The organism is Polaromonas sp. P1_F2 (assembly GCF_056405735.1).
On the sequence record NZ_JBFUBN010000010.1, the window covers coordinates 1 to 197,325 of the forward strand.

Sequence of the window (197,325 nt, forward strand, 5' to 3'; positions counted from 1 at the left end):
CGGGCAACCTGCGGCAACCTGCGGTGCTCGAGCCAAGCGGGGTCCGGCTAAACTCGCCTTCGGCTCAGACAACGCCGGCCCTGATCCGCTTGTCTCTGCGCTCCTCGGCCCAGCCAGGACGGGGCAGTCCGAAGACAAGAAAACCAAGACAAACACAAATGCAAATACAAACAAGGACTCGCCGTGGCGAGTCCTTGTTTCTTAGGTATTGGTATTCCCTCCCCACCCCTTGTGGATGCGCCGAGGAGCGGAGGTCCAGACGGATCAGGGATCGCGTTGTTTGAGCCGAAGGCGAGTTTAGCGAGACCCCGTCTGGACCGAGCACCGCAGGTTGCCCGTAGCGCAGCGGAGGGACGCAGCAACCAGGGTCGCCTTTTCTTTTGCTTACTTTTGGTGTTTGCGTAACTTCGCTTCGCGAAGTGAGCAAACCCCGCGCGCGTAGCGCGCCTTTTGGCGAACAAAAGAAAACCCGCTTTGCGGGTTTCGCTAAAAGTGAGTAGCCGCCGGGCTACCCCCGGCCAGCACAACTTAGAAAAGAGCACAGAGGAAGCGCGGACAGTCGGCGCAAGACCCGGCAACCTCAACTTACCAGCGCCAAAGCCCCAAAATCCCCAACCCTCTCCCCCAGCCCGGCCGGCACCAGCTCAAACTCATCCGTCAACGCGGGCAGCTTGCCATGGATCTGCGCACTCAAGCGCGGCAGCAAGTAGTCACGATGGTTCCAGAACACGCCGCCGCCCAGGCTGATGCGTTCCAGGTCCAGGGTGGCGACCATGTTATAGAGGCCGCGGCCCAGAACGCGGCACAGTTCGTCGACGATGGCCTGCGCGGCCGCGTCGCCGGCTTGCGCGGCGGCGAACAGCGCGGAGGCGCCGGGATAGCCCGCGCCGGCAAAGCGCCGTGCGATTGCGTTGCCGGCGACCACGCCTTCAAGGTCGCCCATGTTGCCGCAGCCGCACAGGGCGTCGCTCTGGTCGCTGACAAAGGTGTGGCCCGCGTGGCCGGCGTTGCCGTGTTTGCCGCGCAGGATGCGGCCGTCCACGCACAGGCCGAAGCCGATGCCGGTGCTCCAGGTCACGTAGGCGCAATGGCTGTATCCCTGCAGCGCGCCCCAGCGGCGCTCGGCCTGCAGGGCGCCGATGCCGTCGTTTTCGAGGCGTAGTTTTTCGGCAAAACGGCCGCGCAGCGGCGCTTCCAGCGGCACGCTGACCCAGTCGTTGGGCAGGCCGCGCGCCGGGCCGGCCATGCCGCCGCAGATATTGGGATTGGAAATTTCCAGCATGCCGTTTACGGCGATAAAGGGTCCGCAGGACGACACGCCGACGGCCGTGATGTCCTGCTCGCGGACGCCGGCGGCCTCACAGGCCTGGTCCAGCATGCGCAGCACCTGGCGCGCGACGGTGTCGGGCGGGCCGGCTTTTTCGGTGGGTTCCACGCGACGGGACTGCAGGGCCAGCGAGGCCTGGGCCAGGCTGAGTTCTTGCCCGCCTTCAATCAGGCTGACCGCGATCTTGGTACCACCCAGGTCAATGCAGGCTTTCATGGTGGGCAGTGCTTCCTCAAAGAATTTTGGCGACCAGGCTGGCGATAAAGCTCAGCAGGATGGTGGTGGTGAGCGGAATGAACCATTCGCGCCCGAACAGGCGAAAACGCAGGTCGCCGGGCAGCTTGCCGAAGCCGAGCTTCTGCAGCAGCGGGCTTAACCAGCTGATGAGCATCAGGGCCAGGAAGATGACGATGAACCAGCGGATCATGGGGCCAGTTTAGAGCCTTCGGTACGGCGGTGGGCAAAGTAGCGGGCCGGCGACTCGCCAAAGCAACGCCGGAACATCGCGATGAAATTGCTGGGCGTGGAATACCCGAGCGCGTCGGCCACGGCTGCGACGGCTTCGCCCCGGGCCAACCGCTCAAGCGCATGCACCAGCCTGGCCTGCTGGCGCCACTGGGCAAAGCTGATGCCGGCCTCCGCCAAAAACAGGCGGCTGAGCGTGCGCGACGACAAACCTGCCCACTGCGCCCATTGCGCCAACGTGCGCGCGTCCTGAGGGCCGGCCAGGATGGCCCGGGCAATGCGCAGCAGGCGGCGGTCGGATGGCATCGGCAAGTGAAGCGGCTCGTGCGGCGCGCGGGCCATCTCGTCCAGCAGCACGGCAATCATGCGCTCCTGCCCGGGTTGGAGCTCTTCCTCCCAGGCCCAGGTGACGGCGCGCTGCACCAGTGCGCGCATCACTTCGCTGACCCCGACAACACAGGGAACGGCAGGCAGGCCGCGGCTGGCTTCGGGCGTGACCACCATATTCCAGCCGCGCATCACTCCGCTGATGCTGGCCATATGGGGCTCGCCGGGCGGGATCCAGCCGGCCCGGTGCGGCGGCAACAGCCAGGAACCGTGCCGGGTACGCACATGTACCAGCCCGTTGTCGATGCAGAAGATCTGGCCGCGCACATGGCTGTGCCAACCGGTCTCGCGCGTGCCCAGCTGGAACATGCTGTCCGGCCTGTCTTCGCCCCAGACCGCGAACAGCGCGGGACCGTCGCTGCGCTCGCTGAGTTCACGCAGCGCCCGGTTGGGCGTTTCCGTGTCCTGGGACGTGGCGGCAGAGGAAGCAGCGGTGGTGAAAGAGGCGGGCATGGCTCAAATTCATTGTTTTTAGTCCAAACAACGTTACCAGACTTTCCCGCGGTGCTTTGACACTGGTTTGCCCGGCGCATGGCGCCGCTTCATCCAAGTCCAGAGGAATAACCGTGTCCACTTCCCGCACCCCCGCCGCCACTCCGCCGCCCCTCGTCCGCCCGCAACATCCACAGTGGGTGGTGATCGCCCTGGCTTGCCTGGCCTCCTTTATGGTGGTCATGGACGGCTCCATCGTGAACGTGGCCTTGCCCGCCATGCAGCGCGACCTGCAGCTCTCGCCCGCAGCCCAGCAATGGGTGGTCGATGCCTACCTGCTGAGCTTCGGCGGCTGCATGCTGCTGGCTGCCCGCGCCGGCGACCTCTACGGCCGCAGGCCCGTCCTGCAAGCAGGGCTGGCGCTGTTCACCCTGGCCAGCCTGGCCGGTGGGCTGGCCGCCAACGGCACGCTGATGCTGGTGGCCCGCGCCGTGCAAGGCCTGGGCGCTTCGGTGCTGGCCACTTCGTCGATGGCGCTGGTCATGGCCGCAACGCACCACGACAAACAGGCGCGGGCCAATGCCCTGTCGCTGTGGGCCGCGCTGAATTCGGCGGCCTTTGCCTTTGGTGTGGTCGCAGGCGGCTTGCTGACAGACGGCGCAGGCTGGCGCTGGGTCATGTTCGTCAATGTGCCGGTGGGGCTGGCATTGATGGCCGGTGTCGCAAGCAGCTTGCTGGCCCCGCCCATCCGCGCGCAGCGCCCACCGCTGGACATCCCGGGCGCAGTCACCGCAACCCTGGGCTGCAGCGCGCTGATTTACGGCATCACGCAATCCATGGGCCAGGGCTGGGGCTCACCGGACGCCGCAGGCGCCCTGGCGGCCTCAGTGGTGCTGATGGGCCTTTTTTTTGCCATTGAAGCGCGCAGCGCCCATCCGCTGGTGCGGTTGTCAATCTTCCAGCTGCCCAATCTTCGTGCCGGCAACCTGTTGATGTTGTGCCTGGGCGCCGCACTTACAGCCTCGATCTACCTTATCTCCACCGTGCTGCAACAGGTCGCCGGCTACACCGCACACGACACGGGCCTGGCCATGCTGCCCATGGGCATCGTGCTGGCCGCAGCGCGGCTGGTGTTCTCGCGCAGCATGGCCAGAGGCGAAGGCCGGCTGCTGCCATTCTGGGGTTCACTGCTTGCCGCTGCGGGGCTGGCCTGGCTGGGCATCCTGCCGCTGCAGGCTGACTATCTGACGCAGGTGTTGGGTCCCACGCTTCTGGCAGGTTTTGGTTTGGGAATGGTGATCTTGTCGGCCACGCATGCCGTCACCGGCGGTGTGCCGGCGCAAGATGCGGGCATGGCCTCCGGCATTGCCAACACCGCGCGCCAACTGGGCGGCGCGATGGGCGTGGCCGTGCTGGCGACCCTGGCCCACGCAATGGCCGGGGACCTCGCGCTGCCCGGCGCTCTGCTGCGCGGCTACCATGCGGCATTTTTCACAGCGGCGGCGATCTGCCTGCTTTGCGGCTTGATCTCGCTGACGCTGCGCCGGCCAAATGCCTAGGGCGGTGCAGCCGAAACTGCAAGCTACAAGGTGTGCATGCGGTCGCCGGCGGAAAAACCCATGGATTCCCACGCGGGCTGGCCTTTGGCGCCGAAGGCGATGACCTTGAACAGCTCGCCCATCTCGTGCTCGGCAACCAGTTTTTGCACCATGACGCGCTGCTCCAGCGGCGCATCTTCCATGCCGTCGACCAGGCCGCAGTTGAGCAAAAACCGCCCCTGGCTGGTATAGCCCAGCACCTCCAGCCCGGCCTCCTGGCCGGCCAGCGCGATGCCGGTGAAGTTGACGTGCGCGGTGATGTCCTTGCTGCCCACGTCGGCCAGCGCGTCGGCGTCCGCGAGGTGGCCGCGGTGGCACATCACGGTGCCCATGCTGCGCTGCGGGTGGTAGTACTCGTGCTCCGGGAAACCGTAGTCGAGCAGGAAGACCGCGCCTGCCTCCAGCCGGTCGGCCAGGGTGGCGACAAAGCCTTCGGCCTGGGGATGGATTTCGGTAAGGTAATCGTGCGCGCCTTCCACCTCAAAGGGGGGCCGCAGGTCGGTGCGCTGGTCGGCGTAAAGGAAACCATCCTTATGCAGAACCACGCCGCGCTCGTGCCAGGTGTTTTGCAGGCGGGCCAGCAGCTTGACCGGCATGGCGTCCAGCACTTCATTGCCCAGCACCACGCCGCGCATCTTCGGCGGCAGTTCCGTCGCCCACTGCACCTTGTCGCCGTAGGCGGCCAGCCGTTCGCGCTGGCGCGCCTGCAGGCTGCCCGACAAATCCACGATGGTGTAGCGCTCCAGCCGCGGCCCCAGCGCCTCCAGAACCTGCTGCGCCAGTGCGCCCGAGCCCGCGCCGAACTCCCAGATTTCGGCCGTGCCGGTGGCTTCCAGGGCCTGGGCCGCCTGGCGCGCCAGGGCCTGGCCGAAACGCGGTGACAGCTCGGGCGCGGTGACAAAATCGCTGCCGGTGCCCGGCATCAGGCCGAATTTGCGTGAATCGTTGGCGTAATAGCCCAGCCCCGGCGTATAGAGGGCCAGCGCCATGAACTGGTCAAAACCCAGCCAGCCGCCGGCGGCCTCAATGGCCTTGGCGATGTGGGCGGCGAGGCCGGTCGTTAAAATAGGGGTATCGGTCGTCGGGGTCATGGGTCACCACCCGCCATTGTCGGCGATCCCCACGGCCTCCTCATCCCGCGCCCCGCCACCTTTTTTGCCTTCTTTTTGAGCCTCGACGCCCGCCCATGAACCCTGTTCCGTCTTCTCCTCCCGTGGTCCTCGTGACCGGCGCCTCGCGGCGGCTGGGGCGCGAGATCGCGCTGGCGCTGGCGGCCGGCGGCTGGCAGGTGGCGGTGCACTACCGCGACTCCGAGGCCGAGGCGACGGCCACCGTCGCCGACTGCGCCAGGCTGGCCGGCGCCTCGGCCGCTTTCCAGGCCGACCTGGGCGACGAGGCCGCGGTGCGCGGCCTGCTGCCGGCAGTGGCCGCGCGCATGGGGCGGGTCGATGCGGTGGTCAACAACGCCTCCACCTTTGAGCAGGACAGCGCCGCCAGTTTCGGCTTCGCGGCCCTGGACAAGCACCTGCACAGCAACACCGGCGCCGCCGTGCTGCTGGCGCAGGCCTTGCACGCCCACATCGCGGCGCGCGGCGGGCAAGGCGCGCAAAGCACGGAAGGCGCCCAGGGCGCCGTGGTCAACCTGCTGGACCAGAAGCTCTGGAACCAGAATCCCGATTTTTTCAGCTACACCCTCTCCAAAGCCGCGCTGGAAGCGGCCGGCACCATGCTGGCGCTGGCGCTCGCGCCCCTGGTGCGGGTGGTCGGCGTGGCACCCGGCCTCACGCTGACCAGCCATTTGCTGAGCGACGCACAGTTCGAGGCCAGGCACAAGCTGTCGCCGCTGGGCCGCTCCTCCACGCCCGCCGACGTCGCGGCCGCGGTCAAATTCGCGCTGGAAAACCGCTCCATCACCGGCACCACGCTGCTGGTGGACGGCGGCCAGCACCTGATGAAGTTCGAACGTGATTTTTCGCTGATGTGAACCGGCGGAACCGGCTGACACACCACCCCACCCCATCCACCAAGACTGGCGCCATGTACAACACCCGGGGCACCCAAATCCTGAACCTGACCGGCTTGCGTTTTGACGCCAACCTGGGCATCCTGGACCACGAAAAAACGGCGCCGCAGCCCATCCAGGTCGATGCCGAACTGAACCTGGGCACACAGCCGCTGCTGCCGCATGACGACGATATCCACCATGTACTGGACTACCGCAAGGTGCGCCAGATCATCATCAGCGAATGCACGGCCGAGCACAGCAACTTGCTGGAGAGCCTGATCGGAAAGCTGGCGCATCGCCTGATGCGACTGCCCGGCGTGCTGGGCGTGCGCGTGAAGATCGCGAAACTTGAAATTTTTGACGACTGCGAAGTGGCCATTCGCGTCGAGACGGGACAGTGGTGAACGATATGGGAGCAAGCGATATGAGCGCAGTCTGGGAAGAAGCGGTGGCAGAGTACGAGCAGCAGGAAAGCTCCGCGCGCGTGCAGAACAGCATGAAAATAGAGCGCGAGGACCACAAGCTCGAAAAACGCCTGTGCCGCGAAGTCGGCCGCGCCATCGTCGACTTCAACATGATTGAAGAGGGCGACAAGGTCATGGTCTGCGTCTCGGGCGGGAAAGACAGCTACGCCATGCTCGACATCCTGCTCAAGCTGCAAAAGCGCGCGCCCATCAACTTCGAGCTGGTGGCCGTCAACCTCGACCAGAAGCAGCCCGGTTTTCCCGAGCACATCCTGCCCGATTACCTCGGCAAGCTGGGCGTGCCCTTCCACATCGAAAACCAGGACACCTACAGCATCGTCAAGCGCGTGATCCCCGAGGGCAAGACGCTGTGCTCGCTGTGTTCGCGCCTGCGCCGCGGCATCCTGTACCGCGTGGCCGGCGAGCTCGGCTGCACCAAGGTCGCGCTGGGCCACCATCGCGACGACATGCTGCAGACCTTTTTCCTCAACATGTTCTTCGCGGCCAAGCTCAAGGGCATGCCGCCGAAGCTGGTCAGCGACGACGGCAAGAACGTGGTGATACGCCCCATGGCCTACGTCACCGAAAAAGACCTGACGCGCTGGGCGCAGGTGCGCGAATTCCCCATCATCCCCTGCACGCTGTGCGGCAGCCAGGAGAACCTGCAGCGCAAGCAGGTCGGCAACATGCTGCGCGAGTGGGAGAAAAAATTCCCCGGCCGGCTCGAGAACATGTTCGCCTCGCTGCAGAACATCGTGCCCTCGCACCTGATGGACAACAAGCGCCACGACTTCAAGGGCATCAAGGCCACCGGTGTGGCCGACGCCGACGGAGACAAGGCCTTCGACGCCGAGGAATTCCGCGAGCCGGCGCTGCCGGGACTGTCCGTCGTGGGCATCACTTCGCGCTGAGGGCGCTTTCCTTCAACACCTGACCCTGGAGGCCTTATGAAACGCGCATTCGCAGTGATTCTTTCCATCGCCGCCATGGCCTTGCTGATGACGGGCTGCTCCACCGTGCGCGTGGTCGACAGTGACGTCACCGCCTTCTACAACTGGAACGGCCCGCCTCCCGCGCCAGCCACGCCTTATCGCTTTGAGCGCCTGCCCTCGCAGCAGGCCGCGGGCAGCTCGCAGGATCATGTGGAAGGCCTGGCGCGCACCGCGCTGGCCAAAGTGGGGATGGAGCTCAACCCGCCCGCCGCGAGGTACAGCGTGCAAATCACGGCCAACACCCAGATCGTCGACCGCGGGCCTTATGGCTACAGTCCCTACGGCGGCTTTGGCTTTGGAACCGGTGTATTTGTGGGCGGCGGTAGCCGCGGCACCTCGGTCGGCCTGTCGTTTCCGATTGGCGGCGGGATTGCCGAACCACCCTATTTCAAGCGCGACCTGAGCATCGTGATGCGCGACCTGCGGACCAACCAGGTCGCTTTTGAAACGCGCGCCCTGCACGACGGTGTCTGGGGTGACACCCTGGCCGTACTGCCCGCCATGCTGGACTCGGCCCTGCGCGGCTTTCCGCAACCACCACCAGGCACGCGCCGAATCAATGTAGAGATTCCTCGATGATGCGATCCCCAAACCTTTCACTTCGCAAAGCAGTTCCCAATCAGCCAGGGCCGCGGAACCGGCTTCGCCGGGCCGCAGGCGCAGCGCCCCCTCGGGGGGCAGAGAGCCACACGCAGTGGGCGAACGTGGGGGCTTCATGACCATGGAGCCTACGCGCATTATTGCTATACGCCATGGCGAGACCATGTGGAACGTGGACACCCGTATCCAGGGCCACCTTGACATCCCGCTTAACGAAACCGGCCGCAAGCAGGCCGAGCGCATGGCACTGGCGCTGGCCGACGAGCCCATCAGCGCTATCTATGCGAGCGACCTGACCCGCGCCTGGGAAACCGCGCAGTACCTGGCCCGCATCCAGGGTATGGAGGTGACGCGCGAGGAAGGCCTGCGTGAGCGCGGCTTCGGCGACTTTGAGGGCAAAACCTTTGCCGAGATCGCGGCCCTGCTGCCCGACCAGTCCATGCGCTGGCGCAAGCGCGACCCCGAATTCGCGCCCGCCGGCGGCGAATCCCTGATCGCCCTGCGCAGCCGCGTGGTCGCCACGGCCGAGCGCCTGGCGGCCGCCCACCCGGGCGAGTTGATCGCGATGGTCGGCCACGGCGGCGTAATGGACGTGCTTTACCGCGCTGCGACGCGACTGGAAATCCAGGCGCCGCGCACCTGGGAACTTGGCAATGCGGCCATCAACCGCCTCCTTTGGACACCCGAAGGCTTTACGCTCGTCGGCTGGGCTGACACCCAACACCTGGACGATGGCACACTGGACGACAGCGCTCATCCCGGCGCAGTTCCCGGCGGCGGAGCCCGCAACCCGCTGAGCGCACAATAAAGACCCGAAGAGATACGACGCACCTCATGAGCACCTTGCCCACCCGCCTGGCCGAGCTGATCGGCAAGCCGGTCAACGACATCGACACCCCCGCCCTGGTCATCGACATGGATGCGATGAAGCGCAACCTCGCGCGCATGGCCGAGTTCGCCAAAAAGCACAACATCCGCTGGCGCCCGCATGCCAAGCTGCACAAAAGCGCCACGCTGGCCAAGATGCAGGTACGCGCCGGAGCGGTCGGTGTCTGCGTGCAGAAGACTTCCGAAGCCGAAATCATGGTGGCCGGCGGCGTCACCGACGTCTACATCAGCAATGAGGTCATCGCCCCCGCCAAGCTGGCGCGCGTGGCTGCCCTTGCCCAGAAGCTCGCGGCCCTGGGCGGCCGGCTCGCCATTGCGGTCGACAGCACCGAAGGCGTGATCCGCCTGGCGCAGGCCATGACCGAAGCGCGCAGCGCCACCGGCGTGGCCACCGTGATCGACGTGTTCGTCGAAATCGACGTCGGCCAGGGCCGCTGCGGGGTCGAGCCCGGCGCCGCCGCTGTCACGCTGGTGCTGGAAATCCGCAAACACCCGGCCCTGCGCTTTGCCGGCCTGCAGGCCTACCACGGCAAGGCCCAGCACATGCGCAGCGGGCAGGAAAGGCGCGAGGCCATCGCCAAGGCCGTGGAGGCCGTGGTACTCACGCGCAAGCTGGTCGAGGCCCAGGGCATCACGGTGGATCTGGTCACCGGCGCCGGCACCGGCAGCCTGATGCTGGAAGCCGCCAGCGGTGTTTACGGCGAGCTGCAGGCCGGCTCCTTCATGTTCATGGACGCCGACTACGCAAAGAACGAGCGCGACGCGGCCCAGCCGCAGTTTGAGCACGCGCTCTTCATCAAGACCCAGGTCATCAGCACGCACGGCGGCCACGCCGTCTGCGACGCCGGCCACAAAAGCCATGCAATCGATTCCGGCCTGCCGCTGGTGCATGCCTTCGACGCCGAAAGCGAGCTTGAGTATTTCAACGGCGGCGACGAACACGGCATCCTGCGGCCCGCCGGCGATAGCACCCGCCTGCCCGGCCTGGGCCGCATGCTGTGGCTGATCCCGGGGCACTGCGACCCGACCGTGAACCTGCACGACGTGATGATCGCCGTGACGGGCGGCCTGCGCAGCGGCACGGTGCAGCGCATCTTCCGGGTCGATGCGCGCGGCGCGCTGACCTGAGTTGCGGGCTTACTTCTAGAAGTTCACGCCGTAGACGGCATACATCGCCGAGGCCGCGCCGTTGATGCGCCCGCCGCGGTACTCGGCCTCACGCGCCGACTGCAGCACCGCCTCGTTGAGCTCGGCATGCGTGGACGACAGCACGCGCGCGTCAAGCAGCTTGCCCTCGGCGTCCAGCAGCGCAATCACCACGACGCGGCCGTGCAGGCCTTGCGCGCGCCAGGCCTGCAGCGCGTCCAGCGCACCCGGCTTGCGCACGCGAGCGATGGAAATCTTCTGCCCCATGCCGTCGCCGTCCTGCATCTTCGGCGCCTGCGGGTGGTCGGCGTAGAGCTTGCTCATCTGCTTGAACAGCTCGGGAAATTCCGGCAGGCTGGAAGTGGCCGCCAGCGGCACAGCCGGGTTGGGTGTGCGCGGTGTGGGCGGGTTGCTGGTGGTTGCGCAGCCGGCCAGCGCGCACGCCAAGCCCAGAAGGGCGGCAGACATCCGGCCCGCAAATGCAGGAAAAAGCCTGAAGCTAAACCGTGGCGTCATGATCTCGCGGCCAAGGCTTCGACGTCATGCGCGTGGATGACCAGGGATATGGACACCATGAGCACCCCATAGGCCAGGCAGGCAAGCGCCCCCAGCCAGGACAGAAAATTCCAGGCGTTGTAGCGGCCCGGGTTGGTTTTCAGCTCCTTGGCATAGTCCGGTGACGCGCCGGGCAGGCCACGTGCCGCGCTGTAGTCAAGCGCGGCATCGCCCAGGAAATAAAACCCCATGATGCAAGTGGCCACGCCAAAGAAAAACATAAACGCCCTTCGCCACTCGATTTTGAGGAAGAAAAGTGCCAGCGCAAAGCTTGCGCCGCCCGCGAAAAAAAACTTTCCCGTCACCTTGGGCGATCCCAGCGGCAGCAGTTGTTGCCATATCCAGGGCAGAGGCGCAAACAGCCACTCTGACGTGGGTGCCAGCCCGCTCCATCGAAGTCTGGAAAGGGGACCGCCTGACACTTCCGCCAGGGCGAGGACACACACGCAGGTGGCCACGGCGACGTAGCAGATGTAGCGAAACGTCGTGCACGCAGCCGGCGAGGCACTCGACCAATGGCGCTGCACCAGGTGCGTGGCCCATCCCAGCGCCAGAAGCGTGGTCCCGGCCGCACCGAGCCACGCGGCCGTTCCCTGCAGCATGGCGAAGCCCTCCAGCACAAACAAAGGCAGGTAGCCGAACACCACACCGCTCAGGGCATAGGCCAGCATGACCGCCACCGTCACGCCCAGGCCCGTTGAGTTGAAGAAGCGCTGCTCGGCACTGGATTTCGTCCAGGCCGCCTTCGGGTCTGCCGCCGTCGACAGGGCCACCCACTGTCCCATATTCAGGCGTTGAACATATCGTTGCCGCTGGCCGGCGGCGCCACGCCCAGGTGCCGGTAGGCGGCCAGCGTGGCGATGCGCCCGCGCGGCGTGCGCTGCAGATAGCCTTGCTGGATCAGGTAGGGCTCGATCACATCCTCGATCGTGTCGCGTTCCTCGCCGATGCTGGCGGCGATGTTGTCCAGGCCCACCGGCCCGCCGTCGAAGCGGTGGATGACAGCCTCCAGCAGTTTTCTGTCCATCACGTCAAAGCCCTGCGGGTCCACGTCCAGCATGGCCAGCGCCTTGTTGGCGATGTCCAGCGAGATGTGGCCGCTGCCCTTGACGTCGGCATAGTCGCGCACGCGGCGCAACAGGCGGTTGGCGATGCGCGGCGTGCCGCGCGAGCGGCGGGCGATCTCAAAGCCGCCTTCCTCGTCCATGGGCGCGTTGAGCAGCTTGGCGCTGCGCCTGACGATGCGCGCGAGTTCGTCGGGGGTGTAGAACTCCAGCCGCGCGACGATGCCGAAGCGGTCGCGCAGCGGGTTGGTCAGCATGCCGGCGCGCGTGGTGGCGCCCACCAGGGTGAAGGGCTGCAGGTCCAGCTTGATGCTGCGCGCCGCCGGGCCTTCGCCGATCATGATGTCGATCTGGTAGTCCTCGAGCGCGGGGTAAAGAATTTCTTCCACCACCGGGCTCAGGCGGTGGATTTCGTCGATGAACAGGACGTCGTTCTTTTCGAGATTGGTCAGCAGCGCCGCCAGGTCCTTGGGTTTTTCGAGCACCGGGCCCGAGGTCTGGCGCAGGTTCACGCCGAGTTCGTGCGCGATGATGTGGGACAGCGTGGTCTTGCCCAGGCCGGGCGGGCCGAACAGCAGCACGTGGTCCAGCGCTTCCTTCCGCTTCTTGGCCGCGCCTATGAAGATCTCGAGCTGGTCGCGCACCTTGGTCTGGCCCACATACTCGTCGAACAGCTTGGGACGCAGCGCGCGTTCGATGGCCTCCTCACCGGGCGAGGCCGGCGCGGCCGACATCACGCGCTTGGCGGGCGGAAAGTCGCCCGGAGAAAAATCGTCGGTCTGAATACTCATGGTGCTTTATCGGCTATTTCGCCAATGCCTTCAGCGCCAGCTTGATGCCATCGCTCACGCCTATGTCCTTGGGCAGGGCCTTGAGCGCCAGCGCGGCGTCGCGGTCGCTGTAGCCCAGTGCCACCAGGGCCTGCAGGATGTCGGACTGGGCATCGTTAGCCACGCTGACCTGCACGCCGATGTCGGCGCCCAGCTTGCCCTTCAATTCGAGCAGCAGGCGCTCGGCGGTTTTTTTGCCGATGCCGGGCACCTTGATGATGCGGCCGGCCTCCTGCTGGGTCACCGCTTGCGAGAGTTCTTCGACACTCATGCCGCTGAGCACGCTGAGCGCGGTGCGCGGGCCGACGCCGGAAATCTTGATCAGCTGGCGGAAGGCGGCGCGCTCGGTGGCGCTGCCGAAGCCGTAGAGGATTTGCGCGTCTTCACGCACCACAAAATGCGTCAGCAGGCTGACTTTTTCGCCCAGGCCGGGCAGGTTGTAGAAGGTGCTCATGGGCACCAGCACCTCGTAGCCGACGCCGTTGCAGTCCACCAGGATTTCCGGGGGATTTTTTTCGGCCAGCTGGCCTGAGAGTCTTCCAATCATGGGCAAATCTTATCAGTCGCGCCTGTTCCCACACCAGACGAAGGATCCACCGCCAGGGAAGCGCCGGGAGGCTTGCGGATCCGGCCGGAATTCCAGAGTTCCCGTGAAAACGCAGTCATCTATAGAATCCGGCGAAAGAGGGGGAGTCAAAAGAAATGTCGATCTATCGATTGAAGCCGCGTTTTCAGGCCCTGCTCAGGCCTCTGGTGGAATGGCTGCACGCCCTGGGCGTGACTGCCAACCAGGTCACGCTGGCCGCTTGCGTGATGTCAACGGCCCTGGGGCTCTGGCTTTTCTTCGCGCAGCCTTCACCGCTTGCTTTCGGCCTGATTGCCCTGTGGATGCTCGTGCGCATGGGCTTCAATGCCATCGACGGCATGCTGGCGCGCGAGCACGGCCAGCAAAGCCCCCTGGGCGCCTTTCTCAACGAGCTGACCGACGTTGTGTCGGATGCCGCGCTTTACCTGCCCTTTGCCCTGGTGGCGCCTTTCAGCCCCTTCTGGGTTGGCACTGTGATCGTGCTGGCCGGCCTCAGCGAATTCGCGGGCGCGCTCGGGCCCACCATAGGCGCATCGCGCCGCTACGACGGTCCGCTCGGAAAAAGCGACCGGGCTTTTGTGTTCGGCGCGCTGGCGCTTTATGTCGCATCGGGTTGGCCCCTGCCGGCATGGACCGCCTGGCTGATACCGCTGCTTGCCGCCCTCATCGCCTGGACCATTGCCAACCGGACACGCCTGGCCGTGGCTGAGGCAAAAACTCTTGCGACCCATGCCAACAACAACCCCAAGGATTGAATGAGCACTTCCCGCACCCCCGACGAACACCACTTCAGCACGCATGACGGGCAGTCCCTGTTTTACCGGCACTGGCCCGCCACGCAAGGCCCGAGGCGCGGCGCCGTCGTGCTGTTCCATCGCGGCCACGAGCATGGCGCGCGCATGGCGCATCTGGTGGATGAGCTCAACCTTCCGGAGTTCGACTTTTTCGCCTGGGATGCGCGCGGCCACGGCCGCTCACCGGGCCAGCGCGGCTACAGCCCCAGCTTCGCGACCTCGGTGCGCGACGTGCAAACCTTTGTCGACTACATCGGCAGCGCGCACGGCGTGCCGGAGCGCGACATCCATGTCATCGCGCAAAGCGTGGGAGCGGTGCTGATCGCGACCTGGGCGCACGACTATGCGCCCAAGGTTCGCGGCCTGACGCTGGCCTCACCGGCTTTCAAGGTCAAGCTCTACGTGCCTTTCGCGCGCGCCGGGCTGGCATTGATGCACAAGCTGCGCGGCCTGTTTTTCGTCAACAGCTATGTCAAGGCGAAGTTCCTCACGCACGACCCCGCGCGCATCGTGAGCTACGAAAGCGACCCGCTGATCTCGCGGCCCATCGCGGTCAACATCCTGCTGGACCTGTACACGGCGGCCGACCGCATCGTGGCGGACGCCAATGCCATCACACAGCCGGTGCAACTACTCATCTCCGGCGCCGACTGGGTGGTGCACCACAAACCCCAGCACCGCTTCTTCGAGCGCCTGGGCAGCGCCGTGAAAACCAAGACCGAGCTGCCCGGGTTTTTTCACGACACGCTGGGCGAGAGGGACCGCGCGCCGGCGGTGCTGGGCATACGCAACTTCATCCTGGAGCGCTTTGACGCCCCCACGCCGCCCGTCGACCTGCGCGAGGCCCACCTGCGCGGCGAAACGGCCGACGAATCGCGCGCGCTGGCCGAGCCGCTGTCACCCCTGTCGCCGCGTGGCGCCTATTGGGCCCTGACCCGCGGCAGCCTGCGCCTGGGCGGCCTGCTCTCGCGCGGCGTCAAGCTGGGCCATGACACGGGTTTTGATTCCGGCAGCACACTGGACTATGTTTACCGCAACAAGCCCGAAGGCGCGGGCCCGCTGGGCCGGAACATCGACAAGACCTACCTCAATTCGATAGGCTGGCGCGGCATACGCCAGCGCAAGATCCATGTCGAGGAACTGCTGCGCGAGGCCATGGAGCGCCTGGCCGCGCAGCACCGTGACGTGCGGCTGATGGACATCGCCGCAGGCCACGGCCGCTACGTGCTTGACGCCGCGCTGTCCAGCCCGGTGAAGCCGGCCTCCATCCTGCTGCGCGACTACAGCGACATCAACGTGCGCGACGGCAGCGCGCTGATCGCCGAAAAAGGGCTCGCCGGTGTCGCGCAGTTCGTGCAGGCCGACGCCTTTGACCGTACCAGCCTGGCGGGCGTCGTGCCGCGGCCCACGGTGGCTGTGGTGTCGGGGCTTTATGAGCTGTTTCCCGACAACGCGATGGTGCGCCGCTCGCTCGCCGGTGTCGGCGACGCGGTGGAAGAAGGCGGCTACCTGGTCTACACAGGCCAGCCCTGGCATCCGCAGCTGGAGATGATCGCGCGGGCGCTCACCAGCCACCGCCAGGGCGAAGCCTGGGTCATGCGCCGCCGCACCCAGGCCGAAATGGACCAGTTGGTGGAAGAGGCGGGCTTTCGCAAGATCGCGCAGCGCATCGACGAATGGGGCATTTTCACGGTTTCCCTCGCGGTCCGCGTCGGCGCATGACACGCCGGTTCGCGCAACGTCCCTGGAAGCGCGCGGCCGCCTGGCTGGCGCTGCTGGGGCCGCTGTTTTACGCGGCCTACGGTTTCGCCAACTGGTGGGCCGCTTCCCGCGCGGCCGTTCCGACGCTTGCCTTCGACTGGGAGCGCTCGCTGCCGTTCTGGCCGTGGACCATCTTTCCCTACTGGACCATCAACGTCTTTTATGCCCTGTCGCTGTTCCTGGCGCGTGACCGCCACACGCTGGACCGGCATGGCGCGCGGCTGTTGACCGCGACCTGCCTGGCGGTGGCCTGTTTTGTGTTGTGGCCGCTGCGCTTCAGTTTCGGCCAGCCGGAGGTCAGCGGCGCACCGGCCGTTCTGTTCAATGCCTTGCGCAGTTTCGACCAGCCCTTTAACCAGGCCCCGTCGCTGCACATCGCGCTGGCGGTGATCCTGTGGGACTGGTACCGCCGTTTCGTCACCATTCCCTGGGCGCGCGCCGTATTGCATCTGTGGGCCTTCGCGATCTGCGCGTCGGTGCTCACGACCTGGCAGCACCACTTCATCGACATTCCGACCGGCGCGCTGCTGGGGCTGGTCTGCGTGTGGCTGTGGCCGCTTGAGCGGGTAGTGTCGCTGCCGCGGGGCTGGCGCCTGGCGCGCGACGCGCGGCGATGGAAGCTGGCCGGGCTTTACGCCCTGGGGGCCATCGCTTTTCTTGCCGCGGCGTTCGCCCTGGGCGGCCTGGGACTTTGGCTCGCCTGGCCGGCCGTATCGCTGGCGCTGGTGGCATTGAACTATGTAGGCTTGGGCGCGCGCGGCTTCCAGATGGACGGGCGCGGGCGCATGCGCTGGGCCGCACGCTGGCTGCTGGCGCCGTACCGGCTGGGCGCCGCCATCAACGCGCGGCTGTGGACGCGCCGCCTGCCGGCATCGGTCGAGGTCGCGCCGGGCCTGCGGCTTGGGCGCATCCCGACGCTTGCCGAATGGGAGGCCGCGGGGCGGCCCCGTCTGGTCAGCCTCAGCGCGGAGTTGCAATTGCCCACCGTCGAAGGCGCGCGCTGCGTCCCTCTGCTGGACCTGGCCGTGCCGGCGCCGCTGGACCTGCAGCGCGCGGCCGGCGTGATAGAAGGCCAGCGCCGCGCCGGCAAGGCGGTATGGGTGTGTTGCGCCCTTGGTTTTTCGCGCAGTGCCTCTGTGGCCATCACCTGGCTGCGCCTGCATGGCGCGGCCGGCAGCCTGGTGCAGGCCGAAGGGCTGGTGCGCCAGGCGCGGCCGCAAATCGTGCTGGGCGCGGCGTGGCAGCAGGCGCTGGACCATGCCACCCGCCGGACGGCAGCATGAACGACATGGATCGCGCACTGTGTTCCGCCACGGCCAGGCTGCTGCAGGCCGCCCGCATAGTGGCCGCATGGGGACTGGCCCTGAGTGTGGTGGCAATCGCCGTCCTGGCCCTCACCGGGCGCTCATTGCCCATGCTGTCCACGATGGGTTTTGCTGCGGTGGCGCTGGTCGGCGTGCTGGAGCGCTACCTCGCCTTCCGGCTGTATTTCGATGCCGGCCTGTTCAAGGACCTGGCCGGCGGCGCCATCGCGTCACTGGGCGACCTGGACAGCGCATTGCAGCGCCTGGGCCTGCGCCCGGCAAATAGCCAGCCGCGCGCGCTCGAAGACCGCGTGGCGGGCGCGCGCCAGCTGTTGCAGCGCCATGGCATTGCCGTGGCCTGCCAGAGCGGGCTGTTCCTGCTGGCGCTGCTGACCCAGGACCTGCGCTGAACGCGCATCACCCCCCAAAGGAATTGTTTTCATGAGTAGATCCCCTCAAAGCGGTTTAGGCCTGGCGGCGGCCGCATCAGCCTGGCTGATCGTGCTGGCGGCGCGGCTGCTGACCGGCGTGCGCGCCATCTGGGCAGGCACGACGCCCAAGGCGGAGCAGACGCTTTATTTCGCCAACCACACCAGCCATGGCGATTTCGTGCTGCTGTGGGCCACGCTGCCGGCGGACCTGCGCGCCATCACGCGGCCGGTGGCGGGCCAGGATTACTGGGAAACTTCGGCGCTGCGGCGGTTTATCGGCAATGACGTGTTCAATGCGCTGATGATCCGGCGCGATGGTGCCGGCGGCCAGGCCGGCTCCGACCCGGTCGGGCAGATGACCGAGGCGCTGCTCGCCGGGGATTCGCTCATCATGTTTCCCGAAGGCACGCGCAACACCGGCGACGACGTGTTGCTGCCGCTTAAAAGCGGGCTCTACCACCTGGCGCGCGCCTGCCCGCAGGTGCGGCTGGTGCCGGTCTGGATAGAGAATCTCAAGCGCGTGCTGCCCAAGGGCGCGCTGGTGCCCATTCCCCTGGCCTGCAGCGTGCGCTACGGCGTACCCATAGCGCTGGCCGAGGGCGAAGACAAAAACACCTTCATCGCGCGTGCGCGCGCTGCCATGCTGGACCTGCGGCCGGAATACGACCGGGCGGAGGACACGACGCCATGAACCTTTCCCCCTCTACCCAAACCACGCTGATGCTTTTCGGCGGTGTCTTCGGCGTGCTGCTGCTGGCCTCCAGCATAGGCGCACTGCTCAAGTGGCGCATCGCGCGCGGCGAGCCGCATTCGGTGATCGACAACCTTAACTCCCGCGTCAACGCCTGGTGGGTGATGATAGGCGTCATCGGCCTGTCCTTTGCCTGCGGCAGGAGCGGCGTGATCGTGCTGTTCTACCTGATCTCCTTTTACGCGCTGCGCGAATTCATGAGCCTGGCCTACACGCGGCGCGGCGACCACGTTGCGATCGCGGTGGCGTTCTTCATCGCGCTGCCGGTGCAGTATTTCCTGATCTGGATCGACTGGTACGGGCTGTATTCCATCTTCATCCCGGTCTATGCCTTCCTGGTGCTGCCCATACTTGCGGCGGTGGGTGGCGACACCAAGCGCTTTCTGGAGCGCACCTCCAAAGTGCAATGGGGCCTGATGATCTGCGTGTTCTGCATCAGCCATGTGCCGGCGCTGCTCACGTTACAGATCCCCGGCTTTGAGGGACGCAACCTGCTCCTGATCGCCTTCCTGGTGATCGTGGTGCAGGGCAGCGATGTGCTGCAGTATGTCTGGGGCAAACTTTTCGGCAAGCACAAGGTGGCGCCCGAATTGTCACCTTCCAAAACCTGGGAAGGCCTGGTCGGGGGCGTGGCCAGCGCCACCGCGCTGGGCGCGGCGCTTTACTGGGCGACGCCCTTTAACCCCTGGCAGGCGTCGCTGATGGCGCTCACCGTCTGCATGATGGGATTTTTCGGCGGCCTGGTGATGTCGGCCATCAAACGCGACCGCGGCGTGAAGGACTGGGGCACCATGATAGAAGGCCACGGCGGCATGCTGGACAGGCTGGACTCGGTGGTGTTCGCCGCGCCCATTTACTTCCATGCACTGCGCTATTGGTGGGTGCCGTAAGGAGCGCCGCCGCCCCCGGGAGGGATGAAAACCGGCAGGCCCCGCCGCCTTGATATTGGAGAGACAATCACCCATCTGCCTGTATCCAGCCGGCCACGCCTGGTGCAACCTCTCCCGGAAAGCCCGCCCTTGATTCTTCGCCACACCTTCACGCCGCCCAACAACACTCGCATGGGTCACCTGTGCGGCCCCATGGACAGCCACATCCGCACCATAGAGGCGGCGCTGGACGTCACGATCGCGCACCGCTTCGAGCAGTTCAAGATCGACGGCACCAAGGTGAAGGCGACGCTGGCGCTGGAAGTGCTGCAGGCCCTGTACGAAATCGCCCAGCGGCCCATAGAACCCGAAACCGTGCAGCTGATGCTGGCCGGCGACACCGCCCTGAGCACCGCGCCCGACGGCGGCATCGCGCTGACGACCCGGCGCGCCGACCTGCGCGCCCGCACCACCAACCAGGGCACCTACCTGGAAAACATCGCCACGCACGACATCACCTTCGGCATCGGCCCGGCCGGCACCGGCAAGACCTACCTGGCCGTGGCCTGCGCGGTCGATGCGCTGGAGCGCAGCACCGTACAGCGCATCGTGCTGACGCGTCCCGCGGTCGAAGCCGGTGAGCGCCTCGGATTTCTGCCGGGCGACCTGAGCCAGAAAGTGGACCCCTACCTGCGCCCGCTTTACGACGCGCTGCATGAGTTGATGGGCTTTGAGCGCGTGCAGAAGGCTTTTGAGCGCCAGCAGATCGAGATCGCGCCGCTGGCCTTCATGCGCGGCCGCACGCTGAACCACGCGTTCGTCATCCTTGACGAGGCGCAAAACACCACGCCCGAGCAGATGAAGATGTTCCTGACGCGCATAGGCTTCGGCAGCAAGGCTGTGGTCACGGGCGACGTGAGCCAGGTGGACCTGCCGCGCACGCAGCTCAGCGGCCTGGTGGATGCCGAGCGCGTGCTCAAGCGCGTCAAGGGCATCGCCATCACCCGCCTGACCAGCGCCGACGTGGTGCGGCATCCGCTGGTGGCGCGCATTGTCGATGCCTACGACAAATCCCCGGGCGTGGCCGCCGCTGCGGAGGACGGCGCCGCCGAACCCGCGCCGGCCCGCCGTGCCGGCGCCAGGAGCCGCAATGGCTCTTAAGCAATTGAGCCTGTCGCTGCAGTTCAGCGACCTGAAGAACGCCGCGCGCCACCGCGCAGCCCTGCCGCGCCACGGCGTGGCCCGCTGGATACGCCACGCGCTCGCGCAGGACGGCGAGATCACCGTGCGCATCGTGGACGCCGAAGAAGGCCAGGCGCTGAACCGCGACTACCGCCAGCGCGACTACGCCACCAATGTGCTGACCTTCGACTACACGCAGCAACCGGTGGTCACCGCAGACCTGGTGCTGTGCGCACCGGTGGTGGCTAAAGAAGCGAAAGAGAACAAAAAGACGCTGCAGGCCCACTACGCGCATTTGCTGGTGCACGGTACGCTGCATGCCCAGGGCTGGGACCATGAAACCGGCGAGGAAGATGCCGAGGCCATGGAGGCGGAAGAGATCCGCATCCTGGCGGGACTGGGATTCGCTAATCCCTATCGCTGAATTTCAGGTCTTGAAGGCCTGAGTCTCCTCAAGACTGCCATTTCTCCAGGTAAACCGCATAGGCAGCTTCCCAGGAGGGGCCATGACCGCCGGCGCTTTCGTGCATCACGGAAATCGGCCAGGTGCCCATGCTGAGACCCAGTTGTTCAGCCTGGCGGCAAAAATCGAGATCGTAAAAATGGAAATCAAAGCGCTCGTCAAAGCGCAGGTTTTTTTTGATCAGCAGCTCGCTGTCGCAGGCCATCAGCAAGCCGTCCAGCAGCTTGACGGGTACGCCCGACGGACCAAAGATGTGTAGCTTGCTCGGCGGGAAGCTATTGCCGTGGCCCACCACACCGCTAAGGTTTTCGGGGGCGTCCCAGGTGTTCTTGTCATCGACAAAGGCCCAGCTCGGCTGGCGCGGCACGCGGCGCCGGTTGCCAACCAGGCCCACGATGTCATAGTGCTGGATACCTTCGCGCAGACGGTCGGCCCAGAAAAAGTCGCTCAGACATATGTCGTCATGGCAAAAAACCAGCAGTGCCGGGTTTTCCCGCGACTCTTCAATGGCCTGGTTGTACACCGAAGGAAGGCCGGCGGTGTTCTTTTCAAACACACGTACCTGCATGCCACCCAGGCGATAGTACAAAGCCAGTGTCCGGCCTGTGGCCGTATCGGTGAAAAAATTTTCGAAACTGCTGCGAGTGGCGACGACAAAACGGATCATGGGCAACCTAAAGAATTTGCGGTGTTGGGGCGGCCTTGGGGAAACGCTTGCCGACCATTTATCTGCCGATTTATACCCCAGCCTCTCCTGGACAGGCTGGCGGGTCAATCCGCAGCGGGATGGTCACCGGCCCGTCGTTGACCAGGTGCACCTGCATGTCGGCGGCGAATCGTCCCGTTTCCACCTGCGGATGCAGCGTCCGCGCCTGGGCCACAAAGTAGTCGTAAAGCCGCCTGCCTTCCTCGGGCGCCGCCGCGCCGGTGAAGCTGGGCCGGTTGCCGCCCGAGGCATCGGCGGCCAGCGTGAACTGGCTCACAACGAGCAGGCCGCCTTTGACGTCCTGCACCGACAGGTTCATTTTCCCGGCCTCGTCCGAGAAGATACGCAGCTTGAGGATCTTGGCGAGCAGCTTGTCGGCCTGCGCTTCGGCATCGCCGCGTTCGGCGCAGACCAGCACCAGCAGCCCGGAACCGATCTGGCCGACGGTCTCGCCGGCAATCACCACGCGGGCCTCGGCCACGCGCTGAAGCAGCGCCTTCATCAGTCGGTTACACCGGCCGCGACGAACAGCGGCTTGCCTACCGGACCCGACAGGAAGCTCACGAACTGCTGGGCCAGCGCCTGCTGTTTGCCCGAGGCCAGCGGCGCGGCGGTGTAAGAGGTGTAGTTCTGCACCTCGGCCGGCACCGGGCCGGCGAACTTCAGGCCCTTGCCCTGGTAGAGCAGGATTTCAGTGATCGCGCCGAAGCCGATCTCGTTGCCCTTGCCCTTGATGACATGCTCCATCACGGCGGCGCCGTCGGGATAGCGCGTGGTCTTGCCCTCGACCTGCGCGTAGACCTCCATCTTCTTGAGCAGGCCTTCGAGGTACAGGCCGGTGGACGCGCGGTTGAACACCAGCGAGTCGGCGGCGAGCACCGAGCGCTTGAGCGCCTCGGCGCTGGAAATATCGGGCACCGCGGCGCCGTCGCGCACGGCCACGCCCATGCCGACGCGGCCGACGTTGGCGCGTGTCTCGGCCAGCTTGCTGGCCGCCGCGAACTCGCCGATGACAGCGGGCGGCGCGATCACCACGTCAAACGCCGGGTTGGACTCCATGCGCTTTTTCAGTTCGGGCGCGGTGTTGAAGTTGATCTTCACGCTGTGGCCGGTCTGTTTTTCAAACGCGACCGCCGCGGCTTTCAGGCCGGGCTCGATGGCGCCGGCGCTGAGGATGGCGATCTCAGCGGCCTGCGCGGCGAGGGGCAGCAATGCACAGGCAATCGCCTGGGCAAGTCTCACTATGGGTTTCATGAAGAACTCCTGGGCAAAAAGGAATCCGAAAATTATCGGGGAGAGAAGAAAGAAGAAAGAAAACAGAGAAGAAGAATTCAGATCAGGTCGGCCTCATCGTCAAAATGCGCTTCCACGTCGCTGGGCAACAACTGGATGGTGGCACGCAGTCCGGGCACGGCGCTCATCAATGCCTGCTCGACGCTGGCCCGCACGGCGGCGGCTCGCCCCAGTGACCAGTTGGCCGGCATGTGCATGTGCAGGTCGACAAAGCGCCGCTGGCCGGCGCGGCGCGTGCTGAGGTGGTCAAAGCGGATGGTGGGATGGGCAAAGCCGTCCAGCGCCTTCTGGATCTCGGCCATCACCTCGGGCTCCACGGCCTCGTCCATCAGGCCTTGCGACGAGCGCCACACCAGCTGGCAGCCCTCCCACAGGATGTTGATGGCCACGCCAATCGCGACCACGGCATCCAGCCACAGCCAGCCCGTCAGCATCACGGCGCCTATGCCCACGACCACGCCCGCCGAGGTCCATACGTCGGTCACCAGGTGCCTGGCATCGGCCTCGAGTGCGATCGAGCGGTGCGCTTTGGCCGCGCGAAACATCACCCAGGCCAGCAGACCGTTGAGGGCCGAGCTGCCCACCGCCAGCGCCAGGCCCCAGCCCATTTTCTCCAGCGGCTGCGGGTTCAGGATGCGATGGGCCGCGGCCCAGATGATGGCCGCGGCCGCGCCTATGATCAGCGCGCCTTCAAAGCCGGATGAAAAATACTCGGCCTTGTGGTGGCCGTAGGGATGGTCGGTGTCGGCGGGCCTCTGCGCGATGGTGACCATCGCCAGGCCGAACAGCGCGCTGGCCAGGTTGACGAAGGACTCCATCGCATCCGACAGCAGCCCCACCGAGCCGGTGATGTACCAGGCCGCGGTCTTCAGGGCAATGGTGAGCACCGCGACGGCCACGGAGGCAAGCAGCATGCGCTGCGGCGTCAGGGCCTGGAGGGCGATCGAGCTCATGGCGCTATTGTGAACGACGGGCCGCGGCGGCGCGCGCGCCAAGGGTTGTTCCCAAGGCCGGCGCCGGGCGCGGCCGCTAGGATGGGTGCGCGCCGCAGGCCTCTGTGCGCAACCCAATCCAAGCTTGAACAACTCCTGAGGAATCACCCATGAAAATCCAGAAACGCAGTGTGGCCCTGGTGCTGGGCACCGTGCTGGCCGTCTCGGCCGGCGCCTTGTTCGCGCAGGCCTCGGGCCTTACGCGCACCCTGGTCGGCAAAGCCGACGTGTCCGTGCCCGGTCGTGAGGCCGTGGTGGCGCGCGTCGACGTGGCCCCCGGCGCCAAGGCCGGCCGCCACACGCATCCCGGCGATGAGATCAGCTACGTGCTCGAAGGCGAGGCCACCTTGCTGATCGACGGCCAGCCGCCGCGCCAGGTCAAGGCCGGCGAGTCCTTTGTCATTCCGGCCGGCGTGGTGCACGACGCCCACAACAACGCGGCCGTGCCCATCAAGCTGGTGGGCGTCTACGTCGTGGAAAAAGGCAAGCCGCTGGCCTCACCCGCACCCTGAGCCGCGGCCCGCATCGGGAACCCCCGTCGCCAATGCGACAATGGCCGCGGGAGTACAACAATGACTTTTCCGCATCTGATCGCAGCCACCGCGCTGACGCTGGCTGTGGCCGGCGCGCATGCGCAGGCCCCGTCGGCAACAACGCCCACGCCACCCTCCGTCCCCGAAGTCCCCAATATCGCCGCGGCGGCTTTGGTCCCCACCCCTGTTGAAGTCCTCACCCGGCAGGCAGGCTTCCTCAAGACCCTGAAAGGCAGCGTGCAGCTGCAGGAAGCCGCCGGCGCCGCGGTACGCCCGGCGCAGGCCGGCGACGCGCTGCTGCCCGGCGGGCGCATCACGACTGGCCCCGATTCCGCCGCCAGCGTGGTGTTGCGCGACGGCACCACGCTGGTGGTCGGGCCGTCCTCGCACATGGAACTCAAGGCCTTCAGCTTTGACGCGACCACTCATGACGGCAACTTGCTGGCCTCGCTGCTCAAGGGCTCGCTGCGCATGATCACCGGCCTGCTCGGCAAGTCGCACCCGGAAGCGGTGCGCATCGAAACGCAGTTCGCCTTCGTCGGCGTGCGCGGAACCGACTTCATCGTGCAAGCGGACGAGCAGCCATGAGCGGCCGTTTTCTTTCTCTTTCGCTGGCCCTGCTGCTGGCGGCCTGTTCCACGACCGGCACGCGCGTGGTGCTGCTGCCGCAGGAGAGCGGCGCGTCGTCCGCCGTGGTGGTTCGCGCCAAAGCCGGCCCCGGCGCCGAAACCACCTTGAGCCAGCCTTACCACCGCGCCACTGCGGCATCGGGCGCCGCCGGCGCACCCCGGCTGGACCAAGCCGATCCGGCCAAGGTGCAGGCCGAGCATCGCTCCTTGTTTGAGATGGCGCCGCCCCGGCCGCAGCGTTACACGCTGTATTTCGACGCGGGCGGCACGGTGCTCACGGCCGAATCGCAGAAGGTCCTTGAGGAAGTGCTGGCCGCGGCGCTGGCCCGCAGCGGCGGCGACATGGTGATCACCGGCCATACCGACACCGTGGGCTCGGGCGCCAGCAACGACGCCTTGTCGGCTGAGCGCGCGCGGCAGGTGCGCCAGATGCTGGCCGAACGCCAGTTTCCGGCTGAGCGCATCGAGGCGGCCGGCCGGGGCGAGCGCGAACTTGCCGTGCCGACGGCCGACGAAGTGGACGAGCCGCGCAACCGGCGCGTCACCATCGAGGTTCGTTAATCAGAATTCAGGCGCTGGGGTGGCGCAGGCTCAGCCCAGCGTCACGCGCGCGAACTTGCGCTTGCCGACCTGCAACACGTAGGTGCCGGCCGCCAGCTTGAGCGCCTTGTCGCTCACCACGCTGGAATCCACCCGCACGCCGCCGCCGTCGATCAGGCGCGTGGCTTCGCTACCAGAAGGTGCCAGGCCCGCGGCCTTGAGCAGCGCGCCTATGCCCATGGGCGCGCCCGTCAGCGACACCTCGGGGATTTCGTCGGGCACGCCGCCCTTGCTGCGGTTGATGAAATCCTGCTCGGCGGCGTCCGCCGCGGCGGCCGAGTGAAAGCGCGCGGTGATCTCCTTGGCCAGCGCCACCTTGGCGTCCTTGGGATTGCGACCGCCTTCCACCTCGGCTTTCAGGGCCGCGATGTCGGCTTCGCTCTTGAAGGACAGCAGCGTGTACCACTTCCACATCAGCACGTCGGAGATCGACAGCACCTTGGCGAACATGGTGTTGGCGTCCTCGCTGATGCCGATGTAGTTGTTCTTGCTCTTGGACATCTTGTCGATGCCGTCCAGGCCCTCAAGCAGCGGCATGGTCAGGATGCACTGCGGCTCCTGCCCATACTCTTGCTGCAGGTGGCGGCCCATCAAGAGGTTGAACTTCTGGTCGGTGCCGCCGAGCTCGAGGTCGCTCTTGAGAGCCACCGAGTCGTAGCCCTGCATCAGCGGATACAAGAACTCGTGCACGCTGATGGGCGTGCCGGCCTTGAAGCGGTCGTTGAAGTCGTTGCGCTCCATCATGCGGGCCACGGTGTAGCGCGAGGCCAGCTGGATCATTCCGGTGGCGCCCAGCGGCTCGCTCCATTCGCTGTTGTAGCGCAGCTCGGTCCTGGAAGGGTCGAGGATCTTGTCGGCCTGCGCGCGATAGGTTTCGGCGTTGACCTTGATCTGCTCGGGTGTGAGGGGCGGGCGCGTGCTGTTGCGGCCCGAGGGGTCGCCGATCAGGCTGGTGAAGTCGCCTATAAGAAAAATGACTGTATGGCCCAGATCCTGGAGCTGACGCATTTTGTTCAGCACCACGGTGTGGCCGACATGAATGTCAGGCGCGGTCGGGTCCAGGCCCAGCTTGATGCGCAGCGGGACGCCGGTGGCCTCGGATTTGGCCAGTTTTTGTATCCAATCGTTTTCCGGGATGAGTTCTTCGCAGCCCCGCAAGGTCGTCTGGAGGGCCATCTTTACACGGTCGGTGACGGGGTATTTTGTAACAAGCGCTTGATTCATAAGGGTTTTTCACATGTCGGGGAATTGTCCGACAGATATACTGGCGGCTCTCCTGCATCCAGCGGGCCATTTTAGTTGGCCTGCAAATTGCTGATCAGGAACCACATCGTCTGGATGGCTCAGGCCCCACCCCTCAACCAGGGCTGGCCATCAAAGCTCTCCATGTTTTATACAGCAGTCCGGCGCTCCGCAGCGCCCGATGCATTTTTGTTGGGAATTTTGTCTTGAAACTGCCAACCCCCTCCCAGATACTGCTTCCCGTCGCCCACAGCCTTCGCCGCCACCCCAAACGGCTTGCCGCCAGCCTCGCTGTGCTGCTGCTGGGCACCGGCGTCACCGCCTTCGGTGTGGCGCCCATGGCGCCCGACGCCGCCGACCTGCCGGTACGCCAGGTGCTTGAAGCGGTGGAATCCCTGCCCACCCAGGCCCAGACTGATTCGCTGATCGATTTCCGCTTCAAGCTGTTCCGCACTGAAAGCACCCGCAGCAGCGACACCGCCGATTCGCTGCTCAAGCGCCTGAACATCGACGACAGCGCAGCCGCCGCCTTTTTGCGCAGCGACGCCAATGCACGCACCCTGCTCGCGGGCCGCGCCGGCAAGAACGTGACCGTCGAAGCCAGCGACAGCCAGCAATTGCTCAAGCTCAGCATGCGCTGGCCCACCGACGATGAAACCATGTTCAAGCGCCTGGTCGTCGAGCGCGGCGCCGCCGGCTTCACGTCGCGCATCGAAACCGCGCCTTACGTCGCCACCGCGCGCCTCTCAAGCGGCAGCATCCAGACCTCGCTGTTCGCCGCCACCGACGACGCCCGCATTCCCGACGGCGTGGCCGTGCAGATCGCCGAAATCTTCTCCAGCGACATCGATTTCCGCCGCGCGCTGCGCAAGGGCGACCGCTTCAACGTGGTCTATGAATCCCTGGAAGCCGACGGAGAGCCGCTGCGCACCGGCCGCGTGCTGTCGGCCGAATTCGTCAACGCCGGCAAGGCCTACCAGGCCATGTGGTTCCAGCCCCCGGGCCTGGACGCCGCCGGCGCCGCCAACAGGGGCGGCTACTACACCCTCGACGGCCAGAGCCTGCGCCGCGCCTACCTGAGCTCGCCGGTCGAGTTCTCGCGCATCAGCAGCGGTTTTTCGATGCGCTTTCACCCCATCCTGCAAAAGTGGCGCGCCCACCTGGGCACCGACTTCGCATCCCCCACCGGCACACCCGCGCGCACCGTGGGCGACGGCGTGGTCGAATTTTCCGGCGTGCAGAACGGTTACGGCAACGTGGTTTTCGTCCGGCACCGCAACGGCCACGAGACCGTCTACGCCCACCTGAGCAAACTCATGGTGCAAAAAGGCCAGAACGTGAGCCAGGGCCAGACCATTGGTCTCGTCGGCAGCACCGGCTGGGCCACCGGCCCGCACCTGCATTTCGAATTCCGCGTCAACGGCGTGCACCAGGACCCGATGATGATCGCCAAACAAAGCGAGACCATTCCCGTCGCCGCGGCCTCCATGCCGCTGTTCCGGGAGCGTGCAGCGGGCGTGAAGACCCAGTTGCTGGCTGCTGCCACCATCACCCAGACTCGCGCTGAATAAATCGCCCCCACGGTCGCTCACTTCGTGTAGCTTCCTTCCCCCCGAGGGGGCCGCTGCGCCTGCGGCCCGGCAAAGCCGGTTCCGCGGCCCCTACTGGTAGGGGAACGCACTGCGGCAAAATAGCCGGATGCTCGATCTCTATATAGGCCTGATGTCAGGCACCTCTCTCGATGGCGCCGACGGCGTTCTGGTGGTGTTTGAGGGCGACAAGCCGCGTGTCCTTGCCGCCGCGACTGAAGCCTTCAGCGACGCCTTCCATGCCGAACTGCTGGCGCTGAACGCGCCCAGCCCCAATGAACTGCACCGCGCCGCCCTCGCGGGCAACCAGGTTGCAGCGGTCTATGCCAGGGTCGTCGCCGCGCTGCTGGCCCAGGCCGCGACACAAGACATCTCGCCCCTGGACATCAAGGCCATAGGCGCACACGGCCAGACCGTGCGGCACCAGCCGCAAAGAACATCAAACGAGCCCGCCGGTGCGGGCTATACGCTGCAACTCAACAACCCGGCCCTGCTGGCCGAGCTCACCGGCATCACCGTGGGCGCGGATTTCCGCAGCCGCGACGTGGCGGCGGGCGGCCAGGGCGCGCCGCTGGTGCCGGCTTTCCACCAAGGCGTCTTCGGCCGTGAGGATAGCGCGGTGTGCGTTCTCAACCTGGGCGGTATTTCCAACCTCAGCGTGCTGCCGAAGGCGGCGAGCTCGCCGGTGCTGGGCTTTGATTGCGGGCCCGGCAATGCGCTGATGGACGCTTGGTGCCGGCAGCACACCGGCCAGCCCTATGACGCCGGCGGCGCCTGGGCGGCCAGCGGCACGCTGCTGCCCGCGCTGCTGGACAGCCTGCTGGCCGAACCGTATTTTTCGCAACCGATTCCCAAAAGCACGGGCCGTGACCTGTTCAGCCTGGACTGGCTGGCAGGCAAGCTCCAGCCTTTTTCGGCCGAGCGCCCCGAGGACATCCAGAACACCTTGACCGAATTCACCGCCAGGGCCTGCATCCTGGGCGTTGATGCTTACGGAAAGGGCAGCGAGTCGCTGATCGTCTGCGGCGGCGGCGCCTTCAACACCCACTTGCTGGCGCGCCTGCAGGCCGGCCTGCCCTCGCTGCGTATCAGCACCTCAGACCAGCACGGCCTGCCGCCGCTGCAGGTGGAGGCGGCGGCGTTTGCATGGCTGGCGCGGCAACTGGTGCTGGGCCGGCCCGGCAACCTGCCCAGCGTGACGGGCGCGCGGGGCCTCAGGGCGCTGGGCGCTCTCTATCCGGCCTGAACGTCCCGGTTCAAGGCAAGTCTTTGTAGGGCTCGGGCTGCGCCGCATCGCGCGGCCCCACAGTGCTCAACCTGGCTTTCAGCGATTGCGGCCGCCCCGTCAGGAGGGCCGCGTAGCTGGTGGTGTTGGACAGCACTTTTTTCACGTAGTCGCGCGTTTCGCTGAAGGGAATGCTCTCGGCCCAGATGGCCCCGTCCAGCACCGGGCCGTTGCGCCAGGTGCGCGGCCGGCCGGGTCCGGCGTTGTAGGCGGCCGCGGCCATGGGCATGGAGCCGTTGAAGTCGTCCAGCGCGAACTTGAGGTAGGCCGTGCCGATCGCGATGTTGGTGTCGCGGTCGTTGAGCTGCTCCTGCGTGAAGCCTTCCAGGCCGATTTTTTTGGCGGTCCAGCGCGCCGTGGCGGGCATGACCTGCATCAGGCCCGAGGCGCCCACGCCGGAGCGCGCGTCCATGATGAAGCGGCTTTCCTGGCGAATCAGGCCGTAGACATAAGCCGGGTCCAGGCTGATGGACTGCGCGCGCTTGGTCACAGTTTCACGGAAGGGCATCGGGAAGCGCTGCTCGAAATCGATCTCGCCCTTGGTGCGCTCACTGGTGTTGATGCAGCGGTCCCAGATCTGGCGGTCGCAGGCGAACTGGGCGGCGGCCAGCAGATCGCGGTCGCCCATGCCGCCGCGCTGGTGCAGGTTGGTGCTGTAGTTCCACTCGCGCGTGCCTTCGGGGCGCAGGCCGATGGCAATCGCGTAGGCGGCGCGGTTCAGACCCGGATTGATCCGCGCGGCTTCCTTTTCCTCAGGTGTCAGCGGCGCGGGTTTGGCCGGCACGGTGATCTTCTGGCCGGTTTCCTCGAGCGCGAGCTGCTCATAGAAGCCGCGCACCGATGCGAAGGACTGCAGCAGGGCCAGGGCCTCGGCGCGCTGCGGCGAAATCGTGATGCCGGTGGGGATGGTCTGCGCCACGCCGGGCGTGGTGGCCACAACGACGGGCTTGGGCGCCGCATCGGGCGGCGCGGTGGCCAGCAGTGCGCGCGCTTTCCAGTAGCTCCAGGTTGGGTCCTTGCGCGCGTCCTCGCTCATGGCGTTGACGGCTGCCAGCACCAGCGTCCAGTTGGGCTGTGCGCCCGCGCGCAATGCCGCCCGGACTTTCCAGCCCAGCATGTCGTCGCTGAGGTCGGTGTCCTTGGTGACGTTGGCGAAGTATTGCAGTGCGTCGCCGGCCGGGGTGGCGCCCAGGCGCGTGGCGGCTTGCCGGCCTATCACGCCCCATACCCAGTTGCGTTCCTCGGTGTTCAGCTGCATGCCCCATTTGTTTTCCAGCTGGAAGGCCGCACCCTCGATGTCGCTGATCGCCATCTTGATCAGCGCCAGCGTGATGATTTCGCGCCGCGACTTGCTCAGCGCGAGGTGCTTGCCGGCCAGGAACTTGATGGGGCTGGCGTTGAGGTCGTTGACCATGCCCGCGGCGTCGGGGGCGACGATCTGCACGGCGGCTGCCGCCGAGCGCGGGCGGTTGGCTTCGGTGGCCAGCCGGGCCTTGACCCAGGCGTCCTGCGGCTTGAGGTTTTTGGTGGTCACCAGCCGCTCGGCGGCCGAATTGCAGCCGTCGTCGGCCTCGCGCTGCGCATACCAGTTCTTCTTGACTTCATCGGCCAGGCGCGCATCGGCCACCGGGTTTTTCAGGTGTTCGACCAGCAGCGCGTAGCAACGCACCTCCTTGTCGTCGTTCATTCTGTAGTTGGGGTATTCAGCGGCAAAACCTGCCCAGTCGCGGCGCTGGCCCAGCAGCAGCAGCCAGTCGTTGCGCAGGCGGTCTTCCTGGTAGGTGCCGGCGTAGCGGCTGAAAAAGTCCTGCACCTCCTGCGCGCCGGCCTCGCCCAGGCGCAGCTTGAGTTCCCAGTAGGCGGCCCAGGGCTCCAGCGCATGGCCGCGGGCCTGCGGCAGCAACTGCGCCAGCCGGGCCCTGTCGCCGCGCTTGAAGGCCTTGTTCATCTCAATGACCACGTTGTCGCCCGCGCTGGCGGGCGCCTGCGCCGCAGCCGGGGCCAGCAGCGCGAGAGAGGCCATCGCGCCCAAAAAAGGCGCCAGGGCCGCCGCCCGCAAGGGGCTGATAAGAAATTTGTATAGCATCTGGGACATTATGGACAAATTAAGTACACGCAAAGCGCTGGTCGAAGCGCGACTGAACATGCCAGACCGCCTGGAGCGGGCCGACCTGCTGCAGCGTGTGATGCGCATCTGGCTGGTCGGTTCCACCCATGAGGTGATCGGCGCCTACTGGCCCATCAAGGGGGAGTTTGACCCGCTGCCCGCGCTGTACCGCTGGCAGGAAGACGCGATCCTGAGTCAGGATTCTTCGTCAAACCCGGCGCTGGCCGAGGTGGAGACTGCCCAGCTGGCCACCGAAAGCATCGCGGCCCGGTCGCCGCGCAAGATCGGCCTGCCGGTGGTCAACAAGCTGCACAAAACCCTGACCTTCCACGCCTGGTACCCCGGCTGCCCGATGGAAGAAGATGCCTACGGCATCCCCAAACCCAAAGACACCGAGGTGATTGTCCCGACCCTGCTGTTTGTGCCCTGCGTGGGCTATGGGCCGGGGGGTTACCGGCTGGGTTATGGCGGGGGGTTTTACGACCGGACGCTGGCGACTTTGCAGCCGAGGCCGTTTACTGTGGGGTTGGGGTATACGAACGGCTGGTTGCCGGATATGGAGCCCGAGCCCCATGACATTCCGCTCGATGCCATCCTGAATGACAAGGGTGTGGTCTGGCCGGTTTGATTTTTTGACTCCCTGCCGGGGGCTGGTTCTTGCTCCGGCGGTGCGCGCTCTCCTAAGTTCTGCTGGCCGGGGGTAGCCCGGCGGCTACTCACTTTTCTTTTGCTTCGCCAAAAGAAAAGTAAGCAAAAGAAAAGGCGACCCTGGTTGCTGCGTCCCTCCGCTGCGCTACGGGCAACCTGCGGTGCTCGGTTCAGGCGGGGTCTCGCTAAACTCGCCTTCGGCTCAAACAACGCGATCCCTGATCCGCCTGAACCTCCGCTCCTCGGCGCATCCACAAGGGGTGGGGATAGGAATACCAAACAGCCGAAGACAAATCCTGAATACGGAAAACAAAAAGGCCACGCCATGGCGTGTCCTTTTTGTATTGGTTCCCGCTTCCGATCCCGWTTGCCCCGTCCTGGCTGGGCCGAGGAGCGCAGAGACAAGCGGATCAGGGCCGGCGTTGTCTGAGCGAAGCGAGTTTAGCCGGACCCCGCTTGGCTCGAGCACCGCAGGTTGCCCCGTAGCGAAGCGTAGGGGACCCAGACTGCGGGTCGCCTTTTCTTTGGTGACTTTCTTTTGGCGAAGCAAAAGAAAGTTACTTGCCGCCGGGCAACCCCCGGCCAGCAGGATTCAGCAAAGAGCGCACCGCCGGAACAAGCAAAACCTATCCTTGCCCCGAAGCCTCAGTAACCTCAGCCTTCTTCACCACCCTCACCTCCGGCGACAGCTGCCAGAAGATCCCCGCCGACGCGAGCGTGATCAGCCCCATCGCGGCAAACGTCGCCTGGAAGGAATGCAGCGTCTGCACCGCCTCACCGGTGCCGAAAAACCCGGTGAAGGCAGCCAGCACCGCGCCAGCGGCGGCCACGCCCATGCTCATGGCCAGCATCTGGACCATGGACAGCAGGCTGTTGCCGCTGCTGGCCAGGCTGCTGTCGAGGTCGCGCAGGGTGACAGTGTTCATCGCGGTGAACTGCATGGAATTGACCGCGCCGAAGCAGGCCAGCTGCACGATATGCAGCCACAGCGGCTGGGCCGGCGTGACGAGGGCGAAGCTGGCCATGGTGAAGCCCACCAGCGCGGTATTGGTCACCAGCACCCGGCGGTAGCCGTAGCGCGTGATCAACGGCGTGGTGACACGCTTGACCAGCATGCTGGCCACGGCGACCGGCACCATCATCATGCCGGCCTGCAGCGGCGAATAGTCCAGGCTGACCTGCAGCAGCAGCGGCACCAGGAAGGGCATGCAGGAGCTGCCCAGGCGCGAGAACAGGTTGCCGAGCAGGCCTATGCTGAGCGTGGGGATCGAAAACAGCTTGGGCGAAAACAGCGGGTCGGGCCGCTTGGCCGCATGCAGCCAGTAGGCGGTCAGGCTGGCCATGCCGAACACCAGCAGCACCAGCACGCTGGCCTGTTTCAGGCCCAGTCCCGACAGCCCGTCGACCGCGAGCGAGACGGCCACCATGCCGAAGGCCAGGAACAGATAACCCGGCAGGTCAAAGCGTGGCACCTGCATCCGCGGGTTGTCCTGCATATAGAACACCGTCGCCACCCCGCCCAGCAGCCCCACCGGAATGTTGATGAGGAAGACCCAGTGCCAGGTGGCCACCTCAACCAGCCAGCCGCCCAGGGTAGGGCCTATCAGCGGGCCGATCAGACCGGGAATGGCGATAAAACTCATGGCCTGCAAAAAACGCTCGCGCGGAAAGGCGCGCAGCACGGCGAGCCGGCCCACCGGCAGAAGCAGCGCCCCGCCCATGCCCTGCACCACGCGCGCCGCCACCAGCTGCATCAGGTTGCCGGACAGCGCGCAGGCGATGGAGCCGACGACGAACAAGGAGATCGCGCCCACATACACGCGCCGCGTGCCGAAGCGGTCGGCGATCCAGCCGGAAGCGGGTATCAGCATGGCCATGGTGAGGGAATAGGCCACCACCACCGATTGCATGCGCAAGGGGCTTTCGCCGAAACTGCGGGCCATGGCCGGCAGCGTGGTGTTAACGATGGTGGCGTCCAGGGTCTGCATGAAAAAGCCGATGGCCACCAGCCAGAGCAGCACACGCAATGATTTTTCTTCTGCCTGCATGGATGAGAGATGAAAAAGGGCGAACTTGGTTCAGGGCATTGAACAGATGGAAAGAAACGGCGGGCAGCAAAAAGCCGCCTCGAGGGCGGCTTTTTGAGCGGGGTGCCGGATTCGCCTCAGGCCGAGAAGCTGGAACCGCAACCGCAGGTGCTGGTGGCGTTGGGGTTCTTGATGACGAACTGGGCGCCTTCAAGGTCGTCCTTGTAGTCGATCTCGGCGCCCACCAGGTACTGGTAGCTCATAGCGTCGATCAGCAGGGACACGCCGTTCTTGGTCATGGTGGTGTCGTCTTCGTTGGTGATTTCATCAAAGGTGAAACCATACTGGAAGCCGGAGCAGCCGCCGCCCTGGACGAACACGCGCAGCTTCAGGTCGGGATTGCCTTCTTCGGCGATCAGCTCAGCCACCTTGGAGGCGGCGCTGTCCGTGAAGACAAAAGGCGCGGGCATTTCGGTCTGGATATTTTCGGCAACGGCACTCATGGGGACTCCAATACATCATCAAGCGAACATCGTCCGCGATTCGGGGCTGCAGGCTCTGGCGGCACTGATGGGCAAATAGTACAGCAATTCAATCAACCATAACGCCCATGCGTGTTAGGCGCAGCCATCTACTTGTGAGCGCTTACTCTCAAAATCTACCCCGCAGGCTTAGATATTGTTGGCCGCCAGCTTGAGCGTGGGCTTTTCTTCCAGCTCCGGATGCGTGGTGGGGCGCAACTGTCCAAAGATGACGGCGCCCTGGTGCATTTCAAGCGCTTTGTAGGACACGTCGCCCTCGATCTTGGCCTTGGGCTGCAGCTCGAGCAGCTCGGAAGCATGCACGGGGCCCATGACGCGGCCGTTGATGATGACGTGGTCGGCGTGGATATAGCCGGTCACGGTGGCGGACTCGCTGATCACCAGGATGCTGGAGCTGCCTTCGGCGGCCCGGATGTCGCCGATGACCTCGCCGTCTATGCGCAGGCCGTCGGTGAACTTCAGGTTGCCTTCAATACAGCTGCCCTGGGCAATCAGGCTTTTGATGGGCGGCTGTTTCTTTTTTCCAAACATACAAAAATTCCTGTGCTGGGTCGGTGTGCAATGGGCGGGATGGCTGGGGGAAATTCATTCAAAGCTTGAAGGTTTGGGAAGATCTGACCGCTGTTCCCTCAATGACCTTAGCTGTAACACTTTGTACCACGGCTTGGGGGGGCAAGTCGAGGACACCCTCCACACGCCGGTACTGTTTGAACTGTAAAGTTTGCGGCCCTCCGGGCAAAGTCATGCTCCAGGGCTTGCCGGCCTGGGTTCCGTGGACGGTCAGGTCGAGTTTTCCGTTGAAATTCGGGGCGGCCTTTTCGGCCTGGATGACCAGCACCTGCCACTTGAGCTGGGTGTCGGACAGCTTTTCGGCCTGCAGGCTGCGGATGGTGGCCACTTCGGTGGTGCCGGCGGGCAGCAGTTTTTCAAAAAAGCCCAGGTCGTCACGCAGGCTTCGGTTGTCCGCTTCCAGCTGCCGGATCTGGCTCATCATTTTTTCCTGGGCGGCTTTTTCAGCGGTCAACAGGCTGCCTGAGGTGTTGGCGATGGACTGCGCCTTGTCGCGATCCGAGCGCAAGCTGGCCAACTCCTGCCGCAGCAGCACCAGTTCTTCCTTGCTGCCGGTGTCCGTGCCGGTGATGCCCTTGCCGAACTCGAAGGCCCACAAGGCGATGGCGCCGGAAAAGCCGAGCATCAGAGCACCGGCGATCCAGCGCAAGGGCCAGGGGAGCGAGCTGCGCACCGACATGCGCGGGGAACTGATGGTCAGGCGACGGCGAAACAGGCGAAATTTCAAAAAAGGGCCCTGCTGTTTTCGGTTCGGGGAGCGTGCATTGTGCACGCAGACGAGGCCCGGAAAGGGTATTAATCCCCACAATACCGGTAAAGCCACAGTAAGGGTTTGCATCCGGCTTTGCCCGATGGACGGCCCATGAAAAAAGCCGCCAGGCTTGCACCAGGCGGCTTTTTTTGGGGAGCAAAGCGGATTTAGCGCTTGCTGAACTGCTTGCGACGGCGAGCAGAACGGAAACCGACTTTTTTACGTTCGACTTCACGTGCATCGCGGGTCACAAAGCCGGCCTGGCTCAGGGCCGGCTTCAGCGTTGCGTCGTAATCGATCAGCGCACGGGTGATACCGTGGCGCACTGCGCCGGCCTGGCCGGACTCGCCGCCGCCGTGGACGTTGACCATGATGTCAAACGTCTCGACGTGGTTCGTCAGAAACAGGGGTTGGCGGCAGATCATGATCGAGGTTTCACGACCGAAGAACACCTGGATGTCACGATCATTGATCGTGATCTTGCCGGTGCCTTTTTTGATAAACACACGGGCGACGCTGGATTTGCGACGGCCGGTGCCATTGTTCCATTCACCAATCATCAATAGCTCCTTAGATGTCCAGCACTTTGGGCTGTTGGGCGGTATGCGGGTGCTCTGCACCACCGTACACCTTGAGTTTCTTGATCATGGCGTAGCCGAGCGGGCCCTTGGGCAGCATGCCCTTGACGGCTTTTTCCAAAGCGCGGCCGGGGTGCTTGGCTTGCATGTCGCGGAAGTTGGTGGCAGTGATGCCGCCTGGATATCCGGAATGGCGATAGTAGATCTTGTCGGTCGACTTGGCGCCGGTGACGCGCAGCTGGGCTGCGTTGATGATGACGATGAAGTCACCGGTATCGACGTGAGGCGTATAAATGGCCTTGTGTTTGCCGCGCAAACGGAGAGCAACTTCGCTGGCTACTCGTCCGAGGACCTTGTCGGTCGCGTCAATCACAAACCACTCGTGCGTCACGTCAGCGGGTTTTGCGCTGAACGTTTTCATGAGTTTTCTTTCGAAAAAATGGTTTGTCGGGTTCTTTTCTGCGGTCGGTGTTCTTCTGATGAGAACCTCTTAGGCAGTATTGTTTAACCTCTGCCGCGGAACCACTAGGCGCTGCAGAGCCAATGATTATATGAAAAATCAAGGACTTGCGTCAATATTCGGCTGGTTTTAAGGCATTTCCCCCCGGCAAGAAGGTAGGATAGGCCCATGTTTTCCTATCGCCACGCCTTCCACGCAGGCAACCACGCCGACGTGCTCAAGCACACCACGCTGATCGCGTTGATGAAGTACCTGACCCAGAAAGACACGGCACTGACCGTGATCGACACGCACGCGGGCGCGGGCCTGTACCGGCTGGACGGTGATTACACCGAAACCAGCGGCGAGGCCCAGGAAGGCATTTTCCGCCTGCTGTCCGAGCCCAAAGCGGCTGCAGCCCCCGCCAAAAAAGCGCCGGCAGCTAGCAAAACTGCAGCAGCCGGCGCAGCCAAACCCGCCGCTGCCCCGGCTTGGGCGCCGGCGCTGCAGGACTACATTGACCTGCTGCGCGGCCTGAACCCGCAGTTCGCCGAAACCAGCGACCTCGCCCACCTCAAGATTTACCCGGGCTCCCCCTTCATCGAGCAGCAATTCCTGAGCGGACGCGACAAGCTCAAGCTGTTCGAGCTGCACCCCACCGATTTCAAGTCGCTTTCCGGCAACATCGAGCAGCTGGGCGTGGGCCGCCAGGTGGCCGTTGCCCGCGAAGACGGCTTTGAAGCGCTCAAAACCTTTTTGCCGCCGCCGGCCCGACGGGCCATGGTGCTCTGCGATCCCAGCTACGAAATGAAGAGCGACTACGGCCGCGTGGCCACCTGCATGGCCGATGCCCTCAAGCGTTTCGCCACCGGCACTTATGTGGTCTGGTACCCCATCATTCCGCGCCCCGAAGCGCACGATTTGCCGCGAAAACTCAAAACCCTGGCCGTCAAAAGCAGTCGCAGCTGGCTGAATGCCGCTTTAACGGTGAAATCGAGCAAGTTAACGACAGATACAAGCGGCGAGGTGATTCGCCCCGGGCTTCCCGCAAGCGGCATGTTCGTCATCAACCCACCCCACACGCTCAAAGCTGAGCTGCAAGCCGCCCTTCCGCAAATGGTCGCGCTGCTGGGTCAGGACCGAAACGCGGGCTTCACGCTCGAACACGGCGGCTGAAGCGCGCGGGGCAAGCGCCTTGCGGCGCCGAGGCTAGCGGGTTTGCAGCGCCGCGCGCGCATGTTTTCCTGTCTTTACCGCCGCGGTGAGTTGTGGCAAGGTTGCCTGTCACCTTTCCCGCATCCGCAGTCCCCACTCTTCTGATCTTTCACCGGCGTTTTTACGACCCTCATGCCCGTTCAGGCACATCCGACCTCCCCCGCCCTGCCCGGCACACCCGGCAGCGGGTCGGGCGTTGACTACGCGGCTTCGGCGGACGAGGAATCCATGGAAGCCGAAATCGCGCGACAGGTCGCGCTGCGCACGCGCGAGCTGGGCGCCTCGCTGGCGCGCTACCAGACCATGGTCGACCTGGCGACCGAGAACATCTGCGTGGGCCAGGGCGGCCTGCTCCGTTTCGCCAATCCCCCCTGCCTGGCCTTGCTGGGCACGCAGGCCGGCACCATGGCCGACCGGCTCATGATCGAGTTCATCCATCCGGACGATCGCGAGTTTGTCTCCGGCAAGCACCAGCTGCGCGCCGCCGGCAATGTCGTCCCGGCCTTTGAAGCGCGATTCCAGCGCGACGACGGCACGGTTTCCTGGGTGGAAATCAACGGCGTGCTGGTGGACTGGGAGGGCGCACCCGCGGACCTGTTTTTCCTGAAGGACGTCACCGAACGCAAAAGGCTGGAGGCCCTGACCCAGTCCGCCGCCGAGCGCTACCGGGCGGTTGTGGAAAACGTCAACGACACCATCCTCGTGGTGCAAAAAGGCATCGTCCGTTTTGCCAATGCCAGCGCGCAGGAGCTGTTCGGCTGCGCGCTCATCGGCCTGCCTTCGCTGCACCTGATACATCCCGACGACCGGCCCATCGTGCAGCAGCGCCGCGAACTCATGCAGTCGGGCACCATGGTCAGCGCCTACGAGGCCCGTTTCATCACGCCGCCGCGCGAAGCCATGGCGCCCTCGCTGCGCACCGGCTGGGCCAGCATCTACGGCACGCGCATCGAATGGGACGGCGAGCCGGCCCTGCTGGTGCTCATGTCCGACATCAGCGAACGCCGCCGGCTCGACCAGGAGCTCAAGAGCGCGCTGGTGCAGCGCGAGGCCATCCTGGAGACCACCGCCGTCGGCGTGACCTTCCTGAAGGCGCGGCGCCACCAGTGGCTGAACCGCACGCTGGCCGCCATGCTGGGCTACAGCCCGGCCGAGCTGCTGGGCCAGGAAACCCGGGTGCACTACCCCGACGACGAAGAGTTCGAGCGCCTGGGCGCGCTGGCCTATGCGCAGATCACGCAGACCGGCCTGTTCTCGGCCGAAGCCCGCATGCGCCGCAAGAACGGCGAACTGATCTGGGTGCAACTCGACGGCTCGGCGCTGGACCGCAGCAGGCCCGAGGACGGCTCGGTCTGGACCTACGTGGACATCACGCGCCGCAAGGAAGCCGACGAGGAAACCCGCCGCGCTTTGGTGCGTGAGCGCGAACTGGGCGAGCTCAAGACCCGCTTTGTCTCCATGGCTTCGCACGAATTCCGCACGCCGCTGGCAACCATTCTGTCCTCGGCCGAACTGATAGAGCACTACGGCGAAAAAATCACGCATCGCGAGCGCCAGGACATCATGGCCGACCTGGTGGTCGCGGTGAAGCGCATGCAGGGCATGCTCGAAGACATGCTGACCGTCGGCCAGGCCGATGCCGGCAAGCTCAGGCTCAACCTGCGGCCGGTGGACATCGCGGCGCTGTGCCGCAAACTCGTGACCGAGGTGCACACCAGCGACGCCGGCCAGCATGCCATCGAGTTCGAGGCGCCGGTCGGCCACGACGCTTTTTCGCAGCTGGTCATGCTCGACGAGCGGCTGATACGCCACATCACCAGCAACCTGTTGACCAACGCCTGCAAGTATTCCGCCCCGGGCAGCGTGGTGGTGCTGACGCTGGGCGGTGACAAGGACGAGCTGGTCCTGCAGGTCAGCGACGAAGGCATCGGCATCCCGACCGCCGACCTGCCGCGGCTGTTCGAGAGCTTTCACCGCGGCTCCAACGTCGGCAACCGCCAGGGCTCGGGCCTGGGCCTGGCCATCGTCAAGCACGCCGTCGACCTGCACCACGGCAAAATCGAAGTGGCGAGCACGCCAGGCGCAGGCACCCGGTTCACGGTCAGCCTGCCCATCTCCCGGGGACAAACATGACACTGATTCTGATCGTTGAAGACGACGACGCCATCCGCAGCAACATCGTGCGCCTGCTCAAGCTCGAGGGCTTTGAGACCGCCGCCGCATCCGACGGCGTGCAAGGCCTCGCGCTGGCCCGCGCCAGCAGGCCGGACCTGATCATCTCCGACGTCGGCATGCCGGGCATGAACGGCTTCGAGCTGCTGGCCACCCTGCGCGCCGACCGCGACATGGCCAACACCCCCTTCATGCTTCTCACGGCGCTGGACGACCGCGACAGCATGCGCCGCGGCATGACTTCCGGCGCCGACGACTACCTGTCCAAGCCCTTCAGCCGAGCCGAGCTGCTGGACGCCGTCAATGCCCAGCTCAAGAAAAAAGCCCGGGTGCGCGAAGCCATCGATTCGGAAGTGGCTGCCGGCGAACAACGCCTGCGCGCAGCTTTCTCCAACCGCATCAGCGGCGACCGGCCCGACTCGGTCCCCGTGGACATTCCCGCCACGGCGCAAACCGAGGAGATCTCCAGCGCCACGGTGCTGGTCGCCAGCATCCGCAACTTCACGTCCATCGCCGAAAAACTCAGCGCCGCCGAAGTTTCGCAATTGCTCACCGAATACTTCGAACGCGTCTCCGAACCCGTGCTGAAGAACAGCGGGCGCCACATCAAGTTCATCGGCGACGGCCTGATGGCGGTGTTTTCAGACACCATGACGGGCTCGCCGCTGCCGGCCCCGCGCCGGGCGATTTCCGCCGCCCTGGCCATGGCGCTGGCCACGCATGAATTCCGCGATTGGCTGGATGAACGCTTCAGCGCGCGCGCCCTGCCGCCCTTTGCCATGGGCGTGGGCATCCACAGCGGCGCCGTCACGCTGTGCCAGCTCGGCACGCAGCAGAACAAGGAAGTCACCCCCGTCGGCGAAACCGTGACCCTGGCCGCGCGCCTGGAAAGCGCGTCCGAGGAAATGGGCTGGACCGTCATGGCCAGCGACGAGGCCCTGGGCCTGGCCGGCACCGGCATACAGACCGGCGTCCACACCTCGCTGGTGGTGCCGGGCAAGAACCTCGCCATCGACGTGGTGGAAGTGATCGGCCTGGTCACCACCATGGAGGACAAGATCCACGGCATGGCCAGCCTGACCGAGCGCGCCAAGGAGATCAGCGACGCGGTGCGCGCCAACTCCGACATCACCGCGCGCGCCGTCAAGGGCGCGCTGGACTCCAAGCTGTCGGCCCTCAAGGATCTGCGCTTCGACGCCAGCACCGAGCCGGTGCGGCTCAAGGGCTACCGCATCACGCGCAAGATAGGCGCGGGCGGCATGACCGAGGTCTACCTCAGCGAGCGCGAGTCCGACGGCCTGCCCATCGTGCTCAAGGTGCTGGACTCGCGCGGCAAAGAAGCCTCCGAACACCTGGTGCGCTTCATCCAGGAATACGCCCTGCTGTGCAAGATAGACCATCCGCACGTCATCAAGATCTATGACCAGGGCTTCACCGACGAACATGCCTACATCGCGATGGAGTACTTCGAGCGCGGCGACCTGCGCGGCCTGTTCGGCCCCAGCCTGGCGCGGCCGCAGGCGCTGACGGTCGCGCGCGAAATCGCCCATGCCCTGTCGGCCATCCACGCGCACGGCATCGTGCACCGCGACATCAAGCCCGAAAACGTCATGCTGCGCGCCGACGGCAGCGTGGCGCTTGCCGACTTCGGCATCGCCAAGTCCATGCTGCAGTCGCAGAACATGGGCCTGACGCAGACCCACCACGGCGATGTGGTCGGCACGCCCTATTACATGAGCCCCGAGCAGGCCACAGGCCGCAAGGTGACGGCGCTGTCCGACCTCTACAGCCTGGGCGTGATGCTGTTCGAGATGCTGGCCCATCGCAGGCCTTACATCGCCGAGTCACTTGAGCTTCTGCTGGCCAAGCACCTGAACGCCGAGACCCCCGCACTGCCGGCCCCGCATGCGGACCTGCAAGGCATCGTCAACAAGCTGATGGCCAAAAGGCCCGAGCAGCGCTATGAATCGGCCGAGGCGTTTTTGCTGGAACTGGAAGCCGTGGCGCCCGCGCCAGAAATCAGTTTGTAGCGCTAGTATTTGAGGGCAGTGCTCTTGCCCCAAAACACACGATACGCAAAGACCGTGTAGCCGATGATCATCGGCAGCACCACCGCCGCCCCGGCCAGGATCACGCCCATGGCTTCGGGCGCGGCGGCGGCTTTCCAGATGTCCAGGCTGTCGATCACCAGCCAGGGAAACAGGCTGTAGGCCAGGCCGTAAAAGGCCAGCATGAACACCCCCACCGTCGCGCCGAAGGGCACCCAGGCGCCGTATTCATTGCCTTGCGCCAGCCGCACCGGCAGGCGCTGCAGGCTGCGGAAGATCACACCGAACAGCACCAGCGTGGCGGCCGGGATCGGCAGCAGCAGCACGATGTTGGGGAAGGAGAACCACTTGTTAAAAATACTGTGGCTGACCAGCGGCGTGGCAATCGAGATCGCCGCCACCCCGGCCATGGTGAACCACAGGCTGGCACGCGCCCAACGCACTGCGCGCAACTGCAGCTCGCCCTCGGACTTGATGATGAGCCAGCCCGCGCCCATCAGGCAATAGGCCGCCACCAGGGACAGGCCTATCACCGCGTTGAACACGATGGTCCACCAGTTGCTGGCAAAGCCGGTGACCAGCGAGCCCAGCATATAGCCCTGAGACCAGCTCGCCAGCAGCGAGCCGGTGTAGAACATGCGGTTCCACAGCGGCTTGTGGCTGGCGCGCGCCTTCACCCGGAAGTCAAAGGCCACACCGCGCAAGGTGAGGCCTATCAGCATGAAAGCCACCGGCAGGTAGAGCGCGCCCAGGATCACGCCGTGCGCCAGCGGAAACACCGTGAGCAGGATGCCTACGCCCAGCACCAGCCAGGTTTCATTGGCATCCCAGAACGGGCCTATGCTGGCGATCATGGTGTCCTTGTCCTCGTCGCTGGCTCGGCGCATCAGCACGCCCACGCCGAGGTCGTAACCGTCCAGGATCACATAGGCCAGCATCGCCAGCCCCATCACCACCAGGAAAACGATCGGCATCCAGCCGGCGGCTTGCGTCAGGTCGGGGGCAAGATCAAGCATGGGATGCTCCTTCCTTTTCAGGGTAGTTCACGACGTTGAGTTCTTTTTCGGTTTCGCCCGCGGTGTTGTCGTCGTCGCCGAAGGGCTTGTCCGCATGCTTCCTGTGCCGCGCCAGGTAGAACACCACCGACACATAAGACGCCAGCAACACCGCGTACAGCGCGAGGTAGAGCGACAAGGTCAGCGCGATGCGCGGCGCCGGCACTTTCGAGGCCGCATCGGCCGCCGTCAGCACGCCCGTCACAAGCCAGGGTTGACGGCCGATTTCGGTCACGTACCAGCCGGCGACCAGTGCGATCCAGCCCGCGAAAGTCATGGCCACCAGCAGGCGGGCATGCCACACCGTCAAGGTGCGCGCCGGGTCTTTCTTCCAGGGCGCCAATTGCAGCACGCTGGCCCAGCTGACCAGCAGCATCAGCACGCCCACACCCACCATGATGCGGAAGGCCCAGAACACCGGCGCCACGGGCGGGTGCTTGCCCTCGAACTGGTCCAGGCCCTTGACCTCGCCGTCCATCGAATGCGTGAGGTAGAGCGAGGCCAGCTTGGGAATCGCGATTTCATAGCGGTTGGCCTTGGCCTTTTCGTCCGGCAAGGCGAACAGAATCGCGGGCACGCCTTTTTCGGTTTTCCAGATGCCCTCCATCGCCGCCAGCTTGGCCGGCTGGTGCTCCAGCGTGTTGAGGCCGTGCTGGTCGCCCGCGACAATCTGCAGCGGAATCAACATCGCGGCCATGTAGATACCGGTCTTCAGGCCAGCCATCACTTCCGCCCCGCGGTCATTGCGCAGCCAGCGGTAGGCCGACACGCCGGCCACCAGAAAGGCCACCGTGAGCCCCGAGGCCAGCAGCATGTGCGTGAGCCGGTAGGGGAAGGAGGGGTTGAAGATCACTTCGAACCAGCTCGTCACATGCGCCTGCCCGTTGATCATTTCAAACCCGGCGGGCGTCTGCATCCAGGAGTTGAGCGCCAGGATCCAGAAGGCCGACAGCGTGGTGCCGCCCGCCACCAGCAGGGTGGCCACGGTGTGCATGGTCTCGCTGACGCGTTCGCGCGCGAACAGCATCACGCCCAGCATGGTGGCCTCCAGGAAGAAGGCCGTCAACACTTCATAGGCCAGCAGCGGCCCGGCGATGTTGCCGACCTTCTGCATATAGCCCGGCCAGTTGGTGCCGAACTGGAAGCTCATGGTGATGCCGCTGACCACGCCCAGCGCGAAGGTCAGCGCGAAAATCTTCACCCAGAACTGGTAGGCGTCCATCCAGAACTGGTCCTGGCTTTTGACGAAGCGCAGCTTGAAGTACAGCAGCACCCAGCCCAGCGAGATGCTGATGGTCGGGAACAGGATGTGGAAGGTGATGTTGGCCGCGAACTGGATGCGGGCCAACAGGAATGCGTCAAGTCCGTCCATCGTCAACTCCTGGTGTCATCGGCAGGCAGCGCTGCGGGTGATGCGGGCGCTTCGGAAGGCTGAGCCGCCACTGTGGTGGATGGCGCGCGGCCTGTCAAACCGGCCTTCATGGTGCTGGCGACCTTGTCCTTCATCTCCAGCAGCTTCTGCACCTTGGCGCCCATCTTCATGAGGCTCATCAGGGTCGCCGAATCCATTTTCTGCACGTCGGCCAGCCAGCCCGTCATGAGCTCGATCAGGTCGTGCATCTGCTTCATGCGCGCCTGGGCGTGAATGTCGTCCGCATGCGAGGGGTGCTCCATCAGCGCATCGCGCAGCATGGACAGCGTCGGGTCGATCTCCCGCTTGCGGCGCTCTTCGGCCAGCGTGCGGAAGATGGCCCAGACGTCTTCCGGCGCCTGGAAATACTCGCGCCTGTCGTTGGGCAGGTGCTGCAGCCGCACCAGGTTCCAGGACTGAAGCTCCTTGAGCCCCATGCTGACGTTGGAGCGCGAAAACGCCAGCGCCTCCCCGATTTCGTCGGCATTGAGGGCGCGCGGCGAGACATACAACAGGGCATAAATCTGCCCCACGGTGCGGTTGATGCCCCAGCGGCTGCCCATTTCGCCGAAATGCAGGACAAAACGCTGGGTTAAGGGGGGCAGGTTCATGGCGCAGGGCCTCTTTGGTTTATTGAATTTTCAGGAATTACTGAAATTCTAATAAATTGAAATAGTTTGCGCCAGTCAGGTTTGATTGACCCTGCGCCGCTGTCGGATGCGCCGGGCACATTGCGGATTGAATTCAGCCAAGCAAGCCGGGCGCAATATGGTCATACTGGCCCGCCCAAACCACAACACCTCAAAAAGGATTCCATGCGCCACACCACCACCGCCCTCGGCTTTGCCGTCACCTTGGCCTTTGTGGCCGGAATCGCGTTGTCACCGTTGGCCCAACGCGCCTTGCCCGATGCGCATGCGCAAGCCGTGCCCCTGGCGCCGGCGATGATTGACCTTGCTGCGCTCAAGCACAGCGAGATTCCCCCAACCCCAAACCCCGAAATGAACGCCAGGGGGCTGGTCATCACCGACAACGCCACCATCGGCATTCAATCCGGCAACGTGGCCAAACACATTCACCCGAAAACCGACGAGATCCAGTACATCATCGAAGGCAGCGGCGCGATGTGGCTGGGCGGCGAACGCAAGGAGTTCAAACCGGGCACGCTGATCATCATTCCCAAAGGCACGGCACACGGCGGTACGCTGGTGACCAGCGGGCCCGTCAAGGCGCTTGCCATCAAGATCCCGCCGCAGCCCAGGGATGACGTGACCTTCGTGAATTGAGCAACTGAGCGGGCGCGCCTGCAGCCAGCGGCGTTTTAGCGTGGAGTGCGGGGCGCGGCGGGGCGCCGCCGTACAGGCGAGCGCTTCCTGGCGGCGAGCTGCGGCGCCACCGCCACCTCAGGGGTGGACTCCGGCACCAGCAGCACCACTTCCTTGAAGCCCAGGCCCAGCATGCCCAGCTCCTCGGCCGCCGCGCGGCTCAGGTCGATGATGCGGTTGCCGGCATAGGGGCCGCGGTCGGTGATGCGCACGTCCACGTCGCGGCCGTTGACCAGGCTGTGCACGCGCACCAGGGTGCCGAAGGGCAAGCTGCGGTGGGCGGCGGTGAATTCGCGCATGTCAAAACGCTCGCCGCTGGCAGTGCGCCGGCCGTTGAAGCGCGGGCCGTACCAGGAAGCCATGCCGCGCTGGAACTCGCGCGGTACTTCGCCGCCCAGCAGTTCGGGGCGCGGCCGCTCGGTGAGAGATACCGACGCCGGCACTTCATCAACGGCCTGGCCGGGGGCGTCGTGCTGCGGTGCCGCGGCGGGCCGGGGGGTCGTGCGAGGCCCCGGCGGTGTGGTCGGCGCCGTCGTGCACGCCGCCAGCAAGGCGACCAAGGCCGCCGCACCGGCGACTCGAACAAACTGGATCACACCCTGCCGCATGGGTGGCCGAGTTCAGGCCCGCTGCTGCAGCCGCCCGATGATTTCGGTCGTCGCCGCGGCCTGGTTCATCGTGTAGAAATGGATGCCGGGCACGCCCGCGGCATACAGCTGCTCGCACAGGCCGGTGATCACGTCCAGGCCGAAGCTTTTGATGGACGCGGTGTCGTCGCCGAAGCCCTGCAGGCGCAGGCGTATCCAGCGCGGGATCTCGGCGCCGCAGGCGTCGGAAAAGCGCATGAGCTGCGTGGAACTGATGATGGGCATGATGCCGGGCACCACAGGCACGTCCACGCCCAGCGCCTGCGCGTCGTCAACGAAGCGGAAGTAGGCGTCGGCATTGAAGAAATACTGCGTGATGGCCGAATCGGCGCCAGCCTTGACCTTTTTGACGAAGGCCTGCAGGTCGGCGTCGGCCGATCGGGCCTGGGGATGGACCTCGGGGTAGGCCGCTACCTCGATGTGGAACGCGTCACCGGTTTCCTCGCGGATAAAGGCCACCAGGTCGCTCGCGTAATGGAACTCGCCGCCGGCGCCGTAGCCGCTGGGCAGGTCGCCGCGCAGCGCCACCAGGCGCTTGACGCCCATGGCCCGCAGCGTGGCCAGTTGCACGCGCACCGTGGCCTTGGTCGCGCCCACGCACGAGAAATGGCAGGCCGCGGCCACGCCTTCGTCGAGGATTTCCTTCACGGTGCCGAAGGTGCCATCCTGCGTGGAGCCGCCGGCGCCGAAGGTGACCGAGCAGAACTCGGGCTTGTGCGCATACAGCGCCTGGCGCGCCACGCGCAGTTTCGCCGCGCCTTCGGGCGTCTTGGGCGGGAAGAATTCAAAGCTGAGGGGCAGGTTCATCACGTATCTCTCACTCGTTGTCGGTTTTTTTGTCGCGCCGTTTGCCGCGCGCGGGTCCGGGCTGGCCTGCATGCGCGAGTTCGGAGTCCTCGTGCGGCGCGCGGGAGGCGCGCATTTCGGCGCGCGGAACCCGCTTGGCGACCTTGCGCTGCGGCGCGGCCGGTAGCGGCTGGTCTTCACCCGCCACCTCATCGCCTTTGACGGCCTGGATGAAAAATTCGCGGTTGCCGTCACCGCCTTCAATCGGCGAAGCCAGCCAGGCTTTCACTTCAAGCCCCAGTGCCGCGCAGGCATCGCGCAAACGCTTTTCCACGAACTCGAAGTGGGCAGGGTCGCGCACGATGCCGCCCTTGCCGATCTGGCCGGGCTGCAGCTCAAACTGCGGCTTGACCAGCATCAGCAGGTCGCCGCCGGGCTTGAGCAGGCGCACCACGGCAGGCAGCACCAGCGTCAGCGAGATAAAGGACAAGTCGCCGGTCAGGAAGTCGAAGTCGGCTTCGATGGACGGGGTTTCGTCGCCTTCGTCGTCAGCATCGAAGTCATCCGAAAAATCCATGTCGCCGCTATCGCCCGCATGGCCGGCCACCAGGTCGGCGGCCGTCATGGAACGCGCATTGACACCTTCGATGCAAACAACACGCGGGTCTTCGCGCAGGCTGGCATGCAGCTGGCCGTGGCCCACGTCGACACCCACCACCTGCACGGCGCCGTGCTGCAGCAGGCAGTCGGTGAAACCGCCGGTCGACTGGCCGATGTCCAGGCAGCGCAGGCCGGCCACGGACAGGCCCGTGGCCTTGAGCGCGCCTTCGAGCTTGAGCCCGCCGCGCGAGATGTATTTGGCTTCCGTGGTGTCCAGCAGCTGAAGCTCCGCGCCTTCCGGGATCTCGTCACCGTTCTTGGCGACTTTTTTCCAGGGCGCCTCCGCCTCCGCACGCCACTGCACGCCCGATGCAATCAGGCGCTGGGCCTGCGAGCGGGTGGCGGCATGGCCGTGGTCGACGAGGAAGAGGTCAGCGCGCATGTAGTGTTCCGGTATTCCAACAACAGCCTCAAGGGCGTAGCGAGCGGCTCGAGAGCAAGGCGCGGGCGTCAGGCAACCGCAATGCACTTGAGGTGCATGAGGATTGCCTGATCGGGACCCGCAACGCCGCTATCGGGTCGCGCAGTAGCCACAAAAGATCAGTAGCGGTAGGTATTGGCTTTGTACGGGCCGGCTTTGCTGACACCGATGTACGCAGCCTGCTCATCGCTCAGCTCGGTCAGCACCGCGCCAACCTTCTTCAGGTGCAGGCGCGCGACCTTTTCGTCCAGGTGCTTGGGCAGCACGTAAACCTTGCCCACTTCGTAGTCGGCTTGCTTGGTGAACAGCTCGATCTGCGCGATGGTCTGGTTGGCGAAGCTGGACGACATCACGAAGCTCGGGTGGCCGGTGCCGCAGCCGAGGTTCACGAGACGGCCCTTGGCCAGCAGGATGATGCGCTTGCCGTCGGGGAAGATCACGTGGTCGACTTGCGGCTTGATCTCTTCCCAGGTGCATTTTTCGAGCGCGGCGACGTCGATCTCGTTGTCGAAGTGGCCGATGTTGCAGACGATGGCCTGGTCTTTCATCTTCGCCATGTGGTCGTAGGTGATCACGTTCTTGTTGCCGGTGGCGGACACGAAAATGTCGGCCTTGTCGGCGGCGTATTCCATGGTCACGACCTTGTAGCCTTCCATCGCGGCCTGCAGGGCGTTGATCGGATCGATCTCGGTCACCCACACCTGGGCGCTCAGTGCGCGCAGGGCCTGGGCCGAGCCCTTGCCCACGTCGCCGTAGCCGGCCACGAGCGCGACCTTGCCGGCCACCATCACGTCGGTGGCGCGCTTGATCGCGTCGACCAGGGATTCGCGGCAGCCGTAGAGGTTGTCGAACTTGGACTTGGTGACGGAATCGTTGACGTTGATGGCGCGCAGGGCCAGCGTGCCCTTGGCCGACATTTCATTGAGGCGCAACACGCCGGTGGTGGTTTCTTCGGTCACGCCGATGATGTTCTTCAGGCGGCGGCTGTACCAGGTCGGGTCCTGCGCGAGCTTGGCCTTGATCGAGTTGAACAGGCAGATTTCTTCTTCGCTGGTCGGCTTGGAGATCAGGCTCGCGTCTTTCTCGGCCTTGGTGCCCAGGTGCATCAGCAGCGTCGCGTCGCCGCCGTCGTCCAGGATCATGTTGGGGCCTTCTTCAGGCGTGCCCTTGGCGCCGCTGAATTCAAAGATGCGGTGGGTGTAGTCCCAGTAGTCGGCCAGGGTTTCGCCCTTGATGGCGAACACCGGCGTGCCGGCGGCGGCGATCGCGGCGGCGGCGTGGTCTTGCGTCGAGAAGATGTTGCACGAAGCCCAGCGCACGTCAGCGCCCAGGGCCTGCAGGGTTTCGATCAGCACGCCGGTCTGGATCGTCATGTGCAGCGAACCGGTGATGCGCGCGCCCTTCAGCGGCTGCGCCTTCGCGAACTCTTCGCGGATGGCCATCAGGCCGGGCATTTCGGTCTGGGCGATGTTCAGTTCCTTGCGGCCCCAGGCGGCAAGCGAGATGTCGGCAATGATGTGGTCGGTGGAAGGTTTCAGGACGGCGCTCATACGGTTCTCCAATAATCAAACGTAGTAACTGGGCAAAATCGCCACGGGCATGCGGCATTCAAGGAAGGGGGAATTCAGTCATTCACCCGGCTTGAGAGAGCACATGCGGGTGAGCGTGGTTGCAATGAAGTCCTGAGCCTGGTCCACGTGATGTGGCTTGCAACGCTCCTCAGGAAGCCACGATTGTAATTCCATTTCCAATTCAAAGCGATAGGTCGTTGCACCGCCTTGCCGTGCTGTAGCACTGTCTGCGGCGGCGCGCCTACTACTCTCGCTTCGAATTGAAAACGGAATTACCGCCCCGGGGCCCGCTCAGCCTTTGAAAGCCGCGAGCAAGAGCCGTGCGAAAATTTCACCATGCAAGAATTTTCCCGCTGGCCTGTTACAGAGCGCCGCCGCATTACAGGCGTCTTCACTGATATCGACGACACACTGACCACCGAAGGGGAGATCACCCCCGATGCGCTGGAAGCTTTGGGTGAATTGAAAGCCGCCGGGTTCAAGATCGTAGCCATCACCGGCCGCCCGGTCGGCTGGAGCGAGCCTTTCGCGGCGCGCTGGCCTGTCGATGCCATCGTGGCGGAGAACGGCGCGGTGGCCCTGCTGCCGGATGCCAAAAGCCCCCCGCCTCGGCCGCTGGCCAAGATCTACCAGCAGGATGCGACCACACGCAGCGCCAACTTCAGCCGCATGCAGGCCGTGCTGGCGCGCATCGAACGCGAACTGCCGGGCGTGCACCGCGCCACCGATTCACCGGGCCGCGAGACCGACATTGCCATCGACCACAGCGAATTCACGCAACTCAGCGACGCGCAGATCGCCGCCGTGGTGGCGCTCATGAAAAGCGAGGGCATGCACGCCACCGTGAGCAGCATCCACATCAACGGCTGGTACGGCGACCACAACAAGCTCGAAGGCGCGCGCTGGATTGTCCGACAGCTCTGGCAGCAGGATCTCGATGCCGAAATGGACAACTGGGTCTACGTAGGCGATTCGACCAACGACCAGCTGATGTTCAAGACCTTTGCCAACAGCGTGGGCGTGGCCAACATCGCGCGTTTTGTGCCGCAGCTCGCACATCTGCCGCGCTATGTGACGCGCGGCGAGCGCGGCGCCGGTTTTACCGAGGTAGCCCGAGCGCTATTGGACTAACCGAGGGCGCCCGCGCGGCGCAGCGAAATCCAGCGCAGCCAGGCGCCCAGCGCGGCCACGGCCAGCACCAGGCCCGCATAGCCCTCGGCCGTGGCCGGCAGGCCCAGCGGCGCAATCAGCCGGCCGGCCAGCATGGCGGGCACGCTGAACGCCAGGTAGCTGGTGGCGTACAGCGCCGCGAACAGTTCGGCGCGTTGCTGCGGCTGTGCCAGCGGGGCCAATGTCTGGACTTGGGCCGAGAAAGCCGAGCCGCCGCCGAAACCGGCCAAGGCCGTGCCCGCGAAAAACAGCGCCACCGAATGCGTGGCCAGCGACACGGCCACCCCGCCGGCGCCCACGGCCAGCAAAGCCATGCCCAAGGCGCTCATGCGCACGGGCGACAGGCGGCGGAGCAAAGTCGGCGACACGGCGCCCAGGCCGAAAAAAGTCGAAATGGCCAGCCCGTTGACGATGCCGTTGTGGATGCCGAAGATCTGCTGCAGCATCGAAGGCACCAATGAGAGGTAGAGACCCGCGAAGGACCAGACGGCCAGCATCGTCGGCACGCCGCGCACAAACTCGGCGCGCGCCTGCACGGGTATCGAAATACGCGGTACCAGCGAAGCCAGCGCACCGGGGCGCGGCGTGGCACTTTCGGGCAGGAACAACGTCGCCACCGCACCCGTAATACAAATGGCGGCGAGCACGCCGAACACCAGCGGCACCGGGTGCAGCGCGAACTGCACGGCGATGCCGGTCAGCAGCGCGCCCACGGCCAGGCCCGCCAGCGGCGAGACGCTGCCTATCATCGCGCCCAGGCGTTTTTGTGCGGCAGGGGCCGCTTCCACCACCGCCGCCGTCAGCGCGCCGCTGACCATGCCGGTCGCGATACCCTGCACGACACGCGCCGCGATGATGCCGTTGATGCCCTCGGCCAGCAAAAAAGTCAGCATCGCGCCGGCCTGCAGCAACAAGGCGGTAAACACCACGGGGCGCCGGCCTATGTGGTCGGACAGCGAGCCGGCCACCAGCAGCGAGGCCAGCAGCGCAATCGCGTAAATCGCGAACGCCACCGTCAGCAGCGCCGGCGAAAAGCCCCATTGCTGCTGGAACACGACAAACAGCGGTGAAGGCGCACTGCCCGCCACGAAGAACGCGAACAGCAAGATGGCCAACAGCGGGAAAGCGGCGGCGGGTGGCAGTTGCCAGCGGGCGGGCGTTGAACGGGACGAGGGTGGCAATGAGGGAGCAGCAGGGGTCGTCATGGGGAGCACTCGACTTTCTTAAAGCGAATTTATTTGCGTTTGTAAATTCTACGCCGATTTCAAAATTAACGCAAAGATCGTTGCTTTAGGTTAAAATTCGCCCTGATGAGCACTTCACAAACACTCCAGGTCAAACGCCCCGGCGGCCGCAGCGCCCAGGTCCAGGCCGTGGTGCGCAAGGCGCTCGAAGAGCTGATTGCCCAGGAAGGCCGCGACAAGGTCACCGTGCCGGCCGTGGCCGAGCGCGCCGGCGTCAGCGCCTCCAGCATTTACCGGCGCTGGGGCGACGTGAACGGGCTGCTGGGCGAAACCGCCACGCAGCGGCTGGACCCGAATCGCCCCCTGCCAGAGACGGGCGACCTGAAAGCCGAACTCGCGGCCTGGGCCAGGGAGCTGATCACCCACCTCAACAAGCCCGGCAATGCCTCGATGCTGAAGGCAGCGGCCGCGCTGGCCGGCTCGGAAGAAACCAACTGCCTGAAGAACCGCCGCAACGAAGCCACCGTGCTGGTCAAGCGCGCCCAGGCCCGCGGCGAGACCACCCCCACGGTGCAGCAGGTGCTGGACCACATGATGGCCCCCATCATTTACCGGTTGATTTTTGGCGCGGGCGTAGCACCGAGCCTGGCCGACCAACTCGCCGACGAAGTATTCGTACTTTCCGGCGTTGAGCGCTGAGCGTTAGTTAGTTGGGTTTCGCAAGCCCGAGCTTGTCGATGAGTGCCTTCTCTCGGACCACCGTGTCCTGCGCGAACTTCGTGTAGTCGGCCGAACTCAGGTAGTTGGGCAGCATGTCGTAGCGGGCCAGGGCCGCCACGTAGCTGGGCTCCTCCATCGCTTTCTTGAAGGCATCGTGCAAACGCCTGACCACCTCGGGCGGCGTGCCCTTGGGCGCGCCTAAACCGAAAGGCGAGTTCTGCACGATGTCATAGCCCAGCTCCTTGAGGGTGGGCGCATTCGGGAATTTGTCCAGCCGCTTTTCGCCCCAGGTGTTCAACACGCGCAGCTTGCCGGCCTCCACCTGCGGCGCAAAGCCGGTGCTGTCGGCGCCCGCCATCAGCTGGCCGCTGACCAGCGCCAGCATCAAATCAGAGCTGCCCTTGTAGGGCACATGCTGCAGCTCGATGCCGGCTTTTTGCGCGATGAGCTCCGTCGTCAGGTGCGGGCTGGTCAGCGTGCCGGTAGAGCCGTAGGTGAGCTTGCCGGGATTGGCCTTGGCATAGGCCACAAAGTCGGCCCAGGTCTTGAACGGGCTGTCGGCCGGCACCACGATGCCGAAGGCATAACCCGTCACGTTGATCACGTAGCTGATGTCCTTGACCGGGTCCCAGTTGATCTTGGTCGTGTAGCCCAGGCGGAACACGCCCAGCGGAATCTGCGCCAGCGTGTAGCCGTCGGCCTGCGCGCTTTGCAATTGCTGGGCCGGCAAGGTGCCGCCCGCGCCGGGCTTGTTCTCGACGATGACCGGCTGGCCCAGGATCTTGCCGGCGTTATCGGCCAGCGAGCGCATGGTGATGTCGGTCGGCCCGCCGGCCGGGAAGGCGATCACCAGCTTGATGGGCTTGACGGGAAAGGTCTGCGCCAGCGCGGCGGCGCCGATCACAGGCATCGCCAATGCGGCGGCGGATTGAAGTAAATGGCGGCGGTGCATGGGAATGTCTCCGTTGTTTTTGGGAATAGCGGCCATCATGCCCGCCGATCGGCCTTGGCGCATCAGGGCAACACCTGAATACCAGATCGGGGTTCCTGCCGGCCTCGAAACAGGCCTCCGTCGCTCGCCACCCGGAATCTGTCGGCGCTTGCCGACGAAACAGGCTCTTGAATTTGCTGGATATTTTGACGGGGCTGAAGACGCCTGTCGGCCTATGCCGACGCCTCCGCTTGACCCTCAATTTAAAAGATGTTGATTTGACTGGATTTTTTCCGTGGCACGGATTGTGAAAAGTCCATGCGCTGGCGCGAAAAGTTGCTTGAACCATTTGGGATTCATTTGCGACTGATGTGCGCCACAGCGCAACAGCGCAAAACGCAAAGCGCATTTATCAACACTCCATTCAGGATTTTTAAGGACTTATATGAAACTCAAACATCTCGCTCTCCTGGCCGCACTGATGATGGCCGGCCAGTCGTGGGCACTGACCGCTTACGAAAAACAGCATGGCTGCAACAACGACGGCGAAGGCTGTGCCGGCGGCGGTGGCGCCGGACAGGGCGGTGGCGGCGGTAATCAAACGTCCGCCTACACGGGGGCCTGGATATATGAAGGCAGCCTCTGGGAGAGCTTTGAAGACGACCAGGGTGGTTTTGACATCGAGACCAACATGAGCACTGGAAAAAAGACAGTTCACATGGGCAATGCCGGCGCCTTTCTTATCAAGCCGCCACCTCCACACCACGAAATGAAGCGTTCCAGCCTGGTCTATGGCGCCATGGCGCCAGCGCAAACTCTGGCCCAAGCCAAGAAGAAGGCTGAAGAGGAAAAAGCCAAAAAGGCGCTGGCTGAAGCCGCCGCCAAGAAGGCCGCCGAAGACAAAGCGATTGCCGACGCCGCTGCCGCCAAGAAAGCCGCAGAAGCCAAAGCAGTTGCGGAAGCCATCCAGAAAGCCGGCGGCGCCGGCGCCTATTCCGCCGGTCTCGGGGCGCCTGCTTCCGCCAAGCCGGCCGGTGGCGGCGTCGTTGCCGGCACGCCGGCCATCGGTGTGCAGCCTGCGGCCGGAGCCATCACCGCACGCAAAAAACCGTAAGACCCCGGCTATCCGGCGGTCCGCTCGAGCACGCTCTTCAAGGCCTTGCCCGTGTGCGTCCCCTGCTTGACCACCGCCTCCGGCGGCGCCGAGGCCACCACACGCCCACCCGCATTCCCGCCATCCGGGCCCAGGTCGATCACCCAGTCGGCTTCGGCGATCACGTCGAGGTCGTGTTCGATCACCACCACGCTGTGGCCGCCGTTGACCAGCCGATGCAGCACGTGGATCAGCTTTTCGACGTCGGCCATGTGCAGGCCCACCGTGGGCTCGTCCAGCACATACAGCGTGTGCGGCGCCTTCTGGCCGCGGCGCGTGATGTCGTCGCGCACCTTGCTCAGTTCGGTCACCAGCTTGATGCGCTGCGCCTCGCCGCCCGACAGCGTCGGTGAGGGCTGGCCCAGCGTCAGGTAGCCCAGGCCCACGTCTTTCAGCAGCTGCAGCGGGTGGCTGATGTTGGGCATGGAGGAGAAGAAGTCCACCGCCTCGTCCACTTCCATCTTGAGCACGTCGCCGATGTTCTTGCCGCGCCAGGTCACGGCCTGGGTTTCAGGGTTGAAGCGCGCGCCGTGGCAGGTTTCGCAAAGCACCTTCACGTCGGGCAAAAAGCTCATGCCGATGGTGCGCACGCCCGCGCCTTCGCAGGTCGGGCAGCGGCCTTCACCGGTGTTGAACGAAAAGCGCCCGGCGCCGTAGCCGCGCGCGCGCGCCTCCAGCGTGTCGGCGAAGAGCTTGCGTATCGTGTCCCAGAAACCGATGTAGGTGGCCGGGCAGGAGCGCGGCGTCTTGCCGATCGGCGTCTGGTCGACTTCCAGCACGCGGTCCACGGCCGCATAGCCTTCGATGCGTTCGCAGCCGGTCCAGTCAGGCGTCTTGCCCCTGTCGTCGGCATCGCGCCCGGACTTGGTCGAACGCTGCATCACGCCGGCGTGCACATTGGTCAGCAGCACGTCGCGCGCCAGCGTCGACTTGCCGGATCCCGACACGCCCGTCACCGCCACCAGGCGGTACAGCGGCACCGTGACCGACACGTCCTTGAGGTTGTGCAGGTCGGCGTTGACCACCGTGAGCCAGGAGGTGAATTTGCTGGCCGCGGCGGGCGCCGCGTTGTGCAGCGCGCTGGCATTGGCCGCGGCGGCTTTGAGTGCCGCGGCCTTGAGCAAAGCCGCCTTCTGCTTGCTCACGGGCTTGGCGTTGGCGTCGGTGACGGCCGCCTCCACCACGTCCACCGGCGCAGCGCCCTTGCGCGTTTCGCGGCGGGCGTGCAAGGGGTGGATCAAGGGGTTCGCCAGGTAGCGGCCCGTCAGCGACTCGGGGATGGCCGACAGCTGCGCCGCCGTGCCCTGCCCCACCAGCGTGCCGCCGCGCTTGCCCGCGCCGGGGCCGATGTCGATGATGTTGTCGGCGCGGCGAATCGTGTCTTCGTCATGCTCGACCACCACCAGCGTGTTGCCGCGGTCGCTGAGCTTGCCCAGCGCGCTCAGCAAAATCTGGTTGTCGCGCGGGTGCAGGCCGATCGTCGGCTCGTCCAGCACGTAGCAAACGCCCTGCAGGTTGGAGCCCAGCTGCGCCGCCAGGCGTATGCGCTGCGCCTCGCCGCCCGAAAGCGTGGGCGCGCCGCGGTCCAGCGTGAGGTAGCCCAGCCCCACGTCCTCGAGGAATTCGAGGCGGCTCTTGATCTCGGGAATCAGGTCGCGCGCGATGCCGGCCTCGCGGCCCAGCAGCGCGAGTGTTTCGACCCAGCGCCGCACGTCGGTCACCGACAGCGCCGCGATGTCGGCAATGCCGACGCCGGCGAACTTCACCGCGCGCGCCGTCGCATTCAGGCGCGTGCCCGCGCAGCCCGGGCAGGCGGTGCCGGCCAGGTCTTCCACCTCGGGTTCGGCAAAACTCTGTTCACGGCCCTTGTTGTCGTCGTCCATCACCGAGTCGTCGAACACCTTGCGCTGTTCCTTGGTGAGCTTGACGCCCGTGCCCACGCAATCCGGGCACCAGCCGTGCTTGCTGTTGTAGCTGAAGAGGCGGGGGTCGAGCTCGGCATACGAGGTTGCGCAGACCGGGCAGGCGCGTTTGGTCGAAAACGCGATCAGCTTGCCGATGTTTTTGGCGCTGGCGCCGGCCATCATCGCGCCGCGCAAACCATCGAGCGGCGCCAGCACGTGGACCACGCCCTTGCCGTGTTCCAGTGCGGTGGCCAGCGCCGAACGCAGCGCGGCCTCGTTCTCGGGCGAGACACGGATGTCGGCGATCGGCAGCTCCACCGTGTGTTCCTTGAAGCGGTCAATGCGCGGGAAACCCGTGGTCGGCAAGAACTCGCCGTCGATGCGCAAATGCGTGTAGCCACGCGGGCGCGCCCAGTCGGCCAGTTCGGTGTAGACGCCCTTGCGCGCGATCACCAGCGGTGCCAGCAGACCTATGTGCTGGCCGCGGTAGGTCTTGAGCAGCTGCGCCGCGATGCTTTCGGGGCTTTGCGGCATCACGGCCGCGCCCTCTTTGGTGCAGTGCTGCACGCCCAGCTTCACATACAGCAGGCGCAGGAAATGCCAGACCTCGGTGGTGGTTCCCACGGTGGACTTGCGCCCGCCGCGCGACAGCCGCTGTTCAATCGCCACGGTGGGCGGGATGCCGTACACGGCGTCGACCTCGGGCCGGCCCGCCGGCTGCACGATGCTGCGCGCATAGGCGTTCAGCGATTCCAGGTAACGCCGCTGCCCTTCGTTGAACAGGATGTCGAAGGCCAGCGTGGACTTGCCGGATCCCGACACCCCCGTCACCACATTGAATTTGCCGCGCGGAATGTCGACCGACAGGCTCTTGAGGTTGTTCTCTTTCGCGTTGACGATCTGGATCAGGTTGGAGAAGGCCGGCCGCGTAGCCCAGACCTTGGGCCGCGACTCTTCCACACCGTGCACCTTGCCCATGGCCTGCTCGTATTCGCGCAGCGCGAGTGCGGTGTGGGACGTGGGATGCTGGCGCACCTCTTCCGGCGTGCCCTGGGCCACCAGCAGGCCGCCGGCCTCCCCGCCTTCAGGGCCCAGGTCTATCAGCCAGTCGGCAGAGCGGATCACGTCGAGGTTGTGCTCGATCACGATCAGCGAGTGGCCGGCCTCCAGCAGCTTGCGCAGCGCGCGCATCAGCTTGGCGATGTCGTCGAAGTGCAAACCAGTCGTTGGCTCGTCGAACAAGAAGAGCGTGCCGCGGCCCGGCTGCCTGAGCGCCAGCGCCTGTTTGCTGGCGCTGGTGGTCTTGCTGGCATTGGCCAGGAAACCCGCGAGCTTCAGGCGCTGCGCCTCGCCGCCCGACAGCGTGGGCACGGGCTGGCCCAGCTTCACGTATTCCAGGCCCACGTCCACGATGGGCTGCAGCGCACGCACCACCTCGCGGTCCTGCGCGAACAGTGCGATGGCCTCGCTGACCGTCAGATTCAGCACATCGGACACATTGAGCAGGCGCGGCTTGAGGTCGCCGATGGCCTTGCGCTCTATCGTCACTTCCAGGATCTCGGCGCGGTAGCGCTTGCCGTCGCAGTCCGGGCAGCGCAGGTAGACGTCGCTCAGGAACTGCATCTCGACATGCTCGAAGCCCGAGCCGCCGCAGGTCGGGCAGCGCCCGTCGCCGTTGTTGAAGCTGAACTTGGTGGCGGTGTAGCTGCGCTGTTTGGCCAGCGGCGCCAGCGCGAACAGGTCGCGCACCGCGTCCCAGGCACCCACATAGCTGGCCGGGTTGGAGCGCGCCGTCTTGCCGATGGGCGACTGGTCGACAAACACCACGTCGGTCAGGTGGTCGGCGCCCATGAGGCGGTCGTGCAGGCCCGGCGTCTCCGTCGCCTTGCCGAACTGGCGCAGCAGCGCCGGCGCCAGGATGTCCTGCATCAGCGTGGACTTGCCGGAGCCGCTGACGCCGGTCACGCAGACCAGGCGCTGCAGCGGGAAGTCCACCGTCAGGTTCTTCAGGTTGTGGTCGCGCGCGCCTTCGAGGATCAGGCGCGGCGTGTTCTCGGTCACCGCGCGCTTGAAGCCCATGCCCACCTGCTTGCGCGAACCCAGGTAGGCGCCGGTCAGCGTGTCGGCATGCTTGATGTCGTCGGGTGTGCCGTCGAACACGATCTGCCCGCCCTTCTCGCCCGGGCCGGGTCCCATGTCGATCAGGCGGTCGGCCGCCAGCATCACGGCCGGGTCGTGCTCGACCACCACCAGGGTGTTGCCCGCATCGCGCAGGCGGTGCATGGCCTGGGTGATACGGTTCATGTCGCGCGGGTGCAGGCCGATGGAGGGCTCGTCGAGCACAAACAGCGTGTTGACCAGCGAGGTGCCCAAGGCGGTGGTGAGGTTGATGCGCTGCACCTCGCCGCCCGAGAGCGTGCGGCTTTGCCGGTCCAGCGTGAGGTAGCCGATGCCGACGTCGCACAGGTATTTCACGCGCGTCTGGATTTCCTCGAACAGCGATTTAAGCGCCTGCAGCTCGGCGTCGTCGCCCATCACGTTCAGCGAGAGGCCGCTGAAGAACTGCCGCAGCCGGTCGATGGGCAGGCGCATCAGGTCGTGCAGCGCCAGGCCCGGCAGGGCCTCGAGCTGCTCGCGGCTCCAGTGCACGCCCACCGGCATGAAGCGCTGGCTGGGCGGCAGCACCGCGTCGGCCGCTTCCTTGGAGCCCAGGCGCCACAGCAGCGATTCGAGCTTGAGCCGCGCGCCGCCGCAGGTTTCGCAAGGCGTGTAGCTGCGGTACTTGGACAGCAGCACGCGGATGTGCATCTTGTAGGCCTTGCTTTCGAGGTATTCGAAAAAGCGCTTGATGCCGTACCACTGCTTTTTCCAGCTGCCGTCCTTGTAGCCCGGCATGCCGTTGATGACCCAGCCCTGTTGCGCCGGCGTGAGCTTGTACCAGGGCGTGTCGCGCGGAATGCCCGCCGCCTCGGCGTGGCGCATCAGGTCGTCCTGCGCTTCTTTCCAGGCCGGAGTCTGTATGGTCTTGATGGCGCCGGCGCGCAGGGTCAGCTTGTCGTTGGGAATCACCAGGCCGTAGTCCACGCCGATCACGCGGCCGAAGCCGCGGCAGGTTTCGCAGGCGCCCATGGCCGAGTTGAAGGAGAACAGCGAGGGCGTGGGGTTGGTGTAGCGCAGGTCGCTGTCGGGGCAATGCAGGCCCGTCGAAAACCGCCACATCACATCGGGATGACCATCTTCCGCATGCTGCACGTAGACATTCAGGCGGCCGCCGCGCTTCAGTGCCGTCTCGATGGCGTCCATCACGCGGGATTTTTCCACCGCGTGCGTGCGGAAGCGGTCGGCCACCACGTCGAGCAGTTTGTGCGGCCCGGCCGGTGTGGCGACGTCGCGCTGGGCATGCACGCGCGTGAAGCCGCTGACCGACAGCCACTGCTCGACCTGCTCGGCGCTGGTGTTGCCCGGCAGCTCGACCGGGAAGGTCAGCACCACGCGCGGGTCGCCTTCTTTGGTGCGCGCCATCAGTTCGGCGTAAATCGATTCCGGCGTGTCGTGGCGCACGTTCTGCGCGGTCTGCTTGTCGAACAGCTGTGCGGCGCGCGCGTAGAGCAGCTTCAGGTGGTCGTTGAGCTCCGTCATGGTGCCCACGGTGGAGCGCGAGCTGCGCACCGGGTTGGTCTGGTCGATGGCGATGGCAGGCGGCACGCCCTCCACCTTGTCGACGGCCGGCTTGTCCATGCGGTCCAGGAACTGGCGCGCATAAGCCGAGAAAGTCTCCACGTAACGGCGCTGGCCTTCGGCGAACAGGGTGTCGAACACCAGAGAGGATTTCCCCGAGCCGCTGGGACCGGTCACCACCGTCATTTCACCGGTGCGGATGTCGAGGTCGATGTTTTTGAGGTTGTGCTGGCGCGCGCCGCGGATGCGGATGGTTCCCTGGGACATGAGTGCGGTCTTTCCTGAAGAGGTCAAACATTCTAGGCAAAGCCTCCGGCCGTGCGGGGCGTGAGGATTAATGCCCCTTTTGTGCACTTTTGCCGCCGGCAATTAGGGCGCATTCTGGTTTTCCTGCTGACGGTTTTTGCACTTTCATGTTTAACTTTGGCGGTCTGGGATCGATTCATCAAGGAGACACACCATGTCAACAAGCAAGCGCTGGTGCGCGGCCCTCGCGATGGCCGTCCTGAGCCAGCTGGGCCAGGCGCAAATCCTGGTCGGGCAGACCGCCGGCTTCAGCGGCCCCGTGGGCGCCGGCGTCAAGGAAACCACCGAGGGCGCCAAACTCTACATCGACGCCGTCAACGCCAAGGGCGGCGTGAACGGGCAGAAGATCGAGCTGGTCTCGCTCGACGACAAGTTCGAGCCCAAGCTCGCGGCCGAGAACGCGCGCAAGCTGGTGGAAGAGCAGAACGTGGTCGCCCTGTTCCTCACGCGCGGCACGCCGCACACCGAGGCCATTCTTCCCCTGCTCGAAAAATACGGCATACCGCTGGTAGGCCCGTCCACCGGCGCCATGGTGCTGCACCAGCCGGTCAAGAAGCATGTGTTCAACGTGCGCGCCACCTACCAGCGCGAAGCCGAAAAAGCGGTCACCCACCTGCACTCCATGGGCATCACCCGCATCGGCATCGTCCATGCCGACGACAGCTTCGGCGCCGACGGTGTCATGGGCGCGCAGAAAGGCCTGGCCACGGCCAAGCTGCAACCGGCCGTGCTCGAAAAATTCGACCGCAGCAAACCCGACTTCGGGCCCATCGCACCCAAGGTCTACCAGTCGAACGCGCAGGCCGTCATCATGGTGGCCTCGGGCCAGGCCGTGGTCGACGGCATCAAGGCCTTCCGCGCGGCAGGCTCCACTGCGCAGATCGTCACGCTGTCAAACAACGCCTCGGGGGGCTTTGTGAAAAGCCTGGGCGACAATGCCCGCGGCGTCATCGTGACCCAGGTCTTTCCGTATGAGCGCTCCATCGCCTTCCCCATGGTCAAGGAAGCCCAGGAACTGGCCAAGGCCAAGGGCCAGAGCGAGGTGAGCCCCGCCATGCTGGAAGGTTTTGCCGCGGCCAAGGTACTGGTGGAAGGCCTGCGCCGGGCCGGCGCTAAACCCACGCGCGAAAAAATCCAGGCGGCACTTGAAGGCATGCGCAAGTACGACTTGGGCGGGCTGGAAGTGAGCTACTCCCCCGAAGACCACACCGGCCTGGACTTCGCCGACCTGTCCATCATCGGCACCGACGGCAAATTTAAGAGGTAGATAGCACCCCCCTGCCGACGCTCACTTCGTGTAGCGTCACCTCCCCCTAGGGGGACAGGCGCCTTGCGCCCGGCGGAGCCGGATCACGGCCCCTGCTTGTGAAGAGAGTCCCCCCTGCTGACGCTCACTGCGTGTAGCGTCCCCTCCCCCTGTGGGGGACAGGCGCCTTGCGCCCGGCGGAGCCGGATCACGGCCCCTGCTTGTGAAGAGAGTCCCCCCTGCTGACGCTCACTGCGTGTAGCGTCCCCTCCCCCTGTGGGAGACAGGCGCCTTGCGCCCGGCGGAGCCGGATCACGGCCCCTGCTTGTGAAGAGAGTCCCCCCTGCTGACGCTCACTGCGTGTAGCGTCCCCTTCCCCTGTGGGGGACAGGCGCCTTGCGCCCGGCGTAGCCGGATCGCGGCCCCTGCTTGTGAATTCGCAAACCCGCCGTCAAGCCGTGCAGGTTTGCTCAGAAGTAGAGGGCGTTTTCGAGTTCCTTGAACTTCTCGGGACCGACGGCTTCCTTGATCTTGGGCGCCAGCTCCTTGAGCTTGTCGATGTCGCCCGCGGCCTCCACCGCGAGGTTGAGCCGGAAACCCCTGAGGCCCAGGCCGGCGGTGAGCCGGGTCGCGATCGGGTAAGCCCTTGAATAGTGTTCCTGCGCCGTCAGCGTGGGCGATCCGTCGGCATTTTGCGCGGATGCGGCCGGCGCCGGGGCGGCGGCCACGGTTGGCGGCTGCGCCGCGGCCGGCGCGAGCAGGCCCAAGGTCAACAGGTGGGCGATGTCTTCCGCCGTGACGCCCAGGCCCGTGGTGGCCTTGACCACCTCCTCCATGCTGCGCTTGCCGTCAAACATGATGAAGGCGGAGCGCTGCCGCGGCGTCATCGGGATGGAACGGTCCTGCAGTGCGGATTGGCCTAATTCCGTCTTGGTGTAAATCATCAGCTGTTCTCCAGTAAAAACGCCGTGGGGCACAGACATTTGTGCATGGCGCAGAGACAGGTGTTAGTACTTTTTTGTCGCCTCTGATTCAATTTACCCCATTTTTGCCGCCAATGCACCTGTTTCGGGCACGGGCGCGGCGATGTCCTTCAACTGGAGACGCATCCACTGCATTCATTCACACTCAAGCGCGGGCCGCGAAGGGCGCCTGCAAGGCGCCGTGTTTTTCACCGCCGAGGTCTATGTCGCCGCCCTTGTTCAACAGGAACAGGGCCAGGCCTGCGATCACGATAAATCCGAGTACAAGTTTCCACATCTTTCTCTTCTCCAAAAAACAGCCAAAAAAAAGCCCCCGGCACATGGATGACGAGGGCCTGCAAATATCACCAGGCTCTTCAGCCTGAAGAAACCGGCGCGGGCCATCGGGCCCGCGCCGGCGATCACACCAATCAGTCGTTGGCGTAAATGTCCACGTCCTTGGTTTCCTTGATGAACAAGGTGCCAATTACCACGGTCATGCCGGCGATGATGATCGGGTACCAGAGGCCGTTATACATATTGCCGGTCTGCGCCACGATGGCGAAGGCGGTCGTCGGCAGTAGGCCGCCGAACCAGCCGTTGCCGATGTGGTACGGCAGGCTCATCGAGGTGTAGCGGATGCGGGTCGGGAACAGTTCCACCAGCATGGCGGCGATAGGGCCGTAGACCATGGTCACCAGCACCACCAGGTAGAACAGGATGGCCGTGACCATGACCTTGTCGATCTTGGCCGGGTCGGCCTTGGCGGGATAACCGGCGGTCTTCAGGTCGTCAGCCACGAGCTTCTTGAACTCGGCGTCCTTCTTCTTGGCGTCGTCGGCGCTCATGCCCTTGGCGGTGTAGCTGGGGATCGCGGTTTCGCCGATCTTGATGGTGGCCACCGTGCCGGCGGGTGCGGCGACGTTCTCATAGCTCACCGAAGCGCCTGCCAGCACCTGTTTGGCGATGTCGCAGGAGCTGGTGAACTTGGCGGTGCCGGTCGGGTTGAACTGGAACGAGCACTCTTTCGGGTCGGCGGTCACGATCACCTTGTTCTTGGCTTGCGCGGCGGCGAGGTCGGGATTGGCGGCCTTGGTCAGCGCGGTGAACACCGGGAAGTAGGTGACCACGGCCAGCAGGCAGCCGGCCATGATGATGGGCTTGCGGCCGATCTTGTCCGACAGCGTTCCGAAGATCACGAAGAAAGGCGTGCCCAGGATCAGCGAATACGCCACCAGGATGTTGGCCGTGGGGCCGTCCACCTTGAGCGCCTGCGTCAGGAAGAACAGCGCGTAGAACTGGCCCGAATACCAGACCACGGCCTGGCCGGCGGTCAGACCGACCAGCGCCAGGATCACGATCTTCAGGTTCTTCCACTGGCCGAAGGACTCGGACAGCGGCGCCTTGGAGGTCTTGCCCTCAGCCTTCATCTTCTGGAAGGCGGGGGATTCGTTCATCGACAACCGGATGTAGACCGACACGGCCAGCAGCAGGATGGAAACGATGAACGGAATGCGCCAGCCCCAGTCGGCGAATGCGGCCTCGCCCATGGCGGTACGCACACCCAGGATCACCAGCAGGCTCAGGAACAGGCCCAGCGTGGCCGTGGTCTGGATCCAGGAGGTATAGGCGCCGCGCTTGCCCTGGGGCGAGTGCTCTGCCACGTAGACGGCTGCGCCGCCGTACTCACCGCCGAGCGCCAGGCCTTGCAGCATGCGCAGCGCGATCAGGATCACCGGCGCGGCCACGCCGATCGAGGCGTAGTTGGGCAAGAGGCCCACGATGAAGGTCGACAGGCCCATGATCACGATGGTGACCAGGAAGGTGTACTTGCGGCCGATCATGTCGCCCAGGCGGCCGAACACCAGCGCGCCGAAGGGGCGCACGATGAAGCCGGCGGCAAACGCCAGCAGCGCGAAGATGAAGGCCGAGCCCGAATCCAGTCCGCTGAAGAACTGCTTGGCGATGATGGCGGCCAATGAACCGTAGAGGTAGAAGTCGTACCACTCGAATACCGTGCCGAGCGAAGAGGCGAAGATCACCTTCTTCTGCTCGGCGGTCATGGGTCTGTTGTCGACGGCTGTTGCCATGATGTGTGTCTCCAAATAGTGAGGGCCTCCGGTATGGAAGCTACCCTGATTATTTTTGGAGTCCCTGACCTAGCTCTGACGTGAAACTAACAGGAGCTTGCGTGAAACTTATGCGTGGCTGACAACTCAAGGGGAAACCCTTGAGAAACTTTTCAGCATGCGAAGCTGCTCCGGGAAAACGCCTAGAACCTTCTTACACGCCGCGTAAAACTCGCTTACAGGCCTGCACGCCTGCTTACGTGCGTAGCTGCACCACGTCTTGTTATGCCTTGCGCGAAATACCCACGGAAATTTTGCTCACGCCATTCCAGCCTTCGCCGTCAAACCAGGCGTTGCCCGACAGGTATTCGCGCAGCATGGGCAAGGCGTCGAAGCCCCAGAAAATTTTCCCGTCGACTTCCATCGCGGGCACGCCGAACGCGTTCAGTGCGATGGCTTCGTCGGTGTTTTTTTTCAGCTGCGCTTTCGCTTCATCGGCCGTCAGGTGTTGCTGCGGCGCAAGCAGCGCGCTGAGCGCGGCCAGCCGCTGTTCATCCGCCGCCTCGGCGCCGCCCTGCCAGACATGGCGAAAAATGGTTTCGCACACATAGCGGTTCGGGCCGGCCGGGTCTGCGGGCGTGCCGCAGGCACTGGCCAGGCGCAGCAGGGGCAAGGGGTTGAAGGGATGGCTCGCCGGTATCTTCATTTCAATGCTCTTGCTGTGCGCATGCCACAGCACCTGCCGGTAAGTCCAGTCGCGCTTGGGCGCGATTTCCGCCGGGCCGAGCTGGCCGTGGTGCTTGAGCATCGCGGCAAACAGCACCGGCCGGTAGCTCACGCTGTAGCTCAAGCCCTTGAGCGCTTCGGGCAGGTGCTCGAAGGCGAGGTAGGCGTAAGGCGAAATGAAGTCGAGGTAAAAATTGATGTGCTTCATGAGGCTCTCCGCGATGTGGATCGCTGTGTTGGTTTATGCCCGCACGGCCGCCATGCGCTGGCCTATGGTGCGCCAGAGTTCGCGCTGCGCCTCGGGGCCGGAGCGCGCCCAGGCCGAAATCTCGCCCAGCGTGCGGAAGCAGCCTTCGCAGAGGCCGGTGTCGGCGCTCACGCGGCACACCGAGATGCAGGGCGAGGGCACGGCGTCGCCCGCCGCCTCCACCGTGCGGCCGCGCGCCGTCACCTGGGCGACCGCCTGCTCGCGCGCGATGCTTTCCTCGTCCAGGTCCACCGCGACGTCGACCACCGGCGCGCCGGTCAGCAGCTCCAGCTCTTGCGGCATCAGCTTGAACACCGCATGCGGATGGCCGGCCGCGGCCCAGATTTCCTCAAAGCGCATCAGGCTCAGGTCCACCAGAACCACGGCTTGGGTGATATGCCCCACGGGAGACACGCCCCCTATGGAAAAACCGGTTTTGCTTTTCACGAAATCCGCATCGGCGCGGCCCACGCGTTTGCCGTCCGTGCAGACCAGGGCCTCGACCTTGCGTTCGTCCACCCGCCTGTCGCCTGAAGTCACGACCAGCACCGCGGCATCATCCGACTTGCGCCGAAAGATGATGCTCTTGGCAATCTGCCCCAGGCGCACGCCCAGCGCATCGGCCGCCTGCTGCGCGGTGCGCGCCGCGTCGTCGAGCATCACGGGCATATGCGGATGGCCGCTTTGCTGCAGCACCGCAACAACCCGCTGCACGCCCTCGGGCAAGCTCTTCAGTTCAGCACCACACATATCAATTCAATCGCTTGTTAAGGAGCGCCGTCGCCGCGCGGGAATTGGGCTTGCGCCCCAGGAAGTCGCTGATGAATTTTCCAGCATCGATCAGCTTGTCCAGGTCTATGCCCGTTTCAATGCCCATGCCATGCAGCATGTAGACCACGTCTTCAGTGGCCACATTGCCGGTGGCGCCCTTGGCAAAAGGGCAGCCACCCAGGCCGGCCGAGGAGGTGTCGTATTGCCAGACGCCCATCTCAAGCGAAGCCAAGGTGTTGCCCAGCGCTTGGCCGTAGGTATCGTGATAGTGCCCAGACACGTCGTCCACCGAGTAGTGCGTAAAAGCAGCATCCAATGCGCGCTGCACCTGAATTGGGGTGCCCACGCCAATGGTGTCAGCCACACCGATATGTTGCACACCAATGCTTTTCATCAGCTTGGCGACATAGCCCACACTTGAAGCGGGAACGTGTCCTTCGTAAGGGCAGCCCACAGCGCAAGAGATCGCGCCGCGCACATAAATGCCTTTCTCGCGCGCGGCTTCGACCACAGGACGGAAGCGCTCCATGCTCTCGGCAATCGAGCAGTTGATGTTCTTCTGGCTGAAGGCCTCGCTGGCCGCGCCGAAAACCACGATCTCGTCGGGCCACAGTTCGCGCGGCGGCGCGATGGCGCCCTCGAAGCCCTTCATGTTCGGCGTCAGCACCGAATAGCGCACACCAGGCTTGCGTTGGATGCCCGCCATCACCTCGGCGTTGTCGGCCATCTGCGGCACCCATTTGGGCGAGACGTAGCTGGTCACTTCAATCTCGGTGAGGCCCGCGTCCTGAAGCCGGTGCACCAGTTCAATCTTCACCGCGGCCGGCACCTGGGCTTTTTCATTCTGCAGCCCGTCGCGGGGGCCGACATCGACAAGCTTGACTCTGGAAGGTAGTTTCATGGGGATCTTTCAAGAGGTACGGGCATCAGCTCTCTTATGCAAGCAGGGGCCGCGGAACCGGCTTTGCCGGGCCGCAGGCGCAGCGGCCCCCTCGGGGGGCAGGGAGCTACACGCAGTGAGCGACCGTGGGGGCATCAGTATCCCTTTTTCGGGTCAACCACACCGGCGAGGGTACTTATCGGTGCGCCGCCGGCCAGGCTGCGTATTTTTCCCGCGATCTGCGCAATGCTTTCCTCGCGCAGCGTGCGCGCCGAGGTGTGCGGCGTCACCGTGATCTTGGGGTGTTTCCAGAACGGGTGCTCCGCCGGCAATGGCTCGGTGCGGAACACGTCCAGCGTCGCACCAGCCAGCTGGCCGCTGTCGATCAGCGTGACCAGGTCTTCGTCGACCAGGTGGCTGCCGCGCGCGACGTTGATGACGTAGCCGCCCGGCCGCAGCCGCGACAGCGTGTCACGGTTCATGATGCCCAGGGTGTCCGGCGTCAGCGGCAGCAGGCAGACCAGGATGCGGCTGGCCGCCAGGAAATCCTGGAAGCCCGCGCTGCCCACCTCGCCCGAAAAGCACTGCACGCCCTCAATCGCCTTGGGCGAACGGCTCCAGCCCTTGACCGGAAAGTCGAACTGCGCGAGCGCCCGGCTCACACGTTCGCCCAGCACGCCCAGGCCCATCACACCAATGGGATAGTCGGTACGCTGGCGCGGCTTGCGGTAAGACCATTTGCCCTCGGCAATGTCGGCCTCATAAGCATCAAGCTCGCGGAAATGGCGTATCACCGCATGGCACACATACTCGGCCATCTGCGCCGACATGCCGGCATCGTCCAGCCGCACCACCGGCACGCCGGCTGGCAGCCGCAGCTTCATGAGGGCATCGACGCCCGCGCCAATGTTGAAGATGCCCTTGAGCTGCTGCTGCTCGTCAAAGAATTGCTGGGGCGGCTGCCAGACCACCGCGTAGTCGGCCTGCTCCGCCCCTGTGGACCACAGCGCCACATCGGCATCGGGGAAGGCGGCCTTGAGGCCGTCGACCCAGGGCTGGGGTTTGGTGTCGGAACAGCAAAAACTGATGCGCATTGAGAATTTCCGTTTAGTACTGCAACCCGGAAGTAGCGAAACAAAATGAAAGTGATGGATTCGCGCCCAGGGCAAGGCGCAAGCCGCAACGAAGGCTGGACGCCTTCGCAAGGCTTGCAACGCCGCCATGGGTGCGAAGACGCGCTTTCATGTTTCGATACTTCCGGGTTGCAGTACGAGTGATCAAACGGCTATTTTCAACAATTCCGCGCCCTCGCTGACCTGGTCGCCCGGCGCGTACAGCAATTCCTGCACCGTGCCGTCGGCCGGCGCGGCGATGGTGTGCTCCATTTTCATGGCCTCCATCACGGCCAGCGGCTGGCCCTTGCTCACCTTGTCGCCGGCCTTGACAGCAAAGGACACCACCTTGCCCGGCATGGGCGCGGTCAGGCGCCCGCCCTCAGCCTGGGCCTCGCCCGCGTGCGCCAACAAGTCTATTGACAGGATTTGCGTCGCGCCGCGCGCGCTGAACACATGGTCGAGCTCGCCCTGCGCATAGACCGCCGCCGTCATGCGCTGGCCCGCAAACTCGATGTCCAGGCCTTGCGCACTTTCGGAAAATATCAAAGGCCCCGCCACCTGCACCTCTCCATCCACCAGCGCCAGCTGCAGCGCCCCGTCATGCCCATAGCTCAGGACGGCCGTGGCCGGTTCGCCATGGAATTCAAACTCAAAACGCCGCTGCACCACACCATGCGAGCGCCAGCCGTCGCGGCGGCTGAAGGGGTCGGCGCCCTCCAGGGCGCGTTCGTCGAGCAACTGCCTGGCCACTGCCGCCGCGGCGGCCATGGCCAGGCCCACGGGCTCCTGCTTGAAGAGCACGGCTTCCTCGCGCTGGATCAGCGCGGTGTCGAGGTTGGCCTTGGCAAATGACGGGCTGCGCACCACATAACGCAAAAACTGCACATTGGTGCTCAGGCCCACGATGCGGGTCTGTGCCAGCGCATCGTCAAGCCGGGCCAGCGCCTCTTCGCGCGTCGCGCCGTGCACGATGAGCTTGGCCACCATGGAGTCGTAGTAGGGCGAGATCGCGTCGCCTTCGCGCACACCGTCGTCGACGCGCACTTGCCCTCTTTCAAACGCCGTGTGCACCGGCTTTTTGTAGACATGCAGCGTGCCGGTGGCCGGCAGGAAGTTGTTGTCCGGCGTCTCGGCGCAGATGCGCGCTTCAATGGCATGGCCATGTATGCGCAGCTGATCCTGCGCCAGCGGCAGCTTTTCGCCCGAGGCCACACGCAGCTGCCACTCGACCAGGTCCAGGCCGGTGATGGCTTCGGTCACCGGGTGCTCCACCTGCAACCTGGTATTCATTTCCATGAAGAAGAAGTTCATGCTGCCGTCAGCGCGCTGCTCGACGATGAACTCCACGGTGCCGGCACCGACGTAGTTCACGGCGCGCGCGGCGGCCACGGCGGCTTCGCCCATCTGCTTGCGCATGGCTTCCGTCATGCCCGGGGCCGGCGCTTCTTCCAGCACCTTCTGGTGGCGGCGCTGCACCGAGCAGTCGCGCTCGAACAGGTAGACGTAATTGCCGTGCGTGTCGCCAAACACCTGGATCTCGATGTGGCGCGGGCGCTGGGCGTACTTTTCGACCAGCACCGCGTCGTCGCCAAAGCTGTTGATGGCCTCACGCTTGCATGATGCCAGCGCGGCTTCGAAGTCTTCGCTTTTGTCCACCGCGCGCATGCCCTTGCCGCCGCCGCCCGCGCTGGCCTTGATCAGCACCGGGTAGCCGATGCGGTCGGCCTCGCGTTTCAGCAGGGCCGGGTCCTGGTCGCTGCCGTGGTAGCCGGGCACCAGCGGAACGCCGGCTTTTTCCATCAGCTGCTTGGACTCGGCCTTCAGGCCCATGGCCTTGATGGCGGATGCCGGTGGGCCGATGAAGACCAGGCCGGCGGCCGCGCAGGCCTGCGCGAACTCTTCGTTCTCGCTCAGGAAACCGTAGCCCGGGTGGATGGCTTCGGCGCCCGTGGCCTTGGCGGCTTCAATGATGCGTTCCCAGCGCAAATAGCTGTCCTTGGGCGCGCTGCCGCCTATGTGCACGGCCTCGTCGCAAAAGCCCACATGCTTGGCGCCCGCATCGGCGTCGGAATACACCGCGACGGACTGGATGGCCATGCGGCGGGCGGTGGCGGCAACGCGGCAGGCGATCTCTCCACGATTAGCTATGAGTATTTTTTTAAACATGGTCGTTCTTTGAAAAGGGAGACTTCAAGGTAAAAGCGGCGGCAGTGCCCGGGTCCGGCCTGCCGCTGAAAATGCGCGCCACGCGGATAAACAGCTGACGCAAGAAGCGCCAGCACACGCGTATCAGCCAGACGCTGAGCGCCAGCACGATGGCCAGCAGCACCACAAAAATCAAAGGGTGCGCAATCGCCAGCCACAGGCCCAGCGGCACCAAGCCGTCTTCCATCAGCGAGGCGCCTATGTTGCTGAAAGGCTCGGGCGAGGTGTTGATGGCCGCGCGGCTGGTGGCCTTGGCGGCAAAGCTGGTGGCGGCCAAGGTGCCGCCCAGCAGCGCGGCAAGCAGCGCGCCCAGGCCGTTGTCACCGCCAAAGACCGCGGCCGCCAGCGCCGCGCCGGCCGGGATGCGGATCACGCCATGCACCACGTCCCACAGCGAATCCAGCCCCGGAATCTTGTCGGCAAAAAATTCGATGAACACCATAAACCCGCTGACGCCCAGCACCACCGGGTGCGCCAGCAGTTGCAAGCCGGCCGGCAGCTGCACCCAGCCCATAAAGCCCGCCAGGCCCGTCAGCAGCACCACCAGGTAGAGGCGCACGCCGCTGGCCCAGCCCAGCGCGCCGGCCAGGGCGATCAGTTGTGTGGTGTCGAGGGATGTGGCTGTCATGGTTTCCATACCACGGTGCTGTCAACGGCATAGAGCTTGCAATCCCCTTTGGCCGCGCGCGCGCAGGCTGCCAGCGCGCGCACGCTGGGATCGGGCGACAGGCCGCTGTCCGGCGGCGCCGGGCCCCAGGAGAAGCCGCAGTGCCCCGCCGGGCTGAGCGCGTAGGCCTTCGGCGCTTTCTGGGTGAGCCAGGCCTTGTAACGGTCGCGGCATGAGGCACTGACACCCGGCACGGCATCGGCGTCATTCAGTTTTGCGAAGGCGGCGCTTTCAGCGGCGGCTACCGCCGGACTCCCCGCGGTGCCTGGCTTCCATACCAGTTCATCGTTGACCACATAGAGCTGACAGGGCCGCTTGCGCGGCCGCGCATTGCAGGAGGCCAGGGCATCCGCCGCCGCGTTGGCGCCGGTACGCGAGGACCAGCCACCGCTTTCATGGAGGGCGAAGGCCCTGGGCCTTTTGGTGCCGGCGAGGAATCGCTGATAGGCCACGCGCCCGTCGTCGTCAAGAAACGGCACCTGCGTGAAGTCCGGCAAGGCCGCGCCTTCTGCTATCGACGGCTTGAGGATCTTCTCGGTTTTCCGTTTCCCCGCTTCGAAGGAGACATAGTCCCCTTCATAAGCCGTTTTCAGCTCGACCAGATTGGGGAGCAGCGGTTGGCCCTGCTTCTGCTTTTCCGCAATTTCAGCCACCGCGGCTTGCAGCCGCAGATAGCGTTCAGGCGCACTGGGATGGCTGGCCGTGAAGGATTCCTTGATGGTGGCGGGCTGCCTTGCCGCCATGCGCCGCCAGAATTCAGGGGCCGCTGAAACCTCATATCCGGCAGCGGCAGCCAGGTAGATCCCCAGGTAGTCGGCGTCGCGTTCCTTGTCCTGCCCGTACGGGTCCCGCGCCGGCAAAACCACCGCCCGGCCAAAAATGGCACTCACTACGCCCCCCGCGGCGCGGGCCCGGGCATCGTTCGCCCATTCTTCCACGTGGCGCAGGGCCATGTGGGCCAGTTCATGGCCGAGCACCAGCGCCAGGTCCTGGTCGTCCGGCGCAAACCGCAGCATGCCCGCGGTGACAATCAGCTCAGTCTTGGATACCGCGGCGTTGACCGTGTCGCTGGGGGCATACCTCAGGCCGACATTGCAGACCTGGTGCGCGCCCACGGTGATGTCCAGCGTTGCGCCATCGCGCTGCAAATTCAACAGGATGGGCTCACGGCGGTTTCTCAACTCATTGACGCGGCGTTCAAACCATGCCACGGCCTCCTTGCCCGGGGGCGTGTTTTCCCCACTGACGGCCAGCAGCTTGTCGCCGGGCCGGATGCCCGCCGCAGCGGCCGGGGTTCCCTCGATCACCGAGGCAAAACTCAGGCCCGAATCCAGGCCGACGCTGGCGGCATGCGGGCGAAAGTCCTCGCTCAGCTGGAATTCGGTGCGTGGCGAAGAACCGATGGACCAGCGCCGCCGCGTCGAGCAGTAAGGCGCCCCCACCCGTAGCAGGGGGTACACCACCTGCTCGATACGGTTGAACTCACGATAAAAAGCCCTCACCGCGAACTCGCGCTGCAGCCGCGCCTCGGCGTCCAGCGCCTCCGCGCTGGGTTTGAGGTCGGCCGCGAACGCCGCAGGCATTGACAGCGCCAGCAGGCAACCCAGGATGCGTTGTGAGATCTTCAAGGTTTGGCTCCCGCAAATAGCGCTCATGATGCCTGCGTCAGGTCTTCTGCAACCAGTTGGGTTTGCGCTTTTGCAGGAAAGACTGCACGCCCTCGCGGCCTTCAGGGCTCACGCGCACGTCGGCAATGCCCTGGACCGTCATCTGTGTGAGTTCCGGTGTGATGGCCTGCCCGGCCACGTCCTGCACCAGCTTTTTGCAAAGCTTCACGGCTTCGGGCCCGGCGCTGACCAGGGCTTTCACCAGTTCGGCCACCTTGGCGTCCAGCGCTTCGGCCGCCACCACCTCATGGACGAATCCGATGCGCAAGGCTTCGGCCGCGTCAAAACGCTCGGCCGTCAAAAAGTAGCGATGCGCCGCGCGTGCGCCCATGGCCCTGATCACATACGGACTGATGGTGGCGGGGATCAGGCCCAGCTTGACCTCGCTAAGGCAATAGCCCGCTGTATCGGCGGACACCGCGATATCGCAGGCCGCCACCAAGCCGGTGCCGCCCGCGTACACATCACCCTGTATGCGGGCAATCACAGGCACGGGGCATTCGTACAGAGCCTGCAGCATAGTGGCCAGACGGCCCGCGTCCTCGAGGTTCTGTTCGTAGCTGTAGTCGGCCATGCTGCGCATCCAGTTCAGGTCCGCACCCGCGCAAAACGCCGGGCCGTTGGCCGCCAGCACCACGCAGCGCACGTCATCACGCAGGCTCAGCTCGACAAAGGCCTGGGTCAGCTCGGCGATCACCTCCTGGTTGAAGGCGTTGCGCACTTCGGGGCGGTTCAGGGTGACGGTGGCGACGTGCCCCGCTACATCTATCAGTAAATGGTTCATGGTCCTTGGTCTCCCTGGTCTCGCTAATAACGTTTCGCCACTTCTTCGAGCATCACTTCGGTTGCGCCGCCGCCTATGCCCAGCACACGCGCATCGCGCCACAGGCGTTCAATCGCTGTCTCGCGGATAAAGCCCATGCCGCCGTGGAACTGCTGGCAGGTCTGCAGCACTTCATTGACCAGCTCGCCCGTCAGCGCCTTGAGCATGGAGACCTCCTGCACGATGTCGCGGCCCTGCGTCACGGCCCACGCACAGTGGTACATGAACTGGCGCGCCGCGCGGGTCTTGGCGTCCAGCATGGCGATGCGCTGGCGAATGGTCTGTTTGTCCCACAGCGTGGCGCCGAAGGCCTGGCGCTGGCGCACATAGTCCAGCGTCATCTTGATCGCTTGCGTGCAATGGCCGACCGCCATGGCCGCCAATGCGATGCGTTCGGTCTGGAAGTTTTTCATGACCGAATAAAAACCCTTGCCCTCTTCGCCCAGCAGGTTGCCGGCCGGGATGCGCACATTGTCAAACACCAGTTCGGCCGTGTCGGACGACAGCCAGCCGGTCTTCTTGAGCGCACGGCCCACCGTAAAACCCGGCGTGCCTTTTTCGACAATGAACATGGACACATCGTGGCGCGCCGTGCCGGTCTTGGCCGCGATGAAATACAGGTTGGCAAACACGCCGTTGGTGATGAACATCTTGGTGCCGTTGAGCACCCATTCGTCACCCTCCAGCTTTGCCGTCATGCGCATGCCGGCCACGTCGGAGCCCGCGCCGGGCTCGGTGATGCCGACCGCGGTAATCGTCCGGCCCGCAATCACGTCCGGCATGTAGCGCGCCTTCTGCGCCGCATTGCCGGCGTGGAACAGATGCGGGCTGGCCATGTCGGTGTGCACCAGCACCGTGATGATGAAGCCGCCAAAGGTGGACTGCGACAGCGCCTCGGCAAACACCAGGTTGGCCAGCGCATCGGCCTCGCCACCGCCGTACTCCGCCTCATACATCAGTCCCAACAGGCCGGCATCGCCCATCTTGCGCAGCACCTCGCGCGGCACGCAGCCCTCTTCTTCCCAGGCAGCGGCAAAGGGCCCGACCTCGCGCGCGATGAAGCGCGCGACCTGCTCGCGCAGCAGTTCGTGCTCGGGGGTGATGTAGATGTTGTCCATGGCCGGCTTTGTGGCTTACCCGGATTTACATGCGGAACACGCCGAACTTGGTCTCGGGAATCGGCTGGTTCAAGGTTGCCGAGAGCCCCAGCGCCAGCACACGCCGCGTATCCGCCGGGTCGATCACGCCGTCGTCCCAGAGCCGCGCGCTCGAATAATAAGGATGCGACTGGTGGCCGAACTGGTCCAGCACCGGCTGCTTGAAGGCGGCCTCTTCCTCGGCGCTCCACTGGCCGCCCTTGGCTTCAATCGCGTCGCGCTTGACGGTAGCCAGCACGCCGGCCGCCTGCTCGCCGCCCATCACGCAGATGCGCGCATTCGGCCACATCCACAAAAAGCGCGGCGAATAGGCCCGGCCGCACATGCCGTAATTGCCCGCGCCGTAGCTGCCGCCGATGATGATGGTGAACTTGGGCACCTGGGCCGTGGCCACCGCCATCACCATCTTGGCGCCGTGGCGCGCGATGCCCTCGGCCTCGTATTTCTTGCCGACCATAAAACCCGTGATGTTCTGCAAAAACACCAGCGGGATCTTGCGCTGGCAGCACAGCTCGATGAAATGCGCGCCCTTCTGCGCCGATTCGCTGAACAAAATGCCGTTGTTGGCGATGATGCCCACCGGCATGCCCTCGACATGCGAAAAACCGCAGACCAGCGTGGTGCCGTAGCGCGCCTTGAACTCGGCGAATTCGCTGCCGTCGACGATGCGCGCGATGATCTCGCGCACGTCATAGGGCTTGCGCGTGTCGGTCGGGATCACGCCGTAGAGTTCTTCGGCCGGGTACAGCGGCGGTGCGGGCGTGCGCAGCACCTGCTGGGGCTGCTTTTGCCGGTTCAGGTTGGCCACGGCGCGGCGCGCCAGGGCCAGCGCATGCGGGTCGTTCTGCGCCAGGTGGTCGGCCACGCCCGACAACCGTGTGTGCACGTCGCCACCGCCCAGGTCTTCGGCCGAGACGATCTCGCCGATGGCCGCCTTCACCAGCGGCGGGCCGCCCAGGAAGATGGTGCCCTGGTTCTTCACGATGATGGTCTCGTCGCTCATGGCCGGCACATAGGCGCCGCCCGCTGTGCAACTGCCCATGACCACCGCGATCTGCGCGATGCCCGCGGCGCTCATATTGGCCTGGTTAAAAAAGATGCGGCCGAAATGGTCGCGGTCAGGAAACACCTCGTCCTGGTTGGGCAGGTTGGCGCCGCCCGAATCAACCAGGTAAACGCAAGGCAGGTTGTTCTGCTGCGCGATCTCCTGCGCGCGCAAATGCTTTTTGACCGTCATCGGGTAATAGGTGCCGCCCTTCACCGTCGCGTCATTGCACACCACCATGCAGTCCACGCCGCTGATGCGGCCTATGCCGGCGATCACACCCGCGCAGGGCGCGCTGTCGGTCCCGTCGCGGTCCGGGTACATCGCATAGGCGGCCAGCGGCGAGAGCTCGAGGAAAGGCGTGCCCGGGTCCAGCAGCATCTGCACCCTGTCGCGCGGCAGCAGCTTGCCCCGCGCCGTATGCCGCGCACGCGCGGTGTCGCCGCCGCCGTGGGCGGCCTTGGCGACTTTGGCGCCGAGGTCGTCGACCAGCGCGCGCATGGCGGCGGCATTGGCCTGGAAGTCGGCGGAACGGGCGTTGAGCTGGGTCTCAAGAGCGGACATGGATTTTTTCCTGATGGGGGCGCTGAAAGGACGCCGGAAGGCGTACCGGCCCTACCTTAGCGCCAAACAGCCAGCTTAGCGAAAACCCGCCCCCGGCAGGCCGCCAACAAGGTTGCAAATCCTGCCAACGGCACCGAGAATCACCCAATGCCCTCCCGCAGCCCCGCCAACCCACCCGTCGCCGCCACGCCCATGGCCTTTGCCAGAAGCATTACGGCCGCCTACAAGCGCCACGGCCAAAGCCCGGAGCAGGCCCTCAAACTGGCACAGATCACGCCAAACCAGCTCAAACAGCCGACAGCCCACATCACGGCCCGCCAGATGGAGCTGCTCTCAGGCGCCGCCATGCAGGAACTCGACGACGAAGGCCTGGGCGCCTTCAGCCGCAAACTGCCCTGGGGCAGCTACGGCATGCTGGCCCGCGCCTCCATCAGCTCACCCAACCTGGGCGTGGCCCTCAAACGCTGGTGCCGCCACCATGCGCTGATTGCCGACGACATCACCCTGCGCCTCACCACCAGCGGCGACACGGCCGCGATCACGGTTGAAGAAAAGACACCCGGCCAGGTTGGCGAATTTGGTTTGGTCCATGTGCTGCGCAACATCCACGGCCTGGCCTGCTGGTATGTGGATTCGCGCATTCCCTTGCAGGGCGCGCGCTTCCCGTTTGAGGCGCCGGCCCATGCGGAGGCCTATGCGCTGATGTTCCTCGGCCCGGGCCTGCAGTTCAAGGCCGCGCAGGCCGAGATCCGCTTCGATGCGCGTTACCTGGCTTTGCCTTTGCGGCGTGATGAAAAAGCCTTGCAGCAGATGCTGCAGCGGGCCTTGCCCTTGACGGTCTTGCAGTACCGGCGCGACAGGCTGCTGGTGGAGCAGGTGCGGCAGGCACTGGCCAACCCGGCGGTTGCCTCCCATACCGCGGAAACCCTGGCGGCAGCCCTGAACATGTCGCCACGCTCCCTGCACCGCCAGCTTCAGGAGGAAGGGGCGTCGCTGCAGCAGCTCAAGGACGAAGTGCGGTTTGAGAAGGCCAAGGACTTGTTGCTGCGCACGACCAAGCCCATCAAGCAGGTGGCCGAAGCTTCGGGATTCCGGAATGAGAAGAGTTTTATTCGGGCGTTTCGGGAATGGAGCGGCCAGTCACCCGCGGAGTTTCGGCAAGGAAAACAGCCCCCACTGGCCTGATTTGCCCCCTTCATGGCAGGACTTGTGACGCACGCCCCCCTAGACTGTGCGCATGATCACCCTTCACCACTGCGTCAGCGCCCGCTCCTTCCGCCCCTTGTGGATGCTCGAAGAGCTGGGCTTGCCTTACACGCTGCGCATGCTGCCTTTTCCGCCGCGTGCGCTGGCCCGCCAGTTCCTGGCGGACAACCCCTTGGGCACCGTGCCGCTGCTGGTAGACGGCGACACCCGCATGACCGAATCCGCGGCGATATGCCAATACCTTGCGACACGGCACAGCCCCGGCCAGCTGGACGTGCCGCCGGCAGACCCAGCCTACGGCGCTTACCTGAACTGGCTGCACATGGGTGAAGCCACGCTGACCTTTCCGCAAACCCTGGTGCTGCGCTACACCCACTTCGAACCCGAGGAACGCAAACAGCCCCAGGTCGCGGAAGACTACAGCCGCTGGTTCCTCGCCCGGCTGAAAGCCATGGACGCCGCCCTGCAGCGACAACATCAACAGGAATTTCTCTGCGCCGGCCGCTTCACCGCAGCCGATGTGTCTGTCCACTACGCCCTCATGCTGGCCGGCCACCTTGGCCTGGCAACACAATTCCCCGATGCCGTGGGCCGTTACCACCGGCAGCTGGAGCAACGCCCGGCATTCCAGCGCGCCCTGCGGGCGCAGCACCAGGCCGCGCTGGACCAGGGCATTCCCACCACGCCGGCACCGGATATGCGGCCGGGCAAGTGAGAGCGACAGAGAAAAGATTATTCGCAGGGATTCATTCACAGCTTCTGTGGGCAAGCTTGTGTATCCCCGTGGGGGCAACACAGGAGATCCGACTTTCCTCCTACAAACGCAGTATGCAATTTAAGTATGCGAGCGTATGCTCCGCTTAGGCTGGCAATTGACCGGCACATTAAGGGGAAAGCCATGAATGAGGGAGCATTCACAAGGGCGCTGAAGACTCACCCTGAGTTGTCGGACAGATTTGATTTCAGCATCGAATTTCTCGGTAAGGCAGAAGCGGCTACGGCGGAACTACTACAAACCGATTGGCCAAACGTGGCCATCTTCGCAGCGGGCTCCTTGGGCAGACTCGAAACTGGAAGATGTTCAGATCTAGACGTGTTTTTTTTGGCCAAACCGGCGGATGACACTACCGACGATGTACATCCTATTTCTCGACTCCAAGAAATAAGCCTATTCGCGAAACTCATCGAAATTAATGCTCAACTAGGTTTGCCAAAATTTAGTGGAGATGGGCGCTATCTGAAAGTGCACGACCTGAGAAGAGTTATTTCTAGCACCGGCGACGCAAATGACGATAGCGAGAACCTGTTCACAACAAGGCTTCTGCTACTACTCGAGAGCAAACCACTATGGAATGCCGATCTGCGGCGAGAGGCAATCACGAATGTTCTTGCCTATTACTTTAAAGATGGAAAGGGGAAGAAAGATTTTCGCCCGCTCTTTCTTCTCAACGATATCTTGAGATATTGGCGAACGCTTTGCTTGAACTACGAGAGAGATCGAGTTAGATCGCCCAAGTGGTGGAAGAATAATTTGAATCTTAAGTTCTCTCGCAAGCTGACAGTTTTTTCTACAGTCTTAGTAATTCTTACGAAAGCCGCCACGGATGAGGATTCATTCATCGCTATGGCAGAAAAAGTACCCCTGGAGCGACTTTCACTTGCGCTCGATACGTTGGGAGACAGCTCTCTTCTACCGAGATTTACAAAATTCCTCAATGACTACGAAAGCTTCTTAGCGGCCAAGTCTTTTGCGGAACTCGAAGAGCCCAACGAGGCCAGCAAGCAAGAATTTCGTAGAAAAGCAGATGATTTCGGTGAATTCCTCAATACTCTTCTCATGAACGACCGAATTGACTCGACATTGCGTCGCTATGCATTGGTTTGATCATGCCCGTCGCTCGCTACTTCGTTTTCGTTGAGTTCACTGACCCTCAGGTTCGGAAAATCCTGAACTCTTTAAGGCAAGCGATTAAAGGAAGGAAAGTGAATGATGAAGCGCACATCACAGTTCGAGGTCCTTATACCCAACGCCCGGATCCGCAGCTTCTAAAGCAATGGAACGAGAAACTTGACGGTCAAGCGATTCTCATCGCCGATGTGGGCATGTTCGAAACACCGAAAGGTTATGCCGTTTTTCTCCATGCAAAGTCCAAAGTCTTCAAGGAAATTTGGTGGAAACCAGATTTTTCCGGCCCCACCGCAACCCAAACTCCGCATGTCACGATTTTCGAGACCCCCGATGAAAGCAATGCAAGAGCGGTGAAGAGTTTTCTCAAGGCGGAGGCAATTGAAATAGTCACCTACGGAGGCGCACTTACGGTTTACACGTCAAAACAGCATTCATTACTTTCGGAAGGTGACCATCTATTCCCGAACCGCAGCAAACTACCTCAGGAAAGAATCTCCACAAAAGAAGGGGTTCTGGAAAGAGCAGCGAACCTTCACGCGCATCTAGATAAGCCAGACACCAATCCTACGTTTCAGCAGATGCTTTTGTGACGGAGATGGGTAAGCGGTTTAAAACCAGAAGATTCGTGCCGAACTTTCAATTGCATATGCATTCGTATACCGCAACTTTCCAACCACCACCAGGACTCAATGCTACCTTGACAAACTCGTCACCAGCAATGCCATTTACCGATCCAGTGCGTTCCCACTTTGTTCGATAAATTACAAGCGTGTATTTCACCTCGCGCGATTGAGCCCCATCATCAAGCGGTCTTGCAGTGACATAACTGCGCTCAACCATTGCCCCTCTACTTCGTTGTCGTTTCACTTCCTTTTGCCAGTCAACGACTCCAACAGCATTTTTTACATCTGGAGTCAAAGCTGCGTAACCATCAATAAACTTTTCTTGATCCAGGAGTTCCAGCCATGCTGTCGCAAACTCAGATCCCGACTGCGTTGGTTTGACCCAGTTTTGACGCGTAGAAGAGCGACCAGATGCGGATATCTTTTTTCCTAGCAATTTTTCCGACAGCACCCGAGTCAAATCTCGGCGACAAAGCTTGTTGTCAATAACCACATCTTTCAAGTCCGACTGACTCAGCCCGGAGTAGTTCTCATACGTTCCTTGCAGCTTGCCGCCCACCTTTAAGTCAGCTATTTTCTTAAGTAGCTTGCTTACAGAAGCCTGAGCCTCAAGATTCGCGCCAAGAGTAGTAGTGGAACCTTTCATAGAAGGCGCATCACAGATTTCAATTACTGTCGCACGAATTTCACGCAGAAGGACAATCTCGTCCGTTGGTTCGCCTACCGCAGCGAAAGAGGCCAACAGGATCGACAAAAATATGAATGGCTTGTTCATAAGTCCTACTTTTTTCTATGAAGATTGAGGGTCGTCCTAGCGTAACGTATATGGCTAAGTCTTCACCCGCCCAAGCATCAACGGCAACACCACACGCTCCACTGCACGCAGCAACCTCAACTCGCCCCCAAAAAACACTTTGACCTCTTGCGGGCTGTCGGCGTTGTGGCCCTCGATCTCAGCCATCACCGCCTGCATGGCTTCGGGCATGGCCTTGGCCAAGCGATCAAGTTCACGCTCGCCGATACGGCGATTCAAACCCAGGGCTTCGCCCGCGGCCAGCACGGCTTCGCGGTTCACTTCGCCAAAGCGCGCAGCGCCGGGTAGCGGGATCATGAGCTGGACGTCCGGCCACATCGCGCGTGCCTCGGCGTACGCGGGCGTGTGGTACACGGCCGTGGAGAGCATGTCGTAAGGCGGTGAGACCTCTATGCCCTGGTCGCCGACCCGGAAGGAAATGTTTTTGAGGTGGTTGTCGTCGTTGCCGATGAGCAGGTTGAAGACCAGCCAGCGGTACAGGCGCAGCCTGGCTTCGGCGCGATTGCGGCACAGAGTGATGCAAGCGGCGACGGCTTCGAGGCTGGCCGAGGTGTTTTTGAAGCTGCGCGATTTGTTGAGCAGCTGGCAGGCGTCGATGACGTGCAGGCGCTGGGTGATGCCTTGCGCGTCCGCGGCGCGGTCAAAGCGCTCTATCAGGTAGACGGGTTCGGGCACATAACGGCGGTGGACGGGTGGCGCGCCCAGGCCCAGCCGGACGGCCAGGCGCTGCATGGCGTATTCGTTGATGACGGAAGATGGGTAGTCGTCGCTCAGGTGGTTGGGCTTGAGGATGTGGGTCGAGGGCTCACCGCCCACGGGCTCATAAAGATTGCCGTCGCGGTAGACCACTAGCAGCTTGTGCTGAGCGCCGGCGACGGACATCTGCTTGGGCGCACCGCTGCTGAGGGACCTGCGGGGGAGCTCGCGAATGCGCCGGCTCAGCTCTTCATTGGGCAGCGCTTTGAGGCTGCCGCGCGCGGGGGCCTGGGCATCGGGTGGTAGCAGCACCAGTGAGCCGGCGGATTCGGCCCCCAGGTATTGCAGCAGGGCAAAGGCGTCGTCACCGTTGATGCCGGCGTCCTTGAGCAGGGCCTGGCGCAAGGTTTCTTCGGGCAACAGGTTGTCGAAATACCACTGCACGGGACGCTGGGTGGCTCCATCCTGGTGAAGCCCGACGTCACGGCCCAGCGCGGGCGCTAGGTCAAAGCTGCCGGAGGTCTGGGACCACGCGGGGTCGTATTCAAAGCTCCAGAGGTCGTTTCCCTCGCTGAGGGTGCCGACACGCTGATCGTTGAGGTAGGCGTTGAGGGTGCGCACGGTTTAGCGCTTATTGTTATTAGAGGGAGTGGGCTTGCGTCCGGTTTTTCCCTGCAAGAGCTTGAGTTCAGCACCCGACGTGTCGGGAATGTCGACGGAAAGCTTGAGGCCCATCTCCTCCAGCACCTTGAAGACCAAGCCCATGCGCACGGTTTCCTTGCCAAGTTCCAGGTCGGAGGCGAACTGCTTGCTGACGCCGACGGTGGCAGCCATGTCGTCGAGGCGGATCTTGCTGCTACGGCGCACGGCCCTGAGTGCCCGGCCGAGGTCGGCGACTGAGTGGATGGGTATTTGCATAAAAATCCTGTGATTGCAGGATTTTTATCGGAATTCCGATTTTTTGTCAATAAATCCTGCGATTGCAGGATTTATCCGATGCCGACAAACCGATGGTTGAAATATCCTGCGTTCGCAGGATATTTGATTCAGGCAATCGCCTCGGCGATCTTGGTCCCTACCCCAATCCGCCCCAAAGCCCCCGCCAAACTCGCCACCGTCCGGTCCACGTTGTGCCACTTCTCCAGCCCAAACAAGCCCACGCGGAAGGTCTTGAAGTCCGCACCTTCGTCGCACTGCAGCGGCACGCCGGCTGCGGTCTGCAAACCTTCGGCCAAAAACTTCTTGCCTGACTGGATATCCGGATCGGTGGTGTAGCTGACAACCACACCCGGGGCCTTGAAGCCTTCGCCGGCCACGCTGGGCAGGCCGCGGCTTTCGAACAGGGCGCGCACCTTGCTGCCGAGTTCTTGTTGCTCGGCTTTCACTTTCGCAAAGCCGTAGGCTTGCGTTTCCTTCATGGTGGCGCGCAGGCGTGTGAGGGCGTCTGTCGGCAGGGTCGCGTGGTAGGCGTGGCCGCCGTTTTCGTAGGTTTCCATGATCTGCAGCCACTTCTTCAAGTCGCAGGCGAAGCTGGAGCTCTGGGTGGTTTCAATCGCGGTGCGGGCGCGTTCGCTGAGCATGACCATGGCGCAGCAGGGTGAGCTGCTCCAGCCTTTTTGCGGGGCCGAGATCAGCACGTCGACGCCGGTGGCTTTCATGTCGACCCACATGGCGCCGGAGGCGATGCAGTCGAGCACAAACAGGCCGCCGACGGCATGCGCGGCGGCGGCGACTGCTTGCAGGTAACTGTCGGGCAGCATCATGCCGGAGGCGGTTTCGACGTGCGGGGCAAAGACCAGGGCGGGCTTTTCTTTGGCGATGGCGGCGACGACGTCTGCCACCGGTGCAGGCACCCATGGCGCCTGGGCGCCGGTCGCTGTCTTGCGGGCCTTGAGCACGGTGTGCGAGGCGGGGATGTTGCCCATCTCGAAGATCTGCGTCCAGCGGTAGCTGAACCAGCCGTTGCGCACCACCATGACATGTTTGCCGGCGGCGAACTGTCGCGCTACGGCCTCCATGCCGTAGGTGCCGCTGCCGGGCACCAGCGCGACGGAATGCGCGTGGTAGACCTCTTTGAGGATGGCGGAGATGTCGCTCATCACGCCCTGGAAGCTGCGCGACATGTGGTTGAGGGCGCGGTCGGTGTAGACGACGGAGAATTCAAGCAAGCCGTCTGGATCGACATTGGGTAAAAGTCCGGGCATGGTTGTCTCGCAATCTTTGTTGAAAAGTCGGGGGAGCCAGCTTAGCAGGATGAGATTTTTTGACAATGCCGCAAGGACTTCTAGGGTGGAACCCTCAGGCCTCGTCCCGGACTCCAATGCGCCGCGTAGGTGCAACACGGACGCCACGAGCTTAAAACCCGGCTTACCGGACCTGTTGCGCCACAAATGACTGCCTTCTCTTTAGACGCGTGTCTGCAAATAAAAAGAGGCGCCCTTGGCGCCTCTGAGAGCAAGGCGCCGAACGCCCCGTGTTCGATTTACACCCGGCAGTCGGCCGGCGCATGTTTCGCCATCACCGTACCAGGATTGGTTCCCAGAAAAACGGCGGCCCCTGCCGCCTTGCATATCCAGTTGACTTGGGTCGGCGGGATTGTGCCCGCCGTCAGCGCGACGGGTGCGGCCACAGTGCCCGTGAAAGGGATCAAAAGTATGGTGCCGTTGCCGGCCCTTGCCGCATAAGAGATCGTAATAATCCCGGTGGCGCCGACGGCTATGCCAGTGACATTGTTGGTCGCGGTGGGCGACACAAATCCTGTCGCGAGCGCTGAGCCGTTTGACGCATTTTCGGCGACGACGAGCTTCGCGTCGGATGCGAGGACCAGGCCCTCGGATACGCGAGCCTTGACCATGTAGTCCTGATACGCCGGCAAGGCCACTGCAGCCAGAATGCCAATAATCGCCACGACGATCATCAGCTCGATCAGAGTAAAACCCTTTTGTTGAAGAGAGCGCTTCATAAATAAACCCTTGAGATTAAGAACATGGATCCCAGAGCGGTGGGCAGTTGTGCGATGCGGTTCTGCCTCTCTGGTGCCATTCTTGGGTCTAAAACTGTGTGCTCCCGATCTTTCGTACAAACACATTCCGCACGCGGACAATGTTGTGACCGGATGTCCACATCCGCGCTGTCTGTGATGCTGGACTCATAGTCAGAGTGCAAAAGAATCGATGCGCGGCCGAGCGCGGTCTCGATCACGAGAGCATCGACTTCGCGTGCGGATGGCGAGCGCCTGCTTGAAAACCAGGCCCCTTGCGTTGCGGGAGGCCTTGATGAATATTCAGCATATGGACAGACTGCGCGGGAGGAGAGCATGGTGAAGCCTCTTTCCCTCACCTGGCGCTTTGAGTTGCTTCAGCGCAGCCGCTCAGACTGATGGATACGGCCTCGATGCAGGCCTGCGGCGTCCGGCAAGCCCCGGAAACGGGCGAAGCCCGCAGCAGGGCGCTCGGCCGTTCCGGCAGCGCGGCTCAGGCCTTGCCGGCGTACTGCTCAAAAAAGCCGATGGGGTGCATGTCTATGTACCAGCCAGCCTGCTCACCCAGCGTGGCGGCCGGGTGGATGGAGGCCAGGCGCACGGCTTCATCGCGGCTGCCGGCCTCGATGATGAAAAAGCCGCCGACCAGCTCCTTGACTTCGGTGAAAGGGCCGTCGGTGACCTTGGGCTTGCCGCCGCGCGGCTGGATGCGTATGGTCTGCTCGGGTTCGCCCAGGGAGGCGCTGAGGCGCAGCTGGCCGGTAGCCTTGAGCTCGGCGTCTTTGGGTGGGCACTGGCTGACCAGGGCCTTCATGTCGGCGGGCGCCATGGCGGCGAAGTCGGCGGGGGTGTAATAAGCGAGGCAGAGGTATTTCATGGGGTGTCCTTTCGGTTGGGTTTCAGGTGCTGACACCTTTACGACGAACGGTACGGGCCGGAATCGACATGCCGGCCAAAAATAATCCTGAAACAGATTCTCAGCCCATCAACTGAGCAAAGCCGCCAGGTCGGCCATGTCGGTAAAGACATGGGTCGCACCGCTGGCCTTGAGTGAACCGGGCGCGTCATGGCCCATTTCGGGCGGGCTGTAGCCGAAGACGGTGCAGCCGGCCGCGACGCCTGCCGTGACGCCGGTGACGGTGTCTTCCACCACGGCGCAGCGTTTGGGGTCCACGCCCAGGGCCGCGGCGGCGGCCAGGTAAACGTCGGGGAAGGGTTTGGAGCGCGGCAGCTCGTGGCCGCTGAAAATGCGGCCCTTGAAGAAGGGCATGAGGCCGCACTTCTCGAGCTGCAACTCGACCTTGAAGCGGTCGGCGCCGGAGGCGCAGGCGATGCGGCCCTTGTAAAGCGCGTGGACCTTGGCAATGGCGTCGACGGCGCCGGTGATGGCCTTGAGGTCGCGCATCAGGCCGGTGTTGCGGCGTTCGCGGAACTGGACCATCCAGTCTTCGGTGAGGGGGCCGCCGGTGTTGGCGGCGATCAGCGCGGCTTCGTCCTTGACGGCCTTGCCGACAAAGATGCGCATGCATTCGGCGGGGCTGAGTTTCCAGCCGCGCTCTTCGAGCATGTCGCGCAGCACGCCGTTGGTAATGGGTTCGCTGTCGACCAGCACGCCGTCACAGTCGAATAACACCGCGTCAAATCTCATGGTTCCGCTTTCATGTCCAGTTCAGGTTTTGCCGGGGTGGCGAGCGTGAACATCACCCATTCAGGCCGCATATTAAAACGCACCGGCAGGATGCTGACGCCGAGCCCGCTGGTGATGTACATGCGATTGTCGCCGTGCGCTACCCAGCCGTAGGCCCAGGCGCGGGGGCCGGCGCCGGGCACCACGGGCGGGCCGTAGAAAGGAATGCTGACCTGGCCGCCATGGGTGTGGCCGGCCACGATGAGGCCGCGCACCGGCGGCAGGTCGAACAGGCTGGCCGGCTCGTGCATGAAGACCAGGGCCTGCGCGCCCTTGGGCACCTTGGCCATGGCGCGCACCGGGTCGGAATGGCCGGTGTCGTCGTCGCCTACACCGGCCACCCACAGGGCGGTGCCGGGCAGGGGCACGGCGTCGTTCTCAAGCACCTGGATGCCGGCGCGCTGGAAGGCGGCGGTGAATTTCGCGCCATCGTGCCACCAGTCGTGGTTGCCCATGACGGCATAGACGCCGAGCCTGGCCTTGAGCCCGCCCAGCACCTGGGCGATTTCGTCTTCGGGCGTGGCGGCAATCTCGGTTTTGTAATCCCGGTCGGCAAGAAAGTCGCCGGGCAGCAGGATGACGTCGGGCTGGGCGGCGTTGATCTCAGCCACGATGGCGCGGGCGCGCTCCAGTGTCATGACGCGCCACAAAGGGCGTTTGCTGAAATGCCAGTCGGACGCGATGGCGACCTTGAGGCCGGGCGGGCCTTGCCAGTGGGGGATGGTTTCGCTGATCTCGCGGTGGGCGACCCAGCGCGGCTCGATGATGACAGTCCAGGTGCCCAGCAGGAGCATGGCAAGCGCCAACACGCCGGCGGCGCGGCGTCCCCAGGGCTTCACAGGCCGGGTCACAGGCGGATATCCGGCGAGTCGCCGTCCACCGCGTCCATCACGCCGGTGCTGTGCGGCGCCAGGCCGTAGCTGCGCAGGTTCTTGCGCAGATCCGCGGGGTCGACCTCGTTCCAGGCCAGGCCGCAGTCCATGCAGGCATGCGCATGTTCGTTTTGCAGGAGAACGGGTTTGCCGAGCAGCGAGCGCAGCAGGCCGCGCAGGGGATAAAACCGCTCGGCTTCGAAATTCCCGCGAACCACCTTGCGGCTGCTGCAGCGCAGGCAGTACATGCCGCGCACGGTCTGGTTGAACATCTGCCCTCCCCTTATTGGATATCGCCGTCCACATAGTACCAACGGCCGGCTTCGTGTACGAAGCGGCTGCGCTCGTGCAGGCGCACTGCCGGGCCGGCCGGGGATTTCTGGCGCGCGACAAACTCGACTTCGGCATGCGTGGCGTCGAGCTGGCGGTGGCTGCGCACTTCAAGGCCCAGCCATTTGACGCCGGGGTCGAAGTCAATTGACGCGGGCCTGTGGCTGGTGTACCAGGTGACGAGCAGGTAGTCGGCGCGTTCGGCCACAAAGGCGGTGTAGCGCGAGCGCATCAGCGACTCGGCGTCGGGCGCGGGGGTGGTATCGAAGTGGTTGAGGTAGCGGCCGCAGCAGCTGGCAAACGGCAAGGGCTTTTGGGCCGTTCCTGTGCGGCCGCAGGGGCATGGCTGGGACGGCGGCAGCTTGGGCATCAACCGCAGCTGTGGGCGCGGGCCTTGCGCTCTTCCAGCGTTTCAGTGGGCGCGCCCTGCTTGACCCATTCTGCATAACCGCCGTCGATATGGGCGACGTTGGCCATGCCCATATCTTGCAGGGTCTTGGTGGCCAGGGCGCTGCGCCAGCCCGCGCCGCAGAACAGGATGAACTCCTTGCTCTCGTCGGCGAACAGGGGCTTGTGATAGGGCGAGGCCGGGTCCACCCAGAACTCGAGCATGCCGCGCGGTGCGTGGTAGCTGCCGGGCAGGGTGCCGGCCGTGAGTTCACGCACGTCGCGGATGTCGACGATCTGCACATTCGGGTCGTTGAGCCTGGCCTTGACTTCATCGACGCTGTAAGTCTTGACCTGGGCCATGGCCTCGTCGACCAGGGCGCGGAATCCTTTGGTGATGGGCATGGTGTTCTCCTTCGTTTCAGTTCAAGCCAGGGCTCGCTGGATGATGATCTTCTGGACGTCCGAGGTGCCTTCGTAGATCTGGCAGACGCGCACGTCGCGGTAAATACGTTCGACCGGGAAGTCGCTCACATACCCATAACCACCCAGGGTCTGGATGGCGGCGCTGCAGACCTGTTCGGCCATCTCGCTGGCGAAGAGTTTGGCCATGGCGGCTTCTTTCAGGCAAGGCAGGCCGGCGTCGCGCAGGCTGGCGGCGTGCCAGATCAGCTGGCGCGCGGCTTCGATCCTGGTCGCGCAGTCGGCCAGGCGAAAACCCACGGCCTGGTGGTTGAAGATGGCGGTGCCGAAGCTCTGGCGCTCCTTGGCGTAGGCCAGGGCCGATTCAAACGCGCTGCGCGCCATGCCCACGCTTTGCGCGGCGATGCCTATGCGCCCGCCTTCGAGCGCGCCCAGGGCGATCTTGTAGCCCTCGCCTTCGCTGCCGATCAGGTTCTCGGCCGGGATGCGGCAATTGTCAAAATTGATCTGCGCGGTGTCGCTGGAATGCTGGCCCAGCTTGTCTTCAAGCCGCGCCACCACATAACCTGGGGCGCTGGTGGGCACGATAAAGGCGCTCATGCCTTTTTTGCCGGCGCCCTTGTCGGTCACCGCGATGACGATGGCGGCGTGGCCATTCTTGCCGCTGGTGATGAACTGCTTGACGCCGTTGAGCACGTATTCGTCGCCCTCCTTCACCGCCGTGGTGCGCAGTGACGATGCGTCGCTGCCCACGTGCGGCTCGGTCAGGCAGAAGACGCCCAGCATCTCGCCCTGCGCCAGCGGCGTGAGCCACTGCTTTTTCTGCTGCGCATTGCCGTAGCGCATGAGGATGGCGTTGACCGGGCAGTTGGTGACGCTGATGGCGGTGCTGGTGCCGCCGTCGCCGGCGGCGATTTCTTCGAGCACCAGCGCGAGCGTGAGGTAGTCAAGGTTGGCGCCGCCGAATTCCTCGGGCACACAGATTCCGTAGGCGCCCAGCGCGGCCAGGCCTTTGTGGGCCTCGACGGGGAAGTAATGCTCCTTGTCCCAGCGCGCGGCATGGGGCCAGAGCTCTTCCTGCGCGAACGCGCGGACCGCGTCGCGGATCATTTCCTGGTCTTGATTGAGCAGCATTTTTTGCCTTTAAGGGCCCTTGACAGGCTTGAACCGGTTACCGTCGAGCCGGAAGCGGCGTGAGGTCACCGACAGTTTTTCTTTTGGGGCCCCACCCAGCTGGGTGGTGACCTCGATCATCTCAACGATGTTCGATGCGGAATTGCCCAGCAACTGGAACTGAACATGCGTCTGTTCGCAGGGCTTGGCTGACGGGGAAGTCTCCCCGCAAGCGCCCAGGTTGTTGCCGAACTCGGCTTTATGCAAGACCTGCGTTTCCCAGCCCTTGAAGCGGACCAGCGCATGGGTGAAGTCTTCGCTGCCCTGGCCTGAGCCAGAGTCCTCCAGCAAGGAGAACTCGCCATAGTGACGGGCGACATAACGCAAACCCAGTGACTGGCTGTAGCCAAGTTCCCTGGCTTGTTTCAAGGCCGGGCGGTACAAAAAAGTACCAGCAGAAAAATTACGTCCGCGATCCGGGAACCACACCGAAACAAGGAAGGCCGTCTCGGTTTTCCCGACCATGACCTCATGCATGCCCCGAATGGCCAGGGCTTCCGCCTTGTTGGTGCGGTCCTTCAGGCCTGCGCGCATCGCGGTCACGAGTTCGCTTTCATTGGGCCAGGCGGGAACAGGGTCAGGCGCGGCAAAAACCGAAGTAACCGAAGTCGCCGCACCGACCGCGATCAGCCCGATCACGAATGCACGGCGCGCAGCGGTGACGAGGCGATTGTCATGATCCATCGACATCATGCGGCTCCTTACCAGGACTCAAACGGCACGCCGTCGTAGTCAAGAAACGCGCCCTTGTGTTCAGGCCCCAGCCCAGCCAGCGCGGCGCGCATGGCCGTGACGCTTTGGGCTGTGGTGAGCGGCGCACCGCTGCCGCCCATGTCGGTCTGCACCCAGCCGGGCGACATGGCGACCATGATGGCCTTGGGATAGTCGTGCTGGGCGGAGGCCACGGCCATATTGAGCGCGGCTTTGCTGGCGCGGTAAACCCAGCCGCGGCTGTTCTCCACGCCGCCTATCTTGGCCATGCCGCTGCTGATGAAAGCGAAACGGCCTTTGCCGCCACCGTCCAGCCTTGAGGCCTCGACCAGGGGCGTAACCTGCGGGATGGCCTGCATGGCGCCCAGCACGTTGGTGTGCATGGCCTGGTCAAACATTTCGCTCGTTGGAGGGGTCAAGGCACCGCCCTGCGGAAACACGCCGGCCACATAGAGCGCAATGTCGATCGCCTCGCCGTCGAGCAGCCAGGCCAGGCCGCTGATGCTGGCGGGCTGGGCCACGTCAAGCCGCAAGGCCTTGGCGCCCAGGCCCTTGAGGCGCTGCAGGCCCTCGTCGTCGCGCGCGGTGGCAATGACCTGCGCGCCGTCGGCTAGGTACTGGCGAACGAACTCAAGCCCTATGCCGCGTGATGCGCCTATGACGAGGACTTTCATGGCTAACCCGCGAAATTGAAGTATTTCGACCACGAAGGGTCGAAGGCATGGGTCAATTCGGCACCGGTGAACGATGCGCCGTGCAGGCTGGCGTCCACCACGCCGAGCGCGGCAGGCAGGTCACCCACATAGTAGTTGGCCAGGCGCCGGCCATTCCTGACCACGGTGTGGGAAAGGATGCCGGCATGCTGAAGCTCCAGCCGGGTGGCGATCTGCTCCTGGAGTTCACGGGCGCGGTCCAGCGCGGCATGGTCTTCCACGGGCAGGCGCAGCTCGATCGCGTGGCCCAGGTCAGGCCGCGCTGCAATCGCATTGGCGCTCTGGTTGACGGCCACGATCGCCTTGTCGCCCTCTTCGTCCTCTTCGCCGTCGCCGTCGCCGTCGCCATCCTCGCCACCGCCAAAGACGACCGTCATGACCGACCACCGGTGTTCGCCGCTCGGGAACAAGCCGGTGTGCCCCAGCTCATTCGTCCAGAAGCTGTCGAGCACCGGGCCAAACTTGTCGAGCGGGGTGGAGGCGCTCACTTCGTCCGAAAATCCGTCGACGAAATCCACAAAACCCACCTTGACCGCGAAGTCGTACTCGCCGAGCACATGGTCGAGCATGATGAACGCCATATTGCGCGCATGGTCCTGCATGTCGCTGGGCAGTTCCCGCGCGAACATGACTTCCATGCCAACCCGGCCTTCATCGGCAAGGTGGCCGATCAGCACGTCGGAGGTTGCCAGTTCGAAGTCGTCCATGCGCATGGGAAAGTCCGGGCTCTCCGTGCGGGCCCGAAAGGCGCTGAGGGTGTAGTGCTTGAGCGGTGGCGCGCGCTTGACGAAATCCAGCAGCAGCGGAAAGGTGTCGGTACTCCCGTGCGCCGTGGCGATCAGTTCGACCTGCTGGTCGCCGTCGTCAGCCGACATCTCGAGGGCCAGCCCGTCCAGGCAGGCTTCCAGCACCTCGTTGATTTCTTCCACCTGCTCGCGCACCGGCTTGCGGACCAGCGCCGCCTCACCCTCACGAAAGCGCAGCCAGAAGCCGTCTATGCGCTGCGCGAGCTCAGCGGCCGAGAGCGCTGGGCCGGCCTCGCTCATACCAGCTCGATGGCCATGGCCGTGCCTTCACCACCGCCAATGCACAGCGTGGCGACGCCCTTCTTCAGGCCGCGAGCCTTGAGCGCATGGATCAGCGTGACAAGGATGCGGGCGCCGGACGCGCCGATCGGGTGGCCCAGCGCACAGGCGCCGCCGTTGACGTTGACGATGTCGTGGCTGATGCCGAGTTCTTTCATGGCGGCCATGGGCACGACGGCGAAGGCTTCATTGACTTCCCAGAGGTCCACGTCTTTCACGCTCCAGCCGATTTTCTTGAGCAGCTTGTTGACGGCGCCCACCGGCGCGGTGGTGAACCATTCGGGTTCCTGCGAGAAGGTGGCGTGGCCGACGATGCGGGCGATGGGCTTGGCGCCCAGCTCTTTGGCCGTTGATTCACGCGCCAGCACCAGGGCGGCGGCGCCGTCGTTGATGGAGGAGCTGGAGGCGGCCGTGATGGTGCCGTCTTTCTTGAAGGCGGGCTTGAGCGTGGGGATTTTGTCGAGCTTGACCTTGCCCGGGCCTTCGTCGATGGAGATGACGGTCTCGCCGGCGCGGCCCTTGACGGTGACGGGGGTGATTTCGGCCTTGAAGGCGCCGGACTCGGTGGCGGCCTTGGCGCGCTGCACGCTGGCGGTGGCGAAGGCGTCCTGGGCTTCGCGCGTGAATTTGTATTTGTCGGCGCACTGCTCGCCGAAGGTGCCCATGGCGCGGCCGGGTTCATAAGCGTCTTCGAGGCCGTCGAGCATCATGTGGTCAAAGATGCGGTCGTGGCCGATGCGGATGCCGCTGCGGCCCTTGAGCAGCAGGTGCGGCGCGTTGGTCATGCTTTCCATGCCGCCCGAAACCATGACGTCGCGGCTGCCGGCGACGAGCTGGTCGTGCGCGAGCATGGTGGCTTCCATGCCGGAGCCGCACATCTTGGACAGGGTGACGGCGCCGACGCTGGCGGGCAGGCCGCCCTTGAAGCCGGCCTGGCGCGCAGGGGCCTGGCCCTGGCCGGCCATCAGGCAGTTGCCGAACAGCACTTCATCGACCTTGCCGGCCGCGATGCCCGAGCGTTCAATGGCGGCCTTGATGGCGGCGCCGCCGAGGTCGTGGGCCGAGAGGCTGCTGAAGTCGCCCTGGAAGCCGCCCATGGGGGTGCGGGCTGCGCCGAGGATGACGATGGGGTCTTGGTTGGAGTTGGACATGTCGAGTTTCCTTTCAGTTGGTTCAGCTTAGGGGGTGGGCCGTGGCATTTTTGCCTCCAGCGCCTTGACGAAATTCGGGTCGATATCGGCTCGCTGCGGTGTGGCCTCGGCGAGCTTCAGTCGCTTCCAGGCCATGGCGTAGTTGCCGCTGGTGTAGTCGGCAATCGCCCAGTTCTGCAGGTTCAGCGTATGGTTCGGTGCTTTTTGGTAGATGGCTTCATAACGCCTGACAGCCTCGGCCATCAGGGTTGGATTGCTCACCACGCCCGCCGCGATTCCAATCGTCCTGGCGTAATCGACGGCAAGATCGATGTCGCCGGGCGCCAGTTTTTCAACTTCGGCAAACAGGCCCAGTGAAGCAAGAAGGCCCTGGTCGCTGCTGGCGGACGCTGCCGCCATGCCCCACAAGGCGGAAACGCTTTTCGGGTCGATCATCCAGGCCTGGTTGAAACGCCGCATGGCATTTTCCGGGTTGCCCTGGCGCAAAAACTGCCAGCCCCGCTCCGCAACATCTTTCGCCGCCTTTGGCCTGTCACCCGGGTAGCGGGCGTCAACCTCGACCAGGAATGCGGCGTCCGCCGCCTTCTGTTGTTCAGTCTTCTGCAAGTTGCCGTATTTGGGCAGCAGCGAGATGTCCTGCGAGAAGGCAAGACCGCAGAAAAAAGCCAGCGCCGCAAAAAGCGCCCATGTCCTGATGAGGGGAGTTGTCATGGCCATTTCCTTCAGTCTCGTTGTTATGTTCCGCCGCCAGTCCCCGCCTCAAGGGGTCAGGCCGCTGAGGCCCGTCAACACCGGTTCGGGCGGCAGCTGCGTCAGCACCTCATCGTGGGGAGCGCCGGGGCTGTGAAGCGCGCTGAAGCGCTTTTCGCGCTCGTAGGGAAACACGTCGTGCACATGGCCGGCCTGGATGCGGGCCTGGTGTTTCTGCCAGAAATCGGCGTCCAGCAGGTTGGCGTGGTGCTTCATGAAGACCTCGCGCACCGCGTCGTTGCCGAGCAAAAATGGCTCGAAGGTTTCGGGGAACACGTCCTTGGGGCCGACGGAGTACCAGACCTCGCCGCTCATCTCTTCTTCCTCGGTGCGGGCCTCGGGCACCTTGCGGAAGTTGCAGTCGGTGATGTATTCGATCTCGTCGTAGTCGTAGAACACGACCTTGCCGTGGCGCGTGATGCCGAAGTTCTTCCAGAGCATGTCGCCGGGGAAGATGTTGGCGGCGACCAGGTCCTTGATGGCGTTGCCGTACTCGACGACGGCGCGCTCGATCTGGTCTTTGGCGGCGGGCTCGTTGACGCCGGCGTCGAAGGCTTCCTGCAGGTAGATGTTGAGCGGGATCATGCGGCGCTCGATGTAGACGTGCTTGATGATGACCTCGGTCTGGCCGTCGCCGTCGCGGTCGCTGATCTCGAGCTGGCTGGGCGCGAACTTTTCGATCTCGGCGATCAGCTCGTCGTCGAAGCGGTCGCGCGGGAAGGCGACCTCGCTGTATTCCTGGGTGTCGGCCATGCGGCCGACGCGGTCGTGCTGCTTGACCAGCAGGTACTTGCCCTTGATCTGCTCGCGCGTGGTGTCTTTCTGCGGCGGGTAATAGTCCTTGATGACCTTGAAGACATAGGGGAAGGACGGCAGGTCGAACACCAGCATGACCATGCCCTTGATGCCGGGCGCGATGCGGAACTTGTCGGTGGAGTGCCGCAGGTGGTACAGGAAGTCGCGGTAGAAAAGCGTCTTGCCCTGCTTGGCCAGGCCCAGCGCGTTGTAGATTTCGGCGCGCGGCATGTGCGGCATCATGCTGCGCAAAAACTGCACATAGGCCGAGGGTATGCCCATGTCGACCATGAAATAGGCGCGGGCGAAGCTGAAGAGGATCAGCAGGTCGTCTTCGCCGAACAAGGCCGCGTCTATGACCAGCTTGCCCGCCTTGTTGTGCAGCACCGGCAGCGCGAAGGGCACTTCGTTGAAGCCGTTGATGATCTTGCCGACGACGTAAGCGCCCTTGTTGCGAAAGAACAGGCTGGTCAGCACCTGGATCTGGAAGTTGGCGCGCAGCTTGACGTCGGCGAAGCGCTCGCTGATGGCCTCGAGCACGTAGCCGGCGTCGCGCTCGAGGTTGTCGAAGGGCAGGCGCAGGTCGAAGTCGCGCACCAGCTGCAGCAGCACCTCGCGCATGTTGTCGCGTGTGGGGTAGTAGGCGCGGTAGGTGGGCTGCGAGGCGAGCTCGTCGTTCTCGATGTACTCGGTGCTGACGGCCGGGCGCACGAAGATGAAGTCGTTCTGGAAGTAGCTGCGGTGCAGGATCTTGGTGGTGACCGAGTTGAAGAAGGTCTCGGCGAGTTCGGGCTGGTGGTGGTTGACCAGCAGGCCGATGTAATGGAGCTTGACCTGCTGCCAGACGTCCATGGGCTGCTCGCCGGCCTTGAACTCGCGCTCCAGGCGGGTGGAGGCCTCGCGCACGCGCAGGTCGTAGAACTCGATGCGCTCGCGCTGGGCGCGCTGCTGGCCGTGCCAGTCGGCGGTTTCAAAGCGGTGCTTGGCGCGCGCGGACTCGGTGCGGAACAGCTGGTAGTGGCGGTTGAAGCCGTCCATCATCGCCTTGGCGATGTCGTAGGCGATGCTCGAGTCCAGGCGCTGCGGGAACATGGCGGCTTCCGCTCAGACCAGCTGCTGCTGCGTGCCGCCGCCCACACGGGCCATCCACACGTCCCAGACGCGGTCTACGGCCTTGCTGTAGAGCATGTCGAGTTCAGCGGGGCCGGAGACGCTCATCTGCAGGTCCTGCAGCAGGCCGTCGTGCACGCCGAAGGCCCAGCCGTGCACGGTGACCTCCTGGCCGCGCGCCCAGGCATCGACCATGACGGTGCTGACCGAGACGTTGACCACCTGCTCGATGACGTTGATGTCGCACAGGGCCTGGGCGCGCACTTCCTCAGGGAGGCTGTCGAGCAGCTGGCGATGGCGGTGCCGCACGTCCTGGATGTGGCGTATCCAGTTGTCGGCCAGGCCGATGCGCGCGCCTTCAAGCGCGGCCTGCACGCCGGAGCAGCCGTAGTGGCCGACGACCATGATGTCCTTGACCTTGAGGCGCTCGACGGCGAACTGGATGGCCGAGAGCGCGTTGAGGTCGGAGTGCACGACGATGTTGGCGACGTTGCGGTGCACGAAGACCTCGCCGGGCTCGAGGCCGGTGATCTGGTTGGCGGGCACGCGGCTGTCGGAGCAGCCTATCCACATGTACTTGGGCGTCTGCTGCTTCACCAGGCTGGTGAAGAAGCCTGGCCGTTCGGCTTCCATCTGCGCGGCCCAGGCGCGGTTGTGGGCGAAAAGGTCTTGGAGCGAGGTGGTCATGGGCGTATTTTCACCTGAGCGCGGGGATGCCGCCCGGGAAGCGACTGAATGTCATGTTTCATCGAACCCCCTCGGCTTTAAAAGCGCTTTTTCGGCCAGGCATTTTTCCGTCATGATGGCGAGTTCCTTGTCGCTGTGCGGGTCCGAAGGTGTGGGGTTAGCCCCGGACTTCACGATCGATGCATCGATCAACAAAGGCCCTTCGCCGGAAAAATCGCAGACAAACCGGTATTTGCCGTCAGAAAGCGAGGCAGTCAGCAGCTTCCGGGTCTGGTGCATCTTGCCGCTCTGGTAGCACCACCTGCCCACTTCACCGTCACCCTGGACCAGCCCGGTCAGGCAGCGGTCCCCTTCGCGTTCATAGAAGGCGGCCGTGCCCCCTGTGAGAAGTGGGCGCAGGCTCTTGAAGTCGGGCGTTGGGCCGTGCGAATACATCAACTGCTGGGCGGGAAAAGGATTTCCGGCGCCATGGGTGTATTCAAACAGCGTGAGGTTTCCCATGCTTGCCCACTTGAACTGCTCACATCCCGTGTGAAGCGCCTGGCCCTTGGCGGTAAAACCCATGGGTTCGTCAAGGTCGATGCTGACGGTTGTGCCGTCCCGCAAGGTGAGGCCGACGGCGTACGCCGCGAAACGGCCTTTGAGGGCGAGAACGGCTTCCTCGGAGGTCTCCCCCACTCTTGAGGCATCCAGAAATACGTTGACGGCCTTACCCCGCAGCGATTCGGGGACGCCGCATTCGAATGTGGCGTCGGCTTGCGGCACTGCCGCGTAGGGCAGGGGCTCGTCTTTCTCGCACGCAGCGAGAAGCGCGGCAAGCGCGAGCACAAGGATCCATTTGAGCTTCTGATGCATCACCGGCATGGGCACTGGCCTCACATGGTCTCGGCGAACAGCTCGCGGCCTATCAGCATGCGGCGTATTTCGCTGGTGCCGGCGCCGATTTCATAGAGCTTGGCGTCGCGCCAGAGGCGGCCCAGCGGGTAGTCGTTGATGTAGCCGTTTCCGCCGTGGATCTGCAGGCCCTCGCCGGCCATCCAGGTGGCTTTTTCGGCGCACCAGAGGATGACGGAGGCGCAGTCCTTGCGGACCTGGCGCACGTGGTCGGTGCCCAGCATGTCGAGGTTTTTGGCGACGGTGTAGGCGAAGGCGCGGCCGGCCTGCAGCACGGTGTACATGTCGGCGACCTTGCCCTGGATCAGCTGGAACTCGCCGATGCTCTGGCCGAACTGCTTGCGGTCGTGGATGTAGGGCACAACGCTGTCCATGACGGACTGCATGATGCCCAGCGGGCCGCCGGTGAGCACGGCGCGCTCGTAGTCGAGGCCGCTCATGAGCACCTTGGCGCCGCTGTTGAGGCCGCCGAGGATCTGGCTGGCGGGCACTTCGACGTTGTTGAAGACCAGCTCGCCGGTGTGGCTGCCGCGCATGCCGAGCTTGTCGAGCTTTTGCGCGACGGAAAAGCCCTTCATGCCTTTTTCGATCAGGAAGGCGGTGACGCCGCGCGCGCCGAGTTCGGGTTCGGTCTTGGCGTAGACCACCAGGGTGTCGGCGTCAGGGCCGTTGGTGATCCACATCTTGCTGCCGTTGAGCAGGTAATAACCGCCCTTGTCCTCGGCCTTGAGCTTCATGCTGATGACGTCGCTGCCGGCGCCGGGCTCGCTCATGGCGAGCGCGCCCACGTGTTCGCCGCTGATGAGTTTGGGCAGGTATTTTTTGCGCTGCTCGTCGCTGCCGTTGCGCTTGATCTGGTTGACACAGAGATTGCTGTGCGCGCCGTAGGACAGGCCGACGGAGGCGCTGGCGCGGCTGATCTCTTCCATGGCAATCATGTGGGCCAGGTAGCCCATGTTGGCGCCCCCGTATTCCTCGCCCACGGTGATGCCGAGCACGCCGAGCGCGCCCATTTTTTGCCACAGGTCCATGGGGAACTGGTCGCTGCGGTCGACCTCGGCCGCGCGCGGGGCGATTTCGGCCTGGGCGAATTCGCGCACCGCGTCGCGCAGGGCGTCGATGTCTTCACCGAGCATGAAGTTGAGTCCGGGCATATTGGTCATGATGGGCTTTCTGGGAGCGAATGATGGGTTGGATGAGTCAGTAGGTCTTGGGCACGGGCACCAGGGTCTGCTGCATCAGGGCGCAGGCGCTTTCCTTGCCGCCGGGCGCGACGTGCGTGACTTCGGCGGTGGTGACGATGATGCGCTTGCCGGCCTTGGCGACACGGCCCAGGGCGCGCAGCTCACCGTCCTTGAAACCGGCCATGAAGTTGATCTTGTATTCGACGGTGGTGACTTCGGAGTCTTCCGCGGCCACGGTGAGGGCCGCGTAGCCGCCGGCGATGTCGGCCAGCGCGCCCATGGCGCCGCCGTGAAAGCCGCCCTGCTGCTGCGTGACGCGCTCCGAATAGGGCAAGGCAACCTCGCAAAGGCCGGGCTCCACGCGCAGCAGCCGGGCGCCCAGGTGCTGCATCAGGCCCTGGCGCAGGAAGCTGGCTTCGATGCGCTGGAACAGGGCTGTCGGGGCGGCGGGAGTGTCCATAAAAAGCCTTTTACGAGCTGCGGGGAATCGCGGTTTTGATTGACGTTTACGTAAACGTCAATTATGGCGTATTTGCGGGCCGCCCGGCTTTGACCCGGCGCGGCCTGGGGCCAAAGTGGCCGGGCCTAGGCTGGCCTAGGGCTTGCCGGCCTTGGCCTTCTCGGTTTTGGCGAGCAGGGCCTTGGCTTCTTTTTCGTGGGTGCGGATTTCGTCGAGGTTGGCCTGCAGGTCGAGCATCTGGGCTTCGAGCTTCTTGCGGTGCTCCGTCAGGATGGCCAGGAATTTCTTGAGCTGCGGGGCGGTGTCGCGCGGGCTGTCGTAGGAGTCGATGATTTCCTTGGCCTCCACCAGCGACAGCCCCAGGCGCTTGGCGCGCAGCGTGAGCTTGAGCCGGGTGCGGTCGCGCGCGGTGTAGACGCGGTTGCGGCCGCCCGCCCCTTCGCGCTGCGGCTGCAGCAGGCCCATGTCTTCGTAGAACCGCATGGCGCGCGTGGTCAGGTCAAACTCTTTTGCCAGGTCGCTGATGGTGTAGGTGGTGGCCATGGTGTGAAGTCTTGTGCAAACCCTGGGCAAACGCGGGCGACAGCGCAAAACGGGTGCTGTCCCTACAATGCCTGTGTATGACGTTTACGTAAACGTCAAATATACCGCGAATATTGCCATGAACCTCCTCGAGCAGCAACTCCACTACCCCTTCGGCGACACCCTTCCGGCCCAGGGCACGACGCTGGAGGTGGCGCCCGGCGTGAAGTGGATACGCATGGCGCTGCCCTTCGCGCTGGACCACATCAACCTGTGGCTGCTGCGCGACGAGATGGACGACCCGAACCGGCCGGGCGTGAAGCTCCAGGGCTGGACCATCGTTGATTGCTGCATCAGCCGCGAGGAATCAAAAGCCCAGTGGGAAGCGATTTTTGCGACGCAGCTCGAAGGCCTGCCGGTTCTGCGCGTGATCGTGACGCACATGCACCCCGACCACATCGGCCTGGCATCCTGGCTGTGCGAACGCTGGGCCTGCCGTTTGTGGGTCAGCGCCACCGATTACCACTCGGCGCGCATAGGCTCGCAAAGCACCACGGGTTTCGGCGGCGAAAGCGCCGCGCGCTTTTTTGCCTCGCACGGCCTGGTGGACCCGGAGTCCATCGAAAAAATCCGCGGCCGGGCCAGCTACTACCCGGGCATGGTGCCCTCGGTGCCGGCAAGTTATGTGCGCATCATGGACGGCATGACGGTGCGCATAGGCGGGCGCGACTGGCGCTGCATCAGCGGCTACGGCCACGCGCCCGAGCACATCGCGCTGCATTGCCAGGAGCTTGACACGCTGATCAGCGGCGACATGGTGCTGCCGCGCATTTCGACCAATGTGAGCGTCTACGACATGGAGCCCGAGTCCAACGCGCTCACGCTGTTCCTGGAATCGATCGACAAATTCCTGCCGCTGGACAAGGACACGCTGGTGCTGCCCTCGCACGGCAAGCCATTCCGCGGCCTGCACACCCGCATAGGCCAGTTGCACGACCACCACCGCGACCGCCTGGCCGAAGTCATGCAAGCCTGCGAAGCGGCACCCTGCAGCGCCGCCGACATCCTGCCCATCATGTTCCCCCGCAAGCTGGACCTGCACCAGACCACCTTCGCCATGGGCGAAGCGGTGGCGCATCTGCATGCGCTGTGGTTCCAGGAAAAGCTGACGCGCATGCTAAGCCCAGACGGCATCTACCGCTTCAGCAGCGTGTGACGTAGGGCTCTCTAACCCAGCAGGGGCCGCGGAACTGGCTTTGCCAGGCCGCAGGCGCAGCGCCCCCTCGGGGGGCAGCGCATTACACGAAGTGAAAAGCGTGGGGGCCTAATGCCGCCACTTGCGATTGGCAGTCACCAAAGCCGTGACATAGCCATGCAGCCAGTCGAAGTTGATCGGCTTTTGCAGCAGGTGGGCTTCGGCCGGCAGGCCGCCGCGCGCCTTGACGGCTTCGGGCGCCAGGCCGCTGATGACGACGATCTGCATGTCGGAGAGCTGCAGGTTGCGTTTGCAGGCCTTGAGCATTTCAATGCCGTCGACCCCGGGCATGGACAGGTCGGTGATCAGCAGGTCGGGCCGCATGCTCGCGATGTCCATCATGGCTTCGAGCGCCGAGGGCATGAAGGTGCAGTCGACCGGCAGGTCCCAGTCCTCGAACTGGCAGCGGTAGAGCTCGCGGGTGTTCTCGTCGTCTTCGACCATCAGCACGCGCAGGCGGTGCTTGGGGTCGGTGTCCGCCCGCGAGAGTTGCGGGTTGTTCTTGGCAAGGTAAGCGTTGATGGATTGCAGCGCGATGCGGCGATGGCCGCCCAGCGTTTTCCAGGCCTCGATCTCGCCTTTTTCCACCAGCGATTGCACGGTGGCGACGGACAGGCCCAGCAGCTTGGCCGCATAGCTGGTGCCGCAGTAATCCTCGCTCGAGAAATCCGAAGCGGTGATGGCGGCCTCGAAGGACTTGGGTTCACGCATGGTCAGTCTCGTAAAGGATTGTTTTTCGCATTTTTCGCATTTTAATCAATTCGTTCTAAAAAGCCCTAGAAAAAACACGAGAAAAGAGGTGAAAACATCCTTCTGTGCGGGTAATTACTCCCGATCAGGACACATCGCGTCACATCAGGACACATCAGGACGTCTGCGGCGTTTTCGGCAGGGTGAAGAAAAAGGTCGCGCCCTGGCCGGGTGAGGACTCCGCCCACAGCCTGCCGCCATGGCGCTTGATGACCCGGCTGGAGGTGGCCAGGCCTATGCCGGTGCCGGGAAATTCCGAGGCGGCATGCAGGCGCTGGAAGGGGTTGAAGAGCTTGTCGGCGTAGGCCATGTCAAAACCGGCGCCATTGTCGCGCACAAAGTACACGGGAAGCCCCGCGGCGTCCTGGGTATGGCCGACGGTGATCTCGGCCACGCCCTCGTGGGAGCTGAACTTCCAGGCGTTGCCGAGCAGGTTTTCCATGACCACGCGGACCAGCCGGGCGTCGCCGTGGGCCTTCAGCCCTTTTTCGATGCTCACCACTGCCTTGCGTTCGGGGTCGCGCGACTGCCACTCGTCCATGATGCTGCGCGCCAGCGCCGACAGGTCCACCGTCTTGTTGCTCAGGGGCGCGCGCGACACCTGCGCCAGCGACAGCAGGTCTTCGATCAGCTGGCCCATCTGCGCCACGCCGGCCTGGATGCGCGACAGGTAGTGCGTGACCCTGTCGCCGGCGTCGGCGCCCAGCTGCTTGGCCAGCAGGCGGCTGAAGCCGTCCACGGTGTTGAGCGGCGAACGCAGGTCGTGCGACACCGAATAGGAAAAAGCCTCGAGTTCGTGGTTGGACAGCCGCAAGGCGGCTTCGATGGCCTTGATCTCGGTGATGTCGGCGTCTATGCCGACCCAGAAGGCCACCTGGCCCTGTTCGTCCAGCACGGGCGACGCACGGTAGGACATGGTGTGGGTGCTGCCGTCGCGGGCCAGCACGCGGCGTATGCCCATGAAGGGCGTCTGCGCGGCCTTGGCGGTCACCCACGTGGCCTTGACGTCGGGAAGGTCTTCGGGGTGGATGACGGAGAACCACTGGGTGCCGGTCCAGTCCTCGAGCTTGCCGCCGACCAGGTCGAACCAGGCGCGGTTGAAGTAGGTGGCCGCGCCGTCGGGGTTGATGGTCCACACCACCTGGGGCGCCTGCTCGGCCAGCGCGCGGAACAAGGCCTGCTGGCGCTCCAGCGCCAGCGTGCGCTCGGCCACCTTCTGCTCCAGCCCGGTGTTGAGCTGGCTGACTTCCTCGAGCAGGCGGGCGTTCTCGATGGCGATGGATGCCAGCTGCGCGAGTTCGAGTGCGACGTATTCGTCCTGCTGCGTGAACTCGCCTTCGTACTTGTCGGACAGCTGCAGCAGCCCGATGTTGCGGCCGTCGCGCCCGGTCAGCGGCACGGCCAGCCAGCCGCGCATGGCGGGGTGTTCGCCTGCATAGCTGCCGAAACCGCGCCAGCGCGGATGGGCTTCGAGCTCGGCCTGCGTCATGCGCATGGAGCGGTTGGTCTGGCAGACCATCGCATAGATGCCGGTGCCGTCGGGCGGCTCGATGAGGTCGCGGTATTTCGCGTATTTGTCGGACAGCGAGAGCGCGTTGATGGCCTGCTTCCAGTCGTTGCTGACGGTCAGGCTGACGATGGACTGGTGCGCGCCCACCACGCCCCTGGCCTGTTCGGCGACCTCATGCATGGTGCCTTCCAGCGTCTGGTGCCAGGTGATGGCCTGCGCGGCGTCGGCGGCGCGCTGCAGGGTGAACAGGTGCTCCTGCACGTCGCGCTCGGCCTTGCGCTGGGCCGTGATGTCCATCGCCAGCACAAACCGGGCGGGCACGCCGGCGTACTGGATGGGCCGCGACACGGCGTGGACGGAAAAAACCGAGCCGTCTTTGCGGCGGTGCTGCCAGTCGCCCTTCCTTTCGACCGAGTCGTCTTCAAGCGCCCGCTCCAGGCGAGAGTGCTCGACCTCGGGACGGATATCGAACAGGGTCATGCCCAGGAATTCGGCCGCCGAGTAGCCGTAGCTGTCCACCGCCGCCTTGTTGACGTTGAGGAAACGCTTGGTGGCGACGTCGAACACCCACATGGGGACCGGCGCCATTTCAAACAGGGCCGCGTAGCGCTGTTCGCTGTCCATCAGCGCCTGCTCGGCCCGCTTGCGCTGCGTGACATCGCGCTCCACCGCCACCCAGTGCGTGAAAAGGCCTTTGGCGTCGGCGATGGGGACGATATCGAGGTCCACCCAGAACTCATCGCCGCCCTTGGTGTAGTTGATCAGTTCGGCCCGCACCGGCTGCCACGCCTCCAGCGCGGCGCGGATGCGGTCGAGTTCGGCCCGTTGTGTGTTGGGGCCCTGCAGCAGGCGCGGCGTCCGGCCCAGCACTTCTTCGCGGGTGTAGCCGGTGCGGCGCTCGAAGGCGTCGTTGACGAAGACGATGCGCGGGCCGGGCGCGTCGATCGGCCCGGCCTCGGTGATCAGCACGATGTCGTTGAGGCGGGAGACGCAGGACTCCAGCAGGCGCAGGTGCTCCTGCGCCTGGTGCTGCTCGGTGATGTCCTGCAGCACGCCGACCAGGCTCACGACCTTGCCGTCCCGCTGCAGCGCGCGGCCTCGCGTGCGTACCCAGATGCGCCGGCCCTTCTCGGTGATGAGCGGCAGCTCCAGGTCCCATGGCGTGCCGTGAAGGAAGGCGGCTTCAGCCGCGGCCCTGACGACAGGCTGCGCTTCCGGCGCATAAGAACGGATCGCATGCCCTATGCTCAGCCTGGCCCCGGGTTCCAGGTCATGGATGCGGTAGATTTCCTGGGACCAGTACGGCGTCATGGTGTCGACCTGGACTTCCCACCCGCCGATTTTGGCGAGCTCGCCGGTGCGGTTCAGCAACTCGGTGCCGCGGGCAATTTCCAGTTCCGCCTGCTTGCGGTCGGTGATCTCCTGGAGCACGCCGGAGCGGCGCGGCTCATGCCCCGGCTGGCCGTCCTGCCGATCATGGGCGCGGCCCATCAGGTGGATCCAGCGCACCTCGCCGGCCGCCGTGATGACGCGGAACTCGACGTCCAGCGGCAGGCCGCCCTCGACGGCGGCGTCGCGCCTGGCCTTGAAGTCCCGGCGGTCGCCGGGGTGGATGAGCTGCAGGAAGGCTTCGCGGCTGGCGGCGAACGCCGCCTTGTCCACGCCGAGCAAGTCATAGACCTCGTCGGACCACCAGGTCTTTTCGGTGCCGACGTCAAGCTGCCAATACCCTATGCGTCCCAGCCGCTGGGCATCCTGCAGCCTGCGCTGGATGGCTTCGCTGTTCGCCAGTTCCGCCTCCAGGGCGCCGCGGTGCTTCTGCAGCGATTCGGCCATGCGGTTAAAGCCGGCGGAGATCCGGGAGAACTCCCCGCCGTCATCGGACGGGCCGACCGGGATGCGCACGTCCAGCCGCCCGTCCTCGATGCGCCGGGTTGCCTCCAGGATGTTGCGCGTGGGGCGCACGATGGCGCGCCCGCCCATCATCCAGGCGAGCAGGCCGCTCAGGAAGGCCAGCGAGGAGAGCACGCCCAATTCCAGCCACAGCTGGCGCTGGGAGGCTCCCACCACGAGGTTGTGGTCCAGGCTGACCGCCACAAAAAACGCCTCGCCCGCGTTGCTGCTGCTGGGCATGTAGGCCCACAGCCGGCGCTTGCCCGCGCCGTCCGGGCCGTCGGCAGTGCCGGTCCGCATGGCCTTGACCGCCTCGCGCAGCACCGGGCTGGCGGCCTTCTGGCCGATACGGATGGGCAGGGCCGGTTTTCCGGCCAGCAGCACGCCGTTGCGGTCGTGGATGCCGAGCGCGGCGCCGGGGGGCAATTCGATGCCCAGCGCCGACTTGGCCATTTCGGCCAGGTCCACCGACGCATAGGCCACCATCAGGACATGCCCCTCGCGGTCCAGCAGGGGGAGCGCGAAGCTGATGGAGGGTATGCCCGTGGCGCGGCCCACGATGTATTCGCCGGTCACGAAGCTGCGGCGGGCCACGGCTTCGCGGAAATACGCGCGGTCACCCAGGTAGTTCAGCGTCGAATTGGGAATCCCATTGCACAGCGCCCGGCCATCCATGCCCACAATGCCCAGGTTGGCGTACAGCGGGAACTGCCGGTTCAGCTCCACCAGGTAGGCGTCGCAGCGCCCGCCCCTGCCGCCTTTGACGGTTTTGCCGGCCTCGTCGCTCAGCAACTCGGGCGCATGGACGACGGCCGTGAGCACCTGGCGCGCCGTCTCGGCCAGTTGCTGCTGGTTGGAGGCCGCCAGCGAGGCCGCGAACTGCAGGTCGGTCATGGCCCGCTCGACGGCGATATCGGCGTTGTAGACAGCCTTGAAGATGGACAGGCCGAACAGCGGAACAATCGCGGCCAGCACCAGGATGACGAGGCGGGTCCGCAGCGTGATCTGAACCTTCATCGCGGCCATCTCTCAGGAGCCCGCCGAAGCCGCGCGGGCGCCCTGCACCGCAGGAATCTCAACCGGCCGCGATGGATTCATTGACATCCAGCCAATAGGCCTGGAGCCGCTGGAGTTTTTCCGTGAGGTCTCCGAAATCCACGGGCTTGCGGACAAAACCGTTGGCGCCGGCCTGGTAGCAGGCCACGATGTCGGAGCGCTCGCTGGAAGACGTCAGCATGACCACCGGCACCAGGGCCGTGAGCGGATTGGCGCGCACACTGCGCAGCACATCCAGCCCCGACAGCTTGGGCAGCTTCATGTCCAGCAGGATGAACGAGGGCTGCCGCTGCGTGTCGCGCCCCGCGTGGCTGCCCTGCCCGAAGAGATAGTCCAGCGCCTGCACGCCGTCGCGGGCAACCGCGATCTCGGCGGTGACGCCCTGCTCCTCCAGAGTCAGGACGGTCAGCTCCAGGTGGTCGGGATTGTCTTCAACTACGAGTATGAGCTTGTCGTTCATGGAGGTGCTTGAGAGGTACGACATCAATTCCCTGGGGGTTCTGGCATTTTTGATATTTTTGTCATATTACCAAGTAACGCTGACATGTACTACTTTGTTATCGATGATCCCCGAAAGGCCAAGGTTTGGCCCAACCGCTTGAGCGGCATGCACGCCAGGCTACCAGCGCGGAATCGCTTCGTCTTTGAGCTGGCCGCGCAATTCGGCGTAGTCGGGCACGATGGTGCGCACCGTGTCCCAGAAGCGCGGGCTGTGGTCCATCACGCGCAGGTGGCTCAGCTCGTGCACCACCACGTAGTCGATCACCGACTGCCTGAAATGCACCAGCCGCCAGTTCAGCCGGATGGAACCGTCGGCGCTGGCGCTGCCCCAGCGCGTGCCGGCGCTGGACAGGCTGAGCTTGTGCCACTGCACGCCGAGTTGCGGCGCGAAATGGTTGAGCCGCTCGATAAAGATCCGCTTGGCCTGGCGCATCAGCCAGGCCTGCACGGCATCGCGGATCTGCTCGGCCGACGCGTGGTGGGGCAGGCCCACGTGCAAGGTCAGCTGCGCCACGCCGGGCAGCGTGTCGTTGGCCGCATCGCCGTTGCCTTGCAGCAGCACCTCGGGCGTGTTGGGCGTGTGGGTCTTGAGTTCAGCACCTATGCCGCCGAAGGCATGCCGCGGGTCTATCACCACGATGACCTGGTCGCCCAGGAACGGCAGGGTGGTGCCGTCCTTCCACTCGATACGCGCGGACTCCATGCGCTCGTGGCGCTCACGGGTCTCCTGCAGCTTGGCGAGTATCCAGCCGGACTTTTCAAGCACGGCCTTGTCGATCTCATAGAGCGGCACCCACTTGGGCGCGCTCACCGTGAGGCCGTCGGCGCCGGCTGAAAAGCCTATGGTCTTGCGTTTGCTGCGCCGGAATTCGTAGGCCACCAGGATGCCGTCCAGTACAGACTCGCGCGTGGCGCGCGGATGGCGGAAGGTGGCCGGCGCCAGCGCCTGCTGCAGGCTTTGGGCGGGAAGCTGCGGCCCGATGAACTCGGCTTCGGCCTCGGCGGCCGGCTGCGGCCGCGGGACGGAAGCCACCGGTTTGGGGGCGCGCGGCTTTGCCGGGGGTTTGCCGGTTTTCGGGCCCGCGCTGCGAACCGGCGGCGCGGGATGGGCGTCAAACAGGTCGAGCGTGAACTGGAGAAGCCGTTGCATCACATCAGTTTAGCGCGGCGCGATAAGCGCAGGCACCGCTCAGGTATTCGACACGGCGGGCGCGTAGGCCTCGGGATCGAGCCGGTGCATTTCCGATTCGATCCAGGCTTCCACTTCGCGCATCAATTCGTCCGGCTGCCGGCCCGCGCTGGGGATGGGCTTGCCGATGGAGATGTCGACAATGCCCGGCTTCTTGATGAAGGCCTTGCGCGGCCAGCATTTGGCCGAAGTGACGGCGATGGGGATCACCGGCGCGCCGGTTTCAATGGCCAGGCGCGTGCCGCCCGATTTGTAGGTGCCCTTCTGGCCGCGCGGGATGCGCGTTCCTTCGGGAAACATGATGACCCAGGTGCCTTGCGCCATCAGGCGCTTGCCCTGCATCACGACCTTGTTGAAGGCCTGGGCACGCTGGCTGCGGTCGATGTGGATCATGTCCATGCGTGCCATCGCCCAGCCGAAGAAGGGCACATACAGCAGCTCCTTCTTGAAGACGTAGGCCAGCGGATGCGGCATCAGCGTGGGCATGCACAGGGTCTCCCAGGTGCTCTGGTGCTTGAGCAGCAGCACCGCGGCGCTGGTTTCGCCGGTGGGCAGGTTTTCCATGCCGGTCACGCGGTTCTTGATGCCCAGGATGAAGGTGCCGCCGCTGACCGCCACGCGCAGCCAGCCCGCGCACATCCAGTACATGGTGGTGCTGCTGACGAAGAGCGACGCGATGACCACGAAGGTGGCCCACGGAATGATGGTGACGGACATCCACAAAAGGTGCAGGACGGAGCGGATAAAGGGCATGTGGGAGCTTCCGGCTATCGGTCAGGTTGTATAGGTTGTAAGGGACGGCAAGCGGTTTTCCGCGGAACGCGCGATGTTCAGATGGCCACCGGCAGCGGCCGTGCGCCGCGTTCCAGCAGGAAATCGGCGAAGGCCGGCAAGTCCGCATGCAGTGTGGTGCCGGCCGGCAGGCCCTCGGGCTGGCCGCCGCCCCGGTACTGGGCCGACTTGCCCGTGAGCACCAGGTGCGGCTCGCAGCCGGCCGCGGCGCCGGCCTGCAGGTCGCGCAGCGAATCACCGACCGTGGGCACGCCCGCCAGCTGCACGCCGAAACGCGCGCCTATCTGCTCGAACAGGCCGGGCAAGGGCTTGCGGCAGGTGCAGCTTTCCTCGGGGCTGTGCGGGCAATAAAACACCGCGTCGATGCGGCCGCCGACGGCGGCCAGCATCTTGTGCATCTTGGCATGCATGGCGTTGAGCGAGGCCACGTCGAACAGGCCGCGCCCCAGGCCAGACTGGTTGGACGCGATCACCACATGCCAGCCCGCATGGTTGAGCCGCGCGATCGCCTCCAGCGAACCGGGCAGCGGCAGCCATTCGTCCGGCGATTTGACGAAGTCGTCGCTGTCGCTGTTGATGGTGCCGTCGCGGTCGAGGATGACGAGTTTCATGGTGTTGCCTTTAAAAACTCAGGAGGCCAACTTGGAGAGGTCGGCCACGCGATTCATGGCCTGGTGCAAAGTGGCCAGCAGCCCCAGCCGGTTCGCGCGCAGCGCCGGGTCTTCAGCATTGACCATCACGCCGTCGAAGAAGGCATCGACCGGTGCTTTCAGGGCGGCCAGCGCCTGCAGCGAGGCGGCGTAATCGCCGGAGGCAAAAGCCGCTTCGGCCTTGGGGCCGACGGCCTTCAATGCGTCGGCGAGCGATTTCTCGGCGGCTTCCTGCAGCAGTTCAGGCTTGATGGCGGCCTCGACAGTGCCTTCGGCCTTCTTGAGGATGTTGCCGACGCGCTTGTTGGCGGCCGCGAGGGCCGGCGCTTCGGGCAGCGCGGCAAAGGCGCGCACGGCCGCCAGGCGCTTGGCGACGTCGCCCAGGCGCTGGGGTTTGAGCGCCAGCACGGCGTCGACTTCCTGCGCGCTATAGCCTTGCTCACGCAGGGAGCCGGCGAGGCGGTCGTAGATGAAGTCAACCAGCGGGGCGGAGGCATCCTGGATCTTGTCGCCGAACACCGGCTGGGCACTTTTGACCAGTTCGGCCAGGCCAAGCGGCAGGTCTTTTTCGACCAGCATGCGGATCACACCGAGTGCATGGCGGCGCAGCGCGAAGGGATCCTTGTCGCCGGTCGGCAGGTTGCCGATGCCGAACATGCCGACCAGGGTTTCGAGCTTGTCTGCCAGCGCGACGATCACACCGACGCTGTTGCGGGGCAGCTCGTCGCCGGCAAAGCGCGGTTTGTAATGGTCCTCGATCGCATCGGCCACATCGGCACCTAGGCCATCATTGAGCGCGTAGTAGCGGCCCATGGTGCCCTGCAGTTCAGGGAACTCGCCGACCATGTCGGTCACCAGGTCAGTCTTGGCGAGTTCGGCGGCGCGCTGCACGTCGGCAACCCGTCCAACGTCGATGCGGTTGGCGATAGCCTCGGCTATCGCGCGCACGCGCTGCGTGCGCTCGCCCTGCGTGCCCAGCTTGTTGTGATAAACCACCTTGCCCAGGCCTTCGACGCGCGAGGCCAAGGTTTTCTTGCGGTCCTGGTCGAAGAAGAACTTGGCGTCGGCCAGGCGCGGGCGCACCACACGCTCGTTGCCGCCGACCACCGCACTCGCATCCGTTGGGCTGATGTTGCTGACGACCAGGAACTTGTTGGTCAGCTTGCCGGCGGCATCGAGCAGCGGGAAGTATTTCTGGTTGGCCTTCATCGTGAGGATCAGGCATTCCTGTGGCACGCCCAGGAATTCTTTTTCGAACTCGCAGACCAGCACGTTGGGGCGCTCGACCAGCGCGGTCACTTCGTCGAGCAGCGCGTCGTCTTCAATCGCCTTGACGCCGCCGCCGACCTTGGCCGCGGCTGCCGCCAGCTGGCGCGCGATCTCGGCCTTGCGCTCGATAAAGCCGGCAATCACCGCACCGTCTTTTTGCAGCGTTGCGGCATAGCTGTCGGCGTCTTTCAGCAGCACCGGGTCCACCGCGGCTTCAAAGCGGTGGCCGTGCGTGCTGTTGCCGGCCTTCAGGCCCAGCGCTTCGATGGCGACCACCGTGCTGCCGTGCAGCGCAACCAGGCCGTGGGCCGGGCGCACAAACTTCACATCGCTCCAGCCGTCAGCCAGCTGGTAGGTCATGACCTTGGGAATCGGCAGTTTGGCGATGGCTTCAAGCAAGGCTTTTTGCAAGCCCTCGGCCAGCGTCGCGCCCTTGACGGTGCTGTCGTAAAACAGCGCCTCGGCCTTGCCGTCGGGCGCGCGCTTGAGGCCGGCCACGGCCGACGCATCGGCGCCCAGGGCCTGCAGCTTTTTGAGCAGCGCCGGTGTGGCATTGCCGGACGCATCCAGGCCCACCGCCACTGGCATGAGTTTTTGCGAAACAGCTTTGTCGGCAGCCTGGGCCGCAACCGCGGTGACATGCGCGGCCAGCCGGCGCGGAGAGGCAAATGCGGTGAGCATCGAATCAGCTGCCGTGAGGCCCTGGGCTTTGAGTTGCTCGAATAGCACGCCGGCAAAGGCATCGCCCAGCTTATTCAGCGCCTTCGGGGGCAGCTCTTCAACAAACAGTTCAACAAGCAGGCTTTGGGTGGTCATAGTGAGATTGTGCACAGGCGGGGTGCCTGCGCGGTTTCGTAGATTCGGGTGGTTTCGGAGGTAGCGCTCATGTCGACCAGCGCAAGCGCGGTCGCAAGCATCGACTTGCCAATTTTCTCGGTCTGCGCGGTTACGCGCGCGACCTGCTCGGGCGGTGGCGCAACGCGGGTGCCCAATCGCGGCCGGATTTCGTCCTGGATCGCCTCGCCGATGCGAAACTGGAACTCTAGCTGGTAATACAGCCAGCCGGGGTCGGTGGGATGTGCCCCCGCCAGGCGTTGCATGTGTTGGAGTGCGTCACCATAAACCGCCACGGCGGCGTCAGTTCGCCCGGCGTTGAGGTGATCGTCGGCGATCTGCAGGTAGCTGCTGCGCAGATCCATCTGGGCGTCGATACTGGCGGGATCACGCTCCACTATGGCCGTGCGCAACCGCAGGGCCTCCCGCAGCAACTGGGCGCCAACGTCGCTTTTACCCTTGTTGCTTTCAAACACACCAGCGCTGGCGCGGTTGTGCGCCAGATCGCGTTGCCATACAAGGTTGGCGGGGTCGCGTTGCACCAGCTTCTTGTGGATTTCAAAGCCAGCCTGGTACGCGTCGCGTGCTTGGCCGACGTTGACGACGATGTGGAACATCTCGCCCAGTCGGTCGTAGTTCAGCGCAAGTTCGTGCTGCAGTGCGGCGTTGGAGGGAGCCTCCTCGGCCAGCTTTTCTCGCAGTTCGAGCTCGGCGATTTTGGCGGCGCGTGCCGGTTTTTCTCCACCCATGCCGAATTGCACGGAGCCCAGGCCCCGGTACAGGTCCGCAAGGTCATGCCGCCACGCACTGTTGGCGTGATCTTTCGCGACAAGGCTTTTTTGCAGATCGACGGCTTTTTGGTGCAGATCGCGGCTTGTGGCCCACACACCTGACACTTCAGCCAGGCGCGAATACGACATCGCCAGATCACGCTGCCACGCGGCCTGCCCGGGATCGCCAGCGAGCAGCTTTTCGAGGATCGCAACCGCAGAAGTAAAAGATGCCCGCGCCGCCTGCCGGGCTGTCGCGGCGCCAGTCTCATCGGGCGCCGCATCACGAGCGCCACCGGGCCGAACCAGGCTCACAGGGAGCTTGACGATGGCTTGCAGCAAATCCTTTCGACGCGCATCCGCCGGCGCTTCTTCTACATTGCGTCCTGCGGCATTCCGTGCATGCAGGTAACCCGCCTCATACGGATAACGCAACAACGCAAGGTCGCCCCGGCATGCTTGAGCCTTCCCGGTGCGCATGTGTCCCAGAGCCATTTCGTACTGCGCCTGCCGATTGGGCTTGGCGTCGAGTTGCACCGGAGATTGCACCTGCGGCTGTGCAGCCGAAGGCACGGCAGCACCGAGCATGGCAAGCCCCGCCAGCGTTGCGCTTGTCAACAGTATTGACTTCATGGGTCAGGCGGCCTTCGTCGGCATCTGTTCTACCCATCGACGCGGCGCGAAGTAACCACTTTGCGCCAAGTTGCGGATGCGGCCAATGCAGGGCGCATGGCCCGTCACACCGATGGCGCCACGCGCGCGCAGCAAGTTGCAGCTGTGAGCGGCCTTGAACAGCGGCTCCTCGACAAACAGTTCAACAAGAATATTTTGAGAACCGTTCATTGTTTTTTTCGGGAATGTCGGAGCGCAAAAATTGCCAGGGCCGCGGCCATCAGCGGGAGCCAGATGGTTTTGACCTCGTTGAGCAGCACGTCGGCGCCGCGCTGCGTGAAAAATCGGGAAAAGGAGACGGGCGAAACTTCAACCGGCCGCCAGGGGCTGAAAAACCGCTGCTCGGAAAACGGCCAGTAAAGCGGGATGGCCACGCCGCCGTTGGTCAGGGTATCCAGCACAGGATGCGAAAACGTGCAAAGCGCTATCCACGCATAGCCTTGCCAGGGCGGCAATTTCCAGTACCGCGCCAGCCACCCACCGATCAGGCCGGCGGCGAGCGCAAAGCCCAGGGTATGGGTGAAGCCGCGATGCCCCCAGATACCACCGTAATGGATGCCGAGCTTGAACGCGACGCCGTCAAAGTCGGGAAGGATGGCCGCCACCATGCCCGCCAACAACATGGTGGGCGGTATCCGCTTGCTGCCCATCGCCACCGCGGCGGCAATAGGGACGGCAATATGGGAAAAGATGGTCGGCATCGGGTGGTGCGGCGTGCGGCGTGAAACCTCAGGCGGCCTTCTTGGGCATCTGCTCGACCCACTCGCGCGGCGCCATCGGAAAGCCCAGGCGCTCACGGCTTTCGTAATAGCTTTGCGCCACTGCGCGGGCCAGGTTGCGGATGCGGCCTATGTAGGCGGCGCGTTCGGTCACGCTGATGGCGCCGCGCGCGTCCAGCAGATTGAAGCTGTGCGCGGCCTTGAGCACCTGCTCGTAGGCCGGCAGGGCCAGTTGCACCTCGATCAGGTGCTTTGCCTGTTTTTCATGCGCCGTGAAGGCGGTGAACAGGAAATCGGCGTCGCTGTGCTCGAAGTTGTAGGTGGACTGCTCAATCTCGTTTTGTTTGTAGACGTCGCCGTAGCTCAGTTTCGAGCCGTCGGCGCCTTCGGTCCAGACCAGGTTGTAGACGTTGTCCACGCCCTGCAGGTACATGGCCAGGCGCTCCAGGCCGTAGGTGATTTCGCCGGTCGCGGGTTTGCAGTCGATGCCGCCGACCTGCTGGAAGTAGGTGAACTGCGTGACTTCCATGCCGTTGAGCCAGACTTCCCAGCCCAGGCCCCAGGCGCCCAGCGTGGGGTTTTCCCAATCGTCCTCGACGAAGCGGATGTCGTTTTTCTTCAGGTCAAAGCCCAGGGCCTCAAGCGAGCCGAGGTAAAGCTCCAGGATGTTGGCGGGCGCGGGCTTGAGCACGACCTGGTACTGGTAATAGTGCTGCAGGCGATTCGGGTTCTCGCCGTAGCGGCCGTCCTTGGGGCGGCGGCTGGGCTGCACATAAGCGGCTTTCCAGGGCTCGGGGCCCAGCGCTCGCAGAAAGGTCGCGGTGTGCGAGGTGCCGGCGCCGACCTCCATGTCATAGGGCTGCAGCAGCGCGCAGCCCTGGGCGTCCCAGTAGGACTGCAGCTTCAAGATGATTTGCTGGAAAGTAAGCATAGAAGTGGGTTGAGGGCAAAAGCACGGCGCCTGTGGAGGCGCCGGGAAGGCCAGGCCGCACCGGGCGGCTGTGCCAAAGCGGTCATTTTACGCGGCGACGGCGCGCGGGCGCCGCGGCAGTTGCCTCGGGCGGCACATACCAGGCGGGCCCGGCCTTGAAGGCCTCGGCCAGGAAATCCACCATCACGCGGACCTTGGCGCTCAGGTGGCGGCGGCTCGGGTAGACGGCCAGCACGTCGATGTCGGGCATGCGGTAGCCCGGCAACAGCGGCAGCAGGCGTCCCGCGCGCAGGTCCTCACCGACCAGGAAAGCCGGCTGCCAGATGATGCCCTGCCCGGCCAGGGCCGCCTCGCGCGCCGTGTCGCCGTTGTTGGCATGCATGACGTAGTTGACCCTGACCTGGTGCGGGCGCGCCTGTTCGTCGACAAAGTGCCATTCATTGGCGGTGGCGGCATAGGTGTAGCCCAGGCAGCGGTGCGCCGCGAGGTCGGCGGGCACCCGCGGCGTGCCATGCTGTTGGAGGTAGGCGGGCGCGGCGCAGACGACGTTGCAGGAGGTGGCCAGCTTGCGCGCCGCATGGGTGGCCGGGCCGGTGCGCGAGATGCGGATGGCCAGGTCGTAACCCTCTTCCACGATGTCAACCACGCGGTCGCTGAGCGCGATGTCGAGCTCCACGTCCGGGTAGCTTTGCATGAAGCGCGGCCACAACGGCGCCAGCTGGCGTATGCCGAAGCTCACGGGCGCGTTGATGCGCAGGCGCCCGCGCGGCTGCAGGGTGGCCGACGAGGCCAGCGCCTCGGCGTCGGCGACCTCCTCGAGGATGGACTTGCTGCGCTCGTACAGCGCCTCGCCGCTTTCGGTGAGCGAGAGCTTGCGCGAGCTGCGGTTGAGCAGGCGCGTGCCCAGATGGCCCTCAAGTTCGTTGATGTAGCGCGTGACGTTGGCCGGCGAGGTGTCCAGCGCATCGGCCGCGCGCGTAAAACTGCCGCGCCCCACGACGGCGGCAAACACTTCAAAGGCACGCAAACGGTCCATGGCGGCTCCCTTCGTTCCCGATGTTCATAAAACCTGAATGATTAAAACACTTTTCAGGCCTTTTTCTCATAGAACGTAAACCGTACATTGAACCCATCGGCAGGCGAACAACACAGCCGACCCGGAAGTTTTTATCAACTCACTCGAACAGGACACTGAAATGACCACGCAAACGACCTCCTCACTTTCCACCGCAAAACGCTTTGACAACAAGACCGTGCTCGTCACCGGCGGCAACAGCGGCATCGGCCTGGCCACCGCACTGCAATTCGCCGGGCAAGGCGCCCGGGTCGTCATCACCGGCCGCGACCAGGCGTCGCTGGACAAGGCCAAAGCCCAACTGGGCACAGGCGCCATCGCCCTGCGCAACGACGCAGGGGCCAGCGGCTCGGCCAAGGCGCTGGCCGGCGCGCTGCGCGAGCAGGGCATCACGCTGGACGCGGTCTTCATCAACGCCGGCATCGCCAAATTCGCACCGCTCGAAAGCGTGGACGAAGCGCTGTGGGACCAGACCTTCAACGTCAACGTGAAGGGCGCCTACTTCGCGATCCAGGCGCTGTCGCCGCTGCTGAACACGGGTGCGGCCGTCATCCTGAACGGTTCCATCAATGCCCATATCGGCATGCCCAACTCCAGCGTCTATGCCGCCAGCAAGGCCGCGCTGATTTCGCTGGCCAAGACGCTGTCGGCCGAACTGGTGGTGCGCGGCATCCGCGTCAACGTGGTGAGCCCCGGCCCGGTGCAAACGCCGCTGTACGGCAAGCTCGGCGTGCCGGCCGACCAGCTGGACGCGCTGGCCGCCGGCATCCAGGCGCAAGTGCCGGTCAAGCGCTTCGGCACGCCCGACGAGGTGGCCGGCGCCGTGGTCTACCTGTCGTCGCCGGAAGCCGCGTTTATCGTGGGCACGGAACTCATCGTGGACGGCGGCATGAGCCAGCTCTAAGCTCTAAGCTCTAAGCTCTGAGCGCTACGCACTCTCCGCGCCAATGAAAAAGGGCGATGCCGTTGCCGGCACCGCCCTTTTTCTCTATGCCACGAGGGCTCAGTACTGCCAGAAGATGCGCTGCAGTTCCTTGCTGTCGACGTTCTTCGTCAAGGCCACGGCCGCCAGGATGCGGGCCTTCTGCGGGTTCAGGTCGTGCGCGACCACCCAGTCGTATTTGTCGTCGGGCTGCTCGGCGTTGCGCAGCACAAAACCTTCAGGCACGCGCGAGGAGCGCACGACCTGGATGCCTTTGGCGCGAACTTCCTGCAGCGCGGGAACCACGCGGTCGGCGACCGAGCCGTTGCCGGTGCCGCCATGAATCAGGGCCTTGATGGCGGTCTTGCCAACAGAGTCCACCGCGGAGCGCGGCACATTGCCGTAGCCGTAGACGATGTCGACCGGCGCGAGCGCCTCGAATTCATCGATGTTGAATTCGGACTGGGCGGTGTGGCGTTTCACGGGCGCGCGGAACCAGTAATTCTGGCCTTCCACCACCATGCCCAGCGGGCCCCACTGGCTCTTGAAGGCCTCGGTCTTGATGTTGATGGTCTTGGTGACATCACGGCCGCTTTGCAGCTCGTCGTTCATGGTGACCAGCACGCCCTTGCCGGCCGCGTCCTTGCTGGCGGCCACGCTCACGGCGTTGAACAGGTTCAGCGCGCCGTCGGCCGACAGGGCCGTGCCCGGGCGCATGGAGCCGACCACCACGATGGGCTTGCTGGTGCGGATCACGAGGTTCAGGAAGTAGGCGGTTTCTTCCAGCGTGTCGGTGCCGTGGGTGACGACGATGCCGTCCACGTCGGCCTGCTTGACCAGCGCCGAGATGCGTTTGCCCAGCTTCATGAGGTTGTCGTTGGTGAAGCTCTCGGAGGCGATCTGCGAGACCTGCTCGCCCTTGACGTTGGCCACATTGGCCAGCTCGGGCAGGCCGGCCAGCAGCTTGTCGACCGGCACTTTCGCGGCGGCGTAGGTGGCGCTGTTCAGGGCCGAGGCGCCGGCGCCGGCAATCGTGCCGCCGGTGGCCAGGATGACGACGTTGGGCTTGCCGGCGGTTTGCGCCAGCACGGAGGCCGGTACGCCCAGCGCGGTGAAGGCGGCGATGCCGAGCCCGGCGCCTATTTTGAGGAGGGTGGAGGTAATTTGCATGAGGTATTCCAGGAAAAGTGAAATTGTTCTGCCGGACCGCGGCAGGCGCAGGACACCCCGTGAAAGGTGTCCATGCGCAGGGCCCGCGCCCCGATGTCTCCTCCGGCGCCAGGGCCAAAGGTGGCTCATCGTAGCCACGCCGCCGGGATGCGGCGATGCATAATGTAACGAGGGGTGTGACTAAAACTCACACCCTCCGGCAGCAGGCCTTCTTGCCGCGCCGTCACCCGGCAGAACGATGAACCTCAGGCAACTCGAAGTCTTCCAGGCCGTCATGCAGACGGGCAACATGAGCGCCGCCGCGCGGTTGATCTGCATCACGCCATCGGCCGTCAGCAAGACCATTGCCCACACTGAACTGCAGCTGGGCTACAAGCTGTTCACGCGCGGCAAGGGCACGCTGGCGCCCACGCCGGAAGCGCGCGTGCTGTTCGAAGAATCCACCCTGATCCACCAGAAGCTGGATGGGCTCAAGCGCATCGCCGTGAACCTGCGCCAGGCGGCCGACGGCCAGGTGCGGCTGGCGGCCATCCCGTCCATCAGCCACGAATTTTTACCCCTGGTGCTGGAGCGCCACATGGCGCGGCACCCGCGCGTGCGCGTCGAGGTGCGCACGCTGCACCAGGACCAGATGGTGCAGGCCCTGCTGACCCGCGGCGTCGACTTCGCGCTGGGGTTTTACGAACACCCGCACCCGCTGCTGACCAGCACCACGCTGGTGAGCGGGCCGCTCTACCTGGCGGTCACGCGCGAGATCTGGCTGCGCGCCGTGCGGGCGCGGCGGCAAAACCCCATGTCTTTCCTGGCCAGCATGCCGCTGATACGCCTGGTGGGTGAAGACCCGATGTGCCAGTCCATCGACGAACTCGCTCGCCACCTGGGCCTGAGCGCCCCGGCCGGCCTGCAGGTGCAGACCTCGCGGCTGGCGCTGGAACTGGTCAAGCGCGGCATGGGCTGGACGGTGGTGGACTTCCTCACGGCCAGCAACCTGGACCCGGCCTCGCTGACGGCGGTGCCGCTGCATGAGTTCGCCCATGCGCCGCTGCAGATGTATTTCGCCACCAGCACGCCGCCGGGGCAGGATGCTCTGCGCATGATTGACATGCTGCCGGACTTACTCCACGGCGTGATGGCATCAACGCACTGAGCACATCTAGCTCACCGTAGCACCCTCCGGGCCAGCAGGGGCCGCGGAACTGGCTTTGCCAGGCCGCTGGCGCCGCCCCTGGAAGGGGGAAGGCGCTACACGCAGTGAGCGTCCGACGGGGTGGGCTAGTTTCTAGCGGCGACGGAACAGAAGCGCCAATACGGCGATGCCGAGTCCCAGCCCCCACAGCGGCCACATCCCGTAGCGCGACACCCAGGCGGCATAGGGCGTGATGCCGTTGCGGCCCTCGACCTCGCCGACCAGTGCGCCGCGCGTGTGGCGCTCCAGCGAGTGCGTGACCTTGCCGGTGTGGTCGATGATGACGGTGGCGCCGGTGTTGGTGGCGCGGATCATGGGGCGGCTGAACTCGAGCGCGCGCATGCGCGAGATCTGCAGGTGCTGGTCTATGGCCACGGTGTTGCCGAACCAGGCGATGTTGCTGACGTTGACAAAAATCGTGGGTGCCAGCGCCGGGTCGGCGAAACGCGCGCCCAGCTCTTCGCCGAACAAGTCCTCGTAACAGATGTTGGGCGCCAGCCGCTGGCCTTTCCATTCAAAGGAAGCCTGGCCGACCGCGCCGCGGTTGAAGTCGCCCAGCGGGATCCGCATCATGTTGATGAACCAGCGAAAGCCCGGCGGAACGAATTCACCGAAAGGCACCAGGTGGTGTTTGTCAAAGCGGTAGGGCTCGGGCTGCCCGGGCTTGAAGCCGACCACCGAGTTGGCATAGCCGGCCTGCGGGCTGCCCACGGGGATGCCCACCAGCGCCGCCTGCTGGCCGGAGGCAAAGCGCGACTGCAGCGCCCGCCAGTAGCCCTCGGGCAACTGCATGGGCAGCAGGGGGATGGCGGTTTCGGGCGCCACCACCAGCGGCGTCTTCGCGTCGCGCAGCTGCTGGCCGTACCAGTTCAGCGCGGTGGCCACGCCGGTGCCGCTCTGGAATTTTTCGTTCTGCGGGATATTGCCCTGCAGCAGCGTGACCTGCAGCGGCTCCCCGGCCGCAGTGGAGCCCGCCTCCCCCGGCAGGGCGCTTTGCACCGGCAGGTAGGACAGGACGAAGCAAGCCGCCACGATGGCAATCGCGGTCGCCCACTGCATGCGGGAGGCGCGCATGGCCATGGCCAGCCAGGCGGCGGCCAGCGCCGCCAGGAAGGTGATACCGTGCACGCCCACCAGGGCGGCCAGCGGCCTGGCCCAGCCGTCCACATGGGCGTAGCCGCCCTCACCCCACGGGAAGCCGGTGAAAAATTCGACGCGGGCCAGTTCGGCCAGCAGCCACAGCGCGGCGAACACCAGGGCGCGCGGCAGCTTGCGGCGCGGCGCCAGACGCACAAACAGCGCGCCCGCCGCCGCGTAGTACAGCGACAGAAAGGCCGCGAGCAGCACCACGGCCAGCACCGTCAGCGGCGCGGCCAGCCCGCCGTAGTAATGGATGGAGATGAACAGCCACCAGAAAGTGCTGCACAGCATGGCCGTGCCGAAGGCGACGCCCAGCCAGGCGGCGCGCTTCAAGGAGCGGCAGCTGTCGATCTGCGCGGCGAACAGGAACATCGCCAACAACTGCATGCCCCCCAGAGGTTGGCCCTGCACGAAGGCGAAATCAAACGGCCAGGCCATGCTGGCGGCATGCAGGCAACCGGCAATCAGGACCATGGCCAGCTGGAAGGGGGAAAAGCCCTTGCGCGGCGGCAGGTTGCGCGCGTGCTCAAGCAAGGCGGGCAGCGTCGGCAGGTGGGACATCATGCTGTGAATCGAGTCCCGTGCCATATATCGCCCTCTTCTTTATTGTGTGTGTGTCGTCAGACGCCGGCGGAGGCCGGCGATACCTTGAACCAGCGCACCGCACCACCCTTGGTGTGCAGCACCGTGAATTGCAGCCCCGCCAGCGCGTAGTGTTCGCCGCGCTTGGGCACATGGCCCATCTCGTGCGCCACCAGGCCGCCTATGGTGTCGAAGTCGGTTTCGGGCAGCGTCACGCCGAAAGCCTCGTTGACGCGCTCTATCGAGGTGTCGCCGCTGACGCGGTAAGTGTGGTCGGTCAGGCCGAAGATGTCGCCGTCGTCCTCGGCGATGTCGAATTCGTCCTCGATCTCGCCGACGATCTGCTCGAGCACGTCTTCAATCGTGATGAGGCCGGCGACGCGGCCGAATTCGTCGATCACGATGGCCAGGTGGTTGCGGTTGCCACGGAATTCGCGCAGCAGGTCGTTCAGGCCCTTGCTTTCCGGCACGAAGACGGCGGGGCGCAGCAGGGCCTTGATGTTAAGTTCGGGCGCGCGCTGCAGCTTGAGCAAATCCTTGGCCATCAGGATGCCGAGGATGTTTTCCTTTTCGCCCTCGTAGACGGGAAAGCGCGAGTGGGCGGTGTCTATCACCAGGTGCAGCAGCTCGTCGAAGGGCGCGTCGATATTGATCACGTCCATGCGCGGCGCGGCCACCATGACGTCGCCGGCCGTCATGTCGGCCATGCGGATCACGCCCTCGAGCATTTCACGGCTCTGGGCGCCAATAACGTCATTGTCCTGGGCCTCCACCAGGGTTTCGATCAACTCGTCTTTCGAGTCGGGACCGGGGTGGAGCATTTCAGCGAGCTTTTGCAGAAAACCTCGCTTGTCTTCCGGCCTGGAAGACCGACTGGGGGGAACGTCGGACACGTGATGGCGGTCGGTAGTTGTGAAGGGGCTAAGGATAGCTGAAATCTTTGACACTGAGGGGGATGGGATACGAGGGACCGGATTTAAAAGCATTTTCCGCGCCAGCCTATCGCATCTGGGCTTCCTCAGCTATTGATTTGATAGCGAGCCGATGCTTTTCCGGGCCCGACGAAACCTTTGGTTGTATTGGGCGGCCCGCACAAAGCTCAGGCTGCGGCGGCAGCCTTGCGAATCTCCTGGCTCACATGCCGTCCCTGCCGCTCGGCGCCCTGTCGTCCGGTCCGCAAGGGCGCCGCGGCCCGCACCGCCCCCAGCGCACCGGCCAGGCACTGCGGCCGACCGCGCGCGCCGCTAGCCAGGTAATCCGCGAGCAGCGCATCGCGAGCCTCTTTCCCGGCCAGGCCGCGCACCTCCGTGAGGTGCTCAAACAGCAGGTCCACGAGTTTTTCCAGTGCGAACTCATGCGTCTTGGCCGTGGTCGCCCACAGCCAGTCGCTGAAATGCAAGAAGTTGCCAAAAGCCGAACCCGGCGCCAGCAGCAGCTGGAGCGCCCGCGCGAAGCGGCCGGAGTTCGCGACCATCTCCCAGTAGCGCGCAAAACGGTTGATGCGCTGCATGGTGGCGAAATCGATCGTGGAGTTCTGCAAGATGGTGTACGGCGTCTGCGGGTCGTAGGCCATGGCGAAGGCCTCGGTGTGCCGCGTGATCGGCGTGCCGCGCAGGCGCTTCAGGATGCCGAACTGGATTTCATGCGGCGCCAGTTCATGCAGGCGGTCAAAGCCCTGGGCAAAACTTTCCAGGGTTTCGCCGGGCAGGCCGAAGATCAGGTCGGCGTGCACATGGGCCCGGCTTTCGTTCACCAGCCAGCGCAGGTTGTCGGCGGTCTTGCCGTTGTCCTGCTTGCGCGAGATGCGCTGCTGCACCTCGGGGTTGAAGCTCTGGATGCCGACTTCAAACTGCAGCGAGCCCGCAGGGAACTGCGCGATCAGGGCTTTAAGGCGCTCGGGCAGACTGTCGGGCACGACCTCAAAATGCACAAACAGGTCGGGCGCCATCCGGTCGAGGAAGAACTGCAGGATGCGCACCGAGTTCTCGACCTTGAGGTTGAAGGTGCGGTCGACAAACTTGAAGTTGCGCGCGCCGCGCTGGTACAGCGTGTCCATTTCCGCCATGAAAACCTCGAGGTCGAAGGCCCAGGCGGTCTTGTCGAGCGAGCTCAGGCAGAACTCGCACTTGAAGGGGCAGCCACGCGAGGCCTCGACGTAGAGCAGGCGCTTGGCCAGGTCTTGGTCGGTGTAGTCGCCGTAAGGCAGGGCCAGCGCCTCCAGCGGCGGCTGTTCGCCGGCGATCACTTTCATGAGCGGCTGGGGGCCATCAAGCAGCGCGCGGCACAGCTTGGGAAAACTCACGTCGCCCCAGCCGGTGACCACGTGGTCGGCCAGGCGGCAGATCTCCTGTTCGCCGGTCTCGTAGCTGACCTCGGGCCCGCCCAGCACGATTTTGATATCGGGCCGCAAGGCCTTGAGCAGGCGCACCACCTGGGTGGTCTCGACCACGTTCCATATATAGATACCCAGGCCTATCACCTCGGGCTGCAGCGCCAGCAGCTCTTCGACGATCTGGGTGGGCCGCTGCTGGATCACGAATTCGCGCAGCTGTGTGGCTTCGCGCAGGCCGGGCCCGCCGTGTTTATCCATATTCGCCAACAGGTAGCGCAGGCCCAGCGAGGCGTGGATGTACTTCGCGTTGAGGGTGGCCAGGACAATACGGGGCATGACCCTATTATCGGAGTTGGCTCCAAAACCGGCTGTAATCACGGGGCCGGCAGGCGGATCCAGCGCCACCCGCCCCAGGAACTAATGCCCCCACCGCCCGCTCACACTCCCACCATGCATTTCAAGCGCCCTCTGTTCGCCGCCTTTGCCGCTACGCTTTTGATAGCTCTGGGCGCAATACCCATGGTGGCTGGCGCCCAGAATGTGCCTTTGAATCTGCCCGGAAAAAGCAGCCGCGGCGCGGCCGCCAGCGTGGTCACCACCGACCAGGTGCGGGCTGAACTGCTGGCCTGGGCGCCCGAGGGCGTGGAGCCCGGCAAGCCGGTCTGGGTGGGCCTGCAGCTCACGCACCAGCCCGAGTGGCACACCTACTGGAAGAATTCGGGCGACTCGGGCCTGCCCACGCAGCTCGACTGGCAGTTGCCGGCCGGCATCGATGCCGGCGAGATCGCCTGGCCGACCCCGAAAAAAATCCCTATCGGCACGCTGGCCAACTACGGCTACGAAAAAACCGTGTTGCTGCCGGTGCCGCTGACGGTGGCGCCCGGCTTTGCCGGCAGCCAGCTCGAAGTGAAGCTCAAGGCCGCCTGGCTGGTGTGCCGCAAGGAATGCATCCCGCAGGAAGGCGACTTCGCGCTGAGCATCCCGGTGCGCAGCTCGACCGCCGCCAGCAGCCAGATGTTCAAGGACACTTTCGCCGCCACGCCCAAGGCGCTGCCCGCCGGCGCCAGCCAGGTCGAAGTCGGCGGCGGCAAGGCCATCAGGATTTCCCTGGCCGGCCTGCCCGCCGCGCTGCAGGGCAAGACGCTGGCGCTCTACCCCGAGACCGGCAGCGTGATCGAACCCGCGGCCGCCTGGCAGCAAGCCTGGCAAGGTGCGGTGTGGACGGCCGAGGTGCCGCTGTCCGGCCAGCGCACCGAAAGCCCGGCCAGCATGCCGCTGGTGGTGGCCCTCGAGAACGCCGCCTATCGCATAGACGCGCCGGTCAAAGGCGCCTGGCCCGCGCCTGCGGCCGCGGCCGTGGTGCCGCCCGCGCTCGAAGCGGCGCTGCGCGCCAATGCCTCGGCCGGTGCGACGCCGCTGCAAACCAGCGCGGCGCCCGTGGGCCTGATCGCCGCGCTGCTGGGCGCCCTGCTCGGCGGGCTGGTGCTCAACCTCATGCCCTGCGTGTTCCCGGTGCTGGCCATCAAGGTCGTGGGCTTTGTGCAGGTGAAGGACTCCGCCACGCGCCTGACGACCGGCCTGGCCTATACCGTGGGCGTGGTGCTGTCCTTCCTGGCGCTGGGCGCGCTGCTGCTGGGCCTGCGCGCCGCGGGCGAGCAGTTGGGCTGGGGCTTTCAGCTGCAGAACCCGGCCGTGGTCGCGCTGATGGCCGCCCTGTTCACGCTGCTGGGCCTGAACCTCGCGGGCCTGTTTGAATTCGGCAACCTGCTGCCCGGCCGGCTCGCGGGCTGGCAGGCCAAGAACCCGACCGTCAATGCGTTTTTGTCGGGCGTACTGGCCACGGCCATCGCCTCGCCCTGCACCGCGCCTTTCATGGGCGCCTCACTCGGTTATGCCGTGGGCTTGCCGGCCCTCGAAGCGCTGGCGATTTTTGCGGCCCTGGGCGTGGGCATGGCCCTGCCCTATCTGGCGGCCAGCGCCATCCCCGCCGTCGCGCGTGCGCTGCCGCGCCCCGGCCCCTGGATGCTGACCTTCAAGCAGCTGATGGCCTTCCCGATGTTCGCCACCGTCGCCTGGCTGGTCTGGGTGCTGGGCCAGCAAAGCGGGGTGGACGGCGCGGGCGCGCTGCTGGCCTTGCTGGTGTTGATGGCGCTGGTGATCTGGGCCTTCACGCTGCGCGGCACGCCGCGCACCTTGCTGGCGGCTTTCTCCCTCGCGCTGGGCGCATGGGGCCTGTGGTCCATGGGCCCGAACATCACCCGGCCGGTGGCCATCGCGTCGGCCGCACCAGTCGCCGGCGGCTGGCTGGCCTGGGAGCCGGGCCGGGTTGACCAGCTCGCCGCGCAAGGGCAAAGTGTGTTCGTGGACTTCACCGCCGCCTGGTGCGTGACCTGCCAGTACAACAAGAAGACCACGCTGTCGAATGCCACGGTGCTGGCCGACATCCAGGCGAAAAACGTGGCGCTGCTGCGCGCCGACTGGACGCGGCGCGACCCGGCCGTGACGGCGGCGCTGGCCCAGCTGGGCCGCAACGGCGTGCCGGTCTACGTGATCTACAAGCCCGGCCGCGCGCCCGTCGTGATGTCGGAGATCCTGTCGGTGGATGAGGTAAGGGCCGAGCTGGCCAAGCTGTGATGTTGTCTATTTCTTCTTTCAAGGAGTCAAGCCATGAATGATCAAGCACGCTCTGCGCGGCCATTGAACCGCCGCCATTTTTCCGGCGCCCTGGCCGCCGCGCCCTGGCTGGCCACGGCCGCGCTGTCCCCACTTTCCGCCCGGGCCGCTTCCGCAGCCGCCGTGGGCCAGGCGGCACCCGACTTTTCCGCCATGGACACCTCCGGCAAGACGCATCGCCTGAGCGACTACAAAGGCAAGCTGGTGGTGCTGGAATGGACCAACCCGGGCTGCCCTTTTGTACGCAAGCACTACAGCGGCAACATGCAGGCCCTGCAAAAAGAATTCACCGGCAAGGGCGTGGTGTGGCTGGCCGTCAATTCCACCGAAGCCGGCAGCGGCGACTACCTGGCGCCCGCCAGGCTCGCCGGCTGGATGACCGGGAAACAGGGCCAGCCCAGCGCCACGCTGATGGACGAATCGGGCCAGCTCGGCCAGCTCTACGGCGCCAAGACCACGCCGCACATGTACATCATCAGCCCGCAAGGCCAACTGGTCTATGCCGGCGGCATCGACAGCATTCCTTCGGCCCGCGTGGACGACATCAAGACCGCCACCAACTACGTGCGCCAGGGCCTGACGGAAGCGCTGGGCGGCAAGCCGCTGAGCGTGGCGAGCAGCCGTGCGTATGGCTGCTCGGTCAAATACAAGGACGCTTAAACATCTCCTGCAAAGGCCCGCCATGACTTCCCTGCCCTCTGCCGAACGCATGCCCCACATCCTGAACCATTACCGCAACATCGCGGTGGTGGGCCTGTCGCCCCATCCGCACCGCGCCAGTTTTGACGTGGCTCGCTACATGCAAGCCAACGGCTACCGCATCATCCCGGTGAACCCCAACGCCACCGAGGTGCTCGGCGAAAAAGCCTATGCCTCGCTGACCGAGGCCGCGCGCCACGAAAAAATCGAACTGGTGAACTGCTTTCGCAACAGCGCCGACATTCCGCCCGTGGTCGACGAGGCCATCGCCATAGGCGCCAAGGCGGTCTGGATGCAGCTGGGCATCAGCAATCCGGCCGCGGCGGCCAAAGCCGAGGCCGCCGGCCTGCTGGTGGTGCAGGACCACTGCATCAAGATAGACCACCGGGTGCTGCAGTCGCGCGGCCTGCTGGACACGGCGGCTCGCACGGGCGCGGCTTCGGCCTGAGCTTGCGCCTCACCAAGGCCCGGGAAAGCCATGCTTGCGCGGCCGGGCGCGGCCGCTGAGAATGCGCCATGTCCCTGCGCACGGCAACCACCTTCCCTCCCACCCCTGCCGCCCCCGCCGTTCCGCCTTCGCTTTTTTTCTTCTTCCGCCTTTCGCTGCTGCTGGCCCTCGCGGCACTGGCCGGTTGCGCCGGCCCGGCGCCCATACACAGAGGTGAAGCCCAGGCCGCGCCCATGGCCGCCAGCGAGGTGGGCCAGTCGGACGTGAACCGCATGGCCACGCTGGGCATGCGGGACAACCTTGAAAGCCTGCTGCGCCTGGCCGATAAGCTGTACCGCCGCAACCCGGCCGAATGGCGAAAGACCAGCACCGTCAGCCGCGACGCGGCCCTGGCCCAGCTGCGCGTGGCCGTCGATACACGCACACCCTGGCCGGAGCTGCAGGGCCGGCGCGACATCGCGGCGCTGTCGCTGGCCCTGGGCCCGGATTTCAAGGGCGACCGCGTGGCCGCCTTCATCTACGCCAGCGCCGACATGGTGGTCACGGCCCACGGCGGAAAAACCAGCTTCTACCTGACCGACAGCCTGGACGCGCAGTACATCTACAACGCCGCGCGCAACATCGAGATTGCCGTCTGGATGCTGTCGAATCGCCGCAATGCCGCGGGCCAGCCCCTGCTGCTGGCCGACGAGATCACCGAGCGCGAACGCAACCTGAGCTTCGAGCGCGAGTTCGGCAAGGTCATAGGCCGGCTGGATTTGCTGGCCTCGGTGCTGACCGAGAAATACAGGCGTGCCGTGATCACTTATGTCCAGAACCTCTTGGGCGGTACGTTCCTCCAGTTCTTGCCCGTCAGGTAAGAGCAGTAGGCACACCCCCTTCTCGGCTCACTGCGTGTAGCCGGATCCCCCCTTGCAGGGGGGCGACACCTACGGCCCGGCAAAGCCGGTTCCGTGCTGTCACTTGGTTTGGAACGCCAGGCCCAGGCTGCAGCCGGAGACAATACGTCTTTGCAGCTAATTTCTGGAATATCTCCATGCCCGACAACTACCTGCCCGAGGTCCGAAACCAGTACGAGGCCCTGCCTTACCCGCCTTGCGACCCGCAGGACGACCGCAAGCGCCTGGTGCTGACCTGGCTGGAAGACCTGCCCATGATCAACCACTACTGCTTCGCCGGAAAGCAGTCCTTCCAGAAGGGCTTCCGGGCGCTGGTGGCCGGTGGCGGCACGGGTGACGCTACGATTTTCCTGGCCGAGCAACTGCGCCACACCGATGCCCAAGTGGTGCACCTGGACATGAGCGAGGCCAGCATCGCACTGGCCAAAGAGCGCGCGCAGATCCGCGGGCTGGTCAACATCACCTGGGTGCACGATTCGCTGCTGAACCTGCCGGCGCTGGCGGCGCAGCTTGGCAAATTCGACTACATCAACTGCAGCGGCGTGCTGCACCACCTGGCCGATCCCGACCTGGGCTTCAAGGCGCTCATGAGCGTGCTCAAAGAAGGCGGCGCCATCGGGCTGATGGTCTATGCCACCACGGGCCGCATCGGCGTCTACCAGATGCAAGCGCTGATGCGCATGGTCAACGGCGGCGAGACCGATGCACAGCGCAAGATCGCCAACACCCGCGACATCCTGGCCAGCCTGCCGCCGGGCAACTGGTTCAAGCGCAGCGAAGAGCTGCACCACGACCACAAGGCCGGGGACGCCGGCATCTACGACTTGCTGCTGCATTCGCAGGACCGCTCGTACAGTGTGGGCGAGCTGTTCGACTGGCTGGGAGACGGAGGCGCCGGTGGCAAGGGCAGCCACGGCATGCACCTGGCCTTCAGCGACGTGCAGCGCGGCCGCTCACCTTACCTGCCACACATGGTGCTGGGCAGCAAGCCGCCGGCCATGGCTGCGGCGCTGCGCAAGCTGCCGCTGAGGCAGCAGTACGAAATGGCCGAGCTGATGGGCGGCAACATCATCACGCATTCGCTGTACCTGACGCGCGATGCAGCCTGCACCGCGCCATACGGCGATCCCGATTACGTGCCTTTTTTCTACCACGAGCCTTTGACAGGCGAGATCGCGGCGCAGGTGTTCGGCAACAGCCGCGGCCAGCCCTTCATGCTCAGGCACCAGCATTCGGGTGTTTCCGTGATGGTCAACCCGGGCAAGTACGGCGCGAAGATCCTGGGCCTGATAGACGGCCGCCGCAGCTTCGGCGAGATCTTCGAGCAGTTCCGCGCGGCCTGGCAGGGTAAGGCCGCCGCGCCCGACAACGCCACGCTGTTCGCCGACTTCGCCGAATCCTATGAGACGCTGAACGCACTGGAGCGCCTGCTGCTCAGGCACGTTTCGGTGGGCGTCCCGGCCGCGAAATAAAGCCACCTCAGGCGGCGGAACTCCACAGGTCGGCGCTTGGTGAGGGCTGATCCGCCAGCAAATCCACGACCACCACCAGTTCACCGCCGAAGCGGCCTATGCCCAGGCCGCTCATGAGCTTCTGCTCTTCCTCCTCCGAAGCCATGCGCACGAAGCACAGGGCCTGCTGCTTGCCGGCATGGGCGGCCGGCACGATGTTGAGCTGCGTGACCGAGCCGAAGCGGCTACACAGGGTCCCCAAGACGGTTTGCAGGGTGGCGATATCAGGGCATTGCTGCAACTGGTCAAGTTCGAGAGGGCTCATGGGTCCTTGCCTGGAATAAAAACACGGGAACAACGGGAAGGCCGCGCCAATAGCGTGGAGGGGTGGTGCAGCATGAAGGGTGGGGCTGCGTGCTGTCGTGAGGCGCCACAGACCTGCAGCGTAGGACAAAACCGTGCGCAGGTAAGTGACGGAACGTTTTGCAACGCTTTATCGCCAACGCTTTCAAATCTCCGTGTGAAAACCGCCTCGCCATGCGTCAGCATCATTGATCGAATGTCTGAAAAGCAGGTGCTTGCCCGTGTCCGTCTCCGTTCCCTCCGTAGCGCCCGCCGCCTTCGCGCTCCATGTGCTGCCGCATTCCGGCGCCGACCGGCTCGCCCGGCTGGCCGCCCGCGCCTGCGGCGTGCCGATCGCCATCGTCGCGGCCCTTGAAAACGGCGAAGCCGCGTTCGTCGCGGGCACCGGTTTTTCCGCGCAGGAGCGCGAGGGGCTGGTCGCGCTGTGCAGCGCCACGCTCGAGACACCGCCGCGCCAGCCGCCGCTGCCGGCGCGCGGCGCGGCCCAGATCAGCTTTTACCGAGGCCTGCCGCTGAGCCGGGAGGACGGCACGCTGCTGGGCGTGCTGGCGGTCATGGACAAAACAGCGCGCAGCCTGGGCCCCGAGCAGGAAGAGGACCTGGAGACACTGGCCGGGCTGGCCGCCGCCCAGCTGGATGCGCGGCACGCCGAGGCGCCGCAGGCTGCGCAGACCGGTGAGGACGCCCAGCGCCTGGCCACACGCCTGGGCATCACGCTGGAGAGCATCACCGAAGGCTTTTACACGCTGGACCCGCAGTGGCGCTTCAGCTACCTGAACCGCGAAGGCGCGCGGCTGCTGGGCCGGCCGTCCACGGAGCTGCTCGGCAAAAGCATCTGGAAGGAGTTCCCGGGCGCCATCAACACCCTGTTCTCGGAGCAGGTGCGCGCGGCGGTGGCCGGCAACTACCAGGTGGAGTTCGAGGCCCTGTATGCGCCGCTCGACAGGTGGTTCGAGATACGCGCCTACCCCTATCCCGACGGGCTGGCGATTTATTTTCGCGACGTCAGCGAGCGGCGCAAGGCGCGCGAGCAGCTCATGCTGCTGGAGACCAGCATCTCGCGGCTCAACGACATCGTGCTCATCGCCGAAGCCGTTCCCTCGGGCCGGCCCGGGCTGCGCATCATCTTCGTCAACAATGCCTTCGAGCAGCACACGGGCTACAGCCCCGGCGAGGCGCTGGGCCATTCGCCGCGCCTGCTGTGCGGGCCGCTGACACAGCGCAGCGAACTCGAGCGCCTGCGCAACGCCTTCCAGAAGGGCGAGCCGGTGCAGGCCGAGCTCATCACCTACAAAAAGAACGGCCGGCATTTCTGGATGGAGATCGACATCGTGCCGGTAGCCGACGATGCCGGCGTCTTCGTCACGCACTGGGTGGCGGTGGGGCGCGACATCACGCGGCGCAAGGTGGCGGAAAGCGAGATCAAGCACCTGGCCTTCTACGACCCGCTGACCCAGCTGCCGAACCGCCAGCTGCTGATGGAGCGGCTGGACAAGGCGCTGCTGCACAACCGCCGGCATCCGCGCGAAGGCGCGCTGATGTTCATCGACCTGGACAACTTCAAGACGCTCAACGACACCATGGGCCACCAGAAGGGCGACCTGCTGCTGCAGCAGGTGGCCAGGCGCCTGGCGGCCTGCGTGCGGCAGACCGACACGGTGGCGCGCCTGGGCGGCGACGAGTTCGTGGTCATGCTGGAAGACCTGGGCCAGGACCCCGCTGAAGCCACCGTCAAGGCCGAGATCGTGAGCGGGCAGATCCTGGCCGCGCTGTGCGAGCCCTACAGCCTGGCGGGCTACCAGCACTACAGCACCTGCAGCATAGGCGTGACCGCCTTCAACCAGACCCTTAACAACATCGGCGACCTGCTCAAGCAGGCCGACCTCGCGATGTACCAGGCCAAGATGTCGGGGCGCAACACGGTCTGTTTTTTCAACCCGGCCATGCAGGCCGCCGTGACCGCCAGCGCCGCGCTGCAGTCGGACCTGCGCCAGGGCCTGCGCGAAAAGCAGTTCCTGCTGTATTACCAGCCGCAGGTGGGCCGCGACGGCCGCATGACGGGTGTGGAGGCGTTGCTGCGCTGGCGGCATGGCGAGCGCGGGCTGGTGCAGCCCGCCGAATTCATCCCGGCGGCCGAAGACGCCGGGCTGATACTGCCGCTGGGCCAGTGGGCGCTGGAGACGGCCTGCCGGCAGCTCGCGGCCTGGGCGCAGCGCCCCGAAACCGCGGCGCTGAGCATCGCGGTCAACGTCAGCGTGCGGCAGTTCCGCCACCCCGAGTTTGTCGACCTGGTGATGGCCGCACTCAAGGAAACCCAGGTCAGCCCGCACAAGCTCAAGCTGGAGCTCACCGAGAGCCTGCTGGCCGAGGACATGGAAATCACCATCACCAAGATGGCCAGGCTCAAAAAAATGGGCGTGACCCTGTCGCTCGACGATTTCGGCATGGGCTACTCCTCGCTGTCCTGCCTCAAGCGCCTGCCGCTGGACCAGCTCAAGATCGACAAGTCCTTTGTGGAAGACATCCTGCGCGACCCCAACGACGCCGCCATCGCGCGCACCATCATCGGCCTGGCGCAAAGCCTGGGCCTGGGCGTGGTGGCCGAGGGCGTGGAAACCGAGGCGCAGCGCGACTTTTTGTCGCGCCACGGCTGCGACTGCTACCAGGGGTATTTATTCTGCAAGCCGCTGCCGATTGATGAGCTGGAGGCCTTTATCAAGACCTTGCCGATGTGACGCGGCCGCTAGGCGGCGGCCTTGTGATGCTGTTGCTGGGGCTGGCGTTGGTGCTCCAGCCGGAAGATCACTTCCTTGACGATGCCGTACATCACGGCGCGGTCGCGGCTCGGGTGGTCGCTGAAGTGCACCGTGGTGGCGCCCAGGGTCGCGCCTTCGCCGTCATAGTTCACGCTGATGCAGTGCGCCGTCATCAGCGGCCCGCAGGCGCGCCAGTCGCGCGTCCATTGCGGCAGGGCCTGGGCGCTGTCCCACAGCGTGCCCGCACTTTCGTAGCATTCCTCGATGTGCGTGTGCCCCAGCAACTGCGCCAGGTGGCGTTCCTTGGCGATGCAGCTGCGGAAATATTCCTGGTCGTTCATGCGCATGGAAACACTCCTTGGACATTGTTCCGGGCCTGGTCGGGGCCCGTGCGGCCATGGTAAATCCGAAGCCGCGCCAGTGCCAGTGCCTGTGCCAGCGGACACAGACTCACACCTGAGACAATCGGTGCATGTTCGCACCCCTTCAAAACGATACTTTTTTGCGCGCCTGCCTGCGCCAGGCCACCCCCCACACCCCCGTCTGGCTGATGCGCCAGGCCGGCCGCTATTTGCCCGAATACCGCGCCACGCGCGCCCAGGCCGGCAGCTTCATGGGCCTGGCCACCAACACCGACTACGCCACCGAGGTCACGCTGCAGCCGCTGGAGCGCTACCCGCTGGACGCCGCCATCCTGTTCAGCGACATCCTGACCGTGCCCGACGCCATGGGCCTGGGCCTGTCTTTCGCGCTGGGCGAGGGCCCGCGCTTTGCCACGCCGGTGCGCGACGAGGCCGCCGTGGCCAAGTTGCAGGTGCCCGACATGGCCAAACTGCGCTATGTGTTCGACGCCGTCACCTCCATCCGCAAGGCTCTGGACGGCCGCGTGCCGCTGATCGGCTTTTCGGGCAGCCCCTGGACGCTGGCCTGCTATATGGTCGAAGGCGCGGGCTCCGACGACTACCGCCTGGTCAAGACCATGCTCTACCAGCGCCCCGACCTGATGCACAAGATGCTGGCCGTGAACGCCGACGCGGTGGCCACTTATCTGAACGCCCAGATCGAAGCCGGCGCCCAGGCCGTGATGATTTTCGACAGCTGGGGCGGCGTGCTGGCCGACGCGGCCTTCAAAACCTTCAGCCTGGCCTACACGGCCCGCGTGCTGGCCCAGCTCAAACGCGAACATGAGGGCGTGAAGATCCCGCGCCTGGTGTTCACCAAGGGCGGCGGCCAGTGGCTGGAAGCCATGGCGCAGCTCGACTGCGAGGTGCTGGGGCTGGACTGGACCGTCAACCTGGCCCGCGCCCGCGCGCTGGTCGGCGAGCAGGGGCCGCAGGCCAAGGCACTGCAGGGCAACCTGGACCCCAATGTGCTTTTCGCCAATCCGGCGCAGATCGAGGCCGAAGTGGCTGCCGTGCTGGACAGCTTTGGCGCCCCCCATACCGACCCCCATAAGGCCGGGCCGACCCATATTTTCAACCTGGGCCACGGCATCAGCCAGCACACGCCGCCCGAGAGCGTCGAAGTACTGGTGCGCGCAGTGCACGCTCACTCTCGCAGCATGCGCACTGCCCGCAGCTAACGCTTTTTGCGCATATCCCGAAACTGCCCGAAATTGGCCGATTTCAACCATGGCTAGCACAAAACCGGGCCTTGGCTGCTGGACTTATGCACAAAAATCTTGTTGCGCCGCCGCAATGCGGGGACTCTGTCCGATCTCGCGCTATCAAAGCAATAGCGCTCGTAAGTCCTTGATTTATATAAAGACTTTAAATTGCTTTTTTTCCGGGCAATTTAAGAAAAGCCTTGATTTACAAGGCTTCGCGACCTTCGCGGACAAGCTGTCAACAAAGTTATCCACAGAAAATCTGGAAATCTGTAAAGTGGCGCGAAATCAAGGACTTAGCGCATTATCTGGATGTATTCCTCAAGAAGTAAACACATTTAGTTACTCCGAATGAGCTATTGGTTGCAAGTCGTCGTCGCGGCGCCCGCGCACAGTTCCATCGCCGGGCCCCTGACTTACCAGAGTGAGTCGCCACTGCCTGTGGGCTCGCTGGTGCGCGTGCCGCTGGGCCGGCGCGAAGTCCTGGGCGTGGTCTGGGAGCTGCTCGCCGACAGCGGCGCGCTGCTGGAAATGCAGACGCGCCACGTCGCCGGCGCGCTGGAAGGCCTGCCCCCCTTGTCCGCCACCTGGCGCAAGCTGGTGCAGTTCACCGCGGCTTATTACCAGCGCTCGCTGGGCGAGGTGGCGCTGGCCGCGCTGCCGCCGCAGCTGCGCGACCTCAGCAACGTCCAGCTGGCGCGGCGGCTCAAGCGCCCGGTGGCCGACACCAGTTGCGCGCCGGACGGCGGCGGCTTGTGGGCGCTCAGCACCCAGCAGGCCGCCGTGCTGGCTGAATTCCATGCCGACAGCCGGCCCGCGCTGCTGTTTGGTGCCACCGGCAGCGGCAAGACCGAGGTCTACCTGCGCGCCGCGGCCCGCGTGCTCGAGCTCGACCCGGCCGCGCAGGTGCTGGTGATGGTGCCCGAGATCAACCTCACGCCGCAGCTGCAATCGCGCTTCGAGCAGCGGTTTTCCCACCTCGGCAAGGAGCGCGTGGTGGCCCTGCACAGCGGCCTGACGCCGGCCCAGCGCCTGAAAAGCTGGCTGGCGGCCCACGCCGGCCATGCGCGCCTGGTGCTGGGCACACGCATGGCGGTGTTCGCCTCCATGCCCAATTTGCGACTGATCGTGGTCGACGAGGAACACGACCCGAGCTACAAGCAACAGGAAGGCGCGCGTTATTCAGCGCGCGACCTGGCGGTCTACCGCGCCAAGATAGAAACCGAAGACGCCACGCACGCGCACGGCCCCTGCCGCGTGCTGCTGGGCTCGGCCACGCCTTCGCTGGAGAGCTGGCAGGCCACGCTGGCGGGACGCTACCAGCGCCTCATCATGGACGAGCGAATCGGGACGGTTTCATCAACCGGCGAAGAGCTGGCGCCCTACTCCGCCGGGCCTCAGCCCGAAGCTTCCACCCCGCTGCTAGCCAGCGAACCGGGCCCCCTGGGCGACGCCGGCAGCCTGCCCACGGTGCGGCGCGTGGACATGAACCACCAGCCCAAGCACTGCATCATCGCGCCGCCGCTGCTGGACGCGATCGCGCAGCGCGTGGCGCGCGGCGAGCAGTCGCTGATCTTTTTGAACCGGCGCGGTTATGCGCCGGTGCTGGCCTGCCATGACTGCGGCTGGAAAAGCGAGTGCCCGCATTGCAGCGCGTTTCGCGTCTTCCACAAGATGGACCGCACCCTGCGCTGCCACCACTGCGGTTTCACCGAGCGCGTGCCGCGCGCCTGCCCGAGCTGCGGCAACATCGACATCGCGCCCGTGGGCCGCGGCACCGAGCGGCTGGAAGAGCACCTGGCCGAGCTGCTGGCCGGCGTGAAGCGGCCCGACGGCGAGCCGGTGCGCATCGCGCGCATAGACGCCGACACCACGCGGCTCAAGGGCGCGCTCGAATCACAGCTGGCCAGCGTGCATGCGGGCGAGGTCGACGTGCTGGTCGGCACGCAGATGATCGCCAAGGGCCACGACTTCCGGCACATCACGCTGGTGGCCGCCATCAACCCCGACGGCGCGCTGTTCTCCAGCGACTTCCGCGCGCCCGAGCGACTCTTCAGCCTGCTGATGCAGGCCGGCGGCCGGGCCGGCCGCGACGCGCGCCATAGCGGCGCCAGCGAGATGTGGGTGCAGACCTTCCATCCCGAGCACCCTTTGTTCGAGGCGCTCAAGCGGCACGATTACGCGGGCTTCGCGGCGCAGCAGCTGGCCGAACGCGAAGCGGCCGGCATGTCGCCCTTCGGTTTTTCGGCGCTGGTGCGCGCCGAGGCGCGCACGCAGGAGGTGGCGCAAGGCTTTCTGAATGCGGCGGCGGCCCAGGCCGATGCGCTGCAGCTCACGGGCAACGGCCAGGTCACGGCCTACCCGGCGGTGCCGATGACGATACAGCGCGTGGCCGACATCGAGCGCGCGCAGATGCTGGTCGAAAGTTCTTCGCGCGTGGCGCTGCAGCGCTTTTTGGCGGCCTGGCAGCCGGTGCTGTTTGAAACGCGCCAGCAGGCGGAATTCAAAAGCCTGATTCGTTGGGCGATTGATGTGGATCCGATTGCGATTTAGTTGAATGACGGGCGGCTCGCGACAGCTTCAAAGCAGCCGCCATGACAAATGATATGAAGGGCCAGACGACGCGTAGCGGCGATCGCCTTCGACAAAAATCATTTCAGCTTTGGCGCGCCTCGCGCCGCTGGGCATTGACTCTCGGCTGGTCTTGAGGAGGGCGTTAATTTCATCCCAGCGCTCGTTTGTACCGGGATGTCCTGGGTGTGAATCGACACCAACTCTTCCTGCTTCGTAGTCGTCGTTCCAGCTCACGAAGATTTTCCACTGCTCTTGCTCGAGCGAAAGCTCTGCTGCCTGAATGGGCCAGACGAGGAACGTTCCCAAGTATTCATCTTCCTGCTCATCGAATTGGGACACGAAGCGATGAGGCTTGCCGTTAATGCTGGCGACCCCAGCGCGCGGCCCGTCGTACCAATCGTTTTCGACATAGACCTGTTCTGATGGGCCAAACTCTGTCATGGGGTTAGAAGACTGGAAGCCTGACGTAATGTATGCCGCAAAATGCCGCGGTCAAAATTTGCGACTGCCAACGCCACTACTCAAGCTCAGCACTGACCGTGATGCCGCGGAAGCTACGGAACCACGCTTCGCGTTGCTCTGGAGTCCCACCAAGACGCGACATGTGAATTTCCAGGCATCGGCCTTTGTTATTGCCGGAAAACACGTGAGCCTTCAGTTGCTCGATTGGCCCAATTTTGAACGCGTACAAGAGCACCCAGGCGTTAGCGCCTGCGGGAATAATTTGCACAGTAGCAAGATCCGGCTTGTACCTTGACATAGTGCTCCCAACGAGCCAGCTTGCACACTGCTGGGCCGATGCGCCATCAGCCTTCTCCGAGAGCGCAGAGACATTCAATCCATCCGGTGTTGAGCCCAGCAGTAGTGCGGCTGGATTTTGTAACGCTGAGGGATGCGGGTGAAACTGAACCTGCGGCGCGCCAGGCACGATAACCTTGAAATTGGGATCAGTCAGCCGAATAGTCAGGTCTTCAGCGAAGACTTGCGACGACCAGAGCAAGATGCCGATAGCAGAGGCGAGTGCGGAAAGTGTGTGCATAGGCGTGGATTGTGGGGACTAAATGGAAGGGTTAGACCCCACCAATGACCAAGAACAACTTCGCCACGGAGAACCCTTTCGCAGTGGGCCAGTTGTATGCAGCCAGCCGTCGCGTGGCGTTTTCCTGAGTAACGCCGTCGACCGTGACGACCAGGGTTTGAAGCTTTCCCTCGTTGATGAACACGACGAGCTTTACCCAATGAAGTTCGGGAGACATGCTTGAGCCCTGCAATTCTTCAGCAAGGAGTTTCTCAACCTGCGCTTGGACGGACTCGCTCACTTTCGTGCCGCGTTGACCCCACTCTGAAAGGAATACACGTCGGGGGGCTCCGCCGATCTTCCAGGTTGCCTTCCGAACGTGCGGGTCTTCGCGATTGAATAGTTCGGCATAAATCGGGTGCAAAGTGGTTAGGCAGAAGTTTTGCAGGGAGTCGTAGAAGGCTTCATCTGTCTTTGTTCCGGCACCAGCGACGTAGTCGTCAAGCCTTCTGCCATTCTTGAAGGTTATGGATATCCGCGATTCGACAGAGTAGAACTTCCCCGGAGTCAGCTCTTTGGCCTCATGGATCTCCCCACCAAGCAAGACTCCCGTTCGTGGGAAATAGATTCCGTCCTTCCTCTTTTCGAAGTCGTTGAAGTTGTGGGCTTTAAGCCAGATCTCGAAGTAGGAGTTGACATACTCTGCTCCTTGGCCGGCATGGACGGCTGAGGCTAAGAAGAGAAGTAGTGTGACAAAGAGATTTCGCATGTTTGAGAAAGGGGCAAGTGGGGGTATAAAGTTTGACTTAAGCTGACTGCCGAAGGCAGGCCCACTACTTGAAGGAGGGGCTGGGCATAGTCAGATAGCGCACTCGTATTGGTCCGGGGTCAATGAAAGACGATAGCTCCACCATTGGCACACATGGAAAACGCCTTCTTCCAGTCCCCATAGGAGGTGCGAAAGTATTCGTCGGGATGCTTCGACGCCGCAGCTTGGTACTGGAGGAAGTCTCCGTAGACGCGTTTGCAGACAACCGGACCAATGACGCCTTCGGCGTCAGAAAAATCAATGAATTCCCAGAATGGCCCTCTCTTGGTGTTCCAAACGGTAGCGTCGTACCGAAGCTCGGCCTTGCCATTAAACGCCTTGTACGGTGTCTGCTCGTAGCCAGCGAGTTTCGCTAGCTCATTCCTCCAATAGTTGTAGCCGGAGTAGGAACCTGCCCTGAACTCAAAGGACGACTGATAGCGGTACACCGCTCCTGCTGTCAGCCCGGCAAAGCGCTCAGCAAAATGCACCGGGGCTAATTTGACCTGATTCTGTCCTGTCGGTTCTCCGTCTTTGGCGACTCGCGGTGATCGGACAATGGTCAGATTTTCATAAGCCGTTATATCCAGGCCAGCACTTGCGGCGACCGGACATAGGCTGATCGCAACGAGAAATTTGAAACGAAGCATGAGTGACCCCGGCGGCATTTGCCTTTTCAGGGCTTGAGTTCTCTGGATCGCGCTAGAAACGCTGCCATTTCTGCCTTGTGTTTTTTGTGCATCTCTCGAAGTCCGCTAAACCTCTGAAAGAACGGCACACATATCCACATTACCCCTCCGACGATTTGGTTGTAAAAAATTACGCAGACTCCTCCGCCTATCACCAAAGCCAAGACTGCGGCGAGGCGCAGAAGATAGCCCAGAGGGTAGAGTTGTTTGGATGGATCGAAAGGCTCGTTGCTCATGAGGTCGGGTTTAAGCGGAACGTCGACGGCGGAAGGAGCCAGCCTGAATGATTCGGCGACAACCTTGGATTCGGGCATCGAATCGGAAGTTGAAGGTGTCGGACTTGGAGTCGACCTATGCCAGTACCTGTGATCTCGGCCCAAATATCCTGAATCCAGCGAGCGCGAGCACGAGAGGCGCGCTTGATGATCAAGTTCTGCCAAAGGGAGCGAATAGAAGTCCTTGGCGCTAAATGCCGAGAAGCCATCTTTGAACCCAGAGATGCGTTTCATCAGCGAGATCGGTGGTGACGGAGAGCGTATGCACGCTGCGAAGGCCACCGACTCTTCGGTGGGGTCACCCATGAACAGAACTTCGATAGGGTTCAAGGTCAGATAGGGAAGTGGTAGATCTGCGAGGCCGTCGCAGGCAAGCTTCCAGTAGTCTTCGCCCATGCCGGGATCGCCAGCTACTTCCTGGAATATGGAGAGGCTGAGTTCGAGATTGCGTTTCGCGGTTGCCACCTCAACGCAAGGAAGCTCGATAACGAACGGTTCCGCTTGACCGTCTGTGAAGCCGGCTTCCATCGGGACACTCACTTTGTAAAGCGGCACGTTCCTGAAGCAACACAGCCACGGGAGAGGAATGCGATAGGCCGCCTCTGCAATTTCCACGTATTCGCTGCCGCGGCTCAACCCCACCTGCAATACCTGCGGGTCGCTGGTCAAGATATCAGTGTTCAATAGGTAGGATCGATTTGCCATATGGGCCCTAAGGTGATGCATGCCGAAAAATGCTGTGGCATAACTTGGCGACTTCGCCCATAAAAACCAGCATTGAGGTTTGTCTCATTTGAATAGCTTGCTCCATTGATCAAGGATTAGGCACCAATCTTGAGCATAAGCCTAAAGGTGAGGCTGATTCTCTGACCAGCGCCGGGTGACTTAGGAATGGCGTGGAGCCACAAGGACTGGAGCTCGTTTGACATGTACAAAAGAGAACCCGGAGTCAGTGCGTATGGGATTTCGTGTGAACGAAGCTGCTTGTAGCGGAACATTATCTCGCGCTCGCTGCCGAGGGAAATGATCGCGACTCCGGTACCTTCTGCCAGTTCTTCAGTTGAGTCGGAGTGAAAGCCCATTGAAGACTGGCCATCCGGGTAGTGATTCAGCAGGCAGTTGTTGGGATGAAAGCCCAATGTTGCCTCGATCTGTTTGCAGATTCCTTGAAGGCTTTCAGGCATGGCAACTTGTGGATATGTGATACCCGAGTAGTCGTAGGAGACCCCAAAGCTTGCGGTCTTTCGCGCGCGCAGGCGCTCATCCCAAGCGACCCAAGACAGCAGATGGTCAAACAGGTCCTGGTGACTTGCCACAAAGTCTGGGACGAAGGTGACATTGGGTGTTGGATGCATAGAAGCACGCTGAGCTTATTTATAAAAGACAGTCGGATCGCCAGCCTGATTGAGGCCTCCTGCTGCATGTCCGAGCCAGACAACGGTTAGCCTGCGCAGCGAAAACTGGAAAGAGACGATAGGTCATTAATGAGGCGCACAAAAATCCGTGGTCTGCTCCTTCAACTTGCCACAGATCTGGGACTTCATCATGAATGGCGGCGTTATCTGACCATCATCACGCCTGCGCATATACGGATACAACACAAGAAGGCCTTTGCTGTCTGTACCGGCTTTCGCAATGATCATTCCTTCCTCACCATTACTGTGATCCGGGCCGCAGCTTGAGAACTCGTATTTCATGGCGACTTTTTCGCCTTGATTGACCCTTGTGTCAGATGTCTGTAGAACCTGCATGACCGTTGCCGTGACTGTTGCTGTTGCCGTTCTCGTTTCCTCATTGACATCCGACAAGGAAACTTTCGCAATCACATCAACATCAGTCTGGAGACTTGGAATGGCCTCAAAGAAAAGCGTGTTCGATAAACCGTACCCTAGACAAGCATGCGCTTGCGGGGTTACCAGCAGGAAGCAAAAAGCCAATGCAATGAGGTAGCGCATGTATATTTTCGATAGTTCGGTAGGGAGCAAATATCCAAGAAGGCTAACTTAATGTATGCCGAAAAATGCTGCGGCACAACTTGACAACTTCACTCCAAAAACTGGCACTGAGGCTTGTCTCATTGAAATAGTCTCGCAAGGGAAGTCAACATATGAGGCCACCAATTTCCACCACATCCGCCAGGAGCGGTCGATAAAAGAGTTAGGCCTATCCCTCATTGGGGAGCAAGTCATCGAAGTAGTTCCATTCGGGATCATCAGCAAGATGGATCTCTATTGGATAGCGCTCTCCCTCTTGTGGCATGTCGCTTAGTCGCTTCAGGAACAACTGAGGTTGCTGTAGATAGAAAACAAACTCGCGCTCGGCGCGGCCGGTAATAACTGCAGCCAACAAAACGAACTTGTCTTGTTCTACCGCGGCTACGAGCCGATCCTCGAAGACGTGAAGGTGGTCCAACTCTGCTTTGGTCGCAAGACCGTCTTCGTTTGGCAATCGCATCGACCAGAACACGTTGAGTCTTTTCGGATATCCGGGTCTTGGGAGCTCGGCGGAAAACCTGCGAAATCGGACTTGGAACGGGTACTCCCCGGTATGCCCTTCTGCGACTGCCCAGTGTGCGATGTCAGCGGACTCGAACATTTGTTTCCTTATCTCCCTGTGGTCTGGTCTTGGATTCTGCAAGACGGGTTCGATAGGGTCGATCATCCAGACACAAGGAAATTTAACGTCCATCCACGTTAAGTGCGTGCTTCATTCATGGTCACAGGGACTCCAATGGACCGCATGTACTCAATGACCTTCTCAACCGGGCGCTCACGGTACTTGAAATCCCCAGACCGAGACCGCCAATGAAGTCTCGCTCCGTCCCGCAAGTTGAACACCAGGCGATGATGCTTGGACATGAAGGCCCACCGGAGGCCGTACGCAAAGGCGAGTGTCAGCAGCCCCACCTGGACTCTCGTCCCTGGCTCCAACCGTGACCAATAAATGGTGAGGAAGTATGCGATGGCCAACATCAATACCACCAGAACTGCCCCGGCGATGATGTGAAAGACTGATGAACCCGACTCGTACCGCAAGCCCACGCAGGTTTTAAGCGGCACGGTGTCTATGCGGTATGGCGTCGTGATGGAGAATTGCTTCTTCAAGACCCTGAGCGTTTCCGTTCCAACACTGACGACCTGGCCAATGTGATGGGCGTAGTCGTCGTTGGGCACGAGCCCCGCGACGAGCTCTTCTTCGGACAGTGGCATGGCGGTGAGTACCTGACTTAATGTATTGGCAGCAACGCCGGAACTGGCATCAATGGCGCATTCCAGACTTGCGGCGATTCTGGACCAAATGCGCAGGCTTGAACATCCCCTCATCTGAGGAAGGCCCCAAAACTCCGTTTCCGTAGCGTTCAAGGCATTGAGGTCTAAACCCAGGCACTGCAGAGGTAGGCTTCCGCGCGCACGATGCCCCCGTGATTCGCGCCGAAACAATCAGCCGGCAATGCCAGGTTGCGGGCGTCCGGCTCAGGCGGCCATGGTTCGTGGCTCCCCTTGCACAGGCACTGCATCGCCCTCCGTCACCTGCCGCCAGTTTTCCTGCCCCATCCAGCCGCGCAGCGCCATCACGCCCCTGGGCGTGATCTCCAGCGCGCGCATGCCCTGGCGACGCATCAACCAGCCGCTGTCCAGGCAATGCGCGCAAATCAGCGTGCCCAGCTGCCCGGCCACATGAAAACGGCGCTCGCTCCAGTCGAGGCATGGCCGGCAATACGGCCGCTTGGTGTTGGTGCCAGGCAGTGAAGCCGTCAGGTCAATGCCCAGGCGCGCCAGCACGGCGCCGGCCTTGTCGGTCACGTGGCCGGCCTCCCCCTCAAACGCGATGGCGCCGTCGGCCACCAGGTGCTGCGCAATCGCCACGCCGAGCCGGCCGGCGATGTGGTCATAGCAGCTGCGCGCCATGCGCATGGCGGCGTCCTTGGGGCCGGGCACCACGGCGCGGCGCACAGTGGGCGCGTTCTGCGCCGCGAGCTGCGTGATGCCTTCGAGCACGCGGGCCACGTCGGCCGAGGCCAGACGGTGATATCGGTGGCGACCATGCTGCTCGACGCGCAGCAGGCCGCCTTCGACCAGCAGCGAGAGGTGGCGGCTGGCGGTTTGCGGCGACACGTTGCCGGCGCCGGCCAGTTCATGCGCCGTAAGCGAACGGCCGTCCAGCAGTTCCATCAGCATGGCGGTGCGGGCCGGTTCGCCGACCAGCGAGGCGATGTGGGCAATCTGGTTGGTGTTCATCATGGGTTTGGGGGTCTCGTAGCAGCAACCTTAGCAGCATCAGAAAACCCATGCTTCGCTCCAGAGCTAAGTATCGCGACCCCGGCGCGCCGCACCATGGAGGCCATGCGGCAAGCACCGCCGCCCCTCAAGGAAACTCCCATGGAAACGTCCGCGTCCCCCATCCTCCAACCGCCGGCGCCGCGCGCCTTCTTTGGCGCCACCGTGGTGCGCGCCGCCTTTGTGCTGGCCATCTTCGGCTGGGGCATTGGCTTTTACAGCCCGGCGATTTTTCTGCACACGGTGCTGGCGCGCACCGGCTGGGCGCTGCCGCTGGTGTCAAGCGCCGTGACCTTTCACTTTTTGTTCGGCGCGGGTGTGGTGGCCTGCCTGCCGCGCATCCATGCCCGGCTGGGCGTGGCCGCCACCACTGCGGCCGGTGCCGCCGCGCTGGCCCTGGGCCTCATGGGTTGGGCGCTGGCCGACCAGCCTTGGCAACTGTTTACCGCCGCGCTGCTGACCGGCGGCGGCTGGGTCACCATGGGCGCGGCGGGCATCAACGCCATCATCTCGCCCTGGTTTGTGCGCGGCCGGCCGATGGCGCTGGCCAAGGCTTACAACGGTGCCAGCCTGGGCGGGGTGATTTTTTCGCCTCTGTGGGGCGCGCTGATCGCCATGATGGGATTTACCGCCGCAACGCTATGGGTGGGCGCGGCCATGCTGGCCGTCGTGGGCTGCCTCAGTTTTTTTGTGGTGGCGCAAACGCCGGAGCGCCTGGGCCAGCGGCCCGACGGCGATGCGCCGGGCGCGCCGCCCGGCAGCGTCACCTCGGCACATGCCAAACCGCTGCCCGGCCGGCTGCTGTGGCGCGACCGGAGCTTTCGCACCTTGGCCGCCGCCATGGCACTGAGCCTGTTCGCGCAGGCCGGCTTGATCACGCACCTGTATTCGCTGCTGGTCTCGGCCCTGGGCGCCCAGGGCGCGGGCCTGGCGATGGCACTGGCCACCACCTGCGCGATAGGCGGGCGCACCATCGTGGCCAAGTGCATGCCGGCCGGTGCTGACCGCCGTCTGGTCGCCGGCGTGAGTTATGCGGTGCAGATCGCCGGTTCGCTGGCTTTGGCCTGCGCAGCGGAACACCAGGGCGCGTTGATCCTTCTGGGCGTGGTGCTGTTCGGCGTCGGCATCGGCAACGCGACCTCGCTGCCGCCGCTGGTGGCCCAGGTGGAATTCGTCAAGGAAGACGTGGCGCGCGTGGTGGCGCTGATCGTCGCGATGTCGCAGGGCTTGTGGGCGCTGGCGCCCGCCACTTTTGCCCTGCTACTGGTGACCAGCAACGGAGCTCCGGCGCACCTGGGCGCGGGCACGGGTATTTACTTCGGCGCGACGGTGCTGCTGCAGCTGGCCGCCATCGCCTGCATGCTGGGCGGTCGCAAGTCCGCGAGCTGAAGCTCAGCCCAGGCGCGGCGTGGCGTCCGGCAGACAGGCCGCGGCGCGCGCCAGCAACAGCTCGCGCTCACGCAGGTTGCGCGTGAGCGAGGCGGCGCGTTCGAACTCGGCATGGGCTTCCTCGAGGCGGCCCAGCTTGAACAGGAAGTCGCCGCGCACGCTGGGCAGCAAGTGGTAGTTTTTCATCAAGGGCTCGGCCAGCAGCGCGTCGGCCACCTCCAGCCCCGTGGCGGGGCCGAAGGCCATGGCCAGCGCCACCGCGCGATTGAGTTCCACCACCGGTGAAGGCGCGAGCTGTGCCAGCGCGTCGTAGAGCGCGGCGATGCGCGTCCAGTCGGTGTCGGCGCCCGTGGGCGCGCGCGCATGGCAGGCGGCGATCGCGGCCTGCAGCGCATACGGCCCCAGCGCACCGCCCAGCGCCTCGGCGCGCGCAAGTGCGGCGAAGCCGCGGCGTATCAGCAGGTGGTCCCAGCGTGCGCGGTTTTGTTCCAGCAGCAGGATGGGTTCGCCTGACGGCCCGGTGCGCGCCTTGGCGCGCGAGGCCTGGATTTCCATGAGGGCGACCAGGCCGTGGACTTCGGGTTCCTGCGTCGCGAGCTCGGCCAGCACACGCCCCAGCCGCAAGGCTTCATCGCACAGCGCGGGCCGCATCCAGTCGCTGCCCGAGGTGGCCGAATAGCCTTCGTTGAAGATCAGGTAGATGACTTCCAGCACCGAGGCCAGCCGGGCATCGCGCTCTTCGGGGCCGGGCACTTCAAAGGGAACGCGCGCCTCGGCCAGGGTGCGTTTGGCGCGCACGATGCGCTGGGCCACCGTGGGCTCAGGCACCAGGAAGGCGCGCGCGATCTCGTCGGTGCTCAGGCCGCCCAGCAGCCGCAGCGTGAGCGCGATGCGCGCCTCGGTGGACAGCACCGGATGGCAGGCGGTGAAGATCAGGCGCAGCAGGTCGTCGCCGTAATCGTCGGCGCCGTCGTCCCCATCGCCGGGCTCGTCTACGTCGGCGAAAGCCATGTCCTGCTCCATCTCGAGTTCGCGGCCCAGCTCTTCGTGCTTGAGCGCCAGCAGCTTGCGCCGCCGCAGGTAATCAATGGCGCGGTGCTTGGCAACGGCCATGAGCCAGGCGCCCGGGTTGTCCGGAACGCCGGTCTTCGGCCAGCGTTCGAGTGCCGTGACCAGCGCGTCCTGCGCGATCTCTTCGGCCAAGCCCACCTCCTGCACCATGCGCGCGACCTTGGCGATGACCTTGGCCGACTCGATGCGCCAGACGGCGTCGATGGCGCGGTGGGTTTCATGCGAGGCCATGCCGCTTCAGGCGCCCGTGCTTTTTCCGCTGGGTGCCTGCTGCATCTCGGTGAAGCCGGCGGCGGCTTCCTGCACGTCGCTCGGGAAATCCGACATTTCCATGACCTGGCGCAGCTCGATGGTCTCGTTTTCGGCGGCGGGGCAGCGAGACGCCCATTGGATGGCTTCCTCGCGCGAGGCCACGTTGATCATCCAGAAGCCGCCCACCACTTCACGGGCTTCGGCGAAGGGGCCGTCGCTCACGCGCGGCTTGCCGCCGGGGAAACTCACGCGCGCGCCCATGGACGGCGGGTGCAGGCCTTCAAGCGAGAGCAGCACGCCGGCTTTTTGCAGCTCTTCGTTGTACTTCATCATGGCGGCCACGGCGTCGGCGCTGGGCAGGGTGCCGGCGGCGGCGCTTTCGTAGCCTTTGGGGATCATCAGCATCATGAATCGCATTTCAATAACTCCTTGAGTGTGGGTTGAGATTGCGAGCCGGGCTGGGGTGCGTCACCCTGGAGTGCCTGGCTCTAACTCTACGACGAATGGTTTTGGGGAAATCGACAAGGTTTCCCCGAGAAAACTTCAAACAAGCTTCTTACTTTTCCGCGGTGGCCTTCATGGTGGCCAGGCCGTCTTCAAAGTCCTTGCCCACCATCTTGTCGATGTTGAAGAAGACATGCATGACCCTGGAGATCAGCGGCGCGGGGCCCGCCATCTCCCAGCTCACGACACTGCCGCCGGCCTGCGGCTGGATGCTGAACACCACCTTGTTGTGGGCTTCAAAGGGTTTGCTGAAGTTCAGGTCTATCCTGACGACGGAAGACGGTACCGATTCGGTGATCAGCATGTCGCCCGTGCCGACCTCCTTGCTCTCCCAGGCATAGGCCGAGCCCTTGCCGGTGGCCGGGCCGCTGAAGCTGCGCTTCATGGCCGCGTCCTTTTTCTCCCAGGGCGACCAGGCGCCCCAATTCTTGTAGTCGTTGATCAGCGGGAAGATTTTTTCGGGCGGCGCCTGGACGGTGGTCTGGCGCTGGACACGGAAGGTCTCGGGCTTGCCGGCGGCAAGCACCAGCACCGTCACGACAAAAAGCACGATAACGACGGCGGCAATGATGGCAATGGTCTTGAACATGTAAATCCCCTTTTTGGTGTTCGTTCATTTCATGAATGGGCGAGCGCCGGGTTTATCGGGCACGCACGCTGTGCGCCCCAAAAAAACGTCTGCTCACCGTTATGACGAACGGAAAACATCAAATCGACACGCCCGGCCAAAAAAATTCAGATTTTTTTGGCCGCACCCCAGGCTTCAGGCCGCGGCGAAGTCGGCGGCCTCATACAGCAGCCGGATTTCCACCTCGACCTCCTCGGTGTCGCTGAAAGGAAACGGGTAGCCCAGCGCCCAGTCCACCGCGGCCTGCAGCGAGCGCGCCTGGATGATCCAGAAGCCGGCCAGCAATTCCTTGGCTTCGGCGAAGGGCCCGTCCATCACGCTGGGTTTACCCCGGGTGAATTTGAGGCGGGATGCGCTGGCGCTGGGCTTGAGGCCTTCACCCAGCAGCAGCACGCCGGCCTTGACGGCCTCGTCGTTGTGCTGGGCCATGCGCCCCAGCCACTGCTTGTCGGGCACAGTGCCGGCTTCGGCCCTGTCGTTGGCCTTGAGCAGAATCATGAAACGGCGAAAGCCTTCAGGCAGGGCCGGCGCGCCCTCACCGGCCACGCCGCGCAGGCCGCCGGGGCAGCCGCCCTCGCGGATTTCCAGCGAGCTGTTGCCGCCGGCATCTTCCTGCGGCCAGCGTTTGAGCCACTCGATGACCTCCTGCTGCGAGGCTGCCTCGACCAGGGTGAAGCCGGCAATCAGCTCTTTGGCCTCGGTGAAGGGCCCGTCGGTCACCGTGGGCTTTCCGCCGGAAAAGCGGATGCGCGCGCCCTTTGAACTCGGCTGCAGGCCCTCGCCGCCCAGCAGCATGCCGGCTTTGGCCAGTTCTTCGTTGTAGGCGCCCATGGCGGCCAGGAGCGCGGGGCTGGGCAGCTCGCCGGCCTCGGTACTCGCGTCGGATTTGCGCAGGATCATGAATTGCATGCGTGGAGTCTCCTTAGAACCCGGTTTTTACCTCAAACGCGGGGCGAGTGCGTTTCAGCTCCGCGCTTCGACCTGCCGGCGCAGGCGCTCCTCGGCCTCGCGCAGTTCGGGCGTGAACTCGGCCCCGAAGTCTTCGGCGGAAAACACCTGGCGGATTTCGATTTCGGCTTCGCTCTCCGGTGGGAAGGGGCAGCGCTTGACCCATTCAATCGCCTCTTCTTTTGACGAGACCTGCAACACCCAGAAGCCGGCCACCAGTTCCTTGGTTTCGGGGAAAGGCCCGTCAATCACGGTGCGCTTGCTGCCGGAAAACCTGACGCGCGCGCCTTTGGAGCTCGGATGCAGCCCCTCGCCCGCCAGCATCACGCCAGCCTTGACCAGTGATTCGTTGAACTTGCCCATGTCGGCCAGCAGTTGTTCGCTGGGCATTTCGCCGGCTTCGCTGTGTTTGTCGGCTTTCACCAGAACCATGAATTTCATTTCGGACTCCTTTGGGTTGGGAGCGGAGAGCCCGGACAACCCGGGCAGAAACATCCTGCTCTTACCGGTACGACGAACAAGCGGAGCGAAATCGACAGCAGGGGCGCCGTCTTTTTTCAGTTTTTTTGTAACAGCCGCTGAAACCCGGGCGCAGGCCCGGGCTCCGCCTCAGGTGAGCAGGGCTACGGCCGCCGAAAAGCTGAAGAAGGCCAGCACAGTGGACAGCAGGATGATGCGTGCGATGCGGCCGTTGTCGGCGCCGAAACGCTCGGCCAGCATTGTCACGTTGCTGGCGCTGGGCAGGGCCGCCACCAGCACGATCACGGTGAGCGCAAAACGCTCTAGCGGCACACCCAGCGCGATGGCGCCCAGCCCCACCAGGCCGACAAGCACTGGATGGACCACAAGCTTGATCAACGCCACCGGCACGTAGTCCCTGAGCGGCATGGCCGCAACGCTGTTCATCTGCGAGCGGGCCAGCACCGCGCCTACGGTGAACAGCGCCACCGGCGAGGCCGCGTCGGCCAGCAGCCCGACAGTCTGCATCACCGGCCCGGGCAGCGCCACCCCAAAGCCCGACGACAGCGCGCCCAGCACGATGGCCCAGGGCATGGGATTGAGCGCCACGCCCTTGAGCGCCTTCTGCGCGGCGACCTCGGCGCCGTGGACGTCGGCCGAATCCAGCCGCGACAGCGCGATGCACAGCGAGCTCGTGACCAGCAAGTCAATCAGGATGGTGGCGATGGCCGGGCCGGCGGCCTGCGCGCCCAGCAGCGCCACCAGCAGGGGCACGCCCATGAAGCCGGTGTTGGGAAAGGCCGCGACCAGCGCGCCGAAAGAAGCATCGTTCCAGGCAATGCGGCCCTTGCGCGTGAGCACCACGGTAAAGGCCACCATCAGCAGCGCGCACACCAGGTAAACCGCGACCAGGCTGGCGTCCAGCAGCTGCGCGATCGGCGTGCCGGCGCCGAAGCGGTAGAGCATGCAGGGCACTGCGAAATACAGCACAAAGGTGTTGAGGCCGGGGATGGCCAGCTGCGGAAGCAGGCCGCGGCGCGCGGCAAGGTAGCCGCACAGCACCAGGGCGAAAAAGGGGAAAGTGACGAAAAGAATGCCGAGCACGGCGCTCATTGTCGCCCACGCTTTGCGTGTGAGTGCGTCGCGATGCTCCGCCCGCCTGTCATTGGGCAAAAAAAATAGCTGCAGCGCAGGGGTGCCTGCGCCGCAGCTACTTATTCATGACAGGGCAAATGATGGCGGGACAGCTGACGGGTGGCGTGATTCCGATGTGAATCCCGCCAGCCTGCCGCCGAACGCCCGGCATTCGCCCGGCGCCGCCGCTTTAAAAGCTGTGCGCAATGCCCGCGTAAATGGTTCTTTGCGACTGGTTGATCGCCGGATTTCCCGATACCGTGTCCACCCCGAAGTTGGCGCCACTGGAGTTGCTGACGTTGCCGAATGCCGCGTACAGCAGCGTGCGCTTGGACATGCTGTAGTCCGCGCCCACCATGCCGAGCGTGGCCTTGCCGGCCACCCGGTCGGACTTGACGTGGAAGACCGAACCGATCAGCGTGAGCGCCGGCGTCACATCGTAGCGAACGCCGACCCAGGCATGCTTGAGCTTGCTCGCGGCGGTGAGGGCCGCGTCGGCTGCGGTGATGTAGTCGTAGGCCGCATACAGCTTGGCCGGGCCGATCTTGTAAGTGCCGCCGACGATGGTTTCCTTGGAGGTGTTGAAAACATCCGTGAAGGTGCCGGCAGCATTACGGCGCTGGGAATAGATGGCGCGCAGCATCAGGTCCTGGTTCGCATAGGTCAGAGAAAAGCCTTCGCCGCGGTTGGCCTTGCTGCTGCCCGCCTGTTCGCCGAGCGAGATCTGCCCCGTGGCATTAAAGCCGCCCATGTCAGGCGTTGAATACTCGATCACATTGCTGGCACCGGGCCAGCTGCGGCCCCTGACCAGGGTGGCGCTGCCCACCCACTGCTGGCCGGTCGGGTCCAGGTCCCACACGTCGTTGCTGATGAACAGGTTCTTGCCGAGGCGAAAACTGCCCCAGCTGGAGTTGGACAGGCCGACATAGGCGCGGCGATTGAACAGGTTCGTTCCGGCCCCCCCGTTTTTAAGCTCAAACCCGCTTTCGAGAAGGAAGTTGGCCGCGAGGCCGCCCCCCAGGTCTTCTTTGCCCTTCATGCCCCACATGCTGGTGCCCCACTGGTTGCTGGCCACCATGGTTTTGGAGAAACTGGCATTGGCCACCGGGTCAAACACATGGTCGATATAGGCCAGGCCTGACACGACCCGTCCATACAAGGTGACGGTGGACTGGGCAGAGGCCATTTGCGGAGCCAGCACGGCCGCGCAGGCAACGCCCAGGTACATACTACGGATAGCAGCTTTCATGATTTGTCTCTCTTTTCTGTGGTTGGATTGAGTCAGTTGAAGAAGTCCGGATATGCCCATTCGCCGGCATGGCTGCCCAGAGCGAACCCGGTTCGGGCGGGGAAAACATGGCGGCCAGCTTTCACCGTGCTCTTCAGGCCCGGTGGCTGGCAGCGCCGCATGGCGTTTCGGCGGTGTGGATGTCTGTTCATGGCGCGCGGCGGCAGGAACACCGCCGTGTCGGCAATTTCGCGGTCGGTCGATAAGTCCATCGTGGGGCTCCGGTCTCGTCTGTTGGTCATGGGTGGGTCAGGCAACTGAAGGGTGTGGCGGGCCGTCAGCCCCTGAAGGCGTACTGCGCCAGCGACTCGCGCTTCATCTCGATCGAATAACCCGGCCGCTGCGGCGGCATGTAGGCGGCATTGCGAATCACGCAGGGATCCACGAAATGCTCGTGCAGGTGGTCCACGTATTCGATGACCCGGCCTTCCTTGGTGCCGGCGATGCAGAGGTAGTCGATCATCGACAGGTGCTGCACGTACTCGCACAGGCCGACCCCGCCGGCATGCGGGCACACCTTGAGTCCATGCTTGGCGGCCATCAGCATCACGGCCAGCACTTCGTTGACCCCGCCCAGCCGGCAGGCGTCGATCTGCACCACGTCGATCGCGCCCCGCATGATGAGCTGCTTGAACATGACGCGGTTCTGGCACATCTCGCCGGTGGCGACCTGCATGTCGCCCTTGACCGCCTCGCGGATGCGGCGGTGGCCCTCGATGTCGTCAGGGCTGGTCGGCTCCTCGATGAACCAGGGCTTCGCAAAACGCAGGTGGTCCAGCCAGTCAATCGCCTCGTTCACGTCCCACACCTGGTTGGCATCGATCATCAGGGTGCGGTCGGGGCCGAGCACCTCGCGGGCGACGCGCACCCGCCGGATGTCGTCCTGCAGGTCGCGGCCCACCTTGAGCTTGATGTGCGAAAAGCCGGCATCCACCGCCTCCTGGGCCAGGCGCCTGAGCTTTTCATCGTCGTAGCCCAGCCAGCCGGCGGACGTGGTGTAGCAGGCGTAGCCTTCCCGCTCGAGCGTCTCCAGGCGCGCGTCCTTGCCGGCGGCCTGGCGTGTCAGCAGGGCCAGCGCCTCGGCCGGCGTGATGCAGTCGGTGATGTAGCGAAAGTCGATCACCCTGACGATTTCTTCCGGACTCATGCGGGCCACCAGCTTCCACACCGGCAGGCCTTCCTGCTTGGCCCACAGATCCCACACGGCATTGACCACGGCGGCGGTCGCCAGGTGGATCGCGCCCTTGTCCGGGCCTATCCACCGCAGCTGGCTGTCCGAGGTGATGTAACGCCAGAAGCGGCCCATGTCCGCGGTCACCCAGTCCATGTCCAGGCCGACCACCAGATGGCGCATGGCTTCGATGGCGGCGCAGCAGACTTCATTGCCGCGGCCGATGGTGAAAGTCAGGCCGTGGCCTTCAAGCCCCGGCTGGCCGGTTTCCAGCACCACATAGGCAGCCGAATAATCCGGGTCCGGATTCATCGCATCCGAGCCGTCGAGATGCTGCGACGTCGGAAAGCGCACGTCGATGACACGCATGGATTGGATAGTGCTCATGAAGGATTGCCTGGTGAAGAAGCGCTTCAGCGCGTGGCAGCCCGGAGGCTGCCGCACCCATCAGTCATACAAAACCGCCGCGATCTTGGGATCGTTGATGGTGGTCTTGTCGTAGTAATAGAAGCCGGTGTCTATGACCTTGGGCAGCTTCTCCCCCTTGAGGGACTTGACCGCCGCCTCGACGGTCTTGTAGCCGATGCCGACCGGGTTCTGGGTGATGGCGCCGGCCATGGAGCCGTCCAGGATGGCGGCTTTTTGCTGCTTGCCGGAGTCGTAGCCGATGATCACCACCTTGCGCTTCATCTCCCTGGCGCCGTTCAGCGCGCCGATGGCCGAGCCTTCGTTGGCGCCGAAAATCCCCTTCAGATTAGGGTTGGCCTGCAGGATGGACTTGGTGATCTCGGTCGATTTGAGCTGGTCGCCGCCGCCGTACTGCACGCTGACGATCTTGATGTTGGGATAGGTCGACTTGATGCGGTTGACAAATCCCTCGGTGCGGTCGATACCGGTGCGGCTGGTCTGGTCGTGCACGACCAGGGCGACATCGCCGCTCTTGCCGATCAGCTCGGCCATCTTGTCGGCGGCCAGGGCCGCAGCGGCCACGTTGTTGGTGGTGGTCGTGGTCACCGGAATATCGCTGTCCACGCCCGAGTCAAAGGCGATGACCGGGATCTTGGCGGCCTGGGCTTTTTTCAACAGCGGGATCGACGCCTTGCTGTCCAGCGCGGCAAAGCCGATGGCCGACGGTTTTTTGGCCAGCGCCGCCGCGAACATGTCGATCTGCTTGTCCACCATGCTCTCGCTCTCGGGGCCCTCGAAGGTCACCTTGACCTTGTAGTCCTTGCCGGCCTGCTCGGCCCCTGCCTTGACGGCCTGCCAGAACTGGTGCTGAAAGCCCTTGGAGATCATCGGAATGTAGATCTCGTCGGCGGCCAGCGCCGTCGTGCTCAAGGTGCAAGCCAGGCCAAGGCCCAGTGCGAGGCTCAAAAGTGTTCGTTTCAAAATCATGTCGTCTCCTGATCGTTATGGGTTGCTGCAATGAATATCAAAATCAAACGTGGGCAGGGGCTGGGGTTTGGGGTTCTCCTTGCTAAGGACCGCACACCGGCGGCCCGGCGGCTGAGACAGCGTTTGTTTGCATCTACCTGCGCTTTCGCAAGATGTCGGCGTACACCGCCGCGATGATGATCAGGCCCGTCACCACGGTCTGCCACTCCTGGGCCACCGACATGATGCGCAGCCCGTTGGTCAACACGCTCATGATGAAAGCGCCGATGATGGTGCCCAGGATCGTGCCGACCCCGCCGCTGAGCGAGGTGCCGCCGATCACAACGGCGGCAATCGCGTCCAGCTCGTAGCCCTGGCCCAGCGACGGCTGCGCAGAGTTCAGGCGCGAGGCAATGAGCAGGCCGGCGATGCCACAGATCGCGCCGCTCAGCGTGTAGACAATGATCTTCCAGCGGTCCACGTTCACGCCCGACAGGCGCACCGCCTCTTCGTTGCTGCCCAGCGCGAAGGTGTAGGTGCCCAGCACCGTCTTGTTCAGTACCAGGCTGGACACCACCGCCACCACAAAGAGGATCAGCACCGCATTGGGGATGGGGAGCTCGGGCAGGAAGTAGCCGATCAGCGATTCCTGGGAAATGACCGAGAACTCCGGCGTGTCGTTGAAATAGATCGGCTTGGAATGGGTGATGACCAGCGACAGGCCCTTGAGCATGAGCATCATGCCCAGCGTGGCAATGAAGGGCGGAATCTTCAGCTTGGCAATCAGCACGCCCGAGATGAAGCCTGAGAACGCGCCGAAGAAAATGGCCGCCAGCACGCCCAGGTAGAAGGGCAGGCCCCAGTAAGTCAGCACCACCCCGGCCATGACGGCGCAAAACGTCATCAGGGTGCCCACCGACAGGTCTATGCCCGAGGTAATGATGACAAAGGTGCAGGCAATGGCCAGCACGCCGTTCACCGCTGTGGCCTGCAAAATGCCCACCATGTTGTCGGTTTGCATAAAACTGGGCGAAGCCACACTGAAGAAAATCAGCAAACCCAGCAAGCTGGCAAACGCCAGAAGCTTTTGACGGGTATTGCTGCTGAAAGCCGCAGTCTTGAAACCCTGCAGCAACTTGGAGACGGTCATGGAGGATGCTTCCGCTGTTGTTTTTAGAAGGCGGCAGCAAGGGCAACCGGGCTGGAAGCGGCCGCCGGCGCTTCGCGCTGGGTGGCCAATTGCATGATTTTTTCCTGGGTCGCATCGCGGGCCGACAGCTCTCCGGTGATGCGGCCCTCACACATCACCACGATGCGGTGGCTCAGGCGCAGCACCTCGGGCAGTTCCGAGGAGATCATCACGATCGCGCGGCCTTGCGCCGCCAGCGCGGTGAGCAGCTTGTAGATTTCGCTCTTGGCGCCCACGTCGATGCCGCGCGTGGGCTCATCAAAAAACAGGATCTCGCAGTCCCGCACCAGCCATTTGGCGACCACGATTTTTTGCTGGTTCCCGCCCGACAGCAGCGCCACTTTCTGCTGCGCGCTGGGTGTCTTGATGCCCAGCTGCGCGATCAGTTTCGCCGCCGTTTGCTGCATCGCGGCGGGCTTGAGGAGGAAGCCGAAGCTCAAGAAGCGCCGCAGGGTGGCCAGCACGATGTTGGTCTGCACATCCATGCCGGTGGCCAGGCCAAAGTGCTTGCGGTCTTCCGACAGGTAGCCGATGCCGTGCGCCACCGCATCGGCCGGGCTGTGCACCGCGACCCGGCGGCCCCTGACCCAGATCTCCCCCGAATCCCTTTTGTCGGCGCCGAATACGGCGCGTGCCACTTCGGTCCGGCCGGCGCCCATCAGGCCGGCAAAGCCCAGGATCTCGCCCTTGCGCACGCTGAAGCTGACATCCTTGATGGTGCGGCCGCGATTGAGGCCCCGCACCTCCAGCACGGTCTCCCCGCCCTGGTCGCCTGCCGGCGGCCTCTCGTCTTCGAGCAGCGCGCGCCCCACCATCATGCCGATGATGGTGTCCATGCTGGTGGTGGCGGTCGGCACGGTGCCGATGTACTGGCCGTCGCGCATCACCGTCACGCGGTCCGAGATGCGCTTGAGCTCGTCCATCTTGTGCGAGATGTAGACCATGCCGACACCCTGGCGCTTGAGCTGGCCGATGATGCGGAACAAGTCGTCGATTTCGGCGTTGTTCAGCGCGGCGGTGGGCTCGTCCAGGATCAGCACGCGCGAGTCGAAGGACAGCGCCTTGGCGATCTCGACCATCTGCTGGCGCGCCACCGTCAGGTCGCAGACCAGCGTATGCGGCTCCAGGCTCAGGTTCAGCCGGTCGAAGATCGCCTGGGTATCACGGGCCATCTTTTCGGTGTCGACGAACAGGCCCAGCCGGCCGAGCGGCTCGCGTCCGATGAAGATGTTCTGCGCGACGCTCAGGTGGCCCATCAGGTTGAGCTCCTGGTGGATGATGCCGATGCCCAGCGCCTGCGCGGCGCGCGGGCTGCTGATCTCGACCGCCCGGCCGTCGATGCTGATCTCGCCGGCGTCCTTCTGGTAGACCCCGGCCAGTATCTTCATCAAGGTAGATTTGCCGGCACCGTTCTCGCCCATCAGGGCATGCACTTCGCCGGCGGCAAGCTCAAACCGGGCGTTGTGCAGCGCGCGCACTCCCGGGAAGGACTTGCACAGCTTGGTGATGGCCACAAGAGGTGTCATGAGCGGTTGCTGGCAACTGCGGTGTTCACTCAGGTCGTTATGCCGCCGCCGACCCGCAGCGGCTCGCCGTTGGCCAAGTGGCCCGTCCGCCGGCGAGCAAGGCCGCGGCCACCAGCCCGGACGCCGGCGCTGAGACCGATACCGTTTTCTTCTCAAATCGTCCTGGGTGCATAACAAAAACCTTTTTTAGCTGACGGACCACTGCGAGGCGGGGGCGCCAAAGGCAGGAAACTTATCGTTACAAATAGTTCATTGATGAACAATCTATTCACTTATGGATCGAAACGGTGTGAATCATAGAAATTTGCTCATCTTTCCAAGCTCCGGACTTTCCCTAGGTCAGGATTTAATTTATTGATGAACATTAAGTGCAAAAGTAAATAGACTCAAAGCAATGAAGGCGAAAGTCCTCGCAAGCACCGTGTGACATATCAGGAGCGCGGAGTTACATATCAAAATTGCAATGCCTTTGCCCTCACCCAACCTGCCGCCATGACACCAAAATCTTTTCCCCTGACGCCCGACCCGACCCAGAACGACGCTGGCGACACCGCATCTCCGCCTCTTGCGGAAGACCGCTACCGCGCCCCGGCGCTCGACAAGGGCCTGGACATCCTGGAGTTGCTGGCCCGCCAGCCGCAGGGCCTGACGCGCGCGGAGATCGTCAAGGAAATGGACCGCAACGCGAGCGAGATCTACCGCATGCTGGAGCGTTTGGTGGCGCGGCAATATGTGATGCGCTCGCTCTCGGGTGACCGCTACTCGCTGAGCCTGAAGCTCTTCTCGCTGGCCCACATGCATCCACCGCTCAACCGGCTGGTGACCCAGGCCATTCCCATCATGGAAGCCTTCGCGCAGAAGGCGGAGCAGGCCTGCCACATGGGCGTTTATGACCAGGGCAATGTGCTGGTCACCGCACAGGTCAACGGCCCCGGCACCTGGAGCATGACGATCCGCGTGGGGGTGCATGTCGGGCTGGTCGACACCGCCTCGGGCCGGGTGTTGCTGGCTTTCGCCGATGCCAGCCAGGCCCAGCAAATGCTGGCCCAGCACACGGCGCTCGAAGGCGAGGTGCCGATCGAGTCCGATGCATTGGCCGCCGCCCTCGGCGTGATCCGCAAGCAAGGCTATTTCGAGCGCGACAGCCTGCAATCTTTCGGCGTGGCCGATATTTCCTGCCCGATCTTCGGGCCCGACCACAGCGCGCTGGCGGCGCTGACCTGCCCTTACGTGCGGCGCATAGACCGCCACGTGGGCCCCGACCAGAAAACCGTGCGACTGCTGCTGCAACAGGCGGCACAGGCCTTGTCCTTGACGCAGGGTGGCTTCGCGCCTGCGAGCCGCCAGGCATGAAGCCGCGCCGGGCCCGGCAGCGCGAATGATTTGATGGCCTCAAAAGGGCAGCCGCTATGATTTGCCCTTCACCGGCAGTCCTTGACATGGCCGGTCCCGCGCATTTTTTCTCCTTGGAATCGATTCTTTTTCATGACTCACGGCCTGAACCTCGCCCAACAAGAAGCCGTGAACTACCTGCATGGTCCCTGCCTGGTGCTGGCGGGCGCGGGTTCGGGCAAGACGCGGGTGATCACGCACAAGATTGGCCGCTTGATCCAGTCGGGGCTCAAGCCGGAGCAGGTCGCCGCGATCACCTTCACTAACAAGGCCGCCGCCGAGATGCGCGAGCGGGCCAAGGCGCTGATCGGCAAAAGCGCCAAGGGCGTGCTGATCTGCACCTTCCACGCGCTGGGCGTGCGCATGCTGCGCCAGGACGGCGCGGCGCTGGGCCTGAAGCCCCAGTTCTCGATTCTCGACAGCGACGACGTGACCAGCATCATCAAGGACGCCGGCGGCAGCACCGACGCGGCCACCGCTCGGCAGTGGCAATGGACCATCAGTCTGTGGAAGAACATGGGCCTCAACGCGGCCGAGGCCATGGCGCAGGCCAACGGCGACGAGGAGCGCGCCATCGCCCGGGTGATGGCGCACTATGAAGAACGCCTGACCGCCTACCAGAGCGTGGACTTCGACGACCTGGTGGGCCTGCCGCTCAAGCTGCTGCGCGAGCACGACAGCGTGCGCAGCAAATGGCAGGAGTCGCTCAGCCATGTGCTGGTCGACGAATACCAGGACACCAACGCCACCCAGTATGAAATGCTCAAGCTGCTGGTGGGCCCGCGCGGCCGCTTCACCGCGGTGGGCGACGACGACCAGTCGATCTATGGCTGGCGCGGCGCCACGCTGGACAACCTCAGGAAACTGCCGCAGGACTACCCCAACCTCAAGGTGGTCAAGCTTGAGCAGAACTACCGCTCGACCAGCGCCATCCTGCGCGCGGCCAACAACGTGATCGGCCCCAACCCCAAGCTGTTTCCCAAGACGCTGTTCAGCGAGCTCGGCGAGGGCGAGCCGGTGCGCGTGGTGGACTGCGACAGCGAGGAACACGAGGCCGAGCGCGTGGTGGCGCGCATCCAGAGCCTGCGCGCCGAAGGCAGCCTGCAGGCCGAGGGCGGCCAATACAAGGAGTGGAAAGACTTCTGCGTGCTGTACCGCGCCAATCACCTGGCCAAACCTTTCGAGAAGGCTTTTCGCAAGGCCAACATTCCCTACAAGGTCTCGGGCGGGCAGAGCTTTTTCGACCGCGCCGAGATCAAGGACCTGTGCTGCTGGATGCGGCTGCTGGTCAACAACAACGACGATCCGGCGTTTATGCGCGCGGTGACCACGCCCAAGCGCGGCATAGGCCACACCACGCTGGGCGCGCTGGGCACGTTCGCCAGCCAGTCCAAGCAGAGCCTGTTCGAGGCGCTGTTCAGCAACTCGCTGGGCTCGGTGCTGCCGGCCAAGGCGGTGGGCTCACTGCATGAGTTCGGCCGCTACCTCAACGACCTTGAGTACCGCGCCAAACGCACCGTGGGCGCCGAGGACGCGCGGGTTTTCCTGAACGACTGGCTCAAGGAAATCGATTACGAAAAACACCTGTATGACGGCGAGGACAGCGAGAAGCTCGCGGCCGCGCGCTGGACCAACGTGATGGATTTCTGCGACTGGGTGGCACAGCGCTGCGGCGGGCAGATCGACGACGCCTCGGGCGCGGTGGTGGCCGCCGAAACCAAGACCATGCTGGAGGTGGTGCAGACCATCGCGCTGCTGTCCACCATCAGCGAACGCGAAGGCGACCAGAACGTGGTGACGCTGTCCACCCTGCACGCGGCCAAGGGCCTGGAGTGGCCGCACGTGGTGCTGGCCGGCGTGAACGAGGGCCTGCTGCCCTTCAAGCTGGAAGACGACGACGGCACCAATACCGACAACATCGCGCTGCGCCTGCAGGAAGAGCGCCGCCTGATGTATGTGGGCATCACGCGCGCGCAGCGCACGCTGGCCGTGAACTGGCTGCGCAAGCGCAAGAAAGGCCGCGACATGATTCCCGGCGCGCCCAGCCGCTTCATCGCCGAGATGGCGCTGGACAAGGCCACGGTGAAGGAAGACCCGCGCGAAAAGCTCAAGGCCTTGCGCGCGGAGTTTGCGAAAAAATCCGCTGAGGGGATTGCGGCGGCAGCGGCGGCGGCAGAGACTCGCTAACGCCGCTCTATTCCGTGGCTAATTCGGTGCGAGATTAGGCGCAACCCCGCAGACAGTGCTTAGGGCCTGTTAACCCTGTGTTTGCAAGATGCGTTGCGAGTCAAAAAGGCCTTGAGCAAGGCGCAAAACGCAGGCGGGGTGAACCCCGTCAAGGCTTTGCAACGCCGCGCAAGGCCTTTTTGATCGCAACCCGGAGGGAATGGGGTGAAAACGGCGCCACTCGGCGTTGCGCTCCTAGCGCAGACACCCGGTCTGCGCGTCGTCGCGCGCCTTGATTGGCGCCGTTTTCACCCCATTCGCATTTGCAAACACAGGATTAACAGGCCCGCGCACGGCAAGGGGGCTGCAACGACATATCGCGTTGAAATAGGAATGGGACATCACAGCCCAAGCCATTTGCCGAGATCCATCAGCTTGCCCTGGTCATACTCGATGAACCCTTGCACGGTGAGCGCATCCAGCCGTTTTTTGCCGTCGGCGGATTGATCCAGCCCCACAAAGTAGGCGGTGATCTGGGCGCGCTCCGCGTCGGTCAGCTTGCCGCTGGCGAGCAGGTGCTTGATGGGTACGGGCTTGCTGGTGGCCAGCACCTTGCCGCCCTTGGCCTGCCAGTCTTTGACCACCGCGCGTGACGCGGTGACGCCTGAGGCGACCATGTTGTTTTCCACCATGAAGGGCACCGCGTCCTGCAGTTTGACGTAAACGGTTTCCACCGGTTGCGTCCCGAGCGCGTCTCGCAAGGTGGCGCGCATGATCACCGAGGTGATGGAGTCTTCACTGGGCGCGCCTATCTTGAGGCCCTTCAGGTCGTTGATGGACTTGAGCGGTGAGTCGCTGCGCACCATGAAGGAAGCGCTGTAGTCGGTGAAGCCCTTGGTCAGCGCGATCAGGCGGTAGCCGTTTTTGGACATCGCCCGGATGGAATGATGAGCCGGGTGCACATAGGCGATGTCGTAGCGCTGCTCTGCCATGCCGGCCGCGAGCTCTTTGTAGTCTGTTACGGGCTGTATCTTGACCGGACGCTTGAGCAGCTTGCCCAAGTCCTCGGACAGATCGCGAAAACGCTCGACGGTCGCGCCCGGATTGACGCGGTAAGTCACGCCTTCGTTCACGGCGAACACCAATGGCGCCCCCTGGGCCGAGGCCTGGCCGGCCAGCAAAGCCAGCACCAGCACACTTATGTATTGACGGATTTTCATGGTGGGGCCTTTCGGAGAAAAAAATGGAAACAAATTCAGTATCTCAGTTACAAACAGTTTCAACTCGCGGGTTTGCCTGAGTTGCGCGTCATAGAAGATGTATTCGTGAGATAGTGCGCAAGCCCCGGGCTGTGCGTTGCTTAAATCCCGCACCCCACGGCCCGGGTTTTCATTCCACCGCTGCGCAGACCGGCCACCCGGCCGCGTCTGCGCAGCGTTCCTGCAGCCCCGTTCCGAACGGCTTCGAGCCGGCGTTCACCTGTTCATGACTTCGAATACCTTCCGATTTGCTCTTTTGTTGATAGCAAGCTGCACACTGTTTACCGGGGTAAGCGCCCAAACCAAAGCTGATAGCGGATGCCCCGCGGCGACGGACATGAAGGCCGCTCAGCTTTACGGCCTGTGGGCCGTGCGTTTTGCCAACCCGCCCGCCGGCCTGCCGGCCCGCGCCACCATGCTGCTGGAGCGGCACGCGGAATTCGCCGAAAGCCTGGCCGGTATCGTGAGCCGCGACCTGGGCGCGGCCGCCGGCTCCAAAGCCATTGCCGGCCATGCCGCCAAGGCCGCGCTGGCCGGCGACCTCGAGGGCGGCATGCTGCTGCTCGACGAGTCCTCCGACAACGTGAGCATCACCGGCACCTGGAACGGCGAAATGGTCGAGGGCTCCTGCGGCAAGGCCTTCAAGGGCAGCTGGAAAGACACCAGCAGCAGCGCGCCCGACAACGCGCCCGACATTCCCTTCACGCTGACCCGGCTGCCTTGAACCCCAAGCGCGGGCGCCTGAAAATTCCTTTAAAACATCACCGAACCGACTGCCCAACCATGCGACCGATACCCTCCCTATTTGCCGCGCCCCTGCTGTGGGGCGGCCTCCTGGGGCTTTTCGCCATGTTCCCGGCACAGGCGCAAACCCCTTCTTCGGCTTCCGTACGCGCCCCCATCCCGGGCTGGCAGGCTTGCCAGGCCATGAAGGCCGACCCCGCCGCGCAACTGGCCTGCTTCCAGCAATGGGCCGACGCGCAGACGCCGGCCAATATGCCCGCGCCCAGCCTCACCACGGCGCCGGCCAATCCGGCGACCGGCCAGCCGGCCACGCCTGTGCTGCTGCTGCCTTCGCTGAACACCGAGGCGCCGGACGGCAAACCCATAGGCTGCAAGAACACGAAGTACTCCGAACTCTCGCGCTTCTGGGAGCTGCAGCGCGGCACCGATTGCGACACTTTCTCCTTGCGCGGCTACCGGCCGATCTCGCTGGCGGTGGTCACCTCCGACAGCGTGAACATGCAGCCCTCGTCGCCGTCGCTGGGCCATACCGCGCTGACTTCGCAGCCCTATATGCGGACTGAAAACAAGATCCAGCTCTCGGTGCGCACCAAGATTGCCAAGGGCCTGCTGAAGAACGGCCCCGAGGACGAGGACGACCACGACTCGCTGTGGTTCGGCTACACGCAGCAAAGCTACTGGCAGCTGTTCAACGGTGCCATCTCGCGGCCTTTCCGCACCACCGACCACGAACCTGAAATTCTCTACATCTACCCGCACCAGATCCCGCTGGCCGGCGGCTGGACCTACCGGCTCTCGGGCCTGGGGCTGGTGCACCAGTCCAACGGGCAGTCGCTGCCGCTGTCACGCAGCTGGAACCGTGTCTATCTTATGGGCGCGGCGGAAAAGACGCTGGGCCAGGACTCGGGCCTGATCCTGCAGGGACGCATCTGGGACCGGCTCAAGGAGTCTTCGGGCAACGACGACAACCCCGGCATCGAGAACTACATAGGCCGCGCCGAAGTCACCGGCAGCTGGCAGATCAACAAGGCCAACACAGTGGGCGTGACGCTGCGGCATTCGCTGCGCAAAGAGGCCCGCGGCTCGGCGCGTTTTGACTGGATGATGGCGCCCGCCTCGTCGCCCAACTACACCGGCCTGCGCTACCACGTGCAGCTGTTCAGCGGCTATGGCGACAGCCTGGTGGACTACAACCGCAAGCGCAACGTCCTGAGCGTTGGCTTAAGCCTGGTCGACTGGTAGTCGCGGCGCCGCCACCCGTAGCCAGCACAAGACGGCGTGCCGGCTGATACGCACGGGCGCGCACCGGCCGTAAGCTCGGGCCATGAACGAGCCCACCACCTTCACCCTGGCCTGCATCGTGGCCGGCGCGCTGCTGATCGCGATGACGCTGGGGGGCTCCTTTATCGCGCGCCTGCCGCTGAGTGCCGCCATGCTTTACCTCGGCGTGGGCGTGGCCGTCAGCCCGGTGGGGCTGGGGCTGCTCAAGCTCGACGCGCTGAAGAACGCCGTACTGCTGGAGCGCCTGACGGAAGTGGCGGTGCTGGTCTCGCTGTTCACCTGCGGCATGAAGCTCGAGTTCCGCCGGCACGACGGCCGCTGGCGCATTCCGGTGCAGCTGGCGACGGTCTCCATGGTGCTCACAGTGGCGGCCGTCGCCGCGCTGGGCGTGTACCTGCTGAACCTTCCGCTGGGCGCGGCCGTGCTGCTGGGCGCCATCCTGGCGCCCACCGACCCGGTGCTGGCTTCCGATGTGCAGGTGGCCGATCCCGGCGACCGCGACCGCCTGCGCTTCGGCCTCACGGGTGAAGGCGGGCTCAACGACGGCACGGCCTTTCCTTTTGTCATGCTCGGCCTGGGCCTGCTGGGCCTGCACGAACTCGGCGAGGGCGGCTGGCGCTGGTGGGCCGTCGACGTGCTGTGGGCGGTGGCCGGCGGCCTGGCATTGGGCTGGCTGCTGGGCACGCTGGTGGGCCGCGCCATCCTCTACCTGCGCATGCGGCACCGCGAGGCGCTGGGCTCGGACGAATTTATCGCGCTGGGGCTGATAGGGCTCACCTACGGCCTTGCGCTGCTCAGCCATACCTACGGATTCCTGGCGGTGTTCGCGGCCGGGCTGGCGCTGCGCCGCATTGACGAACCCCATGTGCGCCCGCAGGCGCCGGCACCCGATCCCGGTGAAACGCTGAGCCCCGCGGAGCAGGAGGCTTCGGGCGCGGAAGCGCCGGCCCACATGATGCGCGCGGTGGCGCGCTTCAACAGCCAGCTGGAGAGTTTTGTCGAAGTCGCCATCGTGCTGGCCGTCGGCGTGCTGGTGGCCACCGTGCGCTTTCGCCCGGAGGTGCTGTGGTTCATCCCGGTGCTGTTCCTGGTGGTGCGGCCGCTGGCGGTTTACATCGGCCTGCTGGGCACACGGGTCAGGGGCACGCAGCGCAACCTGATGGGCTGGTTCGGCATACGCGGCATCGGCTCGCTCTACTACCTGTTGTACGCCATCAACCACCATATCGAGCGCGCGCTGGCCCAGCAACTGCTCTCGATCACGCTGGCCGTCGTCGTGGCCTCGGTCGTCGCGCACGGCGTTTCGGTCACGCCGCTGATGAAGCGCTACGAAGCGCGCAAAACCGGCCGGCGGCGCTGAGAGCCGCTCAAAACCCCTCCTGGCGTTGTCGCCCCGCCTTGCCGGGCTGGAGCCCTGTCTGCGGCGGCGCGCCTGGCCAGGACCGTTTCGCTGATTTTTTTGAGCAGTTCTCGGTCCCCTTCGATTTTTCACTCCATCGAACCTGGCGGGAATGACCCGGCATTCCGTGTGTCGATGATATTGATAACTATTCTCATTTGTATAATCCCTTTTTTGCCATTCCCAAAAATCCAGGAGCCGCCATGACACCCGTGCTGAAACCCGTCTTTCTTGCCACCCTGCTTGCCCTGCTCGCTGCGCCCGCCATGGCCCAGTCCGCAGCCGCCGCAAGCGGCGCAGCGGCACCGGCAGCGCAGGCCGTAACTGCGCCCGCCGTGGCCAAGCAGTACGCCCAGCTGGTGCTGGCCAACTATGAGGACACGCTGGCCGGCGCGCTCACGCTGCAAAAGGCCGTGCAGTCCTTCACCGCCGCGCCTTCTGACGAAGGACTCAAAGCCGCGCGCAAGGCCTGGCTGGACGCCCGCGAGTTTTACGGCCAGACGGAGGCCTTCCGTTTTTACGGCGGCCCCATCGACGACAAAAACGGCCCGGAAGGCCGCATCAACGCCTGGCCCATGGACGAGTCCTATGTCGATTACGTGAAAGACGCGCCCAACGCCGGCATCATCAACAACCGCAAGGCCGTCATCGGCAAGAAGCAGCTGGCCAGCCTGAACGAGCGCAACGGCGAAGAGAACATCGCCACCGGCTGGCACGCCATCGAATTTTTGCTGTGGGGCCAGGACCTGAGCACCACCGGCCCGGGCAACCGCTCGTTTGAAGACTTCATCGACGGCAAGAAGCCCAACGCCGATCGCCGCCGCCAGTACCTGCAAGTGGCGACCGATCTGCTGGTAGACGACCTGCGCAGCCTCACCAAGGCCTGGGCGCCCACGGCCACGTCTTACCGCGCGAAATTCGAGCGCGGCGGCATGGAGTCGGTGCGCAAGATGTTTGTCGGCCTGGGCTCGCTCTCGCGCGGTGAACTCGCGGGCGAGCGCCTGGAAGTCGCGCTGGCCAGCCAGGACCAGGAAGACGAACACTCCTGCTTTTCCGACAACACGCACCGCGACGTGGTGAACAACGCCAAGGGCATACAGAACGCCTGGCTGGGCCAGTACAAACGTGCCGACGGCAGCACGCTGAGCGGTGCTTCGCTGCGCGAGCTGGTAGCCGCCAAAAACCCGGCACTGGCTGAGCGCACGACCCAACAGATCGCCGCATCGGTCGCCGCCGCTGAAGGCATACAGGCACCGTTTGACCGCGAGATCGTCGGCGCCAAGGACGCGCCGGGCCGCCTGCGCGTGCAGAAAACCATAGACAGCCTGGTGCAGCAAAGCAAGGACCTGGTCGAAGCGGCCAACGCGGCCGGCATCACCAAGCTGACCCTGGTCAAACCTTAAGTGTTGCGCGCCGCTTCGCCCCGATCGCTCCCGCGCTCCCTGCGCGCGGGGCTGCTGTGGCTGGCCGTGACGGGCCTTGCGGGCCTGGCCTTCTGGGCGTCCGCGGGAGCCGCACACGACCCCGTTGCACCCGATGACGAAAAAACCGGCGGCGACACCACCGTGTTCGCCACCGGCCAGAACGCGTTCTCGTTTCCGCTGGCCAACCTGCCCGATGAGGAGCGCACGCGCTTCGTCATCGGCAATTCATTTTTCAAGCGCAATTGGGTGCAGGCGCCATCGTCCACCACCGCGCGCGACGGCCTGGGCCCGCATTTCATCGCCCGCTCCTGCGGCGGCTGCCACGTGCAGGACGGCCGCGGCGCGCCGCCGGATTTCACGCGCGGCCTGTCCGACCAGCCCGTGGGCCTCTTGCTGCGGTTGTCGATTCCAGGCAAGGACGTGCACGGCGGTCCCCTACCCGATCCGGTGTATGGCGACCAGTTTTCAAACTTCGCGGTCCAGGGCGTGACACCCGAAGGGCAGATCTCGCTGCGCTATGAGACGGTACGCGGCAAGTTCGCCGACGGCACGCCTTACCAGCTGCAGAAACCGCGCTACGGTTTCAGCAAGCTCAACTACGGACCCATGGCCAGGGATGTGATGCTGAGCCCGCGCATCGCGCCGCAGATGGCCGGCGTGGGTTTGCTTGAAGCGATTCCCGAGGCGGAGATCCTGCGCAACGCGCGCGACCAGGCGACCCTGGGCGGGCCTGTGCGCGGCGTGGTCAACCAGGTATGGGACGCGCCCACGCAGCAAATGCGCGTGGGACGCTTCGGCTGGAAGGCCAATGTCGCCACGCTGGCCCACCAGACCGGCGGCGCCTTCCTCGGCGACATGGGCATCACCTCTCCGCTCTTTCCCAAGGAAACCTGCACCAGCGCGCAGAAGGACTGCCTGGCCGCGCCGCGCGGCGCGCAGGGCAAGGCGCCCGAGATCGACGAGAAGACCTTTAACGACGTGGTGTTCTACGAAAGCACGCTGGCGCCGGCCGCGCGGCGCAATCCCAAGGATGCCCAGGTGGTGCAAGGCCAGAAGCTGTTTGCCGCAGCGCAATGCGCCGCCTGTCACCGCCCGAGTTACGTGACCGGAGAGATTCCCTTCCCGCGCCTGGGCAGCAAGGCCGCGCAGGGCCAGACCATCTATCCCTACACCGACCTGCTGCTGCACGACATGGGCGCGGGCCTGGCCGACAGCCGGCCCGACTTCCTCGCGAACGGCCGCCAGTGGCGCACGCCACCGCTGTGGGGCCTGGGCCTGGTGCCCGACGTGAACGGCCACAACCGCCTGCTGCACGACGGCCGCGCGCGCGGCGCGCTGGAGGCGGTGCTCTGGCATGACGGCGAGGCCAAGGCCAGCAAGGACAAGGTCCTGCAGATGAATGTGCAGGAGCGCGCGGCGCTGGTCAAATTCCTCGAATCGCTGTGAGCGCCATGAAATCCTTCCTCAACCCTTTGAAGCCGGCCTTGGTGGTTCTCGCCGGCGCCGCCTTCCTGCTGGGCGGCGCCGCGCAGGCGCAAACCGTCCCGTCCAATGTCGCGGTGCCGTTCTACACGGCCGGCGACTTCATGCGTGGCGTCTACCGCTTCTGGTACGCGCCGCAAGCCGCCGCGTTCGCCGAGCAGGCCGGCGGCCTTCCCACGGCGATCTCCGCGGTCTGCGATGCGGACGCCGGTGCGGCTGCGGCCAGACTGGAGCAGGCGCGCGAACGCTGGAAAGCCAGTGCCTTCGCCTGGGATCGCCTGAGCGGCGTGCAGATAGGCCCGCTGGTGCAGCGGCGCTCGGCGCGCCAGATCGACTTCACGCCGACGCGGCCCGAACTCATCAAGCGCGCGATCCAGGCCGCCCCGCAAGACGCCACCGCCATGGAAAGCATAGGCACGCCGGCCAAGGGACTGCCGGCGCTGGAGTGGCTGCTGTGGAGCCAGCCCACCGCGCCAGGCACACCGGACTGCCGCTACGCGGCGCAGGTGGCCGCCGACATCCAGCGCGAAGCCGACATCCTCGCCAAGGCCTTCGGCGAACTGGCCGCCCGGCCGCCCGGCCAAGGCGAAGAAACCCACGGCCCCGCGATGAGTGAACTCGTCAACCAATGGACCGGCGCACTGGAGCGGCTGCGCTGGGCCGAAATGGAAAAGCCCCGCCTCGCCGGCAGCGCGCAAGGCGGCCGCAACGCCGCCGCTTATGCACGCGGCGCCAGCGGCCAGACGGCCGCGCGATGGGCCGCGCAATGGCAGGCGCTGCGCACGCTGGGCGCCTCGCAAGCCCCCGAAGCGCCCCGGCCCGGCGAGGGCCTGGCGCCGATTGAAACTTATCTGCGCGGCTTGGGCCGCAACGAACCAGCCGACGCGCTGGCGCAAAGCGTGGGCAAGGCCGACAAGGCGCTGCAAAATCTCTCGCCCGCGAACCGGGCCGGCGTCACCGCCGCTGGACGCTCGCTCGCCGATCTGAAAAAACTCGCGGAAGCCGAGATCGCGCCGGCGCTCGAGGTCAGCATCGGTTTTTCAGACGCTGACGGCGACTAGGAATCCGCCATGCAGCAAGCCCAGACGACATTGCAGCGCCGGCAGTGGTTGGCGCTGGTCGCGGCCGGTGCGGGTGCCTGGATCAAGCCCGCCCTGGCAGCAGCCGCCACCGCCCCGCCGCTGCAACTTGCCGCGGCCTGGGAGGCGGCCCATGGCTATCAGGTCGGTGTGCTGGCCTATCGCGGCGACACGCTGCAGGTCGGCGCCGCCCTGGATGTACCGACGCGCGCCCACGGCGTGTGGGCCGAGCGCGGCGGCACGCTGCTGGCCGTGGCACGCCGGCCGGGGGACTGGCTGCTGCGCTGGCGGCCCGAAGGCGAAGGCAGCGCCAAGGCCATCGCCTGGGCTTGGGCTGACCCGGACCGCGCCTTCAACGGCCACGTGATCGCCGGCCCCGGCGGCAAGACGCTCTACACCACCGAAACAAATCTCGAAACCGGCCAGGGCCTGGTGGGCCTGCGCGATGCCGCCACGCTTGAAAAAATAGGCGAATGGCCGACCCATGGCATGGACCCGCACGAACTCCTGCTGGATGGCGACGGCAGCCTGGTCGTGGCGAACGGCGGCATTCCGGCACTGCCGGAAACCGGCCGCCTGAAGATTCACATGGACCGCATGGACGCCTCGCTGGTGCGGCTGGACACGCGAAACGGTGCCCTGCTGGGCCAATGGCGCCTGGCCGACAAACGCCTGAGCCTGCGGCACATGGCCTGGGGCCGCGCGCCAACGGCAGGCGGCCCGCGTGTACTGGGCATCGCCATGCAGGCTGAGCATGACGACACCGGGGCCAAGGCCCGCGCGCCCGTGCTGGCGCTTTTTGACGGCCGGCAGTTGCAGACTTGTGCTGCCGACCCCGGGCAGGTGCTGGCCGGTTACGGCGGCGACATCGCCTGGGCCGCCGGTGGTTTTGCCGTGGGTTGCCCGCGCGCCAACGGCGTGGCCGTATGGCAGGCCGATGGGCACTGGACAGGTTTTTTCCCGCTGGAAGAAGCCTGCGCCGTCGCCTCAGCTTCTACAGCGGGCGAAGCTGACACCACACTCTGGGCTGGCGGGCGGCTGGCTGCACTGGCGCGTGATGGCACGGGGCGCACGGCTTCGCCGGCGCTCAGGAATGTGCGACTGGACAATCACTGGGCGCCGATGGCAGGCTAGTGTTCGCCCTCATCCGGCGCACTTCACAGCTTCTTCCACAGCTCACCGTCCCTGGAACGGTAAGTGCCACCCGTAGCGCAGCAGCCCCCCGCACCGAAGGCGATGCGCCCGAGGGTGACAGTGACGACGCCGTTGTCTGCCTGCAGCGACTGCCGCTCGCAATACGTGAAGAATGGATAGAGATCGGGTTCGAGCACCATCTGCCAGCCGTTCTCTCCGGATCCCTTGGACTCCTTGGGCATGGCGCGATAGACCTTGCAGTCATGCACCGCGAGATGCACCGGCTTGCCGCCCAACGTCCCGTTGAATACGCGCTCCGGCGGTATCGCCGCCATAGGATCCGGCTCGGCCGGTGGCGCAACAGGGACACTGCCGGCGCCTGCCAGCCCCAATCCAACCCCCAGCCCGGCAGCCAGCAGGAGCTGACCCCAGAGCATGTTCCGCTCAGGCCTCGTCACCGGCGAAAACCCCTGCCACGCCAGCGTGGCCGCAACTGCGGCCGACAGCACGGTGGGAACCCAGACCAGCAGCTCCCCTGCTTCGGTGGATGGACTGATCGTCCAGGCAACAGCCAGCACGGTCGCATTGACCAGCAACAGCACAAGGCAAGCCCATGGCCGGATCCGGGAGAACAAGCCTGCAATCAGCAAGAGCACCGTGCACAGCAGCATCGCGGGCAGGACCACCACGCCTGAAAACAGCAGCTCGAACACTCCCAGCAGCCAGCCACCACTGCCCGCCATCTTGCCCACGGTGTACAGGTAAAGCGCCACAGCCATGCCAGGCAGGGCCAGCAGTTGCGCGGCGACAAAAGCGAAGGCGTAAGGTGTGTTGGAGGTTCTCAAGATGACGGAGATTCTAGAGTGCGGCTGAGATACCGCCGATGCGGCCCAGGCAGACTGCTCCGCAGAGATCGCCGGCGGAAGAATTGAAAAGGTGTTCCTGCGTTCGTCAGGCACCAATGCACTCGCCCCGGCAACCCTTTCAGGCGGCCGGGGCGATTGCGCCAGAACCGGCCAAAGCCGGCCTTGCACAGCTTATTGCTGGCTGGGCTTCACAAGCTCGGCTGCAGCCTGGGGAGCCGTGCCGGTCTTTTCGGCACGCGGAGCGGCCAGGTTTTGCTGGGCGGTCGCGCCGTTGAAGCCCGATGCCGCATCGGCCTTCTGGGCCTGCAGCACTTCGCTTTTGACTTCAGCGCGGGTTTTGCTCGAAGGTGACTGCATCTGCTCCAGCAGGAAAGCGTTCAGGGGCTGGGCGGACGCGGCCACGGAAGTCAGGGCGGCAACAGCAACAACAGCGGCGGCAATAAAGTTCGATTTCATGATGAATATCCTCTCAGAAGTTAAGTGACGTTCCGGGCATGGCGGGCTCATCTCCCCGTCTGTCCAGCCTCGGTGAGTCGCCTTGTAAGTGGCTTCGGCTCATCGATGTATGAACTGTATTCCTGTTAAATCGAACAAAAAATACCAATCCCAACAATACATTGCTGTTAAATTAGCAACAATAAAGGTGTTATATAAGGGTTAACCATGGACCGACTCCAATCAATGCGCGTATTCCAGCAAGTGGTGGACGACGGCAGTTTTGCCGGCGCGGCGCGCAAATTCGACATGTCGGCCGCCGTCGTGACCCGCCTGGTCGGCGACCTGGAAGACCACCTGGGCGTGCGCCTGTTGCAGCGCACCACGCGCCGCCTGGCGCTGACCGATGCCGGTGAAACCTACCTGGCCCGCGTGCGGCACATCCTGAGCGACATCGACGAAGCCCACGCCGCCGCCCAGGCCCATGCGCAGGAGATGTCCGGCACCATACGCATCATGACGCCGCCGGTGTTCGCCGTGCATGTGCTGGCGCCGCTGGTGGCCGAATTCGGCCGGCGCTACCCCAAGGTCGTGCTCGACATCCATGTGGACTCGCCGCTGGTGCCGCCGGTGGAAGACTACGACCTCACCCTGCTGGGCGCGGCCGACACCTTTGATGCCAACATCATCGCGCGGCCCATTGCTTCGTCCGACGGCGTCCTTTGCGCCTCGCCCGACTATCTGCGCCGCAACGGCATGCCGGCACGGCCCGAGGACCTGCCGCAGCACCACTGCCTGCGCGTCAAGGCAACGGCCAACCGGCATCGCGTCTGGCGCCTGACCAATCCCAGCGAAGGCAAGCGCGTCGTCGAAGTGCAGATCGAACCCAGCATGCTGGTCAACCACACCGACACCTTGATACGCGCCTGCGTGGACGGCGCCGGCATCATGAGCCAGTCCATCGACCTGGTGGCCAATCACCTCAACAACGGCGCGCTGCAGCGCATCCTCTCGCCCTGGATCACCGGCACCAACACCCTGTACGCTGCGCTTCCCAGCCGCAAATTCATCCCGGTGCGCACCAGCGTGTTCCTCGAGTTCATGACCGAGTACACACGCAGGGTGATCAAAAAGATGGACACGCGGCAGGACTGAGTTTTTACCGGGTTTTGCGCGCGGTCCTGGGCCGCATGGAAGACCGGCGGTTCATCCCCACATAAGCAACAAGGCAGGCGCGATCACGCGCCGGCCGGCTTCATGCATTCGGTGCGGCATCAAGCCATTCAAGCTGCGCGGCGAAAGATGCATGCGTTCTTGACGCGATGCTTTCAAACTTCCGTGTGAAAAAAGTTCCGCGATTCCGCGTTTTCATTGTTCCAGTTTCGGCAATGGAATGTTCTGCAAACGCGCACTTGTCCAGAGGGCTTGGAGGAACAAGGTTGGATGCATCGGTGAGCCACATTCATAACAGCGACTCAGCGAGGAAGGCCCTTCGGGCACCCAGCCCGTCCGACCGGATTTTTCAAAAAACTGTCTAAAGGAAATTCATCATGAAATCGAATCTCGTCTCCGCCTCCGTTCTTGCCGTCTCCGCACTCGCCTTCTTCGGCTCCGCCAGCAGCTTCGCCGAAGGCCGCGATCCGTTTCCCCAAGACCAGGTGAATTCGGTCAGCACCAAGACCCGCGCTGACGTCCGCGCCGAGCTGGCGCAAGCCCAGCACGAAGGTTATTCCGTGAACATCGGCCCGACCTACCAGGCCCCCGAAGCCAGCGCCCCCGCCAGCACCCGGAGCCGCGCCGAAGTGAAAGCAGAAGCCGGAGCCGCCGTGTCGGTGTCCACCCTTGAGCGCGACTACCCTGTCGTTCAATAAGCGTTCTACGCGCGGTTGATTGCCGGGCGGAGTTGCAAGAGGCTCCGTCCCAGGCCGCTAAAAACACAAAACCTCCTGCAGCGCTTTGCGCTGCAGGAGGTTTTAAAGTGCGCGCCTGCCGAGCCTCAGACGAAGTGCCGTTCCCCTTGGAGACTCTCTTGATGGAACAGAGCGCACCCGCCTATGCGACCGCCGGGTTGGCCTCAACCCGCCAAGGCGGCCTCAAGAATAGGCCGTATGTCCCGGTTCCGAAAGGCCTCAAATCCAGATTCTTCTATGGCTTTACGACGATTTTCATTGAAGACAATGTCGTGGCACTCTTGAACAAGCATTGACGGAGACGCCACGCAGATTCCGGCGCGAATATCCTCCTCAATCACAGTTTCTGGATCAATATCGGCCACGACAGCTTTGCGATTGGCCAACAGATAAGAAACACGAACGACTTCGAATATTTTTTTCGCCGTATAAAGATTGATATTCACGATGACTTTTGATCGCGCAATCAACTCATCCCTCGCCGCCCCATACAGGCCGCACACAAAGACTGACTTGAGCCCGGAATGGCACAGATGATGGAACGCATCCATGCGATCGGGTCCGGGTGCTCCGTACATCAGAACGTCAATGTCCTGGATCGGCGCTTTGGGAATTCGCGTCAGAGGTTCGGCATAACCCACCGGCACGATCCGGCAATCCGCATTGAGCTTCTTCCACACATCCGCATTCCCCTCGCTGTAATCCCATATTTTGAAATTCGCAGCGGCATGCATCAGCGCCGGCCTCAGTAAGGTCGCACCCCGAATTTGCTCGAAGTTATAAACAATGGTGGAGGGTGGCAGCTTGTTCACCACATCCATCTCAAGCACCTGGGCGCCAAAGATGATGTTCGTTGCCGACTCAGAGAAGGTGTCCACGCCGGACTCCACTGTGTGCCCCAATTCACGCAGGCCCCAGACGACGGACTCAACTACTTCCAGGTAGGCGTTTAAGCCATACGCCCGGCCATTGCTCATGATGTGGGTGACGTGGTACTTCAATTGAGTTCCTGGTATTGGCTGCAGTTGAAATTCATCGATCAAGGCCTGAAGCCATGGTTAAGCATCATTATCGATAGGCCGCCGGGCGCTCTGCAACGCAGCCTCGGCCAAGCCTTCTGCCGCAGGGACGGCACTACAGCGGGGCATCTTACAGGCGTTCCGTACCCTGAGAGGCGGTGGAGCGTCCTGGAAATTCGCCGATCCCGCGCCCCCAAATGCTGCCGGAGCATATGGCCCCCGGTATCCCAACGCAAAGGAAAGCGACGCGCCAGAAATTAAAAAGCCCCTGAATCCGTTAGGAATCAAGGGCTTGCACATTTGGTGGCCTGGGGCGGAATCGAACCACCGACACAAGGATTTTCAATCCTCTGCTCTACCGACTGAGCTACCGGGCCTGAGCCTCAGATTATATATCAGCCGAAAAGGGTGCCCGGCCGGCCGGCGGGGAGAGGCTCAGATGCCGCGTTTGCCGCGCGTGAGGTCGACGCCCAGCTGCTTCAGTTTGCGGTACAGGTGAGTGCGCTCCAGGCCGGTTTTTTCCGCGACACGGGTCATGGAGCCGCCTTCCTTGGCCAGGTGGAATTCGAAATACGCTTTCTCGAATTCGTCGCGCGCATCGCGCAGCGGTTTCTCCAGCAGGAAGCTCTGCGTGGCCTGGGGTCCCATGTCGACGGGCGCCGGCAAGCTGCCGCCGGTCATCACGGCCTCGACCGTGAGGTCGGCCAGGGGCAGTGCCGAATTGCTGTTCGGGGCGGCCGGCTTGCGCGGGGCCGCTTTGCTGAGTCCCTGCTCGACGGCCTTGAGCAGCTTTTGCAGCGTGATGGGTTTTTCCAGAAAGGCCATCGCGCCTATCTTGGTGGCCTCGACGGCGGTGTCTATTGTGGCGTGGCCGCTCATCATGATGACCGGCATGCTCAGCAGGCCGCTGGAGGACCACTCCTTGAGCAAGGTCACGCCGTCGGTGTCGGGCATCCAGATGTCCAGCAGCACTAGGTCGGGCCTGGAGCGCCCGCGGGCGGCACGCGCCTGCGCCGCGTTTTCAGCGAGCTCGACCTGATGCCCTTCGTCATTGAGAATTTCTGAGAGAAGGTCGCGTATGCCCAGCTCGTCGTCGACCACCAGAATATTTGCCATGATTGAATTGCTGCCTGCCTGTTGTTGCGATGCCGTGCGGATCTCGAAATCGAAGTGTTACTGAATGTGTTGTTATGCCACAACTGCAAATGATAACGACACTTGTGCCCCTTGCACCGCGCCGTCCAAAACCCGGTTGGAAATATCGATGCGTGCGCCGTGTTCGTCGGCGATTTTTTTGACCACCGCCAGCCCCAGCCCCGTGCCCTTGACCTTGGTGGTGACGTAGGGCTCGAAGGCGCGTTTAAGGATGTGTTCGGGAAAGCCGGTGCCCTTGTCGCGCACGCTCAGGCGCACGCGCCCGGAGGTCTCGGAGTACTCGGTCTTGAGCGTGACGCACGCGCCCTCTTTGCCCTCCTGGGCGTCCTGCGCATTCTGCAGCAGGTTGTGGATGACCTGGCGCAGCTGCTGGGCATCGCCCTGGATCAGCGGGGCCTTGGGGTCGAGCTCGGTGACGACGGGCACGGCGGCGGCGGCATCGCTGCGCCGGCCGCCGTGGCCGTCGCTGTGGCTGTCGTGCAGGTAGAGCTGCATCACGTCGTTGACCAAGGCATTGAGGTCCACGGGCTTGAGTTCGGCGGCCGGCAGCCGGGCGTAGTCGCGGAACTCATTGACCAGCCGCTTCATCGCGTCGACCTGGTCGACGATGGTCTTGACGGATTTGGTGAGCAGTTGCTGTTCGGCCTCGCCCACCTTGCCGGTGAGTTTCATTTCCAGGCGTTCGGCCGACAGCTGTATCGGCGTGAGCGGGTTCTTGATTTCGTGCGCGAGCCTGCGCGCCACCTCGCCCCAGGCCTGCGCGCGCTGGGCCGAGACCATTTCGGAAATATCGTCGAACACCAGCAGGAATTCCTCGGTGCCGGGCATCCTGGCGCCACGCGCGATCAGTGTGATGGCATTGTCGGGCGCGCCAGGCATGGCCGCGTTGAGTTCAAACGACTGCTGCCAGTGCTCCTGCGCATGCGGCGCCCCGTCGCTGAGGTAGTCGGCGAACTGGGCCAGCACGTCTTTGGCGAACACGCCCAGGCCGGGCACTTCGCCGAGCGACTTGCCGTGGTAGGCCGCCAGCGGCGCGCGCAGGATGCGCGTGGCGCCCGGGTTGCTGGACTGGATGCTGCCGCGCACGTCGAGCACGATCACGCCGGCCGTCAGGTTGTCCAGGATGGTCTGCAGGTTGGCGCGTGCCGCGTCGACCTGGCTCATGCTTCGCTGCACCGCCGTGCGGGCATCGGACAACTGCTGCGTCATGTCGGCAAAAGAACGCGTAAGCCCGCCGAGTTCGTCCTTGCCCTGCAGCGCTGCCTTGGGCGTGAGGTCGCCCTGCGCCACCTGGCGCACGCCTTCGGCCAGCACCAGCAGCGGCTTGGCCAGCTGGTTGCCCAGCAGCACCGCCAGCAGCACCGCGCCGAACACCGCGAGGAACAGGCTGAGCGTGAGCGTGCCTATGTACATCTTGCGCAGGCCGCCGCGCGCCAGCGCGCGTTCCTGGTATTCGCGGTTGGCCTCCTGGACGGCGACGGCGTTGGCCACCAGGCCTTCGGGCAGCAGCTGGGTCACCTGCAAAAAGCGGGCATCGCCCAGCACGGCCACATTGGGGTTGTTGACCACGGCAATGGCCTTGACGCGCGGTGCGCTGCCGGCGTTGGCCGCTGGACCGGCCGCGCCCGCCGCCAGTTCGCCGTTGCCGGCGGACACCACCTCGTCCAGGCCTTCGATCTGCGTGACGACACGCTGCGTGCGCGCGCTGCGCAACTGCTGCACCGAGGGGCGCTCGGGTTTGAGCAGGAAGCGCGACTCGCCGGCGCTGGCGATCACCTGCCCCGAGGGGCTCCAGAGCACCACGTCGCTGGCCTGCAGCTGGTCGCGCAGGCGCTCGAGCGCCAGGCCCGCCATGGCGTCGGGCGTTTCGGCGATCTGCGTGGCGGCCTGCCGCGTCTTGTTGCCGAGGTCCGCCGCCAGCGTGTCCAGCGTGGCGCGGCCCAGGTTCAGGCCCGCCGCCAGGGCGCCCTCCACTTCCACGTCGAACCAGCTTTCAATGGAACGCGAAACGAACTGGTAGGACACCACGTAAATCATCAGGCCCGGCATCAGGCCGACCAGCGCAAAGATGGCCGCGAGCTTGACCAGCAGGCGGCTGCCGAAGCGGCCGCGCCGCAGCCGCAGCAGCAGCCGCGCGACGATCCAGCCGATCACCAGCAGCAGCAGGCCGGCGACCGCGATGTTGAGCATCAGCAACAGCGCGTAGTTGCGTTCGTAGAGTTCGCGATTGCCGGTGGCCTGCGTCAGCAGAAACATCAGCACCAGGCCCAGCGCCACGATGGCGCCTATGCCGACGCCGACCGTCCAGCGAAAGGCTTTGCTGCTTTTGAGGGACCCGCCGCTGACCTGCAGGTTCACTTGGTGGCCTCGGTGCCTGGGGCCGCGGGGGCCTGGGGCGCGGCGGGCTCCAGCCTGAGCCGCTCCTTGATCTGCGCGGAAATATTCCAGTCCCGCTGGCCGGCTACACCAATCTGGAACGGCCGAGGTAATTGGGACAGGTCCAGCCGGAAACTCAAGTCCAGCTTGTAGGAGGCATCCGGGTCCACGTCGCCGGCTTCCGCGATCTTCCAGCGGGCCACGCGCTGGATGGCCGACAAGGCCTCGGACAGGGTTTCGTAATTCTGGTTCAGGGTGGCCCGCAGGCCGGAGGAGCTGGTGATCAGTCCTGACGCGATGTTGACGCGCCAGCGCCGGGTCAGCGGCTGGTAGGCCAGGCGTATGGTGCGGGCGGTGCTGGCCACGCGCGGATCGGTCCAGTACCAGCGGTCGCGGTAGATATCGGCCTCAACCACAAAAAACATCGGAATGCCCTTGAGCAGGGCGTCTTCCACCACCAGCGGGAGGTCGAAGCGGACCAGCGCGGACAGGTGCACGCCGTCTTCGCCGCGCTCCACGCGCAGCTGGGTGATCTCGGTGGCAGAGGCCAGCCCGGGCGCCGAGGCCAGCAGCACACAGAGGCAAGCCCCCAACAGCCAGCGCGCAGCGGCATGCCCCAGGCGCCGGCCGTTGTCAGCGGTCGCTTTTTTCAAGGAGTGCGTAATAAAAACCGTCGTGCTCACGCATCAAATTGTCCGGGAAGACCGTCGCTTCCACGCCACTTTGCGGGAGCAAATGCCCGGGTGAGGGCCTTAATAGAGCGTCGGTGTGGTGCGTAAGAAACGTTTGTATCTGGTTGTCGCCTTCCGCGCGAAAAACCGAGCAAGTGCAGTACAGCAAGCGCCCGCCGGGTTTGAGCAGGGGCCAGAGCGTTTCGAGCAGCTTGGCCTGGATGGCGGCCAGCTGGGCGATGTCGGTGGGCCGGCGCAGCCAGCGCACGTCGGGGTGGCGCCGCACGATGCCGGAAGCGGTGCAGGGAGCGTCCAGCAGGATGCCGTCGTACAGCCGGCCATCCCACCAGCCGTCCGGCTGGCCGGCGTCACCCACGCGGATATCGGCCTGCAGCCCCAGGCGCAGCAGATTCTGGCCGACGCGCTCGCAACGCCGCGCGTCAATGTCGAGCGCGGTCACTTCACAGTCGGCGATTTCCAGCAGGTGGGCGGTTTTGCCGCCCGGGGCGGCACAGGCGTCGAGGATATTGAGCCGGGTGCCGCCCCCGTCCGGAGCGGCCAGTCCTTCCAGCAACAGGGGCGCCGCCAGCTGCGCGGCAGCATCCTGCACCGAAAAATGCCCCTCGGCAAAGCCGGGCAGGCCGGTCACCGGGCGCGCAGCCGCCAGGATCACGCCATATTGGCCCACTGGCGAAGCGTCTATCTGGGCGGCTGCCAGTGCCTGCAGGTACTCGGCCTGTGTCGTCTTGCGTTCGTTGACGCGCAGGATCAGCGGCGCACGGCTGTTGTTGGCCTGCAGGACGGCCTGCCACTCCCCGGGAAGGTCCTTGCGCACCCGGTCTATCCACCACTGCGGGTGGTTCCAGACGGCCTGGGGGCTTTTTTCAGTACGCGCCACCAGCTCGTCGCGTTCGCGCAGAAAGCGGCGCAAGCAGCCGTTGATAAAACTGGCTTGGTGCTGGGTGGCGTCGCCGCGCTTGGCGGCTTCAACCGCCTGGTCGACCAGGGTATGGGCGGTGTAGGGCGCGTCGTGCTCGGTCCAGATCAAGGCTAGGGCCACGCACAGCAAGGCGTCAGCCTCGGGCGGCGGCGGGCGGCGGGCCAGTTGCTGGCGCAAGGCCTCGGCACGGCCCAGCCAGCGCAGCGTGTGAAAACCCAGCGACTGCACACCGGGCCGCAAAGCAGCGTCAACGTCGTCAAGCGCGGCGGTCATGGACTGGCCGTCGCGCACGGCCATCAGCAGGGAAGCAGCCCCTTGCAGCTGGCGCCACAGGGGGACTTGGGTCGGGTTGTCTTGCATCTGTCTCACGTCTGCCGCCCGGAACGGACGGCCAACCCGTATTAGACCAGCCAGGAGATCACCGTTCCTTGAGGAGTTGCTGAAATACAAGCATGAGCCGCGGAACTGGCTTTGCCAGGCCGCAGGCGGGCGGCCCCCTCGGGGGGCAGGAAGCTAGACGCAGTGAGCGACCGTGGGGGCTTTCATCTCAGGCCAGAGTGTCCGCCCAGATATTGCTGGCCCAGTTCAATGCATAGACGCCTTCAAGCTCGGTAGGCCCGGTGCTGACGCCCCCGGAGCCGGCGACGGCCTTGAAGGTTTTCTCGGCGGCCACGTATTCATGCACGCTGGCCACATGGATCACGTTCTTGTTGTCGACAAAGCTGTAGCAGGTGTTGGTCAGCATGGGGGCCGGGTTGACGTCCCAGCCCGAGAGTTGGGCGACGATGGCGGCGGCCGCCACCTTGCCGTGGTTGTTGGCCATGTGCCCGCTCTTGGGCATGGCCGGCGCCACCTGAATGGAATCGCCGAGCACATGCACATCTTTGGCGGCGGTGGATTCGAAGGTCAGGTAATTGACGCCGCACCAGCGATTGTTGGCCTGGTTGTTGAGGCCGGCCTGCACGGCGATGGTGCCGGCGCGCATCGCGGGCAGCACATTGAGCACGCTGGCCTTGACGTCGTCCTGCACGTCGAACTTGATGATGCCGGCCTTCACATCCACCGCCGTGGCCTTGTGCTGGCCGCGGTATTCGACGATGCCCTTGTACTGCTCGGCCCACACCTTCTTGAACAGCGGCCCCTTGGAGGTGACGTCGGGGTTGGCATCCAGGATCAGCACCTTGCTGCGCGGCTTGGCCGCCTTGAAATAGCCGGCGATGACCGAGGCGCGCTCATAAGGGCCGGGCGGGCAGCGGTAAGGCGCTTCGGGGATCGTGATGGCGTAAACGCCGCCGTCGGGCATGGCCTCCAGCTGGCGGCGCAGCGCCACGGTTTCCGCGCCGGCCTTCCAGGCCTGCAGCACCTGGCCGGAGGCATTGGCCTCCTTGAGGCCCTCTATGCTGCCGAACATCAGCTCCACGCCGGGCGAAACCACCAGCTTGTCGTAGGCGATGGTGGCGCCGCCAGCCAGCGTGACAGTTTTCTTCGCGGTGTCGATGGCGCTCGCGTAGTCCTTCACCACCGTGATGCCGTGGGTGCGCGACAGGCCAGCGTAGGAAGTGGTGAGATCGGATAGCTGCTTACCGCCGCTGAGCACCAGGTTGGAAATGGGGCAGGAAATAAACACATCCTGCGGCTCGATCAGCACCACGTCGATTGCGTGGTCGGACAGCAGGCGCACATACTTGGCGGCGGTAGCGCCGCCGTAGCCGCCGCCTATCACCACGACCTTGGCTTTGGACGGAACGGCGGTGCTGGCGCAGCCGGCCAGCCCCAGCAGACTCAGGGCGGCGGTGGACTGCAGGAAAGAACGGCGCTTGAAGCCGGCCATCGAAGCGAAAGAAGCGGAAGAGGATTGAAGAAGCGTGTTCATGGTGTCGGGTCTCCCTTACTTCTTTTGTGCGGCAAAGTAGCCGGCCAGCGCCTCGACCTGCGCATCGTTGAAGCCTTTGCTGATCTGGTGCATCACAGTGGCCGGCCGCGCGCCGGTCTTGAAGGCGCTCATCTGCGCGACGATGTAGCTTTTATCCAGGCCGGCCAGCGAGGTGACCTGGGAGCCCTGCACCACCTTGCCGTCGGTGCCGTGGCAGTTGGCGCAGGTGGCAGCCAGGCTCCGGGTGTAGAGCGCGTCCTTGCTTTGCGCCTGCGCCAGGGGGCCGAGTGCCAGGCACAGCAAGGGCACGGCGAGTTTGGCGAGGTGTGGGGTTCTCATGTGGGGCCTCCAGGCGGTTTCAGACTTCGGTTTCTTCTTGAGCTGACAATTTAACGCGGTGCTCTCGGCACCCTATAGGGAGTATCCAGTACTTCAGCGCATCGCGTCAGGCTGGCATTCGAACCATTGGTGATGTGCTTCGCACCAACTTATCGTTGGAGATCAAAAGATGGCATCGGGCCGCGTCGGCAGTTCATCCCGCATCGACAGTGCCGCCATGGGCCGGCCGTAGATCTGGAAGATGCGCTCCGCCAGCGGCGGGTGGCTGGCAAACCAGCGGCCCCGGTCGCGGGCATCGACCAACAGCATGTGCTGCACCGCCGGGTGCAGGCTGCGCGCGGGCGCCATGCCCTGCTCTTCTTCGCCGGCCACCTTGCGCAGCACGCCGCCCAGGCCCTCCCGGCTGCGCGTGAACTGCACGGCGCGCGCATCGGCCAGGAACTCGCGCTGGCGCGAGATCGCCGCCTTGAGCGCACGCCCCGCCAGCCAGCCCAGCGATCCGGTGACCAGGATGGGGAACCCGGGCAAGGCGAGAAAGGAACGCTGGCCGTTCTCGTCGGCGCCGCACATGCTGCGGCCCAGGTTGAAGATCATCTCCAGCCCGAACACCATGCCCGCCAGCCGCATGTTCAAACGTGTATCGCCTTCGCGCAGGTGGCTCAGCTCGTGGGCCACCAGGCCCTGGAGTTCGTCGCGCGTGAGCTTGTCGAGCGCACCTTGTGTGACCGCGATGACCGCGTCGTCCTCGCCCCAGCCCGCGGCAAAGGCATTGATCGCGTCCAGGCGCGGCAGCACCATGGCCAGGGGCGGTTTCATGCTGGCCGCGATGGCCAGTTCACTCACGATGTTGCTGAGTTTTTGCTCGGCTTCCCGGCTGGCGGGCCAGGTCTCGCGGGCCCCGACGCGGCGCGCCAGCGCCTCGCCGCCGCTGCTCAGGGCCGAGGTCTCCAGCCACCAGCCGCCCAGCACGAACAACAGGGTCACCGAGGTATTGACGGTAAAAAAGTAGCCCGGGTAGCCGCTGAAGCCCGGCGTCACCAGCCGCCAGGCCAGTGCCAGCGCCCCATTGACGGCCAGCAGCAGGGCGACCAGGGCCAGGCCGAAGAGCAATAGCAGCCGCAGGGTCTGGGCGCGGGCGGTTTCCTGCCGTTCAAAGAAGCGCATCAACGGCGGGCCGGGGAGGAACAAGCCATCTGGCGACCACTACATCTGAATGCGCACGGCCTGGCGTTCAGTCGCGCTCTCGGTCGCGCGCAGCATGGCGGAAGGTGCAAAACCAAAAGTCCGGGCGATCAGCACGGCCGGGAATTGGCCCTGCGCGTTGTTGTAATCCAGCACGGCGTCGTTATAGGCCTGGCGCGCGAAGCCGACCTTGTTTTCGGTGCTCGTGAGTTCTTCGCTGAGTTCGCGTATGGTCTGGTCGGCCTTGAGTTCAGGGTAGGCCTCGGCCACGGCGAAGAGGCGGCCCAGGCTGCCTTCGAGTGCCTGCTCGGCGACAGCCAGCGCGGTCACGGCCACGGCGTTGGCGGGCCGGCTGCGCACCGCATCACTGGCGCTACGCGCCTGGTTGCGCGCCAGCGTCACGGCTTCCAGCGTGCTTTGCTCATGCTGCAGGTATTTCTTGGCGGCCTCCACCAAGTTGGGAATCAGGTCATAGCGGCGCTTGAGCTGCACGTCGATCTGGCCGAAGGCATTGGCAATGATGTTCTTGAGCCGGACCAGCCGGTTGTAGGCGCCCACGGCCCAGAAGACCAGCAAGGCAAACACGACGATGACGACAAGCGTGCTGAGGGACATGGGATTCCTTGATGCTGAAGAACACCGGCAGGAGAGGATCCCGGCCGGCGGCTGCCGCGAGGTTAACTGCTTTTGGGCCGGATCGGCAAGCCGGCCCTTTCCCCGGTGTGGCGGCCACGCGGCAAGCGCCCAAAAAAAAGCCCCACACCTTTACAGGTGTGGGGCCGGGCGCCTTTCATGGCGCCGGGAGCGTGTCAGCCGGCTTACTCGGAAGCGGCGCTGTCGCCACCACCGGTTTCAGCCGCGGCGGGCATCGCCTCCAGTTCGGCGGCTTCGGCTTCGGCGATGGCGCGGCGCTCGGCGTCGTCCATCTGGTCCTTGGCCTTGCGTGCCTCGTGGTAGGCCATGCCGGTGCCGGCAGGGATCAGGCGGCCGACGATCACGTTCTCTTTCAGGCCGCGCAGCTCGTCGCGCTTGCCCATGATGGCAGCCTCGGTGAGCACGCGGGTGGTTTCCTGGAAGGAAGCCGCGGAGATGAACGAATCGGTCGACAGCGAGGCCTTGGTGATACCGAGCAACAGGTTGCTGAAGGTGGCCGGGACCTTGCCGTCGGCGCGCAGCGCGTCGTTGGCGTCCAGCATGGCGGAACGCTCGACCTGCTCGCCGGCGATGTAGCTGGAATCGCCCACGTTTTCAACGACTACGCGGCGCAGCATCTGGCGAACAATCACTTCGATGTGCTTGTCGTTGATCTTCACGCCCTGCAGGCGGTAAACGTCCTGCACTTCGTCGACGATGTAGCGGGCCAGCTCTTCCATGCCCAGCAGGCGCAGGATGTCTTGCGGGTCGGCCGGGCCGTCCACAATCGATTCGCCCTTGTTGACCACCTGGCCTTCGTGCACCAGGATGTTCTTTTCCTTGGGAACCAGGTCTTCCCAGACCTTGCCTTCAGGATCGGTGATCTGCAGGCGAACCTTGCCTTTGGTCTCTTTACCGAAGGACACAGTACCGGTCATCTCGGCCAGCGTACCCTTGTCTTTCGGCGTACGGGCTTCAAAGAGCTCGGCAACGCGCGGCAGACCGCCGGTAATGTCGCGGGTCTTCTGGCCTTCGATCGGGATACGGGCCAGCACTTCGCCGGGGCCCACGTCCTGGCCGTCGCGCACCTGAACCAGCGCGCCCACCTGGAAGCCGATGGTCACCGAGTGATCGGTGCCGGGGATCTTGACTTCGTGGCCGGCGGCGTCGATCAGCTTGACCTGCGGACGGATCACCTTCGTGGCGCCGCGGCGTTTCGGATCGATCACCACCAGGGTGGACAGGCCGGTCACATCGTCAACCTGCTTGGCAACCGTCACGCCTTCTTCCACATTCTCGAAGGCCACCTTGCCGGCGAACTCGGTAATGATGGGGCGTGTCAGCGGGTCCCAGTTGGCCAGGATAGCGCCGGCCTTGATCGTCTGGTCGGCTTTCACCGCCAGAATCGCGCCGTACGGCACCTTGTGGCGCTCGCGCTCGCGGCCATGCTCGTCATGGATGACGATCTCGCCGGAACGGGCAATCACAACCAGCTCGCCCTTGCTGTTGGTCACATAGCGCATCGGTGCGTTGAAACCGATCACGCCGTTGGACTTGGCTTCGACGCTGGAGGCGATGGCTGCGCGCGATGCGGCGCCGCCGATGTGGAAGGTCCGCATCGTCAGCTGGGTGCCGGGTTCGCCGATCGACTGGGCGGCGATGATACCGACCGCTTCGCCGATGTTGATCAGGCCGCCACGGCCCAGGTCGCGGCCGTAGCACTTGGCGCACAGGCCGAAGCGGGTTTCGCAGGTCAGGGCCGTGCGCACCTTGACTTCGTCCACGCCGGCCGCTTCGAGCTCTTCGATCAGGTCTTCGTCCAGCATGACGCCGGCCTTGGCCAGGACCGAGCGGTTCTCGGGGTGCAGCACGTCTTCCACCGCGGTGCGGCCGAGGATACGGTCGCGCAGCGATTCGATGACTTCACCCCCCTCCACGATGGCGCGCATGAGCGAGCCTTCTTGCGTGCCGCAGTCGTCTTGCGTGACCACCAGATCCTGCACCACGTCGCACAGGCGGCGCGTGAGGTAGCCGGAGTTGGCGGTTTTCAGCGCAGTGTCAGCCAGGCCCTTACGGGCGCCGTGGGTGGAGATGAAGTACTCCAGCACGTTCAGGCCTTCGCGGAAGTTGGCGGTAATCGGCGTTTCGATGATGGAGCCGTCAGGCTTGGCCATCAAACCGCGCATACCGGCGACCTGGCGAATCTGCGCCGCGGAACCGCGGGCGCCGGAGTCGGCCATCATGTAGATGGAATTGAAGGATTCCTGCTCGACTTCCTTGCCGTTGCGGTCGATGACCTTCTCTTTCGAGAGCTGGGCCATCATCACCTTGGACACTTCGTCGCCCGACTTGCCCCAGATGTCGACCACCTTGTTGTAACGCTCGCCGGAGGTCACCAGGCCCGAGACATACTGCTGCTCGATCTCTTTGACTTCCTTCTGCGCGCGCGCGATGATGGCCGGCTTTTCCTTGGGGATCAGCATGTCGTCGATGCAGATCGAGATGCCGGCCTTGGTCGCCAGGCGGAAGCCCGACTGCAGCAGCTTGTCGGCGAACACCACGGTCTCTTTCAATCCGCACTTGCGGAAAGACACGTTGATGAGCTTGGAGATTTCCTTCTTCTTCAACGCCTTGTTGATGTTGGAGAAAGGCAGGCCCTTGGGCAGGATCTCGGACAGCAGCGCGCGGCCGCCGGTGGTTTCCCACAGCTTGGTCGACGGCACGAATTCGCCGGTGGCTTTGTCCTTGGTGTACTCGGTCAGGCGCACGCTGATGCGGGCGTTCAGGTCGAGCTCACCCGCGTCGAACGCGCGGCGGACTTCGCCGGTGTCCGAGAACACCAGGCCTTCGCCCTTGCCGTTGGTACGGTCGCGGGTCGTGTAGTACAGGCCCAGCACAACGTCCTGCGAAGGAACGATGGAGGGCTCGCCGTTGGCGGGGAACAGGATGTTGTTCGAAGCCAGCATCAGCGTGCGGGCTTCCATCTGCGCTTCCACCGACAGCGGTACGTGGACGGCCATCTGGTCGCCGTCGAAGTCGGCATTGAAGGCCGAGCAGACGAGCGGGTGCAGCTGGATAGCCTTGCCTTCGATCAGGATGGGCTCAAAGGCCTGGATGCCGAGGCGGTGCAGCGTGGGCGCACGGTTCAGCATCACGGGGTGTTCCTTGATGACCTCTTCCAGGATGTCCCAGACCACCGGCGTGCCGGATTCAACTTCCTTCTTGGCCGCCTTGATGGTCGTGGCGATGCCACGGCTTTCGAGCTGCGCAAAGATGAAAGGCTTGAACAGCTCCAGGGCCATCAGCTTGGGCAGGCCGCACTGGTGCAGCTTGAGCGTAGGGCCCACGGTGATCACGGAACGGCCGGAGTAGTCGACGCGTTTGCCCAGCAAGTTCTGGCGGAAACGGCCCGACTTGCCCTTGATCATGTCGGCGAGAGACTTCAGCGCGCGCTTGTTGGCGCCCGTCATGGCCTTGCCGCGGCGACCGTTGTCCAGCAGCGAATCGACGGCTTCCTGCAGCATGCGCTTTTCGTTGCGCGCGATGATTTCAGGAGCCTTCAGTTCCAGCAAACGGCGCAGGCGGCTGTTGCGGTTGATGACGCGGCGATACAGGTCGTTCAGGTCGGAGGTCGCAAAGCGGCCGCCGTCCAGCGGCACCAGCGGACGCAGGTCCGGCGGCAGCACGGGCAGCACGTCGAGCACCATCCAGCCCGGCTTGATGCCGGACTTCTTGAACGCTTCCATCAATTTCAAGCGCTTGGCGTTTTTCTTGATCTTGATTTCGGAGCCGGTCAGGTCGTTGCGCAGCTTGTCGATTTCGACGTCGAGGTCCAGCCCTTCGAGCAGGTCCTTGATGCCTTCGGCGCCCATCTTGGCGGTGTACTCGTCACCGTATTCCTTGCGCTTGGCGTCGTAGTCGTCTTCCGACATGATGCTGAACTTCTTCAGCGGGGTCATGCCGGGGTCGGTCACCACGTATGCTTCAAAGTAGAGCACGCGTTCGATGTCGCGCAGCGTCATGTCGAGCACCAGGCCCAGGCGCGACGGCAGCGACTTCAGGAACCAGATGTGCGCGCACGGTGCGGCCAGGTCGATGTGACCCATGCGCTCGCGGCGGACCTTGGTCTGCGTGACTTCAACGCCGCACTTCTCGCAGATGACGCCGCGGTGCTTGAGGCGCTTGTACTTGCCGCACAGGCATTCGTAGTCCTTGATGGGGCCAAAGATCTTGGCGCAAAAAAGACCGTCGCGCTCGGGCTTGAAGGTGCGGTAGTTGATGGTTTCAGGCTTCTTGACTTCGCCGAAAGACCACGAACGGATCTTCTCGGGCGAGGCCATGCCGATCTTGATGGCATCAAAATGCTCATCCGGCGTGAATTGCTTGAACAGGTCGAGTAATGATTTCATGAGTTAAATCCTTTTCTTTCCTGTTGATTAGCTGCGTTCCAGCTCGATGTCGATCCCGAGCGAACGGATTTCCTTGACCAGCACGTTGAACGACTCGGGCATGCCGGCCGTGATCGCGTGCTCGCCCTTGACGATGCTCTCGTACACCTTGGTACGGCCCTGCACGTCGTCGGACTTGACGGTGAGCATTTCCTGCAGCGTGTAGGCGGCACCATAGGCTTCCAGCGCCCAGACCTCCATCTCGCCGAAACGCTGTCCACCGAACTGAGCCTTGCCGCCCAGCGGTTGCTGCGTGACCAGGCTGTAGGGGCCGGTCGAACGGGCGTGCATCTTGTCGTCCACCAGATGGTGAAGTTTCAGGACGTGCATGTAGCCGACCGTCGTCGTGCGCTCGAACTGGTCGCCCGTGCGTCCGTCGTACAGCTGGGCCTGGGTGCGCGTCGCCGTCAGGCCCTTGGCCTTGGCGATGTCGTCCGGGTAAGCCAGCTTGAGCATGGTCATGATGTCTTCTTCCGAAGCACCGTCGAACACCGGCGTCGCGAAAGGCACGCCGGTGGCCAGGTTGCTGGCCATCTCGAGCACGTCGGTATCCGACAGTTTGGCCAGGTCCTCGGTGCGGCCGGACTTGTTGTACAGCGTGTCCATGAACTTGCGCAGCTCGGCCACCTTGGCTTCGGCTTGCAGCATGTCGCCGATACGCTGGCCCAGGCCCTTGGCGGCCCAGCCCAGGTGGACTTCAAGCACCTGGCCCACGTTCATGCGCGAAGGCACGCCCAGCGGGTTCAGCACGATGTCGCACGGCGTGCCGTCGGCCATGTAGGGCATGTCTTCGACCGGAACGATCTTGGATACCACACCCTTGTTGCCGTGGCGGCCGGCCATCTTGTCGCCGGGTTGCAGGCGGCGCTTGACGGCCAGGTAGACCTTGACCATCTTCAGCACGCCGGCCGGCAGTTCGTCGCCCTGCGTGAGCTTCTTGCGCTTTTCCTCGAAAGCCAGGTCGAAGCTGTGGCGCGTCTGCTCCATGGCATTCTTGACGCTTTCCAGCTGCGAAGCCACGTCGTCTTCCGCCGGGCGGATGTCGAACCAGTGGTACTTCTCGACGTCGGCCAGGTAGGCCTTGTCGATCTTGCTGCCCTTGGCGAGTTTCTTCGGGCCGCCGTTGGCGACCTTGCCGACCAGCATCTTTTCGATACGGTCGAACGCGTCGGCTTCCACGATGCGCAGCTGGTCGTTCAGGTCCAGGCGGAAACGCTTGAGTTCGTCGTCGATGATCTGCTGGGCGCGCTTGTCGCGAACAATGCCTTCACGGGTGAAGACCTGCACGTCGATCACGGTGCCTTGCGAGCCCTGGCTCACGCGCAGCGAGGTGTCTTTCACGTCGCTGGCTTTTTCGCCGAAGATGGCGCGCAGCAGTTTTTCTTCCGGCGTCAGCGTGGTCTCGCCCTTGGGCGTAACCTTGCCGACCAGCGTGTCGCCCGGCTGGACTTCAGCGCCGACATAAATAATGCCGGACTCGTCAAGGCGGTTGAGCTGCTGCTCGGACAGGTTGGGAATGTCGCGCGTGATTTCTTCGGAGCCCAGCTTGGTATCGCGGGCCATCACCACGAGTTCTTCGATATGAATCGAGGTGTAGCGGTCTTCGGCCACCACGCGCTCGGAGATCAGGATCGAATCCTCGAAGTTGTAGCCGTTCCAGGGCATGAAAGCCACCAGCATATTCTGGCCCAGGGCCAGTTCGCCGATGTCCGTCGATGCGCCGTCGGCGATCACGTCACCCTTGGCCAGCTTGTCGCCCATCTTGACGATGGGGCGCTGGTGGATGTTGGTGTTCTGGTTGGAACGCTGGTACTTGATCAGGTTGTAGATGTCCACACCGACTTCGCCGGCCAGGGCTTCCGCGTCATTGACGCGCACCACGATGCGGGTGGCATCGACGTAATCGACCACACCGCCACGATTGGCCGTCACCACGGTGCCGGAGTCGACCGCGGAAACGCGCTCGATGCCGGTGCCGACGAAGGCCTTCTCGGGGCGGAGCACAGGAACGGCCTGGCGCTGCATGTTGGCGCCCATCAGCGCGCGGTTGGCGTCATCGTGTTCCAGGAAGGGCACGAGCGAAGCCGCCACCGAGACGATCTGCGCGGGCGACACGTCCATGTACTGGATGCGCTCTGCGCCGACCAGCACGGATTCGCCGTTTTCACGGGCGGACACCAGGTCGCCGGTCAGCTTGCCGGACTCGTCCAGCAGGGCATTGGCCTGGGCGATCACGTACTTGCCTTCTTCGATGGCCGACAGGTAATCGATCTGGTCGGTGATCTTGCTGTCCACCACACGGCGGTACGGGGTTTCGATGAAACCGTACTCGTTGAGGCGGGCGTACAAGGCCAGCGAGTTGATCAGGCCGATGTTCGGGCCTTCAGGCGTTTCAATCGGGCAGACGCGGCCGTAATGGGTCACGTGCACGTCGCGCACTTCGAAACCTGCGCGTTCGCGGGTCAAACCGCCCGGGCCAAGGGCCGAAACACGGCGCTTGTGGGTGATCTCGGACAGCGGGTTGGTCTGGTCCATGAACTGCGACAGCTGCGATGCGCCGAAGAATTCCTTCAGGGCGGCGGAGATCGGCTTGCTGTTGATCAGGTCATGCGGCATCAGCGGCTCTTGCTCGGCCTGGCCGAGGCGCTCTTTCACGGCCTTTTCGATACGCGCCAGGCCGGTGCGGTACTGGTTCTCGGCGAGTTCGCCGACACAACGCACGCGGCGGTTGCCGAGGTGGTCGATGTCATCGACTTCGCCATTGCCGTTGCGCAGGTCGACCAGGATCTTGACGACAGCCAAGATGTCCTCGTTGGTCATGACCATGGGACCGGTGGAAGAGTCGCGGCCGACGCGGGCGTTGAACTTCATGCGGCCCACGCGCGACAGGTCGTAGGTGTCCGGGTTGTAGAACAGGCGCTGGAACAGGGCCTGCACCGCGTCTTCCGTCGGCGGCTCGCCGGGGCGCATCATGCGGTAGATCGCGACGCGGGCGGCGAACTCGTCGGCCGTTTCATCGGCGCGCAGGGTTTGCGAAATGTACGCGCCCTGGTCGAGTTCGTTGGTGTACAGCACCTGCAGGTCCTGCACGCCGGCCACGCGCAGCTTCTTCAGCAGCACTTCGGTCAGCTCGTCGTTGGCCTTGGCGATGATCTCACCGGTTTCGGCGTCGACGATGTTCTTGGCGACCACGCGGCCGACCAGGAAGTCTTCCGGCACGCTGATGGTGGTGGTGTTGCTTTGCTCGAGTTCGCGGGTGTGGCGAACCGTGATGCGCTTGTCCTTGGCGACGACGACCTTGCCGTTCTTGTCGGTGATGTCGAAGCGGGCCACTTCACCGCGCATGCGCTCGGCGACGAATTCCATCTGCGCGCCGCTGTCCATCAGGCGGAAGTTGTCGAACACGAAGAAGTTCGCGAGGATGGATTCCGGGTTCAGGCCGATGGCCTTGAGCAGGATGGTGACCGGCATCTTGCGGCGGCGGTCGACGCGGAAGTACAGCACGTCCTTCGGGTCGAACTCGAAGTCGAGCCAGGAACCACGGTAGGGGATGATGCGAGCCGAGAACAGCAGCTTGCCCGAACTGTGGGTTTTGCCCTTGTCGTGTTCAAAGAACACGCCGGGGGAGCGATGCAGCTGGGACACGATCACGCGTTCGGTCCCGTTGATCACGAAGGAGCCCTTGTCGGTCATCAGGGGCACTTCGCCCATGTAGACTTCTTGCTCTTTCACTTCCTTGACCACCTTGGACTGCGACGTGGATGATTCGCGGTCATAAATGATCAGCTGCACCTTGGCGCGCACGGCCGAGGCGAATGTGAGTCCACGGGTCTGGCACTCACGCACGTCGAAGGCGGGCTTGGCCAGGTTGTACTCGATGAACTTCATCTCAACAAAACCATTGTGCGAGACGATGGGGAATGCGTTGTCAAACGCTGCCTGCAGGCCTTCGATGGTGCGCTTCTGGGGGGCACGGTCGGCTTGCAGGAACGCTGTGTACGCGTCTTTCTGCATTTGCAGCAAATAGGGAACAGTCAACACGCTTTCGCGGTTGCCGAAGCTTTTGCGGATGCGTTTACGTTCGGTGTAGGAATAGGCCATGAGTTCTCCGCGTTGATGGGCTCTGGCGACTCTCGTGCCCGAATACACCACGTATTCAGGCAGCTTGGTGGTTGGCCACTACCAACCATGGCGGACGGTGACGCATTGCACGTCACCCGAACCAAGGCGTTTTCTGCAGTCGGGGTCAGAAAACACTGGAAAGCAGACGGTTTAAGTCTGCTTTCCAGTGTTTCTACAAAACACTGGGCAGGCTGTAAGCCTGCGTCAGTGTTCGAAGAACACTGAGAAAAGGACGGTTAAGTCTGCTTTTCGGTGTGCTCCTTGAAACACGAAAGGCTGGAAGCCCGACTACGGTCTTCCAGCCTTCTCGAACACCAAGAATTACTTGAGTTCGACTTTCGCGCCGGCTTCTTCGAGCTTCTTCTTCGCAGCTTCTGCGTCGGCCTTTGGAGCGCCTTCCTTGACGTTCTTCGGGGCGCCGTCGACCAGGTCCTTGGCTTCTTTCAGGCCCAGACCGGTGATTTCGCGCACGGCCTTGATGACCGACACCTTGTTTGCGCCAGCTTCGAGCAGCACGACGTTGAAGTCGGTCTTCTCTTCAGCGGCAGCAGCGGCACCGCCGCCACCGGCAGCAGCGGGAGCAGCCATTGCGGCAGCGCTCACGCCAAATTTCTCTTCGATGGATTTCACCAGTTCGTTGAGTTCGAGGACCGTCATGCTATCCAGCGCGGTCAAAAATGCGTCTTTATCGAATGCCATTTTGATTTCCTAAAAAAGTTGGGTAATTACGCTGCTACAGGTTCAGCTGCTGCAGGGGCTTCGGCTGCGCCGCCGCCCTTTTTCGCCGCCAGCGCGCCCAGCACAACGGCCGTACGCGACATGGGGGACATCAGCAAGCCACACACCTGGGCCAGCAACACTTCCTTGGAAGGGATGTTGGCCAGTTGCTTCACGCCGTTCACGTCCAGGGTCTTGCCACCGAATGCACCACCGCGAATGACCAGCTTGTCGTTGGTCTTGGCGAAGTCAGATACCACTTTCGCGGCAGCTACTGCATCGGTAGAAAAGCCGTAGATCAGCGGACCGGTCATCTGGTCGGACACGACTTCGAATGCACTGCCGGCCACTGCGCGGCGAGCCAGGGTGTTCTTCAGAACACTCAGGGTCACGCCTTTGTCGCGGGCTTGGCTGCGCAGACGGGTCATGTCAGCGACCGTGATACCACGGTATTCCGCCATCACGAGCGTTTGAGCTTTAGCGGCGAGGCCAGTCACTTCATCAATGACGGCTTGTTTCTCACTGCGGTTGAGACTCAAGGTCTACTCCTTAAAAATGTGCCGTCGGGTGTAAGCCTGCTTGCGCCGGCTGTCTGCCCTTCAACACGCTCATGTTCAGCGACCAACTGTTTTCAGATTCTTTGCAAAACCATTCAAGCAGCGGGACCGCCATCTGCGTTGGCTGTCTTTCGATTAAGCGGCAAGCCCAAAAAGCCTGTCGCGCCAACGGTCTTGGATGACCTGCCGGAGCGAACCCCGGCAGCCCACCACATTGAGCAGCCCTTGCGGGTTGCTCAAATTTTCGCGATTACGCTGCGATGGTTTGCGTGTCGACGCGAACGCCCACACCCATCGTGGACGAAACCGCCACTTTCTTCAAATACACACCCTTGCTCGAAGCCGGCTTGGCCTTTTGCAGCGCATCGATCAACGCAGCCAGGTTGCCCTGCAGCTTGTCGGTGTCGAACGAGCGGCGGCCGATGGTGCCGTGCACGATACCGGCCTTGTCGACGCGGAACTGGACCTGGCCGGCTTTTGCGTTGCGCACAGCCTGGGCGACGTCCGGCGTGACGGTACCAACCTTGGGATTGGGCATCAGGCCGCGGGGGCCGAGCACCTGACCCAGGGTACCCACGATACGCATGGCATCGGGGGAAGCGATCACGACGTCGAAGTCCATCTTGCCCGCCTTGATTTCGGCGGCCAAATCGTCCATGCCGACGATGTCGGCGCCGGCGGCCTTGGCTTCTTCAGCCTTGGCGCCTTGCGCAAACACGGCCACGCGCTTGGTCTTGCCGGTGCCGTTAGGCAGCACAACCGCGCCGCGAACGACCTGGTCGGACTTCTTGGCGTCGATGCCGAGCTGCACGGCCACATCGATGGACTCATCGAATTTGGCGACGGCGAACTCTTTCACAAGGCCCAGGGCCTCAGGCAGCGCGTACAGCTTGTTGCTGTCGATTTTGTCGCCGATGGTTTTTTGGCGCTTGGTCAGCTTGCTCATACAACACCCTCCACCGACACACCCATGGAACGGGCCGTGCCGGCAATAGTACGAACTGCGGCGTCGAGGTCAGCAGCCGTCATGTCTTTCATTTTGGTCTTGGCGATTTCTTCCAGCTGTGCGCGGGAGATCTTGCCCACCTTCACCGTGTGCGGCGTGGCAGAACCCTTGTCGAGCTTGATGGCCTTCTTGATCAGGACGCCTGCGGGAGGCGTCTTGATGACGAAGGTGAAACTCTTGTCGGCAAATGCCGTGATCACCACAGGCAGCGGCAGGCCGGGCTCGACACCCTGGGTCTGCGCATTGAATGCCTTGCAGAATTCCATGATGTTCAGGCCACGCTGACCGAGCGCAGGGCCGATCGGGGGGGACGGGTTAGCCTTACCAGCTGGCACTTGCAGCTTGATAAAGCCGACGATTTTTTTCGCCATACTTTTCTCCTTGCGGGTCATAACGCCTGGACGCCGCCATCAAGGCGGGCCCGGGCTCCCCGGGGGTTACACAACTCAAAAACAGTCCCTGAGGACCGTTTCGCGCCGAGTTGCAAGGCGCGAAATTGAATGCCGGACCGAAATTACGTTTTTTCGATCTGGCTGAATTCCAGTTCCACCGGTGTGGCGCGGCCGAAAATCGTGACCGACACACGCACCTTGTTCTTGTCGTAGTTGACCTCTTCCACCGTGCCGTTGAAGTCGGTGAACGGGCCGTCCTTGACGCGCACGTATTCGCCGGTTTCGAACTCCACCTTGTGCCGCGGCTTCTCGGTGCCGACCTGCATCTGGCTGACGATCTTCTGGACGTCTTCCTCGGAAATCGGGGCCGGGCGGTTCTTGGCGCCGCCGACAAAACCGGTAACCTTGTTGGTGTGCTTCACCAGGTGCCAGGTTTCATCGTCCATGACCATTTCGACCAGGACGTAACCAGGAAAGAAGCGGCGTTCCGTCGTTTTCTTCTGGCCGTTCTTGATTTCGACCACTTCTTCGGTGGGCACCAGGAAACGGCCGAACTTGGACTGCATGCCCGCGCGGTTGATGCGTTCGACGATGTTGCGCTCGACCGCTTTTTCCATGCCGGAATAGGCATGGACGACATACCACTGCATGCCTGGCGTCGGCGTGAGGGACGTACCCGCCGCCACTTCGCTGACTACCGTGCCATTCAGATCGCTCATTATCGTTTCCATCCCAAGAGCAGGTCGTAAAACACCCATTCGAGCGTCTTGTCCGTAAACCACAAAAACAGCGCCATGATCACCACGAAACCGAACACATAAGCCGTCATCTGGATGGCCTCCCTGCGGGCCGGCCAGACGACTTTTTTGACTTCGCGCCAGGAATCGCGGCCGAAGGCCACGAACTGCTTGCCCGGCTCGGACAGCATGAACACCGCTACGGCCGCCACCAGCCCGGCGATCAGGGCAGCCCACTGGACCACCTGGCCTTGCTTGGCCAGCAGGTAAAAGCCCACCAGGGAGGCCAGCACCAGAGCAACGGCCGCGCCCAGCTTGGCCTTGTCGGCACTGGTACTGACGGTTTCAACTTGAGAAGTGGCCATGGTTGGCGGATTTCCTGTTCAATCTTCGGGCGTCTTTCCAGACGCTTAAGCCCACCTGGAGTTTTTGACTCCCGGCGGGCTTGCTTTTTAACTTTTCAAACCACCCTCAACGCTGATACACATCAACCATCAGGTGGCAGGGGCAGTAGGAATCGAACCTACAACCTTCGGTTTTGGAGACCGACGCTCTGCCAATTGAGCTATACCCCTCCATCAAACCTTGCAAATTTACGCAATGATCTTGGCAACGACGCCGGCGCCGACGGTCTTGCCGCCTTCGCGGATGGCGAAACGCAGGCCTTCTTCCATGGCGATCGGGTTGATCAGCTTGACGGTGATCGACACGTTATCGCCTGGCATGACCATTTCCTTGCCTTCTGGCAACTCGATCGCACCCGTCACGTCCGTCGTGCGGAAGTAGAACTGGGGGCGGTAGTTGTTGAAGAAAGGCGTGTGGCGGCCGCCTT

General features: G+C 64.2%; 183 protein-coding genes, 2 tRNA genes and 1 riboswitch. Of the genes, 56 read left to right on the forward strand and 129 right to left on the reverse strand.

All coding sequences use genetic code 11. From position 1 onward, the window contains the following. Positions 1 to 580 precede the first annotated feature (580 nt). From AC1D0O_RS18490 to AC1D0O_RS18500, 3 genes are read right to left on the reverse strand one after another with little or no spacing between them, the layout of a single operon-like run. Positions 581 to 1,543, reverse strand: a complete 963-nt coding sequence (locus AC1D0O_RS18490) for an ROK family protein (protein ID WP_477654958.1) — start codon at positions 1,541 to 1,543, stop codon at positions 581 to 583. A 16-nt stretch (positions 1,544 to 1,559) separates the two neighbouring features. Next, positions 1,560 to 1,754 (reverse strand): DUF2905 domain-containing protein, encoded by a 195-nt coding sequence (locus AC1D0O_RS18495; protein WP_477654959.1) that lies wholly within the window; start codon positions 1,752 to 1,754, stop codon positions 1,560 to 1,562. Continuing rightward, positions 1,751 to 2,632, reverse strand: a complete 882-nt coding sequence (locus tag AC1D0O_RS18500; protein ID WP_477654960.1) for an AraC family transcriptional regulator — start codon at positions 2,630 to 2,632, stop codon at positions 1,751 to 1,753. Before AC1D0O_RS18500 ends, AC1D0O_RS18495 begins: the two co-directional genes overlap by 4 nt. Before the next feature lie 113 nt (positions 2,633 to 2,745). On the opposite strand from AC1D0O_RS18500, the gene AC1D0O_RS18505 reads away from it, so the two are divergent. Further along, entirely contained in the window at positions 2,746 to 4,170 is a 1,425-nt protein-coding gene (locus tag AC1D0O_RS18505) for an MFS transporter (protein ID WP_477654961.1), read from the forward strand. Positions 4,171 to 4,193: 23 nt separating this feature from the next. Here AC1D0O_RS18505 and AC1D0O_RS18510 read toward each other — a convergent pair whose 3' ends face one another. Beyond that, a complete protein-coding gene (locus AC1D0O_RS18510) occupies positions 4,194 to 5,300 on the reverse strand; it encodes a class I SAM-dependent methyltransferase (protein ID WP_477654962.1) in 1,107 nt (368 codons plus the stop codon). A 95-nt stretch (positions 5,301 to 5,395) separates the two neighbouring features. Here AC1D0O_RS18510 and AC1D0O_RS18515 point away from each other — a divergent pair, with 95 nt between their 5' ends. The 6 genes from AC1D0O_RS18515 to AC1D0O_RS18540 all read left to right on the forward strand — a co-directional run bounded on the left by AC1D0O_RS18515 (position 5,396) and on the right by AC1D0O_RS18540 (position 10,286). Then, on the forward strand, positions 5,396 to 6,193 hold the full coding sequence (locus tag AC1D0O_RS18515) for an SDR family oxidoreductase (RefSeq protein WP_477654963.1): 798 nt from the start codon (positions 5,396 to 5,398) through the stop codon (positions 6,191 to 6,193). A gap of 53 nt (positions 6,194 to 6,246) precedes the next feature. Continuing rightward, complete coding sequence (locus AC1D0O_RS18520) at positions 6,247 to 6,618, forward strand: dihydroneopterin aldolase (protein ID WP_477654964.1); 372 nt, start codon at positions 6,247 to 6,249, stop codon at positions 6,616 to 6,618. A 20-nt stretch (positions 6,619 to 6,638) separates the two neighbouring features. Next, positions 6,639 to 7,589 (forward strand): tRNA 2-thiocytidine(32) synthetase TtcA, encoded by a 951-nt coding sequence (ttcA, locus tag AC1D0O_RS18525; RefSeq protein ID WP_477654965.1) that lies wholly within the window; start codon positions 6,639 to 6,641, stop codon positions 7,587 to 7,589. A gap of 36 nt (positions 7,590 to 7,625) precedes the next feature. Next, a complete protein-coding gene (locus tag AC1D0O_RS18530; protein ID WP_477654966.1) occupies positions 7,626 to 8,249 on the forward strand; it encodes a DUF4136 domain-containing protein in 624 nt (207 codons plus the stop codon). A gap of 142 nt (positions 8,250 to 8,391) precedes the next feature. Continuing rightward, positions 8,392 to 9,078, forward strand: a complete 687-nt coding sequence (locus tag AC1D0O_RS18535; protein ID WP_477655121.1) for a histidine phosphatase family protein — start codon at positions 8,392 to 8,394, stop codon at positions 9,076 to 9,078. A gap of 26 nt (positions 9,079 to 9,104) precedes the next feature. After that, positions 9,105 to 10,286 carry a DSD1 family PLP-dependent enzyme gene (locus AC1D0O_RS18540; RefSeq protein WP_477654967.1) on the forward strand — a complete coding sequence of 394 codons (1,182 nt, stop codon included), beginning with the start codon at positions 9,105 to 9,107 and terminating at the stop codon, positions 10,284 to 10,286. A gap of 15 nt (positions 10,287 to 10,301) precedes the next feature. On the opposite strand, the gene AC1D0O_RS18545 is transcribed toward AC1D0O_RS18540, so the two are convergent. The 4 genes from AC1D0O_RS18545 to ruvA are packed head-to-tail and all read right to left on the reverse strand — an operon-like array spanning position 10,302 to position 13,300. Beyond that, positions 10,302 to 10,772: an energy transducer TonB family protein gene (locus AC1D0O_RS18545; RefSeq protein WP_477654968.1), complete on the reverse strand. Its 471-nt coding sequence runs from the start codon at positions 10,770 to 10,772 to the stop codon at positions 10,302 to 10,304. 44 nt (positions 10,773 to 10,816) lie between these two features. Next, positions 10,817 to 11,632: a hypothetical protein gene (locus tag AC1D0O_RS18550; RefSeq protein WP_477654969.1), complete on the reverse strand. Its 816-nt coding sequence runs from the start codon at positions 11,630 to 11,632 to the stop codon at positions 10,817 to 10,819. Between the two features lie 14 nt (positions 11,633 to 11,646). Further along, positions 11,647 to 12,714 carry a Holliday junction branch migration DNA helicase RuvB gene (ruvB, locus tag AC1D0O_RS18555; protein WP_411882832.1) on the reverse strand — a complete coding sequence of 356 codons (1,068 nt, stop codon included), beginning with the start codon at positions 12,712 to 12,714 and terminating at the stop codon, positions 11,647 to 11,649. A 13-nt stretch (positions 12,715 to 12,727) separates the two neighbouring features. Next, positions 12,728 to 13,300, reverse strand: a complete 573-nt coding sequence (gene ruvA, locus AC1D0O_RS18560) for a Holliday junction branch migration protein RuvA (protein ID WP_007867616.1) — start codon at positions 13,298 to 13,300, stop codon at positions 12,728 to 12,730. A 155-nt stretch (positions 13,301 to 13,455) separates the two neighbouring features. On the opposite strand from ruvA, the gene AC1D0O_RS18565 reads away from it, so the two are divergent. From AC1D0O_RS18565 to ybeY, 8 genes are all read left to right on the forward strand, one after another. Continuing rightward, entirely contained in the window at positions 13,456 to 14,094 is a 639-nt protein-coding gene (locus tag AC1D0O_RS18565; protein ID WP_477654970.1) for a CDP-alcohol phosphatidyltransferase family protein, read from the forward strand. Continuing rightward, a complete protein-coding gene (locus tag AC1D0O_RS18570; protein WP_477654971.1) occupies positions 14,095 to 15,855 on the forward strand; it encodes a bifunctional alpha/beta hydrolase/class I SAM-dependent methyltransferase in 1,761 nt (586 codons plus the stop codon). Next, positions 15,852 to 17,177, forward strand: coding sequence for a phosphatase PAP2/dual specificity phosphatase family protein (locus AC1D0O_RS18575; protein ID WP_477654972.1), 1,326 nt, complete (start codon positions 15,852 to 15,854; stop codon positions 17,175 to 17,177). The genes AC1D0O_RS18570 and AC1D0O_RS18575 overlap by 4 nt, the downstream gene beginning before the upstream one ends. After that, positions 17,174 to 17,608: a hypothetical protein gene (locus AC1D0O_RS18580; RefSeq protein WP_477654973.1), complete on the forward strand. Its 435-nt coding sequence runs from the start codon at positions 17,174 to 17,176 to the stop codon at positions 17,606 to 17,608. The genes AC1D0O_RS18575 and AC1D0O_RS18580 overlap by 4 nt, the downstream gene beginning before the upstream one ends. A 31-nt stretch (positions 17,609 to 17,639) precedes the next feature. Beyond that, positions 17,640 to 18,320: a lysophospholipid acyltransferase family protein gene (locus AC1D0O_RS18585; RefSeq protein ID WP_477654974.1), complete on the forward strand. Its 681-nt coding sequence runs from the start codon at positions 17,640 to 17,642 to the stop codon at positions 18,318 to 18,320. After that, on the forward strand, positions 18,317 to 19,270 hold the full coding sequence (locus tag AC1D0O_RS18590; protein ID WP_477654975.1) for a phosphatidate cytidylyltransferase: 954 nt from the start codon (positions 18,317 to 18,319) through the stop codon (positions 19,268 to 19,270). The genes AC1D0O_RS18585 and AC1D0O_RS18590 overlap by 4 nt, the downstream gene beginning before the upstream one ends. A 129-nt stretch (positions 19,271 to 19,399) precedes the next feature. Continuing rightward, the gene (locus tag AC1D0O_RS18595) at positions 19,400 to 20,410 is read left to right on the forward strand and encodes a PhoH family protein (protein WP_477654976.1); all 1,011 of its coding nucleotides are present in this window, start codon (positions 19,400 to 19,402) and stop codon (positions 20,408 to 20,410) included. Next, positions 20,400 to 20,855: an rRNA maturation RNase YbeY gene (gene ybeY, locus AC1D0O_RS18600; protein WP_477654977.1), complete on the forward strand. Its 456-nt coding sequence runs from the start codon at positions 20,400 to 20,402 to the stop codon at positions 20,853 to 20,855. Before AC1D0O_RS18595 ends, ybeY begins: the two co-directional genes overlap by 11 nt. Before the next feature lie 28 nt (positions 20,856 to 20,883). Here the strand turns inward: ybeY and AC1D0O_RS18605 are convergent, their stop codons facing one another. From AC1D0O_RS18605 to AC1D0O_RS18620, 4 genes are all read right to left on the reverse strand, one after another. Then, the gene (locus AC1D0O_RS18605; RefSeq protein WP_477654978.1) at positions 20,884 to 21,561 is read right to left on the reverse strand and encodes a glycosyltransferase; all 678 of its coding nucleotides are present in this window, start codon (positions 21,559 to 21,561) and stop codon (positions 20,884 to 20,886) included. A 70-nt stretch (positions 21,562 to 21,631) separates the two neighbouring features. After that, positions 21,632 to 22,102, reverse strand: coding sequence for a D-aminoacyl-tRNA deacylase (gene dtd / locus AC1D0O_RS18610; protein ID WP_477654979.1), 471 nt, complete (start codon positions 22,100 to 22,102; stop codon positions 21,632 to 21,634). Next, complete coding sequence (locus AC1D0O_RS18615; RefSeq protein WP_477654980.1) at positions 22,102 to 22,854, reverse strand: substrate-binding domain-containing protein; 753 nt, start codon at positions 22,852 to 22,854, stop codon at positions 22,102 to 22,104. Before AC1D0O_RS18615 ends, dtd begins: the two co-directional genes overlap by 1 nt. Positions 22,855 to 22,931: 77 nt before the next feature. After that, positions 22,932 to 23,846: a cation diffusion facilitator family transporter gene (locus AC1D0O_RS18620; RefSeq protein ID WP_477654981.1), complete on the reverse strand. Its 915-nt coding sequence runs from the start codon at positions 23,844 to 23,846 to the stop codon at positions 22,932 to 22,934. 149 nt (positions 23,847 to 23,995) lie between these two features. On the opposite strand from AC1D0O_RS18620, the gene AC1D0O_RS18625 reads away from it, so the two are divergent. The 3 genes from AC1D0O_RS18625 to AC1D0O_RS18635 are packed head-to-tail and all read left to right on the forward strand — an operon-like array spanning position 23,996 to position 25,608. Next, a complete protein-coding gene (locus AC1D0O_RS18625; RefSeq protein WP_477654982.1) occupies positions 23,996 to 24,397 on the forward strand; it encodes a cupin domain-containing protein in 402 nt (133 codons plus the stop codon). Between the two features lie 60 nt (positions 24,398 to 24,457). Next, on the forward strand, positions 24,458 to 25,006 hold the full coding sequence (locus AC1D0O_RS18630; RefSeq protein ID WP_477654983.1) for a FecR family protein: 549 nt from the start codon (positions 24,458 to 24,460) through the stop codon (positions 25,004 to 25,006). Continuing rightward, positions 25,003 to 25,608 carry an OmpA family protein gene (locus AC1D0O_RS18635; RefSeq protein WP_477654984.1) on the forward strand — a complete coding sequence of 202 codons (606 nt, stop codon included), beginning with the start codon at positions 25,003 to 25,005 and terminating at the stop codon, positions 25,606 to 25,608. The genes AC1D0O_RS18630 and AC1D0O_RS18635 overlap by 4 nt, the downstream gene beginning before the upstream one ends. Positions 25,609 to 25,638: 30 nt before the next feature. Here AC1D0O_RS18635 and tyrS read toward each other — a convergent pair whose 3' ends face one another. Next, positions 25,639 to 26,871, reverse strand: coding sequence for a tyrosine--tRNA ligase (tyrS, locus tag AC1D0O_RS18640; protein ID WP_477654985.1), 1,233 nt, complete (start codon positions 26,869 to 26,871; stop codon positions 25,639 to 25,641). 224 nt (positions 26,872 to 27,095) lie between these two features. On the opposite strand from tyrS, the gene AC1D0O_RS18645 reads away from it, so the two are divergent. Then, a complete protein-coding gene (locus AC1D0O_RS18645; protein WP_477654986.1) occupies positions 27,096 to 28,460 on the forward strand; it encodes a M23 family metallopeptidase in 1,365 nt (454 codons plus the stop codon). A 127-nt stretch (positions 28,461 to 28,587) separates the two neighbouring features. Then, positions 28,588 to 29,724, forward strand: a complete 1,137-nt coding sequence (locus tag AC1D0O_RS18650; RefSeq protein ID WP_477654987.1) for an anhydro-N-acetylmuramic acid kinase — start codon at positions 28,588 to 28,590, stop codon at positions 29,722 to 29,724. A 10-nt stretch (positions 29,725 to 29,734) separates the two neighbouring features. On the opposite strand, the gene AC1D0O_RS18655 is transcribed toward AC1D0O_RS18650, so the two are convergent. After that, on the reverse strand, positions 29,735 to 31,849 hold the full coding sequence (locus AC1D0O_RS18655) for a lytic transglycosylase domain-containing protein (protein ID WP_477654988.1): 2,115 nt from the start codon (positions 31,847 to 31,849) through the stop codon (positions 29,735 to 29,737). A gap of 10 nt (positions 31,850 to 31,859) precedes the next feature. Between AC1D0O_RS18655 and AC1D0O_RS18660 the strand changes: the two genes are divergently transcribed. Then, positions 31,860 to 32,498, forward strand: coding sequence for a 5-formyltetrahydrofolate cyclo-ligase (locus AC1D0O_RS18660; protein ID WP_477654989.1), 639 nt, complete (start codon positions 31,860 to 31,862; stop codon positions 32,496 to 32,498). A 646-nt stretch (positions 32,499 to 33,144) separates the two neighbouring features. Here the strand turns inward: AC1D0O_RS18660 and mdtD are convergent. From mdtD to rplM, 6 genes are all read right to left on the reverse strand, one after another. Further along, positions 33,145 to 34,566: a multidrug transporter subunit MdtD gene (gene mdtD, locus AC1D0O_RS18665; RefSeq protein WP_477654990.1), complete on the reverse strand. Its 1,422-nt coding sequence runs from the start codon at positions 34,564 to 34,566 to the stop codon at positions 33,145 to 33,147. Positions 34,567 to 34,682: 116 nt separating this feature from the next. Beyond that, positions 34,683 to 35,048 (reverse strand): iron-sulfur cluster insertion protein ErpA, encoded by a 366-nt coding sequence (erpA, locus tag AC1D0O_RS18670; RefSeq protein ID WP_122955163.1) that lies wholly within the window; start codon positions 35,046 to 35,048, stop codon positions 34,683 to 34,685. Between the two features lie 168 nt (positions 35,049 to 35,216). Then, positions 35,217 to 35,618 (reverse strand): bactofilin family protein, encoded by a 402-nt coding sequence (locus AC1D0O_RS18675; RefSeq protein ID WP_436156070.1) that lies wholly within the window; start codon positions 35,616 to 35,618, stop codon positions 35,217 to 35,219. Between the two features lie 58 nt (positions 35,619 to 35,676). Then, a complete protein-coding gene (locus AC1D0O_RS18680) occupies positions 35,677 to 36,384 on the reverse strand; it encodes a DUF6776 family protein (protein ID WP_477654991.1) in 708 nt (235 codons plus the stop codon). 191 nt (positions 36,385 to 36,575) lie between these two features. Continuing rightward, entirely contained in the window at positions 36,576 to 36,968 is a 393-nt protein-coding gene (gene rpsI / locus AC1D0O_RS18685; RefSeq protein ID WP_007867568.1) for a 30S ribosomal protein S9, read from the reverse strand. A 10-nt stretch (positions 36,969 to 36,978) separates the two neighbouring features. Next, positions 36,979 to 37,407, reverse strand: coding sequence for a 50S ribosomal protein L13 (rplM, locus tag AC1D0O_RS18690; RefSeq protein ID WP_007867557.1), 429 nt, complete (start codon positions 37,405 to 37,407; stop codon positions 36,979 to 36,981). Between the two features lie 207 nt (positions 37,408 to 37,614). Between rplM and AC1D0O_RS18695 the strand changes: the two genes are divergently transcribed. The 3 genes from AC1D0O_RS18695 to AC1D0O_RS18705 all read left to right on the forward strand — a co-directional run bounded on the left by AC1D0O_RS18695 (position 37,615) and on the right by AC1D0O_RS18705 (position 42,842). After that, positions 37,615 to 38,601 (forward strand): 23S rRNA (adenine(2030)-N(6))-methyltransferase RlmJ, encoded by a 987-nt coding sequence (locus AC1D0O_RS18695; protein WP_477654992.1) that lies wholly within the window; start codon positions 37,615 to 37,617, stop codon positions 38,599 to 38,601. A gap of 171 nt (positions 38,602 to 38,772) precedes the next feature. Beyond that, positions 38,773 to 40,773, forward strand: a complete 2,001-nt coding sequence (locus tag AC1D0O_RS18700) for a sensor histidine kinase (RefSeq protein WP_477654993.1) — start codon at positions 38,773 to 38,775, stop codon at positions 40,771 to 40,773. Further along, a complete protein-coding gene (locus tag AC1D0O_RS18705) occupies positions 40,770 to 42,842 on the forward strand; it encodes a protein kinase domain-containing protein (protein WP_477654994.1) in 2,073 nt (690 codons plus the stop codon). The genes AC1D0O_RS18700 and AC1D0O_RS18705 overlap by 4 nt, the downstream gene beginning before the upstream one ends. Positions 42,843 to 42,844: 2 nt before the next feature. Here the strand turns inward: AC1D0O_RS18705 and AC1D0O_RS18710 are convergent, their stop codons facing one another. From AC1D0O_RS18710 to AC1D0O_RS18720, 3 genes are read right to left on the reverse strand one after another with little or no spacing between them, the layout of a single operon-like run. Then, a complete protein-coding gene (locus AC1D0O_RS18710; protein WP_477654995.1) occupies positions 42,845 to 43,876 on the reverse strand; it encodes a cytochrome d ubiquinol oxidase subunit II in 1,032 nt (343 codons plus the stop codon). Next, the gene (locus AC1D0O_RS18715) at positions 43,869 to 45,287 is read right to left on the reverse strand and encodes a cytochrome ubiquinol oxidase subunit I (protein WP_477654996.1); all 1,419 of its coding nucleotides are present in this window, start codon (positions 45,285 to 45,287) and stop codon (positions 43,869 to 43,871) included. The genes AC1D0O_RS18710 and AC1D0O_RS18715 overlap by 8 nt, the downstream gene beginning before the upstream one ends. A gap of 2 nt (positions 45,288 to 45,289) precedes the next feature. After that, entirely contained in the window at positions 45,290 to 45,937 is a 648-nt protein-coding gene (locus AC1D0O_RS18720; RefSeq protein WP_477654997.1) for a GbsR/MarR family transcriptional regulator, read from the reverse strand. Between the two features lie 204 nt (positions 45,938 to 46,141). Between AC1D0O_RS18720 and AC1D0O_RS18725 the strand changes: the two genes are divergently transcribed. Beyond that, the gene (locus AC1D0O_RS18725) at positions 46,142 to 46,612 is read left to right on the forward strand and encodes a cupin domain-containing protein (RefSeq protein WP_477654998.1); all 471 of its coding nucleotides are present in this window, start codon (positions 46,142 to 46,144) and stop codon (positions 46,610 to 46,612) included. Positions 46,613 to 46,647: 35 nt separating this feature from the next. Here AC1D0O_RS18725 and AC1D0O_RS18730 read toward each other — a convergent pair whose 3' ends face one another. The 4 genes from AC1D0O_RS18730 to ahcY all read right to left on the reverse strand — a co-directional run bounded on the left by AC1D0O_RS18730 (position 46,648) and on the right by ahcY (position 50,715). Further along, positions 46,648 to 47,247, reverse strand: a complete 600-nt coding sequence (locus AC1D0O_RS18730; protein WP_477654999.1) for a septal ring lytic transglycosylase RlpA family protein — start codon at positions 47,245 to 47,247, stop codon at positions 46,648 to 46,650. 24 nt (positions 47,248 to 47,271) lie between these two features. Beyond that, positions 47,272 to 48,105, reverse strand: a complete 834-nt coding sequence (gene metF / locus AC1D0O_RS18735) for a methylenetetrahydrofolate reductase [NAD(P)H] (protein ID WP_477655000.1) — start codon at positions 48,103 to 48,105, stop codon at positions 47,272 to 47,274. 10 nt (positions 48,106 to 48,115) lie between these two features. Further along, positions 48,116 to 49,126, reverse strand: a complete 1,011-nt coding sequence (locus AC1D0O_RS18740; RefSeq protein ID WP_477655001.1) for a TlyA family RNA methyltransferase — start codon at positions 49,124 to 49,126, stop codon at positions 48,116 to 48,118. Between the two features lie 158 nt (positions 49,127 to 49,284). Next, positions 49,285 to 50,715 (reverse strand): adenosylhomocysteinase, encoded by a 1,431-nt coding sequence (gene ahcY, locus AC1D0O_RS18745; protein WP_477655002.1) that lies wholly within the window; start codon positions 50,713 to 50,715, stop codon positions 49,285 to 49,287. A gap of 104 nt (positions 50,716 to 50,819) precedes the next feature. Beyond that, positions 50,820 to 50,892: riboswitch (S-adenosyl-L-homocysteine riboswitch) on the reverse strand. 180 nt (positions 50,893 to 51,072) lie between these two features. Here ahcY and AC1D0O_RS18750 point away from each other — a divergent pair. Beyond that, on the forward strand, positions 51,073 to 51,867 hold the full coding sequence (locus AC1D0O_RS18750) for an HAD family hydrolase (protein WP_477655003.1): 795 nt from the start codon (positions 51,073 to 51,075) through the stop codon (positions 51,865 to 51,867). Here AC1D0O_RS18750 and AC1D0O_RS18755 read toward each other — a convergent pair. Continuing rightward, positions 51,864 to 53,111 carry an MFS transporter gene (locus tag AC1D0O_RS18755; RefSeq protein WP_477655004.1) on the reverse strand — a complete coding sequence of 416 codons (1,248 nt, stop codon included), beginning with the start codon at positions 53,109 to 53,111 and terminating at the stop codon, positions 51,864 to 51,866. The two genes, AC1D0O_RS18750 and AC1D0O_RS18755, sit on opposite strands and share 4 nt — an antisense overlap. A gap of 105 nt (positions 53,112 to 53,216) precedes the next feature. Between AC1D0O_RS18755 and AC1D0O_RS18760 the strand changes: the two genes are divergently transcribed. After that, positions 53,217 to 53,789, forward strand: a complete 573-nt coding sequence (locus AC1D0O_RS18760) for a TetR/AcrR family transcriptional regulator (RefSeq protein ID WP_477655005.1) — start codon at positions 53,217 to 53,219, stop codon at positions 53,787 to 53,789. Between the two features lie 7 nt (positions 53,790 to 53,796). On the opposite strand, the gene AC1D0O_RS18765 is transcribed toward AC1D0O_RS18760, so the two are convergent. Then, positions 53,797 to 54,762, reverse strand: a complete 966-nt coding sequence (locus AC1D0O_RS18765; protein WP_477655006.1) for a Bug family tripartite tricarboxylate transporter substrate binding protein — start codon at positions 54,760 to 54,762, stop codon at positions 53,797 to 53,799. 424 nt (positions 54,763 to 55,186) lie between these two features. Between AC1D0O_RS18765 and AC1D0O_RS18770 the strand changes: the two genes are divergently transcribed. After that, positions 55,187 to 55,855 carry a hypothetical protein gene (locus AC1D0O_RS18770; RefSeq protein ID WP_477655007.1) on the forward strand — a complete coding sequence of 223 codons (669 nt, stop codon included), beginning with the start codon at positions 55,187 to 55,189 and terminating at the stop codon, positions 55,853 to 55,855. 8 nt (positions 55,856 to 55,863) lie between these two features. Here AC1D0O_RS18770 and uvrA read toward each other — a convergent pair whose 3' ends face one another. Further along, a complete protein-coding gene (gene uvrA / locus AC1D0O_RS18775; RefSeq protein WP_477655008.1) occupies positions 55,864 to 61,743 on the reverse strand; it encodes an excinuclease ABC subunit UvrA in 5,880 nt (1,959 codons plus the stop codon). 193 nt (positions 61,744 to 61,936) lie between these two features. Here uvrA and AC1D0O_RS18780 point away from each other — a divergent pair, with 193 nt between their 5' ends. After that, positions 61,937 to 63,049, forward strand: coding sequence for an ABC transporter substrate-binding protein (locus tag AC1D0O_RS18780; protein WP_477655009.1), 1,113 nt, complete (start codon positions 61,937 to 61,939; stop codon positions 63,047 to 63,049). Positions 63,050 to 63,498: 449 nt separating this feature from the next. On the opposite strand, the gene AC1D0O_RS18785 is transcribed toward AC1D0O_RS18780, so the two are convergent. The 13 genes from AC1D0O_RS18785 to AC1D0O_RS18845 form a co-directional block, all read right to left on the reverse strand. Continuing rightward, the gene (locus AC1D0O_RS18785; RefSeq protein ID WP_477655010.1) at positions 63,499 to 63,972 is read right to left on the reverse strand and encodes a hypothetical protein; all 474 of its coding nucleotides are present in this window, start codon (positions 63,970 to 63,972) and stop codon (positions 63,499 to 63,501) included. Between the two features lie 184 nt (positions 63,973 to 64,156). Then, on the reverse strand, positions 64,157 to 64,288 hold the full coding sequence (locus AC1D0O_RS18790) for a hypothetical protein (protein WP_477655011.1): 132 nt from the start codon (positions 64,286 to 64,288) through the stop codon (positions 64,157 to 64,159). 133 nt (positions 64,289 to 64,421) lie between these two features. Then, on the reverse strand, positions 64,422 to 66,080 hold the full coding sequence (locus tag AC1D0O_RS18795; protein WP_477655012.1) for an MFS transporter: 1,659 nt from the start codon (positions 66,078 to 66,080) through the stop codon (positions 64,422 to 64,424). Between the two features lie 262 nt (positions 66,081 to 66,342). Then, positions 66,343 to 66,993, reverse strand: coding sequence for a 2-hydroxychromene-2-carboxylate isomerase (locus tag AC1D0O_RS18800; RefSeq protein WP_477655013.1), 651 nt, complete (start codon positions 66,991 to 66,993; stop codon positions 66,343 to 66,345). A 33-nt stretch (positions 66,994 to 67,026) separates the two neighbouring features. Continuing rightward, the gene (locus AC1D0O_RS18805) at positions 67,027 to 67,782 is read right to left on the reverse strand and encodes a YbaK/EbsC family protein (protein WP_477655014.1); all 756 of its coding nucleotides are present in this window, start codon (positions 67,780 to 67,782) and stop codon (positions 67,027 to 67,029) included. A gap of 1 nt (position 67,783) precedes the next feature. Further along, positions 67,784 to 68,704: a hydroxymethylglutaryl-CoA lyase gene (locus AC1D0O_RS18810; protein WP_477655015.1), complete on the reverse strand. Its 921-nt coding sequence runs from the start codon at positions 68,702 to 68,704 to the stop codon at positions 67,784 to 67,786. A 134-nt stretch (positions 68,705 to 68,838) separates the two neighbouring features. Continuing rightward, the gene (locus tag AC1D0O_RS18815; protein ID WP_477655016.1) at positions 68,839 to 69,777 is read right to left on the reverse strand and encodes a 2-hydroxyacid dehydrogenase; all 939 of its coding nucleotides are present in this window, start codon (positions 69,775 to 69,777) and stop codon (positions 68,839 to 68,841) included. Between the two features lie 183 nt (positions 69,778 to 69,960). After that, entirely contained in the window at positions 69,961 to 71,964 is a 2,004-nt protein-coding gene (locus AC1D0O_RS18820) for an acetyl/propionyl/methylcrotonyl-CoA carboxylase subunit alpha (protein WP_477655017.1), read from the reverse strand. Beyond that, a complete protein-coding gene (locus AC1D0O_RS18825; RefSeq protein WP_477655018.1) occupies positions 71,957 to 72,631 on the reverse strand; it encodes a DUF4126 domain-containing protein in 675 nt (224 codons plus the stop codon). Before AC1D0O_RS18825 ends, AC1D0O_RS18820 begins: the two co-directional genes overlap by 8 nt. Further along, entirely contained in the window at positions 72,628 to 74,298 is a 1,671-nt protein-coding gene (locus AC1D0O_RS18830; RefSeq protein ID WP_477655019.1) for a M48 family metallopeptidase, read from the reverse strand. Before AC1D0O_RS18830 ends, AC1D0O_RS18825 begins: the two co-directional genes overlap by 4 nt. A gap of 37 nt (positions 74,299 to 74,335) precedes the next feature. Further along, positions 74,336 to 75,121 (reverse strand): enoyl-CoA hydratase/isomerase family protein, encoded by a 786-nt coding sequence (locus tag AC1D0O_RS18835; RefSeq protein WP_477655020.1) that lies wholly within the window; start codon positions 75,119 to 75,121, stop codon positions 74,336 to 74,338. Between the two features lie 23 nt (positions 75,122 to 75,144). Next, entirely contained in the window at positions 75,145 to 76,278 is a 1,134-nt protein-coding gene (locus AC1D0O_RS18840) for an acyl-CoA dehydrogenase family protein (protein ID WP_477655021.1), read from the reverse strand. A 25-nt stretch (positions 76,279 to 76,303) separates the two neighbouring features. Continuing rightward, positions 76,304 to 77,926 carry a carboxyl transferase domain-containing protein gene (locus AC1D0O_RS18845; protein WP_477655022.1) on the reverse strand — a complete coding sequence of 541 codons (1,623 nt, stop codon included), beginning with the start codon at positions 77,924 to 77,926 and terminating at the stop codon, positions 76,304 to 76,306. 147 nt (positions 77,927 to 78,073) lie between these two features. On the opposite strand from AC1D0O_RS18845, the gene AC1D0O_RS18850 reads away from it, so the two are divergent. From AC1D0O_RS18850 to AC1D0O_RS18865, 4 genes are all read left to right on the forward strand, one after another. Then, positions 78,074 to 79,111, forward strand: a complete 1,038-nt coding sequence (locus AC1D0O_RS18850; protein ID WP_477655023.1) for an AraC family transcriptional regulator — start codon at positions 78,074 to 78,076, stop codon at positions 79,109 to 79,111. Between the two features lie 52 nt (positions 79,112 to 79,163). Next, on the forward strand, positions 79,164 to 79,847 hold the full coding sequence (locus tag AC1D0O_RS18855; RefSeq protein ID WP_477655024.1) for a glutathione S-transferase family protein: 684 nt from the start codon (positions 79,164 to 79,166) through the stop codon (positions 79,845 to 79,847). Positions 79,848 to 80,030: 183 nt separating this feature from the next. Then, positions 80,031 to 81,017 carry a nucleotidyltransferase family protein gene (locus AC1D0O_RS18860; RefSeq protein WP_477655025.1) on the forward strand — a complete coding sequence of 329 codons (987 nt, stop codon included), beginning with the start codon at positions 80,031 to 80,033 and terminating at the stop codon, positions 81,015 to 81,017. A gap of 2 nt (positions 81,018 to 81,019) precedes the next feature. Continuing rightward, complete coding sequence (locus AC1D0O_RS18865; protein ID WP_477655026.1) at positions 81,020 to 81,631, forward strand: hypothetical protein; 612 nt, start codon at positions 81,020 to 81,022, stop codon at positions 81,629 to 81,631. 46 nt (positions 81,632 to 81,677) lie between these two features. Here the strand turns inward: AC1D0O_RS18865 and AC1D0O_RS18870 are convergent, their stop codons facing one another. From AC1D0O_RS18870 to AC1D0O_RS18980, 23 genes are all read right to left on the reverse strand, one after another. After that, on the reverse strand, positions 81,678 to 82,439 hold the full coding sequence (locus AC1D0O_RS18870) for a DUF4019 domain-containing protein (protein ID WP_477655027.1): 762 nt from the start codon (positions 82,437 to 82,439) through the stop codon (positions 81,678 to 81,680). A gap of 54 nt (positions 82,440 to 82,493) precedes the next feature. Beyond that, the gene (locus AC1D0O_RS18875) at positions 82,494 to 83,795 is read right to left on the reverse strand and encodes a HipA domain-containing protein (protein ID WP_477655028.1); all 1,302 of its coding nucleotides are present in this window, start codon (positions 83,793 to 83,795) and stop codon (positions 82,494 to 82,496) included. Positions 83,796 to 83,798: 3 nt separating this feature from the next. Further along, positions 83,799 to 84,092, reverse strand: coding sequence for a helix-turn-helix domain-containing protein (locus AC1D0O_RS18880; RefSeq protein WP_477655029.1), 294 nt, complete (start codon positions 84,090 to 84,092; stop codon positions 83,799 to 83,801). A 128-nt stretch (positions 84,093 to 84,220) separates the two neighbouring features. Continuing rightward, the gene (locus tag AC1D0O_RS18885) at positions 84,221 to 85,378 is read right to left on the reverse strand and encodes an aminotransferase class V-fold PLP-dependent enzyme (RefSeq protein WP_477655030.1); all 1,158 of its coding nucleotides are present in this window, start codon (positions 85,376 to 85,378) and stop codon (positions 84,221 to 84,223) included. A gap of 278 nt (positions 85,379 to 85,656) precedes the next feature. After that, the gene (locus AC1D0O_RS18890) at positions 85,657 to 86,136 is read right to left on the reverse strand and encodes a pilin (RefSeq protein ID WP_477655031.1); all 480 of its coding nucleotides are present in this window, start codon (positions 86,134 to 86,136) and stop codon (positions 85,657 to 85,659) included. Positions 86,137 to 86,647: 511 nt separating this feature from the next. Further along, complete coding sequence (locus tag AC1D0O_RS18895) at positions 86,648 to 87,031, reverse strand: YciI family protein (protein WP_477655032.1); 384 nt, start codon at positions 87,029 to 87,031, stop codon at positions 86,648 to 86,650. Between the two features lie 108 nt (positions 87,032 to 87,139). Next, complete coding sequence (locus tag AC1D0O_RS18900; RefSeq protein WP_477655033.1) at positions 87,140 to 87,802, reverse strand: HAD family hydrolase; 663 nt, start codon at positions 87,800 to 87,802, stop codon at positions 87,140 to 87,142. Continuing rightward, on the reverse strand, positions 87,799 to 88,692 hold the full coding sequence (locus tag AC1D0O_RS18905) for a metallophosphoesterase (protein ID WP_477655034.1): 894 nt from the start codon (positions 88,690 to 88,692) through the stop codon (positions 87,799 to 87,801). The genes AC1D0O_RS18900 and AC1D0O_RS18905 overlap by 4 nt, the downstream gene beginning before the upstream one ends. After that, on the reverse strand, positions 88,689 to 88,985 hold the full coding sequence (locus tag AC1D0O_RS18910; protein WP_477655035.1) for a hypothetical protein: 297 nt from the start codon (positions 88,983 to 88,985) through the stop codon (positions 88,689 to 88,691). Before AC1D0O_RS18910 ends, AC1D0O_RS18905 begins: the two co-directional genes overlap by 4 nt. 11 nt (positions 88,986 to 88,996) lie before the next feature. Next, entirely contained in the window at positions 88,997 to 89,413 is a 417-nt protein-coding gene (locus AC1D0O_RS18915; protein ID WP_477655036.1) for a YchJ family protein, read from the reverse strand. After that, entirely contained in the window at positions 89,413 to 89,835 is a 423-nt protein-coding gene (locus AC1D0O_RS18920; RefSeq protein ID WP_477655037.1) for a rhodanese-like domain-containing protein, read from the reverse strand. Before AC1D0O_RS18920 ends, AC1D0O_RS18915 begins: the two co-directional genes overlap by 1 nt. A 21-nt stretch (positions 89,836 to 89,856) precedes the next feature. After that, complete coding sequence (locus AC1D0O_RS18925; protein WP_477655038.1) at positions 89,857 to 90,987, reverse strand: acyl-CoA dehydrogenase family protein; 1,131 nt, start codon at positions 90,985 to 90,987, stop codon at positions 89,857 to 89,859. Positions 90,988 to 90,996: 9 nt separating this feature from the next. After that, complete coding sequence (locus AC1D0O_RS18930; RefSeq protein WP_477655039.1) at positions 90,997 to 91,719, reverse strand: hypothetical protein; 723 nt, start codon at positions 91,717 to 91,719, stop codon at positions 90,997 to 90,999. Between the two features lie 8 nt (positions 91,720 to 91,727). Continuing rightward, on the reverse strand, positions 91,728 to 92,411 hold the full coding sequence (locus AC1D0O_RS18935; RefSeq protein WP_477655040.1) for an SDR family oxidoreductase: 684 nt from the start codon (positions 92,409 to 92,411) through the stop codon (positions 91,728 to 91,730). Positions 92,412 to 92,413: 2 nt separating this feature from the next. Further along, positions 92,414 to 93,496, reverse strand: coding sequence for a DUF695 domain-containing protein (locus AC1D0O_RS18940; protein ID WP_477655041.1), 1,083 nt, complete (start codon positions 93,494 to 93,496; stop codon positions 92,414 to 92,416). After that, complete coding sequence (locus AC1D0O_RS18945; protein WP_477655042.1) at positions 93,493 to 94,686, reverse strand: acetyl-CoA C-acyltransferase; 1,194 nt, start codon at positions 94,684 to 94,686, stop codon at positions 93,493 to 93,495. Before AC1D0O_RS18945 ends, AC1D0O_RS18940 begins: the two co-directional genes overlap by 4 nt. A gap of 27 nt (positions 94,687 to 94,713) precedes the next feature. Continuing rightward, on the reverse strand, positions 94,714 to 95,397 hold the full coding sequence (locus tag AC1D0O_RS18950; RefSeq protein ID WP_477655043.1) for a hypothetical protein: 684 nt from the start codon (positions 95,395 to 95,397) through the stop codon (positions 94,714 to 94,716). A gap of 48 nt (positions 95,398 to 95,445) precedes the next feature. Next, entirely contained in the window at positions 95,446 to 97,323 is a 1,878-nt protein-coding gene (gene aceK, locus AC1D0O_RS18955; protein ID WP_477655044.1) for a bifunctional isocitrate dehydrogenase kinase/phosphatase, read from the reverse strand. A gap of 12 nt (positions 97,324 to 97,335) precedes the next feature. Continuing rightward, entirely contained in the window at positions 97,336 to 98,028 is a 693-nt protein-coding gene (can, locus tag AC1D0O_RS18960) for a carbonate dehydratase (protein WP_477655045.1), read from the reverse strand. A 51-nt stretch (positions 98,029 to 98,079) separates the two neighbouring features. Continuing rightward, positions 98,080 to 98,898: a hypothetical protein gene (locus tag AC1D0O_RS18965; RefSeq protein ID WP_477655046.1), complete on the reverse strand. Its 819-nt coding sequence runs from the start codon at positions 98,896 to 98,898 to the stop codon at positions 98,080 to 98,082. Positions 98,899 to 98,903: 5 nt separating this feature from the next. Next, on the reverse strand, positions 98,904 to 100,085 hold the full coding sequence (locus AC1D0O_RS18970) for an isovaleryl-CoA dehydrogenase (RefSeq protein WP_436156017.1): 1,182 nt from the start codon (positions 100,083 to 100,085) through the stop codon (positions 98,904 to 98,906). 37 nt (positions 100,086 to 100,122) lie between these two features. After that, on the reverse strand, positions 100,123 to 100,566 hold the full coding sequence (locus AC1D0O_RS18975; protein ID WP_477655047.1) for a PaaI family thioesterase: 444 nt from the start codon (positions 100,564 to 100,566) through the stop codon (positions 100,123 to 100,125). Between the two features lie 135 nt (positions 100,567 to 100,701). Next, a complete protein-coding gene (locus AC1D0O_RS18980) occupies positions 100,702 to 101,109 on the reverse strand; it encodes a MerR family transcriptional regulator (protein WP_007867394.1) in 408 nt (135 codons plus the stop codon). A 118-nt stretch (positions 101,110 to 101,227) separates the two neighbouring features. Between AC1D0O_RS18980 and AC1D0O_RS18985 the strand changes: the two genes are divergently transcribed. Further along, positions 101,228 to 102,304: an MBL fold metallo-hydrolase gene (locus tag AC1D0O_RS18985; RefSeq protein WP_477655048.1), complete on the forward strand. Its 1,077-nt coding sequence runs from the start codon at positions 101,228 to 101,230 to the stop codon at positions 102,302 to 102,304. A gap of 108 nt (positions 102,305 to 102,412) precedes the next feature. Here the strand turns inward: AC1D0O_RS18985 and AC1D0O_RS18990 are convergent, their stop codons facing one another. The 12 genes from AC1D0O_RS18990 to AC1D0O_RS19045 all read right to left on the reverse strand — a co-directional run bounded on the left by AC1D0O_RS18990 (position 102,413) and on the right by AC1D0O_RS19045 (position 116,915). Next, on the reverse strand, positions 102,413 to 103,054 hold the full coding sequence (locus tag AC1D0O_RS18990; protein WP_477655049.1) for a response regulator: 642 nt from the start codon (positions 103,052 to 103,054) through the stop codon (positions 102,413 to 102,415). Positions 103,055 to 103,208: 154 nt separating this feature from the next. Further along, positions 103,209 to 107,513 (reverse strand): PAS domain S-box protein, encoded by a 4,305-nt coding sequence (locus AC1D0O_RS18995; protein ID WP_477655050.1) that lies wholly within the window; start codon positions 107,511 to 107,513, stop codon positions 103,209 to 103,211. A 58-nt stretch (positions 107,514 to 107,571) separates the two neighbouring features. After that, positions 107,572 to 108,012: a response regulator gene (locus AC1D0O_RS19000; protein WP_436156012.1), complete on the reverse strand. Its 441-nt coding sequence runs from the start codon at positions 108,010 to 108,012 to the stop codon at positions 107,572 to 107,574. A gap of 159 nt (positions 108,013 to 108,171) precedes the next feature. Then, positions 108,172 to 109,203, reverse strand: a complete 1,032-nt coding sequence (locus tag AC1D0O_RS19005; protein ID WP_477655051.1) for a M48 family metallopeptidase — start codon at positions 109,201 to 109,203, stop codon at positions 108,172 to 108,174. A 39-nt stretch (positions 109,204 to 109,242) separates the two neighbouring features. Next, on the reverse strand, positions 109,243 to 109,995 hold the full coding sequence (locus AC1D0O_RS19010) for a lysophospholipid acyltransferase family protein (RefSeq protein ID WP_477655052.1): 753 nt from the start codon (positions 109,993 to 109,995) through the stop codon (positions 109,243 to 109,245). 77 nt (positions 109,996 to 110,072) lie between these two features. Then, positions 110,073 to 110,645, reverse strand: a complete 573-nt coding sequence (gene gmhB, locus AC1D0O_RS19015; RefSeq protein ID WP_477655053.1) for a D-glycero-beta-D-manno-heptose 1,7-bisphosphate 7-phosphatase — start codon at positions 110,643 to 110,645, stop codon at positions 110,073 to 110,075. An 18-nt stretch (positions 110,646 to 110,663) separates the two neighbouring features. Continuing rightward, the gene (gene glyS, locus AC1D0O_RS19020; RefSeq protein ID WP_477655054.1) at positions 110,664 to 112,769 is read right to left on the reverse strand and encodes a glycine--tRNA ligase subunit beta; all 2,106 of its coding nucleotides are present in this window, start codon (positions 112,767 to 112,769) and stop codon (positions 110,664 to 110,666) included. Then, the gene (locus AC1D0O_RS19025; protein WP_477655055.1) at positions 112,766 to 114,190 is read right to left on the reverse strand and encodes a tetratricopeptide repeat protein; all 1,425 of its coding nucleotides are present in this window, start codon (positions 114,188 to 114,190) and stop codon (positions 112,766 to 112,768) included. Before AC1D0O_RS19025 ends, glyS begins: the two co-directional genes overlap by 4 nt. Before the next feature lie 3 nt (positions 114,191 to 114,193). Continuing rightward, positions 114,194 to 114,400, reverse strand: coding sequence for a hypothetical protein (locus tag AC1D0O_RS19030; RefSeq protein ID WP_477655056.1), 207 nt, complete (start codon positions 114,398 to 114,400; stop codon positions 114,194 to 114,196). Next, positions 114,397 to 115,026: a metal-dependent hydrolase gene (locus tag AC1D0O_RS19035; protein WP_477655057.1), complete on the reverse strand. Its 630-nt coding sequence runs from the start codon at positions 115,024 to 115,026 to the stop codon at positions 114,397 to 114,399. Before AC1D0O_RS19035 ends, AC1D0O_RS19030 begins: the two co-directional genes overlap by 4 nt. Continuing rightward, positions 114,959 to 115,879, reverse strand: coding sequence for a glycine--tRNA ligase subunit alpha (glyQ, locus tag AC1D0O_RS19040; RefSeq protein ID WP_477655058.1), 921 nt, complete (start codon positions 115,877 to 115,879; stop codon positions 114,959 to 114,961). The genes AC1D0O_RS19035 and glyQ overlap by 68 nt, the downstream gene beginning before the upstream one ends. A gap of 82 nt (positions 115,880 to 115,961) precedes the next feature. Then, positions 115,962 to 116,915 carry a LysR family transcriptional regulator gene (locus AC1D0O_RS19045; RefSeq protein ID WP_477655059.1) on the reverse strand — a complete coding sequence of 318 codons (954 nt, stop codon included), beginning with the start codon at positions 116,913 to 116,915 and terminating at the stop codon, positions 115,962 to 115,964. Positions 116,916 to 117,075: 160 nt separating this feature from the next. On the opposite strand from AC1D0O_RS19045, the gene AC1D0O_RS19050 reads away from it, so the two are divergent. Then, on the forward strand, positions 117,076 to 117,858 hold the full coding sequence (locus tag AC1D0O_RS19050; RefSeq protein WP_477655060.1) for an SDR family oxidoreductase: 783 nt from the start codon (positions 117,076 to 117,078) through the stop codon (positions 117,856 to 117,858). A 99-nt stretch (positions 117,859 to 117,957) separates the two neighbouring features. Here the strand turns inward: AC1D0O_RS19050 and AC1D0O_RS19055 are convergent, their stop codons facing one another. Continuing rightward, on the reverse strand, positions 117,958 to 119,046 hold the full coding sequence (locus AC1D0O_RS19055; protein ID WP_477655061.1) for a type II asparaginase: 1,089 nt from the start codon (positions 119,044 to 119,046) through the stop codon (positions 117,958 to 117,960). Positions 119,047 to 119,284: 238 nt separating this feature from the next. Here AC1D0O_RS19055 and AC1D0O_RS19060 point away from each other — a divergent pair, with 238 nt between their 5' ends. Continuing rightward, entirely contained in the window at positions 119,285 to 120,193 is a 909-nt protein-coding gene (locus tag AC1D0O_RS19060; RefSeq protein ID WP_477655062.1) for a LysR family transcriptional regulator, read from the forward strand. Positions 120,194 to 120,325: 132 nt separating this feature from the next. On the opposite strand, the gene lnt is transcribed toward AC1D0O_RS19060, so the two are convergent. From lnt to AC1D0O_RS19075, 3 genes are all read right to left on the reverse strand, one after another. Then, positions 120,326 to 121,936 (reverse strand): apolipoprotein N-acyltransferase, encoded by a 1,611-nt coding sequence (gene lnt / locus AC1D0O_RS19065; protein WP_477655063.1) that lies wholly within the window; start codon positions 121,934 to 121,936, stop codon positions 120,326 to 120,328. Between the two features lie 56 nt (positions 121,937 to 121,992). Beyond that, positions 121,993 to 122,775, reverse strand: coding sequence for an HlyC/CorC family transporter (locus AC1D0O_RS19070; protein WP_436156001.1), 783 nt, complete (start codon positions 122,773 to 122,775; stop codon positions 121,993 to 121,995). Between the two features lie 278 nt (positions 122,776 to 123,053). Next, the gene (locus tag AC1D0O_RS19075) at positions 123,054 to 124,622 is read right to left on the reverse strand and encodes a B12-binding domain-containing radical SAM protein (protein ID WP_477655064.1); all 1,569 of its coding nucleotides are present in this window, start codon (positions 124,620 to 124,622) and stop codon (positions 123,054 to 123,056) included. Between the two features lie 114 nt (positions 124,623 to 124,736). Here AC1D0O_RS19075 and AC1D0O_RS19080 point away from each other — a divergent pair, with 114 nt between their 5' ends. The 5 genes from AC1D0O_RS19080 (at position 124,737) to AC1D0O_RS19100 (ending at position 130,477) form a co-directional block, all read left to right on the forward strand. Continuing rightward, complete coding sequence (locus tag AC1D0O_RS19080; protein WP_477655065.1) at positions 124,737 to 126,920, forward strand: protein-disulfide reductase DsbD family protein; 2,184 nt, start codon at positions 124,737 to 124,739, stop codon at positions 126,918 to 126,920. A 33-nt stretch (positions 126,921 to 126,953) separates the two neighbouring features. Then, the gene (locus tag AC1D0O_RS19085; RefSeq protein ID WP_477655066.1) at positions 126,954 to 127,619 is read left to right on the forward strand and encodes a thioredoxin family protein; all 666 of its coding nucleotides are present in this window, start codon (positions 126,954 to 126,956) and stop codon (positions 127,617 to 127,619) included. A 22-nt stretch (positions 127,620 to 127,641) separates the two neighbouring features. After that, on the forward strand, positions 127,642 to 128,106 hold the full coding sequence (locus tag AC1D0O_RS19090; protein WP_477655067.1) for a CoA-binding protein: 465 nt from the start codon (positions 127,642 to 127,644) through the stop codon (positions 128,104 to 128,106). Positions 128,107 to 128,174: 68 nt separating this feature from the next. Beyond that, positions 128,175 to 128,966, forward strand: a complete 792-nt coding sequence (locus AC1D0O_RS19095; protein WP_477655068.1) for a hypothetical protein — start codon at positions 128,175 to 128,177, stop codon at positions 128,964 to 128,966. 176 nt (positions 128,967 to 129,142) lie between these two features. Then, on the forward strand, positions 129,143 to 130,477 hold the full coding sequence (locus tag AC1D0O_RS19100; protein ID WP_477655069.1) for a class I SAM-dependent methyltransferase: 1,335 nt from the start codon (positions 129,143 to 129,145) through the stop codon (positions 130,475 to 130,477). 7 nt (positions 130,478 to 130,484) lie between these two features. Here the strand turns inward: AC1D0O_RS19100 and AC1D0O_RS19105 are convergent, their stop codons facing one another. Further along, on the reverse strand, positions 130,485 to 130,781 hold the full coding sequence (locus tag AC1D0O_RS19105) for a hypothetical protein (protein ID WP_477655070.1): 297 nt from the start codon (positions 130,779 to 130,781) through the stop codon (positions 130,485 to 130,487). A gap of 259 nt (positions 130,782 to 131,040) precedes the next feature. On the opposite strand from AC1D0O_RS19105, the gene AC1D0O_RS19110 reads away from it, so the two are divergent. Next, the gene (locus AC1D0O_RS19110; RefSeq protein WP_477655071.1) at positions 131,041 to 133,554 is read left to right on the forward strand and encodes a sensor domain-containing protein; all 2,514 of its coding nucleotides are present in this window, start codon (positions 131,041 to 131,043) and stop codon (positions 133,552 to 133,554) included. 8 nt (positions 133,555 to 133,562) lie between these two features. Here AC1D0O_RS19110 and AC1D0O_RS19115 read toward each other — a convergent pair whose 3' ends face one another. After that, the gene (locus AC1D0O_RS19115) at positions 133,563 to 133,922 is read right to left on the reverse strand and encodes an aminoacyl-tRNA synthetase (RefSeq protein ID WP_477655072.1); all 360 of its coding nucleotides are present in this window, start codon (positions 133,920 to 133,922) and stop codon (positions 133,563 to 133,565) included. A 125-nt stretch (positions 133,923 to 134,047) separates the two neighbouring features. Between AC1D0O_RS19115 and hemE the strand changes: the two genes are divergently transcribed. Continuing rightward, the gene (hemE, locus tag AC1D0O_RS19120; protein WP_477655073.1) at positions 134,048 to 135,157 is read left to right on the forward strand and encodes a uroporphyrinogen decarboxylase; all 1,110 of its coding nucleotides are present in this window, start codon (positions 134,048 to 134,050) and stop codon (positions 135,155 to 135,157) included. Positions 135,158 to 135,532: 375 nt separating this feature from the next. Then, on the forward strand, positions 135,533 to 137,734 hold the full coding sequence (gene priA / locus AC1D0O_RS19125) for a replication restart helicase PriA (protein ID WP_477655074.1): 2,202 nt from the start codon (positions 135,533 to 135,535) through the stop codon (positions 137,732 to 137,734). Positions 137,735 to 137,761: 27 nt separating this feature from the next. On the opposite strand, the gene AC1D0O_RS19130 is transcribed toward priA, so the two are convergent. From AC1D0O_RS19130 to AC1D0O_RS19175, 10 genes are all read right to left on the reverse strand, one after another. After that, the gene (locus AC1D0O_RS19130) at positions 137,762 to 138,196 is read right to left on the reverse strand and encodes a hypothetical protein (RefSeq protein WP_477655075.1); all 435 of its coding nucleotides are present in this window, start codon (positions 138,194 to 138,196) and stop codon (positions 137,762 to 137,764) included. A 76-nt stretch (positions 138,197 to 138,272) separates the two neighbouring features. Then, positions 138,273 to 138,794 carry a hypothetical protein gene (locus AC1D0O_RS19135; RefSeq protein ID WP_477655076.1) on the reverse strand — a complete coding sequence of 174 codons (522 nt, stop codon included), beginning with the start codon at positions 138,792 to 138,794 and terminating at the stop codon, positions 138,273 to 138,275. A 31-nt stretch (positions 138,795 to 138,825) separates the two neighbouring features. Beyond that, positions 138,826 to 139,542, reverse strand: a complete 717-nt coding sequence (locus tag AC1D0O_RS19140) for a DUF6348 family protein (RefSeq protein WP_477655077.1) — start codon at positions 139,540 to 139,542, stop codon at positions 138,826 to 138,828. A gap of 119 nt (positions 139,543 to 139,661) precedes the next feature. Continuing rightward, on the reverse strand, positions 139,662 to 140,231 hold the full coding sequence (locus tag AC1D0O_RS19145; RefSeq protein WP_477655078.1) for a hypothetical protein: 570 nt from the start codon (positions 140,229 to 140,231) through the stop codon (positions 139,662 to 139,664). Positions 140,232 to 140,257: 26 nt separating this feature from the next. Then, positions 140,258 to 141,214, reverse strand: a complete 957-nt coding sequence (locus tag AC1D0O_RS19150) for a hypothetical protein (protein ID WP_477655079.1) — start codon at positions 141,212 to 141,214, stop codon at positions 140,258 to 140,260. A 152-nt stretch (positions 141,215 to 141,366) separates the two neighbouring features. Then, positions 141,367 to 141,900 (reverse strand): alpha-ketoglutarate-dependent dioxygenase AlkB, encoded by a 534-nt coding sequence (locus tag AC1D0O_RS19155; protein WP_477655080.1) that lies wholly within the window; start codon positions 141,898 to 141,900, stop codon positions 141,367 to 141,369. A gap of 126 nt (positions 141,901 to 142,026) precedes the next feature. Then, entirely contained in the window at positions 142,027 to 142,500 is a 474-nt protein-coding gene (locus AC1D0O_RS19160) for a hypothetical protein (protein WP_477655081.1), read from the reverse strand. Between the two features lie 208 nt (positions 142,501 to 142,708). After that, the gene (locus tag AC1D0O_RS19165; RefSeq protein WP_477655082.1) at positions 142,709 to 143,140 is read right to left on the reverse strand and encodes a DUF695 domain-containing protein; all 432 of its coding nucleotides are present in this window, start codon (positions 143,138 to 143,140) and stop codon (positions 142,709 to 142,711) included. A 98-nt stretch (positions 143,141 to 143,238) separates the two neighbouring features. Next, positions 143,239 to 143,754 carry a hypothetical protein gene (locus AC1D0O_RS19170; protein ID WP_477655083.1) on the reverse strand — a complete coding sequence of 172 codons (516 nt, stop codon included), beginning with the start codon at positions 143,752 to 143,754 and terminating at the stop codon, positions 143,239 to 143,241. A gap of 264 nt (positions 143,755 to 144,018) precedes the next feature. Then, entirely contained in the window at positions 144,019 to 144,783 is a 765-nt protein-coding gene (locus tag AC1D0O_RS19175) for an ArsR/SmtB family transcription factor (RefSeq protein WP_477655122.1), read from the reverse strand. A 141-nt stretch (positions 144,784 to 144,924) separates the two neighbouring features. On the opposite strand from AC1D0O_RS19175, the gene AC1D0O_RS19180 reads away from it, so the two are divergent. After that, positions 144,925 to 146,211, forward strand: a complete 1,287-nt coding sequence (locus AC1D0O_RS19180) for an MFS transporter (protein ID WP_477655084.1) — start codon at positions 144,925 to 144,927, stop codon at positions 146,209 to 146,211. Positions 146,212 to 146,214: 3 nt separating this feature from the next. Here the strand turns inward: AC1D0O_RS19180 and AC1D0O_RS19185 are convergent, their stop codons facing one another. The 12 genes from AC1D0O_RS19185 to AC1D0O_RS19240 form a co-directional block, all read right to left on the reverse strand. Next, positions 146,215 to 147,513 (reverse strand): RNA polymerase sigma factor, encoded by a 1,299-nt coding sequence (locus AC1D0O_RS19185; protein WP_477655085.1) that lies wholly within the window; start codon positions 147,511 to 147,513, stop codon positions 146,215 to 146,217. A 6-nt stretch (positions 147,514 to 147,519) separates the two neighbouring features. Next, positions 147,520 to 147,951: a YciI family protein gene (locus tag AC1D0O_RS19190; RefSeq protein ID WP_477655086.1), complete on the reverse strand. Its 432-nt coding sequence runs from the start codon at positions 147,949 to 147,951 to the stop codon at positions 147,520 to 147,522. Positions 147,952 to 148,090: 139 nt separating this feature from the next. Then, complete coding sequence (locus tag AC1D0O_RS19195) at positions 148,091 to 148,627, reverse strand: SRPBCC family protein (RefSeq protein ID WP_477655087.1); 537 nt, start codon at positions 148,625 to 148,627, stop codon at positions 148,091 to 148,093. Positions 148,628 to 148,801: 174 nt separating this feature from the next. Further along, the gene (locus AC1D0O_RS19200) at positions 148,802 to 149,575 is read right to left on the reverse strand and encodes a YciI family protein (RefSeq protein WP_477655088.1); all 774 of its coding nucleotides are present in this window, start codon (positions 149,573 to 149,575) and stop codon (positions 148,802 to 148,804) included. Positions 149,576 to 149,629: 54 nt separating this feature from the next. Beyond that, positions 149,630 to 150,055 carry a YciI family protein gene (locus AC1D0O_RS19205; RefSeq protein WP_477655089.1) on the reverse strand — a complete coding sequence of 142 codons (426 nt, stop codon included), beginning with the start codon at positions 150,053 to 150,055 and terminating at the stop codon, positions 149,630 to 149,632. Positions 150,056 to 150,223: 168 nt separating this feature from the next. Then, positions 150,224 to 151,177 (reverse strand): AEC family transporter, encoded by a 954-nt coding sequence (locus AC1D0O_RS19210; RefSeq protein WP_477655123.1) that lies wholly within the window; start codon positions 151,175 to 151,177, stop codon positions 150,224 to 150,226. A 220-nt stretch (positions 151,178 to 151,397) separates the two neighbouring features. After that, positions 151,398 to 152,456, reverse strand: coding sequence for a porin (locus tag AC1D0O_RS19215; protein WP_477655090.1), 1,059 nt, complete (start codon positions 152,454 to 152,456; stop codon positions 151,398 to 151,400). A gap of 32 nt (positions 152,457 to 152,488) precedes the next feature. After that, a complete protein-coding gene (locus AC1D0O_RS19220; protein ID WP_477655091.1) occupies positions 152,489 to 152,707 on the reverse strand; it encodes a hypothetical protein in 219 nt (72 codons plus the stop codon). A 65-nt stretch (positions 152,708 to 152,772) separates the two neighbouring features. Further along, positions 152,773 to 154,053: an L-fuconate dehydratase gene (locus tag AC1D0O_RS19225; protein ID WP_477655092.1), complete on the reverse strand. Its 1,281-nt coding sequence runs from the start codon at positions 154,051 to 154,053 to the stop codon at positions 152,773 to 152,775. 60 nt (positions 154,054 to 154,113) lie between these two features. After that, positions 154,114 to 155,058 (reverse strand): substrate-binding domain-containing protein, encoded by a 945-nt coding sequence (locus AC1D0O_RS19230; RefSeq protein WP_477655124.1) that lies wholly within the window; start codon positions 155,056 to 155,058, stop codon positions 154,114 to 154,116. Positions 155,059 to 155,194: 136 nt separating this feature from the next. Continuing rightward, complete coding sequence (locus AC1D0O_RS19235) at positions 155,195 to 156,190, reverse strand: ABC transporter permease (protein ID WP_477655093.1); 996 nt, start codon at positions 156,188 to 156,190, stop codon at positions 155,195 to 155,197. 23 nt (positions 156,191 to 156,213) lie between these two features. Further along, positions 156,214 to 157,755 carry a sugar ABC transporter ATP-binding protein gene (locus AC1D0O_RS19240; RefSeq protein WP_477655094.1) on the reverse strand — a complete coding sequence of 514 codons (1,542 nt, stop codon included), beginning with the start codon at positions 157,753 to 157,755 and terminating at the stop codon, positions 156,214 to 156,216. 492 nt (positions 157,756 to 158,247) lie between these two features. On the opposite strand from AC1D0O_RS19240, the gene AC1D0O_RS19245 reads away from it, so the two are divergent. Then, entirely contained in the window at positions 158,248 to 159,108 is an 861-nt protein-coding gene (locus tag AC1D0O_RS19245) for an IclR family transcriptional regulator (RefSeq protein ID WP_477655095.1), read from the forward strand. A gap of 132 nt (positions 159,109 to 159,240) precedes the next feature. Next, a complete protein-coding gene (locus tag AC1D0O_RS19250) occupies positions 159,241 to 161,334 on the forward strand; it encodes an ATP-dependent helicase (protein WP_477655096.1) in 2,094 nt (697 codons plus the stop codon). 380 nt (positions 161,335 to 161,714) lie between these two features. Here AC1D0O_RS19250 and AC1D0O_RS19255 read toward each other — a convergent pair whose 3' ends face one another. Then, positions 161,715 to 162,533: a phosphate/phosphite/phosphonate ABC transporter substrate-binding protein gene (locus AC1D0O_RS19255; protein ID WP_477655097.1), complete on the reverse strand. Its 819-nt coding sequence runs from the start codon at positions 162,531 to 162,533 to the stop codon at positions 161,715 to 161,717. A gap of 376 nt (positions 162,534 to 162,909) precedes the next feature. On the opposite strand from AC1D0O_RS19255, the gene AC1D0O_RS19260 reads away from it, so the two are divergent. The 7 genes from AC1D0O_RS19260 (at position 162,910) to AC1D0O_RS19290 (ending at position 171,115) form a co-directional block, all read left to right on the forward strand. Further along, positions 162,910 to 163,296, forward strand: a complete 387-nt coding sequence (locus AC1D0O_RS19260; protein WP_477655098.1) for a hypothetical protein — start codon at positions 162,910 to 162,912, stop codon at positions 163,294 to 163,296. Between the two features lie 59 nt (positions 163,297 to 163,355). Continuing rightward, positions 163,356 to 164,558, forward strand: coding sequence for a phospholipase A (locus tag AC1D0O_RS19265; RefSeq protein ID WP_477655099.1), 1,203 nt, complete (start codon positions 163,356 to 163,358; stop codon positions 164,556 to 164,558). Between the two features lie 82 nt (positions 164,559 to 164,640). After that, positions 164,641 to 165,957 (forward strand): cation:proton antiporter, encoded by a 1,317-nt coding sequence (locus tag AC1D0O_RS19270; protein WP_477655100.1) that lies wholly within the window; start codon positions 164,641 to 164,643, stop codon positions 165,955 to 165,957. A 242-nt stretch (positions 165,958 to 166,199) separates the two neighbouring features. Next, positions 166,200 to 167,399, forward strand: a complete 1,200-nt coding sequence (locus AC1D0O_RS19275; protein WP_477655101.1) for an imelysin family protein — start codon at positions 166,200 to 166,202, stop codon at positions 167,397 to 167,399. Continuing rightward, positions 167,400 to 168,866, forward strand: coding sequence for a di-heme oxidoreductase family protein (locus AC1D0O_RS19280; protein ID WP_477655102.1), 1,467 nt, complete (start codon positions 167,400 to 167,402; stop codon positions 168,864 to 168,866). 5 nt (positions 168,867 to 168,871) lie between these two features. Continuing rightward, positions 168,872 to 169,963 carry an imelysin family protein gene (locus AC1D0O_RS19285; protein ID WP_477655103.1) on the forward strand — a complete coding sequence of 364 codons (1,092 nt, stop codon included), beginning with the start codon at positions 168,872 to 168,874 and terminating at the stop codon, positions 169,961 to 169,963. Between the two features lie 9 nt (positions 169,964 to 169,972). After that, positions 169,973 to 171,115: a DUF1513 domain-containing protein gene (locus AC1D0O_RS19290; protein WP_477655104.1), complete on the forward strand. Its 1,143-nt coding sequence runs from the start codon at positions 169,973 to 169,975 to the stop codon at positions 171,113 to 171,115. A 23-nt stretch (positions 171,116 to 171,138) separates the two neighbouring features. Here AC1D0O_RS19290 and AC1D0O_RS19295 read toward each other — a convergent pair whose 3' ends face one another. After that, positions 171,139 to 171,960 carry a hypothetical protein gene (locus AC1D0O_RS19295; RefSeq protein ID WP_477655105.1) on the reverse strand — a complete coding sequence of 274 codons (822 nt, stop codon included), beginning with the start codon at positions 171,958 to 171,960 and terminating at the stop codon, positions 171,139 to 171,141. A 192-nt stretch (positions 171,961 to 172,152) separates the two neighbouring features. Further along, positions 172,153 to 172,437 carry a DUF4148 domain-containing protein gene (locus tag AC1D0O_RS19300; RefSeq protein ID WP_477655106.1) on the reverse strand — a complete coding sequence of 95 codons (285 nt, stop codon included), beginning with the start codon at positions 172,435 to 172,437 and terminating at the stop codon, positions 172,153 to 172,155. Between the two features lie 207 nt (positions 172,438 to 172,644). Between AC1D0O_RS19300 and AC1D0O_RS19305 the strand changes: the two genes are divergently transcribed. Both AC1D0O_RS19305 and AC1D0O_RS19310 read left to right on the forward strand, forming a co-directional pair. Continuing rightward, positions 172,645 to 173,571, forward strand: a complete 927-nt coding sequence (locus AC1D0O_RS19305) for a LysR family transcriptional regulator (RefSeq protein ID WP_477655107.1) — start codon at positions 172,645 to 172,647, stop codon at positions 173,569 to 173,571. A 395-nt stretch (positions 173,572 to 173,966) separates the two neighbouring features. After that, complete coding sequence (locus AC1D0O_RS19310; RefSeq protein WP_477655108.1) at positions 173,967 to 174,287, forward strand: DUF4148 domain-containing protein; 321 nt, start codon at positions 173,967 to 173,969, stop codon at positions 174,285 to 174,287. Positions 174,288 to 174,490: 203 nt separating this feature from the next. On the opposite strand, the gene AC1D0O_RS19315 is transcribed toward AC1D0O_RS19310, so the two are convergent. The 20 genes from AC1D0O_RS19315 to AC1D0O_RS19410 all read right to left on the reverse strand — a co-directional run. Continuing rightward, positions 174,491 to 175,327 carry a hypothetical protein gene (locus AC1D0O_RS19315; RefSeq protein ID WP_477655109.1) on the reverse strand — a complete coding sequence of 279 codons (837 nt, stop codon included), beginning with the start codon at positions 175,325 to 175,327 and terminating at the stop codon, positions 174,491 to 174,493. A gap of 319 nt (positions 175,328 to 175,646) precedes the next feature. Then, a tRNA-Phe gene (locus tag AC1D0O_RS19320) sits at positions 175,647 to 175,722 on the reverse strand. Between the two features lie 58 nt (positions 175,723 to 175,780). After that, complete coding sequence (locus AC1D0O_RS19325; protein WP_477655110.1) at positions 175,781 to 176,461, reverse strand: response regulator; 681 nt, start codon at positions 176,459 to 176,461, stop codon at positions 175,781 to 175,783. Positions 176,462 to 176,533: 72 nt separating this feature from the next. Then, entirely contained in the window at positions 176,534 to 178,858 is a 2,325-nt protein-coding gene (locus AC1D0O_RS19330; protein ID WP_477655111.1) for a sensor histidine kinase, read from the reverse strand. Next, positions 178,855 to 179,529 (reverse strand): DUF4390 domain-containing protein, encoded by a 675-nt coding sequence (locus AC1D0O_RS19335; protein ID WP_477655112.1) that lies wholly within the window; start codon positions 179,527 to 179,529, stop codon positions 178,855 to 178,857. Before AC1D0O_RS19335 ends, AC1D0O_RS19330 begins: the two co-directional genes overlap by 4 nt. Next, positions 179,510 to 180,847, reverse strand: coding sequence for a 16S rRNA (cytosine(967)-C(5))-methyltransferase RsmB (gene rsmB / locus AC1D0O_RS19340; RefSeq protein WP_477655125.1), 1,338 nt, complete (start codon positions 180,845 to 180,847; stop codon positions 179,510 to 179,512). Before rsmB ends, AC1D0O_RS19335 begins: the two co-directional genes overlap by 20 nt. Before the next feature lie 187 nt (positions 180,848 to 181,034). Further along, positions 181,035 to 182,360: an NAD(P)/FAD-dependent oxidoreductase gene (locus AC1D0O_RS19345; protein WP_477655113.1), complete on the reverse strand. Its 1,326-nt coding sequence runs from the start codon at positions 182,358 to 182,360 to the stop codon at positions 181,035 to 181,037. A 15-nt stretch (positions 182,361 to 182,375) separates the two neighbouring features. Then, entirely contained in the window at positions 182,376 to 182,699 is a 324-nt protein-coding gene (locus AC1D0O_RS19350; RefSeq protein WP_477655114.1) for a c-type cytochrome, read from the reverse strand. A gap of 162 nt (positions 182,700 to 182,861) precedes the next feature. Beyond that, a complete protein-coding gene (locus AC1D0O_RS19355; RefSeq protein ID WP_477655115.1) occupies positions 182,862 to 183,863 on the reverse strand; it encodes a M48 family metalloprotease in 1,002 nt (333 codons plus the stop codon). A gap of 39 nt (positions 183,864 to 183,902) precedes the next feature. Continuing rightward, positions 183,903 to 184,496, reverse strand: coding sequence for a LemA family protein (locus AC1D0O_RS19360; protein ID WP_477655116.1), 594 nt, complete (start codon positions 184,494 to 184,496; stop codon positions 183,903 to 183,905). Positions 184,497 to 184,699: 203 nt separating this feature from the next. Then, complete coding sequence (rpoC, locus tag AC1D0O_RS19365) at positions 184,700 to 188,923, reverse strand: DNA-directed RNA polymerase subunit beta' (RefSeq protein ID WP_477655117.1); 4,224 nt, start codon at positions 188,921 to 188,923, stop codon at positions 184,700 to 184,702. 27 nt (positions 188,924 to 188,950) lie between these two features. Next, entirely contained in the window at positions 188,951 to 193,063 is a 4,113-nt protein-coding gene (gene rpoB, locus AC1D0O_RS19370; protein ID WP_477655118.1) for a DNA-directed RNA polymerase subunit beta, read from the reverse strand. Positions 193,064 to 193,405: 342 nt separating this feature from the next. Further along, positions 193,406 to 193,783: a 50S ribosomal protein L7/L12 gene (gene rplL, locus AC1D0O_RS19375; protein ID WP_122955013.1), complete on the reverse strand. Its 378-nt coding sequence runs from the start codon at positions 193,781 to 193,783 to the stop codon at positions 193,406 to 193,408. A 26-nt stretch (positions 193,784 to 193,809) separates the two neighbouring features. Beyond that, complete coding sequence (gene rplJ / locus AC1D0O_RS19380; protein ID WP_413331069.1) at positions 193,810 to 194,340, reverse strand: 50S ribosomal protein L10; 531 nt, start codon at positions 194,338 to 194,340, stop codon at positions 193,810 to 193,812. Between the two features lie 268 nt (positions 194,341 to 194,608). Beyond that, entirely contained in the window at positions 194,609 to 195,304 is a 696-nt protein-coding gene (gene rplA / locus AC1D0O_RS19385; protein WP_341909990.1) for a 50S ribosomal protein L1, read from the reverse strand. Beyond that, the gene (gene rplK, locus AC1D0O_RS19390; protein ID WP_188708843.1) at positions 195,301 to 195,735 is read right to left on the reverse strand and encodes a 50S ribosomal protein L11; all 435 of its coding nucleotides are present in this window, start codon (positions 195,733 to 195,735) and stop codon (positions 195,301 to 195,303) included. Before rplK ends, rplA begins: the two co-directional genes overlap by 4 nt. Before the next feature lie 143 nt (positions 195,736 to 195,878). Beyond that, positions 195,879 to 196,406, reverse strand: coding sequence for a transcription termination/antitermination protein NusG (nusG, locus tag AC1D0O_RS19395; protein ID WP_228778638.1), 528 nt, complete (start codon positions 196,404 to 196,406; stop codon positions 195,879 to 195,881). Positions 196,407 to 196,474: 68 nt separating this feature from the next. Beyond that, positions 196,475 to 196,858: a preprotein translocase subunit SecE gene (secE, locus tag AC1D0O_RS19400; RefSeq protein ID WP_477655119.1), complete on the reverse strand. Its 384-nt coding sequence runs from the start codon at positions 196,856 to 196,858 to the stop codon at positions 196,475 to 196,477. 134 nt (positions 196,859 to 196,992) lie between these two features. Next, positions 196,993 to 197,068, reverse strand: a tRNA-Trp gene (locus tag AC1D0O_RS19405). An 18-nt stretch (positions 197,069 to 197,086) separates the two neighbouring features. Beyond that, on the reverse strand, positions 197,087 to 197,325 hold a 239-nt coding region (locus AC1D0O_RS19410), incomplete at its 5' end, for an EF-Tu C-terminal domain-related protein (protein ID WP_477655120.1).

Coding starts and splice junctions, on each gene's coding strand:
- AC1D0O_RS19270 (WP_477655100.1), top strand. CDS start 164,641: ATGAACGAGCCCACCACCTTCACCCTGGCCTGCATCGTGGCCGGCGCG.
- AC1D0O_RS18790 (WP_477655011.1), bottom strand. CDS start 64,288: ATGTGGAAACTTGTACTCGGATTTATCGTGATCGCAGGCCTGGCCCTG.
- AC1D0O_RS18990 (WP_477655049.1), bottom strand. CDS start 103,054: ATGCGTGAACCCAAGTCCTTCGAGGCCGCCATCACCGCTTCGGATTTC.
- AC1D0O_RS18865 (WP_477655026.1), top strand. CDS start 81,020: ATGCCCGTCGCTCGCTACTTCGTTTTCGTTGAGTTCACTGACCCTCAG.
- AC1D0O_RS19135 (WP_477655076.1), bottom strand. CDS start 138,794: ATGCACACACTTTCCGCACTCGCCTCTGCTATCGGCATCTTGCTCTGG.
- glyQ (WP_477655058.1), bottom strand. CDS start 115,879: ATGCTTACTTTCCAGCAAATCATCTTGAAGCTGCAGTCCTACTGGGAC.
- AC1D0O_RS18850 (WP_477655023.1), top strand. CDS start 78,074: ATGCCCTCCCGCAGCCCCGCCAACCCACCCGTCGCCGCCACGCCCATG.
- tyrS (WP_477654985.1), bottom strand. CDS start 26,871: ATGAATCAAGCGCTTGTTACAAAATACCCCGTCACCGACCGTGTAAAG.
- rsmB (WP_477655125.1), bottom strand. CDS start 180,847: ATGCAAGACAACCCGACCCAAGTCCCCCTGTGGCGCCAGCTGCAAGGG.
- AC1D0O_RS19085 (WP_477655066.1), top strand. CDS start 126,954: ATGAATGATCAAGCACGCTCTGCGCGGCCATTGAACCGCCGCCATTTT.
- AC1D0O_RS18605 (WP_477654978.1), bottom strand. CDS start 21,561: ATGATCCGTTTTGTCGTCGCCACTCGCAGCAGTTTCGAAAATTTTTTC.
- secE (WP_477655119.1), bottom strand. CDS start 196,858: ATGGCCACTTCTCAAGTTGAAACCGTCAGTACCAGTGCCGACAAGGCC.
- rplM (WP_007867557.1), bottom strand. CDS start 37,407: ATGAAAACGTTCAGCGCAAAACCCGCTGACGTGACGCACGAGTGGTTT.
- AC1D0O_RS18900 (WP_477655033.1), bottom strand. CDS start 87,802: ATGAGATTTGACGCGGTGTTATTCGACTGTGACGGCGTGCTGGTCGAC.
- AC1D0O_RS19050 (WP_477655060.1), top strand. CDS start 117,076: ATGACCACGCAAACGACCTCCTCACTTTCCACCGCAAAACGCTTTGAC.
- AC1D0O_RS19140 (WP_477655077.1), bottom strand. CDS start 139,542: ATGCGAAATCTCTTTGTCACACTACTTCTCTTCTTAGCCTCAGCCGTC.
- AC1D0O_RS18985 (WP_477655048.1), top strand. CDS start 101,228: ATGAACCTCCTCGAGCAGCAACTCCACTACCCCTTCGGCGACACCCTT.
- AC1D0O_RS18975 (WP_477655047.1), bottom strand. CDS start 100,566: ATGGACACTCCCGCCGCCCCGACAGCCCTGTTCCAGCGCATCGAAGCC.
- ruvA (WP_007867616.1), bottom strand. CDS start 13,300: ATGATTGGAAGACTCTCAGGCCAGCTGGCCGAAAAAAATCCCCCGGAA.
- AC1D0O_RS19275 (WP_477655101.1), top strand. CDS start 166,200: ATGACACCCGTGCTGAAACCCGTCTTTCTTGCCACCCTGCTTGCCCTG.
- AC1D0O_RS19060 (WP_477655062.1), top strand. CDS start 119,285: ATGAACCTCAGGCAACTCGAAGTCTTCCAGGCCGTCATGCAGACGGGC.
- glyS (WP_477655054.1), bottom strand. CDS start 112,769: ATGACCACCCAAAGCCTGCTTGTTGAACTGTTTGTTGAAGAGCTGCCC.
- AC1D0O_RS18795 (WP_477655012.1), bottom strand. CDS start 66,080: ATGGCAACAGCCGTCGACAACAGACCCATGACCGCCGAGCAGAAGAAG.
- AC1D0O_RS18890 (WP_477655031.1), bottom strand. CDS start 86,136: ATGAAGCGCTCTCTTCAACAAAAGGGTTTTACTCTGATCGAGCTGATG.
- AC1D0O_RS18940 (WP_477655041.1), bottom strand. CDS start 93,496: ATGAGCGAGGCCGGCCCAGCGCTCTCGGCCGCTGAGCTCGCGCAGCGC.
- rplA (WP_341909990.1), bottom strand. CDS start 195,304: ATGAGCAAGCTGACCAAGCGCCAAAAAACCATCGGCGACAAAATCGAC.
- AC1D0O_RS18540 (WP_477654967.1), top strand. CDS start 9,105: ATGAGCACCTTGCCCACCCGCCTGGCCGAGCTGATCGGCAAGCCGGTC.
- AC1D0O_RS19245 (WP_477655095.1), top strand. CDS start 158,248: ATGACACCAAAATCTTTTCCCCTGACGCCCGACCCGACCCAGAACGAC.
- rplL (WP_122955013.1), bottom strand. CDS start 193,783: ATGGCATTCGATAAAGACGCATTTTTGACCGCGCTGGATAGCATGACG.
- nusG (WP_228778638.1), bottom strand. CDS start 196,406: ATGCAGTGGTATGTCGTCCATGCCTATTCCGGCATGGAAAAAGCGGTC.
- AC1D0O_RS18895 (WP_477655032.1), bottom strand. CDS start 87,031: ATGAAATACCTCTGCCTCGCTTATTACACCCCCGCCGACTTCGCCGCC.
- AC1D0O_RS18885 (WP_477655030.1), bottom strand. CDS start 85,378: ATGCCCGGACTTTTACCCAATGTCGATCCAGACGGCTTGCTTGAATTC.
- AC1D0O_RS18515 (WP_477654963.1), top strand. CDS start 5,396: ATGAACCCTGTTCCGTCTTCTCCTCCCGTGGTCCTCGTGACCGGCGCC.
- AC1D0O_RS19250 (WP_477655096.1), top strand. CDS start 159,241: ATGACTCACGGCCTGAACCTCGCCCAACAAGAAGCCGTGAACTACCTG.
- can (WP_477655045.1), bottom strand. CDS start 98,028: ATGACCACCTCGCTCCAAGACCTTTTCGCCCACAACCGCGCCTGGGCC.
- aceK (WP_477655044.1), bottom strand. CDS start 97,323: ATGTTCCCGCAGCGCCTGGACTCGAGCATCGCCTACGACATCGCCAAG.
- AC1D0O_RS19010 (WP_477655052.1), bottom strand. CDS start 109,995: ATGCCCTTTATCCGCTCCGTCCTGCACCTTTTGTGGATGTCCGTCACC.
- AC1D0O_RS19260 (WP_477655098.1), top strand. CDS start 162,910: ATGAAGGCCGCTCAGCTTTACGGCCTGTGGGCCGTGCGTTTTGCCAAC.
- AC1D0O_RS19360 (WP_477655116.1), bottom strand. CDS start 184,496: ATGTCCCTCAGCACGCTTGTCGTCATCGTCGTGTTTGCCTTGCTGGTC.
- AC1D0O_RS19100 (WP_477655069.1), top strand. CDS start 129,143: ATGCCCGACAACTACCTGCCCGAGGTCCGAAACCAGTACGAGGCCCTG.
- AC1D0O_RS18815 (WP_477655016.1), bottom strand. CDS start 69,777: ATGCGCATCAGTTTTTGCTGTTCCGACACCAAACCCCAGCCCTGGGTC.
- rpoB (WP_477655118.1), bottom strand. CDS start 193,063: ATGGCCTATTCCTACACCGAACGTAAACGCATCCGCAAAAGCTTCGGC.
- AC1D0O_RS18580 (WP_477654973.1), top strand. CDS start 17,174: ATGAACGACATGGATCGCGCACTGTGTTCCGCCACGGCCAGGCTGCTG.
- AC1D0O_RS19235 (WP_477655093.1), bottom strand. CDS start 156,190: ATGACCGTCTCCAAGTTGCTGCAGGGTTTCAAGACTGCGGCTTTCAGC.
- AC1D0O_RS18585 (WP_477654974.1), top strand. CDS start 17,640: ATGAGTAGATCCCCTCAAAGCGGTTTAGGCCTGGCGGCGGCCGCATCA.
- AC1D0O_RS18845 (WP_477655022.1), bottom strand. CDS start 77,926: ATGTCCGCTCTTGAGACCCAGCTCAACGCCCGTTCCGCCGACTTCCAG.
- AC1D0O_RS19300 (WP_477655106.1), bottom strand. CDS start 172,437: ATGAAATCGAACTTTATTGCCGCCGCTGTTGTTGCTGTTGCCGCCCTG.
- lnt (WP_477655063.1), bottom strand. CDS start 121,936: ATGATGTCCCACCTGCCGACGCTGCCCGCCTTGCTTGAGCACGCGCGC.
- AC1D0O_RS19005 (WP_477655051.1), bottom strand. CDS start 109,203: ATGCAACGGCTTCTCCAGTTCACGCTCGACCTGTTTGACGCCCATCCC.
- AC1D0O_RS18945 (WP_477655042.1), bottom strand. CDS start 94,686: ATGTCCAACTCCAACCAAGACCCCATCGTCATCCTCGGCGCAGCCCGC.
- AC1D0O_RS18930 (WP_477655039.1), bottom strand. CDS start 91,719: ATGATGTCGATGGATCATGACAATCGCCTCGTCACCGCTGCGCGCCGT.
- AC1D0O_RS18660 (WP_477654989.1), top strand. CDS start 31,860: ATGGACAAATTAAGTACACGCAAAGCGCTGGTCGAAGCGCGACTGAAC.
- AC1D0O_RS19255 (WP_477655097.1), bottom strand. CDS start 162,533: ATGAAAATCCGTCAATACATAAGTGTGCTGGTGCTGGCTTTGCTGGCC.
- AC1D0O_RS18980 (WP_007867394.1), bottom strand. CDS start 101,109: ATGGCCACCACCTACACCATCAGCGACCTGGCAAAAGAGTTTGACCTG.
- AC1D0O_RS18615 (WP_477654980.1), bottom strand. CDS start 22,854: ATGAAACCCATAGTGAGACTTGCCCAGGCGATTGCCTGTGCATTGCTG.
- priA (WP_477655074.1), top strand. CDS start 135,533: ATGAGCTATTGGTTGCAAGTCGTCGTCGCGGCGCCCGCGCACAGTTCC.
- AC1D0O_RS19355 (WP_477655115.1), bottom strand. CDS start 183,863: ATGCGCTTCTTTGAACGGCAGGAAACCGCCCGCGCCCAGACCCTGCGG.
- AC1D0O_RS18800 (WP_477655013.1), bottom strand. CDS start 66,993: ATGAAGCACATCAATTTTTACCTCGACTTCATTTCGCCTTACGCCTAC.
- AC1D0O_RS18695 (WP_477654992.1), top strand. CDS start 37,615: ATGTTTTCCTATCGCCACGCCTTCCACGCAGGCAACCACGCCGACGTG.
- AC1D0O_RS19155 (WP_477655080.1), bottom strand. CDS start 141,900: ATGCATCCAACACCCAATGTCACCTTCGTCCCAGACTTTGTGGCAAGT.
- AC1D0O_RS19240 (WP_477655094.1), bottom strand. CDS start 157,755: ATGACACCTCTTGTGGCCATCACCAAGCTGTGCAAGTCCTTCCCGGGA.
- AC1D0O_RS18500 (WP_477654960.1), bottom strand. CDS start 2,632: ATGCCCGCCTCTTTCACCACCGCTGCTTCCTCTGCCGCCACGTCCCAG.
- AC1D0O_RS19045 (WP_477655059.1), bottom strand. CDS start 116,915: ATGGACCGTTTGCGTGCCTTTGAAGTGTTTGCCGCCGTCGTGGGGCGC.
- AC1D0O_RS18805 (WP_477655014.1), bottom strand. CDS start 67,782: ATGTGTGGTGCTGAACTGAAGAGCTTGCCCGAGGGCGTGCAGCGGGTT.
- uvrA (WP_477655008.1), bottom strand. CDS start 61,743: ATGTCCCAGGGAACCATCCGCATCCGCGGCGCGCGCCAGCACAACCTC.
- AC1D0O_RS19080 (WP_477655065.1), top strand. CDS start 124,737: ATGCATTTCAAGCGCCCTCTGTTCGCCGCCTTTGCCGCTACGCTTTTG.
- AC1D0O_RS18590 (WP_477654975.1), top strand. CDS start 18,317: ATGAACCTTTCCCCCTCTACCCAAACCACGCTGATGCTTTTCGGCGGT.
- AC1D0O_RS19000 (WP_436156012.1), bottom strand. CDS start 108,012: ATGAACGACAAGCTCATACTCGTAGTTGAAGACAATCCCGACCACCTG.
- hemE (WP_477655073.1), top strand. CDS start 134,048: ATGTTCGCACCCCTTCAAAACGATACTTTTTTGCGCGCCTGCCTGCGC.
- AC1D0O_RS19305 (WP_477655107.1), top strand. CDS start 172,645: ATGGACCGACTCCAATCAATGCGCGTATTCCAGCAAGTGGTGGACGAC.
- AC1D0O_RS19090 (WP_477655067.1), top strand. CDS start 127,642: ATGACTTCCCTGCCCTCTGCCGAACGCATGCCCCACATCCTGAACCAT.
- AC1D0O_RS19265 (WP_477655099.1), top strand. CDS start 163,356: ATGCGACCGATACCCTCCCTATTTGCCGCGCCCCTGCTGTGGGGCGGC.
- AC1D0O_RS18935 (WP_477655040.1), bottom strand. CDS start 92,411: ATGAAAGTCCTCGTCATAGGCGCATCACGCGGCATAGGGCTTGAGTTC.
- AC1D0O_RS18825 (WP_477655018.1), bottom strand. CDS start 72,631: ATGACAGCCACATCCCTCGACACCACACAACTGATCGCCCTGGCCGGC.
- AC1D0O_RS18915 (WP_477655036.1), bottom strand. CDS start 89,413: ATGCCCAAGCTGCCGCCGTCCCAGCCATGCCCCTGCGGCCGCACAGGA.
- AC1D0O_RS19350 (WP_477655114.1), bottom strand. CDS start 182,699: ATGAGAACCCCACACCTCGCCAAACTCGCCGTGCCCTTGCTGTGCCTG.
- AC1D0O_RS18810 (WP_477655015.1), bottom strand. CDS start 68,704: ATGAAACTACCTTCCAGAGTCAAGCTTGTCGATGTCGGCCCCCGCGAC.
- AC1D0O_RS19170 (WP_477655083.1), bottom strand. CDS start 143,754: ATGCCACTGTCCGAAGAAGAGCTCGTCGCGGGGCTCGTGCCCAACGAC.
- AC1D0O_RS19225 (WP_477655092.1), bottom strand. CDS start 154,053: ATGAGCACTATCCAATCCATGCGTGTCATCGACGTGCGCTTTCCGACG.
- gmhB (WP_477655053.1), bottom strand. CDS start 110,645: ATGAAACTCGTCATCCTCGACCGCGACGGCACCATCAACAGCGACAGC.
- AC1D0O_RS18925 (WP_477655038.1), bottom strand. CDS start 90,987: ATGCTGCTCAATCAAGACCAGGAAATGATCCGCGACGCGGTCCGCGCG.
- ahcY (WP_477655002.1), bottom strand. CDS start 50,715: ATGAGCGCCGTCCTGAAACCTTCCACCGACCACATCATTGCCGACATC.
- AC1D0O_RS18705 (WP_477654994.1), top strand. CDS start 40,770: ATGACACTGATTCTGATCGTTGAAGACGACGACGCCATCCGCAGCAAC.
- AC1D0O_RS18770 (WP_477655007.1), top strand. CDS start 55,187: ATGAAACTCAAACATCTCGCTCTCCTGGCCGCACTGATGATGGCCGGC.
- AC1D0O_RS18950 (WP_477655043.1), bottom strand. CDS start 95,397: ATGACAACTCCCCTCATCAGGACATGGGCGCTTTTTGCGGCGCTGGCT.
- AC1D0O_RS18675 (WP_436156070.1), bottom strand. CDS start 35,618: ATGTTTGGAAAAAAGAAACAGCCGCCCATCAAAAGCCTGATTGCCCAG.
- AC1D0O_RS19095 (WP_477655068.1), top strand. CDS start 128,175: ATGTCCCTGCGCACGGCAACCACCTTCCCTCCCACCCCTGCCGCCCCC.
- metF (WP_477655000.1), bottom strand. CDS start 48,105: ATGAACCTGCCCCTCAGCTTTGAATTCTTCCCGCCCAAGACGCCCGAA.
- AC1D0O_RS18520 (WP_477654964.1), top strand. CDS start 6,247: ATGTACAACACCCGGGGCACCCAAATCCTGAACCTGACCGGCTTGCGT.
- AC1D0O_RS19025 (WP_477655055.1), bottom strand. CDS start 114,190: ATGAAGTCAATACTGTTGACAAGCGCAACGCTGGCGGGGCTTGCCATG.
- AC1D0O_RS19290 (WP_477655104.1), top strand. CDS start 169,973: ATGCAGCAAGCCCAGACGACATTGCAGCGCCGGCAGTGGTTGGCGCTG.
- AC1D0O_RS18880 (WP_477655029.1), bottom strand. CDS start 84,092: ATGCAAATACCCATCCACTCAGTCGCCGACCTCGGCCGGGCACTCAGG.
- AC1D0O_RS19220 (WP_477655091.1), bottom strand. CDS start 152,707: ATGGACTTATCGACCGACCGCGAAATTGCCGACACGGCGGTGTTCCTG.
- AC1D0O_RS19215 (WP_477655090.1), bottom strand. CDS start 152,456: ATGAAAGCTGCTATCCGTAGTATGTACCTGGGCGTTGCCTGCGCGGCC.
- AC1D0O_RS18995 (WP_477655050.1), bottom strand. CDS start 107,513: ATGAAGGTTCAGATCACGCTGCGGACCCGCCTCGTCATCCTGGTGCTG.
- AC1D0O_RS18635 (WP_477654984.1), top strand. CDS start 25,003: ATGAGCGGCCGTTTTCTTTCTCTTTCGCTGGCCCTGCTGCTGGCGGCC.
- AC1D0O_RS19185 (WP_477655085.1), bottom strand. CDS start 147,513: ATGGCCTCGCATGAAACCCACCGCGCCATCGACGCCGTCTGGCGCATC.
- AC1D0O_RS18655 (WP_477654988.1), bottom strand. CDS start 31,849: ATGCTATACAAATTTCTTATCAGCCCCTTGCGGGCGGCGGCCCTGGCG.
- AC1D0O_RS18720 (WP_477654997.1), bottom strand. CDS start 45,937: ATGAACCTGCCCCCCTTAACCCAGCGTTTTGTCCTGCATTTCGGCGAA.
- AC1D0O_RS18535 (WP_477655121.1), top strand. CDS start 8,392: ATGGAGCCTACGCGCATTATTGCTATACGCCATGGCGAGACCATGTGG.
- AC1D0O_RS18565 (WP_477654970.1), top strand. CDS start 13,456: ATGTCGATCTATCGATTGAAGCCGCGTTTTCAGGCCCTGCTCAGGCCT.
- mdtD (WP_477654990.1), bottom strand. CDS start 34,566: ATGCAGGCAGAAGAAAAATCATTGCGTGTGCTGCTCTGGCTGGTGGCC.
- AC1D0O_RS18570 (WP_477654971.1), top strand. CDS start 14,095: ATGAGCACTTCCCGCACCCCCGACGAACACCACTTCAGCACGCATGAC.
- AC1D0O_RS18620 (WP_477654981.1), bottom strand. CDS start 23,846: ATGAGCTCGATCGCCCTCCAGGCCCTGACGCCGCAGCGCATGCTGCTT.
- AC1D0O_RS18700 (WP_477654993.1), top strand. CDS start 38,773: ATGCCCGTTCAGGCACATCCGACCTCCCCCGCCCTGCCCGGCACACCC.
- AC1D0O_RS18545 (WP_477654968.1), bottom strand. CDS start 10,772: ATGTCTGCCGCCCTTCTGGGCTTGGCGTGCGCGCTGGCCGGCTGCGCA.
- AC1D0O_RS19115 (WP_477655072.1), bottom strand. CDS start 133,922: ATGCGCATGAACGACCAGGAATATTTCCGCAGCTGCATCGCCAAGGAA.
- AC1D0O_RS18750 (WP_477655003.1), top strand. CDS start 51,073: ATGCAAGAATTTTCCCGCTGGCCTGTTACAGAGCGCCGCCGCATTACA.
- AC1D0O_RS18575 (WP_477654972.1), top strand. CDS start 15,852: ATGACACGCCGGTTCGCGCAACGTCCCTGGAAGCGCGCGGCCGCCTGG.
- AC1D0O_RS19200 (WP_477655088.1), bottom strand. CDS start 149,575: ATGCAATTCATGATCCTGCGCAAATCCGACGCGAGTACCGAGGCCGGC.
- AC1D0O_RS18855 (WP_477655024.1), top strand. CDS start 79,164: ATGATCACCCTTCACCACTGCGTCAGCGCCCGCTCCTTCCGCCCCTTG.
- ttcA (WP_477654965.1), top strand. CDS start 6,639: ATGAGCGCAGTCTGGGAAGAAGCGGTGGCAGAGTACGAGCAGCAGGAA.
- AC1D0O_RS19285 (WP_477655103.1), top strand. CDS start 168,872: ATGAAATCCTTCCTCAACCCTTTGAAGCCGGCCTTGGTGGTTCTCGCC.
- AC1D0O_RS19310 (WP_477655108.1), top strand. CDS start 173,967: ATGAAATCGAATCTCGTCTCCGCCTCCGTTCTTGCCGTCTCCGCACTC.
- AC1D0O_RS19160 (WP_477655081.1), bottom strand. CDS start 142,500: ATGCGCTACCTCATTGCATTGGCTTTTTGCTTCCTGCTGGTAACCCCG.
- AC1D0O_RS19190 (WP_477655086.1), bottom strand. CDS start 147,951: ATGCGATTCATGATGCTGATGATCCCCAAAGGCTACGAAAGCGCCGCC.
- AC1D0O_RS19055 (WP_477655061.1), bottom strand. CDS start 119,046: ATGCAAATTACCTCCACCCTCCTCAAAATAGGCGCCGGGCTCGGCATC.
- AC1D0O_RS18625 (WP_477654982.1), top strand. CDS start 23,996: ATGAAAATCCAGAAACGCAGTGTGGCCCTGGTGCTGGGCACCGTGCTG.
- AC1D0O_RS18725 (WP_477654998.1), top strand. CDS start 46,142: ATGCGCCACACCACCACCGCCCTCGGCTTTGCCGTCACCTTGGCCTTT.
- AC1D0O_RS19165 (WP_477655082.1), bottom strand. CDS start 143,140: ATGTTCGAGTCCGCTGACATCGCACACTGGGCAGTCGCAGAAGGGCAT.
- erpA (WP_122955163.1), bottom strand. CDS start 35,048: ATGAGTGCCGTTGCCGAAAATATCCAGACCGAAATGCCCGCGCCTTTT.
- AC1D0O_RS18630 (WP_477654983.1), top strand. CDS start 24,458: ATGACTTTTCCGCATCTGATCGCAGCCACCGCGCTGACGCTGGCTGTG.
- AC1D0O_RS18710 (WP_477654995.1), bottom strand. CDS start 43,876: ATGCTTGATCTTGCCCCCGACCTGACGCAAGCCGCCGGCTGGATGCCG.
- AC1D0O_RS19345 (WP_477655113.1), bottom strand. CDS start 182,360: ATGAACACGCTTCTTCAATCCTCTTCCGCTTCTTTCGCTTCGATGGCC.
- AC1D0O_RS18755 (WP_477655004.1), bottom strand. CDS start 53,111: ATGACGACCCCTGCTGCTCCCTCATTGCCACCCTCGTCCCGTTCAACG.
- AC1D0O_RS18870 (WP_477655027.1), bottom strand. CDS start 82,439: ATGAACAAGCCATTCATATTTTTGTCGATCCTGTTGGCCTCTTTCGCT.
- AC1D0O_RS18490 (WP_477654958.1), bottom strand. CDS start 1,543: ATGAAAGCCTGCATTGACCTGGGTGGTACCAAGATCGCGGTCAGCCTG.
- AC1D0O_RS18760 (WP_477655005.1), top strand. CDS start 53,217: ATGAGCACTTCACAAACACTCCAGGTCAAACGCCCCGGCGGCCGCAGC.
- AC1D0O_RS19105 (WP_477655070.1), bottom strand. CDS start 130,781: ATGAGCCCTCTCGAACTTGACCAGTTGCAGCAATGCCCTGATATCGCC.
- rplK (WP_188708843.1), bottom strand. CDS start 195,735: ATGGCGAAAAAAATCGTCGGCTTTATCAAGCTGCAAGTGCCAGCTGGT.
- AC1D0O_RS18765 (WP_477655006.1), bottom strand. CDS start 54,762: ATGCACCGCCGCCATTTACTTCAATCCGCCGCCGCATTGGCGATGCCT.
- AC1D0O_RS19205 (WP_477655089.1), bottom strand. CDS start 150,055: ATGAAATTCATGGTTCTGGTGAAAGCCGACAAACACAGCGAAGCCGGC.
- AC1D0O_RS18840 (WP_477655021.1), bottom strand. CDS start 76,278: ATGGACAACATCTACATCACCCCCGAGCACGAACTGCTGCGCGAGCAG.
- AC1D0O_RS18530 (WP_477654966.1), top strand. CDS start 7,626: ATGAAACGCGCATTCGCAGTGATTCTTTCCATCGCCGCCATGGCCTTG.
- AC1D0O_RS19130 (WP_477655075.1), bottom strand. CDS start 138,196: ATGACAGAGTTTGGCCCATCAGAACAGGTCTATGTCGAAAACGATTGG.
- ybeY (WP_477654977.1), top strand. CDS start 20,400: ATGGCTCTTAAGCAATTGAGCCTGTCGCTGCAGTTCAGCGACCTGAAG.
- AC1D0O_RS19070 (WP_436156001.1), bottom strand. CDS start 122,775: ATGCTCCACCCCGGTCCCGACTCGAAAGACGAGTTGATCGAAACCCTG.
- AC1D0O_RS19075 (WP_477655064.1), bottom strand. CDS start 124,622: ATGCCCCGTATTGTCCTGGCCACCCTCAACGCGAAGTACATCCACGCC.
- dtd (WP_477654979.1), bottom strand. CDS start 22,102: ATGAAGGCGCTGCTTCAGCGCGTGGCCGAGGCCCGCGTGGTGATTGCC.
- rpoC (WP_477655117.1), bottom strand. CDS start 188,923: ATGAAATCATTACTCGACCTGTTCAAGCAATTCACGCCGGATGAGCAT.
- AC1D0O_RS18970 (WP_436156017.1), bottom strand. CDS start 100,085: ATGACCAATATGCCCGGACTCAACTTCATGCTCGGTGAAGACATCGAC.
- AC1D0O_RS19175 (WP_477655122.1), bottom strand. CDS start 144,783: ATGAACACCAACCAGATTGCCCACATCGCCTCGCTGGTCGGCGAACCG.
- AC1D0O_RS18650 (WP_477654987.1), top strand. CDS start 28,588: ATGCTCGATCTCTATATAGGCCTGATGTCAGGCACCTCTCTCGATGGC.
- AC1D0O_RS18910 (WP_477655035.1), bottom strand. CDS start 88,985: ATGTTCAACCAGACCGTGCGCGGCATGTACTGCCTGCGCTGCAGCAGC.
- AC1D0O_RS18860 (WP_477655025.1), top strand. CDS start 80,031: ATGAATGAGGGAGCATTCACAAGGGCGCTGAAGACTCACCCTGAGTTG.
- AC1D0O_RS18820 (WP_477655017.1), bottom strand. CDS start 71,964: ATGTTTAAAAAAATACTCATAGCTAATCGTGGAGAGATCGCCTGCCGC.
- ruvB (WP_411882832.1), bottom strand. CDS start 12,714: ATGAGTATTCAGACCGACGATTTTTCTCCGGGCGACTTTCCGCCCGCC.
- AC1D0O_RS18740 (WP_477655001.1), bottom strand. CDS start 49,126: ATGCGCGCTGACCTCTTCCTCGTCGACCACGGCCATGCCGCCACCCGC.
- AC1D0O_RS19145 (WP_477655078.1), bottom strand. CDS start 140,231: ATGCTTCGTTTCAAATTTCTCGTTGCGATCAGCCTATGTCCGGTCGCC.
- AC1D0O_RS18785 (WP_477655010.1), bottom strand. CDS start 63,972: ATGATTTACACCAAGACGGAATTAGGCCAATCCGCACTGCAGGACCGT.
- AC1D0O_RS19030 (WP_477655056.1), bottom strand. CDS start 114,400: ATGAACGGTTCTCAAAATATTCTTGTTGAACTGTTTGTCGAGGAGCCG.
- AC1D0O_RS18780 (WP_477655009.1), top strand. CDS start 61,937: ATGTCAACAAGCAAGCGCTGGTGCGCGGCCCTCGCGATGGCCGTCCTG.
- AC1D0O_RS18920 (WP_477655037.1), bottom strand. CDS start 89,835: ATGCCCATCACCAAAGGATTCCGCGCCCTGGTCGACGAGGCCATGGCC.
- AC1D0O_RS19180 (WP_477655084.1), top strand. CDS start 144,925: ATGGAAACGTCCGCGTCCCCCATCCTCCAACCGCCGGCGCCGCGCGCC.
- AC1D0O_RS18715 (WP_477654996.1), bottom strand. CDS start 45,287: ATGGACGGACTTGACGCATTCCTGTTGGCCCGCATCCAGTTCGCGGCC.
- AC1D0O_RS18835 (WP_477655020.1), bottom strand. CDS start 75,121: ATGAACCATTTACTGATAGATGTAGCGGGGCACGTCGCCACCGTCACC.
- AC1D0O_RS19195 (WP_477655087.1), bottom strand. CDS start 148,627: ATGTTCAAGACCATTGCCATCATTGCCGCCGTCGTTATCGTGCTTTTT.
- AC1D0O_RS18495 (WP_477654959.1), bottom strand. CDS start 1,754: ATGATCCGCTGGTTCATCGTCATCTTCCTGGCCCTGATGCTCATCAGC.
- AC1D0O_RS19325 (WP_477655110.1), bottom strand. CDS start 176,461: ATGGCAAATATTCTGGTGGTCGACGACGAGCTGGGCATACGCGACCTT.
- AC1D0O_RS18510 (WP_477654962.1), bottom strand. CDS start 5,300: ATGACCCCGACGACCGATACCCCTATTTTAACGACCGGCCTCGCCGCC.
- rpsI (WP_007867568.1), bottom strand. CDS start 36,968: ATGATTGGTGAATGGAACAATGGCACCGGCCGTCGCAAATCCAGCGTC.